Origin of the sequence: Lentilactobacillus otakiensis DSM 19908 = JCM 15040, from assembly GCF_001434145.1 — a bacterium.
GTDB lineage: Bacteria > Bacillota > Bacilli > Lactobacillales > Lactobacillaceae > Lentilactobacillus > Lentilactobacillus otakiensis.
Genome location: NZ_AZED01000014.1, coordinates 403,701 through 634,386 on the forward strand (window position 1 = coordinate 403,701; position 230,686 = coordinate 634,386).

229 protein-coding genes, 6 tRNA genes, 1 other RNA gene, 1 pseudogene, 1 riboswitch and 3 other annotated features (2 of these 241 only partly in view) are annotated in these 230,686 nt (G+C 42.0%); of the genes and pseudogenes, 49 read left to right on the forward strand and 188 right to left on the reverse strand.

Translation table 11 applies throughout. The annotated features are described in order from the left end of the window. Positions 1 to 129, forward strand: partial view of a cation:proton antiporter family protein gene (locus tag FD05_RS09500; RefSeq protein ID WP_020280162.1) — the 3' end only. Its footprint begins 1,728 nt before the window's first position; only the last 129 of its 1,857 coding nucleotides appear in the window; its start codon lies beyond the left edge, outside the window; it ends in the stop codon at positions 127 to 129. 48 nt (positions 130 to 177) lie between these two features. On the opposite strand, the gene FD05_RS09505 is transcribed toward FD05_RS09500, so the two are convergent. Together FD05_RS09505 and FD05_RS09510 are read right to left on the reverse strand one after the other, a co-directional pair. After that, on the reverse strand, positions 178 to 1,887 hold the full coding sequence (locus FD05_RS09505) for a HAMP domain-containing histidine kinase (protein WP_020280161.1): 1,710 nt from the start codon (positions 1,885 to 1,887) through the stop codon (positions 178 to 180). After that, on the reverse strand, positions 1,884 to 2,570 hold the full coding sequence (locus FD05_RS09510; protein WP_020280160.1) for a response regulator transcription factor: 687 nt from the start codon (positions 2,568 to 2,570) through the stop codon (positions 1,884 to 1,886). The genes FD05_RS09505 and FD05_RS09510 overlap by 4 nt, the downstream gene beginning before the upstream one ends. 255 nt (positions 2,571 to 2,825) lie before the next feature. On the opposite strand from FD05_RS09510, the gene adhP reads away from it, so the two are divergent. Beyond that, positions 2,826 to 3,842, forward strand: a complete 1,017-nt coding sequence (gene adhP, locus FD05_RS09515) for an alcohol dehydrogenase AdhP (protein ID WP_020280159.1) — start codon at positions 2,826 to 2,828, stop codon at positions 3,840 to 3,842. Positions 3,843 to 3,963: 121 nt separating this feature from the next. On the opposite strand, the gene rpmF is transcribed toward adhP, so the two are convergent. The 25 genes from rpmF to FD05_RS09640 form a co-directional block, all read right to left on the reverse strand. After that, positions 3,964 to 4,140 (reverse strand): 50S ribosomal protein L32, encoded by a 177-nt coding sequence (rpmF, locus tag FD05_RS09520; RefSeq protein WP_008856889.1) that lies wholly within the window; start codon positions 4,138 to 4,140, stop codon positions 3,964 to 3,966. Positions 4,141 to 4,194: 54 nt separating this feature from the next. Continuing rightward, positions 4,195 to 4,749 (reverse strand): DUF177 domain-containing protein, encoded by a 555-nt coding sequence (locus tag FD05_RS09525; RefSeq protein WP_020280158.1) that lies wholly within the window; start codon positions 4,747 to 4,749, stop codon positions 4,195 to 4,197. A gap of 84 nt (positions 4,750 to 4,833) precedes the next feature. Then, positions 4,834 to 5,970, reverse strand: a complete 1,137-nt coding sequence (locus tag FD05_RS09530; protein ID WP_020280157.1) for a nucleotidyltransferase — start codon at positions 5,968 to 5,970, stop codon at positions 4,834 to 4,836. A 14-nt stretch (positions 5,971 to 5,984) separates the two neighbouring features. Beyond that, positions 5,985 to 6,740 (reverse strand): class I SAM-dependent DNA methyltransferase, encoded by a 756-nt coding sequence (locus FD05_RS09535; RefSeq protein ID WP_020280156.1) that lies wholly within the window; start codon positions 6,738 to 6,740, stop codon positions 5,985 to 5,987. Continuing rightward, positions 6,740 to 7,096, reverse strand: coding sequence for a ribosome silencing factor (rsfS, locus tag FD05_RS09540; RefSeq protein ID WP_020280155.1), 357 nt, complete (start codon positions 7,094 to 7,096; stop codon positions 6,740 to 6,742). The genes FD05_RS09535 and rsfS overlap by 1 nt, the downstream gene beginning before the upstream one ends. 9 nt (positions 7,097 to 7,105) lie before the next feature. Then, positions 7,106 to 7,717 (reverse strand): bis(5'-nucleosyl)-tetraphosphatase (symmetrical) YqeK, encoded by a 612-nt coding sequence (gene yqeK / locus FD05_RS09545; RefSeq protein WP_020280154.1) that lies wholly within the window; start codon positions 7,715 to 7,717, stop codon positions 7,106 to 7,108. Continuing rightward, positions 7,707 to 8,339, reverse strand: coding sequence for a nicotinate-nucleotide adenylyltransferase (locus tag FD05_RS09550; RefSeq protein ID WP_039932311.1), 633 nt, complete (start codon positions 8,337 to 8,339; stop codon positions 7,707 to 7,709). Before FD05_RS09550 ends, yqeK begins: the two co-directional genes overlap by 11 nt. Positions 8,340 to 8,351: 12 nt before the next feature. Then, entirely contained in the window at positions 8,352 to 8,663 is a 312-nt protein-coding gene (yhbY, locus tag FD05_RS09555; protein WP_020280152.1) for a ribosome assembly RNA-binding protein YhbY, read from the reverse strand. A gap of 14 nt (positions 8,664 to 8,677) precedes the next feature. After that, positions 8,678 to 9,814, reverse strand: coding sequence for a ribosome biogenesis GTPase YqeH (gene yqeH, locus FD05_RS09560; RefSeq protein WP_020280151.1), 1,137 nt, complete (start codon positions 9,812 to 9,814; stop codon positions 8,678 to 8,680). 8 nt (positions 9,815 to 9,822) lie between these two features. Further along, complete coding sequence (locus FD05_RS09565; RefSeq protein ID WP_338033313.1) at positions 9,823 to 10,404, reverse strand: YqeG family HAD IIIA-type phosphatase; 582 nt, start codon at positions 10,402 to 10,404, stop codon at positions 9,823 to 9,825. A gap of 15 nt (positions 10,405 to 10,419) precedes the next feature. Further along, entirely contained in the window at positions 10,420 to 10,776 is a 357-nt protein-coding gene (gene rplT, locus FD05_RS09570) for a 50S ribosomal protein L20 (protein WP_020280149.1), read from the reverse strand. Between the two features lie 49 nt (positions 10,777 to 10,825). Then, entirely contained in the window at positions 10,826 to 11,023 is a 198-nt protein-coding gene (gene rpmI / locus FD05_RS09575; protein ID WP_008856901.1) for a 50S ribosomal protein L35, read from the reverse strand. A gap of 33 nt (positions 11,024 to 11,056) precedes the next feature. Beyond that, complete coding sequence (infC, locus tag FD05_RS09580) at positions 11,057 to 11,566, reverse strand: translation initiation factor IF-3 (RefSeq protein WP_020280148.1); 510 nt, start codon at positions 11,564 to 11,566, stop codon at positions 11,057 to 11,059. A gap of 38 nt (positions 11,567 to 11,604) precedes the next feature. Next, positions 11,605 to 11,742, reverse strand: a sequence feature (ribosomal protein L20 leader region). Between the two features lie 88 nt (positions 11,743 to 11,830). Then, positions 11,831 to 13,774: a threonine--tRNA ligase gene (thrS, locus tag FD05_RS09585; RefSeq protein ID WP_020280147.1), complete on the reverse strand. Its 1,944-nt coding sequence runs from the start codon at positions 13,772 to 13,774 to the stop codon at positions 11,831 to 11,833. 334 nt (positions 13,775 to 14,108) lie between these two features. Further along, positions 14,109 to 15,068, reverse strand: a complete 960-nt coding sequence (gene dnaI / locus FD05_RS09590; RefSeq protein ID WP_020280146.1) for a primosomal protein DnaI — start codon at positions 15,066 to 15,068, stop codon at positions 14,109 to 14,111. A 10-nt stretch (positions 15,069 to 15,078) separates the two neighbouring features. Next, positions 15,079 to 16,479, reverse strand: a complete 1,401-nt coding sequence (locus FD05_RS09595) for a replication initiation and membrane attachment family protein (RefSeq protein WP_020280145.1) — start codon at positions 16,477 to 16,479, stop codon at positions 15,079 to 15,081. After that, positions 16,480 to 16,974 carry a transcriptional regulator NrdR gene (gene nrdR / locus FD05_RS09600; protein WP_039932306.1) on the reverse strand — a complete coding sequence of 165 codons (495 nt, stop codon included), beginning with the start codon at positions 16,972 to 16,974 and terminating at the stop codon, positions 16,480 to 16,482. 14 nt (positions 16,975 to 16,988) lie between these two features. Continuing rightward, positions 16,989 to 17,579, reverse strand: a complete 591-nt coding sequence (coaE, locus tag FD05_RS09605; RefSeq protein ID WP_020280143.1) for a dephospho-CoA kinase — start codon at positions 17,577 to 17,579, stop codon at positions 16,989 to 16,991. After that, on the reverse strand, positions 17,576 to 18,415 hold the full coding sequence (mutM, locus tag FD05_RS09610) for a DNA-formamidopyrimidine glycosylase (protein WP_020280142.1): 840 nt from the start codon (positions 18,413 to 18,415) through the stop codon (positions 17,576 to 17,578). Before mutM ends, coaE begins: the two co-directional genes overlap by 4 nt. 23 nt (positions 18,416 to 18,438) lie before the next feature. After that, positions 18,439 to 21,093, reverse strand: a complete 2,655-nt coding sequence (gene polA, locus FD05_RS09615; protein ID WP_020280141.1) for a DNA polymerase I — start codon at positions 21,091 to 21,093, stop codon at positions 18,439 to 18,441. Between the two features lie 103 nt (positions 21,094 to 21,196). Next, positions 21,197 to 21,919: a Bax inhibitor-1/YccA family protein gene (locus tag FD05_RS09620; protein ID WP_020280140.1), complete on the reverse strand. Its 723-nt coding sequence runs from the start codon at positions 21,917 to 21,919 to the stop codon at positions 21,197 to 21,199. Between the two features lie 145 nt (positions 21,920 to 22,064). Beyond that, positions 22,065 to 23,396, reverse strand: coding sequence for a UDP-N-acetylmuramate--L-alanine ligase (gene murC, locus FD05_RS09625; protein ID WP_039932305.1), 1,332 nt, complete (start codon positions 23,394 to 23,396; stop codon positions 22,065 to 22,067). A 25-nt stretch (positions 23,397 to 23,421) separates the two neighbouring features. Further along, a complete protein-coding gene (locus FD05_RS09630; protein ID WP_020280138.1) occupies positions 23,422 to 25,596 on the reverse strand; it encodes a DNA translocase FtsK in 2,175 nt (724 codons plus the stop codon). A gap of 21 nt (positions 25,597 to 25,617) precedes the next feature. Further along, a complete protein-coding gene (gene ytpR / locus FD05_RS09635) occupies positions 25,618 to 26,256 on the reverse strand; it encodes a YtpR family tRNA-binding protein (RefSeq protein WP_020280137.1) in 639 nt (212 codons plus the stop codon). Between the two features lie 24 nt (positions 26,257 to 26,280). After that, positions 26,281 to 26,616 carry a thioredoxin family protein gene (locus tag FD05_RS09640; RefSeq protein ID WP_039932303.1) on the reverse strand — a complete coding sequence of 112 codons (336 nt, stop codon included), beginning with the start codon at positions 26,614 to 26,616 and terminating at the stop codon, positions 26,281 to 26,283. 128 nt (positions 26,617 to 26,744) lie between these two features. Here FD05_RS09640 and FD05_RS09645 point away from each other — a divergent pair, with 128 nt between their 5' ends. Next, positions 26,745 to 27,056, forward strand: a complete 312-nt coding sequence (locus tag FD05_RS09645; protein WP_020280135.1) for a hypothetical protein — start codon at positions 26,745 to 26,747, stop codon at positions 27,054 to 27,056. Here the strand turns inward: FD05_RS09645 and trmB are convergent. The 3 genes from trmB to FD05_RS09660 are packed head-to-tail and all read right to left on the reverse strand — an operon-like array spanning position 27,046 to position 29,667. Then, on the reverse strand, positions 27,046 to 27,687 hold the full coding sequence (gene trmB, locus FD05_RS09650) for a tRNA (guanosine(46)-N7)-methyltransferase TrmB (protein WP_020280134.1): 642 nt from the start codon (positions 27,685 to 27,687) through the stop codon (positions 27,046 to 27,048). The genes FD05_RS09645 and trmB overlap by 11 nt on opposite strands. A 22-nt stretch (positions 27,688 to 27,709) precedes the next feature. Beyond that, on the reverse strand, positions 27,710 to 28,933 hold the full coding sequence (locus tag FD05_RS09655) for an ABC transporter permease (RefSeq protein WP_020280133.1): 1,224 nt from the start codon (positions 28,931 to 28,933) through the stop codon (positions 27,710 to 27,712). Further along, positions 28,930 to 29,667 (reverse strand): ABC transporter ATP-binding protein, encoded by a 738-nt coding sequence (locus tag FD05_RS09660; protein WP_020280132.1) that lies wholly within the window; start codon positions 29,665 to 29,667, stop codon positions 28,930 to 28,932. The genes FD05_RS09655 and FD05_RS09660 overlap by 4 nt, the downstream gene beginning before the upstream one ends. Positions 29,668 to 29,793: 126 nt before the next feature. Here FD05_RS09660 and FD05_RS09665 point away from each other — a divergent pair, with 126 nt between their 5' ends. The 3 genes from FD05_RS09665 (at position 29,794) to FD05_RS09675 (ending at position 31,545) form a co-directional block, all read left to right on the forward strand. Next, the gene (locus tag FD05_RS09665) at positions 29,794 to 30,222 is read left to right on the forward strand and encodes an HIT family protein (RefSeq protein ID WP_039932300.1); all 429 of its coding nucleotides are present in this window, start codon (positions 29,794 to 29,796) and stop codon (positions 30,220 to 30,222) included. Between the two features lie 2 nt (positions 30,223 to 30,224). Further along, positions 30,225 to 30,530 carry a hypothetical protein gene (locus FD05_RS09670; RefSeq protein ID WP_020280130.1) on the forward strand — a complete coding sequence of 102 codons (306 nt, stop codon included), beginning with the start codon at positions 30,225 to 30,227 and terminating at the stop codon, positions 30,528 to 30,530. Between the two features lie 130 nt (positions 30,531 to 30,660). Next, complete coding sequence (locus tag FD05_RS09675) at positions 30,661 to 31,545, forward strand: peptidylprolyl isomerase PrsA (protein WP_020280129.1); 885 nt, start codon at positions 30,661 to 30,663, stop codon at positions 31,543 to 31,545. 67 nt (positions 31,546 to 31,612) lie between these two features. On the opposite strand, the gene FD05_RS09680 is transcribed toward FD05_RS09675, so the two are convergent. From FD05_RS09680 to FD05_RS09710, 7 genes are all read right to left on the reverse strand, one after another. Continuing rightward, positions 31,613 to 32,599 (reverse strand): 3'-5' exoribonuclease YhaM family protein, encoded by a 987-nt coding sequence (locus tag FD05_RS09680; RefSeq protein WP_020280128.1) that lies wholly within the window; start codon positions 32,597 to 32,599, stop codon positions 31,613 to 31,615. Between the two features lie 11 nt (positions 32,600 to 32,610). Next, positions 32,611 to 35,193, reverse strand: a complete 2,583-nt coding sequence (locus FD05_RS09685; RefSeq protein WP_020280127.1) for an ATP-binding protein — start codon at positions 35,191 to 35,193, stop codon at positions 32,611 to 32,613. Beyond that, positions 35,190 to 36,431, reverse strand: a complete 1,242-nt coding sequence (locus FD05_RS09690) for a metallophosphoesterase family protein (protein ID WP_020280126.1) — start codon at positions 36,429 to 36,431, stop codon at positions 35,190 to 35,192. The genes FD05_RS09685 and FD05_RS09690 overlap by 4 nt, the downstream gene beginning before the upstream one ends. 73 nt (positions 36,432 to 36,504) lie before the next feature. Further along, complete coding sequence (locus FD05_RS09695) at positions 36,505 to 36,849, reverse strand: YlbF family regulator (RefSeq protein WP_020280125.1); 345 nt, start codon at positions 36,847 to 36,849, stop codon at positions 36,505 to 36,507. A 72-nt stretch (positions 36,850 to 36,921) separates the two neighbouring features. Further along, positions 36,922 to 39,009: a PBP1A family penicillin-binding protein gene (locus FD05_RS09700; RefSeq protein ID WP_020280124.1), complete on the reverse strand. Its 2,088-nt coding sequence runs from the start codon at positions 39,007 to 39,009 to the stop codon at positions 36,922 to 36,924. 343 nt (positions 39,010 to 39,352) lie between these two features. Further along, a complete protein-coding gene (gene argS, locus FD05_RS09705) occupies positions 39,353 to 41,044 on the reverse strand; it encodes an arginine--tRNA ligase (protein ID WP_020280123.1) in 1,692 nt (563 codons plus the stop codon). Between the two features lie 308 nt (positions 41,045 to 41,352). Next, positions 41,353 to 41,423 (reverse strand) — tRNA-Gly (locus tag FD05_RS09710). 125 nt (positions 41,424 to 41,548) lie between these two features. On the opposite strand from FD05_RS09710, the gene FD05_RS09715 reads away from it, so the two are divergent. Next, positions 41,549 to 41,887 (forward strand): YisL family protein, encoded by a 339-nt coding sequence (locus tag FD05_RS09715; RefSeq protein WP_020280122.1) that lies wholly within the window; start codon positions 41,549 to 41,551, stop codon positions 41,885 to 41,887. A 9-nt stretch (positions 41,888 to 41,896) separates the two neighbouring features. Here the strand turns inward: FD05_RS09715 and FD05_RS09720 are convergent, their stop codons facing one another. The 4 genes from FD05_RS09720 to asnB are packed head-to-tail and all read right to left on the reverse strand — an operon-like array spanning position 41,897 to position 47,322. Next, on the reverse strand, positions 41,897 to 42,610 hold the full coding sequence (locus tag FD05_RS09720) for an aspartate/glutamate racemase family protein (protein WP_020280121.1): 714 nt from the start codon (positions 42,608 to 42,610) through the stop codon (positions 41,897 to 41,899). Between the two features lie 13 nt (positions 42,611 to 42,623). Continuing rightward, positions 42,624 to 43,874 (reverse strand): carboxylate--amine ligase, encoded by a 1,251-nt coding sequence (locus FD05_RS09725; protein ID WP_020280120.1) that lies wholly within the window; start codon positions 43,872 to 43,874, stop codon positions 42,624 to 42,626. A gap of 2 nt (positions 43,875 to 43,876) precedes the next feature. After that, on the reverse strand, positions 43,877 to 45,412 hold the full coding sequence (locus FD05_RS09730) for a UDP-N-acetylmuramoyl-L-alanyl-D-glutamate--2,6-diaminopimelate ligase (protein ID WP_039932298.1): 1,536 nt from the start codon (positions 45,410 to 45,412) through the stop codon (positions 43,877 to 43,879). Between the two features lie 29 nt (positions 45,413 to 45,441). Then, positions 45,442 to 47,322, reverse strand: coding sequence for an asparagine synthase (glutamine-hydrolyzing) (asnB, locus tag FD05_RS09735; RefSeq protein ID WP_020280118.1), 1,881 nt, complete (start codon positions 47,320 to 47,322; stop codon positions 45,442 to 45,444). A gap of 213 nt (positions 47,323 to 47,535) precedes the next feature. On the opposite strand from asnB, the gene FD05_RS09740 reads away from it, so the two are divergent. After that, the gene (locus FD05_RS09740) at positions 47,536 to 47,769 is read left to right on the forward strand and encodes a hypothetical protein (RefSeq protein ID WP_020280117.1); all 234 of its coding nucleotides are present in this window, start codon (positions 47,536 to 47,538) and stop codon (positions 47,767 to 47,769) included. 71 nt (positions 47,770 to 47,840) lie between these two features. Here the strand turns inward: FD05_RS09740 and FD05_RS09745 are convergent, their stop codons facing one another. Then, positions 47,841 to 48,281, reverse strand: a complete 441-nt coding sequence (locus tag FD05_RS09745; protein WP_020280116.1) for a universal stress protein — start codon at positions 48,279 to 48,281, stop codon at positions 47,841 to 47,843. A 597-nt stretch (positions 48,282 to 48,878) separates the two neighbouring features. Between FD05_RS09745 and FD05_RS09755 the strand changes: the two genes are divergently transcribed. Together FD05_RS09755 and FD05_RS09760 are read left to right on the forward strand one after the other, a co-directional pair. Continuing rightward, positions 48,879 to 50,750 carry a S53 family peptidase gene (locus FD05_RS09755; protein WP_020280114.1) on the forward strand — a complete coding sequence of 624 codons (1,872 nt, stop codon included), beginning with the start codon at positions 48,879 to 48,881 and terminating at the stop codon, positions 50,748 to 50,750. A 56-nt stretch (positions 50,751 to 50,806) separates the two neighbouring features. Further along, positions 50,807 to 51,133, forward strand: coding sequence for a hypothetical protein (locus FD05_RS09760; protein WP_020280113.1), 327 nt, complete (start codon positions 50,807 to 50,809; stop codon positions 51,131 to 51,133). Between the two features lie 59 nt (positions 51,134 to 51,192). On the opposite strand, the gene FD05_RS09765 is transcribed toward FD05_RS09760, so the two are convergent. Continuing rightward, positions 51,193 to 51,276 (reverse strand) — tRNA-Leu (locus FD05_RS09765). Between the two features lie 21 nt (positions 51,277 to 51,297). Next, positions 51,298 to 51,996: a DUF2238 domain-containing protein gene (locus tag FD05_RS09770; protein WP_020280112.1), complete on the reverse strand. Its 699-nt coding sequence runs from the start codon at positions 51,994 to 51,996 to the stop codon at positions 51,298 to 51,300. Positions 51,997 to 52,178: 182 nt separating this feature from the next. Between FD05_RS09770 and FD05_RS09775 the strand changes: the two genes are divergently transcribed. After that, positions 52,179 to 52,631 (forward strand): MarR family winged helix-turn-helix transcriptional regulator, encoded by a 453-nt coding sequence (locus FD05_RS09775; RefSeq protein ID WP_020280111.1) that lies wholly within the window; start codon positions 52,179 to 52,181, stop codon positions 52,629 to 52,631. Positions 52,632 to 52,661: 30 nt separating this feature from the next. Here the strand turns inward: FD05_RS09775 and FD05_RS09780 are convergent, their stop codons facing one another. The 9 genes from FD05_RS09780 to FD05_RS09820 form a co-directional block, all read right to left on the reverse strand. Next, positions 52,662 to 53,417 (reverse strand): serine hydrolase, encoded by a 756-nt coding sequence (locus FD05_RS09780; protein ID WP_020280110.1) that lies wholly within the window; start codon positions 53,415 to 53,417, stop codon positions 52,662 to 52,664. Beyond that, entirely contained in the window at positions 53,414 to 54,304 is an 891-nt protein-coding gene (locus FD05_RS09785) for a C40 family peptidase (RefSeq protein WP_020280109.1), read from the reverse strand. Before FD05_RS09785 ends, FD05_RS09780 begins: the two co-directional genes overlap by 4 nt. Positions 54,305 to 54,434: 130 nt before the next feature. Then, positions 54,435 to 55,508 carry a dipeptide epimerase gene (locus tag FD05_RS09790; RefSeq protein WP_020280108.1) on the reverse strand — a complete coding sequence of 358 codons (1,074 nt, stop codon included), beginning with the start codon at positions 55,506 to 55,508 and terminating at the stop codon, positions 54,435 to 54,437. A gap of 20 nt (positions 55,509 to 55,528) precedes the next feature. After that, the gene (locus tag FD05_RS09795; protein ID WP_020280107.1) at positions 55,529 to 57,148 is read right to left on the reverse strand and encodes a peptide ABC transporter substrate-binding protein; all 1,620 of its coding nucleotides are present in this window, start codon (positions 57,146 to 57,148) and stop codon (positions 55,529 to 55,531) included. 139 nt (positions 57,149 to 57,287) lie between these two features. Further along, positions 57,288 to 57,839: a C39 family peptidase gene (locus FD05_RS09800; RefSeq protein ID WP_020280106.1), complete on the reverse strand. Its 552-nt coding sequence runs from the start codon at positions 57,837 to 57,839 to the stop codon at positions 57,288 to 57,290. Then, the gene (locus FD05_RS09805) at positions 57,836 to 58,945 is read right to left on the reverse strand and encodes a P1 family peptidase (RefSeq protein WP_039932295.1); all 1,110 of its coding nucleotides are present in this window, start codon (positions 58,943 to 58,945) and stop codon (positions 57,836 to 57,838) included. Before FD05_RS09805 ends, FD05_RS09800 begins: the two co-directional genes overlap by 4 nt. Before the next feature lie 23 nt (positions 58,946 to 58,968). Further along, complete coding sequence (locus FD05_RS09810) at positions 58,969 to 59,682, reverse strand: CPBP family intramembrane glutamic endopeptidase (RefSeq protein WP_020280104.1); 714 nt, start codon at positions 59,680 to 59,682, stop codon at positions 58,969 to 58,971. 11 nt (positions 59,683 to 59,693) lie between these two features. Continuing rightward, positions 59,694 to 61,550 carry a S53 family peptidase gene (locus FD05_RS09815; protein ID WP_039932293.1) on the reverse strand — a complete coding sequence of 619 codons (1,857 nt, stop codon included), beginning with the start codon at positions 61,548 to 61,550 and terminating at the stop codon, positions 59,694 to 59,696. A gap of 15 nt (positions 61,551 to 61,565) precedes the next feature. Next, positions 61,566 to 61,811 (reverse strand): hypothetical protein, encoded by a 246-nt coding sequence (locus tag FD05_RS09820; protein ID WP_020280102.1) that lies wholly within the window; start codon positions 61,809 to 61,811, stop codon positions 61,566 to 61,568. Positions 61,812 to 61,967: 156 nt separating this feature from the next. Here FD05_RS09820 and mscL point away from each other — a divergent pair, with 156 nt between their 5' ends. The 3 genes from mscL to pgmB all read left to right on the forward strand — a co-directional run bounded on the left by mscL (position 61,968) and on the right by pgmB (position 65,864). Then, positions 61,968 to 62,333: a large-conductance mechanosensitive channel protein MscL gene (mscL, locus tag FD05_RS09825; protein WP_020280101.1), complete on the forward strand. Its 366-nt coding sequence runs from the start codon at positions 61,968 to 61,970 to the stop codon at positions 62,331 to 62,333. Positions 62,334 to 62,457: 124 nt separating this feature from the next. Then, a complete protein-coding gene (locus FD05_RS09830) occupies positions 62,458 to 65,175 on the forward strand; it encodes a glycoside hydrolase family 65 protein (protein WP_039932291.1) in 2,718 nt (905 codons plus the stop codon). A 17-nt stretch (positions 65,176 to 65,192) separates the two neighbouring features. Beyond that, positions 65,193 to 65,864: a beta-phosphoglucomutase gene (gene pgmB / locus FD05_RS09835; protein WP_020280099.1), complete on the forward strand. Its 672-nt coding sequence runs from the start codon at positions 65,193 to 65,195 to the stop codon at positions 65,862 to 65,864. A gap of 73 nt (positions 65,865 to 65,937) precedes the next feature. Here the strand turns inward: pgmB and FD05_RS09840 are convergent, their stop codons facing one another. After that, complete coding sequence (locus FD05_RS09840) at positions 65,938 to 66,708, reverse strand: Cof-type HAD-IIB family hydrolase (protein WP_020280098.1); 771 nt, start codon at positions 66,706 to 66,708, stop codon at positions 65,938 to 65,940. 155 nt (positions 66,709 to 66,863) lie between these two features. Between FD05_RS09840 and FD05_RS09845 the strand changes: the two genes are divergently transcribed. Beyond that, the gene (locus FD05_RS09845) at positions 66,864 to 67,517 is read left to right on the forward strand and encodes a deoxynucleoside kinase (protein ID WP_020280097.1); all 654 of its coding nucleotides are present in this window, start codon (positions 66,864 to 66,866) and stop codon (positions 67,515 to 67,517) included. A gap of 32 nt (positions 67,518 to 67,549) precedes the next feature. Here FD05_RS09845 and FD05_RS09850 read toward each other — a convergent pair whose 3' ends face one another. Continuing rightward, positions 67,550 to 68,353, reverse strand: a complete 804-nt coding sequence (locus FD05_RS09850) for a DUF1835 domain-containing protein (RefSeq protein WP_020280096.1) — start codon at positions 68,351 to 68,353, stop codon at positions 67,550 to 67,552. Between the two features lie 154 nt (positions 68,354 to 68,507). Here FD05_RS09850 and FD05_RS09855 point away from each other — a divergent pair, with 154 nt between their 5' ends. Continuing rightward, positions 68,508 to 68,861, forward strand: a complete 354-nt coding sequence (locus FD05_RS09855) for a hypothetical protein (RefSeq protein ID WP_020280095.1) — start codon at positions 68,508 to 68,510, stop codon at positions 68,859 to 68,861. An 84-nt stretch (positions 68,862 to 68,945) separates the two neighbouring features. On the opposite strand, the gene FD05_RS09860 is transcribed toward FD05_RS09855, so the two are convergent. Next, positions 68,946 to 69,416: a universal stress protein gene (locus tag FD05_RS09860; RefSeq protein ID WP_020280094.1), complete on the reverse strand. Its 471-nt coding sequence runs from the start codon at positions 69,414 to 69,416 to the stop codon at positions 68,946 to 68,948. Between the two features lie 19 nt (positions 69,417 to 69,435). Further along, positions 69,436 to 70,839 carry a dipeptidase PepV gene (pepV, locus tag FD05_RS09865; protein ID WP_020280093.1) on the reverse strand — a complete coding sequence of 468 codons (1,404 nt, stop codon included), beginning with the start codon at positions 70,837 to 70,839 and terminating at the stop codon, positions 69,436 to 69,438. 122 nt (positions 70,840 to 70,961) lie between these two features. Between pepV and FD05_RS09870 the strand changes: the two genes are divergently transcribed. After that, positions 70,962 to 71,804, forward strand: a complete 843-nt coding sequence (locus tag FD05_RS09870) for an NAD(P)H-hydrate dehydratase (protein ID WP_020280092.1) — start codon at positions 70,962 to 70,964, stop codon at positions 71,802 to 71,804. A gap of 119 nt (positions 71,805 to 71,923) precedes the next feature. On the opposite strand, the gene FD05_RS09875 is transcribed toward FD05_RS09870, so the two are convergent. After that, on the reverse strand, positions 71,924 to 73,573 hold the full coding sequence (locus FD05_RS09875) for a putative polysaccharide biosynthesis protein (protein WP_020280091.1): 1,650 nt from the start codon (positions 73,571 to 73,573) through the stop codon (positions 71,924 to 71,926). A gap of 204 nt (positions 73,574 to 73,777) precedes the next feature. Between FD05_RS09875 and FD05_RS09880 the strand changes: the two genes are divergently transcribed. After that, positions 73,778 to 74,806 (forward strand): acyltransferase family protein, encoded by a 1,029-nt coding sequence (locus tag FD05_RS09880; protein WP_020280090.1) that lies wholly within the window; start codon positions 73,778 to 73,780, stop codon positions 74,804 to 74,806. Positions 74,807 to 74,868: 62 nt separating this feature from the next. Continuing rightward, complete coding sequence (locus tag FD05_RS09885; protein WP_020280089.1) at positions 74,869 to 75,756, forward strand: alpha/beta hydrolase; 888 nt, start codon at positions 74,869 to 74,871, stop codon at positions 75,754 to 75,756. 52 nt (positions 75,757 to 75,808) lie between these two features. Here FD05_RS09885 and FD05_RS09890 read toward each other — a convergent pair whose 3' ends face one another. Together FD05_RS09890 and leuS are read right to left on the reverse strand one after the other, a co-directional pair. Next, complete coding sequence (locus FD05_RS09890) at positions 75,809 to 77,548, reverse strand: DUF5776 domain-containing protein (protein WP_020280088.1); 1,740 nt, start codon at positions 77,546 to 77,548, stop codon at positions 75,809 to 75,811. 166 nt (positions 77,549 to 77,714) lie between these two features. Next, positions 77,715 to 80,135, reverse strand: a complete 2,421-nt coding sequence (gene leuS / locus FD05_RS09895) for a leucine--tRNA ligase (protein WP_020280087.1) — start codon at positions 80,133 to 80,135, stop codon at positions 77,715 to 77,717. A 69-nt stretch (positions 80,136 to 80,204) separates the two neighbouring features. Continuing rightward, positions 80,205 to 80,406, reverse strand: a binding site (T-box leader). 91 nt (positions 80,407 to 80,497) lie between these two features. Between leuS and FD05_RS09900 the strand changes: the two genes are divergently transcribed. Together FD05_RS09900 and mnmM are read left to right on the forward strand one after the other, a co-directional pair. Beyond that, a complete protein-coding gene (locus FD05_RS09900) occupies positions 80,498 to 81,139 on the forward strand; it encodes a phosphatase PAP2 family protein (RefSeq protein WP_020280086.1) in 642 nt (213 codons plus the stop codon). Beyond that, entirely contained in the window at positions 81,136 to 81,708 is a 573-nt protein-coding gene (gene mnmM / locus FD05_RS09905) for a tRNA 5-(aminomethyl)-2-thiouridylate-methyltransferase MnmM (protein ID WP_020280085.1), read from the forward strand. Before FD05_RS09900 ends, mnmM begins: the two co-directional genes overlap by 4 nt. On the opposite strand, the gene FD05_RS09910 is transcribed toward mnmM, so the two are convergent. Both FD05_RS09910 and metK read right to left on the reverse strand, forming a co-directional pair. Further along, positions 81,705 to 83,183 (reverse strand): MDR family MFS transporter, encoded by a 1,479-nt coding sequence (locus FD05_RS09910; RefSeq protein ID WP_020280084.1) that lies wholly within the window; start codon positions 83,181 to 83,183, stop codon positions 81,705 to 81,707. The genes mnmM and FD05_RS09910 overlap by 4 nt on opposite strands. A gap of 75 nt (positions 83,184 to 83,258) precedes the next feature. Further along, complete coding sequence (metK, locus tag FD05_RS09915) at positions 83,259 to 84,449, reverse strand: methionine adenosyltransferase (protein WP_020280083.1); 1,191 nt, start codon at positions 84,447 to 84,449, stop codon at positions 83,259 to 83,261. After that, a riboswitch (SMK box riboswitch) is annotated at positions 84,447 to 84,530 on the reverse strand. Its footprint overlaps the gene before it by 3 nt. 122 nt (positions 84,531 to 84,652) lie before the next feature. Between metK and FD05_RS09920 the strand changes: the two genes are divergently transcribed. Continuing rightward, positions 84,653 to 85,357: a hypothetical protein gene (locus tag FD05_RS09920; protein ID WP_020280082.1), complete on the forward strand. Its 705-nt coding sequence runs from the start codon at positions 84,653 to 84,655 to the stop codon at positions 85,355 to 85,357. Positions 85,358 to 85,484: 127 nt separating this feature from the next. Further along, positions 85,485 to 85,838 carry a hypothetical protein gene (locus tag FD05_RS09925; RefSeq protein ID WP_020280081.1) on the forward strand — a complete coding sequence of 118 codons (354 nt, stop codon included), beginning with the start codon at positions 85,485 to 85,487 and terminating at the stop codon, positions 85,836 to 85,838. Positions 85,839 to 86,031: 193 nt separating this feature from the next. Here FD05_RS09925 and FD05_RS09930 read toward each other — a convergent pair whose 3' ends face one another. Continuing rightward, a complete protein-coding gene (locus FD05_RS09930) occupies positions 86,032 to 86,943 on the reverse strand; it encodes a magnesium transporter CorA family protein (protein ID WP_020280080.1) in 912 nt (303 codons plus the stop codon). 74 nt (positions 86,944 to 87,017) lie between these two features. Next, positions 87,018 to 88,379 (reverse strand): amino acid permease, encoded by a 1,362-nt coding sequence (locus tag FD05_RS09935; protein WP_020280079.1) that lies wholly within the window; start codon positions 88,377 to 88,379, stop codon positions 87,018 to 87,020. Between the two features lie 376 nt (positions 88,380 to 88,755). Between FD05_RS09935 and FD05_RS09940 the strand changes: the two genes are divergently transcribed. The 3 genes from FD05_RS09940 to FD05_RS11690 all read left to right on the forward strand — a co-directional run bounded on the left by FD05_RS09940 (position 88,756) and on the right by FD05_RS11690 (position 90,010). Further along, a complete protein-coding gene (locus FD05_RS09940; protein WP_020280078.1) occupies positions 88,756 to 89,313 on the forward strand; it encodes a cysteine hydrolase family protein in 558 nt (185 codons plus the stop codon). A gap of 149 nt (positions 89,314 to 89,462) precedes the next feature. Then, a complete protein-coding gene (locus FD05_RS09945) occupies positions 89,463 to 89,825 on the forward strand; it encodes a hypothetical protein (RefSeq protein ID WP_020280077.1) in 363 nt (120 codons plus the stop codon). Positions 89,826 to 89,842: 17 nt separating this feature from the next. Continuing rightward, positions 89,843 to 90,010, forward strand: a complete 168-nt coding sequence (locus FD05_RS11690; RefSeq protein ID WP_156401571.1) for a hypothetical protein — start codon at positions 89,843 to 89,845, stop codon at positions 90,008 to 90,010. Between the two features lie 185 nt (positions 90,011 to 90,195). On the opposite strand, the gene FD05_RS09950 is transcribed toward FD05_RS11690, so the two are convergent. The 7 genes from FD05_RS09950 to FD05_RS09980 all read right to left on the reverse strand — a co-directional run bounded on the left by FD05_RS09950 (position 90,196) and on the right by FD05_RS09980 (position 94,095). Next, on the reverse strand, positions 90,196 to 90,609 hold the full coding sequence (locus tag FD05_RS09950) for an Asp23/Gls24 family envelope stress response protein (protein WP_039932284.1): 414 nt from the start codon (positions 90,607 to 90,609) through the stop codon (positions 90,196 to 90,198). An 18-nt stretch (positions 90,610 to 90,627) separates the two neighbouring features. After that, on the reverse strand, positions 90,628 to 91,059 hold the full coding sequence (locus FD05_RS09955) for an Asp23/Gls24 family envelope stress response protein (protein ID WP_020280074.1): 432 nt from the start codon (positions 91,057 to 91,059) through the stop codon (positions 90,628 to 90,630). A gap of 31 nt (positions 91,060 to 91,090) precedes the next feature. Continuing rightward, entirely contained in the window at positions 91,091 to 91,273 is a 183-nt protein-coding gene (locus tag FD05_RS09960) for a hypothetical protein (RefSeq protein ID WP_020280073.1), read from the reverse strand. 13 nt (positions 91,274 to 91,286) lie between these two features. Continuing rightward, the gene (gene amaP, locus FD05_RS09965; protein ID WP_039932282.1) at positions 91,287 to 91,853 is read right to left on the reverse strand and encodes an alkaline shock response membrane anchor protein AmaP; all 567 of its coding nucleotides are present in this window, start codon (positions 91,851 to 91,853) and stop codon (positions 91,287 to 91,289) included. A 30-nt stretch (positions 91,854 to 91,883) separates the two neighbouring features. Continuing rightward, on the reverse strand, positions 91,884 to 92,135 hold the full coding sequence (locus FD05_RS09970) for a GlsB/YeaQ/YmgE family stress response membrane protein (RefSeq protein WP_020280071.1): 252 nt from the start codon (positions 92,133 to 92,135) through the stop codon (positions 91,884 to 91,886). A gap of 337 nt (positions 92,136 to 92,472) precedes the next feature. After that, positions 92,473 to 93,495, reverse strand: a complete 1,023-nt coding sequence (locus FD05_RS09975) for a YdcF family protein (RefSeq protein WP_020280070.1) — start codon at positions 93,493 to 93,495, stop codon at positions 92,473 to 92,475. 132 nt (positions 93,496 to 93,627) lie between these two features. Next, entirely contained in the window at positions 93,628 to 94,095 is a 468-nt protein-coding gene (locus FD05_RS09980; protein WP_020280069.1) for a MarR family winged helix-turn-helix transcriptional regulator, read from the reverse strand. Between the two features lie 136 nt (positions 94,096 to 94,231). Between FD05_RS09980 and FD05_RS09985 the strand changes: the two genes are divergently transcribed. Further along, complete coding sequence (locus FD05_RS09985) at positions 94,232 to 95,056, forward strand: LicD family protein (RefSeq protein ID WP_020280068.1); 825 nt, start codon at positions 94,232 to 94,234, stop codon at positions 95,054 to 95,056. 74 nt (positions 95,057 to 95,130) lie between these two features. Beyond that, positions 95,131 to 95,439, forward strand: coding sequence for a DUF960 domain-containing protein (locus FD05_RS09990; protein WP_014940100.1), 309 nt, complete (start codon positions 95,131 to 95,133; stop codon positions 95,437 to 95,439). Positions 95,440 to 95,486: 47 nt separating this feature from the next. Here the strand turns inward: FD05_RS09990 and FD05_RS09995 are convergent, their stop codons facing one another. The 11 genes from FD05_RS09995 to cdaA form a co-directional block, all read right to left on the reverse strand. Next, complete coding sequence (locus FD05_RS09995) at positions 95,487 to 96,764, reverse strand: peptidoglycan recognition protein family protein (RefSeq protein WP_223602551.1); 1,278 nt, start codon at positions 96,762 to 96,764, stop codon at positions 95,487 to 95,489. A gap of 176 nt (positions 96,765 to 96,940) precedes the next feature. Beyond that, a tRNA-Asn gene (locus FD05_RS10000) sits at positions 96,941 to 97,012 on the reverse strand. 113 nt (positions 97,013 to 97,125) lie between these two features. Next, positions 97,126 to 97,197: transfer RNA gene (locus FD05_RS10005), tRNA-Asn, on the reverse strand. Positions 97,198 to 97,287: 90 nt separating this feature from the next. Next, positions 97,288 to 97,596, reverse strand: coding sequence for a hypothetical protein (locus FD05_RS10010; protein WP_039932279.1), 309 nt, complete (start codon positions 97,594 to 97,596; stop codon positions 97,288 to 97,290). A gap of 200 nt (positions 97,597 to 97,796) precedes the next feature. Further along, positions 97,797 to 98,870 (reverse strand): ABC transporter ATP-binding protein, encoded by a 1,074-nt coding sequence (locus tag FD05_RS10015; RefSeq protein ID WP_020280065.1) that lies wholly within the window; start codon positions 98,868 to 98,870, stop codon positions 97,797 to 97,799. A 105-nt stretch (positions 98,871 to 98,975) separates the two neighbouring features. After that, a complete protein-coding gene (locus FD05_RS10020; protein ID WP_020280064.1) occupies positions 98,976 to 99,755 on the reverse strand; it encodes a glucosaminidase domain-containing protein in 780 nt (259 codons plus the stop codon). Positions 99,756 to 99,844: 89 nt separating this feature from the next. Beyond that, positions 99,845 to 101,314, reverse strand: a complete 1,470-nt coding sequence (locus FD05_RS10025) for a glycoside hydrolase family 73 protein (RefSeq protein WP_039932277.1) — start codon at positions 101,312 to 101,314, stop codon at positions 99,845 to 99,847. A gap of 257 nt (positions 101,315 to 101,571) precedes the next feature. Further along, positions 101,572 to 103,389, reverse strand: a complete 1,818-nt coding sequence (gene glmS, locus FD05_RS10030) for a glutamine--fructose-6-phosphate transaminase (isomerizing) (RefSeq protein WP_020280062.1) — start codon at positions 103,387 to 103,389, stop codon at positions 101,572 to 101,574. Between the two features lie 265 nt (positions 103,390 to 103,654). After that, complete coding sequence (gene glmM / locus FD05_RS10035) at positions 103,655 to 105,004, reverse strand: phosphoglucosamine mutase (RefSeq protein ID WP_020280061.1); 1,350 nt, start codon at positions 105,002 to 105,004, stop codon at positions 103,655 to 103,657. Positions 105,005 to 105,039: 35 nt separating this feature from the next. Next, positions 105,040 to 106,008 (reverse strand): CdaR family protein, encoded by a 969-nt coding sequence (locus FD05_RS10040; protein WP_020280060.1) that lies wholly within the window; start codon positions 106,006 to 106,008, stop codon positions 105,040 to 105,042. Between the two features lie 2 nt (positions 106,009 to 106,010). Further along, positions 106,011 to 106,853 (reverse strand): diadenylate cyclase CdaA, encoded by an 843-nt coding sequence (gene cdaA, locus FD05_RS10045; RefSeq protein WP_020280059.1) that lies wholly within the window; start codon positions 106,851 to 106,853, stop codon positions 106,011 to 106,013. A 177-nt stretch (positions 106,854 to 107,030) separates the two neighbouring features. On the opposite strand from cdaA, the gene FD05_RS10050 reads away from it, so the two are divergent. Further along, positions 107,031 to 107,684 carry a DUF1361 domain-containing protein gene (locus FD05_RS10050; protein WP_020280058.1) on the forward strand — a complete coding sequence of 218 codons (654 nt, stop codon included), beginning with the start codon at positions 107,031 to 107,033 and terminating at the stop codon, positions 107,682 to 107,684. A 55-nt stretch (positions 107,685 to 107,739) separates the two neighbouring features. On the opposite strand, the gene FD05_RS10055 is transcribed toward FD05_RS10050, so the two are convergent. Genes FD05_RS10055 through murB form a run of 3 tightly spaced genes read right to left on the reverse strand, consistent with a single transcriptional unit; the run spans position 107,740 to position 111,552 of the window. Next, positions 107,740 to 108,489, reverse strand: coding sequence for a tyrosine-protein phosphatase (locus FD05_RS10055; RefSeq protein ID WP_020280057.1), 750 nt, complete (start codon positions 108,487 to 108,489; stop codon positions 107,740 to 107,742). 11 nt (positions 108,490 to 108,500) lie between these two features. Further along, positions 108,501 to 110,627: a cation:proton antiporter gene (locus FD05_RS10060; protein WP_039932272.1), complete on the reverse strand. Its 2,127-nt coding sequence runs from the start codon at positions 110,625 to 110,627 to the stop codon at positions 108,501 to 108,503. Positions 110,628 to 110,640: 13 nt separating this feature from the next. Continuing rightward, the gene (murB, locus tag FD05_RS10065; RefSeq protein WP_020280055.1) at positions 110,641 to 111,552 is read right to left on the reverse strand and encodes a UDP-N-acetylmuramate dehydrogenase; all 912 of its coding nucleotides are present in this window, start codon (positions 111,550 to 111,552) and stop codon (positions 110,641 to 110,643) included. Positions 111,553 to 111,695: 143 nt separating this feature from the next. On the opposite strand from murB, the gene FD05_RS10070 reads away from it, so the two are divergent. After that, positions 111,696 to 112,229: a 3'-5' exonuclease gene (locus FD05_RS10070; protein WP_020280054.1), complete on the forward strand. Its 534-nt coding sequence runs from the start codon at positions 111,696 to 111,698 to the stop codon at positions 112,227 to 112,229. Positions 112,230 to 112,250: 21 nt separating this feature from the next. On the opposite strand, the gene FD05_RS10075 is transcribed toward FD05_RS10070, so the two are convergent. From FD05_RS10075 to FD05_RS10090, 4 genes are all read right to left on the reverse strand, one after another. Continuing rightward, positions 112,251 to 112,745 (reverse strand): GNAT family N-acetyltransferase, encoded by a 495-nt coding sequence (locus FD05_RS10075; RefSeq protein ID WP_039932268.1) that lies wholly within the window; start codon positions 112,743 to 112,745, stop codon positions 112,251 to 112,253. Between the two features lie 21 nt (positions 112,746 to 112,766). Continuing rightward, the gene (gene tsaE / locus FD05_RS10080; RefSeq protein ID WP_020280052.1) at positions 112,767 to 113,237 is read right to left on the reverse strand and encodes a tRNA (adenosine(37)-N6)-threonylcarbamoyltransferase complex ATPase subunit type 1 TsaE; all 471 of its coding nucleotides are present in this window, start codon (positions 113,235 to 113,237) and stop codon (positions 112,767 to 112,769) included. 79 nt (positions 113,238 to 113,316) lie between these two features. Next, positions 113,317 to 114,291, reverse strand: a complete 975-nt coding sequence (gene pta, locus FD05_RS10085; protein WP_020280051.1) for a phosphate acetyltransferase — start codon at positions 114,289 to 114,291, stop codon at positions 113,317 to 113,319. Between the two features lie 29 nt (positions 114,292 to 114,320). Continuing rightward, entirely contained in the window at positions 114,321 to 115,013 is a 693-nt protein-coding gene (locus FD05_RS10090; protein WP_020280050.1) for a uracil-DNA glycosylase, read from the reverse strand. A gap of 109 nt (positions 115,014 to 115,122) precedes the next feature. On the opposite strand from FD05_RS10090, the gene FD05_RS10095 reads away from it, so the two are divergent. Beyond that, on the forward strand, positions 115,123 to 115,683 hold the full coding sequence (locus tag FD05_RS10095) for an LURP-one-related/scramblase family protein (RefSeq protein ID WP_020280049.1): 561 nt from the start codon (positions 115,123 to 115,125) through the stop codon (positions 115,681 to 115,683). A 61-nt stretch (positions 115,684 to 115,744) separates the two neighbouring features. Here FD05_RS10095 and smpB read toward each other — a convergent pair whose 3' ends face one another. The 10 genes from smpB to gap all read right to left on the reverse strand — a co-directional run bounded on the left by smpB (position 115,745) and on the right by gap (position 128,029). Then, complete coding sequence (gene smpB / locus FD05_RS10100) at positions 115,745 to 116,218, reverse strand: SsrA-binding protein SmpB (protein ID WP_020280048.1); 474 nt, start codon at positions 116,216 to 116,218, stop codon at positions 115,745 to 115,747. A 20-nt stretch (positions 116,219 to 116,238) separates the two neighbouring features. Further along, a complete protein-coding gene (rnr, locus tag FD05_RS10105) occupies positions 116,239 to 118,575 on the reverse strand; it encodes a ribonuclease R (RefSeq protein ID WP_020280047.1) in 2,337 nt (778 codons plus the stop codon). A 15-nt stretch (positions 118,576 to 118,590) separates the two neighbouring features. Beyond that, positions 118,591 to 119,337: an alpha/beta hydrolase gene (locus FD05_RS10110; protein ID WP_020280046.1), complete on the reverse strand. Its 747-nt coding sequence runs from the start codon at positions 119,335 to 119,337 to the stop codon at positions 118,591 to 118,593. 74 nt (positions 119,338 to 119,411) lie between these two features. Beyond that, the gene (gene secG / locus FD05_RS10115) at positions 119,412 to 119,648 is read right to left on the reverse strand and encodes a preprotein translocase subunit SecG (protein WP_013728113.1); all 237 of its coding nucleotides are present in this window, start codon (positions 119,646 to 119,648) and stop codon (positions 119,412 to 119,414) included. Positions 119,649 to 119,732: 84 nt separating this feature from the next. After that, entirely contained in the window at positions 119,733 to 121,271 is a 1,539-nt protein-coding gene (locus tag FD05_RS10120) for a ClC family H(+)/Cl(-) exchange transporter (RefSeq protein ID WP_223602372.1), read from the reverse strand. 34 nt (positions 121,272 to 121,305) lie between these two features. Then, positions 121,306 to 123,294: a MucBP domain-containing protein gene (locus tag FD05_RS10125; RefSeq protein WP_020280043.1), complete on the reverse strand. Its 1,989-nt coding sequence runs from the start codon at positions 123,292 to 123,294 to the stop codon at positions 121,306 to 121,308. A gap of 95 nt (positions 123,295 to 123,389) precedes the next feature. Further along, a complete protein-coding gene (gene eno, locus FD05_RS10130; RefSeq protein ID WP_020280042.1) occupies positions 123,390 to 124,709 on the reverse strand; it encodes a phosphopyruvate hydratase in 1,320 nt (439 codons plus the stop codon). A 102-nt stretch (positions 124,710 to 124,811) separates the two neighbouring features. Then, complete coding sequence (tpiA, locus tag FD05_RS10135; RefSeq protein ID WP_020280041.1) at positions 124,812 to 125,570, reverse strand: triose-phosphate isomerase; 759 nt, start codon at positions 125,568 to 125,570, stop codon at positions 124,812 to 124,814. Between the two features lie 130 nt (positions 125,571 to 125,700). After that, a complete protein-coding gene (locus FD05_RS10140) occupies positions 125,701 to 126,915 on the reverse strand; it encodes a phosphoglycerate kinase (RefSeq protein WP_020280040.1) in 1,215 nt (404 codons plus the stop codon). Positions 126,916 to 127,018: 103 nt separating this feature from the next. Then, positions 127,019 to 128,029, reverse strand: a complete 1,011-nt coding sequence (gene gap, locus FD05_RS10145) for a type I glyceraldehyde-3-phosphate dehydrogenase (protein ID WP_020280039.1) — start codon at positions 128,027 to 128,029, stop codon at positions 127,019 to 127,021. A gap of 261 nt (positions 128,030 to 128,290) precedes the next feature. Between gap and FD05_RS10150 the strand changes: the two genes are divergently transcribed. After that, positions 128,291 to 128,362, forward strand: a tRNA-Arg gene (locus FD05_RS10150). Between the two features lie 312 nt (positions 128,363 to 128,674). Here the strand turns inward: FD05_RS10150 and FD05_RS10155 are convergent. After that, positions 128,675 to 129,607, reverse strand: coding sequence for a VOC family protein (locus FD05_RS10155; protein WP_020280038.1), 933 nt, complete (start codon positions 129,605 to 129,607; stop codon positions 128,675 to 128,677). 225 nt (positions 129,608 to 129,832) lie between these two features. On the opposite strand from FD05_RS10155, the gene FD05_RS10160 reads away from it, so the two are divergent. Both FD05_RS10160 and FD05_RS10165 read left to right on the forward strand, forming a co-directional pair. Continuing rightward, positions 129,833 to 130,426 (forward strand): ATP-dependent Clp protease proteolytic subunit, encoded by a 594-nt coding sequence (locus FD05_RS10160; RefSeq protein ID WP_013728123.1) that lies wholly within the window; start codon positions 129,833 to 129,835, stop codon positions 130,424 to 130,426. Positions 130,427 to 130,670: 244 nt separating this feature from the next. After that, entirely contained in the window at positions 130,671 to 131,747 is a 1,077-nt protein-coding gene (locus tag FD05_RS10165) for a zinc-dependent alcohol dehydrogenase family protein (RefSeq protein WP_020280037.1), read from the forward strand. A gap of 232 nt (positions 131,748 to 131,979) precedes the next feature. Here the strand turns inward: FD05_RS10165 and whiA are convergent, their stop codons facing one another. The 27 genes from whiA to FD05_RS10300 form a co-directional block, all read right to left on the reverse strand. Further along, positions 131,980 to 132,924 (reverse strand): DNA-binding protein WhiA, encoded by a 945-nt coding sequence (gene whiA / locus FD05_RS10170; RefSeq protein WP_020280035.1) that lies wholly within the window; start codon positions 132,922 to 132,924, stop codon positions 131,980 to 131,982. 30 nt (positions 132,925 to 132,954) lie between these two features. After that, positions 132,955 to 133,959, reverse strand: coding sequence for a gluconeogenesis factor YvcK family protein (locus tag FD05_RS10175; RefSeq protein ID WP_020280034.1), 1,005 nt, complete (start codon positions 133,957 to 133,959; stop codon positions 132,955 to 132,957). After that, positions 133,959 to 134,843 carry an RNase adapter RapZ gene (gene rapZ, locus FD05_RS10180; protein WP_020280033.1) on the reverse strand — a complete coding sequence of 295 codons (885 nt, stop codon included), beginning with the start codon at positions 134,841 to 134,843 and terminating at the stop codon, positions 133,959 to 133,961. The genes FD05_RS10175 and rapZ overlap by 1 nt, the downstream gene beginning before the upstream one ends. A gap of 197 nt (positions 134,844 to 135,040) precedes the next feature. After that, entirely contained in the window at positions 135,041 to 137,917 is a 2,877-nt protein-coding gene (gene uvrA, locus FD05_RS10185; RefSeq protein WP_020280032.1) for an excinuclease ABC subunit UvrA, read from the reverse strand. Positions 137,918 to 137,937: 20 nt separating this feature from the next. Next, positions 137,938 to 139,944 (reverse strand): excinuclease ABC subunit UvrB, encoded by a 2,007-nt coding sequence (gene uvrB, locus FD05_RS10190; protein WP_039932262.1) that lies wholly within the window; start codon positions 139,942 to 139,944, stop codon positions 137,938 to 137,940. A gap of 123 nt (positions 139,945 to 140,067) precedes the next feature. Then, on the reverse strand, positions 140,068 to 140,718 hold the full coding sequence (locus tag FD05_RS10195) for a YfbR-like 5'-deoxynucleotidase (protein ID WP_020280030.1): 651 nt from the start codon (positions 140,716 to 140,718) through the stop codon (positions 140,068 to 140,070). Between the two features lie 87 nt (positions 140,719 to 140,805). Beyond that, positions 140,806 to 141,759 (reverse strand): thioredoxin-disulfide reductase, encoded by a 954-nt coding sequence (gene trxB, locus FD05_RS10200; protein ID WP_020280029.1) that lies wholly within the window; start codon positions 141,757 to 141,759, stop codon positions 140,806 to 140,808. 78 nt (positions 141,760 to 141,837) lie between these two features. Beyond that, positions 141,838 to 142,734 carry a UTP--glucose-1-phosphate uridylyltransferase GalU gene (gene galU / locus FD05_RS10205; protein ID WP_020280028.1) on the reverse strand — a complete coding sequence of 299 codons (897 nt, stop codon included), beginning with the start codon at positions 142,732 to 142,734 and terminating at the stop codon, positions 141,838 to 141,840. A gap of 22 nt (positions 142,735 to 142,756) precedes the next feature. Next, the gene (locus FD05_RS10210) at positions 142,757 to 143,773 is read right to left on the reverse strand and encodes an NAD(P)H-dependent glycerol-3-phosphate dehydrogenase (RefSeq protein ID WP_020280027.1); all 1,017 of its coding nucleotides are present in this window, start codon (positions 143,771 to 143,773) and stop codon (positions 142,757 to 142,759) included. A 27-nt stretch (positions 143,774 to 143,800) separates the two neighbouring features. Next, positions 143,801 to 144,634 carry a prolipoprotein diacylglyceryl transferase gene (gene lgt / locus FD05_RS10215; RefSeq protein ID WP_020280026.1) on the reverse strand — a complete coding sequence of 278 codons (834 nt, stop codon included), beginning with the start codon at positions 144,632 to 144,634 and terminating at the stop codon, positions 143,801 to 143,803. Between the two features lie 12 nt (positions 144,635 to 144,646). After that, complete coding sequence (hprK, locus tag FD05_RS10220; protein WP_191980508.1) at positions 144,647 to 145,669, reverse strand: HPr(Ser) kinase/phosphatase; 1,023 nt, start codon at positions 145,667 to 145,669, stop codon at positions 144,647 to 144,649. Positions 145,670 to 145,725: 56 nt separating this feature from the next. Beyond that, positions 145,726 to 146,073 carry a phage holin family protein gene (locus FD05_RS10225; protein ID WP_020280024.1) on the reverse strand — a complete coding sequence of 116 codons (348 nt, stop codon included), beginning with the start codon at positions 146,071 to 146,073 and terminating at the stop codon, positions 145,726 to 145,728. Next, entirely contained in the window at positions 146,074 to 146,403 is a 330-nt protein-coding gene (locus tag FD05_RS10230) for a PspC domain-containing protein (protein ID WP_039932256.1), read from the reverse strand. It abuts the gene before it with no gap. A gap of 88 nt (positions 146,404 to 146,491) precedes the next feature. Further along, positions 146,492 to 147,148, reverse strand: coding sequence for a phosphate signaling complex protein PhoU (gene phoU, locus FD05_RS10235; protein WP_020280021.1), 657 nt, complete (start codon positions 147,146 to 147,148; stop codon positions 146,492 to 146,494). Positions 147,149 to 147,159: 11 nt separating this feature from the next. Further along, the gene (gene pstB / locus FD05_RS10240; RefSeq protein ID WP_020280020.1) at positions 147,160 to 147,918 is read right to left on the reverse strand and encodes a phosphate ABC transporter ATP-binding protein PstB; all 759 of its coding nucleotides are present in this window, start codon (positions 147,916 to 147,918) and stop codon (positions 147,160 to 147,162) included. Positions 147,919 to 147,929: 11 nt separating this feature from the next. Continuing rightward, complete coding sequence (pstB, locus tag FD05_RS10245) at positions 147,930 to 148,745, reverse strand: phosphate ABC transporter ATP-binding protein PstB (RefSeq protein WP_020280019.1); 816 nt, start codon at positions 148,743 to 148,745, stop codon at positions 147,930 to 147,932. 10 nt (positions 148,746 to 148,755) lie between these two features. Then, positions 148,756 to 149,646: a phosphate ABC transporter permease PstA gene (gene pstA, locus FD05_RS10250; protein WP_020280018.1), complete on the reverse strand. Its 891-nt coding sequence runs from the start codon at positions 149,644 to 149,646 to the stop codon at positions 148,756 to 148,758. Further along, positions 149,643 to 150,572: a phosphate ABC transporter permease subunit PstC gene (pstC, locus tag FD05_RS10255; RefSeq protein ID WP_020280017.1), complete on the reverse strand. Its 930-nt coding sequence runs from the start codon at positions 150,570 to 150,572 to the stop codon at positions 149,643 to 149,645. Before pstC ends, pstA begins: the two co-directional genes overlap by 4 nt. Before the next feature lie 2 nt (positions 150,573 to 150,574). Continuing rightward, positions 150,575 to 151,459, reverse strand: a complete 885-nt coding sequence (locus FD05_RS10260; protein WP_039932253.1) for a phosphate ABC transporter substrate-binding protein PstS family protein — start codon at positions 151,457 to 151,459, stop codon at positions 150,575 to 150,577. A 193-nt stretch (positions 151,460 to 151,652) separates the two neighbouring features. Further along, positions 151,653 to 153,041 carry a sensor histidine kinase gene (locus tag FD05_RS10265; protein WP_020280015.1) on the reverse strand — a complete coding sequence of 463 codons (1,389 nt, stop codon included), beginning with the start codon at positions 153,039 to 153,041 and terminating at the stop codon, positions 151,653 to 151,655. Then, the gene (locus tag FD05_RS10270; protein WP_020280014.1) at positions 153,028 to 153,753 is read right to left on the reverse strand and encodes a response regulator transcription factor; all 726 of its coding nucleotides are present in this window, start codon (positions 153,751 to 153,753) and stop codon (positions 153,028 to 153,030) included. The genes FD05_RS10265 and FD05_RS10270 overlap by 14 nt, the downstream gene beginning before the upstream one ends. Positions 153,754 to 153,763: 10 nt before the next feature. Beyond that, positions 153,764 to 154,924: a PDZ domain-containing protein gene (locus FD05_RS10275; RefSeq protein WP_020280013.1), complete on the reverse strand. Its 1,161-nt coding sequence runs from the start codon at positions 154,922 to 154,924 to the stop codon at positions 153,764 to 153,766. A gap of 317 nt (positions 154,925 to 155,241) precedes the next feature. After that, positions 155,242 to 156,364, reverse strand: a protein-coding gene (gene prfB / locus FD05_RS10280; protein WP_152436145.1) for a peptide chain release factor 2 whose coding sequence is annotated in 2 segments (ribosomal slippage) — positions 155,242 to 156,285 and positions 156,287 to 156,364 — 1,122 coding nt in all. Because the reading frame shifts where the segments join, the coding sequence is not laid out codon by codon here. A gap of 78 nt (positions 156,365 to 156,442) precedes the next feature. Then, on the reverse strand, positions 156,443 to 158,806 hold the full coding sequence (gene secA, locus FD05_RS10285) for a preprotein translocase subunit SecA (protein WP_020280011.1): 2,364 nt from the start codon (positions 158,804 to 158,806) through the stop codon (positions 156,443 to 156,445). A gap of 287 nt (positions 158,807 to 159,093) precedes the next feature. Beyond that, positions 159,094 to 159,654: a ribosome hibernation-promoting factor, HPF/YfiA family gene (gene hpf / locus FD05_RS10290; protein ID WP_020280010.1), complete on the reverse strand. Its 561-nt coding sequence runs from the start codon at positions 159,652 to 159,654 to the stop codon at positions 159,094 to 159,096. A 122-nt stretch (positions 159,655 to 159,776) separates the two neighbouring features. After that, positions 159,777 to 160,262 (reverse strand): ComF family protein, encoded by a 486-nt coding sequence (locus tag FD05_RS10295; RefSeq protein WP_020280009.1) that lies wholly within the window; start codon positions 160,260 to 160,262, stop codon positions 159,777 to 159,779. A gap of 203 nt (positions 160,263 to 160,465) precedes the next feature. Beyond that, positions 160,466 to 161,788 carry an ATP-dependent helicase ComFA gene (locus FD05_RS10300; RefSeq protein ID WP_020280008.1) on the reverse strand — a complete coding sequence of 441 codons (1,323 nt, stop codon included), beginning with the start codon at positions 161,786 to 161,788 and terminating at the stop codon, positions 160,466 to 160,468. Between the two features lie 49 nt (positions 161,789 to 161,837). On the opposite strand from FD05_RS10300, the gene FD05_RS10305 reads away from it, so the two are divergent. The 4 genes and pseudogenes from FD05_RS10305 (at position 161,838) to FD05_RS10315 (ending at position 163,774) form a co-directional block, all read left to right on the forward strand. After that, on the forward strand, positions 161,838 to 162,500 hold the full coding sequence (locus FD05_RS10305) for a YigZ family protein (protein ID WP_039932249.1): 663 nt from the start codon (positions 161,838 to 161,840) through the stop codon (positions 162,498 to 162,500). A gap of 106 nt (positions 162,501 to 162,606) precedes the next feature. Next, positions 162,607 to 162,774: pseudogene (locus FD05_RS11865) on the forward strand (TetR/AcrR family transcriptional regulator); the annotation flags it as partial. A 51-nt stretch (positions 162,775 to 162,825) separates the two neighbouring features. Then, positions 162,826 to 163,188: a TetR/AcrR family transcriptional regulator gene (locus FD05_RS11870; RefSeq protein ID WP_223602374.1), complete on the forward strand. Its 363-nt coding sequence runs from the start codon at positions 162,826 to 162,828 to the stop codon at positions 163,186 to 163,188. Position 163,189: 1 nt separating this feature from the next. After that, a complete protein-coding gene (locus FD05_RS10315) occupies positions 163,190 to 163,774 on the forward strand; it encodes an NAD(P)H-dependent oxidoreductase (RefSeq protein ID WP_020280005.1) in 585 nt (194 codons plus the stop codon). Between the two features lie 61 nt (positions 163,775 to 163,835). Here FD05_RS10315 and FD05_RS10320 read toward each other — a convergent pair whose 3' ends face one another. Beyond that, complete coding sequence (locus FD05_RS10320; protein ID WP_020280004.1) at positions 163,836 to 164,927, reverse strand: glycosyltransferase family 4 protein; 1,092 nt, start codon at positions 164,925 to 164,927, stop codon at positions 163,836 to 163,838. A gap of 259 nt (positions 164,928 to 165,186) precedes the next feature. Between FD05_RS10320 and FD05_RS10325 the strand changes: the two genes are divergently transcribed. After that, positions 165,187 to 165,639, forward strand: a complete 453-nt coding sequence (locus tag FD05_RS10325) for a CidA/LrgA family protein (RefSeq protein ID WP_020280003.1) — start codon at positions 165,187 to 165,189, stop codon at positions 165,637 to 165,639. Between the two features lie 17 nt (positions 165,640 to 165,656). Beyond that, the gene (gene lrgB, locus FD05_RS10330; RefSeq protein ID WP_020280002.1) at positions 165,657 to 166,409 is read left to right on the forward strand and encodes an antiholin-like protein LrgB; all 753 of its coding nucleotides are present in this window, start codon (positions 165,657 to 165,659) and stop codon (positions 166,407 to 166,409) included. Between the two features lie 227 nt (positions 166,410 to 166,636). Here lrgB and FD05_RS10335 read toward each other — a convergent pair whose 3' ends face one another. The 4 genes from FD05_RS10335 to FD05_RS10350 form a co-directional block, all read right to left on the reverse strand. Beyond that, entirely contained in the window at positions 166,637 to 168,478 is a 1,842-nt protein-coding gene (locus tag FD05_RS10335; protein WP_020280001.1) for an APC family permease, read from the reverse strand. A 381-nt stretch (positions 168,479 to 168,859) separates the two neighbouring features. Next, the gene (gene groL, locus FD05_RS10340) at positions 168,860 to 170,482 is read right to left on the reverse strand and encodes a chaperonin GroEL (RefSeq protein WP_020280000.1); all 1,623 of its coding nucleotides are present in this window, start codon (positions 170,480 to 170,482) and stop codon (positions 168,860 to 168,862) included. Between the two features lie 94 nt (positions 170,483 to 170,576). Beyond that, positions 170,577 to 170,861 (reverse strand): co-chaperone GroES, encoded by a 285-nt coding sequence (gene groES / locus FD05_RS10345; protein ID WP_020279999.1) that lies wholly within the window; start codon positions 170,859 to 170,861, stop codon positions 170,577 to 170,579. A gap of 226 nt (positions 170,862 to 171,087) precedes the next feature. Beyond that, a complete protein-coding gene (locus FD05_RS10350) occupies positions 171,088 to 171,720 on the reverse strand; it encodes a redox-sensing transcriptional repressor Rex (protein WP_020279998.1) in 633 nt (210 codons plus the stop codon). Between the two features lie 188 nt (positions 171,721 to 171,908). Between FD05_RS10350 and FD05_RS10355 the strand changes: the two genes are divergently transcribed. After that, positions 171,909 to 173,858 carry an ABC-F family ATP-binding cassette domain-containing protein gene (locus FD05_RS10355; RefSeq protein WP_191980507.1) on the forward strand — a complete coding sequence of 650 codons (1,950 nt, stop codon included), beginning with the start codon at positions 171,909 to 171,911 and terminating at the stop codon, positions 173,856 to 173,858. A 211-nt stretch (positions 173,859 to 174,069) separates the two neighbouring features. On the opposite strand, the gene tsaD is transcribed toward FD05_RS10355, so the two are convergent. From tsaD to FD05_RS10430, 16 genes are all read right to left on the reverse strand, one after another. Beyond that, complete coding sequence (gene tsaD, locus FD05_RS10360) at positions 174,070 to 175,110, reverse strand: tRNA (adenosine(37)-N6)-threonylcarbamoyltransferase complex transferase subunit TsaD (RefSeq protein ID WP_039932244.1); 1,041 nt, start codon at positions 175,108 to 175,110, stop codon at positions 174,070 to 174,072. Between the two features lie 18 nt (positions 175,111 to 175,128). Next, complete coding sequence (gene rimI / locus FD05_RS10365; protein ID WP_020279995.1) at positions 175,129 to 175,704, reverse strand: ribosomal protein S18-alanine N-acetyltransferase; 576 nt, start codon at positions 175,702 to 175,704, stop codon at positions 175,129 to 175,131. After that, positions 175,688 to 176,410 carry a tRNA (adenosine(37)-N6)-threonylcarbamoyltransferase complex dimerization subunit type 1 TsaB gene (gene tsaB, locus FD05_RS10370; RefSeq protein ID WP_020279994.1) on the reverse strand — a complete coding sequence of 241 codons (723 nt, stop codon included), beginning with the start codon at positions 176,408 to 176,410 and terminating at the stop codon, positions 175,688 to 175,690. The genes rimI and tsaB overlap by 17 nt, the downstream gene beginning before the upstream one ends. A 2-nt stretch (positions 176,411 to 176,412) precedes the next feature. Next, positions 176,413 to 177,186 carry an acyl-[acyl-carrier-protein] thioesterase gene (locus FD05_RS10375; protein ID WP_039932241.1) on the reverse strand — a complete coding sequence of 258 codons (774 nt, stop codon included), beginning with the start codon at positions 177,184 to 177,186 and terminating at the stop codon, positions 176,413 to 176,415. A 15-nt stretch (positions 177,187 to 177,201) separates the two neighbouring features. Then, positions 177,202 to 178,077, reverse strand: a complete 876-nt coding sequence (gene rsmI, locus FD05_RS10380) for a 16S rRNA (cytidine(1402)-2'-O)-methyltransferase (protein WP_020279992.1) — start codon at positions 178,075 to 178,077, stop codon at positions 177,202 to 177,204. A gap of 10 nt (positions 178,078 to 178,087) precedes the next feature. Further along, a complete protein-coding gene (locus FD05_RS10385) occupies positions 178,088 to 178,420 on the reverse strand; it encodes a DNA replication initiation control protein YabA (RefSeq protein WP_020279991.1) in 333 nt (110 codons plus the stop codon). A gap of 22 nt (positions 178,421 to 178,442) precedes the next feature. After that, positions 178,443 to 179,453, reverse strand: a complete 1,011-nt coding sequence (gene holB / locus FD05_RS10390; protein ID WP_020279990.1) for a DNA polymerase III subunit delta' — start codon at positions 179,451 to 179,453, stop codon at positions 178,443 to 178,445. Between the two features lie 11 nt (positions 179,454 to 179,464). Continuing rightward, the gene (locus FD05_RS10395; protein WP_014940153.1) at positions 179,465 to 179,791 is read right to left on the reverse strand and encodes a cyclic-di-AMP receptor; all 327 of its coding nucleotides are present in this window, start codon (positions 179,789 to 179,791) and stop codon (positions 179,465 to 179,467) included. A gap of 2 nt (positions 179,792 to 179,793) precedes the next feature. Beyond that, positions 179,794 to 180,444, reverse strand: coding sequence for a dTMP kinase (tmk, locus tag FD05_RS10400; protein WP_020279989.1), 651 nt, complete (start codon positions 180,442 to 180,444; stop codon positions 179,794 to 179,796). 85 nt (positions 180,445 to 180,529) lie between these two features. Beyond that, positions 180,530 to 180,796 carry a YaaL family protein gene (locus FD05_RS10405; RefSeq protein WP_020279988.1) on the reverse strand — a complete coding sequence of 89 codons (267 nt, stop codon included), beginning with the start codon at positions 180,794 to 180,796 and terminating at the stop codon, positions 180,530 to 180,532. A 24-nt stretch (positions 180,797 to 180,820) separates the two neighbouring features. Beyond that, positions 180,821 to 181,420 (reverse strand): recombination mediator RecR, encoded by a 600-nt coding sequence (gene recR / locus FD05_RS10410; protein ID WP_020279987.1) that lies wholly within the window; start codon positions 181,418 to 181,420, stop codon positions 180,821 to 180,823. Positions 181,421 to 181,442: 22 nt separating this feature from the next. Next, positions 181,443 to 181,754: a YbaB/EbfC family nucleoid-associated protein gene (locus FD05_RS10415; RefSeq protein WP_020279986.1), complete on the reverse strand. Its 312-nt coding sequence runs from the start codon at positions 181,752 to 181,754 to the stop codon at positions 181,443 to 181,445. 17 nt (positions 181,755 to 181,771) lie between these two features. Beyond that, positions 181,772 to 183,580 (reverse strand): DNA polymerase III subunit gamma/tau, encoded by a 1,809-nt coding sequence (dnaX, locus tag FD05_RS10420; protein WP_020279985.1) that lies wholly within the window; start codon positions 183,578 to 183,580, stop codon positions 181,772 to 181,774. Positions 183,581 to 183,746: 166 nt separating this feature from the next. After that, positions 183,747 to 183,833: signal recognition particle sRNA small type (ffs, locus tag FD05_RS11565), an RNA gene on the reverse strand. A 31-nt stretch (positions 183,834 to 183,864) separates the two neighbouring features. Further along, complete coding sequence (gene tadA / locus FD05_RS10425; protein WP_020279984.1) at positions 183,865 to 184,347, reverse strand: tRNA adenosine(34) deaminase TadA; 483 nt, start codon at positions 184,345 to 184,347, stop codon at positions 183,865 to 183,867. A 12-nt stretch (positions 184,348 to 184,359) separates the two neighbouring features. Continuing rightward, a complete protein-coding gene (locus FD05_RS10430) occupies positions 184,360 to 184,968 on the reverse strand; it encodes a class I SAM-dependent methyltransferase (RefSeq protein ID WP_020279983.1) in 609 nt (202 codons plus the stop codon). Between the two features lie 158 nt (positions 184,969 to 185,126). Between FD05_RS10430 and nrdH the strand changes: the two genes are divergently transcribed. The 3 genes from nrdH to nrdF all read left to right on the forward strand — a co-directional run bounded on the left by nrdH (position 185,127) and on the right by nrdF (position 188,595). Next, a complete protein-coding gene (gene nrdH / locus FD05_RS10435) occupies positions 185,127 to 185,357 on the forward strand; it encodes a glutaredoxin-like protein NrdH (RefSeq protein ID WP_013728176.1) in 231 nt (76 codons plus the stop codon). 104 nt (positions 185,358 to 185,461) lie between these two features. Further along, the gene (nrdE, locus tag FD05_RS10440; protein ID WP_020279981.1) at positions 185,462 to 187,627 is read left to right on the forward strand and encodes a class 1b ribonucleoside-diphosphate reductase subunit alpha; all 2,166 of its coding nucleotides are present in this window, start codon (positions 185,462 to 185,464) and stop codon (positions 187,625 to 187,627) included. Between the two features lie 11 nt (positions 187,628 to 187,638). Continuing rightward, positions 187,639 to 188,595, forward strand: coding sequence for a class 1b ribonucleoside-diphosphate reductase subunit beta (gene nrdF, locus FD05_RS10445; RefSeq protein ID WP_020279980.1), 957 nt, complete (start codon positions 187,639 to 187,641; stop codon positions 188,593 to 188,595). An 86-nt stretch (positions 188,596 to 188,681) separates the two neighbouring features. On the opposite strand, the gene FD05_RS11915 is transcribed toward nrdF, so the two are convergent. The 23 genes from FD05_RS11915 to FD05_RS10555 all read right to left on the reverse strand — a co-directional run bounded on the left by FD05_RS11915 (position 188,682) and on the right by FD05_RS10555 (position 209,823). Beyond that, positions 188,682 to 188,804, reverse strand: a complete 123-nt coding sequence (locus tag FD05_RS11915; protein WP_020279979.1) for a hypothetical protein — start codon at positions 188,802 to 188,804, stop codon at positions 188,682 to 188,684. 3 nt (positions 188,805 to 188,807) lie between these two features. Beyond that, a complete protein-coding gene (locus FD05_RS10450) occupies positions 188,808 to 189,803 on the reverse strand; it encodes a D-2-hydroxyacid dehydrogenase (protein WP_020279978.1) in 996 nt (331 codons plus the stop codon). Between the two features lie 99 nt (positions 189,804 to 189,902). Further along, a complete protein-coding gene (locus FD05_RS10455; RefSeq protein ID WP_020279977.1) occupies positions 189,903 to 191,369 on the reverse strand; it encodes a UDP-glucose--hexose-1-phosphate uridylyltransferase in 1,467 nt (488 codons plus the stop codon). Between the two features lie 2 nt (positions 191,370 to 191,371). Further along, on the reverse strand, positions 191,372 to 192,376 hold the full coding sequence (gene galE, locus FD05_RS10460) for a UDP-glucose 4-epimerase GalE (protein ID WP_020279976.1): 1,005 nt from the start codon (positions 192,374 to 192,376) through the stop codon (positions 191,372 to 191,374). Positions 192,377 to 192,403: 27 nt separating this feature from the next. Then, positions 192,404 to 193,570: a galactokinase gene (locus tag FD05_RS10465; RefSeq protein ID WP_020279975.1), complete on the reverse strand. Its 1,167-nt coding sequence runs from the start codon at positions 193,568 to 193,570 to the stop codon at positions 192,404 to 192,406. Positions 193,571 to 193,888: 318 nt separating this feature from the next. After that, a complete protein-coding gene (gene mprF / locus FD05_RS10470) occupies positions 193,889 to 196,480 on the reverse strand; it encodes a bifunctional lysylphosphatidylglycerol flippase/synthetase MprF (RefSeq protein ID WP_020279974.1) in 2,592 nt (863 codons plus the stop codon). 146 nt (positions 196,481 to 196,626) lie between these two features. Further along, positions 196,627 to 196,992 (reverse strand): 50S ribosomal protein L7/L12, encoded by a 366-nt coding sequence (gene rplL / locus FD05_RS10475; RefSeq protein WP_020279973.1) that lies wholly within the window; start codon positions 196,990 to 196,992, stop codon positions 196,627 to 196,629. Between the two features lie 39 nt (positions 196,993 to 197,031). After that, entirely contained in the window at positions 197,032 to 197,544 is a 513-nt protein-coding gene (rplJ, locus tag FD05_RS10480) for a 50S ribosomal protein L10 (RefSeq protein ID WP_020279972.1), read from the reverse strand. Positions 197,545 to 197,571: 27 nt separating this feature from the next. After that, positions 197,572 to 197,690, reverse strand: a sequence feature (ribosomal protein L10 leader region). 62 nt (positions 197,691 to 197,752) lie between these two features. After that, complete coding sequence (gene rplA, locus FD05_RS10485; RefSeq protein WP_020279971.1) at positions 197,753 to 198,460, reverse strand: 50S ribosomal protein L1; 708 nt, start codon at positions 198,458 to 198,460, stop codon at positions 197,753 to 197,755. 99 nt (positions 198,461 to 198,559) lie between these two features. Beyond that, complete coding sequence (rplK, locus tag FD05_RS10490) at positions 198,560 to 198,985, reverse strand: 50S ribosomal protein L11 (protein ID WP_013728260.1); 426 nt, start codon at positions 198,983 to 198,985, stop codon at positions 198,560 to 198,562. A 120-nt stretch (positions 198,986 to 199,105) separates the two neighbouring features. Continuing rightward, the gene (locus FD05_RS10495) at positions 199,106 to 199,948 is read right to left on the reverse strand and encodes an alpha/beta fold hydrolase (protein ID WP_039932223.1); all 843 of its coding nucleotides are present in this window, start codon (positions 199,946 to 199,948) and stop codon (positions 199,106 to 199,108) included. Positions 199,949 to 199,967: 19 nt separating this feature from the next. Then, positions 199,968 to 200,516, reverse strand: a complete 549-nt coding sequence (nusG, locus tag FD05_RS10500; RefSeq protein WP_020279969.1) for a transcription termination/antitermination protein NusG — start codon at positions 200,514 to 200,516, stop codon at positions 199,968 to 199,970. Between the two features lie 106 nt (positions 200,517 to 200,622). Further along, positions 200,623 to 200,799: a preprotein translocase subunit SecE gene (gene secE / locus FD05_RS10505; RefSeq protein WP_020279968.1), complete on the reverse strand. Its 177-nt coding sequence runs from the start codon at positions 200,797 to 200,799 to the stop codon at positions 200,623 to 200,625. A 24-nt stretch (positions 200,800 to 200,823) separates the two neighbouring features. Next, positions 200,824 to 200,973 carry a 50S ribosomal protein L33 gene (rpmG, locus tag FD05_RS10510; RefSeq protein ID WP_008858258.1) on the reverse strand — a complete coding sequence of 50 codons (150 nt, stop codon included), beginning with the start codon at positions 200,971 to 200,973 and terminating at the stop codon, positions 200,824 to 200,826. Positions 200,974 to 201,024: 51 nt separating this feature from the next. After that, on the reverse strand, positions 201,025 to 201,582 hold the full coding sequence (locus tag FD05_RS10515) for a sigma-70 family RNA polymerase sigma factor (RefSeq protein ID WP_020279967.1): 558 nt from the start codon (positions 201,580 to 201,582) through the stop codon (positions 201,025 to 201,027). Positions 201,583 to 201,728: 146 nt separating this feature from the next. Beyond that, positions 201,729 to 202,262, reverse strand: coding sequence for an NYN domain-containing protein (locus FD05_RS10520; RefSeq protein ID WP_020279966.1), 534 nt, complete (start codon positions 202,260 to 202,262; stop codon positions 201,729 to 201,731). A gap of 19 nt (positions 202,263 to 202,281) precedes the next feature. Continuing rightward, positions 202,282 to 203,082 (reverse strand): 23S rRNA (guanosine(2251)-2'-O)-methyltransferase RlmB, encoded by an 801-nt coding sequence (gene rlmB, locus FD05_RS10525; RefSeq protein WP_051990568.1) that lies wholly within the window; start codon positions 203,080 to 203,082, stop codon positions 202,282 to 202,284. Then, on the reverse strand, positions 203,072 to 203,482 hold the full coding sequence (locus tag FD05_RS10530; protein ID WP_020279964.1) for a Mini-ribonuclease 3: 411 nt from the start codon (positions 203,480 to 203,482) through the stop codon (positions 203,072 to 203,074). The genes rlmB and FD05_RS10530 overlap by 11 nt, the downstream gene beginning before the upstream one ends. A gap of 8 nt (positions 203,483 to 203,490) precedes the next feature. Further along, positions 203,491 to 204,897 carry a cysteine--tRNA ligase gene (gene cysS, locus FD05_RS10535; protein WP_020279963.1) on the reverse strand — a complete coding sequence of 469 codons (1,407 nt, stop codon included), beginning with the start codon at positions 204,895 to 204,897 and terminating at the stop codon, positions 203,491 to 203,493. 138 nt (positions 204,898 to 205,035) lie between these two features. Then, positions 205,036 to 206,529, reverse strand: a complete 1,494-nt coding sequence (gene gltX, locus FD05_RS10540) for a glutamate--tRNA ligase (protein WP_020279962.1) — start codon at positions 206,527 to 206,529, stop codon at positions 205,036 to 205,038. 88 nt (positions 206,530 to 206,617) lie between these two features. Further along, positions 206,618 to 207,790, reverse strand: coding sequence for a PIN/TRAM domain-containing protein (locus tag FD05_RS10545; protein WP_191980506.1), 1,173 nt, complete (start codon positions 207,788 to 207,790; stop codon positions 206,618 to 206,620). A gap of 27 nt (positions 207,791 to 207,817) precedes the next feature. After that, the gene (gene radA, locus FD05_RS10550; protein WP_039932216.1) at positions 207,818 to 209,191 is read right to left on the reverse strand and encodes a DNA repair protein RadA; all 1,374 of its coding nucleotides are present in this window, start codon (positions 209,189 to 209,191) and stop codon (positions 207,818 to 207,820) included. A 92-nt stretch (positions 209,192 to 209,283) separates the two neighbouring features. Next, complete coding sequence (locus FD05_RS10555; protein WP_020279959.1) at positions 209,284 to 209,823, reverse strand: dCTP deaminase/dUTPase family protein; 540 nt, start codon at positions 209,821 to 209,823, stop codon at positions 209,284 to 209,286. Between the two features lie 145 nt (positions 209,824 to 209,968). Between FD05_RS10555 and rpiA the strand changes: the two genes are divergently transcribed. Then, complete coding sequence (gene rpiA / locus FD05_RS10560) at positions 209,969 to 210,652, forward strand: ribose-5-phosphate isomerase RpiA (protein WP_020279958.1); 684 nt, start codon at positions 209,969 to 209,971, stop codon at positions 210,650 to 210,652. 142 nt (positions 210,653 to 210,794) lie between these two features. After that, positions 210,795 to 212,129, forward strand: coding sequence for a C1 family peptidase (locus FD05_RS10565; RefSeq protein ID WP_020279957.1), 1,335 nt, complete (start codon positions 210,795 to 210,797; stop codon positions 212,127 to 212,129). A 139-nt stretch (positions 212,130 to 212,268) separates the two neighbouring features. Here the strand turns inward: FD05_RS10565 and FD05_RS10570 are convergent, their stop codons facing one another. Both FD05_RS10570 and FD05_RS10575 read right to left on the reverse strand, forming a co-directional pair. Beyond that, positions 212,269 to 212,940, reverse strand: a complete 672-nt coding sequence (locus FD05_RS10570; RefSeq protein ID WP_020279955.1) for a 2,3-bisphosphoglycerate-dependent phosphoglycerate mutase — start codon at positions 212,938 to 212,940, stop codon at positions 212,269 to 212,271. Between the two features lie 127 nt (positions 212,941 to 213,067). Then, on the reverse strand, positions 213,068 to 214,012 hold the full coding sequence (locus FD05_RS10575) for an AEC family transporter (RefSeq protein ID WP_020279954.1): 945 nt from the start codon (positions 214,010 to 214,012) through the stop codon (positions 213,068 to 213,070). 211 nt (positions 214,013 to 214,223) lie between these two features. Between FD05_RS10575 and FD05_RS10580 the strand changes: the two genes are divergently transcribed. Next, complete coding sequence (locus FD05_RS10580) at positions 214,224 to 215,321, forward strand: LCP family glycopolymer transferase (protein ID WP_020279953.1); 1,098 nt, start codon at positions 214,224 to 214,226, stop codon at positions 215,319 to 215,321. Between the two features lie 68 nt (positions 215,322 to 215,389). Here FD05_RS10580 and FD05_RS10585 read toward each other — a convergent pair whose 3' ends face one another. The 13 genes from FD05_RS10585 to FD05_RS10645 all read right to left on the reverse strand — a co-directional run bounded on the left by FD05_RS10585 (position 215,390) and on the right by FD05_RS10645 (position 228,516). Beyond that, on the reverse strand, positions 215,390 to 216,238 hold the full coding sequence (locus FD05_RS10585) for a PTS system mannose/fructose/sorbose family transporter subunit IID (RefSeq protein WP_020279952.1): 849 nt from the start codon (positions 216,236 to 216,238) through the stop codon (positions 215,390 to 215,392). Positions 216,239 to 216,251: 13 nt separating this feature from the next. Next, positions 216,252 to 217,055 (reverse strand): mannose/fructose/sorbose family PTS transporter subunit IIC, encoded by an 804-nt coding sequence (locus FD05_RS10590; RefSeq protein WP_020279951.1) that lies wholly within the window; start codon positions 217,053 to 217,055, stop codon positions 216,252 to 216,254. Between the two features lie 18 nt (positions 217,056 to 217,073). Beyond that, complete coding sequence (locus tag FD05_RS10595) at positions 217,074 to 217,577, reverse strand: PTS sugar transporter subunit IIB (RefSeq protein WP_020279950.1); 504 nt, start codon at positions 217,575 to 217,577, stop codon at positions 217,074 to 217,076. After that, complete coding sequence (locus FD05_RS10600; protein ID WP_020279949.1) at positions 217,577 to 217,999, reverse strand: PTS sugar transporter subunit IIA; 423 nt, start codon at positions 217,997 to 217,999, stop codon at positions 217,577 to 217,579. The genes FD05_RS10595 and FD05_RS10600 overlap by 1 nt, the downstream gene beginning before the upstream one ends. Before the next feature lie 80 nt (positions 218,000 to 218,079). After that, positions 218,080 to 218,697: an HAD family hydrolase gene (locus FD05_RS10605; protein ID WP_020279948.1), complete on the reverse strand. Its 618-nt coding sequence runs from the start codon at positions 218,695 to 218,697 to the stop codon at positions 218,080 to 218,082. A gap of 101 nt (positions 218,698 to 218,798) precedes the next feature. Further along, a tRNA-Leu gene (locus tag FD05_RS10610) sits at positions 218,799 to 218,884 on the reverse strand. Positions 218,885 to 218,940: 56 nt separating this feature from the next. Further along, positions 218,941 to 219,819, reverse strand: coding sequence for a homoserine kinase (thrB, locus tag FD05_RS10615; RefSeq protein ID WP_020279947.1), 879 nt, complete (start codon positions 219,817 to 219,819; stop codon positions 218,941 to 218,943). Positions 219,820 to 219,833: 14 nt separating this feature from the next. Then, positions 219,834 to 220,301, reverse strand: coding sequence for a SprT family protein (locus FD05_RS10620; protein ID WP_020279946.1), 468 nt, complete (start codon positions 220,299 to 220,301; stop codon positions 219,834 to 219,836). Between the two features lie 15 nt (positions 220,302 to 220,316). Then, positions 220,317 to 222,485 carry a Tex family protein gene (locus FD05_RS10625; protein ID WP_020279945.1) on the reverse strand — a complete coding sequence of 723 codons (2,169 nt, stop codon included), beginning with the start codon at positions 222,483 to 222,485 and terminating at the stop codon, positions 220,317 to 220,319. 417 nt (positions 222,486 to 222,902) lie between these two features. Then, positions 222,903 to 223,334 (reverse strand): hypothetical protein, encoded by a 432-nt coding sequence (locus tag FD05_RS10630; protein ID WP_039932212.1) that lies wholly within the window; start codon positions 223,332 to 223,334, stop codon positions 222,903 to 222,905. A gap of 21 nt (positions 223,335 to 223,355) precedes the next feature. After that, a complete protein-coding gene (locus tag FD05_RS10635; protein ID WP_020279943.1) occupies positions 223,356 to 226,019 on the reverse strand; it encodes a calcium-translocating P-type ATPase, PMCA-type in 2,664 nt (887 codons plus the stop codon). A gap of 190 nt (positions 226,020 to 226,209) precedes the next feature. Continuing rightward, entirely contained in the window at positions 226,210 to 227,037 is an 828-nt protein-coding gene (nadE, locus tag FD05_RS10640) for an ammonia-dependent NAD(+) synthetase (protein ID WP_020279942.1), read from the reverse strand. A gap of 21 nt (positions 227,038 to 227,058) precedes the next feature. Then, positions 227,059 to 228,516 carry a nicotinate phosphoribosyltransferase gene (locus tag FD05_RS10645; RefSeq protein WP_020279941.1) on the reverse strand — a complete coding sequence of 486 codons (1,458 nt, stop codon included), beginning with the start codon at positions 228,514 to 228,516 and terminating at the stop codon, positions 227,059 to 227,061. 119 nt (positions 228,517 to 228,635) lie between these two features. On the opposite strand from FD05_RS10645, the gene FD05_RS10650 reads away from it, so the two are divergent. Together FD05_RS10650 and FD05_RS10655 are read left to right on the forward strand one after the other, a co-directional pair. Continuing rightward, on the forward strand, positions 228,636 to 229,379 hold the full coding sequence (locus FD05_RS10650) for a WecB/TagA/CpsF family glycosyltransferase (RefSeq protein WP_020279940.1): 744 nt from the start codon (positions 228,636 to 228,638) through the stop codon (positions 229,377 to 229,379). Positions 229,380 to 229,388: 9 nt separating this feature from the next. After that, positions 229,389 to 229,736, forward strand: a complete 348-nt coding sequence (locus tag FD05_RS10655; protein WP_039932211.1) for a hypothetical protein — start codon at positions 229,389 to 229,391, stop codon at positions 229,734 to 229,736. A gap of 191 nt (positions 229,737 to 229,927) precedes the next feature. Here the strand turns inward: FD05_RS10655 and FD05_RS10660 are convergent, their stop codons facing one another. Both FD05_RS10660 and FD05_RS10665 read right to left on the reverse strand, forming a co-directional pair. Next, positions 229,928 to 230,389 (reverse strand): GNAT family N-acetyltransferase, encoded by a 462-nt coding sequence (locus FD05_RS10660; protein WP_020279938.1) that lies wholly within the window; start codon positions 230,387 to 230,389, stop codon positions 229,928 to 229,930. Between the two features lie 180 nt (positions 230,390 to 230,569). Then, positions 230,570 to 230,686: the end of a GntR family transcriptional regulator gene (locus tag FD05_RS10665; protein WP_020279937.1), read on the reverse strand. The gene runs 588 nt beyond the window's last position; the window shows 117 of its 705 coding nt (coding positions 589–705); its start codon lies off the right edge, out of view — the gene reads right to left on this strand; it ends in the stop codon at positions 230,570 to 230,572.

The following is a 230,686-nucleotide window of genomic DNA, read 5'->3' on the forward strand; positions in this document are numbered from 1 at the left end:
ATTTATCGTGACAAACGCTTTATCCGACCATCTGGGGGCACTTCATTGAAGTTGAATGATCGAATTATTTTCACCAGCAGTAAAGCAGAAGCCCCGGAAGTTCGCAGAGAACTTGGGAAATTAAATTAGACCAATCAAAAAGAGTTGAAGCGGATTGCTTCAACTCTTTTTGAATACTTACTTATCTTCATCAGGATGTGAATGATTTGATTCATTACTGGAGTCATGATGATTTTGGCTTTCCTTTGAGGTGTCCAAAATACCCTCTGGCAAACCATTATCTTGATCGGCAGTATCATGTTTCTGCTCTTCCTTGGACGTATCCAAGATACCTTCAGGAAGATCATTCTTTTCATGTTGGTCTTTGTCGTCTTTGATCTGAGATTCCATCTCTGCTTCATCAGGCATATCCTGCATGATCGGCAAGTTAACTTGGAAAATTGAGCCATAGCCCAGAGAACTCTCAATGGAAATGTTCCCATGGTAGGCTTCGATCAGCCGATGCGCAATTGAAAGACCCAGACCGTTACCGCCCTTATCTCGACTACGAGCTTTGTCAACTCGATAGAATCGATTGAAGACCTTTTGTTTGTCCTCTTCAGAAATACCTTCACCAAAGTCTTGAACGGCAATATTAACCATCGACATCGATGTTGACATTGATAAATGGACTTCTTTGCGTTTTGTTGAATATTTGATTGCGTTATCCATTAAAATGACCAATACCTGTTCCAAATGGTTTCGGTAAATTTTAACGTAAATATCGTTGTCCGTGTCGTCATCAAAGGTAAACGTGAAATCTGGATGAATCATTTTGAAATCGTTATATACCTGGGCAACCACTTGGTTAACATCCGTGATTTCCTCACCATAGTTGATTTCAATCTGCTCCGCACGTGAAAGGTCCAACATTTCAGAAACCAAACTCTTCATTCGGTTAGTTTCCTGCAGTGAGGCTTTCAACGATTCTTCCAAGACTTCAGGATCGTCTTTCCCCCACCGCAGCAGCATATCGATGTGTCCTTGAATGACCGCTACAGGGGTTCGCAGTTCATGGGAAACATCTTCAACGAACTGTTGCTGCTGATCGATATATCGTTGCATTTGGTCCAGCATTCCATTTAACAAGTCAGCCAAATCAGTCAACTCATCGTTTGATCTGAACTGTGGGATTCGGGCATCTGAGTCTGGATCGCTTTTAACTTTATTAATAGTTTTTTGAATATCGTTAATTGGCCGCAGTAATTCTTGTGCCAAAAAGTAGGCGAAAATCATCGCAATAATAACAGAAATCAAAACCAGGATAATTAAAATCACCAACAGCTTATTAGCCGTTGATCGATAATTATCCAATCGATCGGTGACCTGTGCATAGCCAACCAATGAACCATTCTTCTTTGAGAGTAAGGGCTCAGCCCCCACCATGACTTGACGGTGGTTCTGTTTGGTTGTAAATATTTTTCGTTTGCTAGCAGAATAGAATTTCACTGCACCTTTGCGAGATTCAAACAATTCCTTACCGTTAACGCTGTAAACATTTACCAAAATGTTGTCACGAGAAAAATTTACAATTAAAGAATTCGAGTACAAGTCGTTGCCATCCGCCTGGGTTATCTGATCATTATCCTCGCTAATTTTGGGCTTAAGATAGTAAGCCACATCACTCTTACTCAATGGGGATGAATAATTAGAAAGCCTGGAAGACACAGTGCTCAAAGTGTTGTCAATGTGTGATCTCTCCTGTTGCAACAGCACATTTGTGAATCGATTAAAAATTAAAGCTGAGAAGATAACAACAATCGCTAAAACACCAATGGACGTAAAAAACGCCCATTTCCATTTTAGCGATGTCTTTCTTCTTTTTGATTGTGTGTTGGGTTGGTTCATGACCGCATCACGTACCCCGTACCTCTAACTGTTTGAATATAACTATTTTCACCGGGACGATCAATCTTGTTTCTGAGGTATCTAATGTAAACGTCAACCACGTTGGTTTCAACTTCGGAATCATAGCCCCATACCTTGGTAAGAAGGACATCACGAGCCAAAACCACATCAACATTTTCCATTAATGTCAGGAGTAATTCATATTCACGCTTTGTGAGGTTGATCACTTCATCTCCACGACGGACAATTCGGCTTTCCTTTTCAATGGTCAAATCTTTAAAGGTAACTGATTTTTTGTTGCTCTTTTGTTGGTCGTTTTCGATTTGAATTCGACGAAGTAATGCCCGAATTCGAGCCAATAGTTCTTCAATCGCAAATGGCTTAACGATGTAATCATCGGCACCGTGATCAAATCCGGAAACGCGATCAATCACAGAATCACGAGCAGTCATCATAATGATTGGTGTGTTCTTCTTTTCACGTAATCGACGAGCAACTTCCATCCCATTAAGTTCTGGCAACATTAAATCCAGCAAAATAACATCGAAATTCTCATCCAATGCAGCTTGCAGCCCTGTTCGGCCGTTTAACTCAACCTGGGTATCATAGCCTTCGTGCTTTAATTCCAGTTCGACGAATCGGGCTAAATTCTTTTCGTCTTCAATAATCAAAATTCGACTCATAAATAATCAGCTCTCCTATAAATTATCTTAATTTGTTTATTAGTAACATAGAAACCTTTTAACATAACTCTCATTTTACCATAATTATGAGAGTTTTAGGCTTTTACTTTGATAAAACTTATAAAAACCAATGAAATTGGGTGGAAATATTTTTCACTTTACCCATATTTGTGCAAATATTCACTTGATAATTATAATTTCTGTGGTTATACTGTATTTGTTTGAAAATATATTACAAAAAGGATGATTAAACCTATGAAAGCTGCTGTTGTTAGAGATCCCGTTGACGGATACGTTGATATCAAAGATGTTACTTTACGTCCCATTCATGAAGGTGAAGCACTCGTTCAAGTCGAATATTGTGGATTATGTCACACAGATTTGCATGTTGCTGAAGGCGATTTTGGTAAAGTCCCCGGCCGCATTATTGGTCACGAGGGTGTTGGTAAAGTGATTCAAGTTGCCGACGACGTCACTAATCTAAAAATTGGTGATCGCGTTTCAATCGCGTGGTTCTACAGAGGTTGTGGCCATTGTGAGTATTGTATCACTGGCCGTGAGACTCTTTGCCGCAACGTTCAAAACTCTGGTTATACAGTTGATGGTGCCATGGCTGAACAAGTCATCGTTCCAGCTGACTACGCCGTTAAAGTGCCAGAAGGACTTGATCCAGTTGAAGCAACTTCATTAACTTGTGCCGGTGTTACCATGTATAAAGCCCTCAAAGTTGGTGACACTCGGCCTGGTCAATGGGTTGAAGTAGTCGGCTGTGGTGGTCTGGGTAACTTGGCCGTTCAGTACGCACATAACGTTTTTGGTGCCCACGTGGTTGCCGTTGATGGTAACGATCAGAAACTCCAAGCAGCTAAAGAAAACGGTGCTGACATCTTAATCAACCGTCATGATCCAGACGTTGCTGAACAGATTCAAAAGAAGGTTGGCGGCGTTCATAACGCACAAATCACCGCAGTTACAACCGACGCATTTACCACTTCTGTTAACGCATTACGCCCAGATGGTAAATTAGTTGCCGTCGCCCTCCCTAAGGGTGACATGGCCTTGAACATCGATAAGACCGTTCTTGATGGTATTCAAGTTGCCGGATCACTTGTTGGTACCCGTCAAGACCTTGCTGAAACATTCCAGTTTGGGGCTGAAGGTAAAGTTAAACCAATCGTTCAAACCCGTCGTCTCGACGAAGTTAACGACATTATCGACGAAATGAAAGCTAACAAGATTGTTGGCCGAATGGTTGTTGATTTTACCAAATAAGTTGTAATCTAAAAAAATGAGGGCAATCAGCGAAAGTGATTTCGTTGGTTGCCCTTTTTAATGTAAAAAAGTGTACAAAAAAACCAATTTAGAATCCATGGCGTTCTAAATTGGTTATTAATTACTTGTTATCTTTGATAACTTTACGGCCTTTGTAAAAGCCTGATGGTGATACGTGATGTGGCATGGTGTATTCACCGGTCTTTGGGTCGAGGCTCAAATTAGGAGTCGTCAACTTGATGTGACCGCGACGCATGCGCTTTTTAGCTTTAGAAGTTCTACGTGCTGGTGTAGCCATTCTTTTTCCCTCCTCGTAAAAATAAAATATCCACTAGTGAAATTTTAAGTCCAGCTACTTTGAATCACGATTTTTAAAAAAGTTCTTCAATTCTGCTAGACGTGGATCAACAGTTTTTAACTCTGCCTTCTGCTTGCTGTAGTCATCGACTGTCATAACATCCCAGTCATTACCACTTGGCATCTCTTTGCCTGCAAGTTCCTCAGGAGACAGGACGTGCATAGGAATATGCAAAATCACATTATCAACAACTGCCCTTTGCATATCCACCATATCATCTTCATCTAAAACGAAGACAACGTCATCTTTACCATATCGGGATTCAGCAGCCTTGGTTGGAACATAAAATTCCTCAACTGTAAAATCAAGTGGTAAATCAACGGGTGTGAGCGAACGTGATGATGGCACCACAAGCTTTCCAACAATGTGGGAGTCAATAATTACGTCACCCTGATCGGCAAATGCAGTCCCTTCAACTTTAAAGTCGGAAGCATCGATGACCTCATCGGCATATCGATCTAACAAATCGGCTTTAATCTGAAGGTTCTCATTGAATGTGAAAGGATCAGTATCTGAGTACTTTTGCAAGTCTCTAAAGTACCATTTCAATATAATTCCTCCAATGCAACAAAACTTATTATACCGGCAACAAATAGGCTTGTCAAGGCAATTTCCTTGATAGGAGTTTACTGATTATTCAATGATTATTGGGTGTCGATAAAAATCCTGTGACTGGCCGTTAATCATTTGTGTCAGCATGCCACCCCGAAAGTCCATTTGAATCGTGTCGGCAACAACATCATCATTAACTTTGGTAATCAAAGGTACTGCAAGGTCACCTTTGATCTGATTCAAATAGTGCTGGCCTTTTGAATTAAACCCCAGCAGACGGACGTATCCGTCTGTCTGAAGCATATCATTGCTGACTGCATGTAACAAGACATAAGTGCATAAACGTTGAATACGCGTGTAGGTGTAGCGTTTAGTTTTGACCAAATGAAGGAATTCAGCGAAACTTTCCGCCTTAATAGCGGCACGTTTGAGCCGATATTCAATGCCCTCGGTCATTTGATAAATCTGATGAAGTTTTTCAACGGGGTTCTCGACCAACTCAAATCGTAAAAACGGCCAAAAATCATCCCAAGTCATCATTCGATCATGGTGAATCATGGCTAAAGTCGATTCTGGAACCACTCTTTCCAGATCACCTGAATCATCGTCGTGAATTGCCTGTCGAATAGCAGAAGCACTCGCAATGGCACCCTGATGGTCAATCTGAACATCATCATGCTGGCTACCGACACGTTGCAGTGGAACCAACTGCAGCGGTTTCCCAGCGTCAAAATTTGCCTTTGCGTAACCAAAGCCCAAAATATCATTCGGCTGATTCAATCGAATACCAGTTTGATCGTACAAATAATCTTGAAAAATCGAAGCATATGGTCGATCAAACTTCTTGAAGCTTTCCGGATTCTCAGGTTGATGATCAATCAATTGTTGATAATCCATCTGAGGGTGTTCGGCGCCGAATGCCAACCACCTGCATTTCATTTGGGCAGCCAAGTCCACTGCTCCTTTTGCGAACAAATGTGAAGGCTGAACAGCTGAAAATAACGGCAATTCAATGACCAAATCAACGCCGCCTAATAAAGCTGCTTTGGTGCGCTGCCATTTATCATACGCTGCCGGCTCGCCACGCTGCAGCCAATTGCCACTCATCAAAGCAACGCTCACGTCAGCGCCAGTAACCTCTTTGGCCTGGTTCAGCATATACGAATGGCCATTATGAAATGGATTGTATTCAGAAATTATCCCCACTGCCTGAAGCATGTCTGTCGACTTCCTTAATTTGTACTGGTATTAAAGAACCACCGTTTGGTATCGCGAATGAATGGCTTGTCACCGAAGTCTGTGCTGGTGAGTGTGGTCATAAAACCAGCTGCACTTAACATTTTACGAATTGTCATTTCATCATATGCCCGTTCACGATGAATTTCATTGTACGCATCGTAAGCGTCCTTTTGCTCGTTATATTGAAAGAAATTCAACTCATGTTCCACAGACATTGGTGCAAAGTCGCCTTCATAACTGGTCCACATGAAGGCAGCATCTTCGCTGCGATAATTATACATATAACCTGGGTATACTTCAGTAACCTGATAAGGTGAAATCATGTCGAATAGAAATTGACCATTCACACTTAAATGATCATGGACCGCTTCAAAAGTTGCTCCCAGATCATCAGGATCAATTAAATAATTTAGTGAATCATCAAAACAAGTAATGAGATCATATTGATCAAGTCCGTCCATGGTGCGCATGTCAGTTTGAATAAAGGGCACGTCAACTTTTGCCTGGCGTGATCTCTGCTCGGCAATTGTTAACATGTCCTCTGATAGATCGGCGCCAGTCACCTGAAAACCCATTTGAGCTAATTTGATAGCTAAACGGCCGGTTCCACAAGCCAGATCTAAAATTTTCAGTTCTGAGCGATCTTTTTGAATGCCCTTTGTCTGAATTTCAACAAAATGCGCCCAACGATCATACAGGGTGACGTCAAATAGATCATCATAAAATTTGGCGAATTCTGTATAAATCATTATGCCTCAACCCATGAATCAGTGTTGACGATTGGTGCATCTGACCACAACTTTTCCAAGTTATAGAAGTCCCGGACGTCCTTTTGGAAAATATGGACGACCACATCCCCAAGATCAATTAAGATCCAACGAGCCGACTCTTTACCAGATACGCTGTAAACGTTGACGTCGCCAGCTTCAACTTGGTCAACGATTTCGTCGGCAATGGCTTTAACCTGTCGGCTTGAGGCAGCGTCAGCAATGACAAAGTAATCTGCCATCAAACTCACCTTTTGCATATCCAATACAACAATATCGTTAGCCCGTTTGCTATCTGCGGCACGTACAACAACTTCTGAAATTTCTTTACTATTCATATTTACTCCTTAATCTAATCCTGAGCTTGGTACCCAACTATTATAGGTAACAATTGTTTGCGGAAAGACGGGTTTATTGTGAGCGACCAGATATTCCAACGTTTGTTTGGTCTGGTAAGCCACCCCATCCTGCAGGTTATTCATGGTAATCTTGCGTGCTTCATCGACACCCGGAAAGTCCCTGCCGGGTTCAATATAGTCCGCCATATAGACAATTTGTTCCAGTGGTGTCATATACTGATGCCCAACTGTATGGTACCTGACGGCATTCAAAATATCAATATCTGTAATCTGCAGCTCATTTTTGACGAATAACCAGCCAACCACACCGTGCCAAATTGCGTTGCCATAATTCAACAATTCAGGATCCAATTGATATTCCTTGATTGCCTTGATAAAATCGGCATCTGGCCGTTGCTTGGCATAATCATGAACCAGGCCGCCAATCGCTGCTTTCTCAATGCTGACACCATTTCGTTCAGCTAAATCCATAGCGGTTTGTTCAACCCGCAAGACATGCTGAAATCGGTGATCGGTCAGAGCAGCGTGCAATTTACCAACCAATTCATCCCTCGTATAGGGAACAAAATGGCCTTGATATGTTAGTTGATCATTTTTCATATAAATGGTTCTCCTTTATATAATGTTCAACAGCAGATGGCACCAGGTATTTGATAGACTGATGTTGACGCATCTTGGAGCGAATCAGTGACGATGAAATATCAATAAATGGTACATCAACCCAAATAACCGGATACTTGGAAGCAGGCGTATAACCATCGCGTTTAACGCCCACAAACGAGACTAGTTTAACTAAGTCGTCAATTCGATACCATTCGGGGAGATAGTTGACCATATCACCGCCAATGATGAAATAATACTGGTTTTCGGGATGTTGCTGAGTCAACTGTTTCATTGTGTCATACGAATAACTGACCCCACCGCGCATGATTTCGGCCATTTCAATTGCAAATTTGGGATTATCCCGAATTGCACAATTGATCATGGCAACTCGATCCTTAGCGTCGATGGCAAACTTTTTGTCAACATGCGGTGGATTGGCATCGGGCATGAAATAGACTTTGTCGAGGCCCAGCTGATCCAGCACCTGTTCGGCAATGATGAGGTGCCCATTGTGAATCGGGTTGAAAGTCCCTCCAAGAATGCCTATTCGTTTGCCCTTCTTTTGCGTCACAGTTTTAGTTTGCGTTAATGTTTCGACATTATTCATAACATTAGCCATACTCAGTTACCTCTATATTGCAAAAACTTCATTTGATAATTTTTGCTTATTTGTATCTTTGGATGGTTTGAACAAGACCAACGTCTTACCAATTGTTTGGACAACGGTGACATCGCTTTTGGTTTCAATATAGTCTTTGATATCATCAACGGTTGCAGTTGAATTTTGTAAAACGTTAATCTTGATCAATTCTCTTGTATCAAGGGCTTTTTGAATCTCATCCAACCAAACAGTTGATAAGCCGTTTTTGCCGACTTCAAAAATTGGCCGTATGCGATTGGCGTTGGCTCTTAAAAAACGTTTTTGTTTTCCTGTTAATTTCATAAATACCTCTTTATTTAAATCATTGCGGGGCGCATCAACACTGAAACACCCTTTGGCGCCCACCCAGTGACCGAAACACCTTCGGGAATGGTTACCCAGCCGAGGCCCTCAATTACCAAATCACTTTTTTCAGTAGATTTGAATTCATGAGGTTCCAATGGTGGAAAATCATCTTTCTGGTCTTCGGTCGGAGGCGTCAAGAATGAACCAACATGGCTGGCATAAAACTCATCTGCATTCTCCAGCTTAGTGCGATGAATGAATAAGTTATTTTCTGCATAGACGGTAAAACCATGACGCTTGTCACCGGCATTGTAGTCAAATCGAGCAACTCCCGCAAAAAACAATGTTTGACCAGGGTTTAGTTGATATCCCTTCGGCTTAATCGTTTTTTGTGGTTTCACCAAGTTCAGTTCTTTGCCAGATAAGTGATGAGCCATTTGTTCCGGTTGAATAATTCCTGGCGTATCAACCAGATTGTGACCATCATTTAATGGAATATCAATCCGATCCAAAGTCGTTCCTGGGAAACGTGAAGTGGTGATCAATTCTTTGATACCAGTCGACTGCCGAACAATCGAGTTGATTAAAGTCGATTTACCAACATTAGTCACACCAACAACGTAAACGTCTTTGCCTTTACGATACTTCTCAATTTGATCCAATAAACGATCAATATCAAAATTGGTCTTTGCAGAAATGAGTTCGACATCGATTGGTCGAATACCGGCAGCATTAGCTTGTTGCCGTAACCAATCCTTGACCTTATTCTTCTTCAAGGCCTTTGGCAGGATATCTAACTTATTACCTACCAGCAAAACGGGATTGTTCCCAACAAATCGATGGAGTCCCGGAATCATGCTGCCATTGACGTCAAAAATGTCAACGACATAGACGATCAACGAGTCAGTATCAGAAATACTTGTTAACAGCTTTAAGAAGTCATCATCTGATAAACTGACGGGAGCAATTTCATTATAGTGTCGGAGTCTGAAACAACGTTGGCAATAGACTTCCCCATTTTCAAGCCCCTTTTTCAAAGCAGATTCAGGGGTATATCCAAGTGCGTCCTTATCTGTGGTCTGAACAGTTGCGCCACAACCCACACAATGAACGACTTCACCGTCAACAACAACTTCATTATTTGCCATAATTCCTCCTATTTCCAATGTAAATCAGGGTATTTTTTAGATAATTTATTCCACACAATCTTTTCAAAATAACGATTGATGGTGGTGTTCCAAGCATCATCGCGCACTAGAGGCTTTACCAAAATACTGCGAACACCGCAGCTATTGGCAGCAACCACGTCGGTCATTAATTGATCCCCGATCATAACAGTATTCTTTTTTGTTAAATTAAACTCTTTCAAAGCGTGCCGAATACCGATGGTCAGTGGCTTCATTGCCCGAGGAACAAATGGTAATTCATAATCCTGAACTGCCCTTTGAATCCGCTTGTGACTGTTGTTAGAGACGACAATCACTTTAATGCCATATTTTTTGTTTTCTGATAACCAGTCGCGGAGTGCTTTGGACCCCTTCTTGGAATTCCAAGGCACCAGCGTATTATCCAAATCGGTTAGAACACAGTTGATATTATGATCCCTCAGGAATTGAGGAGAAATTGTATAAATATCCCCAATCATCCATGTTGGTTTAAATCGAGACAACATATGTCGCTCCTTAAATATAGTAAATTTATTTAAAAAAACTTCCACCAAACTATCGGTGAAAGTCATTTTAGCACATCAAAATTACTTAAGTACCTTTTTAGCTTCGTCAGTGAGTGCTTTGAAAGCATCTGCATCATTAACAGCTAAATCAGCAAGCATTTTACGGTTCATGTCGATGTTGGCAAGCTTCAAACCGTGCATAAATTGGCTGTAGCTAAGGTCGTTAAGACGAGCAGCAGCGTTAATACGAGCGATCCAGAGTTTACGGAAGTTACCTTTGTTGTTACGACGGTCACGGAATGCATAAACCTGTGACTTCATAACTTGGTCTTTGGCAGTCTTGAATAAACGAGACTTTCCACCGCGGTAACCCTTAGCTAATTTTAAAACACGCTTACGACGTGCATGTGTGACTGTTCCACCTTTTACTCGTGGCATTTTGAATTCCTCCTATATTTTAAAAAAATGATTGATTGTATAGTTGATTTTATAGATGTGGCAATAACTTCTTGTAAGTCTTGATGTTAGTCTTGTCCATCATACTAGTACCACGAAGTTGGCGACGTTGCTTCTTTGTCTTACCGTGGAAACGGTGACTTGTGTAAGCATTGGCACTCTTAAATCCACCGTTGGCAGTTCTCTTGAAACGTTTTGCTGCAGCACGGTTAGTTTTTTGTTTAGGCATTGGTAAAAATCCTCCTCAAGTATTTAACAACTATTATTTTTGATCTGGGTCTTTTGGTGAAAGCATTAAGAACATGCTTCTTCCGTCCATCTTAGGTCGTTGAGTAACGGTGGCAACGTCAGCCGTATCAGCAGCCATTCGGTCAAGAACTTTTCGACCAATATCCTTATGAGTAATGGCACGTCCCTTAAATCGAATTGATACACGAACTTTTTCGCCCTTGGCCAAGAACTTCTTGGCGTTCTTCAACTTGGTGTTAAAATCGTTCACATCAATTGTTGGGCTTAATCGGACTTCCTTGACACTGATGACTTTTTGTTTCTTACGAGATTCACGTTCCTTCTTCTGCAACTCGAAACGATACTTCCCGTAATCAAGAATCTTTGCAACCGGTGGTTTTGCCTTTGGAGCAACCAGAACAAGATCTAAATCGGCGTCTTCAGCTAACTGAAGCGCTTCTGACTTAGTCTTAACACCAAGTTGATCACCATTAGCACCAATCAAACGAACCTCACGCGCACGGATTCCATCATTAACCATCATATCTTTTGCTATGGTACTTCACCTCCGAATAGTTTGAAAAAGCAGAAAGAGAGCGGGCACAGAAATGCGCCCGCTCTCAATTAAAGACCTTGGATAACCAAGTTCTTACTCGATATCATGCCCAGCAAACTTAGAAATTTACTCAGGCGAGAAGCGGGTAGCTCCTGCTTTCATTTGAACAACTATTAAATAATATCATCTAATCACTTATGTGTCAACTGCGAACCATTGACCTCCTAAATAAGTGAGAACCTGAAATGAAGATTACTCTTCCCGTGAATATGAAGCAATATCTTTGGATACTTCATCAATGAAGTCTGGAACGGACTCTGATTGGGTATCCTGTTCACCATATTTACGAACTGAAACGCTGTTGCCGTTAACTTCTTCATCCCCAACAACCAATGTGTAAGGAATCTTGTGGGTCTGGGCATCACGGATTAAGTAACCCATCTTTTCAGCACGGGTATCAACAGATGAACGAATCTTCAATGCACGAAGTTGATCATTAATCTTCTTGGCATAATCAAGATGTTTGTCTTGGCTGACAGGAATAATCTTAACTTGATGTGGGGCCAACCATGTTGGGAAAGCACCCTTGTAGATTTCAGTCAGGTAGGCAACAAATCGTTCCATAGTTGAAACCAGGCCACGATGAATCATAACTGGTCGATGTTGTTTGCCATCTTCACCGATGTAGTGGAGATCAAAACGCTCTGGGAGCATAAAGTCTAATTGGATAGTTGACAAGGTTTCTTCGTTACCAAGAGCCGTCTTAGTCTGAACATCCAGCTTTGGACCATAGAAAGCAGCTTCACCTTCAGCTTCAACGTAATCCAAGCCCATTTCATCCATGGCACCTTTCAACATTGTTTGAGCACGGGTCCACATTTCATCGTCGTCAAAGTACTTTTCAGTGTTCTTAGGATCACGATAGCTCAGACGGAAAGTGTAGTCGTTAATGTCAAAATCGTGATAGACGTCAACCATCAAGTTCAAGATATTCTTGAATTCTTCTTGAATTTGGTCAAGGGCAACGAATGTGTGACCATCGTTCAAAGTCATTTCACGAACACGTTGAAGTCCTGACAAAGCACCTGATTTTTCATAACGGTGCATCATACCAAGTTCAGCGATTCTCAATGGTAACTCACGATATGAACGGATGTGGTGGTTGTAAATTTGGATATGGCTTGGGCAGTTCATTGGACGTAATTCAAGCTCTTCGCCATCACCCATGTCCATTGGTGGGAACATGTCTTCACGATAGTGATCCCAGTGGCCAGATTGCTTGTAAAGATCAAGGTTGGCAAGAACTGGGGTGTAAACATGTTGGTAACCATTGGCAACTTCCTTGTCAACGATGTAACGTTCGATGGTTCTTCTGATTGTGGCACCATTTGGCATCCAGTAAGGAAGTCCGGCACCAACTTTAGGATCCACAAAGAATAAGTCGAGCTCATTACCAATCACACGGTGATCACGTTCGTGAGCTTCTTTTCGCTTCTCAAGGTCAGCATCCAATTCCTTTTGCTTGTTAAATGCAGTCGCGTAAATCCGTTGGAGCATTGGGTTGGATGATTTGCCTTGCCAATAGGCACCAGCAACTGAGAGCAACTTGAAGATTTTAACTTTACCGGTTGATGGTAAAACAGCACCTTCAGCGATTGACTTAAAGTCACCGATTTCAAAGAATTTAACTTTACCGTCGACCTCATTTTCCTTAACCAATTCCTTTTGGTAAGGATCGTCGCCAGCAACTTTGGCGGCTTCGTCAGCACTCAAGAAGACAACCTTGATTGGCAAATCCTGCTTGATAATTTTGTGCATTGATTGGCTCAAGCTCTCCAATTGATCAACACTAATTTGAGTGTCGGGCTTGTCAGTATCAACGAAGAACCCGTCTTCATCAGCGTCACTTTGGCCGAAATGAATGTTATCAAAGTCATTGGCAATTGCCATCTTCAAAATTTGAGCAGCAGTTGCACGTAAAACGCTCAAACCGTCATCACTGTCTGAAGTGATAATTTCGATCTTGCCGCCCTTATGTAAAGGCTCGTCATTATTGACAAATTTACCGTCCAGTTTAGCTGCAACGGCTTTTTTACCTAAACTCACAGCAATTGACTTGGCAATATCTTCTGAAGTGATACCGTCGTCAAACTGTTTAACACTACCATCTGGAAATTCAAACGAAAGTTGTGACATATTTCTTACTCCCTTTATATATTTTATTGGAGCCACAAAAAAAGTCCCTAACACACTTAATAAAGTATGTCAGGGACGCAATTAGCGCGGTTCCACCCAAATTGGATTTTTGGATACAAATGTCCAAAAAGCTCTCAAGTGGCTGCTAACGGTACCAACCGGGAAAGCATTATCCGCAATCCATTCTCAAAGAGTGGTAGCAATTAGTTTCTAAACAAATGGTCTTCCAGGCTAGAACCATTCTCCCTGTGATGAGAAGTAATTGTCATGTCTCTTTGATTCATTGACATTTAGTATAGAGTTGCCTTTCAAAAAAGTCAATCCAATTTGCAAATTAAACTGGTCGCCGATTCTTTCCGGTCATTTCAACTTCCCGTGACAGGAACTTAATTCGCTGCATCAAACGTTTTGCTTTCAAAGGTTCATCGTCACCCTTTTGGTTAATTCGTAGGTGCTCTTGTTCCAGCTGATCCATTGAAAAGTTTGAAGTGAAGAACGTCGGTAGCTGTTGTTGCATCCGATACTCGAGAATAACGCCCAAAACTTCATCGCGAACCCATGAAGACATGGAGTCAGCACCAATATCGTCAATCATCAGGACTGGCGATTTTTTGATCACGTCAATTTTTTCTGTCACCGTGTTGTCGGTAATGGCAGATTTCATTTCAACCGCAAAACTTGGAAAGTGAACCATCGTTGTTTGGATGTTATTATCTGCAAGTTCGTTGGCAATGGCACCCGTCAAATAAGTCTTACCAACCCCGAACGGACCGTATATGTACAGGCCAGGATGGAAAGTCTTGGGATCTGCCTTCATTTCATCAATAAAACTAAGGGCCATCGATAAGGCGGTAAATCTGGCAGGATCCGGATTGTTGGGATCTGCCCCTTCAAATTTAGCGATTCGGGCATTTTTGATGTCTTTAGGCATTGAAACGGTTCTGATTCTCCGAGCTAAAGATTGGTTACGCTGCTTTTCAATGACCTCTGGAGATGCCGAATACGAGATATCAATCAGATGATCATTAATCACCAGTTGTGGTAAATATCCCGGTGCAAAGGACTTCTTTTTATCTTTAATTTGGTTCTTGACGTTAACATACTCATAGAGTTTTGATGCTGAACGGTCAACGGCATTATCAGCGAGTTCATCTCGATGGTCACTCAAAAATTGGGCAATCTCAGGATCATTTTTGATCTGATTGATAATTCGCTGAAACCCCTGACTGACATTCCCACCCTTGAACTGACGATCTTGCATCAATTTTTTAACGAAATCACTTACTTTTTCCATTCACTCTCACCTACTTCCCGGTTTTACTTCCCGGTTTTTTTAATTTATCCAATTGTGCTTTGAGCTGTTGTTTCTGCGCTTCAGTTAACTGAGTTGATGAATTGGATTGCTGCGCCGATTGCTGATCGTCTTTTGCCCAGTCTGGTAATGTTTCTTTCACATTGACTCGACGCTGCTTGTACTTCGAAGCACGCTGATCGGCTTTTTTCTTCAGTTCAATTGGCCGTTGCTTAATTGCATTGATCGCTTTTTCAGCGTTAGAAATATCATGTTGTGACCAATCGTCAGCAATTGTTGACATCAGGTTCTTATTGAGTGTTGAACGCTTTTCGTCCACCAACAGATAATAGATTAAAATGTTGATCACATCGTTGGGCAGTGCCCGCAAGTTGACCAATTCGCTGAGTGTTCGCTGTTCACCGCTGGTCACAATTCCATGTTTTTGCTTTTTGATTTGTCCTAAGAATTCGACTGGCGCCAATTGTTGACTAATGGAAATCAGCTGTTGAGTTGCTTGGTCAAAATTGGTAGCAGCTGCTGGACGAGACTCTGTTACTGTTTGGGGCCGAAGGGTACCATCAGCCTGATGTTGATTAAAACCATCCTTAATAATTGCCTTGAGTTGATTTTGGTTTAGCTCATTGGTATTCAAATTCGTCGCTTTTTGAATTAGTTTGGCCATTTGAATTTCGTCAATTCCATAAAGCAAATGTTCAGATAAAATCAAGTTTCGAGCCGCTTTCACACTGTTTTCATCCACGTAAGAGTTTTCAAGCATGCTTAATAAGAGCCTGAAATCAAAATGGTCACTGTCAGGCTCGAAGGTATTGTCATCGGCGTTCCCAGTTGACTGCACAATCCGCTGCTTAGCTTCATTGATCGTTCCTGGAATATTTTTAACCAGATTTTGTGGAACATGAAATGCTTCCAACAAAGAAGTTGAAATGTCGGTGGTTTCTCCTAAATTGGGCGTCGGTGCAACCATGCGTTCAACAATCTGTTGGTACGTCCCTTCGCCAACTTTTCCCAGAAGAATAATTGACAAAATGTCAGTCCGTAAAAATTGTTCAGCCGATAACGGTAGGTTCAACGAATAGACCAACACATCCGGTTTCTTGGCAGAAACCAGTGTGTTGATCAATTTAACTGCTTCCAACTGCTTTCTGATCGTAACCAGCCGATCAATCTTACAGTTCAGCATACTTTGAATTTCATAGTGTTTATGCAAGATCAATTGGTTGTGGTCATTCAAACTCATTGACCACAGTAAATTGTATAATGCCAACGCTTTTTCACCAATGATTGGTAAATACAAGTTGGTCAATACACTGTGATCCAAGCTACGATTAATATGGGAATTAGTAACCAGATATTTCGTATCAGGCGTGATTTTATCGAACGACTCTGTCATTTACTTGTCCCCCGAATGATCCTGGTCCTGATTCTTTTTCTTATCCTTTTCCATAATTTCTTTGAGCTCTTTATAAAAGACTGACATATCCTTGAATTGACGGTAAACACTGGCAAATCGGATATAGGCAATCTCATCCAAATTAACCAGGTCTTCCATGACGTACTCACCAATCTGCTGGCTAGACACTTCATTTTCACCCAATGATCGCAGCTTATTTTCAACCCGATCAACCAAATTGGTGATCGCATCCATCGAAACCGGCCGTTTTTCAGCGGATCGGACAATCCCTTTTAATAACTTTTCTCTGTTAAATTCTTCACGGTTCCCATTTTTCTTCACAACTAATAATGGAGTTACTTCAACCCGTTCAAATGTTGTGAAACGAAAACCGCAGTGTTCACATTCTCTTCTTCGTCTAATGACCCGGCCATCATCTGTTGGTCGGCTGTCGACTACTTTGGAGCCATTGTATCCGCAATGAGGACATTGCATGGCGTTCACCTCGTCTATTTCATTTCTTTCGCTAACCATCTGTCGACTTGTGTCAGCGTTGTAGAAACTGTTCCTGAGTTATAAATAATTGTATCAGCCAAATCGCATTTTGTCTGCAATGGCCACTGGTTTTGAATTCTTTTATTTGCATCAACAATACTAAGTTTATTGCGTTTCATCAATCTGCGCAACTGAGTGACCGGATCACAGGAAACGACAACCACCTCGTCGGCTAAATGAACATAACCATTTTCAAACAAAGTTGGCGCATCAAGAACTGTCAATCTGGCAGACTGATTAGCAGCCAACTGATGAAAAATTGCATCTCGAATGAAAGGATCAATTGTTCGAACCAGCATCTTTAAAGCAGTTGGGTCATTGAAAACAATTTCACCAAGTGCATGTCGATCCAATGAACTATCTACCTTCAAAATTTGTGTGCCAAAAACTGTAACCAGCGACTGAAGTCCTGGTGTTCCCTTTGCTTCAACTTGATGAGTCACCAAATCGGCATCAATAATCGGTACGCCTTGTTGCTGTAGATAGTCGCTCACAACTGACTTTCCGGTGGCAATGCCACCCGTCAGTCCAATTAATTTAGTCATTTTTTAACACCACGCAATGGTTGACACTTGGGGCAAAAATGCGTGCCCCGCTGTGCCAATTTGATTTTGACAATTTTGGTGCCACATCTTGGACATGGTTCGCCTTCCCGCCCATAAACATTTAGCTGATTCTGGAACTTACCGGCTTCGCCATATGCAGTTGAATATGAATGGACGGTGGTGCCATGACCTGCGATGGCTTTGGCCATTTCAGCAATAATATTTTTCCGTAACCTTTTGATCTGCGGCAGCGTCAATGTGTTGGCCGGCTGTTGGGGATTAATTTTGGTTAGCCAGAGAACTTCATCAGCGTAGATATTGCCCAAGCCGGCAATGTTGCTTTGATCAAGTAAAAATGGCTTAATCACTTTGCGACTTTTGGCAAATATTTTCTGCATATAGTCAACCGTCAAATCTTTTTCAGTCGGTTCTGGCCCAATTGTCTTCAAACCGGCAACCTGCATTTCGGTTCCGGTATCGACAAGGTTCATCCGCCCAAACTTCCGAGTGTCGTTGTAACGCAACTGCCGGCCATCAGTCAGGTGAAAAATAATGTGGGTATGTTTGCCAATCGGCGCATCCTCAGGCTCCACATCGTACTTCCCTTCCATTCTCAGGTGGGAAACAATCGTTAAATGCTCACTCAATCGAATTAACAGGTACTTACCTCGGCGATCAATTCGTTCAATTTTCTTTCCCCGAAGGACTTTTTTAAAATCATTAGGCGACAGGTTAATCATTTTAGGATATAACACATCCACCGATTTGATGGTACTTCCTTCGACCAATTGTGTCAGACCGCGTCTAACGGTCTCAACTTCTGGCAATTCCGGCATTTAAATCCCCCATTTACTCAAAATTATTTAGCATCGTACCAAGTTTTACCCCAGTGACTTTCGACCTTCAATGGGACATTCAATTTGATGGCTGAGTCCATCACACTTGGAATTAGTTTCTTAACGGTTGCCATTTCTTCATCAGGTACCTCAAAGATTAACTCGTCGTGAACCTGCAATAACATCCGGGTTTGCATGTCTTTAATGGCATCAGCCATATTAATCATGGCAATTTTGATGATATCAGCGGCACTCCCTTGGATTGGTGTATTCATCGCCGTCCGTTCAGCAAATGAGCGTAAATTAAAGCTCTTAGCGTTAATGTCCGGCAAATATCGGCGCCTGTGGGCAATTGTCTCGACATACCGATGATTACGGGCAAACTCGACAATATCTTCCATATACTTTTTAACGCCGGGATATTCTTCAAAATACCGTTGGATGAATTGATGAGCTTGCTTTCGAGTAATTCCCGTATTTGAAGCCAGACCAAAATCACTGATTCCATAAACGATTCCAAAATTAACCGCCTTTGCTTGACGTCTTAACTCAGGGGTCACAGCTTCATTCGACGTTAATCCAAAAATTCGCCGAGCAGTGGTTGCGTGAATATCCTCACCATTCATAAAGGCTTCCTGCATATTCTTGTCATCAGTGATCGATGCCAAGACCCGCAATTCAATCTGAGAGTAATCAGAAGAGAAGATCTGCCAACCAGGATGTGATGGAATGAATGCCTGGCGAATCAAGCGGCCTTCTTCAGATCGAACTGGAATGTTTTGCAAATTGGGATCGACGGAAGATAACCGGCCGGTCTGGGTTAAAGTTTGCAAATATCTGGTGTGAACTTTGGAATCATCCTTGTGAATAACCTTCAATAAGCCATCGACATAGGTCGATTGCAGTTTGGCAATTTGTCGGTAATCAAGCACGTTTTGAACAATTGGAGCATCCGGTGCCAGCTTTTCCAACACATCAACTGAAGTCGAATAACCGGTCTTGGTCTTTTTCAAAATAGGTAAGCGTAATTTCTCGAATAAAATCTTTCCAAGTTGCTTTGGTGATCCAATATTAAAGTCTTCGCCGGCTTCTTGGAAAATAGTCTGTTGGATTTCAGTCAGTCGTTCTTTAAATTTGCTGCCCATGCCTTCCAAAGTCGCAGCATCAACTTTAATCCCATTAATTTCCATTTGAGCAAGGACAAAGGCAATTTTGATTTCAATGTCGCGGTAAAGTTTCGTTTGATTGTGTTCATCCAAATCCTTGAACATTTCATCATGCAGCTCGTCAATTGCGTTCGTTTTATGAACTAGATGGGCTAAAAATTCCGGTGAATCTGGGTGAATTTCACGCTTAGCACCTTTGCCGTAGACTTCTTCATCGGTTTTGACGTTGTAGTACCCGTGCAAATGAGCGACAGTTCCAACATCATTACTGTTATTAGTGGTATTAAGCAAATATGAGACCAGCAGCATATCAAAGTCAACATCTTTTAAAATAATACCCTGCCGGTATAGGCCAACATAGGTCCGTTTAGCGTCAAAAACATTCTTTTTAATCGTGTCACTGGTTAACAAATCACTGACATGCGCATTTTTGAGAAGTTCCGGATCGTTGGTCACATACCATTGACTGCCTTGACCGATCGCAAAACCGACCAACGGTGAAATGTGATAGTTCTCTTCAGACATTTCAAGATGAAATGTCACTTCGTCCGTAAATTGATCGAGTTCAGCGGCATTTTCTGCAGTCAAAACGGTATATTTGATGGCCTCTTGATCAGCTGTATGATCATTGTCGTCAACTGATAATTTAGCTAGAAATGACTTGAAACCCATTCGCTCATAAAAATCAGTCAGTTTATCAAGGTCATCCCCCTGATACTTCAGTTCATCCAACGAAACTGTAATTGGGGCATCCCGATTAATCGTTGCCAATGTATGGGCACGTTCTGCTTGTGCCTGGTCATTAATCAGATGCTCTTTTAGTTTTTTACCAGAAACCTGATCAATATTTTTGTAAAGATTTTCGATGGTGCCAAATTGTTGAACCAATTTAAGGGCAGTCTTATCACCGACTTTTTCGACTCCGGGATAATTATCTGAATTATCCCCTTTGAGCCCTTTGATTTCGATAATTTGGCTGGGCTTAACCCCTAATTTTTCTTCAACGTGCTGAGGTGTGTAAGTTTCTAATTCGGTGACACCCTTCACTGAAACCTGCACGGTTGTCTTGTCGGAAGTTAACTGGGTTAAATCACGATCACCGGTCACAATGACCACGTGGTAATCACCGGCATCCTCAGCTTTCTTAGCCAATGTACCGATAATATCATCTGCTTCATAATCCGGCAGCTCGTATGTCTGAATGCCACGGGCATTGAGTAATTCCTTGATAAATGGAAATTGTTCAGAAAGTTCGGTTGGCGTCTTTGCCCGACCACCTTTGTAATCAGCATACATTTTAGTCCGAAAGGTGGTCTTTCCAGCGTCAAATGCGACTAAAACGTCGGTTGGCTTTTCATGATCCAACACCTTGTCGAGCATTCGATTAAAACCATAAATGGCACTTGTGTGCAAGCCGGATGGATTAGTGAATTTGTCCATGGCCGTATACAATGCATAGAATGCTTTAAAGGCAATACTGTTACCATCGATTAATAATAATTTCTTAGTCATTAACTTCTCCTCTGATGAAAACTGTTACTTTAATTTTACCACGACAGATAACAAAAAACGATTAACCAAATCAATGGTCAATCGTTCCGAATTTATTTTGAGATTAACGGTTGTTATTACCGAAAATTGAAAGTAATTGTAAGAATAAGTTAACGAAGTCCAGGTACAACTGTAACGCACCAAAGACTGCCAGTCCGGTCATTGAAACATCACCATTGGCTGAGTACTGGTTATACATCTGCTTCATCTTTTGGGTATCATAGGCTGTCAAAACAGTGAAAATTAGAACAGCGATGATTGAAAAGACAAATGCGATCAACGTACTACGAAGGAAAAAGTTGATGACGATCGCAATAATTAGGGCAATCAACGCAGCAGTAGCTTGAGCACCCCAACGATCCAAATTCTTTCGAGTTACCAAACCAACCGTTGTCATGGTGATGAAAATTGCGGATGCGGAAACAAATGCTGCGGTAATTGAGGCGCCTGTGTATGCCCATGCAATTGTAGCGAACACAAATCCACTCAAGATGGAGTACAACATGAGCACCGTGAAGGCAAGCGTTGGCCGTTTCAATGCCTGAAGCGAAATCACAAATGGTAAGACAAACCATAAGATCATGGATCCCAACATCACTCCTCGATTAGAGGCAATATAAGCACCCATCCCGCCAGCAACTGAACCACTAACCAGAAAAGCTGTTGCAGCTGAAACTAAAACTGCTAAACTCATCCAACCATACATTTTTGTTAAAAAAGCATTCAACCCGGCAGCGTTGTTGACGACTTTCCGAGCTTCCTGTTGTTCATTTGGATAATTGTTCATTCAATCCGCTCCCTTTTGTTTTGTAAGTTCAAATATTACAGAAGTATTATGTGTCCTATTCATCCTTATCCTGTTAAGTAATTCTACCAAATAGAAGCCATTAATCAAGTAATTTACACTCAACTAAGGGCTTCTATAAGATATCTTAATTAATTTTTTTGCTTAAGTGACTTAATAAGTCTTCGTACGATTTTTCATATTTCTGGATATCCCCGGCACCCATGAAGATAATCACATCGTTGTCATAATCCAAGAGAGGTGACATATTATCAACTGATAAAATACGACCACCCTTGTTAATCTTCTTGGACAGATCCTCGCTTGAAACCTTACCGCTACTTTCTCGAGGTGAACTGTAAATTTTCGTCAGGAAAACTTCATCTGCCAAATTTAAACTCTTAGCGAAGTCATCCATCAAGGCAATTGTTCGACTAAAGGTATGGGGCTGGAAGACAACAGCAATTTTCTTGCTAGGGTATTCCTGACGAGCGGCATCAATCGTTGCTTTGATTTCAGTTGGATGATGGGCATAATCATCAATAATTGTCATACCAGCAATTTTTCGTTCAGCAAATCGGCGCTTTACACCTTGGAATGTCTTTAATTCTTTGCGAATTTCATCCAGGTCAACGTCTTCGAAGTAAGCAACGGCAATCACTGCCAAAGAATTGAAAATATTGTGCTCTCCAAACAATGGCACCGAGAAGTTACCAAGATCCTTGCCTTTGTATGTCACATTAAAGCTTGATCCACTGGTCGTCCGTTTAACATCAACAGCTTGAAAATCATCGGTATCATTCAAGCCATAGTAATAAATTGGCACACTGGCTTTTAACTGACGAAGACGTTTGTCGTCTCCCCAAGCAAAAATCCCCTTCTTGGTTTGATTAGCGAATGTTTGAAAGGCATCTTGAACATCGTCAATACTCTTATAATAATCGGGATGATCAAAATCGATGTTAGTCATAATGGCATAATCAGGTTCAGTTGCCAAGAAATGACGTCGGTATTCATCAGCTTCGTAGACGAAGAAACGGGCATTCGGAACTCCTTTGCCAGAGCCATCACCAATCAGATAATCGGTTGGGGCAATTCCTGAAAGTACATGGGCTAAAAGACCGGTTGTGCTGGTCTTCCCATGAGCACCGGAAACACCGATACTGGTCTTGCCTTTAATAATCTTACCGAGAAATTCGTGATAACGATAAACTGTCAGGCCCATTTCTCTGGCCTTTTTGATTTCTGGATGATCATCAGTAAATGAATTACCAGCAATCACAGTCAATCCTTCATGAATATTCTTTTCATCAAAAGGTAAAATTTTAATGCCGGCCTGTTCAAGTCCACGTTGCGTGAAGGTGTATTGATCAATATCCGATCCCTGCACTTTTTCACCACGATCATGCAAGATTAAGGCCATGGCAGCCATTCCTGTTCCTTTAATACCTACAAAATGATATACCGTATCTGAATTCATTAGACATCCTACCTATCCCATTATGTTATTTTTGATTATTTTGAGGCGCTTCAGAATCAGACTCATCGCTTGCCGGTTTATAGTACACCGTTCGTGGTTTTGAGCCCTGTTGTTCTGAAACCAAATCATTTTCCTGCAAATGATCAATAATGTTTGCAGCTCTATTATACCCGATTGAAAATACTCGTTGAAGCTTTGACGTGGAAATTGTGTCCTCATTGGCAATATATTTCAATACTTGGGGCATTAATCTATCTTGAGAGCTTGATTCTGATGCTGATTTTTTCAAACTATCCGGGGTGAACAAATACTCAGGCTCACCCTGTTGGCGAACAAAATCAACGATGCCATCGAGTTCTTTGTTTGTTACAAACGCGCCTTGCAGTCGAACCGGTTGATTGGCCCCACTACCTAGATATAGCATATCTCCGCGGCCAAGTAAACGTTCAGCGCCGGCAGAATCCAAAATAGTTCGGGAATCAATTTGGCTGGAAACCATGAAGGCAATCCGTGTCGGAATGTTATTCTTGATGGTTCCAGTCACAATATCCACACTGGGCCGTTGAGTGGCGACAATCAAATGGATGCCGGCGGCCCGGGCTTTCTGGGTAATTCGAACAATATAATCTTCCACCTCACTGGAAGCGACCATCATCAAATCAGCCAATTCATCAATAATCACAAGAATATAAGGCATCTTCAGCCCATACTCTTTGGACTCAATTGCCTGATGATTGAATTGCTCAATGTTTTTAGCGCCAGCTGCAGCCAACTTTTCGTATCGCTGATCCATTTCTTCAGTGACCCATTTGAGGGCTGCTGCAGCGGTTTTGGGATCCGAAATAACTGGAGACAGCAGATGTGGAATACCGTCATAAGGCGCCAATTCGACAGCTTTGGGATCAATCAGTAATAACCGCAAATCGGCCGGAGTTGCCTTATACAGCAACGATACCAGTAAGCTGTTAATGAAAACACTCTTTCCGGAACCGGTGGCCCCAGCGATCAAACCGTGGGGCATTTTTCGGATATCTGTGGTCCGAGGAACTCCAGACAGATCAACACCAAGTGCAGTCGTCAGAGGTGACTGACTATTTCTAAAATGCTCGGTAGAAATTACCTCAGAAAGCACAACCGGCCTTGGCTTCGGATTGGGGATTTCAATCCCAACGGTTGTTTTGCCCGGAATGGGCGCCTCAATTCGAATATCTTTAGCAGCCAACGCCAACTTAAGGTCATCAGTCAAATTGGTAATGCGACTCACTTTGACACCAAGGGCTAGTTTAACTTGAAACTGAGTAACGGTTGGACCATTCGTCCAGTCAACAACTTGTGCATTCACTTTGAACGCTGAAAATGTTCGGTTCAAAATATCTGACTGGTGTGAAATCCATTCATCAATCGATTCAGACTCTGTCTGTTGCGGCTGGGATAATAATGATAATGGTGGAAAATGATAGCCACGTTCGGTATCAGTATCTGCTGAAGAACTCGGCTGATCAACAACCGTATGCTGACTTGCTCCAGCTGACTGATTCACATGGTTAACTTTTTTTAAGTCAGCAGTCCCTGTCCGTTTTTGAGCGTTGAACAAAGAAAGGTCAGATTCACTGGCCCGTTGATTATTAATAATTGAATTAAATGATTGTCCCAATCCATGATGATTTAACGTCTTGCGGGGTTGACGATTTAGACGTCGTGGTTGAACCCGCTCAGTTGAATTGCCATGTTTGCGCTCAATATCATTGTTTTCATGATGCAATTGAGTTTGGGCTTGAGATGCTGCTTCTCTTGTCCTAGGTGAAATCGGTGTTTCACTCGTTTTTTCGGTTGGCTGATCCAAAGTGGCTTGTTTGTCAGCAATCACAATCAGATCGTCATATGTAATTCTCAGCCGCCGTGTCAATTCATCGTATAAACGATGACGTCGGTGCTCTTGGCTGAGAAAATAATTTGTTTTAATTTGTTGCTTACGTTTTTCAGACTTTGACCGTTTTTGAGGTTTAAAATTCTTAATTTCTTTCAAAAATGCCGGAGTTTCATCTCCGTGATCTGAACTGCGATCAAGAATATTGTCTGCCCGCTGACTTTGGGTGTCGGAATAATCTGGTTCTTTAATTTGTTTTGTAACACGTTTTTCACGAGGGGTTCTGGTAATCCCCTTTTTGCGGAAAAATGCAGGTCCATCATAATGCTTCATAACTCATCCACCCAAAATAGTTTAGTCAAATAAATGTTGTGCCTTCTGAAAATCAAAGGCAGTTCCAACCTGATAATCATCAGGTAAAATCAGTGCACCGGGAACTTGGGGTGCGTTAGGTAAATGCAGCTCGCGGCCGGAGCAAATCATGCCATCGCTCTGTACCCCGCGCAATTTACCCGGCCAAATAATCTGGCCATCCGGCATCATGGCACCACTCAAAGCCACGACGACTTTAATGTCTTCGCGCATATTAGGTGAACCACTGACGATTTGAACGTCTTGGCCAGTTCCGATATCAGTTTGAGTGATCTGCAAATGGTTGGCTTTTGGATGGTCTTCGACTGAGTCAACGTGTCCGACCACAAATTTTGGCTTATCATCATACTGGATATCTGCCGGGAACCCATGGTCGCTTAAATATTGGTTTAATCGGGCAACCTGTTCTTCGTTCAAAGTAACTTGACCATTTTCAGTGACAATTTCTGGAAGAATTTCACTTGCCTTTAAAAAGTTGTACCCCAACGTCTGATTACCATCAACATCGGCAATCCGGGCAACCTGATCATGAATCGTGACACTTTGTTCGGCAGCATCCGGATTCATAATGAGAACCATCGTGTCACCTGTGCTGTTTGGGTTATAACTTGCTATTAACATTTCAAAATTCCTTCCACCAATAAATTATTTTTCCACGGTACTTGCTAATGAGTTAATAAAGTTTTCAACTTCGGCTTTAGTCTTGCGATCGCCATTATTGAAACGACCAATTTCTTTGCCGTCTGAATAAGCCACAAAACTTGGGATTCCCATAATACCCATTTCTCCGGCGAGATCGATATTTTCGTCACGATCAACCTGTAAAAATGTATATTCAGGATATTCAGCTTCGATAGCCGGCATTGCCGGTTTGATGAAACGGCAATCAGGGCACCAGTCGGCCGTGAAGAACAGCATATATTTGCCATTTTCCAATTGTTTAGTCAAATCAGTTAAGTTCGTTTTAGGTAAATTTTCCAAAGTAATCATCCTTTCACTTACTAATGTAAAGTACATGATAGCACAAATCCATCAGCAACAGAATCAGTTTGCTCATCCGTCACCAATGGGCTAAAGTATACCTATCAGACACGAAAACGGGTGAAATTATGAAAAAACAAACAATTCTGTACGGTCTATCGCTCGCAGCCCTCGCTGCCAGCACATACGCTGCACACAAATCAAATCAGAACTACGAAAAGTATTTGGCAGCTATCGTCAAGGATACCAAAGAATCAGCTCCATTGAAAGGCTTCAAATATATGGGGAGCTGGAGTGTTCTGCCAAATCCTGATTCAGATGTCGACGTCTTTCATTTCGGCTTCAATTATTTAGACCAAAATGGCGACAACAAAATTGAAGAGTTCTGGGTAAATGGGACGACGAAAAAAATCCTCAAACACCAGCTGGTTAGTCTGTAAAATGCGCAACCAACTTATAAATTGGGCCCTTGGGACTGAACTTTTGTTCATACTCAGTCTCAATGTTCGTCTCATTTTCGGGTGATTTGTGTAAATCGAGTGATACATAATCAAATTTCATCGGAAAATTATTCATGGTCACTAAAGTGTATTCAAACAAACCGCGATTGTCGGTCTTAAACTCAATGTCACCGTCAGCAGCCAAAACGTGTTTATAAGTTTTCAAGAACAACGGGGATGTCAATCGCCGTTTAGCATGACGCTTCTTTGGCCAGGGATCCGAAAAGTTCAAGAAAATTTTTTTGATTTCATTTTCATAGAATAATTCATCCAGGTTTGCCCCATCCGTCAACACAAATTGAATGTTTGGCAGTGGATCTTCCATAAATGTCCTCAAAGCAGTCGCAATCACAGAAGTTTGAAGTTCGACACCAATGTAGTTGATGTTAGGATTTGCCCGAGCCGTTTCAATAATGAACCGGCCCTTACCAATTCCCACCTCAACGTTAAGTGGTTGTTCGTTAGCAAAACGTTTTTGCCATTTGCCAAGCCAATTCTTTGGATCTGTCACAATATAATCGCCGTGGTCGTCGATATATTTATCGGCCCACGGCTTTTTTCTTACACGCATATCATTCTCCTATTAATTATCATTATCGAACTCGTTCACTTTTGGCAAGCCGTCTTGGTAAGTACAGATAGACAAACGCCCAAATCTCGAGGGCTTCACCGACGATAACCCCAATAATCGTGATGATGGTGGTAAAGTTGACTGCGGCCACGGCTACAGCAAAAACGACACCAACCGTTGTGAGCAGGTAAAGTAACACTCTTTGGAAACTTTTGAGTTGATATTCGTTGGTAACTGGATAGACGTGCACAAACGCATTATCCGAAAAGTGAAAGTAAAATGGGATCATCTGGAAACCAATCAAGTATACGAAAAGCAGGCTCAAAAAGATTGGCAGAATTTCACCTTTTACAAACACGAGGAACAATGTGCCAATCACCAGCAAACGAACATACAGCCCACTCATTTCATTATCTCTGACAATTCCATGAGCATACAAATAAAGATAGGTATTCTTGGGGATTAACTTGATTTGGTTCAAAATGACATCGACATATCGACGCCGTTTGACAGAACCTTGAAGTGTCGGTACATCGGTAAACAAGTTGAAGAACTGATAAACCGTATGCATTCGACTATTTTCATCTGCAATCATTGTGGTCCAGTCAAGCGACCGAGTTGCCCACTGGTTGCGGCTAAAGTAACTAACAGCCAGCGCGACTACGGAAACTACCAAGCCACTCCAGTAGTTCACATAAATTGAAAAGGCAAATGTGATCACCGGAACCAACCACCTGAAGAGTGGCCGATTTGAAAGCCAGTTACGCTTCAGATGATATTTTCGGGCAAAGTCAGTATTCAACCAAGTCATCTTCAAAATGACCAAAGTTGCTAACAATAGGTACAAGTCAATTGCCATTGGATGCATGGTCACCTGGATAAATGGCATGACTAGTATCCAGAATAGTACCTGAATGGCGACAGCAATCGATAAGCTGTACTTGAAACCACTTTTAAGGTATTGATACAGTTCAGCTTCCCGTGGCAGTAAGAATACATAATCCGGCGCCTCAATGAGTGTCGCAAAACGCCCCAATTGGACGCTAACAAGTAGAATCCCAATAATTAAAATTGGTGCCCACCACAGACCAGTATGAAGTTGTTTAAGGGCATTTGAGTAATAATATCCTAAGCCACCAATGACAAACAGCAGTGCCAGGACAAAGTAGTCATTAAAAACAAGTCGCAGGTACCGCATCATTTCTTTTAGATGGGTTGTCAAACGCTGCCTAAATAACTGCTTCATGAGGCATCGCCTTCCCTTGCCAACGTCAAATAAATGTCGTTCAGAGAATCTCCGGCATCAGGGAACAATTGCCGTAGTTCTTCAATCGTGCCCTCAGTCCGGACTTGACCATCGTGTAACAAAACAAACCGATCACAGTAGCGCTGGGCAGTATCAAGCACATGGGTCGACATCAAGATACTGGCACCCTGTTTTTTGCGTTCTGAAATTAGGTTGAGCAAATCATTAACTGCTAACGGATCCAATCCCAGAAACGGTTCATCGATGATAAATAATTTGGCATTGGTCAAAAAGGCACAAACGATCATGACTTTCTGCCGCATTCCCTTTGAAAAATTATCTGGGAACCAATCCAGTTTGTTGTCCAGACGGAAAAGTTTAAGTAATTTGTGCGCCCGCTTCCATGATTCATCCTGATCAAGGTTATAAGCTAGCATCGTCATTTCAAGATGTTCTTTCAAAGTCAATTCCTTATAAACGATTGGCTGTTCCGGGATGTAAGCAATTTGTTCTTTATATTTTTTAACATCATCATTTAACCCAGTGCCATTAATTTTAATTGAGCCTTTAAATGGCGTTAATAAACCGATGATGTGATTGATGGTTGTTGACTTGCCGGCACCATTAAGTCCAATTAAGCCGACCAATTCGCCATCTTTAACGTCGAAGCTAACGTCTTTTAATACTGGTACTTGTGAATAGCCACCTACCAGATTCGAAACTTGTAAGGTCATTATTTACCTCCGTATCGTCATAAATTTACAAACAAGATTATACCATACAAAATTAGCCTTTGAATGAGGTCAAAAAGACATTAATGGTATAATATCATTAGTATTCACAGAAAGAAGGTAGAGATTTTGAAAGATTGCATTTTTTGTAAAATCGTAAGAAATGAGATCCCCAGCTATACAGTTTATGAGGATGATATTGTGAAGGCGTTCCTAGATATTTCGCAAGGAACTCCCGGCCACACACTGGTAATTCCAAAGAAACACATTGCCAATATCTTTGAGTATGACGAAGAACTGGCAAGCGAAGTCTTTGCACGAATTCCAAAGATCGCCCGCGCTGTCAAGGCATCAAATCCTGACATTAAAGGGATGAACATTTTGAATAACAACGGTCAAGTTGCTTATCAATCTGTTTTCCATTCACATTTTCACTTGGTTCCCCGTTACACCAGTAACGATGACTTCAAGATGATTTTCAAGGATAACTCCAATAAGTATTCTCCTGATCAACTTAAAGCAATTCAGGAATCAATTGAACAACATATGGGTGATTAATGATGAAAACTGTTTTTAAAATCGTTGGCGCAACTGCGGTTGTTGCTGGCGCCTACTTATATTCCCGCAAGGAAACGCCGGGAGAGTTTGTTGAGCGTGCTAAAAACACGTTTAATGATAAGAAACAAAAAGCGTCTGATTGGAAAGCTGCTTATGACAACTTTAAGCAGTCAATAGATCACCTCACCGCGCAAATGCCAGTGGTCGAAAAAACCATCTCCGATATTCAACGAGATGTTGATGACGCGATGTTCCAAATTCAGCCCCGCTTGGAAGAAATTAGTAAATATTCGGACAAAATGAAGTAATTTGGTCAATTAAAATCTGAATATTTGTTTAAATTCTTGCGGGCATTATATAAACGAGCCAGATTATGTTATTATTATCGAGAACGTTTGCTTTGCAGACGAATACTTTTAGGAATGGATGTGTTTTTGTATGAAAAAATGGCTAATCGTTTTAGCCGGCATTATGATGAGTTTTACCCTTGCAGCTTGTGGCAGCAAAACTGTTGCAACAACTAACGGCGGTAAGATTACTGAAAGTGCTTATTACAGCAGCTTGAAGACCACTTCAAGTGGTAAACAAGTATTGCAACAAATGATCTTGAACAAGGTCTTGGAAAAGCAATACGGTAAAGATGTTAAGAGCAAACAAGTTGATAGTGAATTTGCTAAATATAAGAAGCAATATGGTTCATCATTTAACTCAGTTCTTCAACAAAACGGTATGACTGCTTCACAATTGAAGGATTCAATTCGTTCTAACCTCTTATTGAAGCAAGCGGTTAAAGACAACGTCAAAATTACCGATGCTCAACTTAAAACTCAGTTCAAGTCATACCAGCCAAAAGTCACTGTTAACCAAATCTTGGTTTCTAAGAAATCAACTGCTAACAAGGTTATCAGCGAACTTAAAGATGGCAAGAGTTTCTCAAGCTTAGCCAAAAAGTATTCAACTGATACTGCAACTAAGAACAAGGGTGGCCGAATCTCAGCATTTGACAACACCAACACTTCACTTGATGCCAGTTTCAAGAAAGCTGCCTTTAAGTTGAAGAATGGTGAATACACTAAGACCCCTGTTAAGACTCAGTATGGTTACCAAATTATCCAAATGGTTAACCATCCATCAAAGGGAACTTGGAAACAACACGAATCTGAATTAAAGGATCAAATCGTTACTACCAAGATGTCTGATAGCAACACCTTACATTCAGTTGTATCTAAGGTTCTTAAGAAGGGTAAAGTTACCATCCAAGATAAAGACCTTCAAAACGTCTTATCAGATTACCTTTCATCAAGCTCATCATCTAAGAAGTAATCTTAATTACAAATCATACAAAAAGGATTGAACAATTAAATGTTCAATCCTTTTTTCGTGCATCCATTTAAAGTAATTCACCTTGCGTTGGTTTATGTTTGGGGTCAGCCGACTTTTCAGGTTTATAGAAACGTCTATTGTCGAGACCAAAGACCCGATCGCTAAACTGGCCTGGTTCAATGTTTTTAACGGCGCCTTGAATCATCATAATGGTTGCATCAAGTTCATCCAAATGGTGAAGAATTTCTGCTTCTAATATCTTCGGTCGTTCTGGTGAACCATATTCCAACAATCCATGATGTGAAAGCACCATGTGACGCAACAGAATTAAATCTTGAGATCCGGCATCAATTCCTAATTTATCAGCAGCTTCGACAATTTCAGCATCCATAATGCTCAAATGTCCCAGCAGATTCCCCGCTAAGGTGTACTCTGTCGCGACTGGACCGGATAGCTCGGTGGTTTTACCAAGATCATGTAAAATCGCTCCAGCGTACAATAAAGGCGCATTAATCCCATCATACTGATTAACAATTGAATGGGCTTGACGCAGAATTGAAATGGTATGGAAAGCCAGGCCACCCGCAAAGTCATGGTGATTGGACTTGGCAGCTGGAAATGTATAAAAGGCTTCGGCGTGTTTGGAAATTAACGCCCTGACAATTCGATTGTAGGTGGCATTGGTAATCTCAAAAATGGTTTGCTCAATGTAAGCTTCCATTTGATCACGAGACATGCCTGCCCGCTTAACAAAGTTCACCGGATCATGTGGCTCGCTTTGATTGGCAAGCCTCATGGCCAGAATCTTAATTTGCGGGGAGTTCATGTAGTTTTCCCGTTTACCTTTTAACAAGACGACTTTTCCAGAAACAAATTGTTCGACATCCTGAGCGGATGCATCCCAATATTTACCAGAAATCTGACCGGATTGATCTTGGAAAACCAATGACAAGAATGTTTTACCGTTTTTAGCGACTCGTTTTGTCGAATCTTTTAACAAAACGTACATTTCGAATTCTTCATCCAACTTAATATCCATCAATTGTTTTGCCATAAAATCGCCTCCTAAAGCGTTTTAAGATCCAAAACTAACTTATCATCCGTATTTGCATCGAGATTGGCGGTAAAGTAAAGCACTTGGGTCTTTTGACTAACCTGCTTGAGCATCGTATTGGCCGCCTCTTTACGAGCTTTATCAAAATTCACGAATCCATCGTCAATCATGATTGGCATCGGGTACTGGTCGCTAAAGCCAACGGCCATTGAAAAGATTAACGCCAAATATAACTGCTCTAAAGTTCCGGTCGATAATTCATTGATTGGAAAATGAACATCATCCTCACGAACGACGGAAATCTCGTTTTTAAAAATAATATCTTTGTAGGCATTGTTCGTCAAAGTCGCAAAATACTGTTTGGCCAAGGTGAGCGTCTTTGGTAATCGCCCTTTGCTGGCAACATTTAGTACCGCCTGAATCCATTGGGAGCTTAACTTTAAAGCCATGTATTTTTGAACATTTTCAACAATTTCTGTTTGTTGATTGGCTAATTGCTGCCGCAAATCATAATAGTCGCCGTTTTTGATCAAACCGTCAATTTCAGTTTTGACTTGAGTCGCTTCCCTGCTTAGGTCGTTAAGCTGATCTTGTAAGTTCTGTACTTTTTCAGCTTGGTCATGAACTGTGGCATCTATTGTGGCTTGATCAACATTTGTAGGGATGGCAACTTTGGCAGATTTAATCTGACTTTCCAACGTTGCCTTTTGTTCAAGTTTCTTAGCCAAATTCGTTTGAAATTCAACCTGTTGTTGGAAATCAGCGTCTGAACCGACGTTGCGGACTTTGAAGAAGTCAGTCTTCTGCTTGGTAAGTCCATCAAGTTTTGCCTTGGCATCTTTAAGGGTTTGCTTATTACTGTCGAGAGCGGTTTGTTGGCGTTGATAGTCTGCAGATAGTTGCTGCCAATGTTCAACGGCGTTGTTAATCGTTTCAATGGTAGCAGAATAGTTGGATGGATCAAATTTTAACCAATCACTGGCAAACTGCCATTTGGCAACATAAGTATCATATTCTGACTGATTTTCATCCAAGGAAAGCTTTTGTTTACTGTAACTCTCTTGTAAACGCACAATTTGCTGCAGAGAAGTTTGTATCGACAACCACTTGAGTTCATCAATGCCTTGGAGGCCAAATTGATTCTGGATAGCTGCTAATTTCGAATGGATTTGAGCTAACTGTTTATTGAGCTCAACCGGATCCTCATCGGTTGGTGTCGGCTGTGGCTGAGAAATTGCTTTCGCACTATACCAACCCCACCCGGCAGCCACAATCGCCAAGACATAGCCAATCCAACTAAACGAATTTGAGCCAAGGATGAAGCTAAGGACGACTAATGCCCCAGCAACGCCGTACCAAATCAGACCACTCTTTTTGCTTGGTTCATCATGAGTCTGACTTCTTTGAGGGGTAGCTTGGGAAAGTTTATCTTGGACATTTTGCTCATCTCGGATAAGATCGTTGACTTGCGTAAGTGTTTGTTCATCAAATGGTTGCGGAAGTGCACCTTGGGCATTTTTCGCGGTCCCAGCTGTCTGCGCTTGAATTTGCTGTTGAACCTCTTCAAGCTGGGCTTGACCCATTTCAAGGGCAACCGCTAACCGTCTCATCTTTGGCAGTTCATTCACCAATTCATTAATGGACTCTCGATGGGCTTCATAAAACGTTTGAACGGGTGTCTTCGAAACTTTGGCAGCCAGTTCGTCAACAACCCGCTGGACCTCGCTCACCCGGCGTTGCTGAGCTGACAGTGCCATATTCAATTTATTAAAATCATTGAGATCGTCATTCTCAAATTTTGGTTTGACCTGTGAGGCGTTAACATCCTTCAAATCATTTAGTTGGGCTACCAATGGTAACACTGTTTGCAGATGCCGCTGATCATCAAGCGACTGATTGGCTGCTTGTAACTGTGTTTGCAGCTTGTTCAGATTCACTTGATTGGTTCTTAACTGAGATTGTAAGTCTTGGTAGTGTGGAAAATTATCTTTTGCTGCACTGACCTGATCTGCCAGTTTTTTATAATCGGAAATCTGAACATTAATCGTTTTGGTTCGACCACGAGGCGCATACATTTTAGCTGATTGCTTATCCAAATCAGCCTGGAGATCCATCCAATCACCAGCTCCGGCGACACCAATGGATTGAATCCGCATTCGCAACTCATCTCTGCCCATTTTGTATAATGCATTTTGGTCAATACTGCCAAAGTAAAATAGTTGGTCATAGGCTGTCCGGTCAATCGGGTCAATCAGTTGATGATAGTCATCTTCAGTGAGTTCAACGTCATTATCTAAATCATAAAATTTAACCGTCCCACCATATTTCAAACCAGTTCGAACAACCTTGTAGCTATGATCATTGGCGGAGAAAATAATTTCGCCCCCATATGGCGCGTTTCCTTTGGGAGTATATTGCCCATGAAGTGAATGCTTCTTATCCGTGAATCCAAAAAGAATCCCTTTAATAAAAGCAATAATCGTGCTTTTTCCGGCCTCATTGGGACCGTAGATAATTTGAAGTGGGTTTTGAATTTCAATTTGCTGATCAATCCAACGACCATAACCATAAATATTTAACTGTTTGATTATCACTTGGAATTGTCCCCCTCAGGATCAGAATTAGCCACATTTTCTTGGAGAATCGTGCTGGCCTGATCAAAGATTTCCTGTTTGGATTCCGCAGAACTGAGTTCATCTTTAATAAATGACGGCTGCTTGCTGAAATCTTTAAGGATTTGATCAAACACGTCATCAGTGAGTGTTTCTGTCTTCGCTTGATTGAAATATTCCTGATCAATGCTGCTATACACCAAATTTTTCACTCGCGGTGCTTCCACGGAAGTAATCCAGCAGTTCAACTGTTGCCACTTGTCAGCATTGATGTCTTGGAGATCAGCCAACAAATCACCATTACTGATGCGGGTCAGTAAATCAGTATCCACTGCAGTTTCACTACTCAACTCAATTCTGATGAAATGTAATTGCGAATAATGTAGATCAGCGACTTTTTCTAGGATTGACTCAACCAACTGATCGCTAGACAAATCACCAAGTGACATCGTGACGCGGTCCCAAATGATAGGTGCAGTTGGCACGAACTGAGTGTCGAGCCGCTTATCATCGCTCTGAACCAGCAAATAACCCTTTTCCCCAGATTCGTTGATATGTCTGCCCTGTGTATTGCCAGAATAATTAATGGTCTTTTGATCGTTCAAAGCCTGACGCTTATGAATATGGCCCAGTGCCCAATAGTCATAACCTTTTTCTTGCAATTCAGACAATGTAAATGGTGCATAGTTGGCTTCCGGTGAATTTAGGGAACTCAAACTACCATGCAGCATGCCAATATTCCAGGTCACATCGCCAATTGCTTGTGGATAATCCTGAATCATTGGTTGGGTAATCCACTGCTTATCAAAGCTAAACCCACTGACAGCGATCACTTCACCGTCGCTGAGGGTATATTCTTTTGTCTCAACTTGGTTGCCAAATACTTGGGTATTATCAGGATAACCGAATGAATCAGGATCAGCCGTTGAATAATCATGGTTTCCAAAACTAATAAATGCTTCAATCCCATGATCTTTCAATCGATTCAATTGTGATATCAAAAATGCATCTGCGGCTACACTCCGTTCTTCACGGTCAAATAGGTCGCCTGCTAACAAGACAAAATCAACCTGTTGTTCAATAGCGCCATCGATAATCCTTTGGAAAGAATCAAAAGTCGATTGATGAACCTTCTCCCAAAGGTCATTAGGTAACACGTTATTTTTGAGGCCCAAAAATGGACTGTCCAGATGTAAGTCTGCTGTATGAATGAATTTCATGTTAAATACCTTCCTAACAAATATGTACGGAAAAGCGCCGAATTAGATTTAACTAATTCCGCGCTTTTTAGCATTATGATTTATACAAGTCACTAATTGGCTTGGTAACCGTCTCGTTGATATCGGACAATAACTGGCTGAGCGCTTTTTCTTTCGTCATCAATTCGGAAATCGGCTTGCTGTCGCGCATTTTCCCAGCAATTGCTTGAATGTTTTGAATTTCTTCTTGAGTTGGTTGAACACCCTGCATCTGTTTTTGTTGAAGGTTTTGTTGGGCATGTTGGAAATCATTGAACACCTTGTAATCATCCAAGTTCTTCTTGAGTTCCTCGTATGCTGCTTGAATTTCAGTGAATTCATCGGAAGCGATCAATTCAGCTTGGAGTTGGTTCGTTGTTGCGGTCATTTTTTCATTCATGGAATTTATTCCCCTAACTAGTTTATTTATTTAATTTTAACACATTCCAGAAATCGCTTCCTGGGAATCTGCTTAATGCTTGAACCAGCCTTTGGCATCATCAATCAGATCCTTGGCTTTTTGCTCAATTTGGTTGCCATATTCATTAGATTTCTTCTGAATAGTATCCCATAGATTATCATTGCTGCTTTCACCTTGAACGATTGATTGGGCATCTTTGGTATCAAAAGTTGAATTCTTAGTGTATGGCAACATTGTTTGCATTTCATTCTTGAACAATGGGCCAACACCTGTCCCACTGAGATTCTCCAAATGATGCGCCTGACTGGTGCTGTCAAACCCTTCCCAGGTAGCAACGACCAAATCTGGTGTATAACCGATAATCCATTTATCTTTGGTTGCATCCGAAGATCCGGTGTTATCAGCCTCGGTGCTCCCGGTTTTACCAGCAACGGAGTAGCCATATGGTTTGGCATCCACACCGGTTCCGTTATTGAAGACGCCCAGCATCATACTGGTCATTTGTTTGGCAACCGAAGATGACATGATCTGGCGCCCTTCTTGCTTGGCAGTGTTATCGACAACGACTTTCCCAGTCGAGTCAACAATCTTGCGAATGTAAAACGGCTTGACAATCTTGCCGCCATTGGCAAACGCAGTGTAAGCGCCAGCCATCTCTTGCGGGGAAACCCCACCGGACATTCCACCAAGGGCCAAGGCCAAGTTCTTGTCTTTTTTGGTAACTGGAATGTTGAAGTCTTTAACCGAATCATACCCTCGGCTAACACCAATTTGGTTCAACAGCCAAACTGCTGGTGCGTTCATACTTTGAGCAAGTGCTTCATACATTGGGACCTTGCCTTGGTATACGTTGTTATAGTTCTTCGGTGTGTAGTGATTAGTCCCATACGACTTCTTCTTGTCGACTAATTCAGAGTCAAATTTGTATCCGGCTTCAAGTGCGGGTGTGTAAACCGCCAGTGGCTTCATTGTCGATCCCGGTTGCCGGGTAATCTGAGTTGCTCGATTATACCCCCGGAAAACATGTTTGCCACGACCACCAACAACCGCAGTCACACCACCAGTCGTTGGTGAAACGCCAATTGAGGCTGCCTGAACTTCGGTTCCATCAGCTGCATTAGCTGGAAACATTGCATCATTGTCAAAATTGGTCTGCATAGCTTGTTGTTGAGACTGATTCAAATTGGTATAAATTCGATAGCCACGGTTCATGATTTCGGATTCAGTCATACCATACTTACTGATGGCTTCGTTAATCACCGCATCGAAGTAGTAAGGATACTTGTAACCATCTTTACGGACATAGGTGTCCCGCAGCGTAATTGGCGTCTTCTTGTAGTAGTTAGCCTGAGCTTGAGTCAATTTATTATTTTCTACCATCAACTGCAAGACGACATTGCGTCGCCACTTGGCAGCTTTGGGATGGTCAATTGGATTAAAAGCACTTGGAGAAGTCAGCATCCCTGCTAATACCGCAGAATCCGGCACGGACAGGTCAACCGCATTTTCACCAAAATATTTTTTAGCGGCATCCTGCACGCCCCAAACACCATTTCCAAAGTAGGCATTGTTGAGATACATCGTCAGAATCTCATTCTTAGAATAAACATTTTCCACCTGAATCGACAAGAATAATTCCTTGAGCTTACGCGTCATTGTCTGTTCCTGGGAAAGATAGGCATTCTTCACCAATTGTTGCGTGAGGGTACTCCCACCGCCACTTATATAATCGCGATGGAGCAGCTTGTTTTTGACGAGCAGAAACATTGCCCGAGCAATCCCCTTGAACGAAAAACCATACTCATGGTAAAAATTTCGATCTTCGGTTGAGAGAACCGCCTTTGGAATATTTGCCGAGACCTGGTTCAAATGAACGTAAGTCCCTTTTTGGGCATATAATTCCCCAGCTTTTTTATTACTAACGTCAAAAATTTCCGTTGTTTTTGAAAGCGATGACTCCAGATTCTGCACGTGGGCGGTTTTTGCGAGAAAGACTAAGTACGTGCTGGTCACCAACGAAATACTCAAAAAGACAACCACTAGCCATTTAACCAGGTGAAATCTTCGACAAAATCGGTTGAAGCGTTTAAAAAAGTGTCCCGCCGATTTTCTAAATGATTTAGTTGACTTGTTATTCATGCGGATACTCCTTTTGTGAATACTTCAATATTGTATCATATCTGAAAACGCCGGGAATTTAAGAGCGAAAAATTTAAATATCCTTAAAGTTGTTCAACCCAAAAAAGAGGGTAAAGCACGAGGCGCTTTGATCCCAGAACTTAAGAGCAAAAATCGATTATTCCTGAGCTTGGAATGATGGCTTTTTGCTCTTAAATGGCCGGAATCAGCTGCTTGCCGAGTAGGCTTGGCAAGCGTTGCTGGCCGGCGTTGCACGTTTTAGCTAAATAACAAGGGCTTACAAAATGAGGCTGCAATAAAAGTATTTACACTTTTATCCCAGCCTCTAGTTGAATTGATTAAATTACATTGCGTCTGGTGCCTTAACACCCAGCAAGTTGAGTGATTCTTTAAGCACGATTGAAACTGCCTTGACCAATGACAAACGAGCTGCCAATTGATCATCTTCAACCAAAATCTTTGAATGCGCATAATATTTATTGAAGGCTTTGGCCAATCTCAATGAGTATTTAGCAACTTCTGAAGGTTCAAAGTCTTTGCAGGCGCTCTTGACTACATCAGGGAAGTCTTTCAAAGCAGTAACGGTCTCCCAAGCTGCAGGATCATCCAATCTCTTGTTAGCGCCTTGAAGATCGATATCGCCAGCTTTTCTCAAGATACTTTCTGCACGAGCGTGAGAGTATTGAACGTAAGGACCAGTTTCACCTTCAAAACGAAGTTGATCTTCCAAGACAAAGTCAATATTGTTGGTTCGTTCATTCTTCAAATCACCGAAGATAATTGCCCCAACTCCAACTTCTTTAGCAACTTCGTCCTTGTTAGGCAAATCAGGGTTCTTGGCTTCAATCTGCTTTTTAGCGAGATCAATGGCATCATCCAAAACCTTATCCAACAAAATGATCCGGCCTGAACGGGTTGATAATTTTTTACCATTAACGGTAATCAAGCCAAATGGAATGTGATGCAGGTTCTCGGCTGATGGGAGGCCCATTTCAAGCAAAACGGCCTTCAATTGCTGGAAGTAGTACGTCTGTTCTGCACCCACAACGTACAGGTTCATTGCTGGCTTGTAAGTTCGGTCACGGTAAATCGCGGTCGCGATGTCACGGGTGATGTATAAAGTGGCACCATCACTCTTCAAGATCAAAGCAGGATTCAAATTGTATTTATCGAGTTTAACAACTTGGGCACCTTGTGATTCAACCAATAGGCCCTTGTCCTTCAAGATTTGAATACCTTCATCCATCTTATCGTTGTAGAAGGCTTCACCATTGTAAGTATCGAAAGTAACGCCTAATTTTTTGTAAATCTTGTTGAATGATTCCAATGATACTTTGCGGAACCATTTCCAAAGAAAGACTTCTTCTTTGTTGCCATCTTCAAGTTTCTTGAAGGTTTCACGGGCCTCATCATCCAACTCAGGATGTTCTTTGTCCTCCACATGGAACTTAACGTAGTACTTCACCAGGTTATTGATTGGGTCTTTCTTGACGTCCTCTTCATTACCCCACTTCTTGTAGGCAACGATTAATTTACCAAATTGAGTTCCCCAGTCACCTAAATGGTTATCTTTGATTGGATGGTAACCGTTCTTAACCAACAATTTGGCAATTGAATTACCAATAACAGTTGAGCGCAAATGACCCATGGAAATTGGTTTGGCAATGTTAGGTGATGACATGTCGATTGGGACATTGCCACCCTTACCGTTGTCGTTTTGACCATATGCTGAACCTTCTTCGAGGACTTCGTTTAAAATTTCGTTACTGAAGTTCCCCTTATCCAAGAAAAAGTTCAAATAAGCACCCTTAGCTTCAACTTTTTCATATGAAGATTGATCAATCTTGCTGACCAACTCTTCAGCAATTGCGTTTGGTGCCTTATGGAAAACTTTAGCCAATGAGAATGCTGGAAAGGCCAGATCACCCATGGCAAGAGTCTTTGGCTTTTCAAGCTTTTCATAAACCTCAGCTGATGATAATTCGTCATTCAAGACGCTTAAAATTGAGTTCGTAACTTGTGCTTTGTAGTCCATTAATGTTCCCTCCATCTATAAATATACAAAAAAACTCTTACAAAATAATTGTAAGAGACGAGTAAACCCGCGGTACCACTCTATTTGATAAAAATATCCGCTCAAAGTATTAAATTAATATTCTAAAAAGCGCGCTTCGCTGACTAAATATTCCGGCTTTCACCATCCCGGAATCGCTGAACATTCAGTAACCAGCTACTGTTCTTTCATCATTGAATATTTATAACGTTCAATGTGTATAATAACTTGTCGACCCAGTATGTGTCAACATTTATTACCACAACCTAGTGCTTTAAAAACCAGCACTAAGCGGGTAACGGGAATCGGACCCGCGACGCAAGCTTGGGAAGCTTGTGTTTTACCACTAAACTATACCCGCATAGCAAAGACAATTATATCATTTTAAATTATCTTTGTCATAAAGATTTGAAATGTCTAAAGAAATCTGGAAAAGATTGCTTTTTGAATTCAAAATACTGATACTTAACTTAAGAGGTGATTTGGATGTGGATTATTTTAAACTACAGTTGTTGGGCAATCCTGTTCATTAATTTTATCTGGGGATTAACCAGATCAATGAAGAAGCACGTCATTGACTCCATGATGATTGCCAGATTGTTCTATTGGATAATCGTGATCAGTCAAGTTGTCATTGCACTGCGCTCATTTCACCGACATCCATTATTGGTCGTTATTGGCGCGATCATCACGTTGATGGTGATTGCACTGACAGAAACCGCGTATGGACGAAAACAGGATGTCAATTACAGCCCCAAATTACTCTGGTTGTTAGTCATTGCGACACCAATTGCAGTTTGCATTCAAACCTTAGTCAACTATTAAATTAGTTGACTATTTTTTTGCGCGTTTAGCCTCCGCCAATTCAATACATTTATCAGCCAAAACAGTCTGAGCATCAATGACCGGATAATCATGGTCACCAGCACGCTGCTGAGCGACCGAGAGTTCGGTGCAACCCAAAATCACAATGTCGCATTTTAAAGTTTCAACCATTTGTGAAAGAATCAGATGATACAATCCTTCATCTACATAGTTTTTGGCTTTAATATCATCATAAATTAACGTCATTGTCTGATCGGCAATCTTATCAGTTGGTTTAACCAGTTCGTAACCAGCATCGATAATTTCATTGTCGTAAATTTTATCGTGCAAAGTTCCCTCTGTTGCAATTAAGCCAACTCGTTTGGCATTGGGTGCATAATCTTTGATTGCCGCAACTGTTTCCTTTGGCATATGCAAGATCGGAATATCAGTGAGCTTTTGCAGATCATCGTAAAAGTAATGCGCAGTGTTGCAAGGTATGGCAAAGAATTCCGGATGCAGTTCACTTTGCTGCTGGATGTCTTGAGACAATGGGATAAACGGATTTGGTTTGGAGTGATCCAAAATATAATCCGTTCGATCAGGAATTGTTGCATGATTAACTAAAATATAGTTCAGATATTCCTGATCGCTCTCTGCGTGTGTTCGCTCATTTAAAATGTGGATGAAGGTTTCAGTGGCTTCTGTGCCCATTCCGCCAATTATTGTGAAGAAATTTTTCAACTAAATCAGTCCCTTATTTTTCGACAAAGTACTTACTAAAACTCTTAGCATAATTGTGCATCATCCACTTATATAATGCAAAACGTTTGATATTTTTGTCTTTAGCATACCAGAAAGTGTCGCCGTAACGGCCCTCACTGATCATTTCCATGGCCTGTTTTTTAGCATCATTGTCTTTAGCATACTTTTCGAAAATCTTAGGTGTCACACCCAACCAAAGGAAGTATTGACTCTGATCCTTGTTGGCGTAGAGTGTTGGCTTGTCTTTTAGTGAGTCAAAAACATAATCTTGAACTACCCAGTCAGCTAATTTGTGTCCGTTTAAAGTCACAAAGAAGCTACTGCGGCCCGTTCTGAGATTAATTTCAAACAATTTGTAGGAATTATCTCGGTTATCAAACTTAATATCAAAGTTGGCATAGCCGTGGAAATTGATTTCTTCCAAGAACGTCTGCACTTTGTTATAAATGTCCTGATTAAATTCAGGAATGATTGCGACATAATTGCCAATCGCGGCTGGTGCGGGATCTTCCAACAGTGGGTGCCCAAGACACATCAATTTTACCTGATGATTCTTATCAACATACACATTTAGCGTCCGCATATTGCTGTCGTCGCCTGGAATAAAATCTTGAAGAATGAAATCGGACGTATACCCGTTATCATAACTCTTGGCCACGACATCTTTGAATTCGGCGTCACTTTTGATGATAAAGGCCTTCTTACGCCCTTCAAAGTGAATATCAAGCCATTCAACACTGTTTGCGGGCTTTAAGGCTACCGGATAGCCAAATGGCTGTTCAATCGCTTCACCGGACTCATACATCGCCTTAGAGATAATCTTCGTCTTTGGGTATGGTAAGTCATATTGATCACACATCTTGTAGAAATTTTCTTTGTCATTTAACTTCTTAATCAAATCATAATCAACATAAGGACAAATGAAAACATCCTCTAATTCAGCTTTGTGTTTGGAAATCAGTTCGGCATATCCGTCCCCACAACCAATTAAAATGACTGGTTCTTTGTGATCGGCATAACGTGCTTTGATTTTCTTCATGGTATTGATCCAAACCGGATCCTCACTGAATCCAGGAATCAATTCCAGATCAACAATTTTAGTAAATCGAGTGGGTGCCAATTGAGTTTGAGCAAACGCTTTGACAGGCTTGCCATAAACTTCGTACAAACTTCTGGCCATCCCATAAGCATTGAAGTCACTTCCCAGAAGAACCGGGGTAAAATCTAATTGTTTATTTTCCATTGTTATAGTCCTTTCACGAGATTTTTGACAATCGCAGCGTCACCTTCATAAGGGACGTTTTTTCCATTAATCTTTTGATACGGATCGTGTCCCTTGCCGGCAACAACTACCAAATCACCCTTTTGACTTTCGGTAACTGCCTTGGTGATGGCTGTCTTACGGTCAGGAATATACGTGGTGGCCACTCGTGAAGTGTCAATGTGATCGGCAATCTCTTTAGCAATCTGTTTTGGATCTTCAGTTGCGGGATCGTCGGTGGTCAGATAGGCCTGATCAGCAGACTCATCAATCGCTTTGCCAAGGCCTTCACGCCGGTCAATTCCCTTATCACCGGTACTCCCAGTGATGACCGTCACTTTACCAGTGGGCGCCTGCTTTTTCAGAAAATCCAGCACCGAATGTAAACTGCCATAGTTGTGGGCATAGTCCACGTAAACGGTTCCGTGGGTCTTGGTTTGATAAATCTCCATTCGACCTGGGACGGTTGTGTTTGCCAGGCCATATTCAATTTCAGTTGGTTTGGCGCCCATTAAAGCACTGGTAATGGCTGCGGCGACGGCATTGCCTTCGTTGTAATCACCGGGGATACCGATTTTATACACGCCATCAATTTTAAGGGCCTTAGCCTTTTCGGTTTTAGCAGTGATTTGGATCTGGTTTTCAGTCAGAGAATCGGCCAATGAGCGATACTCAATATCCACTGGGAAATCGGTTTCCTGGTTCTTGCTGGCTCGGCCATAAATAAAGATGTTTTCTGGCTGGGTGGTTGTCTTAGCAGCATAAAAAATATCGGTCAAATGAGTGCCATCGGCGTTTAAAATGCAAATATTTGAGTTAACTAACAGTTGTTCCTTACAGTGCAAGTAATCAGCGAAAGTTGGGTGTTCATTTCGACCAATGTGATCTGGTGAAATATTCAGGAAAACTCCCACGTCATAATGCAGGCCGTAAACCCGATTTTTTTTGTAGGCCTGTGATGAAACTTCCATTACTAAATGACTCATACCGTTTTCAACGGCTTGGTGCATATTAGTGAATAAATCTAATGATTCCGGAGTGGTTAAATTTGATTTAACAACATCTTTACTTGTAAGCCCAACAACCGTGTTAATGGTTGATGACAAGGCAACCCTTCGGTCATAAGTTTGATCCAGAATGGCTTTGGTAAAGTAAGCTGAGGTCGTTTTTCCTTTCGTTCCGGTGTATGCGATGGTCGGTAATTTATCTTGTGGAAACCCAAAAAATGCCGCACTTACGAGCGACATTGCTTTTTGGATATTTGTAACGATAAACCCGGGGATGGCTGCATTGCGATATGCCTTTTCCGACATGTAAGCAGTGGCACCATTCTTTTGGGCATCATCGAGATACGCCGGTTTGAAGTTTCCTTTACAGAAAAACAAACAGTTATCAGTTACCAACTTAGAGTTATATGCAATCTGGTCAAAACGATGACTTGAGCTGCTAAATTGACTTTCAAGCAATAAATTATGTTCATTGAGTAATACTAAAACCTCAGCAACAGTAATTTGTGCCAATTTGTGCACCTTCCATTCTTTGCATATTTCTAAATCTGGGTCCGATGTACCAAGCTAACTGTATTTTCAGTGGTATCTTCTGGGAAGTAAACTTGGTACCAGAGGATAAACGTGTAGATCGTAAAGATCTTCTGCATGTTGGATTTACCTTCAGCATGTTCCTTCAAAAGACGGTCAAGTTCATTGGTATTGAAGAACTTCTGACCAGTATCTGAATGGAAAGCTTTAACGATCCGTTCATGATACTTGGGATCGTTGATCCAGCTGGCAATTGGAGATGGGAAGCCTAATTTTTCTTTAAGCGCGGTCTTCTTAGGCATTTCTCGTTCTGCAGAAGTCCGCAAGGCAATTTTAGTCTCATTTGGTGTGATCCGTGTCTTAACAGGCATCGTTTCAGCGAATTTGGCCACTTCTTTATCAACAAATGGTACTCGAACTTCGAGTGAGTTACACATACTCATTCGATCTGCTTTGTGCAAAATATCGAATGGCAACCAGGTATTGATATCAAAGTATTCCATCTGAGTCATTTCATCTTTGCCCTTCACATCATCAAAAATGTGTTTAGTATAGGCACCTGAGTCAGTGTTGATAGATGGATCCTTTAAAACCCGATTCCGATCATCATAATTAAAGACGTAGTTCACTCGGTAATAACGCTCGCTAAGCGGCTGAGCTCCACGAACTAAGAAACGTTTGCCATGGAACCGTGGTAAGCGTTTGGCAACTGCTGCCAAGCCCTTACGAACCGGTTTGGGTACGTATTTTTGATAACGATCAAATGGAATGGCTTCCAGGTAAGTATTGTAACCACCGAAGAATTCATCGGCACCTTCACCTGATAAGGCAACTTTGACATGTTTGGAAGTATCTTTTGACAAGTAATACAGTTGGATGGCAGCCGGGTTCGACAATGGCTCATCCATGTAATACATCATGGTTGGCAGGAAGTTGAAGTAGTCATCCCCATTCATATAAATTGGGGTATTCTTCTGATTAATCGTCTTGGCAAACTCTGTTGACCATGCCAGTTCACTATATTTAGAATGGTGGAATCCAATTGAAAATGATTGAATTGGCTTTAATTTAGCAGCTTCATTCAAAACATAACTTGAATCAATCCCACTTGATAAGAAACTACCAACTTCAACATCGGCAATCATATGGGCCTTAACTGAATCGTCAACCAACTTGCCAATCTTGTCGGCATCACCTTCAACGGTCTGGCTGTTATCAATATGGTCATAGTTGAATTTGTAGTAACGGTGAGTTTCAGTTTTACCATTCTTGTGTAAGAAATATTGACCCGGCAAGAGTTTGTAGACGTTCTTAAACATGGTTTCTCTGGACGGAATAAATTCAAAACTTAAGTGAATAGGCAATAAGCGCAGATTCAGTTCCTTATTGAAATTAGGGTGCTCCAAAAATGCTTTTATTTCAGATCCCCAAAGGAAAGTATCGCCATCATCATAGTAATAAAGAGGCTTAATTCCAAAGTGATCACGGGCACCAAAGACTTCATTGTTTTTCTTATCATAGATAACGAAGGCAAACATCCCCCGAAGTTTGTCCAATAATGCTGGGCCCCATTCTTCGTAGCCATAAACCAAAACTTCTGAATCAACATCAGTCTTGAATACATAGCCTAAATCGCGGAGTTCTTCACGAATTTCTTTATAATTGTATATTTCACCATTAAAAGTCAGTACCTTAGTCTGGTCAGCATTAAACATCGGCTGACGGCCATGTGCTAAATCAATGATTGAAAGTCGACGAAATCCCATCGAAACATTGTCGTCGGAAAAATAAGCTTCGTCGTCGGGGCCACGATGCTTGATCCGATCAGCCATGCTGTTAATGGTACCTTCTGGAACATCTTTTTGGTTAACGTAACCAACAAATCCGCACATATTTTATACCCCTTTTATTAAATCTTCTTGGTTAGTCTTGAAATTAATAACGTTTTATATTTTATCAGATTAAAGCCCTTGCTACCAGTAGTATAAACCTTTCTTAAAAAACAGCGACTCACAGCAAATTAAAACACTTTCGAATTTTATTTTACCATTCTTTTAAGTTATACTTGATTTATAGAAGCAAATGCATTGAAGGGAGAGATACAAATGGATGAGATCGTATTTTTCAACCCAGGAGATTCAATTGGCAACTTTCATGATCATAACGAGGCAGTAAAGACTGCTCAGATTTACAAAGAAAAAGAACAAAACAAAAAGGTGCTTGTCGTTCACGGTGTTGATAATAAGAATTTCGACATCTTTATGGCCGATGACATTATCAGTCACGACAATGAGAAGAATGCGATTCAGAAGCCTTATAAGATTTCTGACCGAATTTAATCAGTTAACAAACAAAACGGTTCAGCATTATCTTAATTGAGATAATGCTGAACCGTTTTGTTTGTTCAACCTTAAGCTTTCGTGTTCACAACCAAAACCTTAGTCGTTGCATTTCGTACAACAAATGCGGTCGTTGATCCAATCAATAAACGGTTGATTGCGTCGACACCTGATTTACCAATCACGATGAGATCGACATCGTGCTCGTCTGGATAGACATGCGCAATGATGTTCTTCGGATTACCAATGTCAATCGATGTTTCGTACTTAACACCTTGTGAATCAACATACTTTTTTGCTTCATTAATGATGTTCTCGGCAATTTGATGCTGATCGTCATACATGCTTGGTGGCATCCCTGCAGCACCTGCACCATAGTAGAAGTTGGTGTTATTGATAACAGTAATTAAATTTAGTGTAGAGTCAAACTGTTTTGCTAATTTGCAAGCTTCTTCCAAAGCTTGTTGAGAATTTTTACTTCCATCCAACGGAACTAAAATGTGTTCATACATAGCTATCACCCTTTCGTGTAAGCGTAATCATTAACCTCTACACCATCATAATGCAACGTTTATTAGTAAAAAGCAATTAATAAGTTTAAAGATATAATTTAAATCACACGGCTTGCAAAGCATGTCCTCATTGACACTTAAAAACGTCCAACAACTGTTATGTATTGCCGTTTGTTATAATAATTGTATTCATTTGAAAAGAGGTGGATTTCGATCCCACTAATTGCAATCTTGATTGATTTGTTTTGTGTTGGCTTATATTTCTTCCAATACAATTATGGTAATTCGTTCGTTTATATTTTAGGCTTGATCATTCAAGGCATTTTATCGTTATTTCTGATTATTGTTTCGTTAACCTATAAGGGTAAAAAATACAATACCCATTGGACATTTGGCATCTACAATACAACAGCCAGATATGACCTGATTGTCATCTCCGCCATTGTTAATACTTTGATGCTTATTTTATATGGTATGAATGCTTTTGGGATCAATAACGTTATTTTTTCAAGATAAAATTGATTATGACATTCTGTAATCGCATAAAAGAAGCGTTATAATTAGTTGATAAAAAGATTCTAGAAAGAAGTGGATTTTATGAGGGGTAAAAAATTCAGCTTGGGGATCATGACTGGGGTTCTCTTTTTAGCGGGAACTGCAACGATTGGTACCCATGCTGCGACATTCAAAATGCCATCAATGAGAGAATCCAGTACGGTGGTCGCAAACATCGCACTGAAGCCTCAGAGTACATCTCAGCTGACTGACTATGCATATGATACGGTGGATCCAACTTCACCGTACTTCCATCAATACTTAACACCAGATCAAGTGGCCACAAAATTTGGCCGTAGTTCCGGAGATATTAACAACTTCACCACTTATCTGGCCAAGTATCATCTCAAATCTGCGGTTTATCCAGGTAATCTGGCCCTCAAGGTTTGGGGTACCAGGGCCAATTTGCTTAAAGCATTTAATGCCAAACGAGTCACAAACGGCAAAACTTATCGAACCAAGGTCACGTTACCTGCGAAACTTTCGGATCAGATTGTCAGTGTGATCGGTGTTTATTCGAAGAAGCCAAAAGCAACTAAGAAGGCATCTGTCACCCCATCACTGCCAAAGAACCCTACTGGACCAAACACTGATTTGAGCAAAAACGCCTTCTCCAAGCGATATGGTGCATTAAAGTTTGCTGATCACTACCAGCTTAACAATCTTTACAACAAAGGGTTGACCGGTAAAGGCCAACGGATTGGGATCATCCAACTGTCTGATTTCAAAACCAGTGATGTTTTGAAATATTGGAATCAAAGCGGTGTTAACGATGATGCTAGTCGAATTAATAAAATTTATCCAATTGAGAGCGCCAAGACTGGTAATTTCATGCTGTCGCTTGGTGTGAGTGGCGCCCAAATTGAATCTACCCTGGATGTTAATCAATCAGGCGCAGTTGCCCCAGACGCTAATATTGACGCTTACATTGGCATCTCACTCGACAATGTGACCTCATCAACTTCTGCTTACTACACAACATTTATGCAGGCAATTTCCGACAACCGTGATCAACAGCTCACAACCAGCTTTGGTCCAAACGTCGAACTTAACAGTAAGTGGGAAGAAAATTCCAGTTCGTCAATGCAAGATTACAGTGATGCATTTAACATCATGTTGGAACAAGCTGCTGTTCAGGGAATTACAGTGTTCAGAGCCAGTGGCGACTATGGCCCTCGTGAAGAACCGTCAAAGTCCCTCAACCATGTCTTCTCTACCTCTCCGTATCAAGTTATGACCGGCGGTACCAGTTTGCCTTATACAAAAATTGTTAAGGGTAAATTGATCACTGTCAATAAAGAACGGGCTTGGGGAAATACGTATACAAATCCTAAAACCAAACCATCTATTTACCCTGGTAGCGGTGGTGGTTTCTCTCTGTTAAATCCAACGCCCAGATACCAAATTGGCGTTTCTGGCGTCAACACCTTCCGAGCAATTGATTTATTGAAATATACAAAGGATGGTTACTTGATTCAAAAGAATCCACAGATCATCTTTGGGACTGGATCCGGTAGAAACCTACCTGATGTTTCAGCAAATGCTGATAATATGACTGGCTACGCAACTTATGTATCTGGAAATAATCTTTCTTATAATCCAAAGACCAAGATTATCACGAATCACCCAAGCAAAACTTGGATGGTCAACGGTGGAACCAGCTTTGTTGCCCCTCAAATGGCAGGTGCCAATGCCGTTATGAACAGTGGCCGCAAGAGTCCGGTCGGCTTCTGGAACCCACAAATTTATAAATTTGCGACTGAATCTGATTCTCCATTTACTGTTTTAGATGATGCTGATAATAATAATGATTTGTACTATACCGGACAGCCTGGCAAGCTTTACAACCAAGCAACAGGTTTAGGAACCATTAACTTCGACAAACTTTATGGTAAATTTGAATCAGAACAATAAATTCCAAAAAGGCAACGTAAAAAAAGCGTTGCCTTTTTTCATGGAGGAAAATTAGTATGATTTTTTATTTGTGTGCCGCGATGACACTAATTAGCAGCACCGTTAGTTTGGGATTTTCTTTTCAAGCGCTGTTCCAAGCCAAAACGAAAGATGCATTAGCACAAAACAATGCCAAGTATGCGATCTCTAGAAGTGTTTCTCTGTGGATATTGTCGTTAGCTGTATTCATTTTCCCATCGACGTTATTTTTAATCATTATTTCCAGTGCAATGATCATGGTACAGCTACTGGATGGCATCATTGGCATCAAAATCAGCCGATTTAAAACAATTGGACCCTTACTAACAGCAACCGTTAACTTAATTCTCTTGTTAATGATATGATACAAAAAGCTCCCCAACCCATTGTTCCTAATGGATTGAGGAGTTTCTTTTTTGTGTTATGCCCTCGGCAGGATTCGAACCTGTACTTGATTGCTCAAACAGCGACCTGAACGCTGCGCGTCTGCCAGTTCCGCCACGAGGGCAACAACATGTATTATTTTACACTAAAAGTAGTAACTTGAAAAGAAGTTTTGTCGTTTTGATTTGAAGACCAGGTATCTGCTTGAGCTTGGATCATTTTTCATCATCAAATAACCAATCAATGCCATTAAAAATGCACCGGTTAAATCAGCGATTAAGTCTGTCATTGTATCCATCAATGCTGCCCGGCCTAACAACAGTTTGCCGGCTTCTTCATATCGCTGAAGGTTCAGTCCACCCAATCCATCAGCGGTAAATTCATACAGTTCCCAAAAGACACCGCATGTGGTTCCAAATGTAAATGCAAATAAGCTCATCAAAAATGGTTTATTTGAGGCATTATCTCGAGCAGTCATTAAGCCTTGGAAAATCGAAAATCCCAAACCTGCTAACATCATTGCTGAAAAGACGTGCTCATACTTATCCCAGAATTGAACGCTATAGAATTGGAGGCCAGACCCCAAGAAAATCGACATGTACAAGAAAATGTAGAAAAAGACGAGTTCAATTTGTGGGAAATAGAAATTCCCAAGTTTTTCAATCAGGAATGGCAGCGCAGCAATCACAATACCGATCAAAACTTCAATCAACAGTAACATTTGACCGTGAAACTTAGGCTGTCCCTTCATATACCAGTATCCAAAATAAGCAATATACCCAGCCATTGAAATCACTGTAATCCAAAATAACCAGGTACTAAATCTTAATTTACCAATTTTCATATGTAATGATCCCCTTTTGTATCAAATTAATTGTTCACAATTAAATTGACCCCGTGTGTTAAGTCTTGCTTTTAAATATAAATACATTACAATAATAACATAAAGTATTTGAAATTAACCGACTAGTGCTGTGTCGCCTGAAAACGACCCAGTTACGTGCAAACCATACGGGAGTTGAAATTATGCCTAAAACCAAACCAATCCGCCTGGACGGACAGCTGTGTTTCCAAGTATACTCAGCAAACAAAAAATTTAACCACTTTTATCAACAGGCACTTAAACCTTTTGATTTAACATACCCACAGTATATTGCCATGTTGACGTTATGGCAATACGCACCACTATCCGTTAAACAACTGGGTGAATACCTTCACCTTGATAGCGGCACACTGACACCTCTTCTTAAAAGGCTTGAGAGCCATGGCTGGATTACCCGCAGCCGAAGTGAATCTGATGAACGCACTGTTGTTATCGAACTAACAGATGATGCCAAGAAAAAGCGCGACGATGTCTTTGAACGTGTGAACAACTGCTTTGATGTTCTGGGATTAACCCCCGAGGAAAAAGAAGCTTGCTCACAGACGATGTCAACAATTGAACAAAAGCTGGATTTATATAATGAAACTCAAATTTAAAAAGGATCGACCTAAGAAGGTCAATCCTTTTTATTTATCCTCAAGCCAATCAGCAACTGCCTGACCCACTTGGTTAAATTTATAAATGGTGTCCATTCGATTTAACGATCCGGACGTTAACATTGCAATATCGACCACATGGTTGCTATATACAAATCGAGCAACATCGTGATCGATCAAATTGCCTTCACCAGTCTTATTGTATACAGCAATATCCTCACCAGACTCGTCAAAATTACCTGGCAGTTTATATCTAAACTGTTGATTGTTAAACCAACTTTGGACTTCACTTCCATACCGCAAAACTCGTTGCAAAAGAGCTAAGCTTTCTGCAGCGCTCGTATAATTGTTAATCCCATCGGCAAGCGCGTTGCCATCCATCAAATAACGATTCAATTCCGTTTGTTTGAATTCTTGGTTAACCAGATAATCCTGGACATTTGACATACCAACAACTGAGATAACCAAATTAGTAGCTGAATTATCGGAGACACTGATCATCAATGCTAATAGATCTCTCAATGTCCATTTGCGAGGTTGCATCAACTGCAACACCCCGGCGCCACCAACCAAATGCTCGGAGTCGACATCAACTTTTTGATCTAAATCCAAGTGACTGTCTAAAACATCATTCAATATGGCCAGTTTAATGAGGGATGCAGACGGAAAGGTTTCATGGCTATTGTGTTCCACCAACGCCTGGCCATCGCTCTCAATCAGTAGACCATAGTTAAAGGAGCTGCCCGATAAAATTTGTTCAATTGTATCAGAAAGCTGATTGCTCATCGCCAATATCTCCTAAAGCCAGCAAATTCGGATGCAAATTTAGGCTCTGTCAATTCTGCAATGTCAACTTTAGCACCTGGCGTTCTGGATTCGATCATTTTCCCATTACCGATATACATGCCAACATGGTGGACATAGCCGGTTCCGTGATCGTAAGCAAAGAAGACCAAGTCCCCGGGTAGAATCTCTTCAGGAGCCAATGGAAGTCCATTTTCCTGCTGATCGTCAGCATCACGAGGAATATCGAAACCAAGTACTCTATGCAGGGTATATGCAAATCCAGAGCAGTCGAACCCATATGAGCTGGTACCACCCCAAAGATAGCGTTCACCCAAGAACTGGCGGCCCATTTCAACCATCGTTTCTCCGGCGTTATCGCCAACAAATGGTAATGTGGCGGCCGATTTATCAATGTACCCTTCGCCCAATGGTGTCACAACTTGAATGTAATCACCATCCACACCAGTCTGCGGCAACACCGTTCCTAAGCTGATTTCCAAAATCGGCTGTTTATTTGCATTGTACAAATTGGCAGTCCGAACGGCAACTCTCACGATAGAAGTCACTGGTGGATAACTAATCTGACTATCACTCAATAATTTGGTTGGCACCCAGCCGGGGTAACCTCTCGAATCGGAATCATCACGTTGGCTTGGAACATATACTTTGGCCCATTCACCATCAAAATGATCGATAATAACTTCATCATTAAATAAAGCTTGGGTTTCCAGCAGATCGTCGTCTGAAAGCGCCACGGATTCTTCGTCACTCATTTGTTCAACCCATTTTTTAACGTCGCCGTCCAATGCGGGTTGATCAACCTTCCTCGGTGATTCTTTTGATTTCCAGATAGTGGCGACTGGAACTTTTACACGTCTTGTTTCCATCTGGGCACCTCCATTCGTTTTGTATTAATATCACACATTTTTAGTATACATATATTATACCCTATTCGCCACCAACAACGTTTTTTAGCATGCAAAAAGGACCACATTTGTTAATGTAGTCCTTCTTGGATTAGTTAAATCCCAATCCCGGTTGATCAGGAAAGGTAATTTCATTTTGTTGATTAATAATACCACCAGATACCGGATTACTCGAAAACATCATTGACGCATCCAAATCAACATATCGAATATTACGTTTGGAGGCTGCCAAATGAGCTGCTGCAGTCACAGAAACTGATGATTCAATCATACTGCCGACCATGCAGGGAATCCCTGCAGCTTCGGCGAGTGTATTGATCTTGACAGCATTATCAATCCCACCAGCCTTCATCAACTTGAGATTGATAATATCACAACCATGCATCTTGATGATTCTGGCAGCATCGGCAACCGAAAAGATGCTTTCATCGGCCATGATCATCGTCGTGGTATTGGCGGTTACATATGCCAATCCATCAAAATCATCGGCCTTGACCGGCTGCTCGACCAGTTCAATATTGAGGCTCAAATCCTGCATCCGATTAATGACCGCAACTGCCTGTTTAGGATGCCAACCTTGATTTGCATCCAAACGAATCTTAATCGCTGGCCCAACTGCTTTTCGAATGGCGACAATTTTATCAAGATCCGCCTCCTCGGAGTCATCGCCAACCTTGATTTTCAAAGTGGTGAACCCCTTCGCAATCAAATCTTGAGCCTGCGCAATCATGTCTTCAATTGTGCCGACACTCACCGTGTAATCTGTCGTGATCTTATCCGAGTGACCACCCAGCAGCTGATACATCGGCACTCCATATGATTGAGCAATCAAGTCATTGACCGCAATATTTAAAGCGGCTTTGGGGCTGGAGTTGTGAACCATTGCCTGATCAATAGTCGCTTTAATATCTTCCGAGTCAACTAATTGGCGGCCAATGATCTTGGGGCCAATGACATTTTCAACAGCTTCTTTAATACTTTGTAATGTGTCTCCGGTAATCACAGGTGTCGGTGCTGCCTCACCATAGCCGATTTTGCCATCACTGGTGATGACCTTGACAATCAGTGTTTGGGCAGTCGTAACGGTCCTTAAAGCCGTCTTAAAGGGACGTTTAAGTGGAACGGCAGCTTCTTGGGTTTGAATCTCTTTAATAACAGGTTCCAATCAGTGTCACTCCTAATTAATTATTTAACGTAAGCTTCTTTGAAGTTGTAGTTGGCACCAGCAGTGTTGTAAACAATTCCCTTAACCTTGGAGTTGACCATCCATTTTTCACCGGATTGATACAGTGGAATAATGGCTTGATCCTTCAAAGCCAAGTTCTGAGCCTTAACCATGTCGTCCCAACGAGCATTGGCATTGCTGCCATCGTCCGCGTTGCTGGCTTTGATTAATGAATCATATTGAGAATTCTTCCAGCCGGAAATGTTGCTTGGGTTGTTTGAAGTCAGGATATTTAAGAATGTAATTGGATCGGAGAAATCTGCGAACCAGTTAGCAACCGTTACAGTAAATTGGCCGTCAGCTTGACGCGACAAGATTGAACGTCCTGGAATGTTGTTCAATGAAACGGTCAACCCAGGTAACTTCTGGAGTGCGCTTTGCAGATATTCACTTAATTGCTTTTGATCACTACCGTCAGAATTCAACAGTGTGAAGTGCAAGGATGTTCTACCAACTTCTTGAAGACCTTCTTTGAACAGCTGCTTTGCTTTAGTTGGGTTGTAAGTCATTGAAGCTGGTGCAGTCGTATCTTTAGTAAAATCAGTCCCGTTCTTAGGTGAAACGGCTAACCCTTCAGAAACAAAACTGTTGTTGTCAATGGCACCGCCACCCATCACTTTGTTAGCCAATGTGTTTCGGTTGATGATCATTGACATTGCTTGACGAATCTTCAAGTTCTTAAAGACTTTGTTCTTCTGGTTGACAGCAATGTAATAATTAGAAGATTGTTTACGAGAAATCATATCTTTCTTGTTACCCATTTGCTTAGCTTGAGTTGCTGATAATTGTGACATATCAAGCTTGCCTTGGTTGTACAAATTCAGTGAAGTAGATGGATCAGGTTGAACACTGAATTTGATGTCGTCTAATTTAACAGCTTTTTTGTCCCAGTAATTCGTATTCTTCTTCAATGTCCATTTATTGTTGGTACCAGTCCAACCGGTCAACGTAAATGGACCGTTGTATACCTGAGTCTTAGCTGATGTTCCGTAATCATTACCGTATTTGTTAACAGTCTTAGAGTCTTGTGGGAAAAAGACTGGGAAGCCCATCAGCAGATTAAAGTAAGGAATTCGTTGTTCAAGGTTAACAGTCAATTTGTACTTGCCATCTGCCTTAATTCCCAATGTGGAAACCTTGGCTTTCTTGTTTTGAATCTTGTCAGCGTTCTTAATTCCAGAGAACAAGTAACCATATTGTGAAGCAGTCTTAGGGTTCAAAGTTCGCTGCCATGAATAAACAAAATCTTGAGCAGTTACAGGATCGCCGTTACTCCACTTGGCACCTTTACGAAGATTGTAAGTATAGGTTTTACCATCCTTAGAAACAGTCCAGGATTTCGCAATTCCTGGTTGAACTTTACTATCCTTACCCAAACGAACCAAGCCTTCATCAACGTTATTCAAAACGTTGAAGGTTCCAACAGCCGTTGTCTTTGATGGATCGACGGTTGTCAGTTCAGAATCAGTCGAAGTGGTAATCGTCTTCTTTTCTTGTCCAGACTTTTGACCACAACCAGCCAGAATTAATGCAATGCTTGCTACACCTGCGAGTGCAGCCACTCCACGAGATAAATGCATGATATAATCCTCCTCTAATATGTAAGCCGCTAAACAAACTTATCTTGTCTCTAATTTAGCATAAAAGTGTAAAAAAAACAGGCTTTTTCTAATATCAATTTCAGAAAGCCTGTGCAAATATGCGATTTTACTGTGAATTTTACTTATTGATGGCAATTGCCATTCGTCTGGAGTTATATATCCGCTCAAACTTGGATTGAGGTAACCAGTATTGGCCATCAATTGGGTCACTCACATGAACTTGGTCGCCGTCCAGCCCATCCAAAAGAACCGCGTGATTATTGGTAGGAACTTTCCCGAATGGATAAATATCCCAATCTGGATCTTCAAAATGAACGGTCACAAAGGTCAGCACAGGGTTGCCATGACGGACCGCATCATAAAGCCATTGCGGATCAGCACCACTTAACTCCTGTAGGTGTCCATATTGAGAGCCCCACCAGATTAACGGTCTGGTAAAAATTGCTTCAAATTTTCCGGACTGGTTTTTGAATGGTGACCCACCGAATCCGTGATATGGGTTGTCGTCAGCTGAAATCGGCATCTTTAACAAAAATTGCCCATAGTTGAGTTGGTCAGCACGATTTTGATAATGAAGCCCCTCCAATAAACTGGCAGGTTCACAACCATTAATCGCCCCCCAGGCATTTTGATCAATGTTTTCAGCACCTAATAATACTCTGGAACTCATTTGATCACCCCAAGTTGTGAAAATACTTGATCAACCATATCAGAATATTCTGGTTGCTGATTTGACAGCTTCTTGCATGCATCAATTAAGCTCAAGCGAAGACGACCTTTACGATCAACAACTGATTCAGCGTGAACCATCGAGCTCAAGACTGACTCATCGACAACCGCTGCGGTTGCTCTGAAGAACAAATCAATTTGATTGTCATTGAATCTCGTAACAGTATCAAATTCGCTGGTTTCAAAATGATCGACTTGATTGGCGGTTGAAAATGCCAAGACAATTTCACCACTCCCATTGCCGATATAGCCACCAGTGCGGTTGATGCCAACCGTTGCCCGTTTGGCCATTCGTTGGAGTTGACGCGAATTTAATGGTGCATCCGTTGCCAAGATGGTAATGATCGACCCTTTTTCTTCCTTCTTTTTGTCTTCAGCCAGCATCTTAGCTAATGGCGCCCCAATTGGTGCACCATTGACAATAAAGTCGGTCAAATAGCCATAGTTGGTCATCACAAGCGCTCCGACCGTGTATTGATGCTTATCATCAACAGTCACAATTCGTGAGGAAGAACCAATGCCGCCTTTGAGATCATAGCACATCATCCCACGTCCGCTGCCAACTGCACCTTCTTCGAATGAATCACCAACTGCTGCCAAGGCATCATCGACGTCCTGTTCGGTAATAGCCATTTTACGGATATTTGAAACATCACCATCATTGCACTCGGCAACAATTGGATTGACAGTGCTGGTAGAATCACCAATTTCCGGATTCTGGGCCAGCATTTTTTTAGTCAGCGCATTTAAGGCAGTCCCAACGCCAAACGTATTCGTCATAATAATTGGCGTTTCAATTGTGCCGAGCTCGTCAATTTGGACTAGGCCGACACTTTTTCCAAAACCGTTAATGACACATGAAGCAGCCGGTACCTTATGACGAAACAGATTCCCGGTGTGTGGCAGAATTGCAGTCACGCCACTGTGGACATCGTCCTCATCAACGGTGACCTGGCCCACTTTAACGCCGGCAACATCGGTAATCAGATTCCGTTTGCCTTTGACACCATCCGAAAGATCATTCATTAATTTGACAGCTAATCCCATAATTGACACCTCTCACAATCATTTTACATATATAAGATTGATGCGATCATCGCACCAACAGCAATTAGATTATTTAGAAAATGCAGACCAATTGACACTTTCAGATTCTTAGTTGTGATATACAAATAAGCCAAAGCACAGCCTAAGATTGCATAGGTCAAAAAACTGATGACATTAAAATGGGCAAAATCAGGATCCATATGCGGGAATGCGAAAACAACCCCGCTCAGGATAATTGGTGCCCATTTGCTTGTTGATTTAAAGAAGGCCGTTATCAGATACCCACGAAAAATCGTTTCCTCTAATATTGGTGAACAAAAGATTGCCGTGAACCCCATCAAAATGAGCGTTAGGTGGTTACTGGTCAGAAGTGTTTGAATCTCCTGATTGTTATCAGTTTGAGTCACATGATAGACCAGTTTATTCAAATTCCCCAGCAATATCTCAACAACAATAAAGCCAGCCCAAGCAATGACAATCATTTTCACATTTTGCCAGGTCACTTTTTTGACTTCATAGCGGCCATACTTACGATAGGCATATTGGGCAAGCCAAATGGCGACGACGAACCCCAATAGATAAACAGCTGCAACCGCATAGTTACCAATAGCTGACATCTTACCTTGCGCGATGAACATTAATGGCAGCTGCACAGAACCTACCACGACAATGAGGCCAACGAAAATCATTAATCGTTCAAAATAATCACCAAAAGTTAATTTTCTTTCATTCTGCATGCATGATCTCCTTAATTATTAAAAGCCTTATTTAATGCGGTAAAGTCGACAGTTCCTAATCCAGTCGCCTGATTATACAACTTACCCGGTTGGCCGGTGTAATACAAATTAGTGTTGTTTGTTCGACTATCCAAAGGCTTAAACGGTGAATCAGTTCTTTTGGCAAATTTGTAAATCTGGGGGTTCCAGAATCCCAACCTGCCGTTCGTATTAAAATCAGATATTAGAACGCTTGCGGCTGCCATTTGTGGAGCCACAACACTGGTCCCCCCGGTAATCAGCCACTGACCCTTTGAATTACGGTTATTTTTAGGGGTAATAAACATGCTATACCCAGTGTTGGGATCAGCGTTAGCAGAAATATCAGGTAAATTCCGACCACTCGATTTACCAGTCTTGTTAACTGGTTTCTTCAGGAGCTCTGGCCGCCCATACTTAAACTTCCATAAATTGGTGGCATCATAAGTTCCGACGCCACTGACTCCCTTTTGATAGCTGGGAACAGCATTATACTTGCTGAAGCCGCCACCACCGCCAGCAAAGAAGCTTTGCAGCATGTCCAAATTACCAAAAAAACGTTGACGCTTGTAATTTGGGTACAGAAAGTCTGCTCCCCAAGCACGTTCCTTGGTGATCGAGACTTTTTTCTTATTCACGGTGTATGTTTTGGGGAGTGTCGTCCCACCAACTGCAGTCACGTATGAAGAATTAGAGGGCGTATCAACTGATAGTCCAGAAGTTAGCCCAGTCGTGATCCCATCGTAAGCACCATTATCACCAGTTGCGGTAAAAACACTCATCCCTTGAGCAGCAGCCTGCTCGAATAACAGGTTCATAATTTGGTTATACTTTTTCGGGGTGATCCCTTGTTTCATTTCGTAAGCCACTTGAGCTTCACTTTGACCCCAACTGAGTGATAAAGTATCAGCCACATTTTGGCCCACGGCGGCTGCAATGGAATTCACCATCCCGGTAATATTGGGTCTGGCAATATAGGTTCGAATGTTGCTGCCAGGTGCAATTGCCCCCGCTTGTTCAACATCAATTGTTGTTTCGTCATAGCCATCCCAAGTACCTTTGAAGCCATTAGTTCGATAAACACTCAATCGATTGGATTTAACATCAATGCCTTCATCGTCCCAGTATCGGTACACGTCGTTAGGATGAAAATTGGCAAACGAAATAATCCCAATCGTCTTACTCCGACCAGTGGCACCGTTATCATATAACGACTGAAGATTATACCGGTGGACAAACCGAGTTGGTGAATATTTTTTCGTGGTCGTCGAAACGGACGCATTCGCTGTTCGGGTGTGGAGTGAAGACGGTTCGTATTGTGTCTTGTATGAGGAAAATGGTGAATAATTAGACAAGCCAAAAACGGTATACACAACTTTTGATAGTTTTTTTGGCAACTGAGGATTGCGGTTCGCCTTTTGATACTTAACTTCACCGTTATTCACATTGACCAGGTTGACTTTAAAAGCCTTTTCAATATTCTTGGTTGACCCCCGAACAACCATAATCAAATTACCTTTGTATGTTTCGGCTTTGAGGTGATACTTCCTTAAATAAGATTGCAATGCCTTGATTTGTTTTGGGCTTTGTCCAAATCGTTTTGAGAAGGTACTGGGGGTCACAAATTTCCGGTAACTACCAGAATTTGGGTTAACTGAATCATAGACAAACTTATGAAGGGATTTCTGACTTTTTGGGCGTAACACAATATCAACCAACTGTTGTTTGGAGTCCGAGACATTGGAGGTGCTGGCTTGTGCTGATTGGCTTGTGGACAGACTGGTCCCAACAAGCATTAATATGGTCATTCCGGATGATATGAAAATCTTTTTAAGCCAATTCTTCGTCATACAATTCCCCTTCAATTAAGGATTTGAGTGGTGATCCCCATTCTCATTCTCTTCTCGTTCACGTAGTTCTTTTTTCTGGTCACGTTGACGGACAATCATCACAACCAATGGCGTTAAGATTAACCGGATCAAAATAATTGCGATTAACCAGATCAACGCAAAAGAAAGAACCGACATGTGCCATGATTTGGTAACAAAGAATGCCACTCCCAACACCAAGATGACAGCCCCAATGATCAAGAACAATTTAGACTTTTTCAAATGAATTCTCCTGTAAAATTTCTTATTTCATACTATCATACTTTTAACCCCGAATTCACGTTCGAATTAGTAAAGTTACAGTTTGTATTCTGATATTTAAAATCGATATAATCAATATAACATCAGTTATAAAACAATTGAGAGGAGAAAGAGGTTATGCTAAAAGAATTTAAAGAATTCATTGCCCGTGGCAACGTCATTGACTTGGCAGTCGGTGTCATTATTGGAGGTGCGTTCACTGGGATCGTCACTTCATTGACGAATAATTTAATCAACCCACTGATTGGAATATTCCTGGGAAGAATGGATTTGTCCAATTTGGTCATCAAAGTTGGTGATGCAACATTCAGGTATGGCGCATTTATTAATTCCCTGATTAATTTTATCATTGTCGCCTTTGTGGTCTTTATCTTAATCAAACTCATCAATAAGGTCATTAAACGTCAGCCTGCCAGACCAGCAATCGATAACAAGGAAGTACTACTTTCGGAAATTAGAGATTTGTTAAAAGACAAACAATAATTCAATCAAAACACTTGGCCGACCATTCAAAAACGCCAATTCATTGCGATTGAACGCTGTGTAGGCTAGAATTAAAAGTGTGAAGGATTATTTTATTTCCCAAAAATTGAGAAGAGGTTTTGTTATGAGAACGTTTGCTATTAGGGCTCGTGATGGGGTCATGGAGCTTAATTATTCAGAAGATTCCAACCGACCACCATTTCGAAAGTTTATGATCACATATAACCCCAAATTTTCAATTGGCGATAATCTTGAAAATATCAAGGCGGCTTTAACCGGCTTGCCTATTGATGCTGCAATTATTGAAAACTCATTGAATTATGAGTTTTCCGATACGATTATCGGGATTAATCACCAAAAGATTGATATTGGCTTGGCAATTGCGAACATGATGAATGTACCAGTTGTCAACCTACAAAAGATCAAAGAAGTCGGTTTGGAAAAGGCCGTCGCCGAAAAGGAAGAATACCTTAAATGGCATTTGGATTATTATGGTGAATATGCCGGTAAGCGAAATTACGGTCAAGAAGCCATGCTGACCATTGGAAATGGGTACTTTGGTTTACGAGGGGCATATGTTGAGTCCCACGCCGATAAAGATAATTACCCTGGCATGTATGTTGCCGGTGTTTATAACCAATTGACCACTAAAATTAATGATCGTGACGTGGTCAATGAAGATTTGGTCAATCTACCAAATGCACAGTACATCAGTTTTGGAGTCGATCACCAATTACCATTTACTATTAAAAAAGCAGATATTCAGGATATTTACCGAAGCCTCGATCTAAAGACCGGTGCTTTGACGACTACCCTGCACATTCAGCTTTCAACAGGTCATATCATTCAAGTTCGGGCTACCAAGGCTGCCAACATGAACCAGTGGCACCGTTACGCCGTCAAGTACGAACTCAAGCCAATTAATTTCTCCGGCAGCTTACAAATTTATGCCGGAATTGATGGCAATGTCATTAATGGAAATGTTGAACGTTATCAAGATTTCGACCAACATCATATTGATGTGATTGGCATGGCCGCTCACGATAACCAAGTTTCCATGACCGGTCAGACCAAGACCTCGCATGTTCAGTTTGTAATCAATTCAAAACTCAGCAGTCAAAATTTGGATACTAAGAAATTAATTGATACAACGACTGAGGAAGGCAAAGTTGAACAGACTTTAAGCATCAACGTTGAACCTGGTAAAGAATATGAATTTGAAAAGAACGTCACCGTCTTCACCTCGAAAGATAAAGATGCCAATTTAGAAGCCGATGCTCAAAAAGAACTGGATGATTCATCCTTCGATAACACGTTGTCCGACAGCGAGAAATTCTGGAGCAACGTTTGGCAGCATTCCGATATTATTATTGATAATGACTTAACCAGCCAAAAATTGACCCGGGTCAACATATTCCACATGTTGGTTACCAGTGCCGCCCTGGCATCCGGTAAACTTGATGCCTCAGTTGGTGCCCGTGGGCTTCATGGTGAAGCTTACCGTGGCCATATTTTCTGGGATGTCACGTTTGATTTGCCATTCTACGCGATTCATTATCCAGCAATCGCTAAGCAATGCCTGCTGTACCGTTATAACCGACTGGCAGAAGCCAGAAAGTATGCGGCCTCCGAAGACAAACAAGGTTCAATGTATCCTTGGCAGTCTGGAATGTATGGTGACGAGCAATCACAATTCGTTCACTTGAACCCTGTCAGTGGCGAATGGGATCCTGATAATAGTCGTCTTCAACGCCACGTTTCCATCTCAGTTGCTTACGACATTATCAACTACGTGCACATCACCGGCGACAAAGAATTCATGGATAAATATGGCCTGGAAATGCTTCTTTCCATCTGCAAATTCTGGGTCAGCATGACCGACTACGACAAAGATGCTGATCGCTACGATATCCACCATGTCATGGGACCAGATGAGTTCCACGAAGAATATCCAAACTCCAACGATCATGGCTTAACCAACAATGCTTACACGAACATCATGGTTTCCTGGCTGTTTGATAAAGTCAACACCTTGGTATCGGATGAAGACAGCAAGGTATTGAAGCAAGCCAGTGAAAAGGCCGGTTTCGATAACGACCTATTATCTAAGATGAACGACATTGATCATAAGCTGCGTTTGGATATCAACGAAGAAGGGATCATTGGCCAGTTCTCAGGTTACTTCAACCTGTCCAAGCTGAACTTTGATTCTTACCGCAGGAAGTATGGTGACATTTCCAGAATTGACCGGTTACTTAAAGGTGAAGGAAAGTCACCAGATGCTTACCAAGTCGCCAAACAAGCCGATACGCTCATGGCTTATTACGAATTACCATTTAACGAAGTTCAGGAAGTTATCAACCGTTTAGGTTACAAGCTGCCTGCCAACTTCTTTACCAGTAACTTGCGATTCTACCTTGACCGAACAACCCATGGTTCCACCCTTTCACGAATTGTTTATTCAGTTCTTGACGAAATTGATGGCAACATGGACCAGTCATGGCAGCTGTTCTCAACAGCGCTATTCTCGGACTACTACGATATTCAAGGTGGGACGACCGCTGAGGGTATTCACTTGGGTGTCATGGGTGCCACACTGCAAATTGAGACTAAATGCTACGGTGGTGTTCGTTTTGATACGGACGAAGTCACAATTAATCCTCATCTGCCAAGCACCTGGAATAAGATTTCGTTTAAAGAAACTTATCAAGGCGTCAATTACAACTTTGTCATTGGCCATCACCGAATTGATGTGACTGCCGATGCAGATACGCATGTGAGTGTCGCTAAAAAAGCTTATTCCTTAACTAAAAACAAAATGACCACAATTACCTATAAATAAATGAGGAGTGAATCATAATGGCAAAATTTTCAGATATTAAAGGTTTCGTATTCGATTTAGATGGTGTAATTACCGATACATCAGTCTTTCATAGTCAAGCATGGCATCAAGTTGCCGATAAGGTCGGCGCTCCCTGGTCCAAAGAATTGGAGGACGGTTTAAAGGGAATCAGTCGAATGGATTCATTGGAAATGATCCTTAAGGCCGGCAATCTCCAAGATAAATACACTGATGACCAAAAAGTTGATTTGGCAACCGAAAAGAACACCAACTATTTAAAATTAGTTGACCAAATGACACCAGCCAACATCCTACCAGGCATCAAAGAATTTTTGGATGAAATTCAAAATGGCGGCTACCTGCTATCGTTGGCATCAGCTTCCAAGAATGCCCCGAAAGTTCTCCAAAAGCTGAACTTAACCGACTACTTCCCAAAGATTGTTGATCCTAAGACTTTAAGCAAAGGCAAACCAGACCCAGAAATTTACGTCAAAGGCGCCGAACTCATTAATTTGAAACCAGCACAATGTATTGGCGTTGAAGATGCTGCTGCCGGTGTTGAATCCATCAATGCCGCTGGCGAGACTTCGATTGGAATTGGTGATAAGACAATTTTGAAGGACGCCGATATCAATTTCGCTGACACCTCGGAAATGACGTTAGCAAATATTAAATCGCAAATGAACTAAAAGCCCACACAAAAACAGCATTCAAGCAAATCTCATATTTGCCTGAATGCTGTTTTTGTGTATTTCAACGAATTTATTTAATCAAATCAAAGTGTTTCAAACCATTCACAATGCCACCATTGATGTTTGATTTGGTGATAAACGCAGCCTTTTCTTTTACTTCAGGAACACCATTCCCCATTGCAATTGGGAACTTAACTTCAGAAAACATCTGCAAATCATTCATTTGATCCCCAAAAGCATATGATGGAACATCCCCTAGGTTCAGCTTCTTCATTAAGGCTTGAATCCCAGTTTGCTTCGAAACACCCCACTTCATGGTATCCAAACAACGAGGGTTATTTCGAACTAATGACAATTCACCTTTGAATTTATCTTGATACAATTTATCTTTATCATAATTAAAGACGTTTAAGAAATTGACTTCGTTGTGTTTGTAAAAGTCAGGATCAACATGCGGTGTCAATCGCAGTAAACGATAGTTAACCTTGGTCATGTCGTTTTCGGCAGTCAATGCGAATTCCTTGTTGTTATAGAATGAAATCACATCACCCTGTTCTTTGGCAAAAGCTAAAATTTCTTCAATCACGTCATCGCTAATTTGCTCTGCCTTTAATTTTTTACCTTCATATTGGACATAACTTCCATTGGCACTGACTAATGAATTAATGCCGGTAGCATCAATCACGTATTGAATTTCAAAAATATTTCGGCCAGTGGAAATGACTGGTAAAATATTATTCTCGCGTAATTCATTGATAGCTGCCACATTTTCGTCAGATACATTTTTTTCATTATCAAAAAGTGTTCCGTCTAAGTCAAAAAATACAACCGCTTTATACATTGAATTCCCTCCATTTACCTTGTTAACTACATTGTACTACTTAATCAATTCCACACTCCTTAATTTAACTTTCGAATCTCGAGATTATATATATTGTGTTACCACATTTTGTGGTACACTAGATATTGTAATTTTTATGAATAAGAGGGGCACACATGGTGATAATAACTGCAGGAATGATTGGCGTTGGCAAGACAACCCTAACTGGAAAAATCGCAGAACATCTAGGAACTAAAGCTTTCTTCGAGCCAGTTGGTGATAATCCGGTTCTACCACTGTACTATTCCAATCCCAAACAATACGGATTTTTACTTCAAATTTACTTCTTAAACAAGCGCTTTTCCATGATCAAACAGGCGCTGAGTGACGACAATAATGTTTTAGATCGTTCGATTTACGAAGACGCCCTGTTTACCCGGGAAAACAATGCCCAAGGAAACATCACGGATACAGAACTTTCTGTCTATCTCAAGTTATTAAATAACATGATGGCTGAATTGGATGAACTGCCGAAGAAGGCGCCTGATTTGCTCGTGTATGCCGATAGCGACTTCGATACTATCAAGCACCGAATCAAGAAACGCGGCCGCGATTACGAGCAATTTGACGACAATCCAAGCCTCCAAGAGTATTACTTCAAGATGTGGGCAGCTTATAAGAAGTGGTTCCAGGAATATGATGTCAGTCCGAAAATTAAAATCGATCTCCAAAAGTATGACCTTTCAGATCCGAAGAACGTTAAGATCGTTCTTGGCCAGATTGATGATGCCTTGGCTAAGATTCGTCAACCGCAAAGTGAAACACTTTAACGAAAAAATGAAGGCTAATTGGCCTTCATTTTTTATACATTTAATTTAATTTTACCAACTGAAAGGTCCATAATCTCTTGCTCATCTGGCTTAAACGCAATGCTTCCCATAGACACCAGGTAATCAATTCGATGCCGATACCACCAGGATGGGACAAATGGATAATTCCCAAGCGTTTCACCAATCACTCTCAGAATATTGCGATAACGATGCTGACTGAGGTTGGCAATGATGAACCGATCGTAAAAATCAATTGATTGACTGACTGCCAGTCCGTTAATGATTGTGCGAATTGGGTTATTTTCCCCACGTAACTGCTGCCAGTAATAACGATAAGCATTTCGTTGTGACTTTAGGAGCTTAGATTCATAGGTAAATAATTGAAGTTCATCGATTCCTGGTGCACTGATTTCACCCAGTCCAGAAATTGTCAGGAGTTCGTTGCCCAAGGTCGCAAATGCCATCGGAACATGAATGGCTGTCGTTTCAACATCATAATCGAAGAGATAGTCACATAGCCACAAAAAGCCACAGTAATCGTCAGCATTACCGCTCCACCAGATTCTAATTGACTCACCCTGATCAAGTCCATCATTCAGTGCTCTAAGCATTCTTTTGAGATGACTCACTGCCTCGGATGTATTTTGCTCAGATTCTCTGGTATGCGCGTACTGAATTTTGTACACAGTTTTTCGACTTTCCACAAAGGAACATTGGCTGATATCACCAATGCTTAAATACATTGGCATGGATAAAACCTTGCGATCAACTTTCCTTTGCTTATAATAATGCTTCAAAGTCATCGCAAAGCTATCACTGAATACTACGTCGATCATGAACGAACCTCACCCTTCGAAATTGTCATCTTTCAATGACTCGCTTCGAAAAGTATAACTTTTTTAGTAGCTGGTATGCAAATCAAATTTGACTAGCTGGGCAACCATCTGGTAGGATTTTAACCAATCGATTTATAAGAAAAGAGGCATAAAATTGGAAACTTCGAGCAAACATAAACTTTCTGCTGCTCAAATTACTGGCTGGATCATCTGGTGGATTGTCACTGTGATTCTAATTGGGATTGGCTTCATTGCCTATTTCTTCGGTGATGCCGATACCAGTTCACCAATGTTCTGGATTGTGATGGCAATCTTTGGTGTCCTTTATCTTGTTCAACAAATCATCGCTGGTGTGGCAATTAATCGTCTACACACGAATAACAACTATGTTTGGCCAATCGTGTTAATTGTCTTGTCCTTGTTGGGAAGTTTTATTTATATTATTCCCGGTGTTTGGGCTTTGATTATTAACAACCCATCCCGAAATAGATCAAGCAATTCAAATTAATTCATGCAGAACTTGCAAACAGGGCAACCAATTAACTTTTCAGTTAGCTGGTTGCCCTGTTTTTTTGGTTCACTTTTGGTCAGATCACTGGCGATCTCTATGGACCACAAATACATCACATGGTGCTTGGGCAATGATAAATGACGCAGTCGACCCCATGGTCATTCTGTCGACAAAGTTCGCTCCGGTTGCCCCAACAACGATGGCGTCAATACCTTCTTGATCAACCAGCTCGTGGGCTAATTTGTTTTTAGGATCACCTGAAGTCACAAATGCATTCACCTCAAGACCATGATCCTTTGCCATCAATTCATACTTGTGGATTAATCGTTGAAATCGGGACCGAACCTCATCGATTGTTGACTGATTAACGTTGCCAAAACCAATGAGAGCGGCTTTAGAAACTCCTAGAATTTCCCGGTCGTTAATGACTGCCACAATTGTCAGTTTGGCATGATTGTGGTCCGCAATGATGATCGCCTGCTTAACAGCCTTGGCAGCCGTTTTGGAGCCATCAATTCCAACCAGAATATTCGAATAATTAAAGTCCATCATAGGAACCACCTCAAATAATTTACTTGGCTGTCAACTCATAAATTGACTGGCCATAAATTGCCATTGCTTTGATCAGGTCATCAATCGGTTGAAATTCGTTTGCTTGGTGCATTGTATCGACGGCATTTGGGAATAGAGCCCCAAAGGCCACGCCACGCTTCATTAGCCGTGCATAGGTGCCACCGCCGACAACTTCCGGTTTGGAGTCCATATCACCAGTTTGCTCCTGGTAAACGTGCATCAACGTGCTGACAATTGGATCACTTGGATCAACGTAGTGGGTGACCATATTGTTAATTTCCTTAACCGTTCCATTCAACTTACCTGCGGCTGCTTCGAGTTTGGCAAGAATTTCTTTATCATCAGTACCTTTAGGATATCGGAAGTTGGTATTAACACTACCGCCATTTTGCATGTCAAACTTCATAATCCCCACATTCATGGTCAACTCACCCATGATATCGTCTTTGTGGGCGGCGCCAATTTTGACGGCACGAGAATCGTCATGCAGATCCTCAGCTAAGAAACGAACAAATTCTTTGGCAGCCCCCTCGAATGCAAATTCATTTAAGAATTTTGCCATATAGGTCCCAGCGTTAACACCGTTCTTTGGTTCCATTGCATGGGCAGCCTTGCCTGTAATATGAAGGGCAATCCCTGCGCCAGTGGCTTTGACGTCACCGGCAATTGGATTTTGATCCAGAAATTTGGTGAAAGCATCGACAAATTTCTCGTTGTCGCTGACTTCGACCAACGCATCGGCTGCACCTGGGACCATGTTCAAACGAAGACCAGAATCGAATTTCTTTAAGGTATAATCCGAACCATTTGTATTACCAAAGGTCGTGACATAAGTGGCGTTTCCCTTTTCACCGTTAATCAACGGAAATTCTGCATCTGGTGAAAAACCAAACGTTGGTTCCGGCTCAACTTCAAAGTAATGTTTCATGCCAGTCCATTCACTTTCCTCATCAGTTCCGATGATCAGGCGAATCTTCATGTTGGGCACAATACCATTATCTTTGAGCATTTTTAAGCCATAATATGAAGCTAGAGCTGGTCCTTTGTCGTCAGAAGTTCCTCGACCATAGACTTTACCGTCTTTTTCGACCATTTCAAACGGGTTGGTTTCCCAGCCATCACCTGCCGGCATTACATCAGCGTGAGCCTGCATTGCCATAGTTTGGTCGCCGGATCCATATTCGATGTAGCCGACAATATTATCAATGTTCTTAGTGGTAAAACCATCACGCTCACCAAAAGATAAGAACTTGAGCATTGCTTTGGTTGGCCCTTCACCCAGTGGATATTCATCAGTCTTGTGTTCATCATCACGAACACTATTAATACTGATCAATTCCTTTAAATCCTTTAAGTAAGCCTCTTTGTACGCTTGCGCACTCTTTTTCCAATCAATTGTCATTTATCTCGCTCCTGTCCATTTCTTATATGTCAATTTTATCACACTATTCCATCCACGATAGTAATCCGTCCGTATGGAGAATGCTATAATTGAATAAAATACAGATTCGGATGGGAGATCTGATGATGGCAAAAGTAACGAAAATCACAAAAACGATTTTAACTGATGTAATCCGGAAGCGACCAGCAAACAGTTTCAAAGGCACATATGGCAAAATTGCATTAATTGGCGGTAGCCGGAATTTTGGCGGCGCAATTATAATGGCCTCACTGGCGGCGGTCTATTCCGGCGCCGGACTGGTCACTACGATTACTGATCCAAGTAATCAGACCAGCCTCCACGACTGGCTGCCTGAAGCGATGTTTGTCGATTGGGACCAGTTTGAACAGGCTGAGCCAATTATCAAAGCTGCAGATGTTGTTGTGATCGGACCCGGATTGGGAACGGATAACCATGCATTTGACATCTTGACTAAAGTATTCGGATTGGCTCACAAAGATCAAAAGTTAGTGATCGATGGATCCGCACTGACATTACTTGCAAGTAACAATTTGTCATTACCAAAGGATTCGACTAACATCCTGACTCCTCATCAAATGGAATGGCAACGCGTCTCGGGTATTAAAATTGCCGATCAGACACCGGACACCAACCAAGCCGCTGTTCAAAAGTTAAATGCCATTACAGTGGTTAAATCACATCGAACTCAGGTTTATGCGGATGGACAGATCTTTGAAAATACTGGTGGCACCCCAGCTCAAGCTACTGGTGGCATGGGAGATACGCTTGCTGGCATGGTTGGGGGCTTTGTCGCCCAATTTAGTGACACCCCCAAGGCTGTTCTGGCCGCTGTCTACTCTCACAGTGCCATTGCAGATAAATTGGCTGAAAAGCAATATGTCGTTTTGCCACACCAAATTAGTGAAAGCTTGCCGAAATTCATGCATAAACATCAAGCAGAATAAATACTTATAAAGACAAAAAGGCTGGGATAAAAGTAGCAAAACTTTTATCCCAGCCTTTTTGTGCTACCTTGTTATTCAAGCTAAAGTGAGCAGTATCAAAATGCCTCACGCCCCGCTCTCTATTGAATATTTAACAATCGCCTGAGTTTGTCACTTCGAGGGCCTAAAATCATATCGGCAATTCGGCTCTTCAACGCCAGATAGATATAAATCAAACCGCCAACTGCGACGGCAGCTAACGTGACGATCAAGCTGATGACTCGTCCTAACGGGTTACCGACCAATTGAACCACAAAATTCAACCCATAAACAGTCAGTAATGCGGCAACATACATCAATAGTGAATATTTGGTAATCTTACGAAAGCCAATATCCAACATATTTTTTTCAAAACCAAAGTGGCGATTCAAATATCTCAGAATCAACCAATTGGCAACGGTCAATCCAATTCCGGTTGACAACAATGGGCCAAATGATCCCAAGAAATAGGTACATGGCCACTGTAAAACGAACTTAACAGCCGTGCCGATCGCGAAAAATTTAACTGCGCGTCTATTTTGAGACAAGCCCTGCATCACAGCTGAAATCACCACAAACATTCCCATCGGAATTGAAATGATCGATGAAAATGTCAGAATGTTGGCACCTAAAGCTTGCTGGTTGGTGCCATAAAACACTCGATTTAATGGACCGGCAATTGCTGCCATTCCTAGAGCTGCTGGGATCATAACGAACATAAATAATGCTAAAACGTTAGAATTCTGTTTGCGTATCTCTTCATCATCACCCCTGGTCAAAGCTTCAGACAACATCGGTACAGCAGTAATTGCCAGCGCTGACGCTAATGAAATTGTAATCATAATCAGTTTATTTGAATTAACGGCAAACATTGCGTACAAATCTGATAAAGTTGCGTAATTATAATCAGTTGCCATCCGCATAATTTTGAAAAATGTGAATTGGTCAATCAACATAAAGATTGTAATTCCAGCACCCAAAACGATAAATGGGACAGCTTGGGAGATAATTTCCTGATATAATTGTTTTGCTTCTACGTGAATCTCGTTATTGCTGTTTTGAACTAAATACTGAAAATCTTCCCGCCGTCTAAGATAATAGACACCTAGAGTTGCCAACCCAGCAACGGCGCCAACAAATGCAGCAAATGTTGACTGAGAAACGGCGTTCACCCAACTTCCATGCAACAACCGCATCATAATGAATGCGGTGATCAACATGTAGGCAACTCGTGCTAACTGTTCAATAAATTGTGAAATTGCTGAAGGCGCCATCTGTTGGTACCCTTGGAAATAGCCACGGGTCAAACTCATTGTTGGGATGATCAAAATTGCCCATGCCAACGAGTGTAATACGGGTATCACGTTGGGATTGCCACCATCAATCAATGGTGCGCCAAAGTAGAGAATCAGCGCACAAATCACCCCGGTAGCGACTGCCAGCACCAATCCCCGCTTATACAAACGAACCCCAACGCCATATTCATTTAACGCGTTATAATGAGCGACTTGTTTGGCAATCGCCGATGGGATCCCGGCAATCGCTGCAATCAGGAAGAAACTGTAAATGTTATAACCCAATCCATATAAGGCATTGGCGCGAAAGAAATATTGACCAAACCAAATGCCCCACGGAATAATATAAACAGCGCCCAAGAAGCGGCTAAAAATACTTCCTGCCGTCATCCATGCCGATCCAGACAACATCTGGTCGCGTGACGTTTCGGACTGATTTTGATTATTCTCAATCATGATTGTTCCTACTTTCGTATACTTTGACACTCGTCTTATTTTAATAAAGTTGTTTGTGAATAGCAATAACCCCGTTATATATTAAAAATTACTTAAGCATAAGATGTTTTATGCCAATGTAATGAAAAAGTATTGTCACGGACGCCCTAAATGCACTAGAATATTTTTATATGTGGTCTTAATAATTTTCGAGGTGAAACGCTTGTGAGTAAAAAAAGAATCGAGTGGATTGACGTTGCCAAGGCGGTCGGAATTGTTGCCGTTGTGTTTGGCCACGCCATGACACGACACGGCACCATGTTCCATTTTCTTTATTGGTGGCATATGCCCATCTTCTTCATCATGGGGGGATTTTTCTTAAAACCAATCGTTCATAATGATTGGATTGGCTTTTTCAAAAAACGGATTCTTCCGCTTTTAATTTCATATTTAATCTGTGGTGGCTTTTTAATTCTCCTATCACACTTTATCCGCGGCGAGAGTTGGTCGTATACGATCTTCTACTTTGCCCGCCTACTATATGGTGGCCGGACACTGAACCATTACCTCAGTGTCTTCTGGTACATCAATGTATACCTGCTGGCCTTGGTTTTCACATCAATCGTCATTACATATGTCAAAAACCGGGAAGCACAAATTATTGTGGCGTTTGCTTCATTAATTATCTCAACCAGTTACAAACACATTTATTTCCTATCGTACAAATATATTCCTTGGGATCTTGATGTTGCTTTCATCGCCATGTTCTTCATGTTATTTGGATATCTTTACTTCCATAAGATTCAGCAATTTGTCAAAGACTTGTGGGTCATCATCCCCGCTGCCATGCTAACTGTATGGCTGTTCTGGATGCAGCATATGGATCGTTTTAATTTTGCATTCTTTCTCAAGTCCAAAATTATTCATGCATCATATCACCATATAGCAATTTCTCGGGTTTCTTACATCACTTTTATCCCGATTATCGTTTGTTTAGTAGTCTTCAGTGCCAGCTACTATTTCTGCAAATTCATGCCTCAGTTCTTGATCAAACCAGTTCAACTGCTTGGTCAGCAGACCTTAGGAATCATGTATTTGCATAAAGCGGTCATTGACATCATTGATGAAGCCGGATATAACGGTGCCATCATGGAAACCGTTTTGGCCGTGTTAATCTCCTTCATGCTGTCACTGATGTATGGCTATGCCAAACGAAAAATAAAGAATTCTCGTATAAGGCGGTCAATTAGTTGATAAATTATCGGCGCTCAAGAAATTTGCGAATACTTTACTTTTTAATAGGTGGACTCATAATCTTGGGTTTCGGTTTCAATATTTGGCAGACACAACACGCACAGGATCAATTACAAGCCAAGTATATTGATTCAAGTACCCCCACTATTTTTGTTCATGGCTGGGGTGCAACTTTGCGCTCAGAAAAGGACATGATTTCTGCCGCTGAAATCAGTGGTGCGGCCTCTCGCCGAATGATTGTCCGAGTCAGAGCGAATGGTAAACTGGCGGTTACCGGAACCGTGAAGCCGTGGATGATTAATCCAATCATCATGGTGCGCATGGACAACAACCGCGCAGGTGAAGTCCAATATGCTCGTTGGCTGACTAAAGTCTGTAAGTTATTAAAACAAAAATACCATGTCAATGAGCTGAACTTCGTCGGTCATTCCATGGGCGCATATGCAGTAATCTATTACAACCTGTTGAATGGTAATCAAAAATCGTTGCCACGAACCAATAAACTGTGTGTGATTGCCGGCCCATATGATGGGATTATGGATAATCATAAATCCAACCAACCGACTTCTGGACCATTGATGCAGTTATGGGACGATGCCCCAAACAAAAATCGGATTTTACCAACTGGACGGCCAAAGATTATTCATCCAGAATATCAGATGCTTTACAGGCTTCGTAGTAATTTCCCGCGTCAAGCCAGAGTTTTGAATATTTACGGCAATCTTGGAGATGGATCTAATTCGGATGGTGTCGTGACAAACGCCTCGGCACTTTCGTTAGGATACGTTTTAAGAGATCACGTCAGCTTCTATCAAACATTTCAAGCATTTGGACCGAAAGCTCAACATAGTGCACTGCATAATAACAATATAGCCGTGAACAAGATTTTAACCGAATTCTTGTGGGATAAGAATTATCAAGATAGTTCAGCAAGTGACTTAATGCAGTAAATAATATTTAAACAGCCAAAGTCCGTTTTGGATTTTGGCTGTTTTTTGCGCATTATTTGATGGTTTTAACAAGTTTACGGTTCGCGGTAACGTATGATCCGTTAGTCAATACAAATCGAGTTGTTAAATGGTAATGAACAATCTGCTTGACTGATAAAATCTCACCAAATTTGTACGATGCACGCTTGCCGCTTAGATTCTGCTGCGAATATCCATGCACACCGGTCGGATTAATCACTTTGACTTTTAGATGCCGCTCAGCATAATATACAGGTCTCACATACCCCCAACTGGCCGTCATGTAGCCAATTTGGCCATTCGAAGGACTTAAATGATTCACATCCCGCACCCGATACCGTAACTTTCCTGCCGCGGAACGTGCGTAGCCAGTAACAACAAACATGGGCCGAGCGTATCGCTTTTGCTTAGGATACACAAAAATCCGATCGGCCCGCTGAAAATTACGATGCTTGTATATAGCAACTTTATTAATCGCATAAATCGCCATCCCTTTGACAGCAAGGCTATCATTAACTTGTGAATCCGGCCTGGTGGCATTGACAGTGTCAGATTTGATTTGAAAATGATTGAAATCATTCTGATTGGCTGGTGATTCGATTGGAGATTTATCACCTTCTGAAACCTCTGGATGAACGATGGCGTTTCGACTATCTGGAAGCCGTTTTTCGGCCTCTGGTTTAGCTTTGGGCGCTTTGACTGATTCTCGTGTTTTTGCTTCCAGGGATGGCTTGATGGAAGCGTCTACCGGTTGCTTACCGGCTTCCTCAGTGGGTTTTGGCTTGTCAGTCGGCTTGGGCTTATCACTGGGTTTGGGTTTGTAAGTACGTTCTGGCTTCTCAGTAGATTTGGGATTCTCAGCAGTCTTATCTGCGGGTTTTTCTCGCTCTTCAGGGTCCTGATGATCGACGTTCGGCTTTTCAATATCTGCCGATTGATTGCCACTTTTAGGAGTCTGAGGGATAGATTGATCGGTTGTTTGCTGATCTGCCGGAGTTTCTGATTGATTGTCACTCTGTTTGTGATTGTCAGGGACGGTAACAGCTGGATCACTCACTTTCGGCTTTTGACTTTCATCCCTTTCTTCACCAGAATCGGTGGGCAACTCGGCATTTGCCTCTTCATTTGGTTGGGGTGTTTCAACTGGTAAATAAGAGAACCTGACGGTATAAGTTGGGTCTCTCAATTCCTTAAATGTGAAGCTCACGGACTGATCAGGGTTCTTGTGAAAGTATTGATTAGGCAGCTCAATGTCAAACAATTTGTATCCAGCAACTTGTTTGGGGAAGATGGTGACTGAGTCGGCATAATGCAATGTTTTTGTGTCGGTGTCGATTGTGTACCCTTTGTGTTTGACATAGTCAATATTGACGGTTGCCGTGTACAGACCCGTAGAGTGTTTGAGATATTTAAGCTTGAGTGGATGTGCTGAATCCGTGTGAGTTGTTGGAACTGTTCCCATTTCACGTTCTGGTACAAAATTCTTCAAAGTCGGCACTTCGAATGGCTGTCCTGGAATTCCCGCGATCTTGATTGATTCTGATCCAGGAACATCCTGCCAAGACTTGTCTTGATCCGACTGATACTGTGGCTGGACATAAAAAGTAACCTGTTGTGATTGAGATATAAGACGATCCTCATGCACAACCAACGAATTAGCATGAATGATCGGTGTCTGCAACAGCATAACGCCACTGGCCGCCGTTAACAGCAAAGCTCCCCATCTTTTGGTACCAGTATACTTATCAGAATTTCTCGTAAAAAATTTATCCATTATCCTTCTCCTTATAATATTTTTCAAAACGACATGATTCGTTTCATTCGTAATATATATACGGAGAAAGTACTGGATATTTTTTGTTTTTTTGAAATTAATCAAAATTTGGAATGCAAAAAAGCAGTCAGGAAAGTTTTTCCTGACTGCTCTGTGTTTCAACTAGTTAACCAACTACAATATTCACAATCTTGTTTGGAATGACAATCACTTTTCGAATCGTCTTACCATCCAAATATCTTTCAACATTTTCGTCACCTTTAGCAGCTTCTTCAACCTTATCTTTGGCCAAATCACGCGCTACTTTGATATGTGAACGAACTTTACCATTGACTTGAACCACCATTTGAACCGTGCTCTCAACTAACTTGGATGCATCGTAAGTTGGCCATTGCTCATAGGTAATGGTGCCATCGTGACCCAACAAACTCCAGAGCTCTTCGGCAATATGAGGTGCAATTGGCGACAATAGTTTGACGAAGCCTTCCATGTAGGAAATTGGCAATGAGTCCGCCTTGTATGCGTCGTTAACGAAGACCATCATTTGAGAGATGCCGACATTAAAGCGCATGTGCTCAAAGTCATCGGAAACAATTTTGACGGTCTGGTTGTAGATTTTGTCGAGCTTGCCATCATTGATCGTGGTAACCCGATCACGCAAATGGTTATTGTCATCGATCAACAAACGCCATACCCGGTCGAGCCAGTGATAAGCACCATGAATACCTTCAGTACTCCATGGCTTGGCAGCATCGATTGGGCCCATGAACATTTCGTAAACCCGCAAAGTATCCGCACCATATTCATCGACAATATCATCAGGATTGATGACGTTACCTTTAGACTTGGACATCTTTTCGTGGTTGGTTCCAAGAATCATCCCTTGGTTAACCAACTTCTGGAATGGTTCCTTGGTTGGCACAACCCCGAGGTCATACAAGAACTTGTGCCAGAAACGGGCATACAGCAAATGCAGTACGGCATGTTCTGCACCACCAACGTACAAGTCGACTGGTGACCAATACTTTAACTTTTCAGGTGAGGCAATTGCCTTATCGTTATGAGGATCCATGTAGCGCAGCCAGTACCATGAGCTACCAGCCCATTGTGGCATGGTGTTGGTTTCACGTTTACCCTTGCGGCCATTTTTATCAACCACGTTAACCCAGTCTTTTAAGTTGGCAAGTGGGCTTTCTTTACCACCTGAAACTGAAATATCTTTGGCTTTTGGCAAGCGAAGCGGCAATTCATCTTCGGGTACCAAAGTCGTCTCCCCATCTTCCCAATGAATAACCGGAATTGGTTCACCCCAGTATCGTTGACGACTGAAGATCCAGTCACGAAGTCGGTAGTTAACTTTTTCGTGACCAGCTTTGTGTTCAGTCAACCAATCAATAGCTGCCTTAATCGCATCATCTTTGCCCATGCCGTCCATGAAACCGGAATTGAAATGGGGACCGTCGCCAGTAAATGCGGCTTCATCAGTATTGCCGCCTTCAATAACCGGCACAATTGGCAGACCAAACTTTTTAGCGAACTCATAATCACGGTCATCATGTGCTGGAACGGCCATAATGGCACCAGTTCCGTATGATTCCAGAACATAATCACCGATCCAGATTGGGACTTCTTTACCAGTCATTGGGTTAATTCCATACGCACCGGTGAAGACCCCACTCTTGTCTTTGTTCAAATCAGTTCGTTCGAGATCTGATTTACGTGAAACTTCATCTTGGTAAGCTTTAACTTCTGCTTCTTGTTCTGGGGTTGTGATTTTTGAAACCAAGTCGTGTTCAGGTGCCAGGACCATGTATGTGGCACCAAACAAAGTGTCTGGACGAGTGGTGAAGACTTCGACCTTGTCATCTGGATGACCTTTAACCTGGAAGAAGACACTGGCACCACGAGAACGGCCGATCCAGTTACGTTGCTGTTCCTTGATACTTTCCGGCCAATCCAAATCATCCAAATCATCGATCAGACGATCAGCATACGCGGTAATTCTGAGTACCCATTGGCGCATTGGCACCCGGTAAACCGGATAACCGCCACGTTCAGTTTTGCCGTCAACAACTTCTTCGTTGGCAACCACCGTGCCGCCCATAAAATCAGGTGCCCAGTTAACTTCGATTTCATCTTCATACGCCAAACCGCGTTTATACAATTGTTCGAAGATCCATTGAGTCCACTTGTAGTAACCTGGGTCAGTGGTATTAATCTCACGATCCCAATCGTACGAGAATCCCAGTGAACGAATTTGTCGTTTGAAGGTCTTAATATTCTTTGCTGTAAAGTCGCGGGGATTATGCCCGGTCTTTAATGCATACTGTTCTGCAGGTAATCCAAAAGCATCCCATCCCATTGGGTGAAGAACATTCTTCCCCTGCATCCGCTTCATTCTGGCCATAATATCAGTAGCCGTGTAGCCTTCAGGATGGCCAACATGCAGCCCTTGACCTGATGGATAAGGGAACATATCCAAGACATAATATTTTTCTTTGTCAGCAATTTCAGTCGTCTTAAATGTTTTATGTTCTTTCCAATAATGCTGCCATTTACGCTCAATTACCTCATGATTGTATGCCATTTTGCAACTTCCACCTTTCATATTTTCCAATAAATGAAAAAAGCCCCATAAGAAACCAGACTGGGTTTCTTATAGGACGATTTATCGCGGTACCACCTATATTCTCAATTGCTTGAGCTCTCGAATCAATAACGGCGATAAACCGGCTTAGTTTACTTTGTTCGACCAAGCATTCGACGATGAGTTCGCCACAACCTGTTCTGAGTTCACAGCAGCCACTCAGTTTCTGGAAAACAGGCAGTTAGTTACTAATTCGTCTCTGCATTTTCACAAATTGAAATTATTGTTTATTATCATACCAAAACGATCTTTAAAAAACAACTGCCCAGAGTGCTATAATTTTAGTTATTGGAGTTGAAGACATGAAAAAGCAATCACAAAAAATTTCCACATCCCTTGGCTTAATCTCGTTGGTCATTTTTCTCATCCTGACTTATGGCGTTGTACTACATAAAGAATGGATCAATTCGTTCGACAATTATTTCGGTCACATGGTCAGGGACTTGGCCACCCCAAGCCTCACCTCGTTTATGATTCATTTTACCAAACTAGGTAATTTTGAATCATTGCTGGGATTCACTGTCGGTGCAGGGTTAATCCTATTTCTGGTCCGAAAAATCAAAGCAGCCTTATTTCTGCTCATAAATGGCGTCGTATTGGCTGCCCCGATTGACAGCCTGGTGAAACATTTTATCAACCGGCCAAGACCAACACTGACACATTTGGTATCAGTCCACAGCAGCAGTTTCCCGAGCGGCCATTCAATGAGCATCATGGTCATTGCGGGCAGCCTGCTTTTGCTGGCTAACAGAATTTTGAAAAACAACACCCAGAAATTGATCGTTGATCTTCTCTTGATTATTCTGATTCTGGGAATCGGCATCAGCCGGATCTATGTTGGGGTGCATTTTGCCAGTGATGTTTTAGGCGGCTGGACTTTGGGCTTGGTCACCCTCACAGTTTCACAATGGGCATTCAATCAATTTGCGGGAGGTATCTCATGAAAATTAAATCAGCACTCGAATTCAGTCATGAACTCCTATCTGAAACAGTGAACACTGGTGATACGGTTGTCGACTGCACGATGGGCAATGGTCATGATACTTTGTTTTTAACCGACTTGGTTGGTAAAAAAGGGACTGTCTATGGCTTTGACATCCAAGGGGAGGCGGTTGAAAATACCAAGGCGCTCCTCAAATCCAATCACGTCCAAACAAAAAATGTCTATCTTTATAATATTAGTCATGCCAAAGTGGACGAGATTTTGCCCTATGAAACAATGATTTCCGGCGCCATTTTTAACCTTGGTTACCTTCCTGGTGGTGACAAAACCATTGTGACCTATCCGGAAACCACGATTGCGGCAATTAAAGGATGCCTCAACCACTTATGTCATAACGGCGTCGTGGTTGTAGTGGCCTATTATGGACATCCCGGCGGTGAACGAGAAAAAAACACCGTTCTTGAATTTGGCAGTCAATTAGACCAAAAACAATACAGTGTTTTAAAATACAGCTTTTTAAATCAAAAGCATTTCCCACCAATTTTGATGGCGATTCAGCGGATCGATTAATTGATCCGCTCTTTTTTATTTTTTCGGTCGGCTAAATTAGCGGCGTATGCAATTAAGATTAAGATCAGGCCAACCACAAAGACGTTGTGGAGCGAGTTGTACAAAATATTTCTCAACTGCGGTAAAATTTTGTCACTTAATTGATTGGCAGTTAAGGGATTGATCAACTTGTCCATCATTTTTAACGAGGTGTGTTCAGTCTGTCGAACACCCCGCAACATGGTCATGTTCATGACAATTCCAAAAATTGAAATCATCAACGTCTGCCCCAATGTTCGACAGAGGGTATTAAAGGAAGTTGCCACCCCAATCTGAGTTGGTTTGACCTCGTTTTGAACGCTAATAATCGACGTAGTAACCGTTAATCCAAATCCGGTACCGCAGATCATGGAAATGCCTAAAAAGGCCACAAACGGCGTATATGCCGGAATTAAGACCATAATGATCGCCCCGACCAAGATAAAGAAGAGACTTAAGTTGATAATCCGGTATGGTGAGGTTCTGGCTAGCAATTTACCAGCCAAAAATGAACCGACAATCCACATTAATGAACTGGGGGTCACGGCAAAACCGGCCATGGAAGCCCGCAAGCCCAAAATTCCTTGAGTCCAATCCGGCAGGTAAACCTCGTAGCCAATCAAAAAGCCACTGACCAGGAATACAACGATATTCTGAACGACAAAGGTTCGGTTATCGAATAATTCCATTGGAATCAACGGATCGGCAGCTAACCGTTCTGTACGAATGAACATCACTGTGGCAATCAAAGCCACCAGGAAACATGCGGCAACAATCTGCCAATTAATCGGGTCTTGGCCAACCAATTGGAAGGCATACATAATTGCCAACAGCATAATCGTCAACCAGGTTGTTCCGGCGATATCCATTTTGCTCGTAGTATGATGCTTATCTTCATGCAGGAACAACTGGACCATCACCATCACAATTAAGCCAATCGGCAAATTAATGAAGAAAATCCAATGCCAACTTAAGTGATCCACAATAAAGCCACCTAGTAGTGGTGCAATCACTGAGGCAATCCCCCAGGCAGATGAGTTCAACCCCAGCACCTGGGCGCGTTTTTCCAACGGATAGATATCAGCAATAATCGTGTTTGAAATCGGCATAATCGACCCGGCACCGACTCCTTGAACGGCCCGCCAGAAAATTAAAACTACCATCGAATGAGATAGACCGGACATTACCGACCCAAAGATGAAAATCAAAATACCACCAATAAACATCGGCTTTCGACCAACACTGTCAGCCAGCTTGCCATAAATTGGAGTCGCAATCGCATTTGTTAGTAAGAAAATGGAAAAGACCCAATTCATTAGGGAAACTCCCCGCAGGTCGCCGACAATTGTTGGCATGGCAGTCGACACGATTGTCCCTTCGATTGCTGCCATAAAAGTGGCGACAAATAAGGCAATTGTCACCAGGGTTACGTTACTTTTGGTAGCTGTTTTCGTCATGAAATGACCTCTTTTCTTTAAAATTAAACAAAAAAATGCCCTTGAATTTTCAAGGGCGTTTTGCTTGTCAGCTGTTTATAACTTGAAATAGTCTTTTAACGCATCAACCTTATCGGTATGTTCCCAAGGAAGATCGATGTCTGTTCTTCCGAAGTGACCATACGCTGCGGTCTGTTCATAAATTGGCCTCTTTAAATCGAGCATCTTAATAATACCTGCAGGACGCAGGTCAAATAATGCTCGAGTTGCATCAATCAATTTGTCTTCAGATACTTTACCAGTACCAAAAGTATTAATATCGATTGAAACCGGTTTGGCAACCCCAATGGCGTATGCCAACTGGATTTCTGCCTCACTTGCTAAGCCGGCGGCAACAATATTCTTGGCAATGTATCGGGCTGCATAACTGGCAGAACGGTCTACCTTGGTCGCGTCCTTCCCGGAGAAGGCACCACCACCATGATGGGCATATCCACCATACGTATCAACAATAATCTTTCGTCCGGTCAAACCGGCATCCCCTTGAGGACCACCGATCACAAAGCGACCAGTTGGGTTCACCAGATAACGGGTCTTATCATCAAGGTACTTGGCGGGAATGACTTTCTTAATGATGAGGTTAATCACGTCGTTTCGCACTTGATCCAACCGAACACCATCATCATGTTGAGTACTCAAAACAACCGTGTCAACCCGAACTGGTCTAGCATTGTCATCGTATTCCACGGTCACTTCTGCTTTGGCATCTGGGCCCAGGTAGCCAATCTCACCGCTCTTACGCAGCGAGGCCTGTTTTCTCATCAGCTTGTGAGCTAATGAGATCGGTAGTGGCATCAATTCAGGTGTCTCGTTAATGGCATAGCCAAACATGAGTCCCTGATCACCGGCACCAATCTGATCTAACGGATCCTGGTTACCTTCACGCTGCTCTAAGGCATCATCAACACCTAATGCAATATCAGGTGATTGACCGTCTAAAGCAACAATGACACCACAAGAGTCGCCATCAAAACCGTAACGTCCATCTGCGTAACCGATCCGCTTGATGGTATTTCGGACAACCTTTTGAATATCAACATATGCCGTCGTGGAAATCTCACCGAATACAAATACTAAACCGGTCGTAACTGAGGTTTCACATGCTACCCGGGCATCCGGGTCTTTTGCTAACAAGGCATCCAGAATGGCATCACTGATCTGATCAGCAATCTTATCTGGATGGCCTTCTGAAACTGATTCCGAAGTAAATAAATGTTTTTCGCGCATTTCATTTTCCCCCTATTATTTTTTAAGGTTACAAGGCTTCTTCACGCATCACGTGAATCCTATCGGGAACTCATAACTCTACAATCTTATCATAAAAGTTTTGGATTTCAAACCTTATTTTTGGCTGTCCATTGACCATTCCACGCAAAACCAGTAGGATTATTTCTGTAATTATCTATTGAAAACAATCAGGGGGCAGCGAAATGTTAAACATTGACCGAAACACATTAATCCAATCAGGACTGCGCGTTTTCAGCATGCTCTTCATTTGGATGCTGTTTGCTAATATTTCATTAAAAATGTTCTTCATCAATCCTCGACTGCTGCATCTGGTCTTAATCGGTCTGGTATTCGCTGTTTTGTTGAACGAAGTTTCCCGACCACGTAAAAACGCCTTGATGGTGATTATCATTGACATCGTTCTTGGCATCCTGCTGGCCTCGCTGTATTTCGACACCCCCAGCATCAATGTCTGGCTGATATTAATTGACTTCGGTTTGGCTAACGTCCTGTTGATTTCTAATTTCATCGATGAGCCTCACTGTCGCTGGATTATTTACGGCTTCATCAGTGGCACCGGTCTGGTGTTGCTATTCACCACATCCTATCATCATTACTTCTCCTTGATTTCACTAATGTACATCACGTTAATGATCTTTGCTAACATTTTCTTTTCCTATTACGCGTTCATGAAACGCAACAATCAGCTTTCAATGATTATTATTTCCGTTTTAATTTTAATGCTCTGCCTAACCCTATCGATTTCATTTTTGAAAATCATTTTAATCGCCGCTATTTTAGCGTTTTATGTCTATTTTGAATCCAGGGTCAATTTCCGCAATTATGAAAAACGTGCCAATGTTTCAACGGTTTCGTTTCTCTTATTTTCACTTTTGATCTGTTTTTAAGGTTCATTTATTATAATTTTGTTAATATAGTTAATTTTCAGAAAAGAATCAGCTGATTTGCCACCGGATCAAAAACAATCGTGTAGTATTGCGTTGATTGATAAATTCGACAAGGACGGTGACAAGCGTGAACATTAAAGTAGTTGGTGATATCCGAGTAGGAAAAATACAGCCATCATTGACCGGAAATCCCATTGTTGACGATGTCCTCATTCAACATTTTTGTGATCGACTCAAGGAAAAATTACATTCACTGCAATTATTCGTTGATATTATCCCAGACCATTTCTTTGATGCTACTCAGCCATGTGCTGACATCATCTTAATGGATCGGCGGATCATCAGTGATCTTCCCGACGAACTGCTGATGAACTTTAAAATAATCGACATTGACCATAACGATATTTTACGAGGTAACGTAACCGGCGCGTTTGATGCACTCAAGCGATACGATACCGGCAAAAATGTTTCAGCAATTTAGCGAAAAGATCCCCACGGCAAAAGTTTGAGCTGCCGTGGGGATCTTTTTTTCGTTTGTTCTGCTATTATTTAGTTGAAACGTGCTCCAATCGGCTGATCCCGGCCATTTAAGCGCATCAATCAATCATTCCAAAACCAGAAATGATTGATTGATGCGCCTAAATTCTGGGATCAAAGTGCCGCTTGTCGCACTCTTATTTTTTGAACCTACGATCCTTTTTAATATAAACAATCATGAACAATACCATGACCATCGTCAAAACTATCGTGTAGAACCAAGCTTCACCGCGGCCGGCCAATGGGAGTTTGACGTTCATCCCATAAAATCCAGAAACAATCGGTGGGATCGCCAAAATGAGTGACCAAATCGTGAGAAATTGCATGGTTTGATTTAACTTATTATTCAAGATGTTGCCAAATGCCGACTCAGTTTCTCGAACAACGTCACCGACCACATCAAACATCGTCTGGCATTGTTTGTATTCAATCAGCAGATCGTCAATTTCTTCATGAGCTTTACTGGTCAATTCCGGTGACATCTGCAGATTGTCTTTGATGGTCGACTGCAGTTCCTGCAACGCGATCAAGTTTCCTGCGGTGGCGGATCGCAAGTATACCAAACTGGTTTTCAGGGCTGCCAATTCATCCAAACTGCGGTTACTAATAGCCCGATTATGCATCCCCTCAAGCTTTTCAGCCTTCTGACTGATTTCATCTAATTTGTCAAAGTATGGGGAAATCAAGGCAAATAATATTGCCAGAATATGTTCGGCCACATTTTGATAGTTCAATGCGGAACGCTCCGATACCAGCTTCGCCTGTTCTGCAGCGTGACACACCGTAATCAGTAATGAGTTGCTGAACCCCAGAAAAATCGGCGAAGTCAGCATTCGACTCTGCTTCGGATCCGCAATTGCCCGGACTACCAGCGCACTGAAACCGGATAAATCGTCAAAAGTTGCCCGTGGCTGCTCATGCCGATCAAGCATGTAGCCTTTAAATTTAGCCGGTGCCTGATAATCAGTCGTAATTTTATTTAGTTCATCTTCGGTTGGTGAAATTGCCTCAACCCAAGTATAAGTATCAAGTTTATGAATTTTAATCATCATTGTTCCTCGAAATCGTTATTTTATTGATAACTAAAGTCTAAATTTTTCCAGGAACGATTTCAATACCCAAGCTACTCAGACTTATGACGGCGCTGAGAAACCTGGTAGATAACCAGCATCGAGCCGATCGAAATTAATGAAATCACCATGGCAACCCGAGTTGAGCTGTTCACTAATAGGAATCCCAAAATGAATACGAAGAATGCCAAAGTCAGATAGTCGGTCAGTGGATAGCCAGGCATTTTGAAAGTCTTGCTGCCCTTTGGATGTGCCCGACGATATTTAATGTGCACAATAATCAAGACAACCCAAACGACCACAAAATTGATGGTTGACACACTGGAGACCAGACTGAAGACGCCGGATGGAATAAAGTAGTTCAATACAACAATGATCAGCAGAAAAGCGGTCGAAAAGTTTAATGCGATATTAGGGACACCATTTCGGCCTAATTTGGTCAAAAATGACGAGGCGTTGCCACCCATACTCAGGGCGTACATGGTTCGACTGGTACTAAAGAGACAGCTGTTAGTGGCAGAAACGGCAGCAGTCAATACCACAAAGTTCAAGATTCCGGCAGCACCGACGATTCCAACCCCGGAGAAGACCTGAACAAATGGGCTGGCAGTCGTGGTGATTTTGTCCCAAGGATAGACACTCATAACGGCGATCATCGAACCAATGTAGAATAATCCAATCCGAATTGGCAAACTGTTAATCGCCTTTGGCAGGTTGGCCTCCGGATCGTCGGTTTCCCCAGCCGTTAATCCAACCATTTCAATCCCGACGAAGGCAAACACAACCATCTGAAATGACATCAAGAAGCCCCGGGCACCGGTTGGGAAGAGCCCGCCGTGATTGACTAGTTGACTAAACGACGCGGTTGATCCATCAACATTAGTATGAAAAATTGCGAGGCCAAATCCAACGACAACGAGTAAAATAATTGCGACCACTTTGATCATCGAAAACCACGATTCCATTTCACCAAATAATCCGACATTGACCAGATTGGCACCAAACAGACAAAGTAGGATGATCAGTGGTGGAATCCATTGTGGAACGCCCGGGAACCAATATTTGATATAAATCCCAGTCGCCGTCAAATCGGCCATTGCCAAACTAATCCAGCAAAACCAATACGTCCAGCCGGTCACAAACTCCCAGCGGTCACCTAAGTAGATTTTGACAAAGTCCAGAAACGAATGCTTGGAAGTATCCGACAACAGAAGCTCCCCGATACCCCGCATTAGCAGGAAACAAAAGATCCCAACAATTAGGTAAGACAGAATAATCGCCGGTCCAGAGGTGTGAATAGCCGATCCTGACCCCAGAAACAATCCGGTTCCGATCGCCCCACCAATTGCGATCATCTGAATGTGTCGACTCTTTAACGAACGAGATAATGAATTTGCCTGATCCTTAGTTTCCATAGTGTCCTCCTTAAAATGATAAATAAAAAAACGTCCCCAGTACCAATTACAGTACCAGGGGCGTTCATAGACGCGGTTCCACCCAAGTTCCACAATACAATATGTATTGCCTCTCATTGCAGATAAGGCTGCCGCCATTAAGTATTGCCATATTGGGTGCCAGCTCTCAGCAAATGTCAGCTCTCTGTGAATATTTACCAGTATACGGTTCATATTTAAATTGTCAACCCCAAATCGTCAACACTTGTTCATGAATGACGAACATTTTAAAATTCAAAACGGCAAAACATTTGATTTTTCGGTAAATAGCGTGTATCTTTGAGCCAATAAAAGTTAATCAGACTTTTAATCAATTTAGGTTTAGGAGGAGACATTCATGGCATCTCATACTGCTTTATTAATTATTGATTATACTAACGATTTTGTTGCCGATAAAGGTGCGCTTAGCTGTGGCGAACCAGGACAAAAATTGGAACCCAGCATTTTAAAGTTGGCGGATAAATTTGTTGCCAACGGCGATTGGGTTATTTTGCCAACCGACGTGCACAAGCCAAACGATCCATATCACCCAGAAACGAAACTGTTCCCCCCTCACAATGTCCGCGGGACTTGGGGACGTGAATTTTATGGTGGTTTGTCAGATTGGTTCAAAAATCATCAAAACGAGGATAAAGTCTATATGTATGACAAGACGCGCTACAGTGCTTTCGCAGGAACTGATTTAGATATTCGCTTACGTGAACGCCATATCGATACGGTCCATTTAGTTGGTGTCTGCACAGACATTTGTGTTTTGCATACAGCAGTTGACGCCTACAATCTGTGCTACAACATTGTCGTTCATAAGAGTGGTGTCGCCGGATTGACTCAGGCCGGCAACGACTGGGCACTCGACCACTTTGAGCACGTTCTTGGCGCAACCGTTGAGGACTAGTCAAGATTTGATTTTGCAAAATTTCTGAATTTAGTGTTTAATGTTCTTCAGTAGACAAAATATCTTTTCGAGTGAAGATGGGACGAAACAATTGTTTGATGACCATCTTCTTGATGTTTCCAAATATTTTGTACTAGGGAGGAACGACAATGGCTAATAAAGTGTCCAGATACAATAATGACCAGTGGGAAACCGCTAAAGAATCTGTTTTGCAAGAGTACGAAGATTATAAACAAACCTTGCGTGATCAAGGGGTTGACTATACAATCAAAAATGCTCGGAAATTATTGATCTACCAGGACCTGGTTGCCGAGTGGCAGCATAAATTGGGAACCGTTATCACCGACCTTGAAGATAATCTTTTTGCATTGTCGGTTTTTGATGACCTCAAGAAGCGGAAACAAAGTTCACTTTTGTCCCGCGGGTATGAACACATTTCCAGTTGGCCTGACTTTAACCCAACTGCGCTTGCCTTGTGGCTGGAACTTGAGGAAGACGAAGCGATGGCTTAGTTTGTGAGGTGTGAATCATGTCTCATTTTGATATCTCCATGGTGCTAACGATCGCAATTGGTCTGATTCTAATGGTGTTAACCAACAATCGACCTTTTGCAATTACCTTAGCCGTGCTGGCAATCCTAATCACCATCATGATGACAATTAAGAAAATCTTGGATCGAAATAAATCTCATAACTGAATTAAAGGAGTGTGGAAAAAGGCGATTTACTTCCGTAGCGTAACTTAGGATCACTTTTTGAGCTGAAAGCTCGGAAAGTTATTCGTAGTTACGCATAGGAAGCGGCCTTTTGGAACACGTTCTGGCTATATAAAAGTGAAAATTAAAGAGCTGACCGCGGTCAGCTCTTTTTGTGTCGAACAAAATTATTTTTTCTTTTCACTTTTATCCTTCTTCTGATTATTCTTCATATACTCATCCCGTGTCTGTAATTCCTTCACGTGAATTTTAATTTCGGTTGGCTTTAAGTCGGTCATTTCCGTGATTGTCTGCGTCAACTTTGTCGTAATTTTATTGAACACAGTTGGGATACATTTGCCGTATTCCAGCACTGCATCCATCGCCAATTTGACTTCTTTATCATCGTTATCTAAATCTACCTTCACCCCAGTCGATGGATTCGTCTCATCGCTGAATCGATCGGTCACTGAATCAATCAAGTTACCCTCTAAGGACAACACACCATCCACATCGCGAACAGTGTTTCCGGCAATCTTTGCTAATACATCATCGTCATAAGTCAGAACGGTTGCTACGCTGCTGTTATTTTCTTGTGTCATGGTTTTTCCCTCCATTGGCTATTCAACTCTGTCATCATTAACAGTGTTGGCAATATCGTCTTTTTTGCGGGTGCTCTGCTGCTCCCACTCTTTTTTTGTCAAAACGTCATTAATGTTTAAATTGATTTCGACAACATCTAAACCAGTATATTGTTTGATGGCTTTTTGAGTCCGACTACAGATCTCATCAAAGATATGACGGGCATCGGCACCATATTCAATCGTGGCTTCCATATCCAGGGCAACTTGTTTTTCACCAACTTCGGCATCAATGCCCTTTGTCGGATCAGTTGTCTTGGAGAACCGGTCAGCCAGTTCACTCATCATCCCGCCGTCTAAAGACAGGACCCCTTCTACATTTCTCGAAACCAACCCGGCAATTTTTTCAATCACTGAATTTTCGAAGGTTAATTTCTTAGTTAAGTCTGGTTTGGTAACTGTTGCATCCATCGCAGTCATCTCACTTTCTATCGTTAACTTCCTACTCGTCGCTTACTAATTGACTGATTAAGCTTTTGATCCCGCCAAATTTCCAAATGACAGTGCCGATCAATGCCCCAATCAAAGTCAGTGCCAGTACAATCAGCATGCCGCTGAGTCCGCCAAAGACCCACACCACGCCACAGATCATACCGAAGATGGCGCCGTACATAATTGCATTCATGGACATCCTCCTCCTAAACCACTCGAGGGCGGCTGGCTTTCTGTCGTCTGTTTGAAGTTTCAAATGGAGTGACCTTCACCCGCACTTTTTTCACTTCAACATCCATCAACTGCTGGACCTGCTTGGTAACAATGGTTTGAATTTCTTCACCCAATTGGACTAAATCCTGATTCAATTTATCAACCGCAGTCACGGTCACCCGGGCAACCCGATTCTTGGTTCTTAATCGCAATTTTACTTTCACGTCATTCACATTTCCCTGTTCCATAATGCGATTCTGCAAAATCTTTTCAATCGCAGATTTGGAAATGGTCAGACGTCCGTTCGACGATTTGAATCGGAGCTGGTCGGCTTTTCTAGGTGTACAAATAGCGGTTATAATCATTATCAGACTAACCAAGGCAACGATTACTGAAATGGCAATCGCAGTCACCAAGATCCACGGGGTGCCGGTTTGGGCAGTCTTTCCGATCGTTGAGGAAACATGATCGATCGGAACAACTAAGCCAACCAGCCAAGCCGATTGAACAATTCCAATCAAACCGACAACCCATATGAGGAATTTCGTAAATCTGTTCAATTTGCAACCTCCTTTCTGAAAAGAGGTAAATTATCGGGCTATTCCACGAGTTACCATTGAAACAACCAAGACGAGGATAACAGCACCTACAATTGCAGGTAAAATTGCCATCCCGGCTAATTGAGGACCCCAGGAACCAAAGATTGCCTCTCCAAGCCATGCACCAATCAGGCCACCAACAATATTACCAATCCAGCCCATCGGCATGTCCCGGCTAACAATCGCTCCTGCAAGTGCGCCAATTAATCCACCAATGATAAGTGTCCAGAGTAAACTAAACATAATAATCATCCTTTCTTTAAATAAATTATGGAAATTATAGCTCCCTTGCTATGGTTACATTCTACAATAAGTAATCTATTATTGTGTGAATAAGTTGTGAAGAAAGTGGGTAATTTGTGTGAAAGAGTGTGAACCAAGCCGGTTAGCTTTTGAGCATTTGTGTAATAAGGCCCATTAACGCTGGGTCTGCGTTAATGGGCCTTATTGGACTAAGCGGAGAAAGCTGGCTTGGTGAACACGTTTCCGCTAGATAACAGTCGCAACTTTTCAATCCAACAGCCTAAACCCCCAACAAACAAAAAGAGCCGGCCAAAAGCCGACTCTCACAACGATTAATCTACATCACACCTAACCAAGCACCAATTCCCAACACAATTGAGCCAATAAACATCAGTCCAATCATCCAAATATGAAACTTTTTATGCATCACAACCAACGCCAAGTATTCACGAATAACGGCATTCGGCAAGTAATAAAACGGTGTCTTGGACCCAATTCCAAAAGCATTAATCCCAACTTCATGGGCCAAAATACCAGCCCGCAACGTGTGATAATTGCTGGTCACAAATGCAATCCTGGCTTTTTCAGATCCAAAGTCCCGATCAATCAGGGCTTTCGAAAATTTCATATTCTGCAGCGTATTAACTGACTGATCCTCAATCAGGGTATCTGCCCCTCTAGCTCCGTGCTCCAACGCATAGTCTCTCATGGCAACACTTTCTGGCACCAATTCGTCGCCGCCTTGACCGCCCGAAAAGACAATTTTGGCGTGCTTGTTGGTCTTGTGGATTTGTTTATTATAAAATTCAATTCCTTTGTTGATTCGCCCACCAAGCAAGCGACCAACTTTATGGCCATCGACCAAACCTGCACCTAAAATAATAATGTAATCTTTGTTGCTGCGAGGAAAATAAATTTGATACAGCAGCATAGAAGAAAGGGTATTCCAAACCGTCAGTAGCAGATAAGCAATCAGCATGGTTAAAAAGCTCATGACAAATGTTTGAATTGGGACTGGCAAATTAATGGGATTGAAGAAAATCAGAATATCCACCAAAACCACGCCGACACCGGCAATCAACGTCAGCGATCCACTCAAGCTATACCCTTCTTTGCGCCAGACAATCACTGCGTTCACAAATAAAAAGACAAAACTTAAGATTAGTCCCAAAATAACGGCTAAGCCAACAATCGCTAAAGCAACCGCCAAGACCAGTGCATAATATTTCTGGCCAATCATTTCAAATAATTGCAATAACAAGAACAATAAAGCAAGTAGATCCAAATTTGCCAACCAGCCAATGACTGATGAATTACGATTTTTAATTAAATATGTACCTAGTAGCACAGTTAAAGCCACGAAGACAACTCCGCTCACAAATCCTATCAAAGCCCGCCGATCCCCTCTCTATGAATCTGGTAATTTCGCAAAATAAAGGCCGGCAGCAAAACCAAAAGTTTTGTCCCGGTCCAAATATGGTGCCAAGAATGCTTATTTATTATAATTTTTGCTGTTCATTTCTTCAGCAGCAAATTCCTTGATAAATTTCAAAATTGCTCTGACTTTGTCGTCCCCGTAACGGCTAATCCAACTGTCAAATCGTTTAGTGATTAAATCGTTGACGTGCTTTTCAGTCTGCTCACCGGTCGGTGTCAGATGTAAATATAATCGACGGCGATCGCTTTCAGCCGGCTTCTGGAAAATATAATCATGCTGTAATAGAACTTTGATTTGACGTGAAATTGCACTACGAGTTACCCTTCGCTCGCTGGCAATATCCATTAGTGAAACGTTCTGTTTCTCAGCGATTGTGTGTAAAATTAAGTATTGTTCGAAAGACAATCCATACTTAGTTGCCGGTTCAGAAACAAAGTTATCTAAGTATTTAAGCGACGACAAATAAACGTCAATTGCTTCTTTCAATAGATCCTGATTTGTTTTGCTCATATCTGTCACCATTCCCCTTTAATTATTAAACCTTATATCACCTTAATTATATATTTTAGTAACCAGTGTCGCAACTAAATGGATTAACTTTATCGTTTTATTGATTTATGTTTTATAATTGTCTTATAACAAAAAAGGATTGATATCTATGGCAGATGAAGCAGTATCACTGATTCACCACGTTGAACTGAATATTTTCAAACAGTTTGCGGCAATCACCCACAAACATCACATCCACTATATTGCCCTCGGCGGGACCATGCTCGGGGCTGTCCGTCATCAAGGGTTCATTCCTTGGGATGATGATATGGATGTCGGGATGCTGCGGGCAGACTATGAGCAATTTTTGAAAGTCACATCAGATGACCTAAAAGACACCCACTACTTCTTGCAGACACCCTGGACGGACGAAAATTACGCTCTCAGCTATTCCAAGCTGCTTGACCGGAATACCTTTATCGAAGAAAAGAACAACGTCAATAACGCGCGTAAAGGGGTATTCTTGGACATCTTCCCACTAGACAAGATTCCAGACTCTCCTGCCCGTCAACGTCGGCAAATCCTTGATATGCGACGTTTAGACAGTCGAATCTATTTAAAGCTGCGGTATAACGTGATCGACAATCCAATTAGGAAGTTTCAAAATCCATTGTCTGAAGAACAAGTTGAGACTGCAGATGACTTCAAGGAACAACGCGAAGCTGTCATGACGATGTATAATGACAAGCCTGCTTTGACAAATGTTAAAAATCTGGCTTCACAATACGCTTACGACAAGGAAATTCTCAGCTTGGATGAGCTTAATGATATCGTCAACTTACCTTTTGAAGATACTGAAATTCGCGTGCCAGCAGATTATGATGCAATCTTGACAAGAATTTATGGGGATTACATGGAATTACCGCCGGAAAATGCCCGGACAGAGAAACACATTGTCCGCCTAATCACTGATAATCAAGAGTTTGAACTGTAACTAATTACTTGCGTTGACCAGATTATTTTGGTAGGTTACATATGATAAGCAATGTAGAAATGAAGGTGTTATGAATGTTTAATCCAAATGAATCCCGATTCGCCAGCTACACGATCGTTTCATCCTTACCTGATGAAGCAATTGATAATGTTTGGTACATCATCGATAATGATTTGCAGGGCGTTTTCCAATTATCAAATTTGATCACATTTAATTTAGTTAATAACGATGGCAATTTATCCTATGATTTTATTCAGGGAAATGAATTGGTTGCCACTTTTGATTCACCATACCCTTACGATAACGGCTATCCAAAGTCGCTGGTCGTCTATGACAGCGGTGACCGCCAAATCATTGCGACACCGTCTGAAATTAATTTATAAATCGTAAATAAAAATGACTTGGAAATGAATTCCAAGTCATTTTTTGTTTACTTAAGTGCCTGTTCGCACACCCAGACATTTTGATTGTTCAATTTAAATCGGTACCACACTGTACTGCCGTTAGTATAAGTCTTAACGGCTTTTTTGTTAGCCTTGACCGTCTGGTTCAGAAAATCCTTTGAATAACCACTTATCTTAGAGAGATACGACGTGTTGTAAACGTGATTTCGAAGCGCATAATGATCTTTTTTGATGGTAATCGAGACACTGGAATCCGTAAAAGTTACCGGGTTGAAATTCAATGCCTTCCCGTATACCCAATACTTTTGAGCATTAGCAGCCTTGCTGAACCGGATTCGATACCATGTACTCTTAGCGGGCTGCTTAACGCCACGAGAGTCAACGTAGACCTTCTTGCCGGTGTAAGCCGGTACATATGTCCAATTGTAGCTAAACGTGCTGTAACCGGACCCCTTGACGTGATTATAAAGTCGATACTTTGAAAAGCTTCGATTCAAACTCGCAGTTTCATTTCCCTGACCCTGGTAATACTTGACGGTCGTTGGTTGGGAAACAGCATTCCCAGATAGCTGGGAACTACTGGAAGAATCCGAAGAAGTTGGATTGCTCGAATCAGACCCACTCGAAGCATCATAGTAATGTTTAACCAGCGCATAAAAATCATTCATGGTATACGCTTGGCCGAAGTACGTTTTCCCTGATTTGGCATAGTAACCGTCAGGATCAACGTGATCCGAGCCGCCAAGATATTGGGCAACCGCTTTGTGTGACCAAACAGTGCCCTTGCCGTCGTTGACTGCATTATTCAACGGTAAATTATATTGATGAAGGAGATCAGCTGTATAATGGGCTGCATTATTAACTTCTTTGGCAAACGCTGACTTACTATGGACTTCGACCTGCTCAAATTGCAAGAAACGCCCATTCCCTGGGAACCCACAGCCCCACGCAAGATAGTCAGTGTTGGCAATGTTGATCACTCTGGATGCATCCACATATGAGTGAACAAAAGCGTTTTGATAATTCTTTTTCATATAAGCAATTTCACCATAAATGGTTGAATTTGGATTGCCGGTTTCATGAACGACTACACCATTTGGGGTCCCCGTCGTATACTTGTTCTTTGGAAAACCACTCCCAATTGACTTGGTAACATTGGCAGGCTGCAATTGATTGCTGTAAATATAATTGTTAACGGCTGAGTCAGCATGAATGTCAGTCAATACCCCGATTGAAAGCCCAACTGCTGTAGCGACGCCAAGTGACAATCTAATGAAATTTTGAAACGCTGAATGTTTTTTCAAAGCCGTTCCCCCCAACAAAATAATCTGGCAATGTCTCTTACTATCACTGCATGAATCATCATATTAATCCTAACATATGCAAGATGATTGTGAAAAGCTGAATTAACTTTCACTCGTCCAAAATGAGAAAAAGCGAAAAAAATAAAAAGCAGGCAAACTGCCTGCTTTTCTATTTACTGCTCCGGCTGGGTTCGAACCAGCGACCTCTTGATTAACAGTCAATTATTCTACCACTGAACTACGGAGCAAAAATATTTACTTAATGACCACCTAGATAATATATCATATCTGAGAGTGGCTGACAACTAAAAAATGCATAAAAAAAGATTTTGAGAGATCTGTGGATCCCAGAAGATCTTTACTGCTCCGGCTGGGTTCGAACCAGCGACCTCTTGATTAACAGTCAATTATTCTACCACTGAACTACGGAGCAAAAATATTTTCTTTAAAAACGACATATATATTTATATCATATCTATCGAAAATATGCAAACGAATTTATCATCTAAATTTCATCAAGCCACTAACTAATGTGATTTTCTTTAAGAATAATGTCAACTTCCTTCTGCATCTCAGGGGTCTTCTTCCATTCCTCAAAATGATCCATGTCTTCGGTTGGCATTGTGTAATTTTCGTTGATGTATTGTTCATATTTGGCCACATGAGGTGAATGCGGGATGTTTAGCTGTAATATCCTGACCTGCTTAATAAAACCTCTCTCAGCAGCTAATTCTGCCCTTCCATTTTGAACCATGTTGCTAATCTCAATATATTTTGTGCCATCGTTTCTAGTAATTTCTTCAATCAATGTCAATACTTCATGACTTTTCAACTTACTGCCTCCTCATTAACTCACGCAAACAATTATACATAAAAAAACTGACGTTATAAAGGCGTCAGTTTTTTAAGAGAGAAAGAGAATTGATTAGAAGGTATTTATTTAGTACCCGAACATAATATACTCAATATTGTAAGCGCTGTCAACTGATTTCAGAAAAAAGGTTGCCAAATTGTGTTTAGGCAACCAATTAATCACTCTTTACCTGGTAGATGCAACGTATGTGATGGATGGACGATGGAAGTCGGATTGTCGATCACATGCTGCAGTGAGTGGCCGGAAACGTTAACGAGACAGAAGAAAACAACCAAAATAAGGACAGCCCAAGTCAGCAGCTGATTCCAAATTGACATCTTCTCACTAATCACAGAACCATAAAATTGTTTATGAATTTTAGCAGGGATATCTTTTTCATCAGGATGCTCTTTTTGAGCCTGTTCAGTAATTTGTTTTTGATAATTTTTGATGCTGAAGTTCTTTTGAACACTTTTTCGTTCAGTTTCAAACTTATGCTTTTCTTTTTTACTCAGCTTTTTAAACCACTGGGTAAACTCACGGTACTTCTTGGTAACTTCTTTGGTCTCCCCGACCATTTTAAGTTCGCCATAGTTAATCCAAGCTACTTTATCACAAAGCATTTCGATTTGTTTGAGTGAATGGCTGACGAAGATGATCGTCTTACCTTCCTCTTTAAATTCAGTGATCTTGTCCACACACTTTTGGTAGAACGTATCGTCACCAACGGACAAAGCTTCATCAATAATCAAAATGTCAGGATTGATATGGACAGCAATTGCAAAACCAAGTCGAGACCGCATACCACTTGAATAACTCTTAACTGGCTGATCAACAAAATCGCCGATATCAGCAAATGCGATGATATCAGGCATCAGCTCGTCAATTTCTTCGTTGGTCAAGCCCTGCATCAGTGATTTCAAACGGATATTTTCACGGCCGGTCAAACTACTTCTCAATCCAGCATGAATCGCCACGATCGAAGTTTCACCCCGAACGTCAACGTAGCCGGTTGTTTGCGGAATAATACCCGAAATAATGTTTGAAATAGTTGATTTTCCGGAACCATTAACACCAATTAAGCCCAGCGTCTCCCCTGGCTTAATGGTCAATGAGACACCCATGAGTGACCAAAAATGAGGGACTGGTTTTTTAGTAATCGAAAAGAATGAGCGCAATTTTTCTGATTGGGTCTTAAAGAGCTCATACTCCTTGGTAACATTTTCAACTTTTACTTTATAATCATTTTCCATTGTTTCGCTCCTAATTTAAGAGACTCTAAATTCACGAGTAACATTATAACAAAATTCGCAACAGAAAAAAGGATTCCCAAATAAACTTTGCGAACCCTTAAACATCTATCTGCGAACAATTCGCTCCAGAGGCAAACTGTTAAATTGAATCACGGAGTCGCCTTGATTAATTTTGGTTGCCCCATTGTCATTAAAGACAAAGTTCGGAATAATCCGTTTTGGCATACTATTAATTTTCGATCGTGAGTTTTCTTCTCTGACCGCGACGGAATTATTGTGACTTCCACCAAGTTGCTTATTCAAAGATGCGTTAATCTTTGAACTGATATCGCCAGAACTGGCTGACCCGTCAAGTTTGTTTAAATCATACTTCGTTATGATCGCATTCAGTTTATTGCCGTAATTCATATCCGTGGCATACGTTAGAGACAATGCCATGGCAGCATCAGTCGACGTCAATGCGTTATTTGTCCAAGTCCCCGCATAATAATCCGGATCAGTTAAAGTTCCATGACGGAGTAGATAAGCATTATCCTTGATTGAAGCTTCAACGGTTGGATACTTCTTAAAGGCAGCCGCTGTCATATAATGTTTCCCTTTTGAGGTATACTCTCCAGTACTCATGGTCACGGATTGACCATTATAAGCGCCTTTGACACCGAAGTAATTGTTTGCGTCCAATGATAGCTCTGAACGGCCGAAATCGCTCTCAACGATTGCTTGGGCCATCATAACAGATGGATAAAGATGGTTAGCCCTGCTTACTTTAACAACCGGTGTTTTGAGCTGTTCAATAAAATCAGTCTCAATACTGGCATTTGATCGATTTGCATTGACAAAACAAAAGCCGGTAACCGCAACCGCTGCGATTATGGCTTTCATCATGACATTTTTGACTTGTTTGAAAATTCCAAAAACCTCCCAATGGCTGATGGTTTAACCCCCGTTATAACCATCGACGCTTTATGCTTCAATTAAGAAAGGAACGAACCTGAAACCCAATATTTGGATGAAGAATTAGGCGTCGAAATTCGGTACCACAAGGAATGGTCATTAATCTTATAACCAATCTTATCAATGGATACCTTGGTTCCTATCTGTAAATCAACTTGATTTAACTTGTAATGTTTTTGCAGGTTGCCGGTTGCGTTGGCATGATCATACAAATAAGTCGAGGAAGCATTCTTTGAAATCGACTTGGTTTCTTTGTGATTAACAACGGCAACCGACCCAGGATATGATACTACATCTGAACCTTTAATCCAACCCTTTGTCTTGCCGTCAGCGATTCGATACCAAAGGACAAGGCCTTTGGAAGTCTTCTGAAGCGCGGTTTTGTTAACATTATAGCCTTTATTGGCAGCAGCAATTGTTTTCACCTTTTTAACGGGCTTTGACAGATAACTCGAGCCAACAATATGGTTATAAATATAGCCGGATGAAGATTTGCTTGGCGTTAATGCGCCGCTGGCAGTGCCGGTATACGTGGTAGCAAACGACAATGCAGGTGCACTGACCCAGAACTTCTTAGCTTTTGAATTACTGTAGAAGCGCAGACGATACCAGTTGGTTGAACTGTTGGACTTAACGCCACGCATGTCCAAATAAACCTGAACCCTGCTCTTAACGCCAAGTTGCGACCATGTGTACCGTTTTTGCGAAGTCGTTGAACCCTTCACATGATTATATACGTAATATTTCTTGTATTTACTGGAAAGTGGGACTAAATCTTTTCCAGATGCTTTGTAATACTTCACCTTAGCTAATTTTGGCGCAGCAGGTGCTTGAGCCGTAGCGGATGAAGAAGTCGCAGAACTGGCACTTGAACTACTTGCTGAAGTTGCTGACGAAGACGTTGAACTGCCGGTTTCTCCAAAGACCTGATCCAGGTTATATGTCTGAATGACAGTGATCAACGATTGACCATAGTTTGGAGCAGTCGCATATTTACCAGTCAAGGCGTTCGCAGCATCCTCATAAGTTGCTGCGTTTTCCTTCCATGAACCGGAGTAATATTTCGAATTCCAACTGGTTCCGTTGCGCAAAGTCGAACCGTTGTCGGCAAACGATGCATACGCAGATGGATATTTCTTAAAGTTAGCCGTGGTATTAATCATTTGGCCATTACTGTTATATTCAGTCGTTGGCATTGAAACAGAAGCACCATTATAGGCACCTTTGATACCAAAGAAGTTATTCGCTTCCGTAGTCAATTGGCTTTGGCCCCAACCGCTTTCCAAACCTGCTTGGGCCATCATGACTGAACCATAGAGATTATATTTTGTCGAAGCCTTTGTAACATCACTTTTATATTTTGAGATAAAACTGCTTGCTGTTGAAGCATAAGCTTGCTGGTATGTACTTTGGGCAGAAAATGCTGTGAATAAAACCCCCATCCCCGTAACAAGTAAGGCAGTTAGTCCATGCTTAATTATTTTATTCAATGATCCACACCTCCGTTTAGGCCACATCCCTATCATATTAGATAATTGTTGAAAAATGAAGCCCTAAATAGAATTAATTATCCAAAAAAGCTTTAAACTTTCTTAATAACTTTACCAACTCTTATAATATATCATTTTACGATTGAAAACAAAAAAAGAAACTATCATTTTAAAAATTAATGCCGATTTCGATCAAAAATAGTAAAAAAAGAAGGCAAGCATTTCTGCTCGCCTTCCATCATTGAAAAAACATTTTGTTATTCAACTGTGACACTCTTGGCCAAGTTACGAGGACGATCAACATCAAGTCCCTTATTCAAACTGGTGAAGTAAGCGATCAATTGTGCCGGTACAACACTCAGTAATGGCGTAATCAATTCGTTAACATCCGGAATGATCAAAGTATCGTCTTCTTCAGCCAATCCTTTGCGGACAATCGTGAAGGTTGCGGCACCGCGAGACTCAGTTTCCTGTAAATTGCTTCGAGTTAAATTGGCAGTCCGTTTTTGGGTAATAATACCAACAACTGGCGTACCCTCTTCAATCAAAGCAATCGTGCCGTGCTTCAATTCACCTGAAGCAAATCCTTCTGCTTGAACGTAAGAAATTTCTTTCAGCTTCAAAGCAGACTCGAGTGAAACGGTTTGGTCAATCCCACGGCCAATGTAGAAAGCCCGATTAGCTGGAACAAAGTATTTCTTAGCTAAGTCATCAATGATATCTTTTTCGTCAATGATAGCCTGCATACCTGTCGCAACCAATCCTAATTGTTGACGAATGTCAAATTCTTCGGCAATTGTCTGCTCCTTAGCTTCACCCAAGGCCTTGGCTAAAATGGCTTCAACCCCAATTTGTGCAGTATAGGCTTTAGTCGAGGCAACGGAAATTTCAGGACCCGCATGCAATAACATCGTATAAGTTGCTTCTCGGAATAAGGTCGAGTTCTCAACGTTGGTGATGGTCAAACTCTCATAGTTGTTGGCATTAACGTTCACCAACACCTCACGACTGTCGGCAGTCTCGCCACTCTGTGACAGGAAGATGAAGAATGGTTTCTTCGATAATAGTGGATTATCATAAGCAAATTCTGAAGCGATGTGAACTTCAGTTGGAACGTGCGCCAACTTTTCAAACAGCTTCTTGCCAACCAACCCAGCATGGTAACTGGTACCAGCACCGACAATGTACAGACGGTCGGCTTGTTTCATTGCGTTAATCAACTCTGAGTCAACATTTGGCTTACCTGATTCCTCAGTGTATAAGGATGCCAATTTACGCATTACATTTGGTTGTTCGTCAATTTCCTTAAGCATGTAGTAAGGATATGGGCCCTTGTCGGTTTCCTGAGCATCCATATCTACGTGGAAAGTATCACGCTCAACTTTGTTGCCATCACGATCTTCAATATTCACTGAATTTGGCTTGATGGTGACGACTTCACCATCGTGCAATTCAAGAAAGTCGTGAGTCACATTTAACATCGCCAAAGCATCTGAGCAGACAACGTTGCAGCCGTCACCAACCCCAATCAGCAATGGGCTCTTGTTCTTGGCAACATACAACGTTTCAGGATCAGTACTATCGATCAAAAGGAAGGCATACGAAGAACCTTCCAATAAACTCAACGTCTTCAAGAAGGCAGCCTTGGTAGTCATGCCTTCATTTTGAACAAAACGATCGACCAACTGGACAACCACTTCAGTATCAGTTTGGCTGGTAAAAGTCGTGTTGCTCAAATACTTCGCTTTAAGTTCCTTATAGTTTTCGATCACACCATTGTGAACCAAATAGAATCGATGATCTTCTGAGTATTGTGGGTGAGCATTATCAACACTCACAACACCATGGGTTGCCCAACGAGTATGGCCAATTCCAACAGAACCGTGAACTTCTGGGCCAACGGCAGCTTCCAATTCGGAAATCCGACCCTTACGTTTAACTAGGTAGTCATTCCCATTCAAATCGTTCACATAAATTCCGGCAGAATCGTAGCCACGATATTCAAGTTTTTCAAGCCCTTCCAATAAAATTGAAACAGCATTATCATTTCCAGTAACTCCAACTATTCCACACATTTTAGTATTCTCCTCAAATTTAATAAATTGGTATATACAGAATATTGACTCTATATATTTATATAACACGTATAATCTACCTAACTTGGAGAGAAAAGTCAACAAAAGATATCAAATGGTATAGCAAATCTTAAGAATTGGTATATTGCCTTTTTGAGAAACACAATGGACAAAATAAAAAGGAGTTGCAGCAAACTTTCGTTTTACTTACAACTCCATAAAAATTTGATATTTAAATTATTTATTTGATGAAAAAATGTGAGAACTATTCAATTCCCAACTCAGCTTGAACAACATCCGCAATTCGTTTGGTGTAATCATCAACCAAATCCTGGGTTGGTGCCTCGGTCATAACTCGAAGCAAAGGTTCCGTTCCACTCGGGCGAACTAAAACTCGGCCATCCCCGTGCATTTCCTCTTCAACTTGAGCAATCACTTCTTTGACCTTTTCGTTATCCAAAGCATGCTTTTTATCAGCCACTTTGACATTAATCAAGCGTTGAGGATATTTCTTAATTTCGCCGGTAAGTTCCGAGAGTTTCTTCCCGGTAGATTTCATAACAGATAATAGTTGGAGACTTGTCAGCATGCCATCACCAGTGGTGTTGAAGTCCAAGAAGATAATGTGGCCGGATTGTTCACCACCCAAATTGTAACCATCCTGATTCATTTTCTCGACAACGTAACGGTCCCCAACTTGCGTTTTAACGCTGGTCATCCCTTCACGCTCCATGGCTTTGTACATTCCCATGTTGCTCATAACTGTGGTCACAATCGTATTTTTCTTTAAACGACCACGTTCAGCCATGTACTTGCCACAAATATACATAATGGCATCCCCATCAACTAACTTACCATTTTCATCAACAGCGATACAACGATCCCCATCACCATCAAAAGCAATCCCGGCTTGGACACCCTTGTCCAAAACGAATTTCTGAAGTTGTTCAGGATGCGTTGAGCCAACATGGTCATTGATATTAAGGCCATCTGGATTGGTTGCCACAGTTTCAAATTCAATCCCTAAGTCAGCATACAAAGTTGTCACTAATTTACTGGTTGAACCATTGGCTGCATCGACAGCAACCTTCATTCCTGAAAGATCTTCTGAAATGGTTTGTTCAAGAAAATGAATGTACTTCTGACTACCTTCCAGATAATCTCCAGCGACACCCAAGCCGTCAGCTGCAGGCCGTGGCAGAATATCTTCAGGCCGTTCAAGGATGCCCTCAATTTCTTCTTCCAACTCATCGGATAATTTGTATCCGTCGGCGCCAAAGAACTTGATGCCATTGTATTCAACTGGGTTGTGAGACGCGGTGATCATAACACCGGCGTCAGCTTCCTGATTTCGGACCAGGTAAGCTACTCCAGGAGTCGTCACAATGCCTAAGTTCAACACTTCAATGCCAACCGAAAGCAAACCTGCAATCAATGCTTCTTCAAGCATTTGTCCCGAAATTCGTGTATCTCTGGCGACAAGCACTTGTGGCTGCTTTCGCTCAGAATGATGCGTCAGGACATAGCCGCCTGCACGGCCACATTTGAAGGCCAACTCAGGAGTCAATTCTTTGTTCGCAATACCGCGAACGCCATCAGTACCAAAATACTTCATGTTAAAAATTCCTCATTTCAGTTTCAATATTTTTATTAGTTGTTTCTGGTGACTTTAACCGAAATCCGTTCAGGATCAAAGCCCTTAACGTTATTCAGTTTGGAATCCAAAGAAACTTTCTTGGTCTTAGTCTTAGTGACATCGCTCGTATCAACCTCAACCTTAACTGAAGACAACTTCGCAAGTTCTGCCTTGGTACCAAATACCCGGACCCGTTTGGTAGGTGATGTTAAAGTAAAGCTTTCATTATCATCCGTAATGCCCTTTGGTTCCAGCTTGATCGGTAGTTCCTTACTATTACCAGGGGTAATCGGCAATGTCACATCAGCCGTTGCGGGCGTAATGACAACATTAACAGTGTTTTGCTTGGAATCGAGTGCCTCAATAATTGCCTGACTGGAAATTGATGATTTGGCATTTTGAGGAACGTTCAATTGAGCAACGACCGATTTAATTCGGTTGATCTGATCAGAAGCACCGGTAATCTTAACGTTCTTCACATCAGCGTTGGCTTGACCGGCCTGATAACCAGAAGCGATGTTTCTTTGTGAATATTTAACGGTTAACGGATAAGTGACCGTCTCCCGTGGCTGAATATCAACCTTAATTGTAGCCGGTTCGAAGCGATATCTCAAATCATTATTTAAACCATCCTGTTGAATTCGAACTGTATGTGTTCCGACACCAAGCTTTGAAAGATCAGCATAAGCCTTGAAATTCTGGGTATTCGCAGTGGTTGTTACCAAAGCGGACGGTCCAGTTAAATGAACTTTGACCTTTTGCGGATAACCGGTAACAAAATATTTGTTACTGTTAACCGTCAATGAAAGCGGCACAGAAAAAGTTTGGGTCCGATTAGAAGTTAGGGAGGTTGAATTGGTGTTGTTGCTGGATTGATTGCTGGTTGTATTGGATTGGTTACTGCCGACATACATAAACAGTAAGATTGCAAAGAAGAGTGACAATAGACGGTAAGCCCAATTTTTGAAGAGCCATTGTCTCATAACTACCGACCCCCTTTGAAGTGCTTGTCAATGAAACCAGACACAGTGTTAATAAAGGTCTTATGGGTCTGCTCATCCTCATCAGTAAATAGTTGGTTCTTGAAATACTTCAAGTAGTCATCCCGTGTCATGCCCCGAAGCAACTCGTTATTTTGAGTAATGGAAACTTCGCCGGTTTCCTCAGAAATAACGACCGTCATCGCATCAGTCAACTCAGAAATTCCGACAGCAGCCCTGTGTCGCGTTCCCAACTCCTTTGGAATCAGGTTACTCTGTGACAATGGCAGATAAGCAGCAGCCGCAGCGATCCGATTATCTTTGATGATCACAGCCCCATCATGGAGTGGTGTATTGGGGATGAAAATATTGATTAATAACTCTCCGCTGACATCTGCATCCAAATCAATTCCAGTTTCGATGTATTCTTCCAAACCGGTATTCATCTGCAAGGTGATCAACGCACCGATGCGTCGCTTGGACATATATTGAATTGCCCGGTCCAAAGCTGTGATCATCTTTTGGGCGTTCTCATTCTCTTTGCGCCCTTTAACAAAGATCGAGCCCCGACCCAGGTGTTCCAATCCTCGACGAATTTCAGGCTGGAAGATAACAACTAAGGCAATAACTCCCCAATTGATGACCTGATCCATAATCCAAGACAATGTAGAGAGCCCAGTGTATGCACTGATGATTTTAATCAGCAGAATAAACACAATCCCACGCAAAAGCTGGACAGCTTTGGTGTCACGGACGATCAGTAGCAAATTATAAATTAAAAACCATACGGCCAGAATATCGATGAGGCTCGTAAAGTTATGTACAGTAAAAATATCAGACCAGTTCATTGCGCTCTCCCTTAATTAGTTTTCAAAAATATTATATCATTCTACTCCGTGAAACTGATAATTGAATCAAATTTCCAATGATGTTTAAATAAATCATTAAAAAAGTCTTGAACTGATAATAATTGATGGCATTTGTCATCAAAAAATAGTTTAATTATATTGATAGGGGGTTTTGACGTGAACGCAAAAAATAAATGGCTGGTCCGAGCACTTTTTCTGGTTTGGATTGCCTTACTATATTCATATCTCAAACAACCCCCATTTAATTTTCTGGTTTTGAATACATTCTTGGCTTTTATTCCAATCGAACTCAGTTTTCATATCGACGTTGGAAAACCAAAGAATGGGTTCTTGTTTTGGATTATGGTGATTGTTTGGCTTTTATTCTATCCAAATACACCCTATCTGTTGACGGATTTGTTCCACTTGTCGCTACTCAATCCGTATGGTGTCAACGGCTTGCTTCGTTTGGATGACATCATGTGGTTAAAATTTACATTGTTACTGGTTTCAACGATCTTCTCAACACTGTTAGGCCTTTGGGGACTTGATACCGTCGCAACTGCAATCACCGCCAGAGTTCATGCAAAAGGTTTATTAATCAAACATGGCGTCATCGTTGTTTTAACGATTCTTGCATCAGTTGGGATTTTCATCGGCCGTTTCTTACGGATTCACACAATTTACTTATTTCTCACACCAGAATTGTTCATCAAACCATTGATGAACATGTGGAGCCGGCCGGCAATTGTTTTCATTATCCTGCTAACCATCGTCCAGCTGGTATTCTACTACACACTCAAGTTAATTCAAAAACCACAGGCAAAATAAATGGGATGTTCATCGTCGTTAAGACGTTACATCCCTTTTTGTTTGGCGAAAATTCTTATCGAGTTACAAATTTATTCCTAAATTGAGCAACATAGTCGGTTGGCAAGTTTAGACCATTCTTCAGATAATCGTCAAACGTCCCAAAATGATCCAGCAAGACCTCGTTGGCATGACGCAAATAATCGGGGTCAACCATTAACGCTGTATGCAAATTGTCGAGCTGTTGCTGGTCCATCTCATCTTTAAATCGATTCAGTAATTCCTCATTGGCCTGAACCCGAAGCTTATTTGTCAGCAGGTAATCATCCATAACCTGCTGATCGTCGGCTCCTGCGACCTTTAGAATAACGGCAGCTGCAAAGCCAGTCCGGTCTTTTCCAGCAAAGCAGTGAAATAAAATTGGCGCATCGTCTTTAAGTAGTCCAATCATAAAATCATGATACCCTTTTTGAGCAGATTCGCTTAGAACAATCGACTCATATGTCTTGAGCATATTTTCATGAACCTGATTGCCATCTGTAATCATCGCACCCAAACTGGCGCCATTCGAAGTTTTATCAGATAAAATATCAATGTGATAATATTTGGCACCGGAAATATCGGTGTCAGGAGCTTGTTTCACCTCATCAGTGCTACGAAAATCATAGACATCTCTAATTTGACACTGGTCTTTTAAGAAACTGTATTGTTCCTGATTAATACCGGCAATCTGGCCGCTTCTAAAGAAATAGCCTGATTGCAGCTTGCCTGATGGTACCTGAATGCCGCCAATATCTCTGAAGTTCACTAACCCTTTATCATTCATTTGAAATCCCCCTACTGGTTTTGATAATCCATGATCAACACGGTTTCAGAATAGTTGATGTATTGTCTAAGGTGCGCTGCCATTGACCAATCAATATTGCCTTGCTCGAGCAGGACTTGAACCCCTTCCCGCTCGGCTGCCAAAGCTTTAATTCTCAAGCTCTGATAGTTCATTGCCTGATCCTTAATCTGCTTTTTGGAATGGTCTTTGGCCAGTTCGATCTGGTTTCGGTAATGGACAATCAGGTGGTAAACCGACTGACTGTCAAACCGCTGATTATCAATGTCGTCACGGGCAAAATAGTCCGACAATGCAGAGATTGCCGCTTTAGCTTGTTCTCTTTGAATTAATGCCAATTCATCTGAAATATCTTGATCAGTTTTATGGCGAATCAACCACAAAGAAATTCGGTTGCGCAGCTTAACAAAGTTTCGGGCAGTCCCATGACCAAGTTTGACTTTATGGCCGATTGAACGAATCATTCGATTCTCCAATCGCTGCAGTTTGGCACTGGCAATCAAATATGCCTGTTTGGAAATCTTTTGATCATCATATAATTTTTGAACCGCGGCTCTTTCACCCCGCAAAGCGACTCTTCGAAGGGCAAGTTCGTCTGAGATGATAGAATCCATTTCTTTTTTGTCTTGCAATTTTAACTCAAGCCGGCGAATTAAGAACTGGTAATCCAATATTAAATCAAACGCTTCTTTTTGGTTACTTGGCCGCCGTTCCTCTTCGATTCGCTGGACGGCGAGTTTCATGATGTAAACCCGTGCCTCATCTTCAGAGATGTAGTTGGTATCGGTATCGTCTTCAACAGCATCAGCATCAATTTCATCCGGCTCATCAGTTGAGTTGGCCCGTGTAAGCAGTGGCGCTTTATCCTCAGAAATCAACGGCAGGGTTACCGTAGCGACAACCAGTGACATAATAATGACGCCTGCGGCAACGAATAGTGCCAGTGATCTGGATGGAAATGGACTGCCATCATTGATTGTCATCGGAATTGAAAGGACTCCGGCCATCGTCACGGCACCACGAACCCCGGAAAGTCCGGCTAATAAGGCAGCCTTAAAAGTCGGCATTTGTTTGGTTTGTAATGACTTGATCTTACGTGAGCGAATACTGCTGACAGCTTGATAGGCATAAATCCAAATCACTCGAATTGCCAGCAGAATCAACCAAGCTAAGAAGGAAATTCCTAATGCCGCAAAAGTGTTGATTTTATTGTTCTGAATCACGTTCGTCGTCGCCAAAGGCAGTTCAATTCCTAAAATCAGGAACACAATCCCATTTAATGTATAGATAATGATGTCCCATGTTTTTTCGCTCACCAATTTTAATTCAGGTTGGCTGCGATCCGGAGCAGTGCCGTAAAAATGAAAAATAATTCCGGCAGCTACCACGGCAATGACGCCTGAAGCATGCAAAAATTCTTCGGTTAACAGATAAACAACAAACGGCGTTGTCACCTGGAGGACAGTACTGAAAATCACATCATTGATTCCTTGACGATAAAGCCAGTTTTCAATCATCAAAATGATGGCCATGATGACCAGGCCACTGATAAAGCCCATGATACTGATGTAGACAAAGTCAATTGCGGCGGTCTTGATCGAAAAAACGCCGGTCACAGTGGCAGCAATTGCATATTTAAAAGCAATCAGACCACTGGCATCGTTGATGAGACTTTCCCCACTCACAATGTGGAGGATACCCTCAGGCAGCTTGGCACGCTTCGAAATGGATTGGACAGCCACCGGGTCAGTCGGTGATAAAATAGCGGCCAGCGCAAAACTAACCGAAAATGGCATGCTTGGAATAATCAAATGGAATAATAGACCACCTAGAATCGTCGTCAAAAAGACCAAGACAATTGCATTGGCCAAAATCGGTCCCCGAAGCTTCCACAACTCCCGCTTCGGGAACCTGCGTCCATCATTAAATAGCAACGGCGCGATAAATAGTAATAAAAACCAGTCAGTTTCCAGCGGGATGCTTACTCGCATGATCAAAGCAGCCCCTAGTCCCAAAACCACTTGAATTAAACTAACTGGAACAGCTGGAACAAAATGATCGATAACATTTGAAAAAACCACTAATGTCATCAATAGTATGACAGCTTCAAGGATGTGCACTAATTACCAACTCCTAGTTTGACTTGGGGTCTTCTCCAATAATTCTGACTTCTGTTTCCAAATGGACACCGAATTTGTCATAAACTGTCTTTTGAACATGAGCAATCACATTGAGATAGTCAGTGGCAGTTGCCCCGTCAACATTGACGATAAAGCCAGCATGTTTCATCGAGACTTGGGCGCCACCAATCTGGAAGCCCTGCAGGCCGGAATCATGAATTAGTTTGCCGGCAAAATAGCCTTTTGGCCGCTTGAAGACACTTCCGCACGATGGCAGTTCAAGTGGTTGCTTGGATGCCCGTAAGGCGTTTAAGTGGTCCATTTGTTTTTGAATTTTGTCGGCAATCCCGGTCGTTAACGAAAAAGTCGCCGATATCACAATCTGATGATTTTCTTGAACACTACAATGACGATAGCCAAAATCCAATTGTTTATGATTCAAATGAATGATTCGGTTATCAGGTGTCAGAACTTCAGCGCTCGAGACCACATTGGCAATTTCACCTCCGTAAGCCCCAGCGTTCATGAAAACAGCCCCACCAACGCTGCCGGGAATTCCAGCTGCGAACTCCACGTTGGTCAATGAGTGCGCCTGAGCAGCCTTCGTGACGTCAATCAGAGCAGCGCCAGCATCAGCCACGACTTGATTTTCATGAGCGGTAATCTTGTTCATTTTGGTTAAGATCATCGTCAAGCCACGAATGCCGCCATCTTTGACGATCAGGTTACTGGCATTGCCAACGACTGTGACCGGCAAGGAATGGTCATTCGCATAATCCAACATTTCTTGACATTCTTTGATTGATTTTGGAAAAGCCAGAATGTCGGCTGGTCCCCCGGTTAATGTGTGGGTATATTTTGATAATGGTTCGTCCAACAAAATATCGATGGATGGATATAAATCTACAACAGTTTTTGATTGCATCATTTTTCAATTCCTCGGTTTCAAAACATATAAATTAATTTTACCACGAAAACGGCCGTCTATGGGCACTGATACCTGAGATGCACTCTGGTTGCGTTTTCCAGCCGATCTTTGTACAATGTGATTAACTTGAGGTGAAAAATATGAATTTTGTTGCGATGGATTTTGAAACCGCAAATGCAAAACGGGCCAGTGCTTGTTCGATCGCACTGGCAATTGTCAGAAACAATCAAATCACGCATGAATTTTATTCGTTGATTAATCCTGAGATGGCATTCAGCTGGCGAAACATCAACGTCCATGGAATCCATGAACGAGACGTGGCCGATGCGCCAACTTTTCCCGAAGTTTGGGCGCACATCCAACCGTTATTTACGGCGAATAAATTAGTGATTGCCCATAACGCATCCTTTGATAACAGTGTCTTAAAACGCACTTTGGAACGTTATGCAGTTACACCGCCACACTATTTGACGTTAGATACGTTGCGAACTTCCAAACAATTTTATCCCAACTTGGAAAATCATAAATTAAATACGCTCTGTGATAAATTAAATATTGTGTTGGAACATCACCACAATGCCCTGGATGACAGTGTTGCCTGTGGCAATATTTTATTAACAGAGCAACAGCAATTCGGCAGTGAAATGCTGCGGCCATTTGTCAAAGCAATATAAAAAGGACTGAAAATCAAATTTTCAATCCTTTTTTGCTATAGCCAATTCCATCTTTATAGATTCACGACCATCTTGCAGTTGCACGTCAGTATCATGAAAACCAACTTTGTGATAGACATGGATCGCTGGCTGATTCTCAGAAAAAACGGTCAGGACAAGTTTGTCCAAAGAACTAAAGGCTGTCCCCCAGTCAATGACCAATTCCATCAAATTGGTTCCAATTGAATAACCCTGGTAGCCGGCCAAAACAGCAAGGCCAACTTCACCAATCCCATCGGCAATGTTATCCACCGTCACGATACCAATCAGTTCTTCACCATAGGTTGCGACGGCCATCAAATTCGTTTTGGAATGGTTAATTAAGTTGATCTGTTGGGCTTCATCTTGACCCGTAATTTCATCCAAATCTGAATCAACTAAAAATGTGTCGGATTCACCTTGCAGAACTTTTAGCAGGTCCAAAACTGCTTGGCCGTCACTTGGTTCTGCCAGCCGAAAATTCACTTCTTCTGCCACATCATTACTCACTTTCTATGCTTATTCGCCAAGAACTTCATCAATCATCTTTTCAAATCGGTCTCCCTTGGCTTCAAACGTCAATTTACGGACGTTATCACCCTCAGAATCATCCCGTCTAAAAACAATTCTTAAGTAATGATCGGGCAGTTCATCAGCGACAAATTTCGACCATTCAACCACGTTGACACCATCGCCGTTAAAATACTCTTCCAAGCCCAGGTCATCAGCACCGCCTTCTTCCAGGCGATAGACATCCATGTGGTACAGGGGGATCCGACCATCCTGATATTCACGAATAATCGTAAAGGTCGGACTCTTGATGGGTCGGGTGATTCCCAGTCCCTTTGCCAACCCCTTAGTAAAGGTCGTCTTACCGGCACCCAAATCGCCATCCAACAAAATTAAATCTTGCGGAGCTAAATATTGCGCTAACTTTTGTCCAATGGCCATGGTCTGATTTGCTGAGTCAACTCTTATCGTCTTAGTCAATCGATCACCTCATTCAAAAAGGAAGGATTGCGGCTACATCGAACATCTACCACAATCCCATCCTGTTTATTTATTGTTATTATAATGCTTGTGCAGCTGTGATGATAGCCACTTTATAAACGTCTTCTTCATTGCTGCCTCGTGAAAGGTCAGAAACCGGTTTGTTCAAGCCTTGAAGGATTGGGCCAATAGCTTCAAATCCACCAAAACGTTGGGCAATCTTGTAACCAATGTTGCCTGATTGCAATTCTGGGAAGACAAAGACGGTGGCTTTACCAGCAACTTTTGAACCTGGGGCTTTCTTCTCAGCCACAGTTGGCACAAAGGCAGCATCAAACTGCATTTCACCATCAATGTCCATGTCAGGAGCCTGTTCTTGGGCTAATTTGGTCGCCTCTTGAACTTTAGTGACCATGTCACCCTTGGCAGAGCCTTTAGTTGAGAAGCTCAGCAAGGCCACTTTAGGGTCGATATCAAACGTCTTGGCAACCTTACCGCTTTCAACCGCAATTTCAGCCAATGCATTGGCATCAGGATCAAGGTTAATGGCACAATCAGCGAATAAGTACCGCTCGTCACCCTTTTGCATGATGAATGCACCACTGATTAATTTAACTCCTGGCTTGGTCTTAATAATTTGTAATGCGGGACGGACCGTGTCGCCAGTTGGGTGATTGGCACCGGAAACCATCCCGTTAATCTTGTTCATGTAAACCAAAGTGGTTCCGAAGTAATTTGGATCTTTCAGCCAATCGCGAGCCTTAGCTTCATCAGTTTTACCTTTACGACGCTCAACGATGGCAGAAACCATTTCATCAATTTGATCGGCTGGTTGGTTCAGGTAGTCGATGATTTCGACGTCGCCCAAATCAATGTCAGCATCTTTAGCAACTTTTTCAACAGTGTCCTTGGCACCCAGGATAACTGGATTAACCAACCCATCCTTTGCCAGACGGCTGGCTGCACCAAGAATTCGGACATCGTCACCTTCTGGGAAAACGATACTGATATTTTTACCCTTGATCTTTTGCTTAAGACTTTCAAATAATTCCATGACAAATCCTCCAATTCTACAAAATCATTCTAAGATGTTTGCGATACCTTTTCAGGCAGTTGCCAGTTAATTGGCTCCTCACCCATTGCTTCCAAAGCTTCGTTGGTCTTCGAAAATGGTTTCGAACCAAAAAATCCTCTGTGCGCGGACAATGGACTGGGATGGGCCGATTGAATCACCACGTTGGTATTGGTATCAATCAACGCAATTTTGTCCCTGGCAGCTCTCCCCCACAGAATAAAGACAACCGGTTTTTCACGAGCAGAAAGCTTTTGAATTGCGGCATCGGTCAGCTGTTCCCAACCCTTGCCTTTATGAGAAAAGGCCTGGCCGTTTCTAACTGTCAATACCGAGTTCAAAAGAAGAACCCCCTGCTTGGCCCAACTTTCCAAATCACCGTGTGCAACCGGCTTGATCCCGAGGTCAGACTGAAGCTCCTTATAAATATTCTGTAGTGAAGGTGGAATCTTCACACCCGGCATCACTGAAAAGCTCAACCCTTGTGCTTGATGAGGTTCATGATAGGGATCCTGCCCTAAAATCACGACTTTCACCTTGCTGAAAGGGGTCAGCTGAAACGCCTCAAAAATATGGTTCATATCAGGATGAATATATTGTGTTTTATATTCTGATATTAAAAATTGGCGCAACTGCTGATAGTAAGTTTTCTCAAATTCCGGCTTCAAAACATCCCACCAGTCATTTTTTATAAACGGTTTCATTCCTAACACCTCACGTTTTATTCTACCATACCATTTTTAAAATAACACGAGAGTAAATAATTTCAGAACGTGTTAGAATGAAAATAATACAAGTAAAGGAAATGCGTCTATGAGTCGAAAATTACAGCTTAACTTAACCGAGCTGGATCACACCCGCTCGACTAAAGTGACCGATCAATATCGAGATACAAAGTATTTGATTGTTGGAAAATGGGGCCTCATTTCCGACACTTTTTCGATTTACTCAATTTCCGGTGAGGTCGTTGCCACTGTTCGCCAGCAATCACTCGGAATGACGCCAAAGTTTGATTTATACTATCTGGACCAATTTGTCGGCAGTTCCGTCATTCACTTTACCATGCACTACACTACTATTTTTATTAATGGGATTAATTGGCTGGTGACCGGCAATCAAGAAAAACAAACTTACCAGATTATGCATGGGCGCAACCGAATCGCGACAATTAAATCTTACAGTCAGTCGGATCAAGTGATTCGGATCATGGATATTGATGACACCAATCACGAACCATTAGTCTTGGCGATTGCCTCAATTTTGAATCATCCATCTTTGGCACATGCATCACGGTTGAAACTTGGCGTCTTGGATAAAGCGCCTGTGAAACCCAAGCTACAAGGAGACAATGTTCAAACAATCCACAATAAATAAAACAAGCGATGAATCAGCCGGCATATTGCCAAACTGTTTCATCGCTTTTGTGTACCTTCAATTAATAATGTTTCATAACCCGTTCAATTTGACGTTTTTGATCACGTCGTTTGATGGTTTCACGCTTATCGTACTCATGTTTACCAGTTGCAACCCCAATTAAAACTTTAGCAAAGCCATTCTTGAGGTACACCTTCAAAGGTACAATTGTGACACCTTTATCCTGAGTAATTTGAGCCAATTTGCGAATTTGTTTTTTATGCAGCAACAACTTTCGATTACGGAGTGGATCGTGATTGAACTGATTCCCCTGAGCATATTCACTAATATGCACGTTCATCATGTAGGCTTCATCATTTCGAATCTTAACGAATCCATCTTTTAAGTTGATTCGTCGATCACGAATGGACTTGATCTCGGTCCCAGTCAACACAATGCCAGCTTCGTATGTTTCGGAAATCGAATAATCATGACGGGCCTTTTTATTTTGGGCCATCAAATTATCATTGTTGTGTTGCTTTTTCCCTTTGGCCATCAAATCACCTCACTTACTGCTTAATGTTTATTATGGCTCCGATGTCCATTGTTACCGTGGGTGTTGTTGTTTCTGCCACGATTATTGTTATTGGAGTGATTGGAATGGGAATTATTGTTCGAGTTGCCATGGCGTTCATTATTGCCATGATAGTTGTTATTATGGTATGTCCGTTTAGGCAGCATGTTACTCTGTGGTGTCTTCTCAGGATCAACGATGTCAAAGTCAACTGCACTTTGTTTGACATCCACATTGACAACTTTAACTCTGATAGCCTGCCCCATCTTATAAGTTCTTCGGGTGTTCCGACCAACCAGTGCCATAAATTGCTCAACATACTGGTAATAATCATCATTCATTCGACTGATATGAACCAAGCCTTCAACGGTATTAGGCAGTTCGATAAACAAGCCAAATTTCATCACTGAACTAACAACCCCATCGAACTCTTCGCCCAGATGGTCGTTCATGTATTCGGCTTTCTTCATGGAATCAGTATCCCGTTCGGCATCCACTGCCCGACGTTCATATTGAGAAGTTGTAGTGGCAATTTCATCCAAAACGTTGGCATACCGCTTCTTGGTTTCATCATTAATACCGTTATCTTCATAATAATGAATTAAACGGTGAACCATTGTGTCTGGGTAACGTCGAATTGGTGATGTGAAATGCGTGTAGAACGGAGCGGCCAAACCAAAGTGACCCAATGATTGGTCAGCATAACGAGCTTGTTTCAAACTCCGCAGCAACATGACCGAAACCATCATTTCTTCAGGCTTACCAGCGACTTTTTTCAAAACATTTTGCAAAGTCTTTGGTGTCACGTGTTCAGGATCACCCTTCACGTTAATTCCAAAGGCTGTCAAAGTTTCAAAGAAGGTCCTGATTCTATCAGCATCGGGCGTTTCATGGACCCGATAAATGAATGGAACATGCTTTTCGTAATAGTGTTTTGCAACGGTTTCGTTGGCAGCCAGCATGAATGATTCAATCATTCGTTCAGCAGTGCCTCGAACCCGAAGCTTAATGTCAATTGGATGGCCCTTTTCGTCAACAATAATTTCTGCTTCATTATCGTCAAAGTCAATTGCCCCACGTGCTTTACGATGTTTGTACAAAATCTTATGGAGTTCGCCCATGGTTTCAAACATTGGCACTAATTTTTCATAGCGATCCATTGTTTTTTGATCATGAGACTCCAAAATATTGTTAACAGCCGTATAAGTCATTCGGGCAGTTGAACGCATCAAACTTGGATGAATTCGGTGCTTGATGATGTTTCCAGACTGATCGATTTCCATTTCACAGCTCATACATAGGCGCAATTGGCCTTCGTTCAATGAACAAATGCCGTTTGATAACCGTCTTGGCAGCATTGGAATAACCCGGTCAGTCAAATAAACTGATGTTCCACGACGAAATGCCTCCTTATCGATGGCGCTGCCAGGTTGAACGTAGTGGCTGACGTCAGCGATGTGGACACCTAAATGGTAGTTGCCGTTTGGCAATTTCCAGGCAGTCACAGCATCATCTAAATCTTTTGAAGATTCACCGTCAATCGTGACCAGGTCTTGGTCAGTGATATCTTCACGACCAATTTTTTCAGCTTCAGTGACGTGATCAGGAATCGCATCTGCAGCTTGAATAACATCCTCAGGAAATTCAGCTGGGATGTCGTGCGCGTACACGATCTGCAAAATATCAATTCCAGGATCGTCAACTGAACCAATCACTTCGTCAGCAATTCCGACCATGTAATCAGGATGTTTAACGTCCGGATACTCAGTGATCTGGGCAGTAATAACCTCACCTGGCGTTGGCTTCAAACCAACATCGTTAATGTAGAACTTGTATTTAGCAATTTTTTTATCGTTTAGAGTTAACTGGCCAATGTAACCTTTGTCGTCATCGGTCTTCTCAAATGGGCCAACTACGCGGGTATACTTGTGTTCAGCAATTCCAGTAACCTTGCCTTCTGGTCCTCGATCGGAACCAGGTTGAGCTGGCCGGACAATTTCCATTTCGACCGTATCACCATTCAAGGCATTCATGGTATTATCCGGTGCAATATAAGCATCGGGCGCAGTTTCATCATAGGCAACAAAACCAAATCCCTTGTCATTAGCATGGAAAGTTCCTGACAATTTTTGTTTATCCGGATTCAACTGGAATTTGCCGTCTTCAGTGACGACAGCTACTTTATCGCGTTCCAAAGAAGCCAATTCCTGCACAATCAGCTTAAAGGCTGCTGAGCCATGCGATCTTAAGACGTCAGCAATTTTCTCGACAGTAAACACGTTGTCTGGATATGTCCGGAGAACGTTTTCTATTTGATTTTTCAAATCATTATCTTGCAATCTATATTCCTCTTATTATTCATAAAGTTGTGTTAAAAACTCGGTTAAGTCGGCCTCAAGCTGCTTGTGCGCAGTGTTGACGGTAATCATGTGGCCGGCATTTGGATATTCGTGATAACTCACTTGGCTGTTAACCAATCCATCCCGCAAAGACTTGGCACTTTCAGGATTAACAATTTCATCGCTTAATCCTTGCCCAATGAAATAAGGCTGATGGATATTTGGTAAATCTTTTGCAACGTCAATCGTGAAATCGGCAATCTTCCCTAATAGTATATCAATATTTTCATCAAGCCACTTGAGTTTTGAATTCATAATCGCTTCATTGGTATCATATTGAACAAAGTTTGCTTTGGCCATTTGCATGAAGGTATTATGGACGCTAAACTGACGTTTCCTAACAATTGGGGATCCAAATGAACCACCGCCAAGCAGTGAAGGATCGTTCTCCAAGGCTTTAGCTGCAAAAATGCCACCCAGAGAAATCCCAAAGATACTAATTTGGGTATATCCCTTATCTTTTAGGAATTGAACCGCTCGTTTTGCATCATTCCACCAACGTTCCGGCGTTCCTTGAATCAAAATATCAGTAAAGTCAGCAGTCCCATGCCCCGTAAACATCGGTGCATAGACTGTGTAATCCTGACGTTCCAAATACCTTGCCAGCATTCGAACGTCAACCGGACCACTCGCAAAGGCGTGTAATAAAATAATTGCTTTGGGTCCGTGTTCAAAATAAAAAGATTTGACTGGTGTTTGCATAGCACCCATCCTTTCATGTCCACCTATTCAATTATAATAAAAATCCTCCTGCATTTAAACAGGAGGATTGAATACTAATGAGATGATATCCAAACTAATGCAAGTGCTAAGAGAAAGAAAATAATCCCTAAAACAAGTGTAGTTTTTTGCATGAATGCTTCAAAGCCACGTGGCTTCTGCTTTGCAAACAAGTCATCGGCCCCACCAGTTAAGGCGGACATGGCGTCATTAGTCTTTGATGGTTGCATTAATACCGCGATTGTTATCAATACACAGTCAATCAGTAATAATGTTAACAAAAAGTTGTACACGTTGATAGCCTCCTACCGTTAAATCGGCTTAATACTACTCTTACTAAACTAACACATTATAGCAGAATTCGCTACCTTTTGGGGTTAAGTTTCTGTCGTTAGGGTCAGAATTTGTTGCGTAATTGCGTGTTGGTTCTTAGTTGACACGTTGATAAAAAGCGTATCACCCCAACGAATCAAAGTGTCACCAGCAGGCACAATTTCGACACCATTGCGTTGAATCTTAGTCAGTAAAGATCCAACCGGCCACTTGATCTGCCGAACAATTTTGCCATCCATGGCCGATCCGGCATAAACGGTCTCCATAATTTCGGCAGTTCGGCCCAAATTCATCTTCGTCTGCACTTTTAAGAGCTGTTGAAGCATCGAGTAATACACCGGTTTGCCGTTTAACATGTCTAAAACGCCGTATGCGATTAACGACACAACTGCCAGACCAAGTAGATGGGTCAAAGTACCAACCATCTCAGTGATTAAAAGGATCGCCGTGAACGGTGCCTTACTAATTGCGGCAAAGTAGCCCGCCATCCCCATGATAATGAAACTTGAAAAATATAGCGGACTCATCAAGCCAAGATGAACGGCAATACTGCCAACAATTGCGCCGATCAAGCCACCTAAGCAAAGGATTGGCAAAAAGATGCCGCCAGGTAACCCACTTCCATAAGAAATCATCGAAAAAATAAATCGAATCAGAAAGTATAGGCATAGAATCAAAGTCGGATAATTGGCAGAACTTAGCCGTAAAATGATGTCACTGCCGCCACCCAACAAGTGCGGGAAAAAAGCACCTAATGGAATGACCAATAATAGCGGGATAATGCCGTTAAAATACCACGGAATATGCGTGTGACTGTACCACTGGCCCATTCGCAGGATCACCATTTGATACAAACGCCCTAAAACACCTAGGACAATTCCAAGGACGACGACCCACAAAAAGTATTTAAGCGGTAACGGCGTACTCTGCATATAAAGGACTGGCTTGAGACCAAACACATAGGTCGCAACCATGTCTGAAGTCACCGCAGAAGTGAGAGAAACAATCCAAATATTCGTAGAAAAGTTATGATAAATTTCTTCAAGAACAAAGAGTGTGCTGGCAATCGGTGCGTTAAATGCAGCGCTGAGCCCAGCAGCCGCACCACTGGATATGAGTACCTGACGGTCGAAACCGACTTGCTTGGTAAAGTGGGCCACTCCCTGCCCTAAAGTTGAGCCCAGCTGAATTGAGGGGCCTTCTCGGCCAAGATATAGACCACTACCGATTGCCAGGATACCGCCGATAAATTTTCGCCACAAAATTGCCCACCAGCCATAATCAACCTCACCTAACAATTGACCTTCAACTTGGGGAATTCCTGAGCCTTTAATGTCTGGCTGCTGTTTTAATAACCACCCCACTATCAATCCGATGATAATGTTAATCACGATTACCGATAGCAAAAATGGCAAATGATGAATCGAATTGACGTACAAATAGCGCATAAAATCGGTCATATGCCCAATCGACCAACGAAACATGGAAACCGCCGATCCAGCTAAAACACCGATGATAATACCATTTGAAATTGTTTTTACTTGGGACAGTCGATAACTTCCTCTAACTTGCAATTCACTCATCCTCTAATTATTTCTGATATCCATCATATCATAATCAATTGAGTCGTTTAAAAAGTTTTTTGCCGACTAATCCGATTAGAAGGGCAACTCCAGTCAAAATGGTGAAGTATGAGTTGTGTTCACCGGTTTGTGGTAGCTTTTCTTGAGTGGCTCCGTCCGTGTGAACGACTTCGTCTTTGTCATGAAGTTGATGACTGTCTGCTGTGTCACCCTTATCTCCATGACCATGTTTGTGTTTGCTGTCCGTTTGTTTAGCCGCCACGCTATGTTTCTCCTGCGCAAGCTGTTTGGATGAATCAGCTAATTTAGTGTAGGTAAATCGAACTTCTTCAGGCATCAGGTTATCAGCATTCAATTCTTTGGATGCCAGCTCTGCTTGGTATCCCGGAATGAATTTCGCGGTATAAGTCTTTGTCTGGCCAAAATCCAGCTGAATCGTGTCTTTGGACAGCGTTTTACCGTCTTGATCAACGTTGACAATGTTGAAGGTGACCTTCTTAGCGGTATAGTGCAACGTCAGTACTTTGGCATGAGTATTCAAATCAGTTGATTGCAGCTCATATCCATAGAATTCAATGTTCTTTGTGCGGAAATTGGTCGCTTCATTTGGTGTTAATCGGACAGTTTTATTAAAGAGTGAATTCCCTTGGGAATCAATGCCATGAAGTTGATAAGATTCAGCCGTTTGAGATGCTTTAGCCGTTTCTTGGGCTTCATCTTTCTTTTCTAAAGAGTGATCAGATTCTTTGAGATCAGTGTTATCTTTGGCCTTGGTTTTTGTTTCTTCTGAAGTCTTTGTTTTAGCCTTTTTATCAGGTTCAGGTGTTTTGACTGCTCCATTGTTTGAAGATGGCTTGTTTGTTGTTTTGGCTGGGGCATTTGTCACCTTTTCAGGGGCTGTTTTCTGGGCTTCTGGGGCTTCATGATTGTTATTATCAACAAGCTTTGGAGCCTCAGAATGCCCTGTTTCTTTCCCATCCTTGGTCGGGATTGGTGTTTCAATTACTGTATCCCTATCTGCTGATACATTCTTTGAGACATCATTTGTCGCTTCATGTTTATCATGCATGGATTGTGATTCATCTTTGGCGGAAGGCAATTGTTGAAGCAGATTCTTTTTAGTATCTGCAGGGGTACTGTCACCATTTGCTGTACTTGAATCACCCGCAATGTCAGTTTTTGAATCTGGTACATTTTTTCCACTTAATTCGCGGTCATTCGTTTCTTGTCCTACTGTGTTGTCTACATTTGCTGTCGCCTTAGATGCATTATCAACAGTATCTTTTTTTGGATTAGTATTGTGTTTCTCAATCAAGTCCTCACTGCCTGGATCTGAAGGTGTAGCATCTGAAGTATGTTCCGGCTTCACTTCGCCTGTTGTAATCAAATTATTTTCAGTTTTGCTACTTGGGAATACTTTTTCATCTTGAACTGGAAGTTCGTTATCAGCTCCAGCCACAGAACTACTTATAACTTGAGATTTAATAGGATCTAAATTCCGATAAATCAAGTTAACATCGAAATTATCAGATAGAATTTTGCCATTCAATAAGTCAGAATTGACAATCTCGTATCCTGGAAACACACTATATCCTCCAGAAATTACATAATTCCCGTTAACTGTGCCTTTCTTAAAAGCGTGATCTTCTACAATCTTGTTCCCATTCTCGTCATTGTAATGGACGGTGACCACTGCTGGTACGCCATCATACCTAATGTCAATTTTCTTCTTAGTTCCGTTTGAAGGCGATATTACAGACTGTTTGGTAGTGAATCCAGGTTCAACCGGAACATGTAACTTGCCATCTTCTGTTAATTCTAAGGTAACATTTACTGATTTTAAGTGCTGTTCATTTCCATTTATCGTTCTAGCATAGAATTCTTTAGTAACTTTAATCTGTCGATCATTGGGAACAACTGATCCATTCGAAACTGTCTCCGCACTCACCACCTGCTCATGCACCAACGGACTCGCAAATCCCAAAACGCCTAATGAAATCGATAATAAAATTGCCTTTTTCAAAACTAAAACCTCCATATTTGTGTTATAAATTATACTTACGCAAAAATGAGGGCTTTTTATGTATAAAAAAAGCCGCCTAAGCGACTTTTTTAAAATTACTTGTTCAAAATATCTTGACGTGCTTGCTCTGACAAGTTGTAGAATGAGTGAATTCCTTTGTAATCGGCAACGTCACCGAGTTGGTCTTCAATTCTCATCAATTGGTTGTACTTAGCGATACGTTCGCCACGGCTCATTGAACCAGTCTTGATTTGACCAGCGTTGAGACCAACAACCAAGTCAGCGATAGTAGTATCTTCAGTTTCACCAGAACGGTGTGAAATGATAGCAGTGTAACCTGCTTCTTTGGCCATTTCAACGGCTTCAACAGTTTCAGTCAAAGTACCGATTTGGTTAAGCTTGATTAAGATAGCATTGGCAACGCCCATCTTGATACCTTTCTTAAGGTAATCAGTGTTAGTAACGAACAAATCATCACCAACGATTTGAACTTTCTTGCCAAGGCGTTTAGTAGCCATCTGCCAATCAGCCCATTCGTTTTCATCAAGAGGATCCTCGATTGAAATAACTGGGTATTTGTCAACGATGCTTTCAAGCAAAGTAACAAATTCATCAGCAGTGTATGACTTTCCGTCACCCTTCAAGTCGTACTTCTTAGTTTCAGTGTTGTAGAATTCTGATGCTGCACAGTCAAAGGCAATGGCAATGTCTTTACCTGGCTTGTAACCTGCACGTTGGATAGCTTCAACAAGGATTTCAAATGGTTCCTCGTTGTTCTTCAAATCAGGTGCAAATCCACCTTCATCACCAACAGCAGTTGAGTAACCGCGTTCGTTTAACAAGTTCTTTAAGTTATGGAATGTTTCAGAACTCCAACGAATAGCTTCTTTGATAGTAGGGGCACCAACAGGCATGATCATGAATTCTTGGAAATCAACCTTGTTGTTGGCATGCTTACCACCATTGATAACGTTCAACATTGGTGTTGGAAGCAAATGACCATTGAAACCACCAAGGTAGTTGTACAATGGAACTTCCAATTCGTCAGCAGCAGCACGGGCAGCAGCTAATGAAACACCTAAAATAGCGTTAGCACCTAACTTACCCTTATTTGGAGTACCATCCAATTCGATCATGGCCTTATCAATAGCCAATTGGTCGGTAACATCGTAGCCAACAATTTCTTTAGCGATGATGTTATTAACGTTGTCAACGGCTTTGGTAACGCCCTTGCCCATGTAACGATCCTTGTCACCATCACGGAGTTCAACAGCTTCGTGTTCACCGGTTGAAGCACCTGAAGGAACGATTCCACGGCCCATTGCACCTGCTTCAGTATATAATTCAACTTCTACAGTTGGGTTACCACGAGAGTCTAGAACCTCACGAGCATAAATATCAGAAATAATTGACATGTTTTTTTCTCTCCTTAGCGAAAGTTGTGACCTTTTGTACAAGGTTCAACTCCAATTCTATTAGTTTCCGACCGAACTTTCAACATAAATCAGTGAATTTAACTATTTTTGCAAAAAGTTTGCAAGATTTAAGAATGAATCCGGCTTCAAGCTTGCACCACCAGCTAAAACGCCATCAATATCAGTCTGTGACAAAATATCATCTGCATTCTCATCATTGACACTGCCGCCGTATAAAACCCGAACCTGATCAGCGATGTCATCACCGTACAAATCAGCGATGGTTTGGCGAATCAGGTAGCATCCTTCCTCGGCTTCATCACTGCTGGCAGTCTTACCGCTACCGATTGCCCAGCTGGGTTCATAGGCCACAATAATTTTTTCGGCTTGTTCAGGTGTCACTGACTGGAGTGCGTTGGTAACCTGACTAACCACCCAGGAAATACGATCAGCAGATTCTCGCCGACTCATGGTTTCATCACAACAAATAATTGGGGTTAATTTGTTACGAAATGCTGCATGAACCTTTTTATTGATGATGTCATCAGTTTCGTTAAAATACTTTCGCCGCTCAGAATGACCAATAATGGTGTGAGTGACGCCCATCTCATAAAGTGCTTTTGGGCTGGTTTCACCCGTATAGGCACCCTCATCTTCATAAAAACAATTTTCAGCGGAAATAATCAGTGGGGAATCCCCATTTTCCTGCACCATGCTCTCTAAAAACAGCGGTGAGGCGGCGATACAGGTTTCAGTCGTCTTTGGATCAGGCAATTTGCCTTTAATCTCTTGAAGAAATTTGACTGCTTCTGCAACCGATAAATTCATTTTCCAGTTACCCGCCACGAACGGAATTCTCATAAGAATCATCCTTTACATTTTTTAGCTTAATGCCATTGTAACTAAAACCGGTTTCAAAAGCCACATTTTTCTCCTATACCAATTTTTAATAAAATAAAAAGAGCTCGCTAAAAAGCGGGCTCTTTCAATACTACTTGTTATCAATGGCTGCAATACCAGGAAGTGTTTTACCTTCAAGATATTGAAGTGAAGCACCACCACCGGTAGAAATATGAGTCAATTTGTCAGCAACACCTAATTGCTTAACAGCGGCAGTTGAATCACCACCACCAACAATTGTGGTTGCATCGCTTAATGTACCAAGGAATTTACCGATACGAAGGGTTCCTTGAGCATAGTTAGGCATTTCAAAGACACCCATTGGGCCATTCCAAACAACGGTCTTGGCATCTTTAAGAACATTTTCGAATGCTTCGATTGACTTAGGACCAATATCCAAAGCCATCCAGCCATCGTCAATGTCACCTTCAACTACTTTGTGTTCTGCATCGTTCTTGAATTCTTTAGCAACAACGTTGTCAGTAGGGAGAACGATCTTGTCGCCACCCTTTTCAAGGATCTTCTTGGCAACATCGATCTTATCTTTTTCAATCAGTGAGTCACCAATCTTGATGCCTTTAGCAGCATAGAATGTATAAGTCATTCCACCGCCGATGATAATCTTGTCAGCTTTGTCGAGCAAGTTGTCAATCACACCAATTTTGTCTGAAACTTTGGCACCACCAAGGATGGCAACAAATGGACGCTTTGGATTATTAACAGCTTCACCCAAGAACTGGATTTCTTTTTCCATTAAGAAACCGGCAGCAACTGGCTTGCCATCTTTGTGCATTGCTTCAGCAATTCCAGCGTTTGAAGCGTGGGAACGGTGAGCAGTACCAAAAGCATCGTTAATGAATTCGTCAGCAAGTGAAGCCCAGTATTCACCTAATTTAGGATCATTACCGGATTCGCGTTTAACGTATTCGCCATTAACAACATCTTCATAACGAGTGTTTTCAAATAAGAGAACACTGCCGTCTTCCATCTTGTTGATGGCATCTTCAAGTTGTTTGCCTTCAGTAACTGGAACGAAGATCACCGGCTTGTTCAACAAGTTGGAAAGACGTTCTGCAACTGGGCGCAATGACAAGCCCTTCTTGTCGTCTTCCTTCTTAATTCGGCCAAGATGTGAGCAAAGAATTGCTTTGCCTTTGTGATCCAAGACGTATTTGATAGTAGGTAAGGCAGCTTGAATACGGTTGTCGTCACCAATAACGCCATCTTTAATAGGAACGTTAAAGTCGACACGCATCAGTACTTTTTTGCCTTCGAGATTTAAATCAGAAACAGTTAATTTTGCCAATTTGGAAACCTCCCAAAATCATTTGATTGTGATTTGTAGAACATAGATAGATAACAAAAGACGGAGAAGACGCCCTCCTCCGCCGATTGCAATAAATTAATTATTAAAGTGAAGCAAACTTCAACAAGGTACGAACCATGTTGCAAGTGAAGCCCCATTCGTTATCGTACCAAGCAACAGTCTTAACTAATTGGTTGTCACCGGCAGTAGTAACTTCAGTTTGAGTTGGGTCAAATACTGAACCATGAGGATCATCAATGATATCTGATGAAACGATTTCGTCAGCATTGTAACCAAATGCTTCGTTGTTTTCAGTATGTTTCTTCATAGCATCGTTAACTTGGTCAGCTGTAACTTTCTTGTCAAGTACAGTAACCAATTCAGTTAATGAACCATCAACAACGGCAACACGTTGTGCGTGACCCATAACTTTTCCATCAAGTTCAGGGATAACCAAGCCAATAGCTTTAGCAGCACCTGATGAATGAGGAATAGTGTTGGCACTAGCGGTACGGTTGTTACGACGCTTCTTAGTCTTAGGACCATCAAGAATTTGTTGTGATGCAGTGAATGCATGAACAGTAGTCATGGTACCAACTTTAACACCGAAGTCTTTGTTCAAGAAGTAAAGCATTGGTGCCAAGCAGTTAGTAGTACATGAACCAGCTGAAACGATCACATCACTGGAATCAAGGATATCCAAGTTAACACCAGGAACAACAGTCTTAACAGCACCAGCAGGAGCTGAAACTAAGACACGCTTTGCACCAGCCTTGATATGTGCTTGAGCTTTTTCTTCTGAAGTGTAGAAACCAGTACATTCAAGTACGTAGTCAACACCATCATTCTTTACCCAAGGAAGGTTAGCAGCATCTTTTTCTGAGTATACAGGAATTTCTTTACCGTCAACCACGATGCCCTTGTCAGTTGATGAAACATCACCAGGGAAACGTCCATGGGTTGAATCATACTTCAATAAATAAGCCAACATTGATGGAGTGGTCAAATCGTTAATTGCAACCACTTCAATTTCGTCGGAGTGCAATTCGTGAATCCGTTTGAAAGCCAAACGACCAATTCGGCCAAAACCGTTAATACCAATCTTTACAGTCATACTAAGTTTTCCTCCTTTAGGAAATAAGAAAATATTAATACACAGTACAAACTTAATCGTACCACGAAATGAAAACAAAGTCAGCACATTGTGAACAAAAGTTCAAAGTATGCATCGAGTAACCATAAATATTACCCAAATTCAAGTATAGCAGACCACCAAATAATTACAATGCAATTGAATTTAGTAAACGTTTTCACGATCAATTTTTCTTTGTTCTTGAAAAAGTTCTCACTTTCTAGTATATTGGTATAGTAAGTTGCGCCCGTAGTGTAATGGATCGCACGTAAGATTCCGGTTCTTGAAATGAGGGTTCGATTCCCCCCGGGCGCATTTTAAAGTGCGGATTTGGAAGCCAACGGATATAGTTTTACTGAGATTATCTCACAACTTCCTGATAAGACCGATGGATTTCAAGGTCACGATAATGCTTCACAATGTACCCATCAAAAGAGGCTGCAACAAAAGTGTTAACTTTTGCTCCAGCCTCTTTTTTGTGGTTCCAATATTACTTAGTCAAAACGTGTTCAAATCGGCTGATCCCGGCCATTTAAGGGAATAAACCAACCATTCCAGAACCGGAAATAATTGATTTATTCCCTTAAATTCTGGGATCAAAGCGCCCGTTTTCTCACTCTCTTATTTTTAATCTGGTACGGATGTTGGTTCTCTAACACCTTCAGTGAAATCAACACCCTCCTTAGCGTAAAAGTCCATGATTTCTTGCCGCTGAGATTCAAACTTTGGCGGCAGTGATAACCCTTGTCCCATGGTTAGGATTGGTTCTTCCAGGCTAAAGCCCGGCGTGGTTGTCGCAATCTCAATTCGATTATCGCCGGGATCGCGGACATACAAACTCTTGAACCAGCCACGATCGGCGTATTCCTCAATGTTCAGATGCTGCTCTTTGGCGATATCCCAGAACCTGAAGAGATCCGCCTTGGTAGGCGCCTGGATGGCAAAGTGGTCAATACTGCCCCTGCCAAATCGTGTTCGAACATCCTGCTGATCGCTTTCAAACAGTTCGATTGACTGGCCATCTTCTAATGCGACCACGTTATTATCCACTGGAATTCCAAGCCAATTGTGGAAAAAGGCGCTGGTTGCTTCGGGATCTGGAACGTGAAGCTCAGTTCCCATTAGATGGGTAATCTGTTTCTCCGCAGGAATCCCATTGTCAGGAACCACTCGCATGTCAGTCAGTATTTCTGGAGTTTGCAATAGTTTCACTTCAACATTGTCTGGGTCAGAAAAAACAAGGCCATTTTCAATACTTTCAGTTTCAACTGAGTGAGTTGCCAAACGATCCTTCCAAAAACCAAGACTGCCATTAGGGATCGATAACTTAATGTTATTGAAGAAATGTTTGCCATCAGTTCGGTGACCTAATAAGGGCACCACAAAGAAAGTGACGACTGATCCCGGTGTTCCGAGATAATCCCCGTAAAATAAATGACGGATTCGAATATTTTCCTGGTTAACAGTATTTTTAACGAGACGCATCCCTAAAACCTGGGTATAAAAATCAATATTTTGCTGAGCATCTTTAGTCAGTAATGAAATGTGGTGAGTTCTCATAGCATATCCTCCGATCCGATATTTGCTTGTTACTGTTATTGTATCACGATTGAATCCGCTTTCTTATAATAAGCATTTTGGTTCTTGGCCTTTACCGAGAACCCCTTATCAAATCATCGATGGAACGTGAGCAAAACATTTGACCTTTTTTGACCAATAAACTATTATATTAACATGAACTTGGTGCAAGCCATCTTTCATAAAACCTATAAGGAGGCATCTTGAATGAATTTAGTGCCAACCGTCATTGAACAATCCGCAGGCGGTGAACGTGCGTATGATATTTATTCACGTTTGCTAAAAGACCGTATTATTATGTTGTCAGGTCCTATTGAAGACGACATGGCTAATGCGATTATTGCCCAATTACTTTTCTTGGATGCTCAAGACTCAGAAAAAGATATTTACCTTTACATCAACTCACCTGGTGGTGTGATCACCTCAGGCATGGCCATCTACGATACAATGAACTTTGTTAAATCAGACGTTCAAACCATCGTAATGGGAATGGCAGCATCAATGGCTTCTGTCCTTGCTTCTTCTGGAGCAAAGGGCAAGCGTTTTGCTTTGCCACATGCACAAGTCTTGATTCACCAACCATCTGGTGGTGCTCAAGGTCAACAAACTGAAATCGAAATTGCTGCCGAAGAAATTCTCAAAGCTCGTAAGATGATCAATAATCTCTTAGCCGAGAATTCAGGTCAACCAATTGAAAAGATCAACAAGGATACTGAGCGTGATAATTACCTCACTGCTCAAGAAGCCGTTGATTATGGACTTTTGGATGGCATCATGACCAGCAGTTCAGAGAAACAATAATTCAGTTAGTTAATTGAATTTTGTTCGACATTTCAAAAGAGGTTGGAATAAAAGTGTAAAAGCTTTTATCCCAACCTCTTTTTGTGGTCCCTTGCTATTCAGCTGAAACGTGTGGCAATCGGCAGATCCCGACCACTTAATAGCAAAAATGCACCTGATTGATAAAACTGAAATGACCGACTAAAATGAAGTCGTAGTTAGTTAATAAATTAACATGATGGATTTACGAATAGAGGCCATGAATATGGATGCAAATACAACTAAAGAACAAACATCGAAAACCACTGAGGAAACAATCCCCACAGAAATGAAGGCTTGGGAAATCGTCAAACCTGGATCAATTAATGGTGATGTTTCACCTTTGCGTTATACAACCAAACCTGTGCCGCAGCCTAAACGAGGCGAAGTCTTAGTAAAAGTAATTGCGTGTGGGGTTTGCCACACAGATCTGCACGTTACTGAAGGTGATCTGCCAGTTCACAAAGAACATTTAACACCAGGCCATGAAATCGTTGGCCGAGTCGTTAAAATGGGTGACGAAACCCGGCGATTCAAATTAGGCGACCGAATTGGCATTCCGTGGTTGCGCTGGACCTGCGGTGTCTGTGAGTACTGCCGCTCTGGACGTGAAAATCTCTGCCCCAATTCCTTATACACTGGCTGGGATCACGATGGTGGTTATGCAGAATATGTGACTGTTCCTGAAGGGTTTGCTTATCGAATTCCCGCTCGTTTTGACTCACTAACAGCCGCCCCACTACTTTGTGCAGGGATTATCGGCTACCGGGCTTACGAACGGGCAAACGTTCCAGCGGGTGGCACGTTGGGCTTGTACGGATTCGGCGGTTCTGCCCATCTGACTGCTCAAATTGCCATGAAGCAGGGAATTGAGGTCCATGTCTTAACTCGTGGTGAAGATGCCAGAAAATTTGCGCTGCAACTGGGTGCTGCTTCTGCCCGGGGAACTTACGATATGCCACCAGTTAAATTGGATTCGGCAATCAACTACACCCCTGTTGGTGACGTGGTACCAAAAGCCATGGAAGCATTGAAGCCAGGTGGCACATTAGCAATGGCAGGCATTCATTCAACTGACATCCCGCAAATGAGCTACCCAACCCATATCTTCCACGAAAAGAATTTAACCAGTGTTGAAAGTAACACCCGTCGTGATGGCGAAGAATTCTTAACATTGGCAGATCGTCTGAACATTCATCCAGAAGTCACCGAATACCCACTGGCAAAAGCCGATGAAGCCCTTAAATATGTTTCACGAGGAGATATCCGTGGTGCTTGTGTTTTGAGAGTGAGTGAAGGTTAAACCGTTTAAATAAATTCCAAAAATATCTGACAAATGAATAATGAATTTATCCGAGTTCAAACTAAAACCCGCGACAAGCCAAAACTTGATGTTTTGGAACTTGCCGCGGGTTTTGTGATTCAAATTTTAAATTTGTTGGCTTTAATTACAGAAAACCTTACTGAATAGCGCCCAGAAACGATTTACCAGACCAGGTGGAACTGTTTACCGATTTCAGCAATCTCGCTAAAGCTTATAGTTCAGGCTCGAGTCCTTGGGATAACTTGCCAGCATATTCATTAATTTTTCTCAAGCGATGATTGACCCCGGACTTTGAGATTGGACCGCCTTCTACCAAGTCACCCAATTCCTTCAAGCTGACTTCGGGATGTTTGAGTCTGGCTCTGGCGACCTGCGCCAATTTAGGGTTCAATTTGTTCAGTCCAACCATCTCATCAATCATTTTAATGTTTTCAATCTGTTTGCTGGCTGCGTTGGCCACCTTATTCAAATTGGCGTTCTCGCAGTTAACCAAACGATTAACTGAATTCCGCATATCACGCACAATCCGGATGTCCTCAAATTTCAACATCGAACTAGTTGCGCCAATCAGCTGCAAAAAGTCGGCAATTTTTTCGGCTTCCTTGAGGTACGTAATGTAGCCACTTCGACGCTGAGTGGTTCTGGCCTTTAAATGATACTTATTCATCATTTCGGCAATCATTTCATTGTGGTTTTCATACAGTGAATAGATCTCCAAATGATATCTTGAGGTCTCTGGATTGTTAACCGATCCGCTGGCAAGAAATGCGCCCCGCAAATATGAACGAATCTGCGAATCTTCCGTCAGCATGTGACTCGGCACCCGCTCAACGATTGACGCCCCATCAAAAATACCCAGGTCGTCCAACAATTGGGTCGCTTTATTTTCAACTCTCAAAATGTATAGGTTATTTTTCTTGAGTTTCATCTTACGGCGAACGCTCAGCTCACCTGTAATCCCGTAAAATTTGGAAAGTAATTTGTACATTCTCCTGGCAATTGCAGGATTTTCTGATGAAACATTCAAAACAAAATGGTGATTTGAAATTGAAAGGGAACCATTAATCCTAATCAGGGCCATCAATTCAGCCTTGGCGTTATCTCGGTGAACGGTCAAAGAAGTTAACTCCTTTTTGACCTCACTTGCGTATGACATGTGATTCCCTCCTTTTCTGCGTGAACAGTCTTACTTGTGATCGTCCAATGAACGACCTAATAAATTGATCAATTCATCGGCAACTTCTTGCCCGTTATGGAATGCACCGCGGTCTTTCAACTCCAAAAAGTCAGCCGAAATAACTCGACAGCCCATTGCCCGTAAACCAGCAAAATCATGCTTGACCGGCTGGGACACTTCATTCCATTTTTTATGATCGATGTACTCGGCCGGAACCTCTTTAATATTCACTAAAACAGTATTAATGAAATTCATGCCCAGATGGCGGTTTAACACGCGAACGTGATCCGCCTCTGTAAAGTTTTCGGTTTCACCTTTTTGCGTCATAATATTACAAATATAGACGATGTCTGCACTGGTGCGACGCAGGGCTTCACCAACATTTTCGATCATTAAATTAGGTAAGATGCTGGTAAACAGACTACCAGGTCCGAGGACAATCTGATCAGCGTTCATAATCGCGTCAATCACCTGTTCCACAGCTTCCGGTTTATGAGAGTCATCAGTAGTCTCCACCCAAACGCGTTTGATCAATTTTCCCGCAGCAGTGATTTCAGACTCGCCGCTCATTCTTGTCCCGTCGCTAAACTCAGCGTTTAACTCTAATGGTTCGTTGGCCGCTGGATAGATATGACCATCAACTTTAAGCATTTGACTCAATAATTGAACTGAGTCAAAAATGCCGCCTTTCATTTCTGAAAGAGCTGCGATGATCAAATTACCTAACGCATGCCCCGCAAAGAATTGGTCGGAACTCTTGAACCTGTATTGGAACAAATCCAAATAGAGTTCTGGCATCTCGGACAATGCCACCATGACATTTCGAATATCTCCAGGTGGAACAACGTTAATGTAATTTCTAAGGATTCCTGAAGAACCCCCATCATCGGCAACTGTGACAATCGCAGTGATGTCGACGTGCCGGTTTCGCAAATTTTTGAGGATAACCGGCAGACCCGTTCCTCCACCAATCACGACGATCCGCGGTTGATGTGTATGAAGTGCATCAAGCATCAGTTACCCTCCTTTGTTTTATGTCGATCAATGTCACGATGAGTAATGTTGACCGGATACTTATCTTTTAAATCGTTTGCCAGTCGTTGGGCAATCGCAACAGATCGGTGTTGCCCACCCGTGCAGCCGATGGCAACTGTCAGACTGGCTTTACCTTCTTTTTGATAACCAGGTAGCGTGAATTCCATCATGTCCAAGAGCTTTTCATAAAATTCTTTAGCACCCTCGGAATTCATGACATAATCCCTCACTGGCTTATCAAGACCGGTTTTGTAACGCATTTTGGCATCATAATACGGATTCGGCAAGAAGCGGACATCCATGACGATATCGGCATCTAGTGGCAACCCGTACTTGAAACCAAACGACATGACTTCCACGTGAAATGTGTGGGTTTCATCAGTCGATTCGAAATTATGAAAGACTTCTTCACGGAGACGGCGTGGTGCCATATTGGTCGTATCAACAACCAAGTCGGCAGCCTGTTTGACGTTAGCCAGCAATTCCCGCTCTTTCTTAATCCCATCAATCACCCGACCATTGCGTGCAAGTGGATGGGCCCGGCGAGTTTCCTTGTATCGAGAAACTAACTTTTGATCAGACGAATCCAGAAAAATAATATCAACATTGTTGTCATCATTTTTCCTTAAATCATCGAACATATCGATGATTTCATCATAAAAGACCTGTGAACGCAGATCCATCACTAACGCAATTTTATTAATATCCCGCTCCATGTGGATTAATTCTTTAAATTTTGGCAGCAGCGTTGGTGGCATGTTATCAACACAAAAGTAACCTAAATCCTCAAAGCTTTGCATTGCAACAGTCTTACCAGCGCCACTCATTCCAGTGATAATGACGAATTGGTTGTTAACAGCCATAGTGATTTCCTTTCGTATAACGAACTTTAAACAGTATAACATACCGGGCGTGTCATGTGAACAGAGTGTGCTGAGTACCAACCGGCGGCGCAACCACTGAGCGAGGCAGGCCGTGACCAAGTCGTTGTCATAACAAAACCTAACCAAAAAAGCCGTCCAAACGAAAATCGCTCTGGATGGCTTCATAGATTTAAGCCTTATTTACTGGCTTTAACAGCCTGCTTTTCAGCTTGCTTCGTCAATTTCTTGTCCCGTTCCAGGACAGGCTTCAAATACTGCCCAGTATAGCTTTCAGGCACTTTCACCAACTGTTCGGGTGTTCCAGTAGCAACGATGGTTCCCCCACCATCGCCACCTTCAGGCCCTAAATCAATCAGATAATCAGCACTCTTAACCACGTCCAGATTATGTTCGATGATCAAAACTGTATTGCCTTGATCAACCAGCTTTTGAAGGACACCCAACAGGCGCCGAATGTCTTCGCTGTGAAGACCAGTGGTTGGCTCATCCAAAATATAGAAGTTTTGGCCATTCGCCTTCTTATGCAATTCAGAAGCCAGCTTCATTCGTTGGGCTTCCCCACCAGATAAAGTTGTTGCGGGTTGACCCAAATGAACATAACCCAAGCCAACGTCTTTAATCGTTTGAAGTTTTCGTGAAATCTTTGGAATCGCGCTGAAGAAATCAACTGCTTCATCAACAGTCATATCAAGCACGTCAGAAATATTCTTACCTTTATATTCAACTTCCAAAGTTTCGGCATTGTATCGTTTGCCATGACAAACTTCACAAGGGACATAGACATCCGGCAAAAAGTTCATTTCAATTTTTAAGATGCCATCGCCATGACACGTTTCGCAGCGACCACCCTTAACGTTAAAGCTGAATCGGCCCTTCTTGAAGCCACGGAGCTTCGCGTCATTGGTGTTCGCAAATAAGCCTCGAATATCGTCAAAGACGCCTGTATAAGTTGCCGGGTTTGAACGCGGTGTTCTACCAATTGGTGTTTGATCGATGTCGATAATTTTTTCAATGTTTTTGTAGCCGGAAATGGATTTATACTTTCCGGGCTTTTCAGAATTATGATTGAGTTTCTGGGCCAAGGCTTTCTTCAAAATATCATTGACCAAGGTTGACTTTCCTGAACCTGAAACACCGGTGACAACCACCATCTTGCCCAGTGGAAAATCAACCGTTAAGTTCTTCAGATTATTTTCAGCAGCTCCAGTTACCCGAATCTTCTTACCATTCCCTTTGCGACGTTTGTCAGGAACTGGAATGAATCTTTTACCAGACAAATACTGACCGGTAATCGATTCAGGCACCTTCTCAATGTCTTCAGGCGTTCCAACAGCCATGACCTTACCACCCTGCTGACCGGCACCGGGACCGATATCCACAATATAGTCGGCAGCCCGCATGGTATCCTCATCATGTTCGACAACAATCAAGGTATTACCCAAATCACGCATCTTCTTCAAAGAAGCGATCAACCGATCATTATCTCGTTGATGTAAGCCAATCGAAGGTTCATCAAGGATATAGAGAACGCCAGTCAAATTCGAACCAATCTGAGTTGCGAGTCGAATTCGTTGTGCTTCTCCACCAGATAATGTTCTCGCAGAACGAGACAACGTTAAATAATCCAAACCTACATTTCTCAGAAAAGTCAGTCTGTCGGTAATCTCCTTAATAATTGGTTTGGCAATCATCGTGTCCTGCTCACCAAAGGTTAAGGAACGGAAAAAGTTGAGTTCAGCAGTTACATCCAGCGCAGAAATTTGGGCCACATTATTCTTGCCAACTTTAACGGCCAAGGCCTTTCGGTTCAGCCGATAACCGTGACAAGTCTGACAAGTCAATTCAGTCATGTACTGGCTGAGATTGTCCCGGGTGAAATCACTGCTGGTATTGTGGTAACGGCGATCAACATTGTTAATCACCCCTTCAAATGGGCCATCAACATCGCGAATGCCACCAAAGTCACTCTGGAGAACAAAGTGAAATGACTTTGTCTTCGATCCATACAACACAAAGTTCTGTTGTTTCTTGGACAATTTGTTGAAGGGAACATCCATGTTAATCCCTTCAGCTTCACAGACCTGCTTAAGCATATTGGGATACCATTTAGAACTAGCAGAATTCCACGGTGCTAAAGCCCCTTCAGCCAATGTTTTCGTTCGATCAGGGACAACCAAGTCTTCATCAACTTCCAACTTCATCCCCAAACCGTCACAGTCAGGACACGCGCCGAGCGGTGAATTAAACGAAAATAGCCGGGGTTCCAGCTCTCCAACTGTGAAACCACAAATTGGGCAAGCGTAGTGTTCAGAAAACATCAGCGGATCACGTTCACCAAGAAAATCAGCAACCGCATAACCGCCACTTAATCTAAGCGCAGCTTCAAGTGAATCGGATAGCCGGTTGTTAATCCCATCCTTCACAATAATTCGATCGATAATAATATTAATATCATGACTCTTGTTTTTATCTAATTCAGGCACATCGTCAATGTCATAAGTTTCACCATCGACTTGGACACGCACAAAGCCTTCACGCTTAATCTTTTCAAAGATTTTCTTGTGTTGGCCTTTTTTACCCCGAACAATGGGTGATAAAATCTGCATCTTTGTTCTATCAGGTAACTTCATCACTTGATCAATCATTTGGTCAACTGACTGACTGGAAATCACCGACCCATCATTAGGACAGATGGGGACGCCAACTCTTGCCCATAGCAGGCGAAAGTAATCATTGATTTCAGTGACAGTTCCCACCGTTGATCGCGGATTCTTGGAAGTTGTTTTTTGGTCAATTGAGATTGCTGGGCTTAACCCATCAATTGAATCAACGTCAGGTTTGTCCATTTGGCCCAAAAATTGTCGGGCATATGATGACAAACTTTCAACGTATCGTCGTTGACCTTCCGCATAAAGCGTATCGAATGCCAGTGAACTTTTCCCTGAGCCGGACAGTCCGGTCATGACAACCAATTTATCTTTTGGAATTGTCACGTTCACATTTTTTAAATTGTGGGCACGTGCCCCACGGATGACGATCTTATCCATTGCCAATATGCATAATCTCCTTTAGATCACTTACTCATTTGTCCCTTTAATTCAATAATTGTATCACGCAAAGTAGCGGCTTGCTCAAAATCAAGTTTCTTGGCGGCATCACGCATTTCGTCAGTCAAACGAGCCAGCATATCCTTTTGATCTGTCTTATTCATTTGTTCAAAATCGCTCTCCACAAAGTCATCTTTCTCACCAGAATCGTCTGATCCCTTGGTAACCGAGATTAATGAACGGATTGGTTTAACAATCGTGGTTGGCGTAATGCCATGCTTCTTGTTATATGCAATTTGAATTGCCCGTCGGTGAGCAGTCTCGTCAATCGCTGCTTGCATCGAATCCGTCACGGTATCAGCGTACATGATTACGGCCCCATGTTCATTACGGGATGCCCGACCGATTGTCTGAATCAATGACCGTTCATTACGCAGAAAGCCTTCCTTGTCGGCATCCAAAATGGCAACCAAAGAAACTTCTGGAACATCGATTCCTTCCCGCAACAAATTGATTCCGACAAGAACATCAAATTTTCCAAGTCGCAGGTCGCGAATGATTTGAGTTCGTTCCAGAGTCTTAATATCAGAATGAAGATATTTAACCTTAATTCCTAAATCCTTCAAGTAATCGGTCAAATCTTCAGCCATTTTCTTAGTCAAAGTGGTGACAAAAACTCGTTCATGCTTATCAACCCGTTTGTTAATTTCACCAACTAAATCATCCATCTGCCCCATAATTGGGCGAACATCAATTGTTGGATCCAATAATCCGGTTGGCCGAATGACTTGAGTGACAACATCTTTGGTCTGATCCATCTCATATGGACCGGGAGTTGCCGACATGTAAACGACTTGGTGAACGTGCTGCTCAAACTCACTCAAAGTTAACGGACGGTTATCCAGTGCACTTGGCAGCCGGAAACCGTAATTAACCAATTGTTGCTTCCGAGCTTGGTCACCATTGTACATCCCGCGAATTTGCGGCATGGTTTGGTGAGACTCATCAACTACCATCAGGAAGTCATCAGGAAAGAAGTCCAACAGCGTAAATGGTGGTTGACCAGGTTTGCGGCGATCCATGAATCGTGAATAGTTTTCAATCCCACTGGTGTAGCCCATTTCACGCATCATTTCAATATCATAAGTGGTTCGTTGCTTGAGTCGTTGAGCTTCCAGCAACTTGCCTTCCTTCTCAAACTTGGCAACTTGTTTTTCCATCTCATCTTTAATTTCAGGTAAGGCGACGTTCATAACGTCGTCACTGGTCAAGAAGTGGGTCGCCGGAAAGATCGCGATATGGTCGCGATCACCAATCACTTCACCGGTTAAGGTATCAACTTCGCGAATCCGATCAATCTCGTCACCGAAAAACTCTATTCGAAAGGCGTGTTCATCCCATGATGCAGGAAAGACTTCGACAATGTCTCCATGAACTCGGAAACGGCCACGTTGGAAATCAATATCATTTCGATCATATTGAATGTCAACCAACTGACGTAAGAAATGATCCCGTTCAATTGTCTGACCGACCCGCAGCGAAACCACGTGATTTCGGTATTCGGTTGGGTCGCCTAATCCAAAGATAGATGAAACTGAGGCCACAACAATGACATCGTTTCGTTCCAACAATGAACTGGTGGCAGAATGTCGCAATTGATCAATTTCATCATTAATGGCCGAATCTTTTTCAATATAAGTGTCACTGGAAGGCACATATGCTTCTGGTTGGTAGTAATCATAGTAACTAACAAAGTATTCAACAGCGTTGTGGGGGAAGAACTCTTTGAACTCGCCATACAATTGGCCAGCCAAAGTCTTGTTATGTGACAAAACCAGGGTGGGCTTGTTAACCTGGGCAATGACATTGGAAATTGTAAATGTTTTCCCAGTCCCAGTGGCTCCCTTCAAAATTTGGGCCTTTTTGCCCTCATTAATTCCAGCAACTAACTTCTTAATTGCATCGGGCTGATCACCAGTTGGCTTGTATTTGGATACTAAATCAAATTTTCGATCTTCTTCACGTTCAATCAACTTCAAATTCCCCCTGACCTAAAACCAGAATGACACAACATAAAAGGGCTGCAAGCAAAATCATGTTTTGTTTCAGCCCACTAACAACGCTATTTTACCATACGAACATACTTTCGCCAACGATTATTCCTTGGAATTGTCTTCCTTTTTTAAAACTTTTCTAGTAAGACGTCTCAACTTATCTTGAGTTGTAAAGTTTTCAGCGAGCATGTCTGGAATAACTTTTGTCAAAACATACTGTACACAATGCATGTCACGATATTCAAGCATTGTTGACAAACTTTCCTTATACATTTCGGGATAAACTTCTTCAGGATTCCCCTTTTGAATTTCACCAAAAGATTCATATAGTAAATCCACTTTATCAGCAACCGCTAATATTCGGCCTTCCAACGAGTCGTCCTTACCCTCTGACAAGCGGCGGCGATAGGCATTCTGAAACTCTTCAGGAATTTCATTTTGAACAAAGTTTTCCGTGAGTTTGTCATCAACATCAGCCAGCATTGATCGCAAAACTGGGGTCGCATACTTCACCGGCGTCTTAATGTCGCCGATGAAACGCTCAGTGTAATCATGATTCAGTGCCTTTTCATACAAACCACGCCAGTCCACTTTTTCGCCAGCATTTTCCTCCACATCACCCAAAAATTGAGCAATCTCGGTGACCTTAAATGAATGGGCGGCAACTGAATGCTGCTCGAATTTAAAGTATCCTGGTGCCCGGTTAATCAATTCCAGTTCATCTAAGCTTTCCAAATATTGATGCATTCCCATCGATAAATCCCCCGTTCTTTTCATAGCAAAAGGGGCCGCTGACAAAACAAGTGTTTAGTCACGGCCTCCTTCAAATTGATTATTAAATTAGTTTTGTGAAACACTAGACTTTGCTTTGTCACTCAATGATTCAACGTATTTGAATGCTTGTTGGCCGGCAATTCCACCTTCACCAACAGCAGTGGCAATCTGGCGCAAATCTTTTTGACGGACGTCACCAATCGCGTAAATTCCGGGAATGGCAGTTTCCATTTGATCATTGGTCTTAATCCAGCCATCTTTGTCGGTAATCTTCAAATCCTTGAAGGCATCTGTCATTGGTAACAAACCAACGTAGATAAAGACACCTGAAGTATCAACGACTGATTCCTCGTTGGTTTGATTATTCACGACTTTGACACCAGTGACTTTGTTGTCATCACCCAGTACCTCAGTGACATTTGAGTTCCAGACAAAATCAATCTTGTCGTTCGCAAATGCACGGTCTTGGATAATCTTTTGAGCACGCAACTGGTCACGACGATGAATAACGGTCACATGGTTGACGATTCCGGACAGGTATGAAGCCTCTTCAATAGCAGAATCACCACCACCAACAACGACAACATCCTTGTTCTTAAAGAATGCACCATCACATACGGCACAGTAGGAAACACCCTTGCCACCGTATTCATGTTCGCCGGGAATTCCTAACTTTTTATACTCAGAACCAGTGGCAATGATCACCACTTTGGCCTGAAGTTCTTCTTCATCGGTTTTGATGAGCTTGTAATCACCGTGATCCTCAACGGCGCTCACAGTACCATACACATATTCAGCACCAAAATTAATTGAACTGTCATACATATTTTGAGCGAGATCTGGACCCATGATTGATTTAAAACCAGGATAGTTCTCAATGGCGGCTGTGTTATTCATTTGGCCGCCGTAGATTCCCCGATCAATCATTGCGACAGACAGGTTAGCTCGTGAAGCATATAAAGCCGCCGTCATTCCGCCGGGGCCGGCACCAATAATCACGACATCATATTGTTTAGCCATATGGATCCTCCCTTTACTATCAAAATTCGTTTACATGTTAATTTACTATGAAAAAGTAAGCTTGTCCAGTAGAGACACTTACTTCTTTTTGTCTTCTTCGGTTAATTGGGCACCTAAATCCTTCAGGTAGCTTCGCAAACCATCCGAAATTTCTGGGTGACGAAGGCCAAAAATGATATTAGTCTTCAACCAGCTTAATTTGTTACCGGTATCGAATCGTTCACCTTTAAATTCGTGCGCAAATACCCGTTGTGTTTGGTTCAGGGTATCAATTGCTGAAGTTAATTGAATCTCGCCTGTCTTATCAGGTTTGGCATGCTCCAAAATGCCGAAAATTTCCGGTGTCAGCAAGTATCTGCCGATAATTGCTAAATCACTAGGCGCTTTTTCAGGAGTTGGCTTTTCAACAAACTTCTTAACGTTGAACAGTCCTGGACGAACCTCTTCAGACGGATCGATCACGCCATATTTTGAAATATCTTTATGGGCGACTTTCTTAACAGCTAACGTTGACGCACCAGTCTGCTGATAGCTTTCCATGAGTTGTTTGGTCAATGGAACCTTATCCTGCATAACATCATCACCAAGCATGACCACAAATGGTTCATTGCTGATAAAGCTGCGGGCAGTATAGATGGCATCCCCTAAGCCACGGGGATGTGACTGACGAATGAAGTAAATGTTCATGTCATTGGTCTTCCGGATGGTTTCCAGAATTTCATTCTTGTGACGTTCTTCCAAGTTCATTTCCAATTCAGGATTTGAATCGAAATGATCCTCGATGGAACGTTTACCCTTGCCAATGACAATCACGATATCTTTAATTCCGGCCTGTTTGGCTTCCTCAACAATAAATTGAATGGTTGGCGTATCTACAATTGGCAGCATTTCTTTTGGTAAAGCTTTGGTTTCTGGTAAAAATCGAGTCCCTAATCCTGCGGCAGGAATAACCGCTTTGGTTACTTTCCTTGTCATATTGAACTGCACCTTCTCTTTATTATTCAATCTCCGAACGGCCTTCACGGGTCATCAGTTGATTAATGGTTTCTTTAATATCGGCGTTATCGTACAACACATGATAGATAGCTGAAGTGATTGGCATATCAACACCACGTTTCTTAGACAATTCATACGCTGCCCGAGTCGTGGCAATGCCTTCGATCACCATACCCATGTTGTTAACCACTTCATCCAAGGAGTGGCCTTTACCTAACTCGTTACCAGCCCGCCAATTACGCGAGTTAGTACTGGTGGCGGTTACAATAATGTCCCCAACACCTGATAGCCCAATAAAGGTCAATGGGTTGGCGCCAAATGAAGTCCCCAAACGGGAAATTTCAGCCAGGCCACGCGTCATCAAGGCTGCCTTGGCATTGTCCTTGTATCCTAATCCATACAAAGCACCAGCACCAAGGGCAATGATGTTCTTCAATGCAGCCCCGATTTCAACACCAATCACATCATCACTGGTATAAACCCGGAAATAGTTATTCATGAACAAGCCTTGAATTTCTTCAGCAGCTTGCGCATTGTCACTGGCAACAGTGACCAATGTGATATCGTGAGTCACGACATCTTCAGCTTGACTTGGTCCTGAGAGAACTGAGATTGATTTGCGATTCTGAGGATCAATTTCCTGTGCGAGAACCTGAGATAATCTCAAGTAAGTTTTTTCTTCAATTCCTTTTGAAGCATGAATAATGTTGACTTTTTGATTCCGATCAGCCAAAATTTCTGCAACTTGTTTGGCAACAGAACGGGTTACTTGGGTAGGAACGACGAATAAAATGTAATCAACACCATCAATTGCATCCTTCAGGTCATTGGTTGCAACCAGTGAGTCGGCGAATGTGAAATTCTTGATGTATTTTGTGTTGGTATGCTCTTCGTTAAGTTCCTTTACTTGTTGTGGGTTATACGACCACAATTTAACGTCTGAACCATTTTCATCCAATAGGCTTGCGAGGACGCTTCCCCAAGAACCTGCACCAAGCACTGCAACTTTTTTAGCCATGATAAATCTCCTTTATTCAATAAATGATCAATTAGTTGTTAATTTTGAACCTTCTAAGTACCAAGGGTTATGCGAATTGCGGCGACGATAGATGATTAACCCAATCGCACCAACAAATAAGATGATTGACAGAATTTGTGAAACTCGCAGACCGCCTAACATTAAACTATCAGTCCGCATTCCTTCGACGAAAAATCTGCCAAAGGAATACCACATCACGTATGTCAGGAACACCTCGCCTCGTTTGAAGAAGTGTGGATTATGCCGTAACGTCACAATCACCGTGAACCCCAGCAAACTCCAAAGCGACTCATACAAAAACGTCGGCTGACGATAGGCACCGCTGATATACATTTGGGTAATGATGAAGTGTGGTAGATGCAACCCCTGCAGGAAACTTAATGAGGTCACTTGGCCAAAGGCCTCCTGATTCATGAAGTTACCCCAGCGACCAATGGCTTGTGCCAAAATCACTGTCGGCGCTGCGACATCCAACATCAACCACACCGGAATGAACCGGTGGCGACAGAACAGGATCACAACAATCATCGCCCCAATCAGGGAACCATAGATGGCAATTCCACCATCCCAGATTTTAATAATTTCACCGGGATTGTCTTTGTAGTACGACCACTGAAAAATGACGTAATACAAACGCGCACAAATCAAAGCTGCCGGCAGCGCCCACAATATCATATCATAGATGTCGTCTGCTTTAATACCACGTTTGTCGCCTTCTCTAACGGCAAGCCATACCGCTAAAATGACACCGCTGGCGATGATAATACCATACCAATGAACTTCGATTGGCCCTAAGTTAAAGGCGATCGGATTCAGGGCCAGGCTCAATAAATTTACCAAAATAACGATCTCCTATTTCTTATCTGAATCTTTTTTGTGATCATCGATGAGATCTTTATTTTTCTCCTCAACGTGTTCCTGTTCTTCTTTATGCTTTTCATCATTTTTACTATTCACTTTAATCAAGTTGTTCAAATTGCGGTCAAAGGTTTCCGTTGCATCGTATCCCATGCTCTGAGCACGGAAGTTCATGGCCGCCGCTTCAATAATGATTGCTAAATTCCGACCAGTTCGAACTGGAATGGTAATTTTAGGAACATCCACATCGAAAATGTGAACGTTTTGCGTTCCATTTCCTAAGCGGTCGAATTTGGCTTCTTTAGTGTAGTTTGCCAAGTGAATAATCAAGGCAACCTTTGTCTGACTCCGAACGGCTCCGGCACCAAACAAGGTCATCACATCAATGATTCCGATCCCACGAATTTCCAATAAATGACGGAGAATCGCAGGTGCCGTGCCCATCAGGGTTTGCTCATCTTGTTGATAAACTTCAACCCGGTCATCAGCAATTAACCGGTGACCACGTTTAACCAGTTCCAACGCAGTTTCACTTTTACCGATCCCACTATCACCGGTAATCAGAATTCCCAGTCCATAAACATCAACTAGGACACCATGGAGGGACTTTCTCTCGGCTAATTTATCCTCCAAATAGTTGGTCATGTTACTGAGAACCCGAGAGGTCGTCAGCTTGGACCCCAAGACTGGGATGTGCTGCTCTTTAGCTGCTTCCAGAAGTTCCTCAGGTGGATCCAATTGCGTAGACACAACAAAAGCAGGCGTCTGCGGTTGACACATTTGCTTCATAACATCGAGGAGGTCATCGTGAGACATCCCCTTAGAGTACGAAATTTCAGTAATTCCCAACAGTTGAATCCGTTTGACAGGATAATAGTTAAAGAAGCCGGTTAGCTCCAAGCCTGGTCTGGAAATGTCTGCGGTCGAAATTGACCTCTCTTCAAGGTATTCCTTTCCATAATAGACATCCAATCTGGCGTTTTTAACTAAATCAGCCACCGTTACACTTTCAGTCAAGAACATCCCTCCTCAGTTAATCACTATAATTTTATCACTTTGCGCTTAGCAAGTCCTTATGGCTTGCGGAAATATTCAGCAATAATCCAACTGACAATCGACATTAGGATTGCGACCAAGATAGCCATCCAAAATGAAGAAAATCGAAAGTCAGCACCAACAATGACCGCAGTCAACTCAAGCATGAGACCATTGATCACAAAAGTAAATAACCCAAGCGTCAACAGATTGATTGGTAAGGATAGGATGGTGATAATTGGTCGTACCAGCCAGTTCAATACTGCCAGCACTACTGCTGCAATAAATGCAATTGCGACACTGGCAACGTAAAAGTTCGCCGGAAAAAAGCCGCTGATTGCCACAAACAAAATGGTATCCACTAAAACGTTGGTAAGAAATCTCAATTATTGACCCCTTTTCTGGTCATCATGAACGTCTTTTTCTTCAACGTTATGAATCACTTTTCTGGATTTGTCAGTAGAAGTTCCGCTCGAAAAAGTGGACTTAAGTTGATCAAATGTAGACCCAGAGCGAGAATCATCACTGGGAATCGTAAACATCATGACAATATAGCCGATGATTGCGACCACATTAATGCCTGGTGTAAATGCCAAGACCACGTACAAGATTCGAACTAACGTTGAGTTCCAATTCAAGTATTCTGATATTCCGCCAAGAACACCCGAAATCACTCGATTAGTGGCTGAGCGCCGTAATTTCTTATTAGTATTCATCCTCATGCCTCCACATTAAAACTTCTAGCTTAAGATTATCTAAAAAAGGCACTGCAATCAAGTATGCAGTGCAAAATATCAACCATTCTTAATTTAATTCAATGATTTTTCCGGTTGCGAGATAAACAGTCCACTCACATATGTTAGTGCTGTAATCACTCACTCGGCCCAAATCTTTGGCGACGTTCAGGTAAATAATGGCAGAACTCACAATTTCTGGATTCTTGGCCATTGCCTGGTAGCTTGGCGCAGCAATGTCATTATAGAGTTCGTCAATTTTTTTATCATAAGACTGTGCCGTCTTTTTAGCCTTATCTTGATCTGCGTCGCCGTATGATTCAATTGATTTATCGTATTGTTGACTAACTTCTTGCGCCATCGTTGCGATAATTTCCTCAACTGAAGCAATCCGTTCTTTGCCTTTAATGTCAATCACTGATCTGGCAACATTTCGAGCGTGGTCGCCAGCCCGCTCCAAATCAGTGACAGCCTTTAAGATCCCGACAACTTCTCGAAGATTCCCCGTCACCGGTTGGTACAAGGCAATCATTTCAAAGGAACGTTTTTCAATATAAATCTGCAAGTGATTAATGTCATGATCGTTGGTAATCACCGCCTGTGCTTTTTGAATATCATGGTCGACAAACGCTTGGCCAGCATGCGTAACTGCTTCGCCAACAAGTGCCCCCAATTTCATAAAATCTGCTTTCAAAGTGATGATTTCTTCATCAAAAACTTTCCCCATAAGCTTCTCTCCTATCCGAATCGTCCGCTGACGTAATCCTCGGTTTGCTTCTCGTCAGGATTAACGAACATTTTAGTTGTGTCATCATATTCAACCACTCTGCCTTCCATAAAGAACGCTGTCTTGTCCGAAATTCGGGAAGCTTGCTGCAGATTGTGGGTAACGATTATTATTGTATAATCTTTTTTTAATTCAAGCAAAGTATTTTCAATCTTGGCACTGGAAATTGGGTCCAGCGCACTCGTTGGCTCATCCATTAAAATCACAGAGGGCGAGACGGCTAAAACACGCGCAATACAAATCCGTTGCTGCTGACCGCCAGAAAACGATAAAGCATTGTCATATAAATTATCCTTCACTTCATCCCAAACTGCGGCCTGTTTCAAACTGCGCTCAACAATTTCATCGAGTTTTTGTTTGTCACGAATACCAGCAATTCGCAGGCCATAAGTAATGTTGTCATACACTGAAAATGGGAAAGGATTGGGCTGTTGGAAAACCATCCCAATGGATTTTCTTAATTCTACCAGATTAGTTTGGGGAGAATAAATATTTTCTCCGTGAAATTGAACTGTCCCAGTAATTGTCACCCCATCAATCATGTCATTCATTCGATTTAAGCATCGCAGAAAAGTTGATTTTCCACATCCAGACGGTCCAATTAAGGCAGAAATTTGGTTGGGTTGAAAATCCAAATGAATACCATAGAGCGCTTGAAAATCACCATAGAATAAATCCAGGTTGTCTGCTGAAATAATTGGTTCTGCCATTTTTGCTCCTCCTAACCAAAGTTTCCTGATACATAATCATCGGTCATCTGCACTTTAGGGCGCGTGAAGACCTTTCTGGTTTTATTGTACTCAATTGCCTCACCCATGTTGAAAAAGACCGTGTAGTCGCTTAATCTGGCTGCCTGCTGCATGTTATGGGTCACGATGATAATCGTATAGTCCTTTTTGAGCTCTCGAAGAGTCGCTTCCAGCTGCTGGGTCGAAACCGGATCCAAGGCGCTCGCCGGTTCATCAAGCAATAATACATCCGGTTGAACGGCCAGAGCACGGGCAATACAGACCCGTTGTGCTTGCCCACCTGATAAGGATAATGCACTCTTATTCAAACTGTCTTTAACTTGATCCCAAACAGCGGCTTGCTTCAAAGTCGTTTCTACGACTTGATCCAAGGTCTTCTTGTCGTGAATGCCGCGCCGTTGCAATGCAAATGTCACGTTATCATAAATCGACTTTGCAAATGGATTGGGTCTCTGAAATACCATCCCAATCCGGCGACGAACCTCATATACGTCAATCTTGGGCTGATTGATATCAACACCCTGATAGAGGATTTCGCCCTTCACGGTTGCCACTCCATCGTTCATCCGATTAAGTGCCCGCAAAAAAGTTGATTTCCCTGAACCGGAAGGTCCGATCAATGCGGTGATGGTGTTCTTTTGGAACTGCAGATCCGCATTGTGCATTGCCAACGTCTTGCCATAATAAATCTCCAAATCCTTTGTTTGCATGGTGATTTCAGTTTCTTCGGGATTGAAATCGTAAATAAAACGTTTTGGTTTGTTATTTAATCCTACTGTATTTTGCATTTCATACCACCTACTTTACTGAAGTCATACGTTCAAAGACTTTGCGACCAATGTAACGGGCCGATAAATTAAATATCAGGATTGCCAGCACGAGGACCGCAGCTGAACCGGAAGAGACTTGGGTCAGATCCGGCATGATCCCTTCTGAATTAATTTTCCAGATGTGGACCGCCAACGTTTCCGCCGGACGCAGTGGGCTCAGGGGACTATCGATGTTGAATGGATTCCAATCCCCAAAGTTTAACGCCGGGGCACTCTGCCCTGCTGTATAAATCAAGGCAGCGGCTTCACCGAAAACCCGACCGGAACAGAGAATAATTCCGCTGATAATTCCAGGCAATGAGGCCGGTACCACAATATGGATAATTGTTTCGTACTTGGAAAGTCCCAACCCCAGGCCACCCTGGCGCTGGTCGTCAGAAACATTTGATAATGAATCTTCAATGTTTCTGGTTAATAACGGCAAGTTAAAAATCGTCAGGGTTAACGCACCGGAAATAATGGAAAAGCCATAGTTAAACTGAACCACAAACAGCAAGAAGCCAAACAGCCCGACCACCACCGAAGGCAGTGAACTCAAAATTTCAATTGACGTCTTGATGGTTGAAGTAAACCAGTTATCCTGGGCGTATTCATTCAGATAAATTGCGGCACCAAGCGCAATTGGTAAGGAAATCAGCATTGCCAGCAATAACAGATAGAATGAATTAAATAGCTGAATGCCGATCCCGCCACCAGCGTTAAAGGCTTTTGCCGGTGAAGTTAAGAAGTGCCAACTAACATTTGGCAAACCGGTGATAAAAATGTAGCCGATCAGAAAGGCGAGGATTAAGACGACGAATCCAGCGACTGCCTTTAAGCAAGCAATGGCAAACCGACTTTGTTTTTGAGTTCGATTCATTTCTTAAACGCCCCTTTCCTGCCGATCATGTGAACCAGTAAATTGAAGAATAGTGACATGACTAACAGTACCAGTGCCAATGACCAAAGCGCATCATTTTGCAGCGAACCCATCACGGTATTCCCCATTCCGGCAGTTAATACTGATGTTAAAGTGGAAGCCGGCGAAGTCAGGTTCTGTGGCATTAAGGCGGCATTCCCGATGACCATCTGGACTGCCAGTGCTTCACCGAATGCCCGAGCCATCCCGAAAACGACTGCTGTTAGAATTCCAGGAGTGGCAGCTCGGAGAACCACTTTCCAAATTGTCTGCCACTTGGTTGCACCGAGCGCTAACGAGGCTTGTCGATAGAATTGCGGCACACCTCTCAGTGAATCAACTGTCATTGAGACGATCGTTGGTAAAATCATGACAAACAAAACAAAGGTTCCGGAGAGGATGCCAAAACCGCTGCCGCCAAAAGTATTCCGAACGAACGGTACCACAACGGAAAGTCCAATAAAACCATAAACCACAGAAGGAATCCCAACTAATAGTTCGGTAACAGGCTGAAGAATTTTAGCGCCGCGTTTAGGAGAAATTTCTGTCATATAGACTGCAGTTCCAATCGCAAATGGCGTTGACAATAACGCAGCCAAAATGGTGACCAAAAACGATCCGACAATCATTGGTAATGCCCCAACCGCTTGATGACCAGCTGGCGTCTTGGTGCCAGGATTCCACAAAGTCCCAGTGAAGAAGTCTTTAACAGAGACGCCATCTTTGAAGAAAGTGGCGAGGCCCTTGCTGGCAACAAAAACAATAATTCCAAGTACAATTGCCATGATGAGCAATAAGGCTGAGAGACTTAGCAGATGGCCAAAACGTTCATAACGTGCAGTTTTGGACTTTTTCATCAGTTGTTTGGCTAACTTTTGATTTTGCACTGTTATTCCCCCGATCCTTTTGTGATTTTGCCTTGCCAGGTTCGCTGGTAATGCATATCTTTGACAGAAATGTAGCCCAATTTATTAAACAGGGTCGTTTGAATATGATCGTTTTTAAGATAAGCCAAGAACTTTTTAGTTAACCCGGTTGGTGCACCTCGCGTATAAATATGTTCATAGGACCAAATTTTCCATTTGTTATCCATGACATTTTTTTCGGTTGGCTTAATCCCGTCAACCCTTAATGGATGGATACTCTTATTGAAATAGCCAAAGGATACATAGCTAATCGCACCAGGTGTTGATGACACGATCTGACGAACTGTTCCTGATGAATCTTGTTCTTGTGCAGTCGCACTTTCGTGGCCTTTGAGCCCATATTCCTCAAAGGTCACTCGCGTTCCGCTTCCCTGAGAACGATTAATCAATGTGATCGGCAAGTTTGGTCCCCCAAGCTGTTTCCAATTGGTATATTTTCCTGTAAAAATGGCAATCAGTTGCGCTGTACTTAAATTATTGATGCCGACCTTGTCGTTGGTAATTGGGGCAACCCCAACTACGGCAATCTTATGATCGACCAACCCTTTTGGATTGATGCCGGCCTTTTCTTCAGCGAACAAATCTGAATTTCCCATTTGGACGGCACCGGATTCGATCTGACTTAATCCAGTACCGGATCCGCCACCCTGAACGTTGATAAAGATGCCGGCGTGATCAGCAGAATACTGTTCACTCGCAGCTTCAACCAGCGGCTGCAACGCCGTTGATCCCACGGCGGTGATTGATTGTTGGTTAGTCGAGGTTTTACTGCGGGCATTGTAGGCACCAATTCCAGCAACAATGATGACCAAGCATAGTAGCAACTTATAAATTGTCCGTTTTCGCATCTCAATTCCTCCTTGAATCTTCATTTTCAATTGTATTAAATCAATGTAAATATTTGACCGGGCAAATGTAAAAGTTTTGTAAATGGATAATGGGGTGTCTAATCAATTTTTGTCCAAAACACAAAAAAGCCGGGAATTTCCCCGGCTTAACTTACTTTTTAATTGTAAATATTTCGTTGAAAACCGGCAAAGATTAGCCTTTGTCTCCAGTTTGGTCATCGTCTTCAACAATTGGGAAGTTGACGGTAAACGTTGACCCGACGCCCCGCTGGCTTTTAACGTCAATCGTTCCGCCAACTGCGTCAACCATTTCTTTAACAATGGAAAGCCCTAATCCGGTACCGCTCACTTTTTGCTTGGTTCGTGAGTCATCTGCCCGGTAAAACCGCTCGAATAACCTTGAAATATCCTTCTGGGCAATCCCAATTCCAGTATCGGAAACATGCAGCTGCCAAAAACTATCGTTTGCCGTATATTCAATATTAACTTCACCATTCGGCCGATTATATTTAACTGCATTGCTAACCAAATTCCTGAGAATTCTGGTTAATGTTGTCGTGTCGGCGGTCACTTCAACATGTTCCGGTATTTTGTTGTTGATCGTTACGTGATTCCCTGACGTCATCGATTTGTATGACTGTAATTCAGAATTGATAAAGTCATGTAATCCCAGAGGTTTGTAATTGTAATTCGTACCATTTTGAATGTGTGAAATTGTCAGAACATCCTGGACTAAGGATGCCAATTGATCGCTTTGCTGATCGATGATTTTGAGAAATTCCACGAGGCTCTTTTTGTCGTCCATCGCCCCGTCCAACAGTGTCTTGGTAAAGCCTGAGATTGCTGTAATGGGTGTCTTTAATTCATGGCTGGCATTCCGCAGAAAGTCAATCTGCATTTGCTTAACGTTAATAATGTCTGAAATATCATACATAATGACAAGCACATGGAAATCATTCTCAAGCCGATTAAACACAACACTGGTGTCCCAAGTAACTGATTTCGCGCCAACGCTTTGAACTTCTTCTTGTTGAGATTTGTGATTGTTATAAACATTCTCAATGAGTGAAAGCAGCTGATAATTCCGAATATCCTGGGTATAAGGATGGACTTGAGTGAGGATATCTCGACCAAGCATCACTGACATCTTGTGGTTGGCAAAAATGACATCGTGGGTTGAATCAATTACCATGACGCCGACCGGTAGACTTGAAAGAATGGTGATCAGTTCTGCGTTGCTGTTGCGAATACTTTTTCCTTCGTCCTGTTGGCGACTTTGCAGCTCATTAAGCTGATCGGCAACCCCTTTTAACGGGTTATCTGGCTCGACAAACAGTGGCGCTGCAGGTTGATGATCAACAATATTAGCAGTCATTACCTGAAGTTGTTTAAGTAACTTATCGTGTTGCCGATATTCAAGCATTAAGACAATGCAGGCACTTGCGTCAGCGAACAGAAGCAAGCCCGCTAAATCCACCCAGCCATCATCTTTTGTCATAAAACCACAAAAGAGCATGGCCAAGGCGGCAATGCTCAAGATCACAACTGTTAAGATTTGTTTGTAAATTTTACTCAGCATCATCATCCCCAGTAGAGAATTCGTACCCAAATCCACGAACAGTTTTTAAATACTTAGGTTGTTTAGGATCTGGCTCAATTTTTTCTCGTAAATGGGCAATCTGGATATCAACCATTCGACTTTGGCCGGAATAATCAAATCCCCAGACCCCCTGGAGTAATTGGTCACGACTAAGGACTTGATTTTCATGACTCACCAGATATTGCATGAGCTCAAATTCTTTGGGCGTTAACTTGAGATTCTTAGCGTCCACGCTGACTCGATATTTTTTGTGGTCAATTGTAAATGGACCAGTCGTCTCAATGCTCTTGGTGGACTTGGACGTTGACTGTTCTTCAGTGGCAGAACTTTTCTCATACCTTCGCAGAACGGCATTGATCCGAGCGATCACTTCTCGAGGACTAAACGGCTTTGGAATATAATCATCGGCGCCCATTTCCAAACCAAAGACTTTATCAAATTCAGTATCTTTAGCAGTAAGTAAAATCACCGGCGTATCATTTCTATCCATCCGCAACTGTTTGAGGACCTGTTCGCCGCTCAATTGGGGCAGCATTAGATCCAACAAGACGATATCAAACTGGCCATTTTCAGCCATTGAGAGTGCGTCAACACCATTAGTGGCACTTTGCACCTCAAAATTGGCCTGCTTTAGATTGTATTCCAATAAAGTAACAATTGCTGGTTCGTCGTCAACTACAAGCACTTTTTTCACGATAACCCTCCTAATGACTAAGCTTTGTATACGTTTTGACGCCAATCTCGTGTGGCGAGTTTTTGAAAATTGCGGATTCGGTTATTTTGAGCTGATCGTTTCGATCGCGTACTTTGAATCGACAATATGTCGAGTTGGTACTCAGCGCTCGGTAAAACTCGTCTTCATTGGAAATCTTAATACCATTAACTTCTAAAATAACATCGCCAACTTTAAGATCCATCTTAGCGGCCGGCGTTTCCGGTTGAATGCCGATCACGCGGACCCCATCCATGACTTCACTGTATTCAAAGGTTTGCTGGTTATCAGCATGTTTGGCTAATCCCAACACAAGGTAGTAGCCCAGTAGTAAAACCACAGTTGCCGGTAATATCAATTTGGGGACAAAGTAGCCGGCAATTGCCAAACAGACCCCAACTCCAGCGATCAGATACATTGACTTGCTCAATTTCTTCAAGAGTTCTCGAGGAACGCTTCGTTTAACAGTAAACTTGAGCCCGATCAGAATTGGGACCAACAAAATGGCGTAGAAATGATGATTAACTTGGAATAATGGCATAAACGGAAAACTGGTATGGAACCAATCTCCCGGAACAAATAGCAAGAATGGGAAAATCGTCAGTTCATTGAATTTATAAACAGCCGTTTTATTATTTCGCTGATTGCGAACCAACGTTGGTGAATCAAAACGGCCACCATTGACATTAACAAATACCGCTGTTGTCAAGATAATCACAACGAATAAAATCAAACTGTTAATCGGATCAACAGCCGCTGAATGGATCCCCATACCGGCAAACCAATTTAAAATTGGCTTTAATTGAGAAATATTTGGCATCAACAATGTCAAAATACTTGTAACTCCGGCGATTGTGACCGAAAGCAGCCACCAAGGAATTAATACTAACCCAATCAGCATCAATCCTTCGTAAACGATCAACCATTCAAGTGAAATGCTCAAAAAGCCACCCAGAATGATTGACGCCAAGATACCAAAGATCAGCCCCATTCTGACAAAGTGCCGACCTTCATAAAAGTCATCATAAATCGCGGAATTAAAGATACCCCGTTCTTTTTTCAGTCGGTTAATGTGGATTAAATAACTGCGAATCACCCCAATCCACAGCGCCGGTTGTATGATAAAAAATCCAAAAGCTATTAAATATTTCATTATGTCTTCCTCACCAATAATTATAAAGCTAGTATATCATTTATTCCCTGTCGGTTTAAGGTGTTTCGAAAGTATGCGTGATTGGGTGGGCCGTGATCAAAAACGCTGAGCGTCAATTTGTGGTTTTGGTTGGTTGTCGATGAACTCTTGTTACCCCATTTAACTTAGCCGAAACGTGCTTCGCAAGCCAGTTTTCGAGGACGGCTCCGACGCCCCTGATCCTTTCGCTCAAAAAAATAGTCGTCAGGATAAACAAAAATCGTTTATCCCGACGACTATTTACTTGATGCTCGGAATCACCCGGGGCTTGTCGCCCACTACTCTGGGTTCTTCTTACTCAACTGCCACTGCAGATAGGCGTTGATAAACGGATCCAAGTCGCCATCCATCACACCACTAACGTTGGCTGTTTCGTAATTGGTCCTGTGATCCTTAACCATAGAGTAAGGATGAAAGACATAGGAACGAATTTGAGAACCCCAACCAATATCTTTTTGCTCACCCTCGATTTTGGCCTTTTCTTCAGCCTTCTTCTCTTCTTCACGCTCATACAATTTTGATTTCAACATGTTCATTGCTGTTTGTCGGTTTTGCAGCTGAGATCTTTGGGCTTGGCTGGCAACCACAATTCCAGTTGGAATATGGGTGATTCGAACAGCTGATGAAGTTTTGTTAATGTGCTGGCCACCAGCACCGCTTGATCGATAGACATCAACTCTCAAATCATCTGGATTGATATCAATTGAGACATCGTCATTTAGTTCAGGCATCACATCAACCGACGCAAATGAAGTGTGTCGACGACCTGCTGAATCAAACGGTGAAAGCCGGACCAACCGATGGATGCCCTTTTCTGAACGGAGATAACCATATGCATTTTCACCACTAATCAGAATGGAAACACTGTTTAATCCAGCCACATCACCGACCTGATAGTCCAACGTCTGAACGGTAAAGCCATGCGCTTCAGCCCACCTGGTGTACATCCGCAGCAACATTGAGCCCCAGTCTTGGGCTTCTGTACCACCGGCTCCAGGATGGATTTCAAGAATTGCGTTGTTATGGTCATACTTACCATTCAGCAGTAAATTAAGTTGATAACGATCTAATTTAGATTTCAACTGTTTTTCGTTAGTTTCAAATTCGCCTTCCATCCCTGAATGCGAATCTTCGGTAATTAACTCCAAAGTGACTTTCAAATCATCAAGCTGATTCTTCAACGTGACAAAACTATCGCGTTTGTTTTTTAATTGATTGGTTTGATCGATCAATTTCTGGGCTGACTCCTGGTCATCCCAAAATCCAGGTTCAGCCATCTTCGACTCATTGATGGCGATGCTTTCACTCAAGGCATCAAGGTCAAAGTGACCTCCTAAAGCCATTGATGGCTTTTTGCATTTCAGCGATTTGTTTTTTTGCTTCACTTAATTCAAATGACATAATATTCTCCTCTAATTACTCTAAATTCAAAGAAAGAATCCAAACAATCGTAATTGCCGGATTCTTTCCCAATACATATTAACGTTGCATGTTTTGACGAATTTCGGCCTTCATGAACAGACGAGTTGCATCGTATTCAATATCAGCAATCATTTCTTCAAACATCTTGTAACCTTCTCGTTGATATTCAACAAGTGGGTTTTGTTGACCATAACCACGAAGACCAATTGATTGACGTAATTGATCCATGATATCAATGTGATCAGTCCAGTGAGAATCAACAACTCTTAAGATAACAACTTTTTCGAATTCAAGCATTTGAGATTCATCGTAAAGTTGTTCTTGTTTTTCTTTATATTCTTTATTAGCCAAGTCCATTAACATGCTCTTAATTTCGTCAGCAGACTTGCCTTGGAAATCTTCAAGAGAAATCTGATCTGGGCTAACCATTGCACTAATCGCAAAGTCCAAAATAGTTTGGAGATCCCAGTCTTCTTTTTCACCTTGAGTATGCAAATCAACGATTCGGTTAATGGTCCGTTCGATCATTGGCATGATAACCCACTTCAAATCTTTTTGCTCGTCAATGACTTCGCGACGCTCGCCGTAAATTACTTCACGCTGTTGTCTCATAACATCATCGTATTGCAAAACATTCTTCCGTGAATCGTAGTTATTACCTTCAACTCGCTTTTGAGCTGATTCCACTTGCTTAGTGATCATGCGCGAACGAATAACAGCATCTTCGCCTTCAACATTCAAGTGTTCCAAGAAGTTCTTGATCTTTTCAGAACCGAAACGACGCATCAAATCATCTTCAAGAGACAAGTAGAATTGTGACAAGCCAGGATCACCCTGACGACCTGAACGGCCACGAAGCTGATTATCAATCCGCCGAGATTCATGTCGTTCAGTACCAATAACGGCCAAACCGCCAAGTTCAACGACACCCGGTCCTAATTTGATATCCGTCCCACGACCAGCCATGTTGGTAGCAATCGTAACGGCACCACGTTGACCAGCGTTGGCAACAATTTCAGCTTCCTTCGCATGGTTCTTGGCGTTCAAAACAACGTGAGGGATCTTTTCTTCGTCAAGTCGTTGTGACAGGTATTCGGAAGTTTCAACCGCAACCGTACCAACCAACATAGGCTGGCCCTTCTTGTGGAGTTCCTTAATCTTGTTAACAACAGCTTCGAATTTAGATTCCAAAGTTGGATACAACACATCTGGATGGTCAACCCGGACAACCGGCTTGTTAGTTGGAACAGAGATAACCTCCATGTTATAAATCTCACGGAACTCCTCTGCTTCAGTCTTGGCAGTACCAGTCATACCAGCAAGCTTTTTATACATCCGGAAGAGGTTTTGGTAAGTAATGGTTGCCATTGTCTTACTTTCCTCGTTGATCGTAACGCCTTCTTTAGCTTCAAGGGCTTGGTGAAGACCATCTGAGAATCGACGGCCTTCCATGATCCGTCCGGTAAACGAATCAACAATCTTAACTTCATCGTCTTGAACCACGTAATCCTTATCGCGAAGCATGATAAAGTTGGCCCGCAATGCTTGATCCAAATGGTGGGTCAACGCTGTGTTGTCGGTATCATAAAGATTCTTTAAATTAAAGTACTTTTCAGCTTTTTCAATTCCTTGATCAGTTAATGAAACTGTCTTGGTTTCCAAATCAAGCTTGAAGTCGTCGGTTTCATGTAACGTCTTGGCAAATCTGTCAGTTCGTTGGTAAAGGTCTGACGTACCACTTGATTGACCTGAAATAATCAATGGGGTACGGGCCTCATCGATCAGAATTGAATCAACCTCATCAACAATGGCAAAATTCAAGGGACGCTGAACCATTTGTTCCTTGTAAGCAACCATGTTATCACGAAGGTAATCGAAACCGATTTCCCCGTTGGTTGAGTATGTGATGTCGGCAGCGTAAGCTTCACGCTTCTCATCAGCATCTTTTTCAGTTGTATTAATACCAACTGTCAGGCCAAGCCAGTTGTACAGCTCACCCATTTCAGTGGCATCACGTTGAGAGAGGTATTCGTTAACGGTAACAACATGAACCCCTTCTCCTGCAAGTGCATTTAAATAAACTGGCATGGTGGCAGTTAAAGTCTTACCTTCACCAGTTTTCATTTCTGCAATATTTCCTTCATGAAGAACAATTCCACCCATAATTTGAACGTGGAATGGGTACAATCCTAAGACACGTTTTGCACCTTCACGGGCAACGGCAAATGCTTCTGGAAGCAAATCATCAAGAGTTTCGCCATCTTGATAACGTTTCTTAAATGCCGGCGTCTTGGCTTGTAATTCTTCATCACTGAGTTGACGATACTCTTCAGCATACGAACCAACTTTGTCAGCAATTTTACTGAGTCGCTTTTGTTCGCGTGTATCACTTTCAACCCATGTTTTTAAAATATTAGCCATTAGTAAATTCCCTTCTAAATTAAAATACTGATCAAATAATTCTTAGTATTTGTGGACTGCATACTTATTTAGTGTAACATTTTAGGCCGCCTATGAAAACACAAAAAACAATGCATCAGCGGCATTTAACCATGATAATACATTTTGAATAGATATGAAAGGTTAAACGTCCAATATTGCCCAATTAATATGTGGGTGAGCACAAAAAATTGGAGATAAATTAACAATCAATTTATCCCCAATCTTAACGCAAAGCATCATTCAATGCCCGCTGATTATTGTATCGATTATTCTTCGCCGGTTTCAATCAAGCCATAACGGCCATCATTGCGACGGTAAACAATGTTGATGCCTGAAGTTTCTGCATCTTCGTAGATGAAGAAATCATGACCCAACATGTCCATTTGAAGAATGGCTTCCTCATTGTCCATTGGCTTCAATGCCAATTGCTTTGTACGAACAACTTGGAACTTGGATTCATCATCTGAATCCGAGCTGCTTGTATCTTCAACAGGTGCGAACTCGAGGTTCTTGAACCCTTTTTCACGAGATTTGCGGTTAACCTTGGTCTTGTACTTACGAATCTGACGTTCGAGCTTATCTGTTACCAGATCAACACTTGCGTACAAATCGTTCGACATTTCTTCGGCTCTCAAAGTTAAGTATGGTAAAGGAATGGTTACCTCAACTTTTGCTTGCTTATCTGGATAAACCTTCAAATTGACATGAGCAGTATTTTTCATGTCCTTTTCAAAGTACTTCTCCAGTTTACTGATCCGCTTTTCAACGTAATCACGAATCGCCTGGGTTACCTCAATGTTTTCACCACGAATGTTAAAAATTAGCATAGCGTTCTCTCCCTTCACCATTAAAGGCTTAATGGTCCACTAATGAAATCACTTTCATTACTGGCTACAACTTTAGTATAATTGAAAGTTCGCATTTTAACAATCATTGGGTCTGGATTTCTTCAACGAGCTAAAGTGAACCCCCTGACAGAAGTCGCCCCTGCTTCGTGCATGAGAGTGGCCGCATGCCTAATGGTTGTGCCGGTTGTGTATACATCGTCAACTATCAAAACGGCTTTATTTTGGATCGAATTTTTTTCAAATTGATTGAGTTCAAACGGTTGATTAAGTGCCATTCGCTCTCGGCGATTCTTTTCAGACTGGCGAACTGCTTTCTTTTCAGCTTTAACTTTAAGGACGTCAGCATATTCCAAGTTGTCTAATAAGCCAGTCACCTGATTAAAGCCACGGGTCGCCATGGTATCAATACTCACTGGAATGGGGACAATCACTTCATTAATTTTCTTTAATCGTTGGCGAATCTGTCCAGAAAATACCTGACGCAACCGATAATCACCGTTAAATTTGTACCGTTTCATAAAATCTTTCATGAACGGGTTGTAGGCATACAAGGCAGCGTTCTCAAATACCAGCTCACTGGACTTCATCCATCGCAGGCAATCTTGGCAAGGATCTGGCATCCCTTGCAGCCGGTTTCGCCCACAAACGTTACACGTGGGACCGGATGATAAATCAACAAAACCGTTTGAGCAATTCTCGCAGATTGTGCTTTTCACAAGTGGGGTCAGACGCATCAAGTCAGCCAGCGGCATTTCATTTCTGAGGGGTGAATTGCATAACAGGCAGGCTCTCATAGTTTGGCCGCCTTTCGGTTCATTAACTTAATCTGTCGATCACAAGATTTAATGTTGGCGGCTTTATTTTCACAATAAAAAAGCACTTGTCCGGTTGGTCGGTCACGATTACGACCCACTCGACCGGCAATTTGGACTAACGCGGCTGCTGAAAAAATATCGTTATCAGCCTTCAATACCAACACGTCAATCCCTGGAAATGTGACGCCCCGTTCCAAAATGGTTGTGGTGATTAGAAAATCAATCTGCCGACTGCGCATCAGCGCCACCTTCTCAATTCGATCAGGATCCGCGGAATAGACGGTTTCAAACTTGGCTACCACGCCGGCTCGCTTGATGGCTGTTGCGACCGCGGCTAAATCTTTAATATGCGGCACAAACAATAAGAACCGTTGCTTTGCTGCCGCCAAATTGGTCACCATTTTCACAATTTGCTTCGGTAACGTCCCAGCCGAAATTTGATTGCTTAAATTTTTGATTCGAATAACCGTTACTTCAGGTAAATAATGGCCATGATATCTAATCGGTAAATAACTCACCGAAAGTTGTTTTCGAGAAATTGCTCGGAATAACGCTTGGTCTGGTGTTGCTGTTAAATAGAGTGTCGCACCGTCGGCTTTAATCGCATTTGAAACGCCAAAGTGAAGCATTTGGTTGCCAGAATATGGGAAAACATCGACTTCATCAATAATCAAGACATCGAAGGCATGATAGAATCGAAGCAGTTGATGAGTTGTACAAATTGTTATCTGACTGTATTTGTATGGCTGTTCACTCTTCCCATGCAGCAACACCGTGGAAACTTTTTCAAAGGCAGATTGAATCCGTGGAAATAATTCAATACACACATCAACCCTGGGGGAAGCGATTCCAATGCGTAAGCCGCGAGCAACCGCCCAACTGATGCCTTTGAACAACATTTCGGTTTTGCCGGCACCAGTGACCGCCCACAGTAAATGCCGTTGCTTGTTTTGAAACACCTCAACGACTTTATTGGCACATTCTTCTTGCAGTTCGGTCAGTTGCCCATCCCAAGTAAGTGGTTCAGGATTAGATGGAAAACGATTCGGTTCTGGCAGCCACGCCAATGGTGTCAGGGTATCCAAACGCCCCATTTGAATGCAGGCATAACAATAAAACTGCTTATTTGGTAAATAAGCATCCTTTCGCCGAAGTCTTGAACCACAGCGGACACATTTCAGCCCACGTTCGCGGCTGATTGCATCACGCGACTGAATGTCCGGTAAGGTTATCAGATTTTCAGGCAAGTCACGCAATGGAATTTGGCGTCCATACAACTCTGATATATCATTAATCATAGAAAGTCACCTCGCTATTAAAATACGCAATCATTGGAGGAATCCTTTTTTGAAAAATGAATCTTTAACAATTAAATCAGACGGGACCCATGAAATCGAAATCAAAAAGTCCCGCTTCATCTGTACGATGGCCAGAATTGAAAACGAGGACCAGGCAAAAAAGATAATTGCCGAAGTCTCAAAAGATAATGCCAAGGCCAACCATAACTGTTATGCCTACATGCTGGGCGATGACGACCACATCCAACGTGAAAGCGACAATGGTGAGCCATCTGGAACAGCTGGGGTGCCAATCTTGGAAGTTCTCAAAATGAATGAACTCCATAACGTCCTCGCCGTGGTCACCCGGTATTTCGGCGGCATCAAGCTGGGTGCTGGCGGCCTCATTCGCGCATATAGCAATGCCACTTCGACCACGATTGATTCTTTGGGGATCGTTAAATTAGTTAATAAACAAGAATTAACTTTGACGATTGATTACAATCAGTTTGATAAGTTGAAATATTTCTTAGAAAATGAATCTATCCCCATTGAAAAGACCAATTATACAGACAAAATCGAAGTTGTCATTGCTGTCAGTGATGCTGACTTTGATGCATTGATCACCCAAATCACCAACTTGTTGAGTGATCAATTCGGTTATCAAAAAGGCAAATATAAACTTTTTGAGGTTCCCTATTCACGTGAGGACCGGCAGAATGATGAAAAGTAAGCGAGCTCACATGTTTTGATTATCAAGTTTTCAAGAAACGTGACTTATTGCTCACGTTTTTATTTACATCAATAGGATAACAGTGTTATCTTGAATAAGAAAGAAGGTGCCCTTTATCGCTGGAAAAACAAATCATACAAAAGAACGGATTATTTCTCAGACAATTCGACTGATAAGAGACCACGGATACCAAAATATCTCCCTTAGAAAGCTTCTTGCTACGCTTAATTTAACCACAGGATCATTTTATAAACATTTTTCAAGTAAGAATGATCTATTCAAAGACGCCGCAATTGTGCTCTCCAAAAAATTCTCGGAGGATGCTTTGATTCGGCTTGAAAAAGCTAGTAGCAAAGATGCATTAAACAACCTGATCAATTTAGGTGAGTTCGTTATCTCACAGATTGAAACGGTCCCAAACTTGATGAACTTTTTGTTATTCAACCCAGGGGTCATCCAAGTTTACTCACATAATTTAGATGACCATTCATTTGGCTTTTTAACCTTAACTCATCAGATTCTTCATGACCTGATTAAGCAACGTGGTCTTACGGAACCTGAAAGTGCCCTATTCATCAAAATGTGGGCATTTATTCAGGGTTATGGCGCATTAATTGCGAATGGCGCAGTCACATATAATCGAAAATTATTATTGTTATCCGCTACTCAACTGATAGGAGGAAAATAAAATGTCAGATGTTCTAATTATCTATTGTCATCCCTACAAAAAGAGTTTTAACCATGCCGTTTTGGATGCCATCATATCGAATCTGGATTCGCATAAAGTCAGTTGGAAATTGATTGATCTATACCGAGAGAAATTTATCCCAACATATGATGTTGAGGAACTACGGCTTTTCCATCAAGGTGCTTCACACGACCCAAAATCAATCGAATATCTTAATGATCTCAAAAATGCGAACAAAGTTATCTTTATCACGCCAATTTGGTGGAACAGTATTCCTGGGATGTTGAAGGGATTCATTGATAAAGTCATGAAAGAAGGAAAAGGCCTATCACACACGATCACAAAAACGGGTGTTAAAGGCGAACTGGGAAATATTAAGCAGGCGTATGTATTAACAACATCGACATCACCCACATTTTATCTAAGATTATTTTCAGGAAATGCCATCAAAAAGATCTTCATTCATCAAACGCTGCATCAACTCGGGATAAAAAATTGTAAATGGCTTAATTTTGGTGGAATCTCAAACTCCAATCTTCAAAAACGGAAAAAATACTTGAGCAAACTGGATTCAATAAAGTTTTAAATTAGTTTCTGTGCGCTTATATACGCAAAAAATGCCTGACAATTTGTCAGACATTTTTACTCTAATGGTTATTTTTACTAGTCGTATCCTTCACCAATCGCTTAATCCCATTCAACAAAGGTTGTCGGTCTTCACCAACCAGCCCGATGGTTTCAACAAACAACTCCAAGCCGATTAGCACGGCAATTGTCAGCAGAATTGAGCCCCACAAAGTTGAAATTGGATATAGCAAAGAAATAAATGAAAAAATCAATGCAATGCCATAAATCACCAACACCGTTTGCCGATGAGTTAACCCGATTTGCATCAATCGGTGATGCAAATGACGTTTATCGGCATGGGTAATCGGCTCCTTATTTAATAGCCGCCTGAAAATGGCAAATACCGTATCGGTAATGGGAACACCCAAAATCATAACAGGAATTAACAACGTAATGAAAGTGGCGTTCTTTAATCCAAACAACGAGAAGACCGACATCATAAAGCCGATAAACAGTGCACCGGTATCCCCCAAATAAATTCGAGCGGGGAAAAAGTTATATGGTAAAAAGCCGATACATGCGGCAACTAACGTAAAAATCATAATTGCAACAAAAATATTCCCCACATTAAGGAAGAACATCGCAGTAATGCCCATGGTGGTCAGCGCAATAATCGCAACGCCGGTGGCCAATCCGTCCAACCCATCAATTAAATTAACAGCGTTTGTAATCGCCAAAATCCAAATGTAAGTGACCGGTAAACTCATCCAACCAAGATGAATGGTAAAAAATGGCAGTGTGATCGTAGTCATCTTAACGCCAGCGGTGAAATACACCCATAATGCAGCAATCGAAATTCCCAAGACTTTTTGGCGAGGCTTCAAAACGAAGATGTCATCAATAATCCCAGTTAGGATAATGATGCACTCTCCACCATAGACGCCCCACAAAATTTTGGTTGGGAACTGATCCCGTAACAGAATCATCGTCGTGAAGGTGTAGGCAATAAAAATTGCCAACCCACCAATCGTTGGCATTGGAATTTTATTAACCCGCCGTTTATTCGGCTGGTCCTCTGCCCCAACGGCAAAAGCAAGCTTCCGAATAAATGGGGTTAAGACCGCGGAAATAATCATGGTTGCAAATAAAGATACAATGATCTCAAATTTCAAAACTCTAACCTCACTTATTTCCTTCCAAATTAATATTAATTCAATTATACAAACGACAAATCATAAAAACAAGGTACGTCTTGCTCACAAAGTAAAGATACCTACTTAAACAATTACACCGGACCAATTGTGTGAATTTTCACATTAAAGAAAATTGCTAACGTTTTCAATTGTCATATTTCACAAAAACATTTATACTAGAGTTTGTAAGACAACAGGTTAATTATTTTATATTTCACAAACGGAAGGAGTTTTTACTATGGCTGACAAATCAAATACTACACAAGCCGAAACAAAAGATGCACCCATTCTTATTCAAATGGGTATCTTTGCCGGCGTATTGTTTGTTTCCAGTTTAATTTCAGCATGGTTGGTAGCAGTTGCACCAAAGTTTCCTGTTCCAACCCCAGTTCTTGGATTAATTATTCTTTATCTCCTATTAACTTTCCATATTGTCAAAGTTGAGTGGGTTGATAAATTTGCTACATTTATGATCGGAATGATTGCATTTCTATTTGTACCTTCAGGAATTCAATTGACTGCATCTCTTGATATCATGAAAGCTCAAGGTGTACAACTTATCATTGCTATTATTATTTCAACGGTTGTCTTACTTGTTGTTGTTGCTTACACCACATCATTCTTCATTTGGATCCGAAAGACTGTATTCCACGGCGATATCACTGTCAGTGAAACAGTCGATAAAAAATAATAAAAGGGGTGAATACAATGTCTGCTACTGAAACAACCATTATTTCGTATTTAGGGACACCAATTTTTGGTATCTGTTTATCATTACTTGTTTTCTTGTTTGGTCAATGGCTATTCAAAATCGGAAAAGGATTCTTCTTATTCCAACCACTGTTTGTTGGTATGGTATTAGGAATCTTCATTCTCTGGCTCATGGCTAAGATGTTTGGTGTCGATGTTACATGGTTCTACACCAACGCTTACAAACCAGGTGGAGATATCATTTTCTGGTTCTTAAACCCAGCCACTATTGCGTTTGCTGTTCCTCTGTACAAACGTAACGATATTGTTAAACGATTCTGGTTAGAGATTCTGCTATCATTAATTATTGGTTTGTTCATCTCATTGTTCATCATCTACTATGTATCAAAGCTCATCGGCTTGAACAACAACGGAATTGCTTCAATGCTTCCACAAGCTGCTACTACAGCTATCGCAATGCCTATCTCTGGTGCTATCGGAGGTACTCCTGCCGTTACTGCCATGGCATGTATCTTGAACGCCGTCTTGATTTACGCTTTGGCAACTTGGCTCATCAAGATCTTCCACTTGACTGAACCTATTGGCCAAGGTCTTGGATTAGGTACTGCCGGACATACTGTTGGTTCTGCAAAGGCCATTCAGTTAAGTTCTGTATCTGGTGCGATGGCTGCCATCGCGGTTGTTATCATTTCAATCGTTGTTGACGTCGTTGTTCCTACATTTGCTAACTTCATGGGAATTGCTCACTAATTCCTCACAAGATCAAAAGGATCGTCCATTTGGGCGGTCTTTTTTTTTACATACTTTTTCAAAAATTCAGTGGTCATAAATACGTCACTATCCCCTCTTTGAACAGCTTCCCTCTCTTTCAGGGTAATTACCCACAATCACAATCAAACCGCATCAGGCAGCTAAAAACACACTAAAACAGGCCATCCGTTATTGATTTAACGGATGGCCTGTCATGTTTGACTTAACTACTCACGCAAGTGGTAGTTATAAGTTGAAATAATAATATTTTGTCGTGAATTTAAAATCGTTCTTAATCTTAAACTGGTCTGGTTATGCAAGACATTTTCCCAACGATGCCTTGGTACAAATTGGGGTACCAAAACAGTGGTTGAATAGTTTCGATCAGCCGCCCGCTTAGCGATGACATCACAGAACCGCAATGTCGGCTGAGCAATTGAACGGTAGGATGAATGGATATCAACAAACCGGACATCTGGGAAGTCTTTCTTGAACTGCTCTGAAGTCTTGTGTTCCTTCTCAGGGTTAGAGTCGAAAGACACATGCATTGCGATGACATAATCACCAATCGACTGGGCGTAACTAATGGCATTGGCGGTCACTCGGGTTACCCCGCTGACCAGGACAATCACCGTAGAGCCGTCAAAATGATGAGTTGTAGCAATTTCAGTATTCTCTTCTACCACTCGCAGCTGTTCGGCAACCCGCTTGTAATGATGATTGATCTTATAGAAAATTCTCAGAAGAATCGGCATCACAATCAAGTAAGGCCAAACATTTGGGAATCTTAACAGGAACAAGCAGGTAACCAAAGTAAGCGAAATAAATGCACCGATGAAATTGATCACCGATTTCATCTGCCAGTGCTTGCCTCGATTTCTGCGCCAATGGATAATCATTCCGGATTGTGACAATGTAAATGGAATGAACACACCGACCGCATACAAAGGAATCAATGAATTGGTTCGGCCACCAAAGATTTGAATGAGGACGATTGCCCCAACGGCTAAGGAAATAATTCCGTTAGAGTACCCCAGCCGATCCCCTTTATCGAGATAGGCATGTGGCAGAAATTTATCTTTGGCCAAGTTATAAGCCAAAATTGGAAATGCAGAAAATCCAGTGTTGGCGGCAACCGCCAAAATCATTGCAGTTGATAGCTGAAGAATATAGTAGACAATACCATGGCCGAAGACCGTTTCTCCAATTTGTGAAAGAACAGTTTCGTGGCTGTTTGGCATAATCCCCATGTAGTAACTTAGAAATGTAATACCACCAAAGAAGCAGGCCAAAATAGTTGCCATAATTGCTAAAGTTGCGGCAGCATTCTTACTTTTTGGCTTGTTAAAATTAGGCACAGCGTTACTGATCGCTTCAACACCAGTCAGTGATGAAGAACCTGATGAGAACGCTCTAAAGAACAGAACCAGTGTCATCCCTTCAACGGGAGCGCCAATGTGAGCGGCAGCGTGATACTCGATATTGCCACTCACGATGTTATAGCCGCCATAGATGATCATCGCAATGATCATAACAATGAATAGATACACCGGCAACGTCAGAAATGATGCCGATTCTCGAATTCCTCGAAGATTTAACAGCATAATAGCAACCACAATTAAACAGGAAATCAAGACACCATGTGAATATAACGATGGAACAGCTGAGGTAATTGCTTCAGTTGCTGAAGTTGTTGATACGGCAACAGTCAGCATGTAATCAACTAAAAGTGAACCCCCGGCAATTAACCCGGCCTGCTCACCCCAGTTGGTACTGGCAACCACATAGGCGCCACCACCGGATGGATAAGCGTGAATAATTTGTTGGTACGATAAAGTAATTGCGGCCAACAGAACCAACACAAGCGCTGCGACCCAAATTTGATACATCAACGCTGCAGCTGACAATGTAATCAAAATGGTAGTAATCTGCTCAGTACCATATGCGACTGACGAGAGCGCATCGGATGATAGTAAAGCCAGTGCTTTGAATTTGGTTAAGGATTGACCACCTTCATCAGTGGTTTTTAATGGCTTTCCAATCAGGAGCCGTTTGAGATATCGCCACATAAATAGTTACTCCTTTTTTAATAATCTACCATTCTTGTGAACCATAAAATAATAGTCCTTCTGAAGGTTAAAAACAAGTCTTGATATGTACGCTCAGATAGGTTCACAAAAGATCCCTATCCAAGTTAGATGGCAAATGCCTTTATATTCGTATTTCGATCACACATGTTTCTTGTGAAGGCGTATATCGACTGCCTACGTAATTGCTTCGCTGAGGCCTGATGGACGCTCAGAAACAGAGGCACTATGTCTTAACACACTCTACTTACTGTAATATCGAACCGTGAAATAAGCAAGTGGCAAAATGAGCACCAATTCCTGATTTGGAATTGATGCTCATTTTACAATATTTTAGTTCAAACTGATTATTTAACGCTTAAATTACATGCCCATTCCTGGTTGTGGCATTGGAGCTGCAGGGGTATCATCCTTTGGCTCTTCAGCGACAACAGCTTCAGTGGTCAACAATAATGCTGATACAGAAGCAGCATTTTGAAGTGCTGAACGGGTAACCTTGGTAGGATCAACGATACCATCTTTGATCATATCTTCAAACTTACCATTAGCGGCATTGTAACCAATTCCTGGCTTTTCATCCTTCAGCTTTTCAACGATAACTGAGCCTTCAACCCCGGCATTTTCAGCGATTTGACGAACTGGTTCTTCAAGGGCACGAAGTACGATGCGGATTCCAGTTTCTTCATCGCCATCAGCTTTGGCATCCAATTTGGCAATTTCTGGGATGACGTTAATCAAAGCAGTTCCACCACCGGGTACAAAGCCTTCTTCAACGGCAGCACGGGTTGCGTTCAAAGCATCTTCAATACGGTACTTCTTTTCTTTTAATTCAGTTTCAGTAGCGGCACCAACACGAACAACGGCAACCCCACCTGATAACTTAGCAAGACGTTCCTTTAACTTGTCACGGTCAAAGTCTGAAGTGGTCTTTTCAATTTGAGTCTTAATTTCGGCAACTCGCTTTGCAATTTCATCACTTGAGCCTGAACCGTCAACGATAGTCGTTGAATCTTTAGTAACGTTAACTTTGTTAGCTTGACCTAATTGTTCAAGAGTAGCATCTTTCAAGTTCAAACCAAGATCATCAGTAATCATGGTTGCACCAGTTAAGATGGAAATATCTTGCAACTGGTCTTTACGACGATCGCCAAATCCAGGGGCCTTAACGGCGACAACATTGAATGTTCCTCTCATCTTGTTCAATACAAGAGTTGGAAGAGCTTCACCACCGATATCATCGGCAATGATCAAAAGTGAACGACCTTGTTCAACAATCTTTTGCAGTAATGGCAAAATATCTTGAATGTTAGTAATCTTCTTGTCAGTAACTAAGATGTATGGATTGTCCAAGTTGGCTTCCATCTTGTCGTTGTCAGTCACCATGTATTGTGACATGTAGCCACGATCAAATTGCATTCCTTCAACAACGTCCAAGCTGGTATCAACACCACGTGACTCTTCAATTGTGATGACACCATCATGACCAACTTTTTCCATCGCATCGGCAATCAACTTACCAACTTCTGTGTTAGCTGATGAAATTGAAGCGATTTGAGCAATATCATCCTTTGTCTTAACATCGTGTGACATCTTGTGAAGTGCATCAACTGCAGCCTTAGTAGCAGTTTCGATACCACGACGAATTCCAACTGGGTTGGCACCGGCAGTGACGTTCTTCATACCTTCGTTAACAATTGCTTGAGTCAAAACAGTTGCAGTAGTGGTACCATCACCGGCAACATCGTTGGTCTTTGAAGCAACTTCAGATACCAACTTGGCACCCATATTTTCGAAATGATCAGGTAATTCAATTGACTTAGCGATTGTGACACCATCATTAGTAATTGTTGGTGTACCTGCGCTTTGTTCCAAAACAACGTTACGACCCTTTGGTCCAATTGTTGCTTTAACTGTATTTGCTAATTTATCAACACCCTTGAGCATTGCGCCGCGGGCATCTTCAGAAAACTTTACTTGTTTAGCCATTTTTAAATTTCACCTCAAAAAAATATTTTTGATTAATTTATAATTGAATGATTCAAATGATTCACTTATTAACAATTATCTTGTTAAAATAATCTTATTCGACAATTGCAACGATATCTTTTTCATGAAGAACCAGATAGGATTTATCGTTATCCTCGATCTCAGTTCCGGCGTACTTATCAAACATAACCTTGTCGCCCTTTTTAACAACTGGTGATACCTTTGTGCCATTATCCAACACACGGCCGTCACCAACGGCAACAACAGTTCCGGCTTGTGGCTTCTTCTTTGCGTTGTCAGCAAGAACAATACCGCCCACCGATTTTTCTTCTTCTTTTTCAGTTTCGATAATTACGCGATCTCCTAATGGTTTTAACACGTTAGTCCCTCCATTTACAACAATTTTTAGCAACATTAGCACTCACATGATAAAAGTGCTAATCACTGTTTATAATATATTATTTTTTCAGACCAATTGCAAGGATTTCTACACATTTACTTCCAGAAATGACAGCTGTTTCCCTCAAAATCAGTAAATAAAAGCAAAAGAAAAGACCGCCATTTTCAAAATGAACGGTCATTCTACAATAATCTTGTTCGTTATTTTACTTACCAAAGTTTTCAATGAAGTAAATCAGGGTTTGCAGTTCATTGGTCAGGTCAACATTTTGAACCAAGACATCTTCAGGAACCTGGAGACGAATTGGTGTGAAGTTTAAAATTCCTTTGACACCACCGGCAACCGCGTCATCCGCAATGGATTGAGCGACTTTTGACGGCACAGTTAAAATAATGACTTTAATTTGCTGATCGTGAAGCTGATGTGAAAGTTCTTCGATCGGATAGACGGGTACCCCATCTTCAATCGTATTCACAATCTTGTCATCCGTATCGAATGCGGCAGAAATTCTAACGTTTCCGTCCTTGTGAAAATTAAAGTTCAATAATGCGTGACCCAGATTACCAACTCCAATGAGTGCGACATTGGTGAGATGCTCCTGGTTCAAAATTGTCTTGAAGAATGAAAGCAGGTTATCGACATCGTAGCCGTACCCCCGTTTACCTAATGCGCCAAAATAGGAAAAGTCACGACGAATGGTTGCTGAATCTACTTGAACCGCCTCAGCCAATTCTGTTGATGAAATCCGTTGTTTTCCTGTGTCATGCAAGATATTTAAGTATCGATAATATATGGGCAATCGTTTAGCGGTTGCGCGTGGAATATTTTCAGCTGTCAAGAAAATTTCCTCCTATTTTTTATTTTGTTTAAAAGAAACTTTGTGAATTCCTATTTACACCTCATTCTACCATAAGATGACATCTTGTGAAATATATTTCAAATAATACTTACAATAAATTACTGAAAGCTTGAAAATTATGATAAAATTGATTGTTGATAGTTACAAAAAGAAAGGTGGCCAAACACTTGATAATCTTACAAGCACAAGATCTAACAAAACGATTTAATGGCGAAAATATCTTCTCAAAAGTTAATTTGGCCATTCAAGAAAAAAGTCGGGTTGCGCTTGTTGGGCGCAATGGTGCCGGCAAATCGACCCTCGTTAAAATGATAATCGGTGAACAATCCATTGATGGTGGTCAGATTGTCACTAAAAAAAATCTCACAATTGGTTACTTGGCACAGGATACCGGTTTGGACTCCGATAAGACGATTTATGCAGAAATGGAATCCGTCTTTGCCGGCTTAAAAGAACAGGAAGCCAAGTTGCACTCTCTGGAAAAACAGATGGGAGCACCGGATATCGATCCCCAATCCGAAGAATATGAAACTATCTCATCACAATATGACAACATCCGAGCTGATTTCGAGCAACACAATGGCTACGGATATGACGCTGAAATTCGTGGTGTTCTTCACGGATTTGGATTTGGTGAGTCTGATTATGACCATCCAATCAATGAACTATCCGGCGGCCAAAAGACCCAACTAGCAATGGCAAAGTTACTGTTGGAGAAACCAGAGCTGTTAATTTTGGATGAGCCAACCAACCACTTGGACGTCGAGACCATTACCTGGCTTGAAGGTTATATTCAAAATTACAGTGGCGCCCTTTTGATCATTTCACATGACCGGTACTTTTTAGACAGAATTGTCAATGAAGTCTATGAAATGTCACAAGGCACCCTCCACCATTTCACTGGTAACTACACTGATTACACCAAAAAGAAAGATCAGTTGGTTGAGCAGGAGTGGAAAGAGTACGAGAAGCAACAGGCTAAAATCCAAAAGCTGCAAACCTTTGTCGATAAAAATATCGTCCGGGCATCGACAACCAAACAGGCTCAAGCTCGTCGCAAACAACTTGAAAAAATGGATAAACTGCAAAAGCCGACTGGCGATTCGAAGACTGCCCGCTTTTCATTTTCACCAAAATCAAAAAGCGGCAACAACGTGTTAAACGTGGCAAATGCCGCTGTTGGCTATACTTCAGTTCTTGCCGAACCCGTGAATCTCGATGTTAAACGTCACCAAGCAATTGCCATTGTGGGACCTAATGGTGTTGGTAAATCAACCTTATTAAAAAGTATCTTAGGGATTATCCCCTTCTTAAAAGGTAAGGCTCAATTTGGTACTGGAGTCGATACCGGCTACTACGACCAGGAACAAGCCTCACTGCACGCTTCCAAAACCGTTCTCGAGGAGTTGTGGGATGATCATCCAACGACCCCCGAAGGCGACATTAGAAGCATTCTGGGCAGCTTCTTATTTTCAGGAGATGACGTCGCCAAGATGGTCCATGATTTATCCGGTGGTGAAAAAGCACGGTTGCTTTTGACCAAGTTGGCCATGCAGCATAACAACTTTTTAATGTTGGATGAGCCAACCAACCATTTGGATATCGATAGTCGAGAAGTCCTGGAAAAGGCGTTGAACCAATTTGACGGCACAATCCTCTTCGTGTCCCACGACCGGTACTTCATTAACAAGATTGCTACTGCAGTTGTTGAATTATCACGCAAAGGCACAACCCTTTACCTTGGCAACTACGATTATTATGTAGATAAAAAAGATGAGCAGGAAGCCATCAAACAACATGCTGCAGAAAAAAATGCTGCGAACAATCCTGAACCGAAAACTGTTGTCACAACAGATAAGAAAAATTATGAAATTAACAAACAAGTTCAAAAAGAGCATCGCAAATTAGCCAGAGAAGTAGATGCGTTGGAAACCAAATTAGATCAACTGACAAAATCCAAAGATAGTATTGAAACTGAAATGACCAAACCTGATGTATTCAATGATCTGGGTAAACTGCAAGACCTACAGAAACAACTTGATAGCATCAATGCCCAAATCAAAGAGACTGAATCAAGTTGGGAAGAACAAAGTTTGAAGCTTGAAGATAATGAGTAAATTAATAGAGCGTGAAAATAGGCGTTTTGATCCCAGAATTTAAGGGCAGCAATCAATTATTCCTGGTTCTGGAATAGTTGATTGCTGCCCTTAAATTCTGGGATCAGCCGGTTTGAACGCGTTTTCGCTAGGTAATCATGCAACTACTAAAAGCTGAGACTGAGGCAAAAGTGAACACTTTTGTCCCAGTCTCAGCTTTTTTTGAATTAAATTATTTTGCTTCGTCTGCCAACCACTCAAATTCTAAACCAGGATCAGCATTCAGCGTTGCGTCTGCTCGTGCACCATGACGATATAGCATCTCGCCGGCAGCACCAATCATCGCAGCATTATCACCACATAATGATAATGGTACTAATTCAAGCTTAGTGTCTTTAAACGACGCAATTTCTTTTGTCAACCGTTCACGAAGCCCTTTATTGGCAGCCACACCACCGGCCAAGATTAGTTGCTTAACCGGAAACTCTTTAAGTGCCCGCTGAGTTTTGTCAGCCAAAACGTCAACCACCGCTTGTTGGAAACTGGCAGCTAAGTCTTCTCTGCTGAGTTCCTCATGAATTTGATCGGCATGGTGAACGGTATTGATGAACGCACTTTTGAGGCCACTAAAGCTAAAGTCAAAATTATCATCAGAATCCATGGCCCGAGGAAATTTAAAGGTATCCTTCCCCTGGTGAGCCAATTCATCAACTGGTTTCCCAGCAGGATAATTGATGCCCAGAACCCGACCAATTTTATCGTAAGCTTCGCCAGCAGCATCATCGCGTGTTTCACCAATAATTTCAAACTTATCTTCTTCAGGCATGTAAACTAATTCAGTATGCCCGCCAGAAACGACCAAGGCCATAGCTGGAAATTCAATCGGCTCAACTAACCGAGCAGCATAAATATGGCCAGCTAAATGGTTGACTGGTACCAATGGCAGGTTGTGTGCCCAAGCCACCGCCTTAGCAGCGGTAACACCAATCAACAGTGCGCCAACCAATCCTGGGCCGTACGTAACTGCAACCGAAGTCAAATCGTCATAAGTCACATCTGCATCACGCAATGCATCTTCAATGCATCCCGTAATTTGTTCGATATGGTGCCGACTGGCAACTTCAGGAACGACGCCACCAAAACGTTGGTGACTCTTAATCTGAGTTGCAACTATATTTGAAAGTATTTTATTTCCATTTTCAATTACTGCAACTGAAGTTTCGTCACAGCTGGTTTCAAATGAAAGCACTAAATCTCTGGCCACTAAATTCATCCCATCCCTATTTTCAGTCTAACCAATTTTGGTAATATCCAACACCATATTCAAGGCGTCTTCTCGATCGTTAAAGTAATAATCTTTTTTTGTTCCGTTGTCAACAAAGCCAATGTCACGATACAACTTCTGAGCTCGAGTATTACTTACCCGAACTTCCAGCGTTACCTTATCATATTCCAATTGACGGGCCTTCTTGATAATGGTTGTTACCAAGAAATATCCCAATCCATGATTCTGAAAATTAGGTGCCACTGCAACGTTGGTGATATGGCAATCCTTGGTATGATCGTTTAACGAACAGCCAATGAAAGCAACTAAGTAGTCATTTCTGCGCAAAACTAAATAGAGCCGGTCGGTCTTTCGCATCAATTCAGTCCGAAAAGCTCGGTCGTCCCACGGTGTCTGACCACCATAAACTGACCTTTCGATCCCCAAAATTTCTGGAATATCTGGAATCATCGCTTTAGCTAAAAAATACTCGGTCCCGTTAATTTCAACATCGTGGTTCTTGATGTCCAGATATCTTTCACGAAGTTGAAGTTCTTTATTATAAAATTGTTGGTTGAACCAATTTTTAAACTTTTTCAACATAATTATGCGTATCCTCGTTAGGATGTAATTTTTTCCAATCAGCTTCGGCTTTGGTTAAGCGCAGATACCTTGGAACCACAGCATCCACATCCTCAACCGGCGACTTTGCCAACCCATACTGCCCGAGCAAAGCGGCACTGGGAATTCCCATGAGTGGATTAGCGGTTAACAATCTACTATGTAGAACGTTTCGCATATCATCTTCAAAGGAAGCCGTATCGCCGATAATGAGGATTGGTTGTTCGTAATCACTGATTGCAGGCAGCCATTTTCCCAAACTGATATGCTGATCCTCAATCACGGTTTCAATTGTTCCATGATTCCAACGATACAGGCCAGTAAACATATTCTGATTACGGCCATCGAAAATTGGGTTAATCAAAACATCCGCCCTTTGAACGTTCAATGCCAAATTTAACAAACTAGAAACCGTGACTAATTCAATGCCAAGTGTGTTGGCAATTGTCTTGGCAGCGGTGACTGCCATTCGGATGCCGGTATACGATCCTGGACCATCGGCAACCACTACTCGATCCAAATCGGTAGGTGTCAGATCGGCCTTCTTGACCAGATCCTCAATAACTGGCATTAAGAACTCAGCATGCTTTCGGTGAGTGGTCAATGTTGTTTGTGCTAATAATTGGTCATTATCCATTACTGCAACGGAAAGTGGCTTGTTTGAAGTGTCAATTGCTAGTATTTTCATGATTAATCGTTGCCCTTTACTTGAATTTCTTTCCAAACAATCGTGGCACTTGCTGAAAGAACATCGTTTGATTTAATTTCGTGCACAGTTTTAATTTTAGCATTATCTGAGGAATCAACAACCACTGAACTTGTGACCCGGTTACCGTACTTAACTTCATTCTCGAAGCGAATATCAATGTTAGCGGGCTCGTGATTGTTGAGAAATTCCATTGGCAACGAATCGAGCATCCACTCAGGATATCTAGAGTTGTTGACATGACCGTTAAAATCAATGTCACTCCAGCGAACCTGATACTCTTTTGATGTCACATCATCATGTGGCTCAATCCGCTCAGGCCTTGGCAATCTTGGAATTCGGCGAACATTTTCTGATTGGTATGGGGCGATCACATCTTTATTAATTGGGGTAATCTTACGGGTTTCTTCATTCATCAAAACCCAGATGCTTTCAACTTTCACCAATTCATTATCATCTTGGTCATGCAACCAAAATTCACGAAATGCAAAATAACGATTATACGAGGTTCCTCGAGTTGTCATTTTGACCACTGAATCTTTTTGTGGCAATTCAGTAATGTGAATCGAATAAGAAGTGACAACCCAGCCAATCCCATAATGATCGATCAAGAATGTTTGATCCATTCCGAGGTTCTCGTTTTGGTGTTCCGATGCCAGAATCAAAATATTGATCAGCATCGGAATTGAAATCCGATTATTCACGTTACACTCGTAAAATGGAATTGTATGCAGTTCACTAAAACTATGAGCAGGCATGGGCATTACTTCTTTCTATTTGATATCATGATATTGGTTATAAATAACTTGCTTTTTTAAATTATGATCCTTGGCCACTTTTTTGATAGCTTCATTAACAGGTAACCCATTCTCAATATAAAAATCAACTTGCTGGTCGATCGTTAACCCCTGGAGTGGATCTTCGGCATCTACATCCGGTTGATCATTTCCTGAGATTATAATAACAAATTCTCCCCGAATTTCAGTTGAATTGGCCCATTCGTTCAGTTGGTCGAGCGTACCACGAATAAATTCCTCATGTTTTTTGGTCAATTCACGACAAAGTGCCCCCTGTCGATCACCACCCAGCTGAGTGAGTAAATTTTTAAGCGTCTTTTTAAGTCGATGTGGTGCTTCATAAAAAATCATCGTCTCTGGTTTATTTCGGAGATCATCAATTTCCTCTCGCTGTTCCTTGGGCTTTCTGGACAGAAAGCCGTAAAAATAAAATGGCTGCGGCGAAAGTCCTGAAGCAATCAATGCCGTAATTCCTGCATTGGCTCCCGGCAGCGGAACAACATTAATGTGCTGTTCAATGCAGGCGACAACCAGCTCATGTCCTGGGTCACTAATTGACGGCATCCCTGCATCACTGACTTGAGCAATCGTGAGACCTTGTTTGAGTTTGCTGATTAATTCAGGAATTCGTTCGGCCGTGTTATGCTCATGAAAGCTAATTTGCTTCGTTTGAACGTCAAAATGATTCAATAATTTTTGCGTATTTCGAGTGTCTTCAGCCGCTATCAAATCAGCTGACTGAAGGATCTTGACTGCTCGAAAGGTCATATCATCAAGGTTTCCGATTGGGGTCGGCACTAAATATAAAATGCCATATTCACTTAACGTATCAAAACTCTTTTGCGTTTCCAATGTTTACCCCTCAGTCTCGTTTGCCGTAAATAATATCGGTGCAGAAAATACAATCCTCACCATTCTCCCGTCGCTTGCCATAGTACGAACTGCAAACGTGGAACCCCTCGTTGTAGAGCTTTTCAAGATTCTTTCTTGATTTGGATAATCGAGGGGAATTATTATCCATTTTTTCAGTAATCTCATTAATTCTGTCACGCAAATGCTGATTTTCAATCTCAAGTTCAGCGTTTTTCTCCATCAAACCAATTAATGATTCATGAAGGTGAGAAAAATTTGCCGCACTCGCACTCAGTTGTGTATCCATTTCTTTTAACTCATCGTACAAGTTTTGACTATCCACGATTTTATCACCCTTTAATAAACTATGATTGACCGATTGCAAGTATCTTTAGTGTCAAAGCTTCAATTATGTTCTGAAAGTTGACGTTGACTGCCATGCTGCCGTTCATATCCAACAATTCATCTAACATTGCCAAAATTTGATCGTTGTTCCATTCAACAGCTGCCTGTTTGGTTTCCGCTAGAATGCCCGGATATTTTACCCTGTCGGATGACAAAGTACCATACTTGGTTTCCAGTACGTCGTCAAACAAGCTCAGCATCATGGAAATGACAATCCGTTGTCGATCCTTGTTGGTAATGAGCGGCATCAAAGACATCTGGATAAAGGGCATTGCCATTGCGTTGCCCTTAACCAAATAAGTAAACCATTTTTCTAATAGTTTCTGAGTGGACGCAAACCAATCATCTTTCGACCATGCTTTGATCTGGTCCAGACTGTTGGTAATTGAAATCATCAAATTGACTTCGCTCGGCTTTACGCCGCTGGACTGTAATTCAGCGACCATTAATTTCTTGCTGAGACTGGGAAACTCCACTACCTGCGTTCTAGAAATAATCGTTGGTAGCACCAAGTTACGGTTCTTACTGATTAGAAAACTCACAACATTTCCTGTGGGCTCCTCAATAAACTTCAACAAACTATTGGCAGCCCCAGTGGTCATTTTCTCGGCTTCAGAGATAATGAAGACCTTTTTTGATCCTTCCATCGCACTCTTGGTGAACTCACTTTTGACATGGCGAATTTGATCAACTTTAATGCTCTGACCATCCGGTTTTGTAATCACAACATCCGGATGATCATAATTCATGATCCGTACACACTCAGAACATTTCCCACATGGCACGCCATTTTGAACGTTCGTACAAAAAAGCCGCATGGCAACTCCCATTGCGACTGAAAATTGGCCGGCACCATCTTCCCCGGTAAACAAATAGGCATGGGATAATTCATTATTCTTCACCAAATTCATGAACTGGGCAAAAATCGTCGGTTGTTTAGTTTGAGCAACGTTAACAATATCGTGTTCCATAACGTTCCCTTCTAGAACTGTTTAAAATCTTCGATTGGCAGAATCATAACAGTGGCTCCGCCAACTTGAACCTCAATTGGAAAAGTATGTTCCGCTGTGTCACCATTCAGACTAACTGGTGGCGTCATGAACTGTTGACGGGCCGAACAGGTTTCTTTGATTAATTTTAAAGTTAAATCAACTTTTGAGTCATCAACAGCAACTAAATAAGTGGTGTTTCCTGCCCGCAAGAAACTGCCTGTGGTTGAAAATCGAGTGGCGATAATATCGTGAGCAACGAAAACTGATCGTAATTTATTCGCATCTTTATCTTGAACGATCGCAATGACTAATTTCATAATCAACTCTCCTTAAAATAGGGCTTGGCAATTTGGTGGATAATCTTAATTGTATCATTGACCACGGCATCAATTGGCTGAGTTGCATCGATACTGATAAATCTGTTTGGGTTGGCATCACGGATCTTCATATAACCTTGATGAACCCGTTTGTGAAACTCGGTTGTTTCAACATCTAAACGGTCAATTTTGCTGCTGTCACGATGTTCGGCAATCCGATTTAAGCCAACTTCAACTGGAATATCGAAGTAAATGGTTTTGAATGGTAATAATTTTTCAGTGGCAAATTCGTTCATCTTGGCAACTTGTGCCATTCCGATCTGTCTGCCGGAGCCCTGGTACGCCACCGAACTGTCAACGTACCGATCACAAAGAACCAGTTTGTTTTGTTTAAGTGCAGGTAAAATTATTTCAACCAGATGTTGACGACGAGCCGCCGCATAGAGGAGCGCTTCAGTCCGATAATCCATCTCAGTATTTTCTCGGTCAAGAATCACCCGACGAATTTCTTCTGAGATTTTGTTGCCACCGGGTTCTCTGGTAACGAGCAACTGATCACCAATTTCTTGATTAAAAACGGCAATTACCCGATTCATCACGGAGGTTTTTCCCGCCCCATCTGGTCCTTCAAAGGTTATAAACATACCATTCAAAACAATTCCCTCACTTTGAGTTTAAATTAATTGTACTTTAAGTCAATTGACGTGTCTAATTGACAAATAATCCCGGTAAACAAGGTTATTCAAAATCATCATGGTCATAGCTGATAACTGAGGGCTGAATTTGGTAATTCTTAATTTTCCGAATCCGAGCCTCTTTATATATGAAGAAATATTTTTGTCGTGCCAGAGCAGTTTCCTGTTCCATCTCCATATCACTATCAGCAACAGCTTCTTGAGTTTGAGCTGCATGGTCCCACTCTTCTTTCAAGTTGTTAATTAAATCCAGCAAACGATCATCATATTCTCTTTTGACATTTTGACGTCTCAATCGATTAAAAAACATTGAATGCATCTCCACCTTATCGAGTTAAATTTCAGTTCGTCCTTGAACAGCTTTAAACAAAGTCACTTCGTCAGCATATTCAATATCAGAACCCACGGATAAGCCGTGAGCTAAACGGGTCACTTTGATTCCAGCGGGTTTAATCAGCTTACTCAAATACATAGCCGTTGCCTCTCCCTCTGGCGTCGCATTGGTAGCCACGATCACTTCTTTAACGGCTTTAATCTTCTGAAGGCGTTTAATCAACGAACTGATATTGAGATCTTCAGGCCCTTTACCCTCAATCGGTGATAAAACACCGTGGAGAACATGGTACAAACCATGATACTCCTGGACTTTTTCCATCACCATCACGTCTTTTGGCTCTTCAACCACTAAAATGGTGGATTGATCGCGAGTCTTATCACGACAAATCTCACAAGGATCTTCATCGGTTAAATTACCACAAATTGAACAATAATGAAGATCATTTTTAGTTGCAACCAGTGCCTTCGAGAATTCTTTCACATCGTCTTCATTCATATCGATGGTATAAAAAGCCAGCCGGGTTGCAGTCTTACTGCCGATTCCTGGTAATTTCATATAACTATCAATTAATTTTGCAATTGCTTCAGGATATTGCATATTTTCCCCTTTTTAACGCTGATTACATTCCTGGGATACCCTTAGTGTATTTACCCATGGTGCTTTCAGTGGCTTTATCAACCTTGGTAATCCCGTCATTCACGGCAGTTAAAATCAAGTCGCCCAACATTTCAGGATCGTCCGGATCAATAGCTTCCGGCTTAATTTGAATATCAGTCATCTTTTTGTCACCTGTGAAGGTTACTTCAACCATATCATCGGGAGCAGTTCCTTTGAATTCTTGTTGCTTCAGGTTTTCCTGCTCTTCGCCAAGCTGCTTTTGCATCTTCTTCATTTGTTTCATCATTTTGTTCATGTTCATGCCGTTCATCATAATTGGTTTCCTCCTAATTAATCATCTTTAATATCTAAAATATCTGTGCCGAAGATCTCGGCAGCTTTCTTCACGACTGGCTGACTTTCTGGATCCCCCTCTGTAGGGTTATCAGGCTCATCATCAGCCGAATCAACTTTTGGGTCGGCATTCTCAGTATTCTTTGAAACCGCTTTTTTTAGCTTATCCTTGTGATTGGTCAAATACTCCTTACGAATGTCCGGCCACTGATTTTCTGGGACAAAGACAATCTGAGGTGCCTTACCCACAATGCGATCAAGATTGTTCTCAAGGGCATCCTTCAAATCGGTATCTCCCTGTGCCTTTTGGTACAAGAACGGATACTCAAAGGCAACAATCACACCACCAGCACTGGCAGCTACCGGTGAAGAGACGTGCATAACAGCCCGTTGAGTCACGGATAAAGCCTTCATCAAATCAGGCCAAACTTCCTTAAACTGATTCAACTGCTTCCGAGTTGCCTTGCCTAATATTGGATAAATCTTTGCCAATTCAATGTGATTGTCCATTGTATGCGCATCCACACTGGGCTTTGCCGGCTCTGGTGTGCTGATGGTCGTTGTTTCAGTTGTTGGCGCTTGTTTAAGAGTATCGAGCTCTGATTTTAATTTAGCGACCTCTTGGGTTAGCTGCTGGATCTCTGTAGTCACTTGAGGGGTAACGGTGGTTTGAGGAGCTGGTTGAGGTGCAGCTGTGCCAGCCGCTTTAGGCTTTGGTGCATCATCCAAATGCGTAATTTTAACTGTTAAGACTTCCAAATAGACATCAGGATGGGCCGTATATCTTAAGGAATTAGAAATGTCATTTAATTCATTAATGATTTGATAGATTTCCTGATCACTGATCTGACCACTCAGTTTCTTGAACTTGTCGTCAATGATTCCCAGTTCCATCTCTTCAACGATTCCAGGATCCTGTTGATATAGAAGAATATCTTGGCAGTAACTGGTCAAGTCCTCGATAAATCGACTGGCATCCTTGCCTTCGTCCAATATCTTCTGAATGGTAATCAGCGCACTCTTGGTATCTTTATTAACAACTTGTTCGATATAGGTTGTCAATAACTCGTTGGTCACACTACCAGTGACAAGTAAAGCGTTCTCATAGGTGATTTTGTTATCCCCGTATGACATCGCTTGATCCAGGATACTCAATGCATCCCGCATCCCACCTTCAGCGGCTTTAGCGATTAATTTGAGTGCTTTATCATCATATTCAACCTTTTTTTGATCAAGGATATATTCCATCCGTTCTAAAATATCCTGTGGTTTAATCCGCTTAAAATCAAACTTCTGGGTCCTGGAGATGATGGTTGCCGGGATTTTATGGGGCTCGGTAGTGGCCAGAATAAAGATGACATTTGCCGGTGGCTCTTCCAGTGTCTTCAATAAGGCATTAAATGCGCCTGTAGAGAGCATATGAACTTCATCAATAATGTAGACCTTATAATCCGCTTGGGTTGGCGCATACTTTGCCTTATCCCGAATGTCCCGGATTTCCTCAACGCCGTTATTTGAAGCGGCATCAATTTCAATCACGTCGTTTAAACTACCCTCATTAATCGCCTTACAAGTCTCACATTGGTTACAAGGCTCACCATCTTTCAAATAGTGGCAGTTAACCGCTTTGGCAAATATTTTGGCAGCAGAAGTTTTCCCCGTCCCCCGTGGACCGGTAAATAAATAGGCATGACTCGTCTGTTTAGTAATTAAAGCATTTTTTAATGTTCGCGTGATGATCGATTGGCCGACGATTTCGTCAAATCGTTGTGGTCGCCAAACCCGATATAATGCCTGATAGCTCATTACTAAATCCTCCAAAATTGATTGCCAAATTCTTAAATTCGTTCATTTGAAACGTCTAAATAATTATATGATGAATTGGGCAAGAGTGCAATCAACGACCGTGACATCCCCACTAAATTTCTCGAAAAAAATGCTCTCAGCAAAATTTGCTGAGAGCGAAAGTTCTATGTACAAGAGGCACAAGGTTGATGATACTTAGTGCTGCTTCCTTCCGGACCTGACACAATTCGTAACCCGACCCTTGCCTCAGGGCCTTGCGGCAATATCTATCATAACTTAAATGTTTAAGAATTGCCAGTCTTAATCTTTCTTTTCTTGCGGGCTGCTTTAAAAAAATCTTTCATGATTTGGGAAGATTGATCTGCTAAAACACCTTCAACAACGTGAACTTGGTGGTTAAGCCGAGAATCTTCTAAAACGGTGTAGAGACTTCTTGTCGCACCCGCTTTTGGATCGCGGGCACCGAAGCAAACATTTTTAATTCGTGAATTAATGATTGCACCCGAACACATCAGACAGGGTTCGATCGTCACGTAAAGATCACAATCAACCAGTCGCCAACTTTGTAAGGCACGGCAGGCCTCCTCAATTGCTAAAACTTCAGCATGGGCAATGCCATCATTCAGATGTTCACGGAGGTTGTGCCCACGGCCAACGATCAGACCGTTATGAACAACGACTGCGCCGATTGGAACTTCACCAATCATGTATGCTTTTTGAGCCTCGACTAAAGCAGCCTTCATAAAACGACTATCAGCTTGAAACATTTTGAGCCCTCACTATTTCTTAATGCTTTGTAAAATGTAGTATCCCTTATCTCTTTTTAAAATTGTGCAGTTTCCAAATAACTTTGTCATTAATTTTTTTGCTGACGGCGCCCCTTGCTTCTTCTGCAAAACAACAGTTAGTGTTCCACCGTCGACCAAATGATCAACAGCTCCGGAGATCATCGCATCAACGACTTTTTTACCCGCTCTAACGGGTGGATTGGTGATAATTGCGGCATAATCATCCTTGATTGCTTCATATATGTCGCTCTCAAAGATGTGCACATTCTCAACGCGATTTTCCGCGGCATTCTGTTTGGCCAATTCCAACGCCAATTCGTTGACGTCAACCATATCGATTTGGCGTGCGGGAAATGCTTTGGCGATTGAAATTCCGATCGGACCATATCCGGTACCCATGTCTAAAAGCTTACCGTCAGGAATGATGTCATAGTTAATGTTGTTCACCAAGACACGACTGCCGTAATCAACCGTATGCTTAGAAAACACACCGTTGTCAGAAGTGAACACTAAGTTGTTTCCAAGCAACACAAAGTTCCATGTGATCGGTTGGGATTCAACATCTGGATGCTTGGAATAGTAAAATGAATTGTCTGTCATAAAAATCTCCTATTTTGTCTTTCACAATCGTTACCCATATTTGGTGCTTACAATTAGTTTTATCACAATATATTGTGTTTTAATCGTTGCATTTCACACTATTTAGTGTAAACTTGAATCATAAATTAAATTTTAACGAAACAGGGGAAGTGTTTATAATGGCTAAAATTACACTATATTCAAAGAACAACTGCATGCAATGCAAAATGACGAAACGTTACCTTTCAGAACACAATGTTCAATTTGAGGAACACAACATCAACGAGCAACCACAATATATTGATTACCTCAAGCAACGAGGCTTCATGGCTGTACCCGTTGTTGATGTTGATGGTAAGCAAGCATTCAGCGGCTTTAGACCAGATCAACTCCAGTCGATTGCCGGCTAATTGCCTTTATCCATTCTAACATATTGATTTTAGATTAGCGGGCGAAACCACAAACGGTCTCGCCCCCTTTTATTCCTAATTCCTAAGAAAGCGTGGTACTAAATATGTCACTTCACAACCTAAAGGATGTTACATACTTCGACTTGAACAATGAAATTAACATCCCAGTCAATGGTCAAATCCCATTGCAAAAAGATCAGGAAGCCCTCCAAGCTTTCCTGAAAGAAAACGTTCAGCCAAACCTGATGAAGTTTGACAGTATTAAGGATCGTTTTGATTACTTAATCGAAAACAATTACTATGAAGCAGATTTCGTTAACAAGTATCAGATGTCATTCATTGAAAAATTATATCAATATTTGAACGATCAAAACTTCCATTTCAAATCATTCATGGCAGCCTATAAATTCTATGCCCAATATGCGTTGAAAACAAACGACAACGATTCATATTTGGAAAGCTTTTTGGATAGAGTTGCTGCTAATGCGCTCTTCTTCGCCGATGGTGATGAAAAGCTTGCCATGGACTTGGCTGACGAAATTGTTCATCAACGTTACCAACCTGCCACCCCAAGCTTCCTGAATGCCGGACGTGAAAATCGTGGTGAGTTTGTTTCATGTTTCTTGATCCAAACGACCGACGACATGAATACGATTGGTCGAACAATCAACTCAGCTCTCCAACTCTCAAGAATTGGTGGTGGAGTTGGGATTAATCTTTCCAATCTTCGTGAGGCCGGCGCACCCATCAAACATATTGAAGGGGCAGCTTCCGGTGTTGTTCCAGTTATGAAGCTGTTGGAAGACAGTTTTTCATACTCGAACCAGTTGGGCCAACGTCAAGGTGCCGGTGTGGTCTATCTATCCGTCTTTCATCCAGACATTATTGAATTTTTGGGTGCAAAAAAGGAAAACGCAGACGAAAAGATCCGTTTGAAGACTCTTTCGCTTGGCGTCACCGTTCCTGACAAGTTTTATCAACTAATCAAAGCAAATGCCGATATGTATTTGTTCAGCCCTTACGATGTAGAACGCGAGTACGGTGTGCCATTCTCATATGTCGACATTACAAAGGAATATGACAATTTAGTTGCTAATGACAAGATCTCTAAAAAGAAGATTAAAGCACGAGACTTGGAAACTGAAATTAGTAAGCTTCAACAAGAATCCGGTTACCCCTACATCATTAATATTGACACTGCCAATCGCGACAATCCAATTGCCGGTCGCATTGTAATGAGTAACCTGTGTTCAGAAATTCTCCAAGTTCAGACCCCGTCGACTGTTGATAACCAACAGCATTACATTAAAATGGGCAAAGATATCTCATGTAACTTGGGATCAACCAATATCAATAATATGATGGCTGGCGATGATTTCGGCCACTCCGTTGAAAGCATGGTTCGAGCACTAACATTTGTCACTGACCATTCCAATATCGACGTTGTACCATCAATCCAAAAGGGTAATAAAGAGTCCCATTCAATCGGCTTAGGTGGTATGGGTCTCCACAGCTTTTTGGCTAAACATCATATGTATTATGGTTCACCAGAATCAGTTGAGTTCACCAGCGTTTACTTCATGCTTTTAAACTATTGGAGCCTAGTTGCATCTAACAAGATCGCCAAAGAACGCAAAGAAACATTTGGCAACTTCGAAAACAGCAAGTATGCTGATGGAAGTTACTTCGATAAGTATCTTGATGAATCATTTGCACCAAAGTCCGCTGAAGTTAAAGCATTGTTTAAAGACGACTGGATTCCTTCAAAAGAAGATTGGGAAGCTCTCAAAGAATCAGTCATGAAATACGGTCTCTACCACCAAAACCGTCTGGCAGTCGCTCCTAATGGTTCAATTTCATACATCAATGACACCACTGCCAGCCTTCATCCAATCATCAACCGGATTGAAGAACGACAAGAGTCAAAGATCGGTAAGATCTATTACCCAGCGCCATACCTTTCAAACGATACCATGCCTTACTACACATCAGCCTATGATATGGATATGCGCAAAGTCATTGATATCTACGCCGCCGCTCAGGAGCATATTGATCAAGGCATGGCATTGACCCTCTTTATGCGTTCAACGATCCCAGAAGGATTGTATGAATGGAAAAATGGTCGGACAGACAAGATGACCACTCGAGACTTGAACATTTTGAGAAACTACGCCTACAAAAAAGGTGTTAAATCAATTTATTACATTCGAACTTTCACTGATGATCAACAAGAAGTTGGCTCTAATGAGTGTGAAAGCTGCGTCATTTAAAGGAGAAATTCATGACTGAGAATTATAAAGCAATTAATTGGAACGCCATCGATGACCAAATCGACAAGGCAACTTGGGAAAAGTTAACTGAACAGTTCTGGCTGGATACCCGGATCCCATTGTCAAACGATTTATCAGATTGGCGGACTTTAGACCAAGACCATCAGTGGGTGGTTGGCCACGTATTTGGCGGCTTAACCTTGTTGGATACCCTTCAATCGCAAGAAGGAATGGCTTCATTGCGTAAAGATGTTCAAACCCAGCATGAAACAGCTGTTTTGAATAACATTCAATTCATGGAATCCGTCCACGCCAAAAGTTATTCATCAATCTTCTCGACGTTAAACACCCCAGACCAAATTGATGAAATCTTCGACTGGAGTGACAGTGAAGAATTCTTACAAAACAAAGCAATCAAGATTCGTGATATCTATGCCAACGAACCAGATCCATTAAAGAAGAAAGTCGCCAGTGTCTTCTTGGAAACCTTCCTGTTCTATTCTGGGTTCTATACCCCACTATGGTACTTGGGTCATAATAAGATCCCTAACGTCGCCGAAATCATCAAATTGATTCTCCGTGACGAATCAGTCCACGGGACTTACATTGGCTACAAATTCCAAATTGGCTACAACCAGTTACCAAAGGAAAAACAAGAAGATATGAAGAACTGGATTTATGATTTCTTGTATAAACTGTACGGAAATGAAGAAAAGTATACCCATATCTTGTACGACCAAACTGGCTGGACTGAAGATGTATTGACCTTTATCCGTTACAATGCCAACAAGGCGCTAATGAACTTGGGTCAAGATCCCCTCTTCCCTGATACGGCAGAGGACGTCAACCCGGTGGTCATGAACGGAATTTCAACTTCAACGGCAAACCATGATTTCTTCTCACAGGTAGGGAACGGTTATCTGTTAGGAAACGTGGAGTCAATGAAGGATTCGGATTACGATATTTAGAGTGTGACGAGACCCGGTTAGGGCCCAGAGCATAAGTAATTAAAGCCAATGATGAACGGTTCTTGTTCGTCGTTGGCTTTAATTACTTATGTGGCCGGGCCCTGGGTCATCGGAACACGTTTCCACAAAATAACATCCAAATAACCACCAAAGAAAGGCTGATACAACTCCCAACCAGGAATTGTATCAGCCTTATTTGTATCTAACAATATCTAATCCACCAGATCTGCTGGTATCTTTCCGCTCATCATCATTTCCAGATTTCCCAACGAAATATCAATCATATTCTTAACAGCTTCACTGGTATGGAACGCAGAATGCGGTGTAATCAAAACATTTGGCATCATTGAGAGTTTCAATACATCCGGATTCGTCACCTGTTTGGTGGACCTGGAATCCTGCAGATCAGCAGACTCATTTTCAATAGTATCAATTCCAGCACCGGCAATCTCACCACTTTGCAGCGCATACATCAAATCATCAGTGTCAACAATTGATCCCCGAGCCGTATTAATCAGCAGTGCAGTATCCTTCATCTGCTCAAACACTTCATGATTAAATTGGTGGTAATTGGCTTCAGTTGCGGGCATATGAATGCTGATAATATCGCTTTGATTATATAGATCGTCAAGACTCTTGACATATACAAACGATTCATCAGTCGTTTTTTGTGGATACTTGTCATAGGCAATAACGCTTGCCCCCAGACCTTTAAACAACTTAATGGCTGCACGTCCAATTCGCCCGGTTCCAAGGACACCGACAGTCTGCTCACTCATCAATCGTCCCATAAAATTTGGTGAGAAGTGAAACTGATGTTTTTGATCTAATTGCTGACGCATGTAGCCAACTTTTCTTGATAAATAAAGGGACATCATCACAGCAAATTCAGCAATACTTTCAGGGCTGTATGCAGGGACATTGGTAATCCGGACGCCATTTTCCTTGGCAGCTGGAAGATCAATATTATCAACCCCAACGTTGCGCAATGACAAATATTTAATTCCCATTTTTTTAAATGATTCAAATAATTCAGCAGAATATGGAATTGTTTGGAGGCATGAAACACCATCAAACCCAGCGGCTTCTTCGACCGTTTCTTGATTCAAAGTGGTTGTCGTGTACTTGACTTCGATACCATGATCCTTCCCCCACTTCTCGATGAATGGGATTTCGTCATCCCGGACGTTATACACAATAAATTTCATAATTGCCTCCTAATTTAGTTGCAAATTTGTTTCCGCTTCCATTTTACCAAAAAAATGAGGTTGGTGACAAAACACGTTTGTCCCAACCCCATCATGATGCTATTTAAGTTGATCAATGAAGCGATCAAAGGCCGCTTGACCTTCGTCATTCCACTTATAAACACCAGCATCTTCCAGAACTCTGCCAAAGACTTTGCCGACTTCTTCATCGACTAATTCTTCAACATTGTTTTTAGTGAAGTTGTCGCGTTTCATCAACTCATCTGCCCAAGGCTTGTGATAATCAGCAATTTGATTATCTTCACCTAAGACATACTTTTCGACTTCTTTCATTTCGGTCTTCAGACGAGCTGGTAGAATTGCCCGGCCCATCACTTCGATCAAACCGATATTTTCTTTCTTAATGTGTTGGACATCCTTATGTGGATGGAAAATTCCGTCTGGGTACTTGTCCGAAGTTTGGTTATCGCGTAAAACAATATCCATTTCGAATTTGTCACCATTCATTCTGGCGATTGGCGTCACGGTATGATGGCGGGTGCCATCTGTGTATGCCCGGATATCAACTGATTCATCCGAATAATTCTTCCAAGTTTCGGCAATCTTGTTTGCTGCGTTAACAACTTGATTGGCATCTTTGCTAAGAAGACGGATGGTTGCCATTGGCCACTTCACGATACCGGCCTCCAAGCCATCAATGCCAAAGTCAACAGGACGATCGATTTTAGCCTTCATCATTGGGAATGTGTGGCGACCACCTTGATAATGGTCTTGTGCCAACAATGATCCACCAACAATTGGCAAATCAGCATTGCTTCCAACAAAGTAATGTGGGAACTGCTTGATAATATCGGTCAAATTAACGAATGTTCGTTGGTCAATTGACATCGGCACGTGCTTTTGATTCAGAAAGATCGCATGTTCACCAAAGTAAGCATAGGGTGAATATTGGAAGCCCCATGGTTCACCGTTGATCATCATTCTAATCACTCGGTGATTGCTACGGGCTGGATAGCCAAGACGGCCCAAATAGCCTTCGTTTTCAATCGCTAACGGTCCTACGGGATAACTGGTAGACTTTGCTCTGCCCGCTGCAGCAATCGCCTTAGGATCCTTCTCAGGCTTGGATAGGTTAATGGTGATTTCAAGATTGCCATAATCTGTCTTGGTTTCATAAGAAATATTTTTGGCAATTGCCCGAGTCTTGATATAATCATTATCCTGACTCATGTGATAGAAATAGTCAGTGGCTGCATCAGGAGATTGTTCATACTTGTTCCAGAAAATATGGTTTAGCGTCGATGGAATTGGTGTGATCAAGTCCATCAATTGATCCTCAAGAATTTCCCGGTTGGTAATCGAATCTTCAATTTTGCCATGTTGAATTGCTAAATCCACCAAGTCATTGGCCAAATCGACTGCAGAACTGTCTTCGGTTGAATCGCCAAAGCCATCCCCGATCAGTCTAAAAATCAGATTGGTAACATAAATCCGGTCAACATCTGAATATGGTGAATCTGATTTGATAATTAAATCGACAAATTTTTCAACTGCTGATTGGCTCATGTTTACTGATTTCCTTTCTGATCGTCATAACCCTTTGGATGAGTTTCTTTCCAGTTCCAGGCGGTCTTAATGATTTCGTGAACATCATCAAATTGTGGCTTCCAGCCAAGGACCTTCCGTGCTTTATCGCTAGCGGCAATCAAAGTACTTGGGTCACCGGCACGACGTGGACCCATCTTGGCAGGAATTGGCTTGCCGGTGACATCACGGGCTGCATCCAACATTTGTTTGTTGGAGAAACCGGTTGATGAGCCTAAATTAAAGGCATCACTGTCGTTACCAGCCTGCAGGTATTTCAATGCCAAGATGTGTGCATCGGCTAAATCAAGCACATGTACATAATCACGTACGTTAGTGCCGTCTGGGGTGTCGTAATCGTCGCCGAAAATCGTCAACTGGTCACGTTCACCTGAAGCAACTTGTAAAATGATTGGTACCAAGTGGGTTTCTGGATGGTGATCTTCACCAATTGATCCATCCGGCTTAGCACCGGCAACGTTAAAGTAGCGCAGAGCAACAAACTTAATGCCATAGGCGACATCGCTCCAATGCATGATCTTTTCCATTGCCAATTTGCTTTCGCCATAGGGGTTGGTTGGAACTTGTGGGTCAGTTTCCTTGATTGGAATTTGTTTGGGTTCGCCGTAAGTTGCCGCAGTTGATGAGAAGACAATCTTCTTAACATTGTGGGCATTCATGACTTCAAGCAAACTGATCATCCCACCAGTATTGTTATCAAAGTACTTTAATGGCTTTTCCATGGATTCAGGGACAACGGAGAAGGCAGCAAAGTGAATCACACCTTCAATATCTTCTTTATCAAAAACATCGTTCATGAATTTCTTGTCACGAACGTCACCTTCATAAAAACGGGCCTTGGGATTGATTGCGGCTTTGTGTCCAGTAACCAAATTATCAACAACCGCGACATCATAGCCGTTTTCAACCAATCGATCAACCGTATGTGATCCGATATAACCTGCTCCACCTAATACTAAAATTGCCATTTAAATATCCTCCTTCTAATCAATTAACTACTTAATCTCTTTAGGGCCATCTGAAATTTCTGCAATGTAGAACTCTGCAGGATGACCAATTTCTTTCTCATAGACATCGCCGACATTTTTGGTGAAGGCGTCAACCTTGTCACGGTCGACAATCGCAATGGCACAACCACCAAATCCGGCACCAGTCATTCGGGCACCAACGACACCAGGTTGTTTCCAAGCGGTTTCGGCCAAAGTATCCAGTTCTTTACCAGTTACTTCAAAATCGTAATGGAGCGAAACGTGGGAAGCATTGATTAACTTACCAAAGGTTTTAAGATCATTGTTAACTAAAGCATCTTTTGCTTGAAGGGTTCGCTGATTTTCGAAAACAGCGTGACGAGCACGACGAATTAAAACATCATCGTTAATCAAGTAACTATTTTCATCAAATTCACTTTCAGTTAAATCGCCTAATGATTTGATAGGTAAGCCAACTTGCAAGCGTTTCAAGGCTTCTTCACATTGCGCGCGACGTTCATTGTATTTGGAATCTGCCAACTCACGGTGCTTCTTGGTATTCATGATCACAATCACACGGTCACCCATTTCAACTGGTACGTAATCGTAATCCAAAGTGTTGGTATCAAGCAAAACAGCTTGGTCCTTCTTGCCCATGCCAATCGCAAATTGATCCATGATTCCTGAGTTCACACCAATGTATTTGTTTTCAACTAATTGGCCGTATTTAACGAGGTCAAGTTCACTGATGCCAAGTGAGAAGACATCGTTGATAATTTCACCAGTTAGTAATTCAATGGCAGCTGATGATGACAAGCCAGCAGCATCAGGAAGATTACCATAGACAGCTAAATCGAAGCCGTGGCCAATCTTGTAACCATGTTCGATAATTTGAACCATCATTCCCTTGGGATAGTTGGTCCAGCTGTCAGCCTTGTTATAAGCGAGGTTATCCAATGAGATTTCAACAATCCCTGCATCCGGTACATTGCCTGAGAACATTCTGATGGTGTTGTCTTTTCTTTCACCATAAGCAGCGTAAATCCCCATGCTGATTGCACAAGGGAAAACGTGGCCACCATTAAAATCAGTATATTCACCAATTAAATTAATTCGGCCAGGTGAAAAGAATACTCTACTTGAATCGTAACCAAACTTGTCATTAAACTCTTTTTGTACGTCATCAGAAATCATAAATTTCATCCCTCTACATATATTTTAGTAAACTTTACTAACCAAAATTTAACTCATTTTGGTAGCGTTGTCAACCTTAACATCACAATTTTATGACTTGTAAAATACAATTAAAATCCCTGCTATGCTTGAAGAGTTAGCTTATAATTAACTAGTTTGTGAATGTGACCGATTTTTCATGAAAACGCTTCATTCGTTTCCAAACAAACCGCTTTATATCAAGGTAAAATTCAGTAAACATTTTGAATACTGAATCGACATCACTTCAATACAAAAAGATCACCGACATGCTTTCGTCGCTGATCCATAAGTAACCGTTTATTTAGGTTGATTGGCATCCATAATGTACCACAATGCTTTGGCAAGGCCCGCCGGCTTCTTATTGCGTGGTTGGTTGACCACTAAGATAATTTGTAGCACAGCGTAAACCAAACCGCTGCGGCGATAATATGCAATGTATTTGGACTCCCATTTATCGACGTACTTATCCTTGTATGAGCGCAGCCCCTCGAAACTGTATAACTTGTAGCCATACTGATAAATCAAATGGACAATCCGTTCCTGAGTGAAGCTGAAACGTGAAGTGCCGACATTAGAAAATGGGGACATGCCCAAATCAAAGTACTTGTACCCCTTATCATGAGATGTTTCGTACAGGTTAATTAAGATGCCATCCATAATTCCTGATGGCGCATCAGCCGATGAACGCATCAGGTCAATGGAAGTGGTAATCTTATTCCCATCTGGCATTAAATTAGCAAAGGCAACAATTTTTCCACGACTGTCTTTCATCACTGTGATTGGAGCTTGCTGGAGATAATAATCATCAAAGAACCCCAATGAAAATCCCTTTTCGGCTTTATTATCAAGCCATTCGTCAGAGATTTGTTTGAGAGTTTTCATCAACTCATCTGAAAATGGTGGCTGTAAAATTTCAAATTGATAGCCTTCGCGGTCAAATTTGTGCATCAATGCCCTTTCACCGCGATGCCTTTTGCCAGCTAATGTGAACTCATCCAAATCAACCAAACCATCCTCACCAGTTTTAATAAAGTCAAAACCCGTTTCGTGAAGACTCATTGTAAGTTCCTCATTAATTTCATAGAAGACCAGCTTGAGATCTGATTTATCCGCTTCTTTGACAAAATCGTCAATTGAAACGGAAAATTTTGCTTGGTCTCCGACTGGTTCACCCATGATCAGTAACTTGTCGGCAATTTTTTTGTACATAAAGAATACTTTATCTTCACCATCGACCGTATAAAAATAAATTTGCTTGTCACGAAGAAATGCCAGATGGCTGTCTTCATTACCACCAAATTTGTCAATCACCGCCTTAACTCGATCAGCGTTAAATCGCTGTGTGAGCCATTCTGGATGTCCGGCAGTCAAGTATGCATTGATGCCAACAAGAACCAGCAGAGCGATGATGAGGCCGATAAATCCCACGAACCAGGCACCAGCCGATGGAAAGAGATACGCTTTGTCAAAGTGCAAGGGTGATTTCTTATTAGCAGCGATTCCAATCAACGTGTAAATGACGAATGTCACGATAAAAATCGAGCTATTAAATAATAGGACGCCCCACGAATTTGCCATTCGTTCGCGGTATAGAACTGCCCTTGAAAGCCATAACGTAATTAAAATAATGACAAACAGCAAAATCATCCGCCAAGTGAACGCTTCATTAAACCAAGTATTGAAAATTGAAAGAATTAAAACGAAGACCGTTGGCATAAATGCCCGTCTTGTCCGTGTCCAAATGCCGCTTGCCAAGCCGATCAAGAGAAATGCAACCACGATATTCATAATATGGCTGACGAAGAAAATTGAATATGGCAACAGTTTAACGTACAACTTGTTCACAATCACCAAATTGGGCACAGTCGCAAAAAGCAACATCATGATCCCTGAAAAGTACATGAACCCAGTCAGAAAGACTTGCGCGATGCGTTGAATCAACAGACGTGGCAAGTCATCCAAGAAACTGTTCAGTTTGGTTCCGGTGTCGTGGATAAATAAACCGGTTCCGACAATGAATGGGAGAAGGTAATAAAATAATCGGTACAACAAAATCCAAACCAGCGCATCACTTCGAGCAACGCCAATAAATCCCAAACCAATGATGACAAAAATATCAAATGATCCTAAACCGCCAGGAATCATCGAAACAACCCCAGCAACGTTGGCAACAACGAAAATTGGGACAACCAGCCTTAAGTCGACTGGCAACTTCATAAGATAGCCAATTAATACAAAGAATCCCAGAGCACTGCCCCATTCAAGAAATGATCCGGCAGTCATCACAAGTTCTTGTTTGGTTGAAAGATCACTAAAGAATTGAGAGTCAGTCACCTTGGTAAAAATCATGACTCCTGGGAAGTAGACAGCGCCACCCAGCAACCAAATCCAGTACTGGGCGAAAGTTGTTCCAATTCCAAAACCAAAGATCATGATGAGTGAAACCAAACACAGCAAAGAAAGTCCTGAGATGAGGAATAAAGCAACTTTGGAGATCGCATATAATATTTGTTTCCGGGTGGCACCTTTGCCATAAAAGTGAGCCCGCAGACTTGCGCCAAGCAAGCCGCCGAACCCGAGTAAGTTGGTAAAAGTGTTCACAACCCAGCCGCTACGCACTATGTATTTTGGCGAAAATTTTGTTGGTAAGAACTGCACTATCGAATAATCATACACCAGCATTGGTAGAATGGAGATAAAGCCAACCACCAGCATGATGATTAAGGCACCTTTGCTTTGACTCGCCAAAACAGCTTTGAATTGATCGCCGTTGACTTCACGAATAATCTTTGCTAATTGACGAACGACAAAAATCAAAACAGAGAACACAAAAATGAGTTTGATCATTGTCATCCGTTTATCGATAAATTCTTTAACCTGCTTAATCATCGTTCCACCATCATTTCGTTTTGAATAGACAACTTTGCATCTATTATGCCAATTAATTGAATCCTGTACAACCAAGTTGCACAAAAAAACTGTGTACCGACAATGTCGATACACAGTTTTTGGAATGCTTAATTATCTTAATAAGACTACTTAAGAGTAACAGTTCCACCAACGGCTTCAAGTTGTTCCTTGATCTTGTTGGCTTCGTCTTCTGAAGCGCCTTCCTTGATGATTGATGGAACCTTATCCACAAGTCCTTTAGCGTCTTTCAAACCAAGACCGGTGATGTCACGGATAGCCTTGATGGCTTTAACCTTTTGGTCACCTGATTCAGTTAATTCAACATCGTATGAATCCTTAGCAGCAGCATCGCCACCAGCAGCACCTGCAGCAGCAACTGGAGCAGAAGCTGAAACGCCGAATTCGTCTTCGATTGACTTAACCAAGTCGTTAAGGTCAGAAATTGAAGCATCTTTTAATTGGTCAATAATATTATCTTTATCAAAAGCCATTATATTTTCCTCCATTAATTGGAATTTATTTAGTTCTGATTAGGCAGCGTCGCCATCGTCAGATTGTTTCTTGTCAGCAATAGCTTTAACACCATATGCGAAGTTGCGTACAGGTGCTTGAAGAATGTTAGCAAGAGTAGATAACAATTCTTCACGGCTAGGCAATGCAGCATATGCAGTAATTTCATCAAGACTGGCAACTTCACCATCGATAACGCCACCCTTAAGTTTAAGTTTGTCGTTAGCCTTTGCAAAGTTGTGGACGATCTTAGGTCCTGCAACAGGATCTTCTGATGAAAATACAACAGCAGTTGGGCCATTGAAAGTTGGTTTCAAATCTTCAAAGCCAGCATCAGTAGCAGCACGATCCATTACCTTGTTCTTGATAACTTCCATCTTAACGCCTTCGTCACGCAATTGCTTACGCAAGTCAGTAACTTCAGCAACAGTTAAGCCACGGTAGTTAATGATGACGATAGATGAAGCATTTTTCAATTCTTCAGTAACAGATGCAACCTTTTTTGCTTTTACAGCAACAGTTTGTTCACTCACGAATTTCACCTCCCAAAGTATTTGTTGGGACTTAATAAAAAATCCCTATGCCCACCCAGACATAGGAAAAAAGTAAAATTACTTTCCTCGGCAGGATATTAAGGCATGGAAGCCACCTGAGTCTTAGGCGAATATATCAGCAACTAACAGTCTATCACATTAAGTAATTGATCGTCAATTAGGGATTTTTTATTCAAATCGAAACTAATTAAGCTTCAACATTTGAGAATGAGTCAAGATCAACTTTGACGCCGGGGCCAAATGTAGTTGAAAGTGAAACGTTGTTAACGTAAACGCCACGTACAGAAGCTGGACGTGCTTTAACAATAACATCCTCAATTGTCTTCAAGTTACCAACAAGCTTGTCGGCATCGAATGAAACTTTACCAACTGGGACAGCCACGTTACCGTCACGGTCAGTCCGGTAAGTAACCTTACCAGCTTTTGATTCTTTAACCGCTTTGGCAACATCCATGGTAACAGTTCCAGTCTTAGGGTTTGGCATCAAACCTTTAGGTCCAAGAACACGGCCTAAACGTCCTACTTGAGCCATCATGTCAGGTGTTGCAATTGCAACATCGAAATCAAGCCAGCCACCTTGAATCTTTTGAACTAAGTCAGCTTCACCGACAAAATCTGCACCAGCTTCTTCAGCTGCTTTAGCATTGTCACCCTTAGCAAATACGACAACGGTTTGTTCCTTACCAGTACCATTAGGTAAGACAACGGCGCCACGTAATTGTTGATCAGCCTGCTTAGTATCAACGTTTAATTTAAACACAATTTCAACAGTTGAGTCGAATTTTGCGAAATCAATATCTTTTACCAATTGAACAGCATCTTTGATTGGGTATGCCTTTTCAGCATCAACCTTTTCAACAGCTGCCTTGTAGTTTTTACCTCTTTTACGAGCCATGTGTGTTTTCCTCCTTGCTTTGTGGTTATAACGGATTAACCTCCCACGCGACGTGAAACAGTGTGTCATCGTTAAAAGTTCTGATGCAACAGGTTTAGACTATCCTTCGACAGTAAAGCCCATGCTGCGTGCAGTACCTTCAACCATGCGCATTGCTGCTTCAACATCAGCTGCGTTTAGGTCTTTCATTTTAGTTTCGGCAATTTCTTTAACTTGGTCTTTGGTAACAGTTGCGACCTTGTTAGTATTTGGTTCGCCGGAACCCTTTTGAACACCAGCAGCTTTCTTGAGTAACACAGCAGCAGGTGGAGTCTTGGTGATGAAGTCGAATGAACGATCTTCATACACAGTGATAACTACAGGAATAATCATCCCTGCCTGATCGGCAGTACGTGCATTAAATTCCTTAGTGAATCCCATGATGTTGATACCTGCTTGACCTAATGCAGGACCAACTGGAGGGGCAGGTGTTGCTTTGCCCGCTGGAATTTGCAACTTAACAATATTCGCTACTTTTTTAGCCACGAGACATAACCTCCTTAAGTCCGTGTGTGGTAAATGGAGATCAAAATTTCTCCTCCCACGTTGGTATGCTTAAACATACCATACTAATATAACATAAACATATTCATTCAACAACCTAAATTAAACATTCCAAATGAACTTGGCAATACTTTTGTCAACAATGGCATTTTCATGTAGCAATCGATGGGTTGCCCGTCTGCCCCGAATCACAAGTTCGTGGTACTGAGCAGCCGGTTCTCGCAGTATATATCTCAACGAGAAGGCACTGTTTAATGAAACTTCCCCATCATCCTGCTGGCTGTTGCTAATTCGACCGGCAATGTTGAGCACCTTAATATCTTTGGGAATTGCAAAAATCCGTTGCGAAAGCGCTCGATAAATCGGCATCCGCTTCACTGGACCTTTGGCGTTCAATGGATAGGCGTCGACTTGGTCAGTACTCCTGGCAATTTCTGAATCATTAAATGGTCCGGCAATCGCGACAACATGCTTCACATCCACCGGTGTCATTTTGCTTTGATGGGTCAAAAACCAAAAAATCGTAATACATCCCATCGAATGACCAACCAGATTCACCTGCTCCACCCCATAACGGGTCTTAAGCAGTTCACAAATCTCTGAAAGCCACACTGCTTGTTGTTGCGGTCGAGACGATTTGTCCGCAAAAAGGACCTGGATCATGGCTTTGGATCGACTTAATTGACCTGATACACGAATTTCACCGTGTCGGCCCACCTTGACCACCATTGATTTATGCGCATGATATTGACGAGTCAGGCGGTTTAGTAGCCGACCAAACGACAATCGGTTACCAAAGTAGCCCGGAATAAACAGTGTTGGAATTGCTTCCAACTCATTTTCCGAATCACTATCGTTTCGAAGTGGATTTGGCTTGCCGAGAGCCATGATCCGTTCAGTGCCATATCCCACCAACAGAATGATGACCACAGCCATCCATACCATAATGACCACCTACTTTAGGTTAAAGAGCAGTATCAATTTGATTAAAGTCAAGGTCGGTGCTGGTTTCACGGCCAAACATTTCGATATTAACCTTAAGCCGCTGCTTTTCGTTATCGACTTCAGTCACTTTACCATCAAGTCCAGTAAATGCACCGTCAACGATTTTGACAGTATCACCGATGCTGACATCCAAGTCTTCGTGACGGGAGCTCATGCCGATTCGTTTCAATACCAAATCAACTTCATCAGGGAGCAATGGTGTTGGCTTGCTGCCTTGCCCATGAGAACCAACGAATCCGGTAACTCCTGGTGTGTTTCGAACAATATACCAAGCTTGATCGGTCATGATCATTTCAACCAGCACATAGCCAGGAAATGTCTTATCCATCTTGATTTTATCTTTACCGTTCTTAACTTCATGTTCCTCTTGTTCAGGGACAACTGTTCTAAAAATGTAATCCTGCATACCCATTGATTCTTTTCGGCTATCCAGGTTCATCTTCACTTTATTTTCGTATCCGGAATAAGTATGCAATACGTACCATTGTTTTTCTGCTGACTCGACCATGTTTTCTGCTCCTTCGTAAGTTCATCCAAAATTAGTTCAAATAAAAAAACCTGACACTTTTCGCAGGTTTCAACAACTTAACTATATCAAAGTTTTGCCAAAATGGCTATGCAAGAAATTGCAATGCCCATTGAACAATCCAATCAACAAGTCCTAAAAAGATCGCCATGATGATTGAAGTGCCAATAACGGTACTGGTATCAGTGCGGGTCTGAGTTGCATCAGGCCAGGTAACCAGCTTCATTTCTTGAGCAACTTTTTTGAAAAAATTAATTAATCGCAAAATTTTATCCCCTTACGTTTATGATTAACGAGTTTCTTTATGCAAAGTATACTTACCGCAATACTTGCAAAACTTATTGAGCTCAAGGCGCTTCGTCCGGTTAGGATTGGCAGGAATTGTATAATTCCGTGATCCGCAAACTGAACATGCCAGAGCGACTTTTCTTTGTGCCATTGTGGCACCTCCTTACAAGCATAGTAATAATAGCATTCAAAAACAATTCAGTCAATTTATCTCGCCATCAAATTTGCGCCAACAGCGTTCAAAGGCGTTAATGATCCCTCGCTGAGCTTTGGGGTCAAGATCCTGATAGCCATTACCGCTCATCATCATATCAAATGCGCGCTTTTCCAGTGGCGAGCAGCTGCTGTAAAGCTTCCGAAAGGCCTCGCTCATAATTGCCGAATCAACCGGGTTGCTGGCAGAGTTGTCCGCAACAGTCGTCGAATATAAATACTCATTTGCTTCGATTGAGGTTAACGGCTCCGTTGGGATGCGCTTTTGAGCATTGTTCACCCGAATCATATCAACGACCCGATTTCTCAGATTATGGCGATAAAAGGTCCCAAAGCTGCATTTCCGAGCAGGTTCAAAGCGGCACGCCGTTCGGAACAAGACGATTCGTGCTTCTTGATCCAAATCCTCCTTGTCACAACCGTTGATATAATATTCACGATGGAACTTACGGACAATTGGATAATACTTGGCAAACAGTTTTTCGAATGCCGCCTCGTCCTCATTAGCTGCTGCTTTAATAAGCTGAAAAGTTTCATTTGATAACATTTGATTTTCTCCTTCATCATTTTTTGTAATCAATCTCAATTACGAAAAACATTAAAGGAGAATCCAAATCCCGACAAGACGAACCAGCGTTCATGGGCTTAAAGTCTCACCTATACCAATTTTAAAATATCAGTAAACTGATATTTTTATTGGTCGTCATGCATCATTTTGTCCCGAAGCTTTTCCAGTTCGAGTAATTGTTTGGCATCGAACGGTGTGTGTCTAAACGCTTGACCTTTGTCGGTCATTTTCCGTGCCTCAACGTCAACTTCCTGCTTGGCGCGCTGAACATCCCTCAGCAATTCCCGAGCAGGGATTCGCAAAGCCCCAGCGGCAAAAATGGTCCATTGCTCAGCCTGATCACTTGTCGCCACAATCACCTGGGTAAAACGATTCTGCTTGCGATGCGCCAGAGCTTCAATATAACTATCAGCAGTTTGGTCCTTGCTCGTCCAAACAATTTCCATGTCAAACTTCCGAAAGCTTTTGGAATTGCCGGGAACATACATCGCATCAAAAACAACAATCATGTTGATGTCTCGATACTTCTTGTACTCAGACAATTCTGCCAAGAGCTGATCTCTGGCATCTTCTAGCCGGTTGGCCTGCTTGAGCTTATTCAAATGTGGCCAATTGCCAATCATATTGTAGGCATCGACAATTAACAGGTCTTCTTTCATTATTTCTCACCGACTTTGATTAATTTGATAGTGGATGACGGGAATTAAATCCTTGGTATATCAGAATGCTGGCAGCGACACTGGCGTTCAAACTTTGAATGTCGCCGATCATCGGAATGGTCAACATCTCGTCAACCTGCTTCTTTAACAATGGTGAAATTCCCTTACCTTCGTTGCCAATAATAACGGCCACGGAACCTTTGGCATCCCAATGACGATAATCCGTTCCAGAAATGTCGGTACCAAAGACCCACATGCCACGTTCTTTAAGCTCCTTGATGGTTGCTGATAAGTTGGTTACCCGAGCAACCGGCACCCGTTCGATCGCACCGGCAGAGGTTTTTGAAACTGTGGCGGTTAAACCGACAGCTCGATGTTTTGGAATGATGATTCCTGACACACCAGCCGCATCGGCAGTTCTGATGATTGACCCGAGATTATGGGGATCTTCAATATTATCAAGAATCACAAAGAACGGCTCTGCTTCTTGCTTCTTGGCATTAGCAAACAACTCATCAATCGTGGCATATTTGAATGCTGCAATTGATAATACCACGCCTTGGTGATTCTGGTTATTGGAAAGCTTATCAAGTTTCTGCTTAGGGACTTTAGAAATCACCAACCGCTTTTTGTGAGCCAGTTTCATAATTTCCGAGATAATATTGTCATCATCTTTGATCCCTGATTGGATAAATAACTTGTTTACCGGGTTCTCGCTCTTTAAAGCGGCAACAACCGGATGACGGCCAATCACAAATTCTTCACTCTGCTCCTGATCATCGTGATTGCGATGATCCTGACTATGATTCTCATTCTTCATGTTTAAGGTTCCCACTTTCTACTTGCTCAATACACCAATCAGCAATTTCTTTCATCCGATCAGTTTGGTCACTCAATGACAAATAGCCAAAAACGGCTTCAAAACCGGTTGAAATCCGGTACGTAATCACGTCCGTGTTTTTGGCATGCGTATGACTGTTGGCATTTCGGCCGCGTTTGAAATAATCCCACTCCCTGTCATTAAGCAGTTTATCTTGCTTCATTAAATCAATTAAGGCAGCTTGAGCCTTCGCTGATACGTAGTTGGTTGCGACGTGCTGTAAACGTTTCGGCTTCGTCAGGCCTTGGGCGATCAGATGCCGCCGAATAAATACTTCATAGGCAGCATCCCCCATGTACGCCAGTGCGATCCCGTTCAATTGGGAAAAATTATCAATCATTAAACTTGTTATTCCTTTCTAAACCGGGTCCCTTGTGGCGTATCTTCCAATACGATACCCCGGGCTTTCAGTTCTTCTCTAATCTCATCGCTGCGAATAAAGTCCTTGTCGCGACGAGCTTGCTCACGCTCATGAATCAGGTCCCAAATCTCGTCATCCTTTAATTCACTTTGTTCAAGCTTAATGCCAAAGACACCAGACAACTGACGAAGCGTATTAATGATGAATTGGAGACTTAATTTGAAAACAGTCTGACGTTCACTATAAGTGTTGGCAAATTTAGCCAATTCATAAACGGCAGCAATCCCATTTTGAACGTTGAAATCATCGTCCATCGCATCGGTGAAATCTGCAACGATTTGACGCACTTCTTGATCAGTCTTGGGATCATCACCTTCATCGGCATTGTGCAAGCGATACGTTAGGTTATTAAAGGCCGTCTGCAGCTTCTTGAGGTTGCTGCTGGCTTCTTGCACACTGGCATCACTATATTGAATGGGCCGGCGATAATGAGTCGTTGACATCAACAGACGAATGACCTGGCCATCGAGATTCTTGAGCAGGTCATGGACGGTAATAAAGTTGCCCAAAGACTTACTCATTTTCTCGTTGTCGTCGCCAATCGTTACGAACCCGTTATGCATCCAGTATTTGACAAAGGTTTGACCAGTATTCGCTTCGCTTTGGGCACGTTCGTTTTCATGATGAGGGAAGATCAAATCTTCACCACCACCATGAATATCAATGGTTTTGCCAAGGTACTTGGTTGACATCACAGAGCACTCAATATGCCAACCCGGACGTCCTTTACCCCAAGGTGAATCCCAGGAGATTTCGTCTCCTTTTGATTTCTTCCAGAGGGCAAAATCAATCGGATCTTCTTTTTTAGCCATTTCTTCAGGATTGACGTGTTGACTGGCACCAATTTCCAGTTGATCAACGTTAATGTGTGGCAAAGCTCCATAAGTTGGAAACTTTCGCGCACGGAAATAAACGTCACCGTCAACATCGTAGGCATACCCCTTATCGACTAAGGTTTTAACAAAGTCAATGATTTCTGGAATGTTTTGGGTTGCTCGTGGATGAATGACATCGCTGGAAATGTTCAATGCAGCAGTATCCTGCATAAACGCATTGATATACTTATCAGCAATCGCGCCGACTGTCGTATGGTTTTCTCTGGCAGCGTTAATCATCTTATCATCGACATCAGTAAAATTCGAAACGTACTTCACCTGATACCCCCGATACTCCAAGTATCTGCGAACAGTATCAAAAGCAATCGCACTTCTGGCATTCCCAATGTGGATGTAGTTGTACACGGTTGGGCCACAGACATACATTTTAACGACACCTGGGGTAATGGGTTCAAACTTCTCTTTTTTGCGTGTGAGGGTATTAAATATCTGCAACATTTCGAATTCCTCTCTTTATCTTTTATAGTCAAATAATATCATAATTCATATTATTTTATTACTTTAACTATAACCCATAATAAAAGGTCTCGCTGTAAATGCAACGAGACCAATCGAATCAATAATATTTTTTATAAATTAAGCTTTATCAATTTGAGCTAAAGTTTCTTTGATATGCTCAATTGCTTTTTGTTTACCAACCAGTTCAACAGACTCTGGCAATTCAGGGCCGTGCATCTCATGGGTAACGGCAATCCGGATTGGCATCCATAATTGACGACCCTTGATCTTAGTGTCCTTTTGAATTGCTTTGATTGTCTTAAAGATTTCAACGGAATCAAAAATGTCGAGTTTTTGAATCCGTGCAAGGAATTCCTTAAGAACAACCGGTGCAGTCTCGTTAGAAATCTCTGCCAAAGCATCTCCGTCGATTTGATCAGGTTCTTCAAAAAAGACTGAAGCCATATCGTTAATTTGAGCCATGTAACTCATTTCACGCTTATACAGCATGATTAATTGACGCGCCCACTCAATGGTCTTGTTGTCAGGATTTTCTGGAATATTGCCGCCGGCGATCAACTGACGTAAAGCTAAGTCCATGATGGTGCTGTTGTCAGCTTCCTTCACGTATTGGTTGTTAATCCATTCCAATTTCTTAGAATCAAATTTAGCTGGTGACTTGCTCAAACGGGTTTCATCATACATCTTGATGAATTCTTTTTTGTTGAAGATTTCGTCTTCACCAACTGGTGACCAACCCAAGAGCAAAATGAAATTAAACATTGCGTCAGGAAGATAACCCAATTTACGATATTGTTCGATAAATTGAAGAACGGATTCATCACGTTTACTTAATTTCTTACCAGTGTCAGCGCTAATAATCAAACTCATATGACCAAACTTTGGTGCTTGCCAGCCAAATGCTTCATAAATCATCAGTTGCTTTGGTGTGTTGGCAACGTGATCATCCCCACGGAAAACGTGGCTGATCTTCATCAAATGATCGTCGCAGACAACGGCGAAATTATAAGTAGGCATGCCATCACGCTTACGAATAACAAAATCGCCACCAATGGTATCTGAATTAAAGGAAACTTTGCCTTTAACAATGTCATCCCAAGTATATTCGTGATTCTTAGGAACACGGAAACGAATAACCGGCTTTAAGCCTTTTGCTTTGGCATCAGCTATTGCTTGTGCCTTCTCGTCTTCAGTCATTCCAGCATATTCGTATTCATAATGAGGCATTTCACCGCGCGCTTTTTGAGCATCACGGTCGGCTGTTAATTGCTCCTCAGTCCGATATGATTCATAGGCTTTACCCTCGTCGATCAATTGTTGGATCAACGGTGTGTAAATATCTTTTCGTTCGGATTGACGATAAGGACCATAATCACCGCCAACATCAGGACCTTCATCCCAGTCAAGACCGAGCCACTTCAAATTATCAAGTTGACTTTTTTCACCGTCAGCAACGTTTCGTTTGGTGTCGGTATCCTCAATTCGGATGATGAACTTACCCTTGTTGTGTCGGGCAAATAAATAGTTAAAGATGGCTGTACGTGCATTTCCGATATGCAAGTGGCCTGTTGGACTTGGAGCATAACGAACTCGAATTGCATTGTTTGCCAATGTATAACGCCTCTTTCTTAAAATTAATCAAAATTTTGTCAGTATTTAAAGTGTACAATGAACTTCGCTAAAAATAAAGGGAACTCAGTTACTTCTTGTTATTTGAACCATTTTTACCATTGCCATTATTTTTACCGGCATCTGGTTTGTCGGTAATATTTTTGGTCGAATGCTCAGGGCGGGCAAAGACCATCTTACCGGCATCGGTCTGAATGGCACTGGTAACAATAACATCAATGTGATCATTCAAGAAGTAACGGCCATCTTCGACAACCACCATGGTACCGTCGTCAAGATAAGCCACCCCCTGTTGACGTTCAGTTCCGTTTTTAACAACCATGACGTTCAACTTCTGGCCAGGCAAAATTTTCTGGCGCAATGAGTTGGCCAAGGCATTAATGTTAAATACCTGGACGTTCTGGAATTGAATCACTTTGTTCAAATTGAAATCGTTGGTAACGATGACACCGTTAACGTCTTTGGCAAGCTGAATCAATTTACTATCAACCTCTGGGATATCTTCATAATCCTTCTCATAGATTTCGATCGGGATCAAATCCTCATTTTGAAGCTTGTTTAAAATATCCAGGCCACGACGTCCACGAACTCGTTTGACACTGTCACTGGAATCGGCAATGTATTGTAATTCATACAAAACAAATTTTGGTACCAGTAAAGTCCCTTCGATAAACCCAGTCTTAACAACATCGTAGATTCGGCCATCAATCAAAATGTTGGTGTCCAAAATCTTGTAGTGATGATAATTTTTATCAACGGGTTTGTCGATAATCTTTTCATCAGCATCTTTAGCAGCTTCGGATTTCCGCCTTGACTGAAACATCCGCCGCCAACGATCACTTTGAGTATTACCAATTCTAAATCCGAAATATCCCAGAACCAACATCAAGATGGTCGGAATCATCGTATTCAAGAAGAAAGTCCGAGTCCTAAAGAACACGATGGAAATTAAAATGGCTACAACTAAGCCGACAATCAACCCCAAGGTTCCAAAGAACAAGGATAATGGACTTTGCTTAGTCAGTCTGGCTTCCATTCTGTCAACTGCTTTGAGAATGTAATTGCCGGTTAACAACGAAATAAAATAAAAAATAATTGCACCCACAACTGCGTTTGTAGCAGCGTTGTTAAACAGCGTACCAAAGCGGATTTGGAATAATAACCAGATCATTGGAAAATAACTGGCACCAATTGCGGCACCGGCTAAAGTAAACACGATTCTAACAATTCTCTTTCTTTTCAATAATATCGCCTTCTCTCAATTTTCATTCTAACCTAGTGCAAGTTTCAATGCCTGGGACAGCGTGGAAACACCAACCACATCGATCCCCTTTGGAGGATTCCATCCCTGCAAGTTGTTGGCAGGTACCAAGACCCGCTTAAACCCTAACTTTTGTGCTTCGGCAACCCGTTGTTCAATCCTGGTCACTCGACGGACTTCACCAGTTAAGCCAAGCTCGCCAACATAACATTCTGTTGGACTGGTGCCGCGGTTCTTGTAAGAAGATGCAATACTAACAGCCATCGCCAAATCAATCGCCGGTTCGTCAAGCTTCACCCCACCAGCCGCCTTTAAATAAGCATCCTGATTTTGAAGCATCAAACCAGCGCGCTTTTCTAAAACCGCCATGATCAATGAAACCCGATTCCGGTCAAGACCAGTCGCCGTTCGTTGTGCGTTACCAAAAACGGATGCAGTGACCAATGCCTGAATTTCAACCAAAATTGGCCTGGTGCCTTCCATCGAAACCACAATTGCTGATCCGGTGGCGTCCTTTAAACGCTCCTCCAAGAAGATTTCAGAAGGATTCTTGACCTCCCGTAATCCATCCGTCCGCATCTCAAAGACACCGAGTTCGTTAGTTGAACCAAATCGGTTTTTCACTGTCCTCAAGATTCGGTACGAATGATGCAAATCACCTTCAAAATACAAAACGGTATCCACCATATGTTCCAAAATCTTTGGTCCAGCAATCGCACCGCCCTTCGTCACATGACCGACAACAAAGACAGTGATGCCCTGACCCTTGGCAATGTTCATCAGGTCAGCCGTCACTTCTCTTATCTGGGCCACAGACCCAGTGGCTGACTGCAATTCTGGAATTTGCATAGTCTGAACGGAGTCAATCACAACCGCATCAGGTTTCATGTCATTAATCGTATCTTTAATGACGTCCATATCAGTTTCGGGATACACGTAAAGATTGTCGCTATTGACACCTAACCGATCAGCTCGCATTTTGATCTGCGAGGCACTTTCTTCACCTGAAACGTAAAGAATTGTCCCCGATTTGCTAAGCTGACCCGAAACTTGAAGCATCAATGTAGACTTACCAATACCGGGATCTCCACCAATTAAGATCAGAGATCCTGGAACAACGCCCCCACCAAGAACTCGGTTAAGTTCCTCCATGTCGGTCTTAAAGCGGACATCCTTGTGAAACTCAACTTTGTTAATTGCTTCGGGTTTATTATCATGGATCCCATTACGACGCAGGCTTTGTGTCGCCATCGTACTATTTTTAGGGGTAATGGTTTCTTCAACCAATGTATTCCATTCATTACAGTTTGGACAGCGCCCCAAATATCTTGGGGAAATGTAGCCGCAGTTTTGACATACAAATTGGGTTTTAACTTTTGCCAACTAAATTCTCCTCTTACTTACACTATCAATATTCTAGCACTTTATGAATAAAGGTCGACGAAATCCCGGTGGACTTTACATCATCTTATAAATTATTTACCGGATGATCCAAAACCACCGTTGCGAGTCTGCTTTTTCTGCTGATCGTCTTGATCCGCCAACAGATAAGGCATGAAGATTCCCTGAGCGATCCGTTCACCCTTCTTGATCTTGATGTCAGAAATCCCAAAATTCAAAATCTGCACAAAGATCTCACCTTCATTGCCGTCGTTATTATAGTAATCTGAATCAATCACGCCAATCCCATTGGGAATCACGAGGCCGCGTTTCAATGGATTACTGGAACGATTGGCAATGATCAAAACTTCGTCAGGCTGCATATATGATTTAATCCCAGTTGGAATTAAAAATGGCTTGAGGATTTTTTTCGCCTGGTCAATCGTCTCTTCTTGAACAGTTTTTTCATGTTTAATGGCCCACAAAACTTTCAAAAAATTCAATTTCCAGATTGATGGCACCACAAAATCTTCGGCACTTTCAAAATCGTACCCGGCGGCATGCTCGGTGGTTCGGTATGGTAAAGTTAAATTTTTTTCGCTATATTTTGAAACAATTTCAAATCCACGTTTCATATGTCTGGCTCCTTCTATCGATATATTCTATTATTGTAGTATAGACTATGTGAGACAGTTTGCACAGATTGACAAAAAAGGCAAAGTATCGCAGTATTGTTGTGTAGTAAAACCTTTAAACAACTTTGAAATGAGGAAATTAGTAATGACACATCAAGACGAGTTGAAACAGTTAGTCGGTAAAGCAGCGGTTCAGTTTGTTGAAGACGGGATGACCGTTGGTTTGGGGACCGGTACGACGGTAAAGTTCATGGTCGATGCATTAGGCCAACGCGTTAATCAGGAGCACCTCTCAATTGTCGGCGTTCCAACATCTGATCGGACCCGGGAACAAGCCAATAGCTTGGGGATTCCAACCAAGGGCGTGGACGAGGTGGACCACATTGATCTCACCATCGACGGTGCCGACGAAATTAACAACACGTTTCAAGGGATCAAAGGTGGCGGTGCCGCTCATCTTTGGGAAAAAATCGTTGCGATCAACTCCGATAAGAACATGTGGATCGTTGACAGCAGCAAAATGGTTGATGAGTTAGGGGCTTTCCCATTGCCGCTTGAAGTCATCCCCTATGGCAGCCAACAACTCCTCAAACGCTTGGAAGCCAAAGGATATCAACCCGAATTTCGAATGAAAGATAACCAACGTGTCACCACCGATTCAAATAATTACGTAATTGATTTGCATTTAGGCCAAATTGTCGATCCTCACAAGCTCGCCTTGGAATTGGATCAAATGACGGGAATCGTTGAACATGGTTTATTCTTGGACATGGTCAATACCGTAATTGTTGGTCGTGAAAATGGCCCTGAAATTATTCATGCACGATAATCAAATATCTCGGAAGACAGCTGGAAACACCGATCAGTTACGATTGGCGGCCAGCTGTCTTTATTTTTGCCTGCTTTCACCTCACTAGCCCTTTTACAAAAATGAGCGTAAAATAAGATTCTATTAAGGAGAGTGATCATTTTTGACAGCAGAAATTAATTTAGATCAGATCAACAAGTACCAAAAGAATCTTGATAACCGCAAAGATTCTAAAGTGATTGAACGCGCCGTCACTCATCAAGGCATTCTGGAAAGCAGTGAGGATTTCACCGCTGAAGGTAAGATGAGCCCCGTATTTTCAATTGATCTTTCAACTGGAAAGGTTGCTGACCAAAAGCAAAGCGGTCGTTGCTGGATGTTTGCCGCATTAAACACGATGCGGATTCACCTCATGAACACTTATAAAGTCCCTGACGACTTTGAGTTATCCCAAAACTACACCAATTTCTGGGACAAATTTGAAAAGTCAAACTACTTCTTGGAAAATGTTTTGAAGACTGCTGACCAACCATTGGATTCACGAAAAGTTGCCTGGTTGATGGCAACTCCTCAACAAGATGGTGGTCAATGGGACATGCTTTGTGCATTAATCGAAAAGTACGGTATCGTGCCCAAGTCAGCTATGCCGGAAACATTTAACAGTAACCGTTCATCTCAACTCAATAAATTTTTAAACTTAAAACTGCGTCACGATGCTGTTGCCCTGCGTGAACTGGTTGCCGACCATGCTTCGGACGCTAAGATTGCAGAAACCAAGGACACCATGATGAATGAAGTTTACCGTATGTTGACATACGCTCTCGGTGAACCAGCTACCAAATTCGACTTCGAATACCGCGACAAAGATAAAAATTATCATTTTGACGCTGGCATTACCCCACAGGAATTCTTCAAAAAATATGTGAACTTGAATCTTGAAGACTATGTTTCCTTAATCAATTCACCAACTGATGACAAGCCATTTAACAAAACCTACACCATTGAAATGCTAGGCAACGTGGTGAACGGCCGTCCAGTTAAACATTTGAACCTGGAAATGACTGAACTGAAGAAATTGGCTATCAAACAACTTCAAAATGGTGAATCCGTTTGGTTTGGTAGTGATGTTGGTCAAAGTTCAAACACTAAAAAAGGAATCATGGACACCAGCCTCTACGCACCTGATGAATTATTTGATTCAGATTTATCGATGTCCAAGGCCGAACGTCTGGATTACGGCGAAAGCCTGATGACCCACGCCATGGTGATCACCGGTGTTGATTTGGTTGACGGTAAACCAACTAAATGGAAGGTTGAAAACAGCTGGGGAGAAAAAGTTGGTACCAAAGGTTACTTTGTCATGAGTGACGACTGGATGAACGAATTTGTTTATCAGTTCGTCATTAACAAGAAGTACCTTACCCCAGACCAACTTGAAGCTCAAAAGCAGGAGCCAACTGTCTTGAAGCCATGGGATCCGATGGGTGCCTTAGCCTAGATAATTGTGCTTATAAAAGATAAATACGACAAATCAGGTCATCTGATTTGTCGTATTTTTGTTTGGATGAATTTTTTGTTTTGGTAACTGAAGTGGATTGGTTGAGATTAGTTTGCTGAAACGTGTTCCACACTCTACTCTATTCCATAAAGCTTTTCGAAATAATATTTAAGTTTTGATCAAAATCATACCGAATCGGCTTACCATTTGGCACTTCAACATTGGGAATATCGGCATCCGAGATGTTCTCCAAGAACTTAATCAAGGCTCGCAAAGTGCTTCCATGGGCCACAATCAGCTGGTTCTTGCCATCCAGCAGCCTGGGAGCAATCTCATCGACCCAATATGGAATCAACCGTCGCTGGGCCATCTCAAGGCTCTCCCCCAGCGGAATCTTGACGCCATATCGATCATAGCGTGAATCTTCATCTCGTTTGTTTAACAACGGCGGCACAACGGTAAAGCTCCGCCGCCAAATTTTAAGCTGCTTGGCACCAACTTGCTCTTTGACCTTTAATTTGTTTTTGCCCCGCAAGCCACCATAGTGCCGCTCGTTGAGGCGCCAGGACTTATGTTCCGGAATAAAATTCTGGCCAATTTCATCTAAGACAATGTTGGTCGTGATAATTGCCCGTTTTAAGAATGAGGTGTGAACGTCATCAAACTGAAGTTCGGATTTTGCAATGACTTTTCCTGCCGTATGGGCTTGTTCGACGCCTTTATCAGTTAGAGAAACGTCACTCCAGCCAGTAAAAATATTGTCCCGGTTCGCTTGACTTTCCCCATGGCGCATGATTACTAATGTCGGCACATTTACATCCTCTTTACTCAAATTAATTTGTTCACAAATAATATTATAAAAAAGATGACCTCAGTCACCTTCTAATCTTTTCAACTTTCTCATTGATCTTGCGAACAGATTTAGTGTAGCATTTCTCCTAAAGCTTCTCAACCAAGACCATCAGGAGCGGGATCATGACCAAACTCAGCAACGTTGTTTCTGCAACCATGATCGATGCATATTCAGAATCGGCATGGTACAGTCTTGACACAACTGGTGCATTGGTCATGATCGGCATCGCCGACTGCATGATAAATACTTGCTTCATCATCACTGGAAGCGGTGTTGGAATGACCAAGAGCGACATAATAATTGGCGCCAGCATGAAACGGCCAAACAAGATCAAGAAATTGCTGCGGTCAAAATGCACATTGGTCAAATCAACACTATTAATTGAAATTCCAATAAAAATCATTGAGAGTGGAATCGTTAAATTCCCTATGTAATTAAAGTCCTGCATCAAAAAGTCCGGCAGCGTGACGTGCAGTAATACCAATACCACGCCAAGCATAAAACCAAGCAGTGGCGGCGAGAAAACCTTCTTCAGCGTCTGTTTCCAATTAAAGGAAGCTTCACCCTTACCATCTTTTTGAATCAGGTAAACACCCAGCGTCCAGAAGAAGGTCGTGTTGGCCATATAATAAACCAAGACAAAGGGTAAACTGGATTTTCCGAACAATGCCATGTTGACAGGTAATCCAACAAACACGGTATTTGAGTTGGAGAACATGGACATGAATAATCCTGAATGCATCTTCGGAATCTTTGCGAATCTAACAACTAAGACGGAGACAATGTATAGCAATAACATCGAAACAATTGGGAAAAATAAATCCGGTAGCGTTGTGAGCAGCTTCTTGGCAGTAAATTTTTCCATAATCGTTGAAATCATATACGCCGGCAAAGCAACTTGGGTAACCAAACGGGCAATCATGCTGGTCATCTTACCATCGAACCAATCGTTTCTGGCTAATATAAATCCCAGGGCAATCATAATTAAAATGATCAAAACCCCGGAAACAGCATTAACAAATACTTCCATAGACATTCCTCAATTCTAAAAATCAATAACAATGAATTATTATAGCACAATTAGAATCCACAGCCGGTTATAATTTTTGGTATAATTGAACAAGTTGGCCACAACTGATGTTACAATTATTAAATAATGTTTAAATAACCTAAGATTTCTGCAATCAAGTCCAAATCTGCCATATACTTTTGGAAGAATTTTTTGTAAATGAGGAGTCAATATGCCATCAGATAAAGATAACAATAACGATTTTGAACCAGTATATTCACGCCGGGCTGACAAGAAACCCCACTATAAGCAAAAGAACCATCGCCGCCGAAGAATCATTGGCTGGAGTATCTTTTTTGTCCTACTAGTTGCCCTTGGTGGTGGCTTGGTCTGGGGATACGGTGCCTATAAGAGTGCCAAGTCGACATTCAAACAAACCTACGATTCAACCAACGTGGCCAAAGCTAGAAACGTTTCGTCAGTCATTCAGCAAGGCAAGCCACTTTCGATTCTCTTGTTGGGAACTGATACCGGTGCTTTGGGTCGTCACGATACCGGCCGGACTGATACAATGATCGTCGCTTCTGTGAACCCTAAGAAGAAGACTATTCATTTAACCAGTATCGCACGAGACACCAAAGTGGTGGTTCCCGGCGATACGCAATCATATGAAAAGATCAACGCTGCTTATACAATTGGTGGTGCGGGAACGGCAGTTAAAACTGTTCAGAATCTTCTAGATATTCCGATTGATTTTTACGCAATTATCAACATGGGTGGCTTGGAAAAAATGGTTAATGCTGTTGGAGGGGTTGACGTTACCCCACCACTGACATTCCAATATGGTGCTGCTAACGTTGTTAAGGGAAAGAAAATCCATTTGAATGGCAAGCAGGCCTTAGACTACTCCAGAATGCGTGACGATGATCCTCGCGGCGATTATGGCCGTCAAGCACGTCAACGTCAAATCATTAAGAAATTAGTCATGAAGGGTTTGAACATCACATCCCTTCCCCGATATAAATCAATTCTTTCATCCTTATCAGGCAACATGAAGACTGATATGACATTCGATGATATGATTGCCATTCGAGCTAAATACGGTGACGCTACTCATCACATCAAGTCACAAACCCTTCAGGGTGAAAATGCAATGATCGATGGGCTTTCGTACCAAGTTGTCCCACAAACTGAGTTACTCAGGGTTTCAAACGACATTCGGACCTCACTTGGTTTAGCGAAGTCGTCCAAGCTTCAAACCAGTCAAACCAATACTGATGATGGTACGGGTGCAGCAACCCAGTCATCATCAACTTACAACGGGTATTAAAAATAAATTAAAAATGAGGTTGGAACAAAAGCATAAACTTTTGTTTCAACCTCATTTTTTCGTGTTTTTTAAACTAAAATACCAGCAAAATAGCCAAAGATTCCAAGAACAAACAGTCCCAAAATGATCCAGATTGGAGATATCCGCTTTCGAATGAGCCAGACACAGACCAACGTTAGAATGATTGGGGCAATCACATCAATACTTGAATTAGCAATTTTACCCATTAGATTACCGCCCGAGCCGCCAAAGAAGCCAGCTAGTGGAGCAAAATCTATTTTCACCCATCTGGCGACGATAACTCCCATCATAAAGACACCAAAGATAGAGGTAGCGTTGGCAACATACTTGATAATTCCAGTATTGAATAGATTAATAATATCTGTCCCACGATGATAGCCAGCCATTTGGGTAACATAGCGAAACACGAGCCGCAGTATATTCCATGCAGTGAAAAAGAGGATTGGGCCCATGATACCATAACCACTCAACACCAAACTGGCAGCAAATGCTGATAAGACTGGTCGGATTGTTCCCAACCAAATTGGATCTCCAAAGCCACCCATCGGTCCCATCATGGCCGTTTTGGTAGCGTTGATCGTATCATCTGAAATATCAGCACCATTTGCCCGCTGCTCTTCCATCGATAACACAACGCCGGTAATCAACGACTGCATGATTGGAGCAGTGTTAAAGAATCCCAAATGTCGCTTCATTGCAGCTTTTCGTTGATCTCCGGCTGGATATAAACGCTTGATTGCAGGAGCCATTATGTAAGCAAATCCCAAGTTCTGCATCCGTTCAAAGTTCCACGAGCCCTGTTCAATTCCAGAACGCCAGAAGATCCGGAAAAAGTCCACCTTATGCAAGTGAACCGGTTGTTGGGCATTTATGTGACTATTTTGATTATTTTCCATCAATCCCCAACTCCTATAAATCGTCCAGTTCCTTATCAAAGTCATCCAAATCGTCATCGTCGCCACTGGTCCCATTGGAATCGCCGTGTCGTCGACTCACGATCCAAACAAAACTGATTGCAACAATCAATCCAAATCCTGCCAAAACAAAGATATTGACGTCCGTAAAAATCGCAAGTAAAAAGCCAACCACAAACCAAATCCATAGCGACTTGCTGACCATCATGTTGATCAAATTGGCAAACCCAACTGCAGCAACCATCCCAATCGAAACAGCAATCCCATTGGTAATCACCGCGGGTACCTGTTGCATTAACTGATGTATGTATTGCGGAGAAATCAACATCACTAAAACAGTTGGGATCAAAACTCTGAGGCCTTGAATACCCAGACTCAACAAATGAATCCTATCCATTCTAGCAATTTCTGCTTTTTCAGCGGCATCGTCGGCATCGTGAACTAATTTAACAATTGATTTTCGAATTGAAACACTCAATAACTGCCCAATCACAGCCAGTGGAATTGCCAAGGCAATTCCATGCTTAATACTCAAAGCAGCCGGTCCACAGACTAATAAGGCTGAAACAACAGAAGGCAGAGCAATGTCGGGAGCGACGGACGCCCCGATATTGATCCACCCAATTGTAATCATCTGCAAAGTTGCTCCCAAAATAATTCCAGCAGCCGGATTGCCAACCGCAAGTCCTACCAGGGTACACGCAACGATGGGTTGATACATTTGCCACTCGTCAAGAATGCCATCCATGCCGACGACAAATGCAACCAGTAAAATTAAAATGATTGAAACCACGCTCATTTGTTTACCTTCTGTTCATTAAAAGCCCTTTTTGTCTAAAAGTTTTGGTAGATCTTCTTTTTTCTCAGCTGGAATTTTTTGAGCATAGACATCCAAATGAAAATCGTCCGCTAAGGATCGAATCTCCTTGGCAATTTCATCATTCATTGAGATTGCATCTGTAAGCATACTCATCCCGTCCGAATAGGCAATGCTGCCTATATTGATGCCGATTTTCGAGAAATCAATGCCACCCTCGGCCAGTTTCAGCATGTCAGCCACCGTTTCAGTTAACAGCAGCGTGTTGAAAGAATCAAACCTGGAATCAAAGTAGGCTCTGATCATCTTATTAACACTTACAACATTTGCCTTAACACCAGGTGGTGCCACCTGGGTAATCAATGTCTTTCGTAAAGGATCCTTGGCAACTGAATCAGAAACTACCATGATCCGGTTAGGCTTAACTGCTCTGGTCCAAAATGTGGCAACTTGACCATGCAGTAAACGGCTATCCACTCTGGCAAGTCGAATATCCATTGTCATCACAAATCATCTCCTAAATCGTCATCATCCGTAGGCAGTGTAAACTGGCGAATCGAATCGTCGGAAATTTCGTTTATTTTATTGACTAATTCCGTCAAAGTGGAGTTGCGGGCCATGTAGGCCTCCAATAAAATTGGCAGATTAACGCCGGCAATCAGTGCCATCGATTCAGGATTCTCGGCCACAATCTGGGCGGAAGCGTTAAATGGCGAACCACCCCACAGATCTGCCAAAATCAGTGTTTGAGCGTCTTTGGGAAATTTACCCAATGTTGCCTTTACCTTCGTTGAAAGTGAAGCGACGCCATCATTAGCAGCCAATGAGACCCACCCAACCTGGTTCTGCTTGCCAGCAATCATTTCTGCTGTCTGAATTAAGCTCTTCGCAAAGTCTCCGTGACTCACAACCAAAATTGAAATCATTTGCCCACCTATTTTCTTAAAATATCACAAAGTCTGTTTACACCAAATATATCACAAAACAAGCCACAAGTTCTGTCGAATTACTCAATTGTCAGTAAGTCGGCCGGTGCCTTGAGATAATAATCGGTATCGACAAAGTCAGCGGACTTCTTAGTTCGCCAGCCAGCCAATGCAAATTTTACATTTGCGGCATGCGCTGCTTGAAGATCAAACTTCGTGTCACCAATATAAATTGTTGTCTCTGGAGTGGCATCAAGTTTCTCAATCCCCTTCAGAATCATATCGGGTGCCGGCTTCCCGTTCTTAATTTCGTTGGAAAAAACAAATTGATCAAAGTATTGATCCAAGGCAAATTTGGTAACATCTCGATGAAACTCAGCTTCCACTTTGGAAGTTGCAATGGCAGTTTTAACATTTGGATCTGCATGCAGTTTCTTAACAACATCCTCAATGCCATCATAAACACGGGCATACTGGGTATAATCCTTGATTTTGGCAAACCATTGGTCACGAATATCCACAGGGTCCTTAACACCAAGCGTTCGAACTGTATCCATCGACGTAATCCCAAACAATTTCACAACGTCTTCATAGGAAAAGTTATAGCCATTCTCCAACAAGGTCTTATGTAATGGCAGCATATACATCTTTTCAGTGTCAATCAGTGTTCCATCTACATCAAAAATAAAATAATTCATTCCTGCACCCCGACTATTTATTATTTGAAAAAAATATCACATGGTACACAATAAAAAAGTCCGAATCACTATTTAAATGATAGTGATTCGAACTTTAACCATGCGGCCAAGAAGATTCGAACTTCCACCGGGATAATTCCCGACAAGATCCTTAATCTTGCGCGTCTGCCAATTCCGCCATGGCCGCATCAACAATTAAAAATTATAGCAGAAATTTGCCCAATTGACAAATGATTTTTGAAATTATTCTCCGCGAACCGTAGCGCCTTCTGAATCAATTTGAAGCAGTCGTAAGCTACCATTTAAATTTTGTTGCTCTAATTCAATTCGCAGCTGGGTCAAGGCGGATTTGCCACCAAGGGTTGCGACAGTTGGACCAGCTCCACTCAGGTAGGTGCCAAAGATTCCCAGCTTATGAGCCGTTGACCGAATCTGATCAATTTCGGGAACCAAATCTTTTCGATAAGGTTCGTGAAGCCGATCATTTTCAATTAATGATACCGCCTGCTCCCACTTTCCTTGGGCAACCAGAGCGACAAAAACATTTTCCTGGCTGCTAGCGTGAACCGCTGTATCATAATCGATCTGCTTGGGCAGTTTTTTGCGGCTTTCTGCTTCACTCACACCATCTGGACGAATGTACATCAGAGCTGAGATGTCGGGAACAGGTAACGTAGCAGCAGTCACCTTTTCACCGTCAAAAGTCGAAACAACCAAATTTCCCAATAACGCAGCTGCAACACTTTCAGGATGACCTTCAATTTGTGTGCCTAAGTTAACTTGATCTTCAATCGACAAGCCAAGGTCACCCAATTGATTGGCAATCTTGATTCCCGCTACAACGGCAGTCGTACTGGAACCCAATCCATGGGCAATCGGGACATCCGAAATAACCGTCAGCTGATGTGGATGAATATCCGGGTTAACTTTCAAAATTGTTTGGACAATCAGATTATGTTCGTCAGTTGGAATATTATTTCCCAACGCATGATTAACCTTCCATTCATCCGTTTTTTCCTCAACAATCACCGTGTAGTACAACTGCAAAGCCAAGCCGACAGAATCGACCCCAGACCCGAGGTTGGTGGTGGTTGCCGGTACTCTGATAATAATTTTTGCCATGAGAAATCCCCTTTCTATGCACCCTGCTGCCGAATTTCGTTCACCAAATGAAGCTTGCCGCGACAACGGCCACAAACGTACTTAACCAAATTGATTCTTCGTCTTCTATGATACTCCAAGCCACAATGTTCACAGCGATAAATATACTTAATTTGCGAAGTCTTGGTTTGAGTACGCGGCGCATATCGGGAACCGCCAACTGCTTTAAGCAGCTGCTTAAACTGTTTGGTATTGTGCTTGGCACTATATCCAGCCAAATGAAGATGATAGTGACACAACTCGTGTTTGATAATACCAATCAGAACCTCATGTGTTGTGCCGTCATCCATCCGCGGATTGATATCAATGTTGTGATCATCCAAATGATAACGGCCGCCAGTCGTCTTTAAGCGGCTATTGAAATAGGCACGATGGGTAAATGGTTTCGCAAAATATTTGATGGAAATATGTTCAACTAGTTGCTGTAATTCTTGATCAGTCATTAATTATTTGTTCACCTAACCTTCAGGATCCACCATGGTTAATTGGATGCGGTGACGATCAAGGTCAACCGATTCAATCCAAACCGTCACAATGTCGCCGACTGACGCCACTTTACTAGGATCTTTAACGAATGTATTGCTCATTTTTGAAATGTGGACCAGGCCGTCCTGCTTCACACCAATATCAACGAACACACCAAAGTCAACAACGTTTCTAACGGTCCCTTGGAGTTTCATCCCCGGCTTCAAATCTTCCATGGTCAAAACATCTTTTCTGAGCAATGGTGCCGGCATCTCATCCCGCAGATCTCGGCCTGGGGTTTCAACGCCCTTAATGATGTCTTTTAAGGTCGCGGCCCCAACGCCAACCGTTTGGGCTTCCTCGTTCAAATTAAGGTTGCTTAAGGCATCCGAAACGGCTGGCTCACCGAGTTGGGTAATTGTCAGGCCGTGATTTTTCATCAATTTTTTGGCAGCCGAATAACTTTCCGGATGAATATCGGTGTTATCCAAGGGATTTTTCCCGCCAATGATTCTCAGAAAACCGACTGATTGCTCAAAAGCCTTGGGGCCAAGCCGCGGTACCTTCTTCAAATCTGCTCGAGCACTGAATTCACCATTTTCATTGCGGTATTTGACAATATTCAAACTGGTCGTTTTGGTCAACCCAGAAATGTGGACCAACAGATCAGGACTGGCGGTGTTCAAATTGACACCGACCCGGTTAACCGCCGTTTCCACAACTTGGTCCAGCTGTTCACCCAGCTGCTTTTGAGGCACGTCGTGTTGGTATTGGCCGACACCGATTGCCTGGGGATCAATTTTAACTAATTCAGCAAGTGGATCTTGAATTCTGCGGGCAATGCTGACAGCGGACCGCTGTTCAACACTAAAGTCAGGAAACTCGTCTCGGGCAACCTGACTGGCAGAATAGACTGACGCACCCGCCTCATTTACAATTACGTAATAAATCGGCGTTTTTATTTCTTTAATTGCATCGGCAACAAACTGTTCGGATTCTCGACTAGCAGTTCCGTTACCGATTGCAATCATTTCAACATGATTTTTATTGATGAAATCAATGAATAATCCCTTGGCAGCTTGACGTTTAGCTTCACTGGCAGGCTTGTGTGGGTAAATGACGGTCTTGTCCAAATACTTACCATTTTGGTCAACGACTGCCAACTTACAGCCGGTTCGGTAAGCTGGGTCAAAGCCCATGACAATTTTACCCTTCAAAGGTGCCTGCATAAGCAAATTATACAAATTTTTACCAAAAATATCGATCGCATGATCTGCCGCAATTTCAGTCAGTTGCTTCCGAATTTCACGTTCGATTGCTGGACCGATAAATCGGTGATAGGCATCTTCAATTGACTCGGCGACCAGATCCGCCGCAAAGCCTTGATGATTGCGAACGGTATTGGCCTTTAAATGCCACATAATTGGGGCTTCGTTGACCTCAATTTTGACAGATAAAACTTTTTCTTTTTCCCCACGATTGATCGCCAAGGTTCTAAATGACGGAATCGATTTAATTGGTTGATTAAAGTCATAGTACTGTTGGTAAGTGCCCTCTTCGTCCAGGTCTTTGCCGCCACGTTTAACTTTGACGACTAATTCGCCATATTGTTGCGTATTATTCCGGACCCATTCACGAAAATCGGCACGGTCGCCCGCGTCCTCAGCAATAATTTCATGAACACCGGCAAATACCGCCTCGGTATCAGGCAAATCCTTATCGGGATCAATGTATTTTGGTGCCTGTTCCTTTAAATCGGAGGCAAATGCCATCGCTGCCTTGGCAAGTGGCCCCAAACCGTTTTCTTTGGCAATTGTTGCCTTAGTGCGTCGCTTTTGTTTGTAAGGCAAATAGAGGTCCTCAACTTGTTGAAGAACCGGTGCGGCCTCAATTTTCTTTTTGAGTTCAGGTGTCAGCGCTTGTTGCTCATCAATGATTTTGATAACTTCTTGTTTCCGTTTGTCCAAAGTTTGGATGCGGTGAGCAGCATCTTGAATATCTCTAATTTCAACTTCATCAAGATTGGAAGTTCGTTCTTTTCGATACCGAGCAATAAATGGAACCGTGTCGCCCTCGTCTAACATCTTCAAGGTTTCAACGATTTGTTTTTCTCGGATATTTGGTAGGTCATGTTGAATTTTGTGTGCTAATGTGTTGTCCATGTTTTCACCTCAAGGAATAATTATACCAGAGTGCAACGAGAACCGGGAGATGCGATGTCTAAGCCGGCTTGGGTTTAGACCCATACTTGGATTTGGACCCAGGTCAGCTTAAAAGTTAGCATCTGGTTCAACGGCGCCCGTTTTTCATCAAAAAATAAAAACAACCCAGAGGTTACTGACAAAAAACTTGTCGAGCGCCTCTGGGTTGCTTATTTTTTATTTTGGGAAATATCTTAATGAGATGGGTTTGTGGCGTGCTTTTTGGGGAAATACGTTTGTTGTGTGCCAATTTTATCTAGTGGAAACGTGCTCCGACGGGCCTGATGCTAACTTCTAAGCCAACTTTGATTCAAACCCAAAGCCGGGGTTTAAACCAAAGTTACCTTAGAAACCGCGTCACCCAGCCCTTGTCGCACTCTAGATTTCTCCCATAATCCTCGTCGTCGTACTCGACACCTTGGCGATGCTGTTTTCCTGGTCTTTTTCCGACTGGTTGAACTTGTCAGCGTCCACAGTCGGTTTATCAGGGTCAATACTGTCAGTCATTGCCTGGCATGCATTGGCATAGTCTTCATAATGGCGAACCAACAATTTGTGCTTTCCCAGCAACTTCACTGGTACTGCCACCTGCTGGAGCTTATTGACATTATCCTGATATTTGTCGGTTCCAGCTTGGAAATGATCCTTAATGCCCTTTAATTGGTCGCTGGTTAAATCCGCAACCGAACTATTATCGATCGCTTTTCTCAGCGTCTCATAATCCGCATTTAAATCCTCACCATTTTTTGATGTATCATCAATGACATCCGAAACTGTTTTTGCATATCGCTGCATATCTTGTGGTTTCAAAATATCAGCCTCCATTCATTTTTATTTATGGGAAATGTGTCTCTGAACATATTTTACTACTTCTGTTACCACAACGATCATAAAGCCACCGAAGACTACCACCAACCACTGGGAAGCAGTCAATGCAGTTACGTGGAACATTTCGTTAAAACCTGGAACGACAATGGTCATGATCAACAGCACGGCCGATCCAAGTAATGCCCAGTTGAAGAACTTGTTCTTAAACATCCCAATTCTAAAGATGGATTCATGAATCGTCTTTGAATTAAAGGCGTGGAATAACTGGATTAATCCCAGCGTAGCGTAAGCCATGGTCAAGGCATCGGCATGCGCCAACGCGTCTGAGGCATGAACCGGATTGGTAATTGCAAACGCGTAGACGCTCAAGGTAATGAAACCTTCAAAGAAGCCTTGATACAAAATGTTACTCATAATCCCACCAGAAAGGAAGTTCGACGAGCGCCCTCTGGGTTTGCGCTTCATAATTCCCGGTTCAGCAGGTTCAACCCCTAAAGCAATCGCTGGGAAAGTATCGGTTACCAGGTTAATCCAGAGAATTTGAACTGGTGCTAAAATCTGCCAGCCCATCATCGTCATCACAAACAGTGTCAAAACTTCACCCAAGTTGGCTGAAAGTAGATACTGCAGGGACTTTTGGATGTTGGCAAACACCTTCCGGCCCGCTTTAACCGCCGTAACGATCGTGGCAAAGTTATCATCAGCAAGCACCATATCTGATGCTTCTTTGGAAACTTCGGTCCCGGTAATCCCCATTCCAACACCAATGTCAGCCGTCTTGAGTGCCGGGGCATCGTTGACTCCATCACCAGTCATGGCAACAACCTTACCCTGTTTTTGCCAAGCTTTTACGATCCGAACTTTGTGTTCAGGTGCCACCCGGGCATAAACAGAAATGTCTGAAACTTCTTTATTGAACTGATCATCGGACATTTCATCCAATTGGGCACCGTTAATCACTTTGCCGCCAGGATTATCTCCCCGACCCAAAATTCCCAGCCGTTTGGCAATCGCCTGAGCAGTATCTTGATGGTCTCCAGTAATCATAATCGACTTAATTCCAGCTGATTTGGCCTCAGCCACCGCTTGGGCAACTTCAGGTCGTTCAGGATCAATCATCCCAATCAAACCAACGAAGATCATGTCGTGCTCTTGAGCAGCAGATGTGAGGTCAGTCGGCACTTCATTTACCGGTCGGTAAGCAAATGCCAAAACCCGCAGCGCCTGAGTGGCCAAACCATGATTCGTCTGGCTGATCAACTGTTTGTCGTCATCGGTAATATCTCGAACAGTCTCACCGTCTTGAATCTTGGTCACCCGTTCCAAAAGCTGATCTGGCGCGCCCTTCATGGTCATGAGAATGCTGTCGTCATCCATTTGGTTATAGGTTGACATGAGTTTTCGCTCAGAATCAAACGGAATTTCTGCCAAACGTTGATGATCAGTGACAAATTTTTGAACCGGTTGATCTTTGTTCAAATAAAACGAAACCAGTGCCGTTTCGGTTGGATCACCCGCTAATTCATTTCCCTGATATTTGGTATCGTTGTTCAGGACCATTATTTGAGTGAGCCGATCTTTTAGGGATAACTTGGTATCAGCCGAATCTTGAAGTTTTTCGTTTAAGAAAACCTTTTCGACGGTCATCTTATTTTGAGTCAAGGTTCCGGTTTTATCCGAGGCGATCACATCGGTACTACCCAACGTTTCAACGGCAGGCAGTTTCCGGATCAATGCCCGATGTCGAGCCATCTGCTGAGTTCCCAACGCCAAAGTCACGGTCACAATTGCTGGCAGTCCTTCAGGAATCGCAGCTACCGCTAACGAAATCGCCGTCAATAACATGTTAATCAGACTTTCTTGGCCACGCCACATTCCAACAGCAAAGACAATCACGGCAATAATCAAAATTAAGACGGTCAACATCTTACCTAATGACTTCAGATTCTCTTGCAATGGCGTCGTGGTTTCTTCAGTCGTATTAAGCATATGGGCAATTTTACCAACTTCGGTATTCATCCCCGTACCAATGACCACCCCGGTTGCCCGGCCTGAAGTCACGTTACTATTCATAAAGCCTAAGTTTTTTCGATCCCCTAGCGGTAAATCATTCTCAGTGATCGGATCCACCTGCTTGTTAACGGGCACAGATTCGCCTGTCAGGGCAGCTTCCTCAATCTTAAGGGAATTAGCCTCAGTCAAACGAATATCAGCAGGAACAACATCTCCTGCCTCCAGGAGCACAATGTCACCTGGGACAATGTCTTCACTCTTCACTGATATTGACTGATTATTTCGCAGAACCGTCGCCATTGGTGCGGACATTTCCTTTAATGAATCAATCGCATTCTCAGCTTTAGATTCCTGAAATACCCCAAAAATAGCATTCAGGATAACCACCGCAAGGATAATGACCGCGTCAACCGTTTCTCCGGCAAACCCGGCAATAATTGCCGCGATGATCAAAATGATGATCATTAAATCTTTAAATTGGGAAATAAACTTCTCGATCAGCGTTGTCCGCCGTTTTGAAGTTAACTTGTTGGCACCAAACTGCTCCCGACGGTCACGAACCTCCTGGTCAGATAAACCAGTCGGATGAGCTTTCATTTGGCTCATCACGTCGTCGACCGTTCTTTGGTAGAACATTTTTTTCTCCTGTGTCATAAACTTCCTCCTCTAAAAGAAAAGAGACCCACAAATTCCTCGCTAAAAGAATTCATAAGTCTCACCATTTAAGATTTATCCCGGAAATACGAGTATTTCACGTTGACGAGATAATCGCAATCGAAATTGCTGGTTACTCCCTTTATTTATCGTAATTATACCTAACCACTAATAAAATGTCACTAAAAATCTACTTCCAAAATGTATCATAAACGTTAATTGGTGTATGGCGTTTATGTTGAGTCTTGTTGTACCAGCCTTCGATGGTCTCGGCAGCCTTTTCAGAAACTTCGTGGCCTTCGAGGTAAGCATCAATATCTTGGTAGGTAACGCCGAGGGCAACTTCATCGGGTAATGCCGGTCGATTGTCTTCGAGATCAGCGGTTGGTGTCTTTTCATAGAGATGTTCTGGGGCGCCCAAGAGTTTCAATAATTGTTTGCCCTGTTCCTTGTCCAAACGCCAAAGTGGCGTAATGTCGGCGGCCCCATCACCGAATTTGGTATAAAATCCGGTAACTGCTTCAGCCGCGTGATCGGTTCCAACAACGGCACCAGATTGAGCGCCGGCGATGGCGTACTGAGCAATCATTCGTTGACGAGCTTTAATATTTCCTTTATTGAAATCATCAACTTTAATATGGTTTTCTTCAACTGAAGCCACGGCGGCGTCGACAGCTGCCTTGATGTCGACTCTGGCAACTTTATCAGCATTCATCCAGCTGATGGCTTCCAAAGCATCTGATTCATCGGCTTGAATCCCGTAAGGCAATCGAACGGCGATGAATTGGTAATTGGCATCGCCGGTTTCATCCCGCAGTTCGGTAATCGCCATTTGGGCTAATTTGCCGGCTAAGGTTGAATCCTGTCCGCCGGAAATTCCCAAAACCAATGTCTTCAGGAACGAAAACTTTTTCAAATAATCTTTCAAGAAGTCCACAGAACGGCGAACTTCTTGTCGTGGGTCAATGGTGGGTTTGACTTTTAATGCGTCAATGATTTCTTGTTGTTTGGCTCTCATGTGCATCCCTCGATTACAAATTTAGTATTTAATATCTTGGATATAACTTCGGATTTTCTCGATAATGTCACGTTTGTTATTCCAACATTTCTGTGATAAATCAACTGGATACTTTTGCGGATTCAATTCCCGCTTGTATTCAGGCCACAAAGATGCCAGCTCTTTTTCAGCGTAATGGACAATTTGCTTCAGGTTCGGTCGATCATAGATCAATTTGCCTTTTTCAAAAATTGGTTTCAGCAACGGTGTTGCATCGAAGTTCTCGACATTTTTGTTGATATAAGTGTAGTTTGGATGGAACATGAAGATTGATTTTTCTTTGCGTGGATCCTCATCGGCCAACGTCACGTAATCACCTTCGGACTTGCCGTCTTTGCTGTCGGTAATCCGCCAAACCTGCTTTTTACCAGGTGTCGAAACTTTTTCCGCATTACCGGAAATCTTGATGGTGTCGGTCATTTTACCATTATTATCCTCAACGGAAACCATCTTGTAGACAGCGCCCAGAGCCGGCTGATCAAAGGCAGTAATCACTTTGGTTCCCACACCCCAAACGTCAATCTTGGCTTGTTGCATCTTCAAACTGGCAATCGTGGTCTCGTCCAAGTCGTTGGATGCATAAATCTTAGTATTTGGATAACCGGCATTGTCAAGGACTTCACGGACACGTTTGGAGAGGTAAGCCATATCCCCTGAATCCAAGCGGACACCGGCAAAGTTAATCTTGTCGCCCATTTCATTAGCTACCTTGATGGCACTTGGCATGCCGCTTTTAAGCGTGTCATAAGTATCAACCAGGAAGACACAGTCATGATGGGTCTGAGCGTATGCCTTGAAAGCATCATAATCGTTACCAAATGATTCAACTAATGAGTGGGCATGCGTCCCACTGATTGGAATGCCGAACTTCTTGCCGGCTAAGACATTTGAGGTGGCGTTGAATCCACCAATGATGGTTGCCCGAGTTCCCCAAAGAGCAGCAGAAACTTCCTGAGCTCGGCGGGTTCCAAATTCCATCAACGGATCATCGCCAACCACCGTCCGAATTCGGGAGGCTTTGGTTGCAATCAATGTCTGGTAGTTCACCATATTCAAAATGGCAGTCTCAACCAGCTGACACTCACACAAACTCCCCTCAACTTGCAGAATCGGCTCGTTAGCAAAAACAATGTCGCCTTCGTAAGCAGATTTGATATTACCCTTAAATTCGAAGTTTCTTAAGTATTCTAAAAAACTATCCGGATAGTCTGTCACTTGTCGCAAATAATCGATATCATCATCAGTGAATTTTAAATTTTCAATATACTGAATAATGTGTTCAAGACCGGCAAACACCGCGTAGCCATTGCCAAACGGCAGTTTGCGGAAAAACACTTCAAAAACCGCCTTTCGATTCTCCATATGCTTTTCAAAGTATGTGGCCATCATGTTGATCTCATAAAAATCGGTATGAAGCGTTAAATTATCGTGTTCTGACATATTGTGTCAATATCCTCCCCGGAGATTTGTTATATAATTAGTATATATTCTATCATTTTTACGATTATTAACAAAAATAATCTCGTGATCGACATAAAATGAAATTTTAAGGAGCTATTATGGATAACCAAAGCACCACCAGAACAGTTGATATCTTGGGCATTCCGTTCTTTAATACCACCGAGACCGACTTCCAAGAAATCTTACATAACAAAATCAATGACCACACGAATACCTTTGTCGTTACCGCCAACCCGGAAATTGTCATGTACGCCAAAGCCAACCCGCGTTACGCTGAATTAATTCAGTCTGCCGACTACATTATTCCAGATGGCATTGGAATTATCATGGGCGCTAAAATGCTTAAAACACCGTTGCAGGAACGAGTAACAGGATATGATCTGTTTGTTCATTTGCTTGAATGGGGAAATGCGCATCAAAAATCAGCATTCTTCATCGGCGCCCAACCGGCAGTCATTCGCAAACTAAAAAAAGCCGTTCAGGAAAACTACCCATTTTTAACAATTGCCGGCACTCACGATGGCTATTTTGGTGATGATCGCAATATCGTTCGAGACATTAAGCGAACCAAGCCAGATATGGTCTTTGTCGCAACCGGTTACCCTAAACAAGAAGAATTTATTAACAAAAATCGCTCAACTGCTGATGCACTTTGGATTGGGATCGGCGGTTCATTTGATGTATTGACGGGCACAGTTAAACGCGCGCCGAAATCTTGGCAGCGAATGCATTTGGAATGGTTGTATCGAGTTGTAAAGGAGCCCAGCCGCTTTGGACGCTTGATGGTATTGCCGAAGTATTTGTGGCAGGTAATTAAACAAAAGTATTCACGGAAAAAATGAGGTGTTCTAGTGAAAAGCGTTTCGGCCAAGAATGTAACTATTTTTTTCATTGTCTTTCTAGTTGGGGGAATGATTTGGAACTTGATTGATCATGAAGCCATGATTCAAGACAGCCAATATGACCTATTGGGCATTTGGGCTTTGGGGTATGTGACCAGTTATCTACGTTTCTCCCGGATCAGCTTTTACGTTATCTATTTTGTGTTGTGGATGGTCGTTTTACGTCAAGTTGGTGGGTACTATGACTGGACTTCGTGGATTGTCTTTGCGTTTGTCGCAGCATTAATGAGCTGGATCACCGATTTGATTCGAAGCGTTTATGCAACTCGATATGACAAAGTGAAGAAGAAAAAATAAAGAGAGTGCGACGAAAGGCGTTTTGATCCCAGAGTTTAAGCCCATTAATTGATTATTCCTGGTTTTGGAATGATTGATTGATGGGCTTAAATGGCCGGGATCAGCCGATCGTTGCACGTTTTAGCTACATAACAGAGAACCACAAAAAACGAGCATGAGGCAAAAGTTTGCTCTTTTGTCCCATTCTCGTTTTATTGAATAAAAGATATTAATTTCATTTCCAACAATGGGTATGGTCTACCCTGGTCATCGGTGGGAAACCGTTTAACCGTCTGAAATCCCAAGTGCTTATAAAAGGCAAGTGCCTGGGTATTTTGTTCGTTAACGGTTGTTTGAGTCACGCCATACTTGACGATGCCAAGCTGAATCAGTTGCTTACCAATCCCTTGACCACGATGGCCCGACGCAACAAATAACATTTCAAGTTGGTTCTTATCAATCCCCATGAACCCAATTGGAGAATGTTCTGTATCAAACATCACAACCAATGTGGAAACAAATTTAAGGGCAGCCATCGCGTCTGGTTTAATCTGCTGTGTTTCTTCAGCTGATAAAAAATGATGCGTTTCATTGACTGAACTTTCCCACACGCGGATTAATTGGGCAAGGATTTTTGGTGTCCGATTTTCTCTTGAGATCAATTGAGCCTGCATACTTAACTCCTTGGGAATGTGATTGATGAGATACTTGCAATGGTTTTGCGTGTCTACTTTGAGGACAGCTCCGATAACCCTGATCGCTACACATAAGCGGTAAATGACAATTAATGAACAAAGACCGTTCATCAATTGCCATTTTCCACTTATGCACCGCGATCACCCGGGTCTCGTCGCTCACTCTTTTTCCAAATAAAACTCAAACCGATCGCCCACATATTGGGTTCTAACATACTCAAACGGTCTGCCATCCTGCAAATACGTGATTTGACGCAGCCTTAAAATGGCGTCACC

Coding starts and splice junctions, on each gene's coding strand:
- hpf (WP_020280010.1), bottom strand. CDS start 159,654: ATGCTAATTTTTAACATTCGTGGTGAAAACATTGAGGTAACCCAGGCG.
- FD05_RS10165 (WP_020280037.1), top strand. CDS start 130,671: ATGGATGCAAATACAACTAAAGAACAAACATCGAAAACCACTGAGGAA.
- FD05_RS09850 (WP_020280096.1), bottom strand. CDS start 68,353: ATGATCGACGTAGTATTCAGTGATAGCTTTGCGATGACTTTGAAGCAT.
- FD05_RS10455 (WP_020279977.1), bottom strand. CDS start 191,369: ATGAGCCAATCAGCAGTTGAAAAATTTGTCGATTTAATTATCAAATCA.
- FD05_RS09935 (WP_020280079.1), bottom strand. CDS start 88,379: ATGGAAACTAAGGATCAGGCAAATTCATTATCTCGTTCGTTAAAGAGT.
- FD05_RS09785 (WP_020280109.1), bottom strand. CDS start 54,304: ATGGAAACAAGACGTGTAAAAGTTCCAGTCGCCACTATCTGGAAATCA.
- FD05_RS10230 (WP_039932256.1), bottom strand. CDS start 146,403: ATGAATACTAATAAGAAATTACGGCGCTCAGCCACTAATCGAGTGATT.
- FD05_RS09630 (WP_020280138.1), bottom strand. CDS start 25,596: ATGAAGCATTATGATGGACCTGCATTTTTCCGCAAAAAGGGGATTACC.
- FD05_RS10265 (WP_020280015.1), bottom strand. CDS start 153,041: ATGATGCTGAGTAAAATTTACAAACAAATCTTAACAGTTGTGATCTTG.
- FD05_RS09695 (WP_020280125.1), bottom strand. CDS start 36,849: ATGAATGAAAAAATGACCGCAACAACGAACCAACTCCAAGCTGAATTG.
- FD05_RS10590 (WP_020279951.1), bottom strand. CDS start 217,055: ATGAGCGTGGTTTCAATCATTTTAATTTTACTGGTTGCATTTGTCGTC.
- rpmI (WP_008856901.1), bottom strand. CDS start 11,023: ATGCCTAAACAAAAAACTAACCGTGCTGCAGCAAAACGTTTCAAGAGA.
- FD05_RS10155 (WP_020280038.1), bottom strand. CDS start 129,607: ATGAGAACTCACCACATTTCATTACTGACTAAAGATGCTCAGCAAAAT.
- FD05_RS09770 (WP_020280112.1), bottom strand. CDS start 51,996: ATGAAAATTGGTAAATTAAGATTTAGTACCTGGTTATTTTGGATTACA.
- mprF (WP_020279974.1), bottom strand. CDS start 196,480: ATGATTAAGCAGGTTAAAGAATTTATCGATAAACGGATGACAATGATC.
- FD05_RS09840 (WP_020280098.1), bottom strand. CDS start 66,708: ATGTATAAAGCGGTTGTATTTTTTGACTTAGACGGAACACTTTTTGAT.
- dnaX (WP_020279985.1), bottom strand. CDS start 183,580: ATGAGCTATCAGGCATTATATCGGGTTTGGCGACCACAACGATTTGAC.
- FD05_RS10580 (WP_020279953.1), top strand. CDS start 214,224: ATGCCATCAGATAAAGATAACAATAACGATTTTGAACCAGTATATTCA.
- FD05_RS09745 (WP_020280116.1), bottom strand. CDS start 48,281: ATGTATGAACACATTTTAGTTCCGTTGGATGGAAGTAAAAATTCTCAA.
- FD05_RS09760 (WP_020280113.1), top strand. CDS start 50,807: ATGATTTTTTATTTGTGTGCCGCGATGACACTAATTAGCAGCACCGTT.
- rsfS (WP_020280155.1), bottom strand. CDS start 7,096: ATGAATAGTAAAGAAATTTCAGAAGTTGTTGTACGTGCCGCAGATAGC.
- pstB (WP_020280019.1), bottom strand. CDS start 148,745: ATGCAAAATACAGTAGGATTAAATAACAAACCAAAACGTTTTATTTAC.
- dnaI (WP_020280146.1), bottom strand. CDS start 15,068: ATGGAAAAAGTAAGTGATTTCGTTAAAAAATTGATGCAAGATCGTCAG.
- pgmB (WP_020280099.1), top strand. CDS start 65,193: ATGGCAAAATTTTCAGATATTAAAGGTTTCGTATTCGATTTAGATGGT.
- FD05_RS10175 (WP_020280034.1), bottom strand. CDS start 133,959: ATGCTTGATGCACTTCATACACATCAACCGCGGATCGTCGTGATTGGT.
- whiA (WP_020280035.1), bottom strand. CDS start 132,924: ATGTCATACGCAAGTGAGGTCAAAAAGGAGTTAACTTCTTTGACCGTT.
- FD05_RS09795 (WP_020280107.1), bottom strand. CDS start 57,148: ATGCATTTATCTCGTGGAGTGGCTGCACTCGCAGGTGTAGCAAGCATT.
- nrdF (WP_020279980.1), top strand. CDS start 187,639: ATGACTGAGAATTATAAAGCAATTAATTGGAACGCCATCGATGACCAA.
- FD05_RS10415 (WP_020279986.1), bottom strand. CDS start 181,754: ATGATGAACGGCATGAACATGAACAAAATGATGAAACAAATGAAGAAG.
- ytpR (WP_020280137.1), bottom strand. CDS start 26,256: ATGTTAATAGCAAGTTATAACCCAAACAGCACAGGTGACACGATGGTT.
- rplL (WP_020279973.1), bottom strand. CDS start 196,992: ATGGCTTTTGATAAAGATAATATTATTGACCAATTAAAAGATGCTTCA.
- FD05_RS09875 (WP_020280091.1), bottom strand. CDS start 73,573: ATGATTGAGAATAATCAAAATCAGTCCGAAACGTCACGCGACCAGATG.
- FD05_RS10315 (WP_020280005.1), top strand. CDS start 163,190: ATGTCAGATGTTCTAATTATCTATTGTCATCCCTACAAAAAGAGTTTT.
- cysS (WP_020279963.1), bottom strand. CDS start 204,897: ATGTTGCAGATATTTAATACCCTCACACGCAAAAAAGAGAAGTTTGAA.
- FD05_RS10210 (WP_020280027.1), bottom strand. CDS start 143,773: ATGGCTAAAAAAGTTGCAGTGCTTGGTGCAGGTTCTTGGGGAAGCGTC.
- FD05_RS11690 (WP_156401571.1), top strand. CDS start 89,843: ATGTCTCATTTTGATATCTCCATGGTGCTAACGATCGCAATTGGTCTG.
- FD05_RS10595 (WP_020279950.1), bottom strand. CDS start 217,577: ATGACAATGGATATTCGACTTGCCAGAGTGGATAGCCGTTTACTGCAT.
- nrdH (WP_013728176.1), top strand. CDS start 185,127: ATGGCTAAAATTACACTATATTCAAAGAACAACTGCATGCAATGCAAA.
- FD05_RS10625 (WP_020279945.1), bottom strand. CDS start 222,485: ATGGACAACACATTAGCACACAAAATTCAACATGACCTACCAAATATC.
- FD05_RS09670 (WP_020280130.1), top strand. CDS start 30,225: ATGAAAACTGTTTTTAAAATCGTTGGCGCAACTGCGGTTGTTGCTGGC.
- cdaA (WP_020280059.1), bottom strand. CDS start 106,853: ATGAACTGGTCTGATATTTTTACTGTACATAACTTTACGAGCCTCATC.
- FD05_RS09550 (WP_039932311.1), bottom strand. CDS start 8,339: ATGGCTAATGTTATGAATAATGTCGAAACATTAACGCAAACTAAAACT.
- FD05_RS10660 (WP_020279938.1), bottom strand. CDS start 230,389: ATGCAGGCTCAATTGATCTCAAGAGAAAATCGGACACCAAAAATCCTT.
- FD05_RS10530 (WP_020279964.1), bottom strand. CDS start 203,482: ATGATTGATAATTTTTCCCAATTGAACGGGATCGCACTGGCGTACATG.
- holB (WP_020279990.1), bottom strand. CDS start 179,453: ATGGAACACGATATTGTTAACGTTGCTCAAACTAAACAACCGACGATT.
- FD05_RS10600 (WP_020279949.1), bottom strand. CDS start 217,999: ATGATTTCAATTTTGGTTGTGAGTCACGGAGACTTTGCGAAGAGCTTA.
- FD05_RS09645 (WP_020280135.1), top strand. CDS start 26,745: ATGAAAAAACAAACAATTCTGTACGGTCTATCGCTCGCAGCCCTCGCT.
- yqeK (WP_020280154.1), bottom strand. CDS start 7,717: ATGAAAAATGATCAACTAACATATCAAGGCCATTTTGTTCCCTATACG.
- FD05_RS09940 (WP_020280078.1), top strand. CDS start 88,756: ATGGCATCTCATACTGCTTTATTAATTATTGATTATACTAACGATTTT.
- FD05_RS09955 (WP_020280074.1), bottom strand. CDS start 91,059: ATGGATGCAACAGTTACCAAACCAGACTTAACTAAGAAATTAACCTTC.
- FD05_RS10195 (WP_020280030.1), bottom strand. CDS start 140,718: ATGGGAATGCATCAATATTTGGAAAGCTTAGATGAACTGGAATTGATT.
- nrdR (WP_039932306.1), bottom strand. CDS start 16,974: ATGCAATGTCCTCATTGCGGATACAATGGCTCCAAAGTAGTCGACAGC.
- FD05_RS10585 (WP_020279952.1), bottom strand. CDS start 216,238: ATGGAAAATAATCAAAATAGTCACATAAATGCCCAACAACCGGTTCAC.
- yqeH (WP_020280151.1), bottom strand. CDS start 9,814: ATGGCAAATAATGAAGTTGTTGTTGACGGTGAAGTCGTTCATTGTGTG.
- FD05_RS10450 (WP_020279978.1), bottom strand. CDS start 189,803: ATGAAATTTATTGTGTATAACGTCCGGGATGACGAAATCCCATTCATC.
- FD05_RS10395 (WP_014940153.1), bottom strand. CDS start 179,791: ATGAAATTAGTCATTGCGATCGTTCAAGATAAAGATGCGAATAAATTA.
- trxB (WP_020280029.1), bottom strand. CDS start 141,759: ATGGCTAAACAATATGATGTCGTGATTATTGGTGCCGGCCCCGGCGGA.
- FD05_RS09715 (WP_020280122.1), top strand. CDS start 41,549: ATGTGGATTATTTTAAACTACAGTTGTTGGGCAATCCTGTTCATTAAT.
- FD05_RS10605 (WP_020279948.1), bottom strand. CDS start 218,697: ATGAATTATTTTATTTTTGATGTAGATGGAACACTGATTGACACTGAA.
- FD05_RS09845 (WP_020280097.1), top strand. CDS start 66,864: ATGGTGATAATAACTGCAGGAATGATTGGCGTTGGCAAGACAACCCTA.
- glmS (WP_020280062.1), bottom strand. CDS start 103,389: ATGTGTGGAATAGTTGGAGTTACTGGAAATGATAATGCTGTTTCAATT.
- FD05_RS10015 (WP_020280065.1), bottom strand. CDS start 98,870: ATGGAAAATGATTATAAAGTAAAAGTTGAAAATGTTACCAAGGAGTAT.
- adhP (WP_020280159.1), top strand. CDS start 2,826: ATGAAAGCTGCTGTTGTTAGAGATCCCGTTGACGGATACGTTGATATC.
- asnB (WP_020280118.1), bottom strand. CDS start 47,322: ATGTGCGGATTTGTTGGTTACGTTAACCAAAAAGATGTTCCAGAAGGT.
- FD05_RS10405 (WP_020279988.1), bottom strand. CDS start 180,796: ATGTTTTTTAATCGATTGAGACGTCAAAATGTCAAAAGAGAATATGAT.
- gap (WP_020280039.1), bottom strand. CDS start 128,029: ATGACTGTAAAGATTGGTATTAACGGTTTTGGCCGAATTGGTCGTTTG.
- FD05_RS09660 (WP_020280132.1), bottom strand. CDS start 29,667: ATGACCTTACAAGTTTCGAATCTGGTAGGTGGCTATTCACAAGTACCA.
- polA (WP_020280141.1), bottom strand. CDS start 21,093: ATGACTAAGAAATTATTATTAATCGATGGTAACAGTATTGCCTTTAAA.
- FD05_RS09950 (WP_039932284.1), bottom strand. CDS start 90,609: ATGACACAAGAAAATAACAGCAGCGTAGCAACCGTTCTGACTTATGAC.
- FD05_RS10325 (WP_020280003.1), top strand. CDS start 165,187: ATGGCTGACAAATCAAATACTACACAAGCCGAAACAAAAGATGCACCC.
- FD05_RS10620 (WP_020279946.1), bottom strand. CDS start 220,301: ATGACTGATCAAGAATTACAGCAACTAGTTGAACATATTTCCATCAAA.
- nadE (WP_020279942.1), bottom strand. CDS start 227,037: ATGAGAGCCAAACAACAAGAAATCATTGACGCATTAAAAGTCAAACCC.
- FD05_RS10070 (WP_020280054.1), top strand. CDS start 111,696: ATGAATTTTGTTGCGATGGATTTTGAAACCGCAAATGCAAAACGGGCC.
- FD05_RS10645 (WP_020279941.1), bottom strand. CDS start 228,516: ATGTCAGAACACGATAATTTAACGCTTCATACCGATTTTTATGAGATC.
- FD05_RS09780 (WP_020280110.1), bottom strand. CDS start 53,417: ATGAGCAATCAGCTTTCTGATACAATTGAACAAATTTTATCGGGCAGC.
- rimI (WP_020279995.1), bottom strand. CDS start 175,704: ATGTTGAAAAAGTTTAAAAATTGGTTCAACCAACAATTTTATAATAAA.
- FD05_RS09900 (WP_020280086.1), top strand. CDS start 80,498: ATGAAAAAGCAATCACAAAAAATTTCCACATCCCTTGGCTTAATCTCG.
- FD05_RS10260 (WP_039932253.1), bottom strand. CDS start 151,459: ATGCGAAAACGGACAATTTATAAGTTGCTACTATGCTTGGTCATCATT.
- rplA (WP_020279971.1), bottom strand. CDS start 198,460: ATGGCTCGTAAAAGAGGTAAAAACTACAAGGCAGCTGTTGAAAAGGTT.
- FD05_RS09970 (WP_020280071.1), bottom strand. CDS start 92,135: ATGTTTAGTTTACTCTGGACACTTATCATTGGTGGATTAATTGGCGCA.
- FD05_RS09675 (WP_020280129.1), top strand. CDS start 30,661: ATGAAAAAATGGCTAATCGTTTTAGCCGGCATTATGATGAGTTTTACC.
- FD05_RS09725 (WP_020280120.1), bottom strand. CDS start 43,874: ATGGAAAATAAACAATTAGATTTTACCCCGGTTCTTCTGGGAAGTGAC.
- FD05_RS09595 (WP_020280145.1), bottom strand. CDS start 16,479: ATGACAGAGTCGTTCGATAAAATCACGCCTGATACGAAATATCTGGTT.
- thrS (WP_020280147.1), bottom strand. CDS start 13,774: ATGTCACAACTTTCGTTTGAATTTCCAGATGGTAGTGTTAAACAGTTT.
- FD05_RS10465 (WP_020279975.1), bottom strand. CDS start 193,570: ATGATTTCTGATGACGTACAAAAAGAGTTTAATGACAAGTTTGGTTAC.
- FD05_RS10635 (WP_020279943.1), bottom strand. CDS start 226,019: ATGACACAGGAGAAAAAAATGTTCTACCAAAGAACGGTCGACGACGTG.
- FD05_RS09870 (WP_020280092.1), top strand. CDS start 70,962: ATGATGGCAAAAGTAACGAAAATCACAAAAACGATTTTAACTGATGTA.
- FD05_RS09690 (WP_020280126.1), bottom strand. CDS start 36,431: ATGAAATTCATTCATACAGCAGACTTACATCTGGACAGTCCATTTTTG.
- FD05_RS09810 (WP_020280104.1), bottom strand. CDS start 59,682: ATGCAGAATGAAAGAAAATTAACTTTTGGTGATTATTTTGAACGATTA.
- FD05_RS10120 (WP_223602372.1), bottom strand. CDS start 121,271: ATGAGTGAATTGCAAGTTAGAGGAAGTTATCGACTGTCCCAAGTAAAA.
- FD05_RS09620 (WP_020280140.1), bottom strand. CDS start 21,919: ATGAACAATTATCCAAATGAACAACAGGAAGCTCGGAAAGTCGTCAAC.
- FD05_RS10275 (WP_020280013.1), bottom strand. CDS start 154,924: ATGAAATATTTAATAGCTTTTGGATTTTTTATCATACAACCGGCGCTG.
- galE (WP_020279976.1), bottom strand. CDS start 192,376: ATGGCAATTTTAGTATTAGGTGGAGCAGGTTATATCGGATCACATACG.
- FD05_RS09890 (WP_020280088.1), bottom strand. CDS start 77,548: ATGGATAAATTTTTTACGAGAAATTCTGATAAGTATACTGGTACCAAA.
- FD05_RS09815 (WP_039932293.1), bottom strand. CDS start 61,550: ATGACGAAGAATTGGCTTAAAAAGATTTTCATATCATCCGGAATGACC.
- secA (WP_020280011.1), bottom strand. CDS start 158,806: ATGGCTAATATTTTAAAAACATGGGTTGAAAGTGATACACGCGAACAA.
- FD05_RS09680 (WP_020280128.1), bottom strand. CDS start 32,599: ATGGCAAAACAATTGATGGATATTAAGTTGGATGAAGAATTCGAAATG.
- glmM (WP_020280061.1), bottom strand. CDS start 105,004: ATGAAGTATTTTGGTACTGATGGCGTTCGCGGTATTGCGAACAAAGAA.
- tadA (WP_020279984.1), bottom strand. CDS start 184,347: ATGTTTCAAGCTGATAGTCGTTTTATGAAGGCTGCTTTAGTCGAGGCT.
- FD05_RS09755 (WP_020280114.1), top strand. CDS start 48,879: ATGAGGGGTAAAAAATTCAGCTTGGGGATCATGACTGGGGTTCTCTTT.
- FD05_RS09805 (WP_039932295.1), bottom strand. CDS start 58,945: ATGGGATTAGCTGTCAAATTAATGAATGATCTTTCGGATGGTGTCAAA.
- FD05_RS10375 (WP_039932241.1), bottom strand. CDS start 177,186: ATGCCTGCTCATAGTTTTAGTGAACTGCATACAATTCCATTTTACGAG.
- mutM (WP_020280142.1), bottom strand. CDS start 18,415: ATGCCGGAATTGCCAGAAGTTGAGACCGTTAGACGCGGTCTGACACAA.
- FD05_RS09505 (WP_020280161.1), bottom strand. CDS start 1,887: ATGAACCAACCCAACACACAATCAAAAAGAAGAAAGACATCGCTAAAA.
- murC (WP_039932305.1), bottom strand. CDS start 23,396: ATGAATTCAGATACGGTATATCATTTTGTAGGTATTAAAGGAACAGGA.
- yhbY (WP_020280152.1), bottom strand. CDS start 8,663: ATGAAATTAACAGGAAAACAAAAACGTTTTTTAAGAGCCAACGCCAAT.
- FD05_RS09510 (WP_020280160.1), bottom strand. CDS start 2,570: ATGAGTCGAATTTTGATTATTGAAGACGAAAAGAATTTAGCCCGATTC.
- FD05_RS10095 (WP_020280049.1), top strand. CDS start 115,123: ATGAGTCGAAAATTACAGCTTAACTTAACCGAGCTGGATCACACCCGC.
- thrB (WP_020279947.1), bottom strand. CDS start 219,819: ATGGCAAAAATTATTATCAGAGTACCGGCAACCACCACCAACCTCGGG.
- mnmM (WP_020280085.1), top strand. CDS start 81,136: ATGAAAATTAAATCAGCACTCGAATTCAGTCATGAACTCCTATCTGAA.
- eno (WP_020280042.1), bottom strand. CDS start 124,709: ATGTCAATTATTTCTGATATTTATGCTCGTGAGGTTCTAGACTCTCGT.
- FD05_RS10575 (WP_020279954.1), bottom strand. CDS start 214,012: ATGGAAGTATTTGTTAATGCTGTTTCCGGGGTTTTGATCATTTTAATT.
- pstA (WP_020280018.1), bottom strand. CDS start 149,646: ATGAATCGAACTCAAAAACAAAGTCGGTTTGCCATTGCTTGCTTAAAG.
- FD05_RS09910 (WP_020280084.1), bottom strand. CDS start 83,183: ATGACGAAAACAGCTACCAAAAGTAACGTAACCCTGGTGACAATTGCC.
- FD05_RS09980 (WP_020280069.1), bottom strand. CDS start 94,095: ATGGTGACAGATATGAGCAAAACAAATCAGGATCTATTGAAAGAAGCA.
- FD05_RS10520 (WP_020279966.1), bottom strand. CDS start 202,262: ATGAAAGAAGACCTGTTAATTGTCGATGCCTACAATATGATTGGCAAT.
- FD05_RS09930 (WP_020280080.1), bottom strand. CDS start 86,943: ATGATTAAAATTCATAAACTTGATACTTATACTTGGGTTGAGGCAATT.
- FD05_RS10020 (WP_020280064.1), bottom strand. CDS start 99,755: ATGATGAAAGCCATAATCGCAGCGGTTGCGGTTACCGGCTTTTGTTTT.
- FD05_RS09800 (WP_020280106.1), bottom strand. CDS start 57,839: ATGAGTTCCAGAGTATTATTAGGTGCTGAAAACATTGATCAAAATGCC.
- metK (WP_020280083.1), bottom strand. CDS start 84,449: ATGCGCGAAAAACATTTATTTACTTCGGAATCAGTTTCAGAAGGCCAT.
- trmB (WP_020280134.1), bottom strand. CDS start 27,687: ATGCGTGTAAGAAAAAAGCCGTGGGCCGATAAATATATCGACGACCAC.
- FD05_RS10160 (WP_013728123.1), top strand. CDS start 129,833: ATGAATTTAGTGCCAACCGTCATTGAACAATCCGCAGGCGGTGAACGT.
- FD05_RS09740 (WP_020280117.1), top strand. CDS start 47,536: ATGGATGAGATCGTATTTTTCAACCCAGGAGATTCAATTGGCAACTTT.
- pepV (WP_020280093.1), bottom strand. CDS start 70,839: ATGACAATTGATTGGAAAAAGAGTGCGCAAGCGTACAAAGAGGCTTAC.
- groL (WP_020280000.1), bottom strand. CDS start 170,482: ATGGCTAAACAAGTAAAGTTTTCTGAAGATGCCCGCGGCGCAATGCTC.
- galU (WP_020280028.1), bottom strand. CDS start 142,734: ATGACAAGGAAAGTAACCAAAGCGGTTATTCCTGCCGCAGGATTAGGG.
- FD05_RS09535 (WP_020280156.1), bottom strand. CDS start 6,740: ATGATTTATACAGAATTCGCCAAATTTTATGATGATCTATTTGACGTC.
- pta (WP_020280051.1), bottom strand. CDS start 114,291: ATGGAATTATTTGAAAGTCTTAAGCAAAAGATCAAGGGTAAAAATATC.
- rlmB (WP_051990568.1), bottom strand. CDS start 203,082: ATGAAGAATGAGAATCATAGTCAGGATCATCGCAATCACGATGATCAG.
- FD05_RS09985 (WP_020280068.1), top strand. CDS start 94,232: ATGGCAGATGAAGCAGTATCACTGATTCACCACGTTGAACTGAATATT.
- FD05_RS09990 (WP_014940100.1), top strand. CDS start 95,131: ATGTTTAATCCAAATGAATCCCGATTCGCCAGCTACACGATCGTTTCA.
- nrdE (WP_020279981.1), top strand. CDS start 185,462: ATGTCACTTCACAACCTAAAGGATGTTACATACTTCGACTTGAACAAT.
- FD05_RS10300 (WP_020280008.1), bottom strand. CDS start 161,788: ATGATTAATGATATATCAGAGTTGTATGGACGCCAAATTCCATTGCGT.
- FD05_RS09860 (WP_020280094.1), bottom strand. CDS start 69,416: ATGATGGACTTTAATTATTCGAATATTCTGGTTGGAATTGATGGCTCC.
- FD05_RS10055 (WP_020280057.1), bottom strand. CDS start 108,489: ATGAATGATAAAGGGTTAGTGAACTTCAGAGATATTGGCGGCATTCAG.
- rplT (WP_020280149.1), bottom strand. CDS start 10,776: ATGCCACGAGTAAAAGGTGGAACAGTCACACATGCACGTCGTAAGCGT.
- leuS (WP_020280087.1), bottom strand. CDS start 80,135: ATGGCATACAATCATGAGGTAATTGAGCGTAAATGGCAGCATTATTGG.
- rapZ (WP_020280033.1), bottom strand. CDS start 134,843: ATGGCTGTTAACAACCAATTCGTCATTATCACTGGAATGAGTGGCGCT.
- FD05_RS10335 (WP_020280001.1), bottom strand. CDS start 168,478: ATGTGGCGATATCTCAAACGGCTCCTGATTGGAAAGCCATTAAAAACC.
- argS (WP_020280123.1), bottom strand. CDS start 41,044: ATGGACTACAAAGCACAAGTTACGAACTCAATTTTAAGCGTCTTGAAT.
- FD05_RS09920 (WP_020280082.1), top strand. CDS start 84,653: ATGTTAAACATTGACCGAAACACATTAATCCAATCAGGACTGCGCGTT.
- rpmG (WP_008858258.1), bottom strand. CDS start 200,973: ATGGCACAAAGAAAAGTCGCTCTGGCATGTTCAGTTTGCGGATCACGG.
- rpiA (WP_020279958.1), top strand. CDS start 209,969: ATGACACATCAAGACGAGTTGAAACAGTTAGTCGGTAAAGCAGCGGTT.
- pstB (WP_020280020.1), bottom strand. CDS start 147,918: ATGGCAGAACCAATTATTTCAGCAGACAACCTGGATTTATTCTATGGT.
- FD05_RS09655 (WP_020280133.1), bottom strand. CDS start 28,933: ATGAAGCAGTTATTTAGGCAGCGTTTGACAACCCATCTAAAAGAAATG.
- FD05_RS09530 (WP_020280157.1), bottom strand. CDS start 5,970: ATGCTTCAGGCAGTGGGGATAATTTCTGAATACAATCCATTTCATAAT.
- FD05_RS10090 (WP_020280050.1), bottom strand. CDS start 115,013: ATGAAACCGTTTATAAAAAATGACTGGTGGGATGTTTTGAAGCCGGAA.
- murB (WP_020280055.1), bottom strand. CDS start 111,552: ATGCAATCAAAAACTGTTGTAGATTTATATCCATCCATCGATATTTTG.
- rpmF (WP_008856889.1), bottom strand. CDS start 4,140: ATGGCTACACCAGCACGTAGAACTTCTAAAGCTAAAAAGCGCATGCGT.
- lrgB (WP_020280002.1), top strand. CDS start 165,657: ATGTCTGCTACTGAAACAACCATTATTTCGTATTTAGGGACACCAATT.
- FD05_RS09565 (WP_338033313.1), bottom strand. CDS start 10,404: ATGACTTTCACCGATAGTTTGGTGGAAGTTTTTTTAAATAAATTTACT.
- smpB (WP_020280048.1), bottom strand. CDS start 116,218: ATGGCCAAAGGGAAAAAGCAACACAACAATGATAATTTGATGGCCCAA.
- recR (WP_020279987.1), bottom strand. CDS start 181,420: ATGCAATATCCTGAAGCAATTGCAAAATTAATTGATAGTTATATGAAA.
- FD05_RS09960 (WP_020280073.1), bottom strand. CDS start 91,273: ATGAATGCAATTATGTACGGCGCCATCTTCGGTATGATCTGTGGCGTG.
- FD05_RS09775 (WP_020280111.1), top strand. CDS start 52,179: ATGCCTAAAACCAAACCAATCCGCCTGGACGGACAGCTGTGTTTCCAA.
- tsaD (WP_039932244.1), bottom strand. CDS start 175,110: ATGAATTTAGTGGCCAGAGATTTAGTGCTTTCATTTGAAACCAGCTGT.
- mscL (WP_020280101.1), top strand. CDS start 61,968: ATGCTAAAAGAATTTAAAGAATTCATTGCCCGTGGCAACGTCATTGAC.
- FD05_RS10495 (WP_039932223.1), bottom strand. CDS start 199,948: ATGGTATGGATGGCTGTGGTCATCATTCTGTTGGTGGGATATGGCACT.
- FD05_RS10430 (WP_020279983.1), bottom strand. CDS start 184,968: ATGACAGACAATTCATTTTACTATTCCAAGCATCCAGATGTTGAATCC.
- tsaB (WP_020279994.1), bottom strand. CDS start 176,410: ATGAAAATACTAGCAATTGACACTTCAAACAAGCCACTTTCCGTTGCA.
- infC (WP_020280148.1), bottom strand. CDS start 11,566: ATGATGGTTAATGATGGAATCCGTGCGCGTGAGGTTCGTTTGATTGGT.
- FD05_RS10650 (WP_020279940.1), top strand. CDS start 228,636: ATGGATAACCAAAGCACCACCAGAACAGTTGATATCTTGGGCATTCCG.
- FD05_RS10295 (WP_020280009.1), bottom strand. CDS start 160,262: ATGAAGTCCAGTGAGCTGGTATTTGAGAACGCTGCCTTGTATGCCTAC.
- FD05_RS10110 (WP_020280046.1), bottom strand. CDS start 119,337: ATGCAAACACCAGTCAAATCTTTTTATTTTGAACACGGACCCAAAGCA.
- tpiA (WP_020280041.1), bottom strand. CDS start 125,570: ATGAGAATTCCGTTCGTGGCGGGTAACTGGAAAATGAATTTATCGGTT.
- coaE (WP_020280143.1), bottom strand. CDS start 17,579: ATGACTAAATTAATTGGACTGACGGGTGGCATTGCCACCGGAAAGTCA.
- FD05_RS09830 (WP_039932291.1), top strand. CDS start 62,458: ATGAGAACGTTTGCTATTAGGGCTCGTGATGGGGTCATGGAGCTTAAT.
- FD05_RS09700 (WP_020280124.1), bottom strand. CDS start 39,009: ATGAATAACAAGTCAACTAAATCATTTAGAAAATCGGCGGGACACTTT.
- FD05_RS09945 (WP_020280077.1), top strand. CDS start 89,463: ATGGCTAATAAAGTGTCCAGATACAATAATGACCAGTGGGAAACCGCT.
- FD05_RS10515 (WP_020279967.1), bottom strand. CDS start 201,582: ATGTTATCAAATGAAACTTTTCAGCTTATTAAAGCAGCAGCTAATGAG.
- FD05_RS10555 (WP_020279959.1), bottom strand. CDS start 209,823: ATGAAACGTGGATTTGAAATTGTTTCAAAATATAGCGAAAAAAATTTA.
- FD05_RS10040 (WP_020280060.1), bottom strand. CDS start 106,008: ATGAGACAATGGCTCTTCAAAAATTGGGCTTACCGTCTATTGTCACTC.
- nusG (WP_020279969.1), bottom strand. CDS start 200,516: ATGGTCGAGTCAGCAGAAAAACAATGGTACGTATTGCATACTTATTCC.
- phoU (WP_020280021.1), bottom strand. CDS start 147,148: ATGGGGAAAGTTTTTGATGAAGAAATCATCACTTTGAAAGCAGATTTT.